The organism is Pseudomonas sp. EA_35y_Pfl2_R5 (assembly GCF_963970805.1).
GTDB lineage: Bacteria > Pseudomonadota > Gammaproteobacteria > Pseudomonadales > Pseudomonadaceae > Aquipseudomonas.
Genome location: NZ_CAXAOW010000008.1, coordinates 1 through 168,023 on the forward strand (window position 1 = coordinate 1; position 168,023 = coordinate 168,023).

152 protein-coding genes, 1 tRNA gene and 7 pseudogenes are annotated in these 168,023 nt (G+C 58.9%); 91 read left to right on the plus strand and 69 right to left on the minus strand.

Features of this window, described 5'->3' with window-relative positions:
• Positions 1-581: 581 nt before the first annotated feature.
• A complete protein-coding gene (gene tyrS, locus AACX99_RS14410; protein WP_339412825.1) occupies positions 582-1,784 on the minus strand; it encodes a tyrosine--tRNA ligase in 1,203 nt (400 codons plus the stop codon).
• Between the two features lie 213 nt (positions 1,785-1,997).
• Between tyrS and AACX99_RS14415 the strand changes: the two genes are divergently transcribed.
• Complete coding sequence (locus AACX99_RS14415; RefSeq protein ID WP_339412827.1) at positions 1,998-3,404, plus strand: peptidoglycan DD-metalloendopeptidase family protein; 1,407 nt, start codon at positions 1,998-2,000, stop codon at positions 3,402-3,404.
• A gap of 3 nt (positions 3,405-3,407) precedes the next feature.
• A complete protein-coding gene (locus tag AACX99_RS14420; RefSeq protein ID WP_339412829.1) occupies positions 3,408-4,499 on the plus strand; it encodes an anhydro-N-acetylmuramic acid kinase in 1,092 nt (363 codons plus the stop codon).
• Between the two features lie 75 nt (positions 4,500-4,574).
• On the opposite strand, the gene erpA is transcribed toward AACX99_RS14420, so the two are convergent.
• From erpA to argC, 4 genes are all read right to left on the minus strand, one after another.
• A complete protein-coding gene (gene erpA, locus AACX99_RS14425) occupies positions 4,575-4,925 on the minus strand; it encodes an iron-sulfur cluster insertion protein ErpA (protein WP_090256106.1) in 351 nt (116 codons plus the stop codon).
• Positions 4,926-5,001: 76 nt separating this feature from the next.
• Positions 5,002-5,412: a bactofilin family protein gene (locus AACX99_RS14430; protein WP_339412832.1), complete on the minus strand. Its 411-nt coding sequence runs from the start codon at positions 5,410-5,412 to the stop codon at positions 5,002-5,004.
• A 9-nt stretch (positions 5,413-5,421) separates the two neighbouring features.
• On the minus strand, positions 5,422-6,099 hold the full coding sequence (locus tag AACX99_RS14435) for a DUF6776 family protein (RefSeq protein WP_339412833.1): 678 nt from the start codon (positions 6,097-6,099) through the stop codon (positions 5,422-5,424).
• Positions 6,100-6,152: 53 nt separating this feature from the next.
• Positions 6,153-7,187 carry an N-acetyl-gamma-glutamyl-phosphate reductase gene (argC, locus tag AACX99_RS14440; protein WP_339412835.1) on the minus strand — a complete coding sequence of 345 codons (1,035 nt, stop codon included), beginning with the start codon at positions 7,185-7,187 and terminating at the stop codon, positions 6,153-6,155.
• A 146-nt stretch (positions 7,188-7,333) separates the two neighbouring features.
• Here argC and hemJ point away from each other — a divergent pair, with 146 nt between their 5' ends.
• The 5 genes from hemJ (at position 7,334) to AACX99_RS14465 (ending at position 11,907) form a co-directional block, all read left to right on the plus strand.
• Positions 7,334-7,762, plus strand: a complete 429-nt coding sequence (gene hemJ / locus AACX99_RS14445; RefSeq protein WP_339412837.1) for a protoporphyrinogen oxidase HemJ — start codon at positions 7,334-7,336, stop codon at positions 7,760-7,762.
• A gap of 21 nt (positions 7,763-7,783) precedes the next feature.
• Positions 7,784-8,746 (plus strand): NAD(P)H-dependent flavin oxidoreductase, encoded by a 963-nt coding sequence (locus tag AACX99_RS14450; protein WP_339412838.1) that lies wholly within the window; start codon positions 7,784-7,786, stop codon positions 8,744-8,746.
• Positions 8,747-8,895: 149 nt separating this feature from the next.
• Positions 8,896-10,005: an alanine racemase gene (locus AACX99_RS14455; RefSeq protein ID WP_445261874.1), complete on the plus strand. Its 1,110-nt coding sequence runs from the start codon at positions 8,896-8,898 to the stop codon at positions 10,003-10,005.
• Positions 10,006-10,112: 107 nt separating this feature from the next.
• Entirely contained in the window at positions 10,113-11,045 is a 933-nt protein-coding gene (locus AACX99_RS14460) for a DUF805 domain-containing protein (protein WP_339412842.1), read from the plus strand.
• Between the two features lie 67 nt (positions 11,046-11,112).
• Complete coding sequence (locus tag AACX99_RS14465) at positions 11,113-11,907, plus strand: SDR family NAD(P)-dependent oxidoreductase (protein ID WP_339412844.1); 795 nt, start codon at positions 11,113-11,115, stop codon at positions 11,905-11,907.
• On the opposite strand, the gene AACX99_RS14470 is transcribed toward AACX99_RS14465, so the two are convergent.
• The gene (locus AACX99_RS14470) at positions 11,908-13,389 is read right to left on the minus strand and encodes an AAA family ATPase (RefSeq protein ID WP_339412846.1); all 1,482 of its coding nucleotides are present in this window, start codon (positions 13,387-13,389) and stop codon (positions 11,908-11,910) included.
• A 57-nt stretch (positions 13,390-13,446) separates the two neighbouring features.
• Between AACX99_RS14470 and AACX99_RS14475 the strand changes: the two genes are divergently transcribed.
• The 3 genes from AACX99_RS14475 (at position 13,447) to coq7 (ending at position 15,317) form a co-directional block, all read left to right on the plus strand.
• Positions 13,447-13,785, plus strand: a complete 339-nt coding sequence (locus AACX99_RS14475) for a histidine triad nucleotide-binding protein (protein WP_339412847.1) — start codon at positions 13,447-13,449, stop codon at positions 13,783-13,785.
• The gene (locus tag AACX99_RS14480) at positions 13,770-14,603 is read left to right on the plus strand and encodes a formylglycine-generating enzyme family protein (RefSeq protein ID WP_339412848.1); all 834 of its coding nucleotides are present in this window, start codon (positions 13,770-13,772) and stop codon (positions 14,601-14,603) included. The genes AACX99_RS14475 and AACX99_RS14480 overlap by 16 nt, the downstream gene beginning before the upstream one ends.
• Before the next feature lie 66 nt (positions 14,604-14,669).
• The gene (coq7, locus tag AACX99_RS14485; RefSeq protein ID WP_339412850.1) at positions 14,670-15,317 is read left to right on the plus strand and encodes a 2-polyprenyl-3-methyl-6-methoxy-1,4-benzoquinone monooxygenase; all 648 of its coding nucleotides are present in this window, start codon (positions 14,670-14,672) and stop codon (positions 15,315-15,317) included.
• A gap of 71 nt (positions 15,318-15,388) precedes the next feature.
• Here coq7 and AACX99_RS14490 read toward each other — a convergent pair whose 3' ends face one another.
• Positions 15,389-15,814 (minus strand): OsmC family protein, encoded by a 426-nt coding sequence (locus AACX99_RS14490; RefSeq protein ID WP_339412852.1) that lies wholly within the window; start codon positions 15,812-15,814, stop codon positions 15,389-15,391.
• 233 nt (positions 15,815-16,047) lie between these two features.
• On the opposite strand from AACX99_RS14490, the gene crp reads away from it, so the two are divergent.
• Positions 16,048-16,692 (plus strand): cAMP-activated global transcriptional regulator CRP, encoded by a 645-nt coding sequence (gene crp / locus AACX99_RS14495; protein WP_136664372.1) that lies wholly within the window; start codon positions 16,048-16,050, stop codon positions 16,690-16,692.
• A gap of 132 nt (positions 16,693-16,824) precedes the next feature.
• Here crp and trpC read toward each other — a convergent pair whose 3' ends face one another.
• From trpC to rpe, 6 genes and pseudogenes are all read right to left on the minus strand, one after another.
• On the minus strand, positions 16,825-17,661 hold the full coding sequence (gene trpC / locus AACX99_RS14500) for an indole-3-glycerol phosphate synthase TrpC (protein WP_339412857.1): 837 nt from the start codon (positions 17,659-17,661) through the stop codon (positions 16,825-16,827).
• Entirely contained in the window at positions 17,658-18,707 is a 1,050-nt protein-coding gene (trpD, locus tag AACX99_RS14505; protein WP_339412860.1) for an anthranilate phosphoribosyltransferase, read from the minus strand. Before trpD ends, trpC begins: the two co-directional genes overlap by 4 nt.
• Positions 18,707-19,300 (minus strand): aminodeoxychorismate/anthranilate synthase component II, encoded by a 594-nt coding sequence (locus AACX99_RS14510; RefSeq protein ID WP_339412861.1) that lies wholly within the window; start codon positions 19,298-19,300, stop codon positions 18,707-18,709. The genes trpD and AACX99_RS14510 overlap by 1 nt, the downstream gene beginning before the upstream one ends.
• An 11-nt stretch (positions 19,301-19,311) precedes the next feature.
• A complete protein-coding gene (trpE, locus tag AACX99_RS14515) occupies positions 19,312-20,820 on the minus strand; it encodes an anthranilate synthase component I (protein WP_339412862.1) in 1,509 nt (502 codons plus the stop codon).
• Positions 20,821-20,887: 67 nt separating this feature from the next.
• A pseudogene (locus AACX99_RS14520) lies at positions 20,888-21,753 on the minus strand (phosphoglycolate phosphatase).
• The gene (rpe, locus tag AACX99_RS14525; protein WP_339412866.1) at positions 21,750-22,424 is read right to left on the minus strand and encodes a ribulose-phosphate 3-epimerase; all 675 of its coding nucleotides are present in this window, start codon (positions 22,422-22,424) and stop codon (positions 21,750-21,752) included. Before rpe ends, AACX99_RS14520 begins: the two are co-directional and overlap by 4 nt.
• A gap of 136 nt (positions 22,425-22,560) precedes the next feature.
• On the opposite strand from rpe, the gene AACX99_RS14530 reads away from it, so the two are divergent.
• The gene (locus AACX99_RS14530; RefSeq protein WP_339412868.1) at positions 22,561-23,595 is read left to right on the plus strand and encodes an alpha/beta hydrolase family protein; all 1,035 of its coding nucleotides are present in this window, start codon (positions 22,561-22,563) and stop codon (positions 23,593-23,595) included.
• A 267-nt stretch (positions 23,596-23,862) separates the two neighbouring features.
• On the opposite strand, the gene AACX99_RS14535 is transcribed toward AACX99_RS14530, so the two are convergent.
• Genes AACX99_RS14535 through AACX99_RS14545 form a run of 3 tightly spaced genes read right to left on the minus strand, consistent with a single transcriptional unit; the run spans position 23,863 to position 26,310 of the window.
• The gene (locus AACX99_RS14535; protein WP_339412870.1) at positions 23,863-24,624 is read right to left on the minus strand and encodes a DnaJ domain-containing protein; all 762 of its coding nucleotides are present in this window, start codon (positions 24,622-24,624) and stop codon (positions 23,863-23,865) included.
• A 1-nt stretch (position 24,625) separates the two neighbouring features.
• On the minus strand, positions 24,626-25,297 hold the full coding sequence (gene murU / locus AACX99_RS14540; RefSeq protein ID WP_339412872.1) for an N-acetylmuramate alpha-1-phosphate uridylyltransferase MurU: 672 nt from the start codon (positions 25,295-25,297) through the stop codon (positions 24,626-24,628).
• Positions 25,294-26,310 (minus strand): aminoglycoside phosphotransferase family protein, encoded by a 1,017-nt coding sequence (locus AACX99_RS14545; protein ID WP_339412874.1) that lies wholly within the window; start codon positions 26,308-26,310, stop codon positions 25,294-25,296. The genes murU and AACX99_RS14545 overlap by 4 nt, the downstream gene beginning before the upstream one ends.
• Positions 26,311-26,434: 124 nt before the next feature.
• Between AACX99_RS14545 and AACX99_RS14550 the strand changes: the two genes are divergently transcribed.
• The 12 genes from AACX99_RS14550 to AACX99_RS14605 all read left to right on the plus strand — a co-directional run bounded on the left by AACX99_RS14550 (position 26,435) and on the right by AACX99_RS14605 (position 41,230).
• Entirely contained in the window at positions 26,435-29,203 is a 2,769-nt protein-coding gene (locus AACX99_RS14550) for an LPS-assembly protein LptD (RefSeq protein WP_339412875.1), read from the plus strand.
• Positions 29,184-30,476, plus strand: coding sequence for a peptidylprolyl isomerase (locus tag AACX99_RS14555; protein WP_339412876.1), 1,293 nt, complete (start codon positions 29,184-29,186; stop codon positions 30,474-30,476). The genes AACX99_RS14550 and AACX99_RS14555 overlap by 20 nt, the downstream gene beginning before the upstream one ends.
• Positions 30,477-30,642: 166 nt before the next feature.
• Positions 30,643-31,644: a 4-hydroxythreonine-4-phosphate dehydrogenase PdxA gene (gene pdxA, locus AACX99_RS14560; protein WP_339412878.1), complete on the plus strand. Its 1,002-nt coding sequence runs from the start codon at positions 30,643-30,645 to the stop codon at positions 31,642-31,644.
• A gap of 117 nt (positions 31,645-31,761) precedes the next feature.
• Positions 31,762-32,565, plus strand: coding sequence for a 16S rRNA (adenine(1518)-N(6)/adenine(1519)-N(6))-dimethyltransferase RsmA (gene rsmA / locus AACX99_RS14565; protein WP_339412880.1), 804 nt, complete (start codon positions 31,762-31,764; stop codon positions 32,563-32,565).
• Positions 32,566-32,606: 41 nt separating this feature from the next.
• Entirely contained in the window at positions 32,607-32,987 is a 381-nt protein-coding gene (apaG, locus tag AACX99_RS14570) for a Co2+/Mg2+ efflux protein ApaG (RefSeq protein WP_339412882.1), read from the plus strand.
• Positions 32,987-33,808 (plus strand): symmetrical bis(5'-nucleosyl)-tetraphosphatase, encoded by an 822-nt coding sequence (locus AACX99_RS14575; RefSeq protein WP_339412884.1) that lies wholly within the window; start codon positions 32,987-32,989, stop codon positions 33,806-33,808. Before apaG ends, AACX99_RS14575 begins: the two co-directional genes overlap by 1 nt.
• On the plus strand, positions 33,805-34,134 hold the full coding sequence (gene glpE / locus AACX99_RS14580) for a thiosulfate sulfurtransferase GlpE (protein ID WP_339412886.1): 330 nt from the start codon (positions 33,805-33,807) through the stop codon (positions 34,132-34,134). Before AACX99_RS14575 ends, glpE begins: the two co-directional genes overlap by 4 nt.
• A 323-nt stretch (positions 34,135-34,457) precedes the next feature.
• On the plus strand, positions 34,458-36,380 hold the full coding sequence (locus AACX99_RS14585; protein WP_339412887.1) for a PrkA family serine protein kinase: 1,923 nt from the start codon (positions 34,458-34,460) through the stop codon (positions 36,378-36,380).
• A 95-nt stretch (positions 36,381-36,475) separates the two neighbouring features.
• Positions 36,476-37,747, plus strand: coding sequence for a YeaH/YhbH family protein (locus AACX99_RS14590; protein WP_339412888.1), 1,272 nt, complete (start codon positions 36,476-36,478; stop codon positions 37,745-37,747).
• On the plus strand, positions 37,744-39,312 hold the full coding sequence (locus AACX99_RS14595; RefSeq protein WP_339412889.1) for a SpoVR family protein: 1,569 nt from the start codon (positions 37,744-37,746) through the stop codon (positions 39,310-39,312). The genes AACX99_RS14590 and AACX99_RS14595 overlap by 4 nt, the downstream gene beginning before the upstream one ends.
• A gap of 62 nt (positions 39,313-39,374) precedes the next feature.
• Complete coding sequence (locus AACX99_RS14600) at positions 39,375-39,887, plus strand: DUF4136 domain-containing protein (protein WP_339412891.1); 513 nt, start codon at positions 39,375-39,377, stop codon at positions 39,885-39,887.
• 104 nt (positions 39,888-39,991) lie between these two features.
• Positions 39,992-41,230 carry a multifunctional CCA addition/repair protein gene (locus AACX99_RS14605; protein ID WP_339413078.1) on the plus strand — a complete coding sequence of 413 codons (1,239 nt, stop codon included), beginning with the start codon at positions 39,992-39,994 and terminating at the stop codon, positions 41,228-41,230.
• Here AACX99_RS14605 and folK read toward each other — a convergent pair.
• Together folK and folB are read right to left on the minus strand one after the other, a co-directional pair.
• On the minus strand, positions 41,227-41,763 hold the full coding sequence (gene folK / locus AACX99_RS14610) for a 2-amino-4-hydroxy-6-hydroxymethyldihydropteridine diphosphokinase (RefSeq protein ID WP_339412893.1): 537 nt from the start codon (positions 41,761-41,763) through the stop codon (positions 41,227-41,229). The two genes, AACX99_RS14605 and folK, sit on opposite strands and share 4 nt — an antisense overlap.
• Positions 41,754-42,110, minus strand: coding sequence for a dihydroneopterin aldolase (gene folB, locus AACX99_RS14615; protein ID WP_339412895.1), 357 nt, complete (start codon positions 42,108-42,110; stop codon positions 41,754-41,756). The genes folK and folB overlap by 10 nt, the downstream gene beginning before the upstream one ends.
• 74 nt (positions 42,111-42,184) lie before the next feature.
• Between folB and plsY the strand changes: the two genes are divergently transcribed.
• Positions 42,185-42,754 (plus strand): glycerol-3-phosphate 1-O-acyltransferase PlsY, encoded by a 570-nt coding sequence (gene plsY, locus AACX99_RS14620; protein WP_339412897.1) that lies wholly within the window; start codon positions 42,185-42,187, stop codon positions 42,752-42,754.
• Positions 42,755-42,788: 34 nt separating this feature from the next.
• Here the strand turns inward: plsY and tsaD are convergent, their stop codons facing one another.
• On the minus strand, positions 42,789-43,814 hold the full coding sequence (gene tsaD, locus AACX99_RS14625; protein WP_339412899.1) for a tRNA (adenosine(37)-N6)-threonylcarbamoyltransferase complex transferase subunit TsaD: 1,026 nt from the start codon (positions 43,812-43,814) through the stop codon (positions 42,789-42,791).
• Between the two features lie 205 nt (positions 43,815-44,019).
• On the opposite strand from tsaD, the gene rpsU reads away from it, so the two are divergent.
• The 8 genes and pseudogenes from rpsU (at position 44,020) to AACX99_RS14665 (ending at position 54,330) form a co-directional block, all read left to right on the plus strand.
• A complete protein-coding gene (gene rpsU, locus AACX99_RS14630) occupies positions 44,020-44,235 on the plus strand; it encodes a 30S ribosomal protein S21 (protein ID WP_003296736.1) in 216 nt (71 codons plus the stop codon).
• Positions 44,236-44,400: 165 nt separating this feature from the next.
• Complete coding sequence (gene dnaG / locus AACX99_RS14635; RefSeq protein ID WP_339412901.1) at positions 44,401-46,377, plus strand: DNA primase; 1,977 nt, start codon at positions 44,401-44,403, stop codon at positions 46,375-46,377.
• Positions 46,378-46,444: 67 nt separating this feature from the next.
• The gene (rpoD, locus tag AACX99_RS14640; RefSeq protein ID WP_339412903.1) at positions 46,445-48,289 is read left to right on the plus strand and encodes an RNA polymerase sigma factor RpoD; all 1,845 of its coding nucleotides are present in this window, start codon (positions 46,445-46,447) and stop codon (positions 48,287-48,289) included.
• 107 nt (positions 48,290-48,396) lie between these two features.
• The gene (locus AACX99_RS14645) at positions 48,397-52,131 is read left to right on the plus strand and encodes a bifunctional diguanylate cyclase/phosphodiesterase (protein WP_339412905.1); all 3,735 of its coding nucleotides are present in this window, start codon (positions 48,397-48,399) and stop codon (positions 52,129-52,131) included.
• Between the two features lie 15 nt (positions 52,132-52,146).
• Positions 52,147-52,223, plus strand: a tRNA-Ile gene (locus AACX99_RS14650).
• Between the two features lie 127 nt (positions 52,224-52,350).
• Positions 52,351-53,346: pseudogene (locus tag AACX99_RS14655) on the plus strand (site-specific integrase); the annotation flags it as partial.
• Positions 53,300-53,518, plus strand: coding sequence for a DNA-binding protein (locus tag AACX99_RS14660; RefSeq protein ID WP_339413079.1), 219 nt, complete (start codon positions 53,300-53,302; stop codon positions 53,516-53,518). The pseudogene AACX99_RS14655 and the gene AACX99_RS14660, both read left to right, overlap by 47 nt.
• Before the next feature lie 5 nt (positions 53,519-53,523).
• Positions 53,524-54,330 (plus strand): helix-turn-helix domain-containing protein, encoded by an 807-nt coding sequence (locus tag AACX99_RS14665; protein WP_339412907.1) that lies wholly within the window; start codon positions 53,524-53,526, stop codon positions 54,328-54,330.
• A 53-nt stretch (positions 54,331-54,383) separates the two neighbouring features.
• Here the strand turns inward: AACX99_RS14665 and AACX99_RS14670 are convergent, their stop codons facing one another.
• Positions 54,384-55,262: a helix-turn-helix transcriptional regulator gene (locus AACX99_RS14670; protein WP_339413081.1), complete on the minus strand. Its 879-nt coding sequence runs from the start codon at positions 55,260-55,262 to the stop codon at positions 54,384-54,386.
• 364 nt (positions 55,263-55,626) lie between these two features.
• Between AACX99_RS14670 and AACX99_RS14675 the strand changes: the two genes are divergently transcribed.
• The 7 genes from AACX99_RS14675 (at position 55,627) to AACX99_RS14705 (ending at position 60,135) form a co-directional block, all read left to right on the plus strand.
• On the plus strand, positions 55,627-55,773 hold the full coding sequence (locus tag AACX99_RS14675) for a hypothetical protein (protein ID WP_339412909.1): 147 nt from the start codon (positions 55,627-55,629) through the stop codon (positions 55,771-55,773).
• A gap of 272 nt (positions 55,774-56,045) precedes the next feature.
• Positions 56,046-56,531, plus strand: a complete 486-nt coding sequence (locus AACX99_RS14680) for a toll/interleukin-1 receptor domain-containing protein (protein WP_339412911.1) — start codon at positions 56,046-56,048, stop codon at positions 56,529-56,531.
• A 274-nt stretch (positions 56,532-56,805) separates the two neighbouring features.
• Positions 56,806-57,762 carry a hypothetical protein gene (locus tag AACX99_RS14685; RefSeq protein WP_339412913.1) on the plus strand — a complete coding sequence of 319 codons (957 nt, stop codon included), beginning with the start codon at positions 56,806-56,808 and terminating at the stop codon, positions 57,760-57,762.
• A 97-nt stretch (positions 57,763-57,859) separates the two neighbouring features.
• On the plus strand, positions 57,860-58,498 hold the full coding sequence (locus AACX99_RS14690; RefSeq protein WP_339412915.1) for a hypothetical protein: 639 nt from the start codon (positions 57,860-57,862) through the stop codon (positions 58,496-58,498).
• Between the two features lie 87 nt (positions 58,499-58,585).
• Positions 58,586-59,023 carry a GNAT family acetyltransferase gene (locus AACX99_RS14695; RefSeq protein ID WP_339412917.1) on the plus strand — a complete coding sequence of 146 codons (438 nt, stop codon included), beginning with the start codon at positions 58,586-58,588 and terminating at the stop codon, positions 59,021-59,023.
• A 549-nt stretch (positions 59,024-59,572) separates the two neighbouring features.
• A complete protein-coding gene (locus AACX99_RS14700; RefSeq protein ID WP_339412918.1) occupies positions 59,573-59,842 on the plus strand; it encodes a hypothetical protein in 270 nt (89 codons plus the stop codon).
• Positions 59,839-60,135, plus strand: a complete 297-nt coding sequence (locus AACX99_RS14705; protein WP_339412920.1) for a LasR-specific antiactivator QslA — start codon at positions 59,839-59,841, stop codon at positions 60,133-60,135. The genes AACX99_RS14700 and AACX99_RS14705 overlap by 4 nt, the downstream gene beginning before the upstream one ends.
• Positions 60,136-60,391: 256 nt before the next feature.
• Here AACX99_RS14705 and AACX99_RS14710 read toward each other — a convergent pair whose 3' ends face one another.
• Positions 60,392-61,267, minus strand: coding sequence for a LysR family transcriptional regulator (locus AACX99_RS14710; RefSeq protein ID WP_339412922.1), 876 nt, complete (start codon positions 61,265-61,267; stop codon positions 60,392-60,394).
• Between the two features lie 103 nt (positions 61,268-61,370).
• On the opposite strand from AACX99_RS14710, the gene AACX99_RS14715 reads away from it, so the two are divergent.
• The 14 genes from AACX99_RS14715 to wrbA all read left to right on the plus strand — a co-directional run bounded on the left by AACX99_RS14715 (position 61,371) and on the right by wrbA (position 77,649).
• Positions 61,371-61,793 carry a VOC family protein gene (locus AACX99_RS14715; RefSeq protein WP_339412924.1) on the plus strand — a complete coding sequence of 141 codons (423 nt, stop codon included), beginning with the start codon at positions 61,371-61,373 and terminating at the stop codon, positions 61,791-61,793.
• Between the two features lie 19 nt (positions 61,794-61,812).
• Positions 61,813-62,841, plus strand: coding sequence for a homoserine dehydrogenase (locus tag AACX99_RS14720; protein WP_339412926.1), 1,029 nt, complete (start codon positions 61,813-61,815; stop codon positions 62,839-62,841).
• Positions 62,838-63,542 (plus strand): glutamine amidotransferase, encoded by a 705-nt coding sequence (locus AACX99_RS14725; protein ID WP_339412927.1) that lies wholly within the window; start codon positions 62,838-62,840, stop codon positions 63,540-63,542. Before AACX99_RS14720 ends, AACX99_RS14725 begins: the two co-directional genes overlap by 4 nt.
• Before the next feature lie 409 nt (positions 63,543-63,951).
• Positions 63,952-64,845 carry a pirin family protein gene (locus AACX99_RS14730; RefSeq protein ID WP_339412929.1) on the plus strand — a complete coding sequence of 298 codons (894 nt, stop codon included), beginning with the start codon at positions 63,952-63,954 and terminating at the stop codon, positions 64,843-64,845.
• Between the two features lie 372 nt (positions 64,846-65,217).
• A complete protein-coding gene (locus AACX99_RS14735; protein WP_092453099.1) occupies positions 65,218-65,904 on the plus strand; it encodes a hydrolase in 687 nt (228 codons plus the stop codon).
• Between the two features lie 106 nt (positions 65,905-66,010).
• Positions 66,011-67,141 carry a low temperature requirement protein A gene (locus tag AACX99_RS14740; protein ID WP_339412931.1) on the plus strand — a complete coding sequence of 377 codons (1,131 nt, stop codon included), beginning with the start codon at positions 66,011-66,013 and terminating at the stop codon, positions 67,139-67,141.
• Between the two features lie 321 nt (positions 67,142-67,462).
• The gene (locus tag AACX99_RS14745; protein ID WP_339412933.1) at positions 67,463-68,038 is read left to right on the plus strand and encodes an antibiotic biosynthesis monooxygenase; all 576 of its coding nucleotides are present in this window, start codon (positions 67,463-67,465) and stop codon (positions 68,036-68,038) included.
• Between the two features lie 143 nt (positions 68,039-68,181).
• Positions 68,182-70,020, plus strand: coding sequence for an amidohydrolase (locus tag AACX99_RS14750; protein ID WP_339413082.1), 1,839 nt, complete (start codon positions 68,182-68,184; stop codon positions 70,018-70,020).
• A 2-nt stretch (positions 70,021-70,022) separates the two neighbouring features.
• Complete coding sequence (locus tag AACX99_RS14755) at positions 70,023-71,618, plus strand: MFS transporter (protein ID WP_339412935.1); 1,596 nt, start codon at positions 70,023-70,025, stop codon at positions 71,616-71,618.
• Positions 71,615-72,397, plus strand: coding sequence for an alpha/beta hydrolase (locus tag AACX99_RS14760; protein WP_339412937.1), 783 nt, complete (start codon positions 71,615-71,617; stop codon positions 72,395-72,397). The genes AACX99_RS14755 and AACX99_RS14760 overlap by 4 nt, the downstream gene beginning before the upstream one ends.
• A 19-nt stretch (positions 72,398-72,416) precedes the next feature.
• A complete protein-coding gene (locus AACX99_RS14765) occupies positions 72,417-75,536 on the plus strand; it encodes a sensor histidine kinase (RefSeq protein ID WP_339412938.1) in 3,120 nt (1,039 codons plus the stop codon).
• A gap of 29 nt (positions 75,537-75,565) precedes the next feature.
• Positions 75,566-76,171, plus strand: coding sequence for a response regulator transcription factor (locus tag AACX99_RS14770; protein ID WP_339412940.1), 606 nt, complete (start codon positions 75,566-75,568; stop codon positions 76,169-76,171).
• 108 nt (positions 76,172-76,279) lie between these two features.
• Positions 76,280-76,894 carry a helix-turn-helix transcriptional regulator gene (locus AACX99_RS14775; RefSeq protein ID WP_339412942.1) on the plus strand — a complete coding sequence of 205 codons (615 nt, stop codon included), beginning with the start codon at positions 76,280-76,282 and terminating at the stop codon, positions 76,892-76,894.
• Between the two features lie 155 nt (positions 76,895-77,049).
• Positions 77,050-77,649, plus strand: coding sequence for an NAD(P)H:quinone oxidoreductase (wrbA, locus tag AACX99_RS14780; RefSeq protein ID WP_339412944.1), 600 nt, complete (start codon positions 77,050-77,052; stop codon positions 77,647-77,649).
• Positions 77,650-77,731: 82 nt separating this feature from the next.
• On the opposite strand, the gene AACX99_RS14785 is transcribed toward wrbA, so the two are convergent.
• From AACX99_RS14785 to AACX99_RS14835, 11 genes and pseudogenes are all read right to left on the minus strand, one after another.
• Entirely contained in the window at positions 77,732-78,541 is an 810-nt protein-coding gene (locus AACX99_RS14785; RefSeq protein WP_339412946.1) for an alpha/beta fold hydrolase, read from the minus strand.
• Between the two features lie 142 nt (positions 78,542-78,683).
• Complete coding sequence (locus AACX99_RS14790; protein ID WP_339412948.1) at positions 78,684-79,112, minus strand: organic hydroperoxide resistance protein; 429 nt, start codon at positions 79,110-79,112, stop codon at positions 78,684-78,686.
• A gap of 513 nt (positions 79,113-79,625) precedes the next feature.
• A complete protein-coding gene (locus AACX99_RS14795) occupies positions 79,626-80,075 on the minus strand; it encodes a MarR family winged helix-turn-helix transcriptional regulator (protein WP_339412950.1) in 450 nt (149 codons plus the stop codon).
• 205 nt (positions 80,076-80,280) lie between these two features.
• On the minus strand, positions 80,281-81,723 hold the full coding sequence (gene gabD / locus AACX99_RS14800; protein ID WP_339412952.1) for an NADP-dependent succinate-semialdehyde dehydrogenase: 1,443 nt from the start codon (positions 81,721-81,723) through the stop codon (positions 80,281-80,283).
• 75 nt (positions 81,724-81,798) lie between these two features.
• Positions 81,799-82,737 (minus strand): annotated as a pseudogene (locus AACX99_RS14805) (thiamine pyrophosphate-dependent enzyme); the annotation flags it as partial.
• Positions 82,725-83,153 (minus strand): annotated as a pseudogene (locus AACX99_RS14810) (alcohol dehydrogenase catalytic domain-containing protein); the annotation flags it as partial. The pseudogenes AACX99_RS14810 and AACX99_RS14805, both read right to left, overlap by 13 nt.
• Positions 83,154-83,962: 809 nt before the next feature.
• The gene (locus AACX99_RS14815; RefSeq protein WP_339412954.1) at positions 83,963-85,249 is read right to left on the minus strand and encodes an OprD family porin; all 1,287 of its coding nucleotides are present in this window, start codon (positions 85,247-85,249) and stop codon (positions 83,963-83,965) included.
• Between the two features lie 82 nt (positions 85,250-85,331).
• Positions 85,332-85,643, minus strand: coding sequence for an antibiotic biosynthesis monooxygenase family protein (locus tag AACX99_RS14820; protein WP_339412956.1), 312 nt, complete (start codon positions 85,641-85,643; stop codon positions 85,332-85,334).
• Positions 85,644-85,685: 42 nt separating this feature from the next.
• Positions 85,686-86,660, minus strand: coding sequence for a zinc-dependent alcohol dehydrogenase family protein (locus AACX99_RS14825; RefSeq protein WP_339412958.1), 975 nt, complete (start codon positions 86,658-86,660; stop codon positions 85,686-85,688).
• 62 nt (positions 86,661-86,722) lie between these two features.
• Positions 86,723-87,025: an ArsR/SmtB family transcription factor gene (locus AACX99_RS14830; protein ID WP_339412960.1), complete on the minus strand. Its 303-nt coding sequence runs from the start codon at positions 87,023-87,025 to the stop codon at positions 86,723-86,725.
• A gap of 111 nt (positions 87,026-87,136) precedes the next feature.
• Positions 87,137-87,451 (minus strand): hypothetical protein, encoded by a 315-nt coding sequence (locus tag AACX99_RS14835; RefSeq protein WP_339412961.1) that lies wholly within the window; start codon positions 87,449-87,451, stop codon positions 87,137-87,139.
• Between the two features lie 384 nt (positions 87,452-87,835).
• Between AACX99_RS14835 and AACX99_RS14845 the strand changes: the two are divergent.
• From AACX99_RS14845 to AACX99_RS14895, 11 genes and pseudogenes are all read left to right on the plus strand, one after another.
• Positions 87,836-88,252: pseudogene (locus AACX99_RS14845) on the plus strand (LysR substrate-binding domain-containing protein); the annotation flags it as partial.
• Positions 88,253-88,400: 148 nt separating this feature from the next.
• Positions 88,401-88,595, plus strand: a pseudogene (locus tag AACX99_RS22235) (PAAR domain-containing protein); the annotation flags it as partial.
• A gap of 1,133 nt (positions 88,596-89,728) precedes the next feature.
• The gene (locus tag AACX99_RS14855; protein WP_339412963.1) at positions 89,729-90,031 is read left to right on the plus strand and encodes a putative Ig domain-containing protein; all 303 of its coding nucleotides are present in this window, start codon (positions 89,729-89,731) and stop codon (positions 90,029-90,031) included.
• A 298-nt stretch (positions 90,032-90,329) separates the two neighbouring features.
• A complete protein-coding gene (locus tag AACX99_RS14860) occupies positions 90,330-90,590 on the plus strand; it encodes a helix-turn-helix transcriptional regulator (RefSeq protein ID WP_339412964.1) in 261 nt (86 codons plus the stop codon).
• Between the two features lie 2 nt (positions 90,591-90,592).
• Positions 90,593-91,927 (plus strand): type II toxin-antitoxin system HipA family toxin, encoded by a 1,335-nt coding sequence (locus AACX99_RS14865; RefSeq protein ID WP_339412965.1) that lies wholly within the window; start codon positions 90,593-90,595, stop codon positions 91,925-91,927.
• Between the two features lie 188 nt (positions 91,928-92,115).
• Positions 92,116-92,886 carry a nuclease-related domain-containing protein gene (locus AACX99_RS14870; protein WP_339412967.1) on the plus strand — a complete coding sequence of 257 codons (771 nt, stop codon included), beginning with the start codon at positions 92,116-92,118 and terminating at the stop codon, positions 92,884-92,886.
• Between the two features lie 123 nt (positions 92,887-93,009).
• Entirely contained in the window at positions 93,010-94,170 is a 1,161-nt protein-coding gene (locus AACX99_RS14875; protein WP_339412969.1) for a carbohydrate kinase family protein, read from the plus strand.
• Positions 94,171-94,233: 63 nt separating this feature from the next.
• On the plus strand, positions 94,234-95,619 hold the full coding sequence (locus AACX99_RS14880) for a TIR domain-containing protein (RefSeq protein ID WP_339412971.1): 1,386 nt from the start codon (positions 94,234-94,236) through the stop codon (positions 95,617-95,619).
• Positions 95,616-96,314, plus strand: coding sequence for an 8-oxoguanine DNA glycosylase (locus AACX99_RS14885; RefSeq protein ID WP_339412972.1), 699 nt, complete (start codon positions 95,616-95,618; stop codon positions 96,312-96,314). Before AACX99_RS14880 ends, AACX99_RS14885 begins: the two co-directional genes overlap by 4 nt.
• Positions 96,311-96,904 (plus strand): 7-cyano-7-deazaguanine synthase, encoded by a 594-nt coding sequence (locus AACX99_RS14890; protein ID WP_339412974.1) that lies wholly within the window; start codon positions 96,311-96,313, stop codon positions 96,902-96,904. Before AACX99_RS14885 ends, AACX99_RS14890 begins: the two co-directional genes overlap by 4 nt.
• Positions 96,904-97,371, plus strand: coding sequence for a TIR domain-containing protein (locus tag AACX99_RS14895; protein ID WP_339412976.1), 468 nt, complete (start codon positions 96,904-96,906; stop codon positions 97,369-97,371). Before AACX99_RS14890 ends, AACX99_RS14895 begins: the two co-directional genes overlap by 1 nt.
• A 72-nt stretch (positions 97,372-97,443) precedes the next feature.
• Here AACX99_RS14895 and AACX99_RS14900 read toward each other — a convergent pair whose 3' ends face one another.
• The 3 genes from AACX99_RS14900 to AACX99_RS14910 all read right to left on the minus strand — a co-directional run bounded on the left by AACX99_RS14900 (position 97,444) and on the right by AACX99_RS14910 (position 100,082).
• On the minus strand, positions 97,444-98,307 hold the full coding sequence (locus AACX99_RS14900; protein ID WP_339412978.1) for a DUF4231 domain-containing protein: 864 nt from the start codon (positions 98,305-98,307) through the stop codon (positions 97,444-97,446).
• A gap of 224 nt (positions 98,308-98,531) precedes the next feature.
• Complete coding sequence (locus AACX99_RS14905) at positions 98,532-98,786, minus strand: TIR domain-containing protein (protein WP_339412980.1); 255 nt, start codon at positions 98,784-98,786, stop codon at positions 98,532-98,534.
• Between the two features lie 36 nt (positions 98,787-98,822).
• Entirely contained in the window at positions 98,823-100,082 is a 1,260-nt protein-coding gene (locus AACX99_RS14910) for a TRAFs-binding domain-containing protein (protein ID WP_339412982.1), read from the minus strand.
• 808 nt (positions 100,083-100,890) lie between these two features.
• Between AACX99_RS14910 and AACX99_RS14915 the strand changes: the two genes are divergently transcribed.
• The 3 genes from AACX99_RS14915 (at position 100,891) to AACX99_RS14925 (ending at position 105,037) form a co-directional block, all read left to right on the plus strand.
• Positions 100,891-101,406 (plus strand): RNA polymerase sigma factor, encoded by a 516-nt coding sequence (locus tag AACX99_RS14915; protein ID WP_339412984.1) that lies wholly within the window; start codon positions 100,891-100,893, stop codon positions 101,404-101,406.
• A 668-nt stretch (positions 101,407-102,074) separates the two neighbouring features.
• Positions 102,075-104,393, plus strand: coding sequence for a hypothetical protein (locus tag AACX99_RS14920; RefSeq protein ID WP_339412985.1), 2,319 nt, complete (start codon positions 102,075-102,077; stop codon positions 104,391-104,393).
• Positions 104,378-105,037, plus strand: coding sequence for a phage tail protein (locus AACX99_RS14925; protein WP_339412987.1), 660 nt, complete (start codon positions 104,378-104,380; stop codon positions 105,035-105,037). Before AACX99_RS14920 ends, AACX99_RS14925 begins: the two co-directional genes overlap by 16 nt.
• Positions 105,038-105,253: 216 nt before the next feature.
• Here AACX99_RS14925 and AACX99_RS14930 read toward each other — a convergent pair whose 3' ends face one another.
• Positions 105,254-105,913: an EndoU domain-containing protein gene (locus AACX99_RS14930; protein ID WP_339412989.1), complete on the minus strand. Its 660-nt coding sequence runs from the start codon at positions 105,911-105,913 to the stop codon at positions 105,254-105,256.
• 232 nt (positions 105,914-106,145) lie between these two features.
• Positions 106,146-106,757, minus strand: coding sequence for an EndoU domain-containing protein (locus AACX99_RS14935; RefSeq protein ID WP_339412990.1), 612 nt, complete (start codon positions 106,755-106,757; stop codon positions 106,146-106,148).
• A gap of 168 nt (positions 106,758-106,925) precedes the next feature.
• Here AACX99_RS14935 and AACX99_RS14940 point away from each other — a divergent pair, with 168 nt between their 5' ends.
• The 7 genes and pseudogenes from AACX99_RS14940 (at position 106,926) to AACX99_RS14970 (ending at position 116,073) form a co-directional block, all read left to right on the plus strand.
• A complete protein-coding gene (locus tag AACX99_RS14940) occupies positions 106,926-107,549 on the plus strand; it encodes a hypothetical protein (protein WP_339412991.1) in 624 nt (207 codons plus the stop codon).
• 343 nt (positions 107,550-107,892) lie between these two features.
• A pseudogene (locus tag AACX99_RS14945) lies at positions 107,893-108,192 on the plus strand (PAAR domain-containing protein); the annotation flags it as partial.
• A gap of 1,037 nt (positions 108,193-109,229) precedes the next feature.
• Positions 109,230-109,625 carry a putative Ig domain-containing protein gene (locus tag AACX99_RS14950; protein ID WP_339412993.1) on the plus strand — a complete coding sequence of 132 codons (396 nt, stop codon included), beginning with the start codon at positions 109,230-109,232 and terminating at the stop codon, positions 109,623-109,625.
• Positions 109,626-109,857: 232 nt separating this feature from the next.
• Positions 109,858-111,141, plus strand: coding sequence for an ergothioneine biosynthesis protein EgtB (egtB, locus tag AACX99_RS14955; protein WP_339412995.1), 1,284 nt, complete (start codon positions 109,858-109,860; stop codon positions 111,139-111,141).
• Between the two features lie 2 nt (positions 111,142-111,143).
• The gene (gene egtD, locus AACX99_RS14960; protein WP_339412997.1) at positions 111,144-112,106 is read left to right on the plus strand and encodes an L-histidine N(alpha)-methyltransferase; all 963 of its coding nucleotides are present in this window, start codon (positions 111,144-111,146) and stop codon (positions 112,104-112,106) included.
• 400 nt (positions 112,107-112,506) lie between these two features.
• Entirely contained in the window at positions 112,507-113,277 is a 771-nt protein-coding gene (locus tag AACX99_RS14965) for a nuclease-related domain-containing protein (RefSeq protein ID WP_339412999.1), read from the plus strand.
• Between the two features lie 102 nt (positions 113,278-113,379).
• Positions 113,380-116,073 carry an NACHT domain-containing protein gene (locus AACX99_RS14970; protein ID WP_339413000.1) on the plus strand — a complete coding sequence of 898 codons (2,694 nt, stop codon included), beginning with the start codon at positions 113,380-113,382 and terminating at the stop codon, positions 116,071-116,073.
• 177 nt (positions 116,074-116,250) lie between these two features.
• On the opposite strand, the gene AACX99_RS14975 is transcribed toward AACX99_RS14970, so the two are convergent.
• The 7 genes from AACX99_RS14975 to AACX99_RS15005 form a co-directional block, all read right to left on the minus strand.
• On the minus strand, positions 116,251-117,546 hold the full coding sequence (locus AACX99_RS14975) for a PQQ-dependent sugar dehydrogenase (protein ID WP_339413002.1): 1,296 nt from the start codon (positions 117,544-117,546) through the stop codon (positions 116,251-116,253).
• Entirely contained in the window at positions 117,543-117,971 is a 429-nt protein-coding gene (locus tag AACX99_RS14980; RefSeq protein WP_339413004.1) for a DUF2231 domain-containing protein, read from the minus strand. The genes AACX99_RS14975 and AACX99_RS14980 overlap by 4 nt, the downstream gene beginning before the upstream one ends.
• A gap of 266 nt (positions 117,972-118,237) precedes the next feature.
• Positions 118,238-118,789 carry an ATP-dependent Clp protease proteolytic subunit gene (locus tag AACX99_RS14985; RefSeq protein WP_339413005.1) on the minus strand — a complete coding sequence of 184 codons (552 nt, stop codon included), beginning with the start codon at positions 118,787-118,789 and terminating at the stop codon, positions 118,238-118,240.
• Positions 118,790-119,054: 265 nt separating this feature from the next.
• Entirely contained in the window at positions 119,055-119,270 is a 216-nt protein-coding gene (locus tag AACX99_RS14990; protein ID WP_339413006.1) for a hypothetical protein, read from the minus strand.
• A gap of 54 nt (positions 119,271-119,324) precedes the next feature.
• Positions 119,325-119,501 carry a general stress protein gene (locus AACX99_RS14995; protein WP_339413007.1) on the minus strand — a complete coding sequence of 59 codons (177 nt, stop codon included), beginning with the start codon at positions 119,499-119,501 and terminating at the stop codon, positions 119,325-119,327.
• Between the two features lie 418 nt (positions 119,502-119,919).
• The gene (locus tag AACX99_RS15000; RefSeq protein WP_339413008.1) at positions 119,920-121,281 is read right to left on the minus strand and encodes a putative bifunctional diguanylate cyclase/phosphodiesterase; all 1,362 of its coding nucleotides are present in this window, start codon (positions 121,279-121,281) and stop codon (positions 119,920-119,922) included.
• A gap of 131 nt (positions 121,282-121,412) precedes the next feature.
• Positions 121,413-122,498, minus strand: a complete 1,086-nt coding sequence (locus AACX99_RS15005; RefSeq protein ID WP_339413010.1) for a GGDEF domain-containing protein — start codon at positions 122,496-122,498, stop codon at positions 121,413-121,415.
• Positions 122,499-122,845: 347 nt separating this feature from the next.
• Here AACX99_RS15005 and AACX99_RS15010 point away from each other — a divergent pair, with 347 nt between their 5' ends.
• Positions 122,846-124,210, plus strand: coding sequence for a CSLREA domain-containing protein (locus tag AACX99_RS15010; protein ID WP_339413012.1), 1,365 nt, complete (start codon positions 122,846-122,848; stop codon positions 124,208-124,210).
• A 119-nt stretch (positions 124,211-124,329) separates the two neighbouring features.
• Here the strand turns inward: AACX99_RS15010 and AACX99_RS15015 are convergent, their stop codons facing one another.
• Positions 124,330-124,488, minus strand: a complete 159-nt coding sequence (locus AACX99_RS15015; protein ID WP_074679695.1) for a YqaE/Pmp3 family membrane protein — start codon at positions 124,486-124,488, stop codon at positions 124,330-124,332.
• A gap of 121 nt (positions 124,489-124,609) precedes the next feature.
• Here AACX99_RS15015 and AACX99_RS15020 point away from each other — a divergent pair, with 121 nt between their 5' ends.
• From AACX99_RS15020 to AACX99_RS15030, 3 genes are all read left to right on the plus strand, one after another.
• Positions 124,610-126,070: a sigma-54 interaction domain-containing protein gene (locus tag AACX99_RS15020; RefSeq protein ID WP_339413014.1), complete on the plus strand. Its 1,461-nt coding sequence runs from the start codon at positions 124,610-124,612 to the stop codon at positions 126,068-126,070.
• A gap of 416 nt (positions 126,071-126,486) precedes the next feature.
• Positions 126,487-127,872, plus strand: coding sequence for a GntP family permease (locus tag AACX99_RS15025; protein WP_339413016.1), 1,386 nt, complete (start codon positions 126,487-126,489; stop codon positions 127,870-127,872).
• A gap of 121 nt (positions 127,873-127,993) precedes the next feature.
• On the plus strand, positions 127,994-129,559 hold the full coding sequence (locus AACX99_RS15030) for an acyl CoA:acetate/3-ketoacid CoA transferase (protein ID WP_339413018.1): 1,566 nt from the start codon (positions 127,994-127,996) through the stop codon (positions 129,557-129,559).
• 212 nt (positions 129,560-129,771) lie between these two features.
• Here AACX99_RS15030 and speB read toward each other — a convergent pair whose 3' ends face one another.
• Complete coding sequence (speB, locus tag AACX99_RS15035) at positions 129,772-130,743, minus strand: agmatinase (protein ID WP_339413020.1); 972 nt, start codon at positions 130,741-130,743, stop codon at positions 129,772-129,774.
• Between the two features lie 10 nt (positions 130,744-130,753).
• Complete coding sequence (locus tag AACX99_RS15040; protein WP_339413021.1) at positions 130,754-131,833, minus strand: polyamine ABC transporter substrate-binding protein; 1,080 nt, start codon at positions 131,831-131,833, stop codon at positions 130,754-130,756.
• 176 nt (positions 131,834-132,009) lie between these two features.
• Between AACX99_RS15040 and AACX99_RS15045 the strand changes: the two genes are divergently transcribed.
• Positions 132,010-132,939: an ion channel gene (locus AACX99_RS15045; protein WP_339413023.1), complete on the plus strand. Its 930-nt coding sequence runs from the start codon at positions 132,010-132,012 to the stop codon at positions 132,937-132,939.
• On the opposite strand, the gene AACX99_RS15050 is transcribed toward AACX99_RS15045, so the two are convergent.
• Positions 132,936-133,769 carry an AraC family transcriptional regulator gene (locus AACX99_RS15050; RefSeq protein WP_339413025.1) on the minus strand — a complete coding sequence of 278 codons (834 nt, stop codon included), beginning with the start codon at positions 133,767-133,769 and terminating at the stop codon, positions 132,936-132,938. The genes AACX99_RS15045 and AACX99_RS15050 overlap by 4 nt on opposite strands.
• Positions 133,770-133,957: 188 nt before the next feature.
• Here AACX99_RS15050 and AACX99_RS15055 point away from each other — a divergent pair, with 188 nt between their 5' ends.
• Complete coding sequence (locus tag AACX99_RS15055; protein ID WP_339413026.1) at positions 133,958-134,854, plus strand: LysR family transcriptional regulator; 897 nt, start codon at positions 133,958-133,960, stop codon at positions 134,852-134,854.
• Positions 134,855-134,925: 71 nt separating this feature from the next.
• A complete protein-coding gene (locus tag AACX99_RS15060) occupies positions 134,926-135,480 on the plus strand; it encodes an NADPH-dependent FMN reductase (RefSeq protein WP_339413027.1) in 555 nt (184 codons plus the stop codon).
• Between the two features lie 11 nt (positions 135,481-135,491).
• Here the strand turns inward: AACX99_RS15060 and AACX99_RS15065 are convergent, their stop codons facing one another.
• From AACX99_RS15065 to AACX99_RS15080, 4 genes are all read right to left on the minus strand, one after another.
• Positions 135,492-135,683, minus strand: a complete 192-nt coding sequence (locus AACX99_RS15065) for a hypothetical protein (RefSeq protein ID WP_339413029.1) — start codon at positions 135,681-135,683, stop codon at positions 135,492-135,494.
• 197 nt (positions 135,684-135,880) lie between these two features.
• Entirely contained in the window at positions 135,881-137,803 is a 1,923-nt protein-coding gene (locus tag AACX99_RS15070) for a M48 family metallopeptidase (protein ID WP_339413031.1), read from the minus strand.
• Between the two features lie 17 nt (positions 137,804-137,820).
• The gene (locus AACX99_RS15075) at positions 137,821-138,417 is read right to left on the minus strand and encodes a LemA family protein (protein ID WP_339413033.1); all 597 of its coding nucleotides are present in this window, start codon (positions 138,415-138,417) and stop codon (positions 137,821-137,823) included.
• 73 nt (positions 138,418-138,490) lie between these two features.
• Positions 138,491-139,978 carry a flagellin N-terminal helical domain-containing protein gene (locus AACX99_RS15080; protein ID WP_339413035.1) on the minus strand — a complete coding sequence of 496 codons (1,488 nt, stop codon included), beginning with the start codon at positions 139,976-139,978 and terminating at the stop codon, positions 138,491-138,493.
• 201 nt (positions 139,979-140,179) lie between these two features.
• Here AACX99_RS15080 and AACX99_RS15085 point away from each other — a divergent pair, with 201 nt between their 5' ends.
• From AACX99_RS15085 to AACX99_RS15095, 3 genes are read left to right on the plus strand one after another with little or no spacing between them, the layout of a single operon-like run.
• Positions 140,180-140,770 carry a TetR/AcrR family transcriptional regulator gene (locus tag AACX99_RS15085; RefSeq protein WP_339413037.1) on the plus strand — a complete coding sequence of 197 codons (591 nt, stop codon included), beginning with the start codon at positions 140,180-140,182 and terminating at the stop codon, positions 140,768-140,770.
• Entirely contained in the window at positions 140,767-141,645 is an 879-nt protein-coding gene (locus AACX99_RS15090) for an alpha/beta hydrolase family protein (RefSeq protein ID WP_339413039.1), read from the plus strand. Before AACX99_RS15085 ends, AACX99_RS15090 begins: the two co-directional genes overlap by 4 nt.
• Positions 141,646-141,673: 28 nt before the next feature.
• Entirely contained in the window at positions 141,674-142,081 is a 408-nt protein-coding gene (locus tag AACX99_RS15095; protein WP_339413041.1) for a PaaI family thioesterase, read from the plus strand.
• 117 nt (positions 142,082-142,198) lie between these two features.
• On the opposite strand, the gene AACX99_RS15100 is transcribed toward AACX99_RS15095, so the two are convergent.
• On the minus strand, positions 142,199-142,477 hold the full coding sequence (locus tag AACX99_RS15100) for a hypothetical protein (protein ID WP_339413043.1): 279 nt from the start codon (positions 142,475-142,477) through the stop codon (positions 142,199-142,201).
• Positions 142,478-142,657: 180 nt separating this feature from the next.
• Between AACX99_RS15100 and AACX99_RS15105 the strand changes: the two genes are divergently transcribed.
• Complete coding sequence (locus AACX99_RS15105) at positions 142,658-143,314, plus strand: endonuclease I family protein (protein WP_339413044.1); 657 nt, start codon at positions 142,658-142,660, stop codon at positions 143,312-143,314.
• A 20-nt stretch (positions 143,315-143,334) separates the two neighbouring features.
• Here the strand turns inward: AACX99_RS15105 and hutC are convergent, their stop codons facing one another.
• The 5 genes from hutC to hutI all read right to left on the minus strand — a co-directional run bounded on the left by hutC (position 143,335) and on the right by hutI (position 149,616).
• A complete protein-coding gene (gene hutC, locus AACX99_RS15110) occupies positions 143,335-144,051 on the minus strand; it encodes a histidine utilization repressor (protein ID WP_090377627.1) in 717 nt (238 codons plus the stop codon).
• Positions 144,052-144,198: 147 nt separating this feature from the next.
• Positions 144,199-145,734: a histidine ammonia-lyase gene (gene hutH / locus AACX99_RS15115; protein WP_339413046.1), complete on the minus strand. Its 1,536-nt coding sequence runs from the start codon at positions 145,732-145,734 to the stop codon at positions 144,199-144,201.
• Entirely contained in the window at positions 145,731-147,413 is a 1,683-nt protein-coding gene (gene hutU / locus AACX99_RS15120) for a urocanate hydratase (RefSeq protein WP_339413048.1), read from the minus strand. Before hutU ends, hutH begins: the two co-directional genes overlap by 4 nt.
• A gap of 36 nt (positions 147,414-147,449) precedes the next feature.
• Entirely contained in the window at positions 147,450-148,391 is a 942-nt protein-coding gene (hutG, locus tag AACX99_RS15125; protein ID WP_339413049.1) for a formimidoylglutamase, read from the minus strand.
• A complete protein-coding gene (gene hutI, locus AACX99_RS15130; RefSeq protein ID WP_339413050.1) occupies positions 148,381-149,616 on the minus strand; it encodes an imidazolonepropionase in 1,236 nt (411 codons plus the stop codon). Before hutI ends, hutG begins: the two co-directional genes overlap by 11 nt.
• A 276-nt stretch (positions 149,617-149,892) precedes the next feature.
• On the opposite strand from hutI, the gene AACX99_RS15135 reads away from it, so the two are divergent.
• Positions 149,893-150,525 (plus strand): HutD/Ves family protein, encoded by a 633-nt coding sequence (locus AACX99_RS15135; protein WP_339413052.1) that lies wholly within the window; start codon positions 149,893-149,895, stop codon positions 150,523-150,525.
• Positions 150,526-150,740: 215 nt separating this feature from the next.
• Here the strand turns inward: AACX99_RS15135 and AACX99_RS15140 are convergent, their stop codons facing one another.
• From AACX99_RS15140 to bioB, 11 genes are all read right to left on the minus strand, one after another.
• Positions 150,741-152,519, minus strand: a complete 1,779-nt coding sequence (locus AACX99_RS15140) for an acyl-CoA dehydrogenase C-terminal domain-containing protein (RefSeq protein ID WP_339413053.1) — start codon at positions 152,517-152,519, stop codon at positions 150,741-150,743.
• Between the two features lie 183 nt (positions 152,520-152,702).
• Positions 152,703-154,499 (minus strand): acyl-CoA dehydrogenase C-terminal domain-containing protein, encoded by a 1,797-nt coding sequence (locus tag AACX99_RS15145; RefSeq protein ID WP_339413055.1) that lies wholly within the window; start codon positions 154,497-154,499, stop codon positions 152,703-152,705.
• A 110-nt stretch (positions 154,500-154,609) separates the two neighbouring features.
• Positions 154,610-155,899, minus strand: a complete 1,290-nt coding sequence (locus tag AACX99_RS15150) for a GGDEF domain-containing protein (RefSeq protein ID WP_339413057.1) — start codon at positions 155,897-155,899, stop codon at positions 154,610-154,612.
• 180 nt (positions 155,900-156,079) lie between these two features.
• Entirely contained in the window at positions 156,080-157,885 is a 1,806-nt protein-coding gene (locus tag AACX99_RS15155) for a phenylacyl-CoA dehydrogenase (RefSeq protein WP_339413059.1), read from the minus strand.
• Positions 157,886-158,051: 166 nt separating this feature from the next.
• Entirely contained in the window at positions 158,052-158,831 is a 780-nt protein-coding gene (locus tag AACX99_RS15160; RefSeq protein WP_339413060.1) for a putative metalloprotease CJM1_0395 family protein, read from the minus strand.
• A 68-nt stretch (positions 158,832-158,899) separates the two neighbouring features.
• A complete protein-coding gene (locus tag AACX99_RS15165) occupies positions 158,900-159,199 on the minus strand; it encodes a hypothetical protein (protein ID WP_339413062.1) in 300 nt (99 codons plus the stop codon).
• 95 nt (positions 159,200-159,294) lie between these two features.
• Positions 159,295-159,984 (minus strand): dethiobiotin synthase, encoded by a 690-nt coding sequence (bioD, locus tag AACX99_RS15170; RefSeq protein WP_339413064.1) that lies wholly within the window; start codon positions 159,982-159,984, stop codon positions 159,295-159,297.
• Positions 159,981-160,796, minus strand: coding sequence for a malonyl-ACP O-methyltransferase BioC (bioC, locus tag AACX99_RS15175; protein WP_339413066.1), 816 nt, complete (start codon positions 160,794-160,796; stop codon positions 159,981-159,983). Before bioC ends, bioD begins: the two co-directional genes overlap by 4 nt.
• Entirely contained in the window at positions 160,789-161,520 is a 732-nt protein-coding gene (locus tag AACX99_RS15180) for an alpha/beta fold hydrolase (RefSeq protein ID WP_339413067.1), read from the minus strand. Before AACX99_RS15180 ends, bioC begins: the two co-directional genes overlap by 8 nt.
• A complete protein-coding gene (gene bioF / locus AACX99_RS15185; RefSeq protein WP_339413068.1) occupies positions 161,513-162,694 on the minus strand; it encodes an 8-amino-7-oxononanoate synthase in 1,182 nt (393 codons plus the stop codon). Before bioF ends, AACX99_RS15180 begins: the two co-directional genes overlap by 8 nt.
• Before the next feature lie 98 nt (positions 162,695-162,792).
• Complete coding sequence (gene bioB, locus AACX99_RS15190; protein WP_339413070.1) at positions 162,793-163,848, minus strand: biotin synthase BioB; 1,056 nt, start codon at positions 163,846-163,848, stop codon at positions 162,793-162,795.
• An 80-nt stretch (positions 163,849-163,928) separates the two neighbouring features.
• Here bioB and AACX99_RS15195 point away from each other — a divergent pair, with 80 nt between their 5' ends.
• The 4 genes from AACX99_RS15195 to rarD all read left to right on the plus strand — a co-directional run bounded on the left by AACX99_RS15195 (position 163,929) and on the right by rarD (position 167,536).
• Complete coding sequence (locus AACX99_RS15195) at positions 163,929-164,663, plus strand: ComF family protein (RefSeq protein ID WP_339413072.1); 735 nt, start codon at positions 163,929-163,931, stop codon at positions 164,661-164,663.
• A 264-nt stretch (positions 164,664-164,927) separates the two neighbouring features.
• On the plus strand, positions 164,928-165,902 hold the full coding sequence (locus AACX99_RS15200) for a serine/threonine protein kinase (protein WP_339413074.1): 975 nt from the start codon (positions 164,928-164,930) through the stop codon (positions 165,900-165,902).
• 29 nt (positions 165,903-165,931) lie between these two features.
• Positions 165,932-166,489, plus strand: coding sequence for a DUF4166 domain-containing protein (locus AACX99_RS15205; protein WP_339413076.1), 558 nt, complete (start codon positions 165,932-165,934; stop codon positions 166,487-166,489).
• A gap of 153 nt (positions 166,490-166,642) precedes the next feature.
• The gene (gene rarD, locus AACX99_RS15210; protein WP_339413077.1) at positions 166,643-167,536 is read left to right on the plus strand and encodes an EamA family transporter RarD; all 894 of its coding nucleotides are present in this window, start codon (positions 166,643-166,645) and stop codon (positions 167,534-167,536) included.
• The last annotated feature ends 487 nt before the right edge of the window (positions 167,537-168,023 follow it).

Below are 168,023 nucleotides of genomic sequence, written 5' to 3' on the forward strand. Positions count from 1 at the left end.
GCTGATAATCTTGCGACTAACAGTCTTACCTCACAAGCACCCACACGAATTGCTTGATTCAGTTGTTAAAGAGCGGGTTGGTTAAGCCTTTCGTCTCAACCGAGGCGCGCATTCTACAGCAGCCTCACCTTCCGTCAAGCGATTTCGAAAATTTCTTTTCAATCTCAACCACTTGCGCTTTCGATCAACACCTAGCTTCTCGTCAGCGGGAGGCGAATTCTACAGCGTTTCAAATCGCTGTCAACCGCCTCTTTTACCGCCTTCGATCATCTCGACCGAACCCCTTCAGACTCAAACACCACCTCCTGAAGAGGAGGCGCATTTTACGCAGCTTTCGCTGCTTTGCAAGCCCTCTTTTAAATCTAAACTCTTGTTTTATAAGAAGTTTAATGGACTGCACACGCCTGAAGAGCTGCGCATTATAGGGACAATGAAACACAGGTCAATCGATTGTTGTGCTTTTGTTTCAATAGCCGCCTATACCCAAGTCGCCAACCCCGAAACCGCGCCGCCTGCAGAAACGACAAAGCCGTTGAAGCTGACGCTTCAACGGCTTTGTCGAACCAACCACACCTAACGCATCACGACCCGAGCTTAAGCGTGATACGCGCAAACGCTTTCTTGCCGGCCTGACAGACATGCACGGCCCCTACCTTATATATATAGGAGCGATCCACCACCTCACCATCCACGCGCACACTGCCGGAGCCCAACAGATCACGCGCCATCGCAGCGTTCTTCACCAGACCTGCTTTATTAAGGAGCGCGGCAATCGGCATATCCTCAGCCGACAGAACCTCGATCTCTGGCAGATCTTCAGGCAGCTCGCCTTCCTTCATACGATTGCCCGCCGAGCGATGGGCACTGAGCGCCGCTTCTTCGCCATGGAAGCGAGCAACAATCTCTTCAGCCAGCTTGATCTTGATGTCACGCGGGTTAGCACCCTGCTCGACATCACGCTTGAACTGCTCGATCTCTTCCATGGAGCGAAAGCTGAGCAGCTCGAAGTACCGCCACATCAAAGCATCCGGCATTGAGACCAGCTTGTTGTACATGACGCCAGGCGCTTCCTGGATGCCTATATAGTTGCCCAATGACTTTGACATCTTCTTCACGCCATCCAGCCCTTCAAGCAAGGGCATGGTGACGATGCACTGCGACGCCTGACCATAGGAGCGTTGCAACTCGCGCCCCATCAGCAGATTGAATTTCTGATCGGTGCCACCCAGCTCTACGTCTGCTTGCAGCGCAACAGAGTCATAGCCCTGCACCAACGGGTAGAGGAACTCGTGGATGGCAATAGGTTGATTGGTCGAGTAACGCTTGCTGAAGTCATCACGCTCAAGCATGCGCGCCACAGTGTACTGCGAGGTCAGGCGAATAAAGTCTGCCGGCCCCATCCTGTCCATCCATGTGGAGTTGAAGGCGACCTCGGTTTTCGCCGGGTCGAGAATTTTGAACACCTGGACCTTGTAGGTCTCCGCGTTCTCCAGCACTTGCTCGCGAGTCAGCGGAGGGCGCGTGGCGCTCTTGCCACTGGGATCACCGATCATGCCGGTGAAGTCGCCAATCAGGAAAATCACCTGATGCCCCAGCTCCTGGAACTGGCGCAGCTTATTAATAAGCACCGTGTGTCCGAGGTGCAGATCCGGCGCAGTCGGATCAAAACCTGCCTTGATACGCAGTGGCTGACCACGCTTGAGCTTCTCAACCAGCTCGGCCTCAACCAGAACCTCTTCTGCGCCACGTTTGATCAGCGCCAACTGCTCTTCAACCGACTTCATGACAGGACTCACGACCACTCAAAAACGAAAGGGAACCAACCATACAAGATCGCAGACAAATCACAAGTTCCGCCCACCACCTACCTACGCTAAGACCACCTTGCGACAACCGGGGTTGCCTAGCTAGCGATTTGGTTATATTTTATACAGTTACTGCATATTCATCATTTCGTTTATCTATTTCTTTTCATTTTTAAAGTCAAAAAGCAGCCTATGACCTCTACAACTAAAGCGCCGCCCCTGTACCCGAAAAGCCATATTCTGGCGGCCAGTGGCGTCGCCGCCCTACTGAGCCTTGCCCTACTGGTATTCCCCTCCCGCGAAGTCGAAGCAAAGAAAACCTACTTAAACCTTGAGCTGGACAACGGAGCAGAATACGCCGAGCAGCAGGATGGGCTGGAATCAGCCGCTTCACTGACGCGCCAGTCGCCGTTCGCCAGCACCGCCGTAACTGATACATCGACAAATGATGAGTCGCAGGCCGCACAAGCTACCCCGCCACCAGAAACCGATCCATTGCACCGCATTGTTCGCGTGGCGAACGGTGACACGCTGTCCACAGTATTTGCCAAGGTCGGTTTGAGCGCGACCACTCTGCATGAGGCGCTCAATAGCAGCAAGGAAGCCAAGCAGCTGACACGCCTGAAAGTAGGTCAAGCACTCGAATTCAAGCTAAACAAAGACGGCCAACTTGAAAGCCTGCACAGCAAGCTCAGCGACTTGGAAAGTATTGCCCTGACGAAAAGCGAGAAGGGTTTCAGCTTCAAGCGCGAACTGGTCAAGCCTGAGGTTCAAACCACCTACAGCCACGGCGTGATCAATAGCTCGCTGTTCCTCTCAGCCAAGCGTGCTGGCTTGTCGCATAGCCTGACCATGGATCTGGCTAACGTATTCGGCTACGACATCGACTTCGCCATGGATATTCGCGAAGGCGACGAGTTCGAACTGATCTACGAAAAGAAAGTGGTTAACGGCAAGCAAGTCGGCACCGGCAACATTCTCTCGGCGCGGTTCACCAACCGCGGCAAGACTTACACCGCAGTGCGCTACACCAACAAGCAAGGCAACAGCAGCTACTACAGCGCCAATGGCGAAAGCATGCGAAAAGCCTTTATTCGTACCCCGGTGGATTTCGCCCGTATCAGCTCGCGCTTTTCCACAGGTCGTCGCCACCCGGTTCTGAACAAGATTCGTGCACACAAGGGTGTGGATTACGCAGCCCCACGCGGGACGCCAATCAAGGCCGCAGGCGATGGTCGCATCACTCTGGCCGGCCGTCACGGCGGCTACGGCAACGCGGTAATCATCCAGCACGGCCAACGCTACCGCACCCTGTATGCCCACATGAATGGTTTTGCAAAAGGCATTCGCAGTGGCAGCAACGTTAAGCAGGGTCAGATTATTGGCTACATCGGCACCACCGGCCTCTCCACTGGCCCGCATCTGCACTACGAATTCCAAGTCAATGGCGTACACGTTGACCCACTGAGCCAGAAGCTACCAATGGCCGATCCGATCGCCAGCAGCGAAAAAGCCCGTTTTATGCAGTTGAGCAAACCGCTGATGGCACAAATGGACAAAGAGAAGTCCACGATGCTTGCCCTCAACAATCAGCGCTAGGCCATGCCTCTCTACCTGGGCGTGATGTCCGGCACCAGCCTGGATGGCTTGGACATTACGCTGATCGAGCAGGAACACAGCACCCTCCTGCTCGGCACTCGCTACCTACCCATGCCAGACGAGCTGCGTAGCCGCTTACTCAGCCTGTGCGCATCCGGCCCAGATGAGTTAGCCCGCGCGGCTATCGCCGAACAACAGTGGGTCGCGCTCGCCGCACAAGGCATCAATGACCTGCTAATACAGCACGACATACCCGCGCACAGCGTTCGCGCCATCGGCAGCCATGGTCAGACCGTACGTCATGAGCCCGCACGTGGATTCAGCATCCAGATCGGCAACTCCGCCCTGCTCGCAGAACTGACCGGCATCAGCGTCGTCAGCGACTTCCGCCGCCGCGATGTTGCCGCAGGTGGCCAAGGTGCACCACTGGTTCCGGCATTCCACCAGGCATTGTTCGCCAGCGAGGGCAGCACCCGCGCAATCCTCAACATTGGCGGCTTCAGCAATCTCAGCCTGCTGGAGCCCGAACGCCCGGTTTATGGCTTCGATTGCGGCCCCGGCAATGTGCTGCTGGACGCCTGGATTCAGCGCAACCAAGGCTTAGCATACGACCAGGACGGTCAGTGGGCCGCCAGTGGCCAGATACAACCGCAGCTTCTGCAAGCCTTGCTGAGTGATCCCTACTTCCAGACCCGGGGACCGAAAAGCACTGGACGCGAACTGTTCAACCTTGCCTGGCTGGATCAGCACCTGCAGAACCTACCAGCATTAGAGACGGCTGACGTGCAGGCTACCCTACTGGAAATGACCGCCATCAGCATTACCGAGGCCCTCAAGGCCGCTCAGCAGAACACCGAGATGCTGCTGGTGTGTGGCGGTGGCGCGCATAACTACACGCTAATGCGCCGCCTTGCGCAGTTGCTACCCAATAGTCAGGTGAGCAGTACCGATGAGCACGGCGTGCCGGCCGACTGGGTTGAAGCCATGGCCTTTGCCTGGCTGGCGCACTGCTGCCTGGAAGGCATACCCGCCAACCGGCCAAGCGTCACCGGCGCACGCGGCCTGCGGGTACTTGGCGCGATCTATCCCGCCTGATCACCCTGCCTATTTGCAACACCCAGAAACGACAACGCCGTGCGCAAGGCACGGCGTTAGCTTGAAGCCTACAAATCAGATCGAGAACGACGAGCCGCAACCGCAGGTGGTGGTGGCGTTCGGGTTGTTGATGACAAATCGCGAACCTTCCAGACCTTCCTGATAGTCCACCTCGGCACCTGCCAGGTACTGGAAGCTCATCGGGTCGACCACCAGGCTCACGCCTTCGCGCTCAATGATGGTGTCATCCTCGGCCACTTCTTCATCGAAGGTGAAGCCGTATTGGAAGCCGGAACAACCGCCTCCCGTTACAAACACGCGCAATTTCAGGCGCGGATTGCCTTCCTCATCGACCAGGCTCTTCACCTTGTTCGCTGCGCCCTGCGTAAATTGCATAGCGCTGGGGGTGAAGGTTTCGACGCTCATGCTGATTAACTCCCGGCGCTACGCGCCATACTGCATTCTGATCGGCATTATCCGCTTACCCGAGAAAAGCGGTCAACTATTGTGCGGCATCTAGCGTTTCTGGCAACTCCAGTGGTCGCGCCTCGTCCTGCAGGCGGCAGAGACGGCCTTCGATCTGCGCGCCCATGGCCATTTCCATCAGGGCGTAATACAGATTGCCACGCACTCGCGCTCGCGGGCCCAGCTCAAGATGGCCACTGGCGTGCACATCGCCGACCACTTCACCATCAATCACTATATGGGGTGCGCGGATCTCACCTTCAACCCTTCCCTGCACGCTCACGCGCACCATACCTTCGCTGGCCACCAGATTACCGATGACCTTACCATCGACCTGCACCGCGCCTTGAAAGCGCAAGTCGCCATGTAGCTCGGCACCCACCGCAATCAGGCTGGTCTTACCCGCGAAACGCTGCACGTCAGTGCGCGCCTTGTCTTTATTCCACATAAGGAACAGCTACTCCTCTTTGTTCCATTTGAATGTGCGCAACAAAGGCTTCTCGCCTTTTACATCGGCACGCACCTTGATCTCGCGAGGGATAAACCCTTCAGGCAACCTTAGCTCGGCAAATCGTCCAGCTTCGGGAATGGCCTGAAAGTGCTTGAAGGCGAAGGCTATCGGCTGCTCAGACAGGGCATCGGGCAAATCTGCGCTCAGTGACGCCAGCTCGTGCGTGACATCCTGCTCGCCTTGCTTGCCAGTGATCGACACCTGTAACTGGCCTTCTAGCGGCGTCTCGCCTTTACCCACGCGACTAAGGAGTATCTTGTAGCGGAAATGTTCAGGTCTGTCCGTGGCCTGTAGCTCAAAGGTCTTGATACGTAGACCTTCACGACGGCTGGCGGGCGCTAATACACCTTTGTAGAAAGCCAGATCCTGTTGTTGTTTATAGATCTGCTCTTCTAGGAGCTTGATGGTCAGGCGACTCTGTTCGTTGGCTTGCTGGCTGACCTTTTCAGCACTGCTAAGCACCGCCACGCGCTGGCGCAACTCATCGACCTCGCGTATCAGCTGCTCATCGCGTACCGGCTCGGCCGGCTGCCCCGCGGCCACTGCAGGCTGGCTGAACTGCTGCCACCAGCCGCCGACATAAAAGGCCAGCGGAATGCACAGCACCAGCAGCAACCCGAGCATACGCCGTCGCCGGTCACGCCCCGGATCGCTTGGACGAACCTCCCAGCCCGCCATCAAGGCAGCATGGCCGCGTGAGACAGGCCCAGGCGCTCGTCGAGGCCGAAGAGGATGTTCATATTCTGCACCGCCTGGCCCGACGCCCCCTTGACCAGGTTGTCGATGACCGACAACACCACCACCAGATCACCATCCTGCGGCCGATGCACGGCAATTCGACAGACGTTGGCACCGCGCACGCTGCGGGTTTCCGGATGGCTGCCGGCAGGCATTACATCGACGAAGGGCTCGTTGGCATAACGCTGTTCGAACAGCGCCTGCAGGTCGACAGAGCGGTCGACCACTGTGGCGTAGAGCGTGGCATGGATACCACGGATCATCGGCGTCAGATGCGGCACAAAGGTCAAGCCAACATCCTTACCGGCAGCCCGGCGCAAACCCTGGCTAATTTCCGGCAGATGTCGATGACCTTTGACCCCGTAGGCTTTCATGCTTTCGCCAGCTTCACTGAATAGCGAACCAACGCTGGCACCACGGCCGGCACCGCTGACCCCGGACTTGCAGTCGGCGATCACTTGCGTGGTATCGGCCAGACCGGCTTCCAGCAGCGGAATCAGCGCTAGCTGTGCAGCGGTTGGATAACAGCCCGGTACGGCGATTAGGCGCGCCTGCCTGATCGCCTCGCGGTTGACCTCAGGCAAGCCGTAGACCGCCTCTGGCAGCAGATCCGGTGCGCCGTGCGGCTGGCCGTACCACTTGGCCCACTCGTCGGCATCCTGCAAACGGAAGTCGGCCGACAGGTCGATCACCTTGGTGCCAGCAGCCAACAGCTCACCGGCCAGGGCATGGGCGACACCATGAGGAGTGGCGAAGAACACCACATCGCAAGCACCCAGGGTGGCCACGTCCGGCACGCTGAACGCCAGAGTGTCGTAATGACCACGCAGGTTCGGGTACATCTCGTCGACACGCATGCCAGCCTCGGAACGCGAGGTAATCACCTCGACCTGCGCTTGTGGGTGTTGCGCCAACAAACGCAACAACTCGACACCGGTATACCCCGTGCCGCCGACGATTCCGACCTTGATCATCACTTGCCCCTTTGTAATACCAGCAGTGGAAAGCTGCCGATGATACGGCCGCTTCGGCCAGGGGCCAACACTTGAGCGCCGCCAGTGATGACGGAGGCGATCATGCCCACTACTATCGAGGCACTTTCCTGCAACGAGTTCGACCAATGCTCTACCTGTGGCTCAAGGCCCTACACATTATCGCCATGGTCTGTTGGTTCGCCGGCCTGTTCTATCTGCCGCGTCTGTTTGTCTACCACGCCATGAGCACCGACGAGGTCAGCCGCGAGCGCTTCTGCGTTATGGAGCGCAAGTTGTATCGCGGCATCATGTGGCCGTCGCTGATTCTTACCGTCGGCCTAGGCCTGTGGCTGATCAGTCTCAACCCCAGCTACTACTTCAGCCAGGGTTGGATGCATGCCAAGCTGAGTCTCGTAGCGCTGCTGGTGGCCTACCAGTTTATGTGCGGCGCCCAGCTCAAAGCGTTTGCTCGCGGCGAGAATCAGCGCGGCCATGTGTTCTACCGCTGGTTCAATGAAGCCCCCGTACTGGCCTTGCTTGGCATCGTCATTCTGGTCGTGGTTCGCCCTTTCTAAATACCTCAAGAGGATTACTGCATGTCGCTGCCAGCCCTGCTCGAACAACGCCTGCGCCTGCCCGTTGTCGCCGCGCCGATGTTTCTAGTGTCTAACCCGCAACTGGTGCTGGCCTGCTGCAACAGCGGCATCGTCGGCAGTTTCCCCGCCCTCAATCAGCGCGACAGCAGCGGCTTCAAGGATTGGCTGCAAGAAATCGAAGCAGGCCTGGACAGTGCCGCCGCGCCCTATGCGGTCAACCTGATCGTGCATGGCAGCAACCCGCGCCTGCAGGCGGACCTGGCGATCTGCGTCGAGCAGCGCGTGCCTATCGTGATCACCAGCCTCGGCGCAGTGAAAGAGGTGGTAGACGCAGTGCACAGCTACGGCGGCCTGGTATTCCACGACGTGACCACCCGCCGCCATGCCGAGAAAGCCGCAGAAGCGGGCGTAGACGGCCTGATCGCGGTAGCCGCCGGCGCAGGCGGACATGCCGGCACCTGGAGCCCGTTCGCGCTGATCGCCGAAATTCGCCAGTTCTTCGACAAGACCCTGCTGCTGGCCGGCTGCCTTAACCAGGGTCACGAAGTACTGGCCGCGCAACTGCTCGGCGCCGACCTCGCCTACCTCGGCACACGCCTGATCGCCACCCAGGAAAACGCCGCCTCGCCAGCCTATAAGCAGATGATTCTCGACGCTAAAGCCGCCGACATCATTCACACCCCGGCGGTCTCCGGCGTGCCAGCGAGCTTTATGCGCCAGAGCCTGGAGCTAGCCGGTTATGACCTCAAACAGCTGCAGAATAAAGGCGAAGTCAACTACGGCGAGAAACTCAAGCCGATGGATGAGGAAGCCAAGGCCTGGAAAACCGTATGGTCCGCCGGCCAGGGCGTCGGCAATATCCGCGACCTGCCCAGCGTCGAGCAATTGATCGCCCGCCTCGACAACGAATACCGCGCCGCCCTCACGCATAGCTTGCAGTTGCAACAACGCTGGGCGCGATGAAGCGACGCAGCCTGCTCAGCCTCGGGGCACTGGGGTTGTTAGGCGGCTGGGCGCTGCGCCCGAATGATCTCGGCCAGCCCCACGCGCCCTACTTTGCCGCGCTCAACCAGTTGCTGCGGCGCACAGGGGCCGGCCTGCCACTGTTGGTGGTGGATCTTGAACGCCTCGATCAGAACGCCGAGCTGCTGGCTAGCCAGCTTGGTAACAACCTGCCACTGCGTCTGGTGGCCAAATCTCTGGCCTCCATCGGGTTGCTCGACTACCTGGCGAAGAAGCTCGGCACGCAGCGCTTTATGGTATTCCACCAGCCACAGATCAATCAGTTGGCGGTGAGCTTCCCGCAGTCCGACTTGCTGCTCGGCAAACCCTTGCCCAGCGCCGCGGCCCTGAGTTTCTACCAACAATTGCCGCAAGGCAGCGGCTTTGTCCCGGCCGAACAGCTGACCTGGCTGATCGACAGCCAGAGCCGTTTGCAGGAATACGCAGCCCTGGCCAAAGCCCTCAACCAGCCGCTGCAGATTGCCTTTGAAATCGATATCGGTCTCGCCCGTGGCGGCTTTGCCACGCCCGCCGAACTCGGCGCCGCGCTCACCTGGCTGCGCAGCACCCCGAACCGGCTGCGTATTCGCGGCTTGATGGGTTATGACGCCCACCTCGCGCATACGCCGCCTTGGACCAATCAAGCCAGCGGCTTTGCCCAGAGCACCGCACGCTACCGGGCGTTTATCGCCAGCGCCGCTGCATTCAACGAGCGGTGGCCGCAACAGCCGCTGTTCAATGGCGCTGGCAGCCTGACCTACGCCCTGCATGCCAGGCTCGATACGCCCTTGAATGAAGTCGCGGTTGGCTCCGCCCTGCTCAAACCCAGCGATTTCGACAGCGATCTGCTGGCTGCCCAACAAGCCGCCCTGTGGATTGCCAGCCCGGTACTCAAGGCGTTGCCTGGGCAACTGCCGTTTCTCGACGGATCACACCAACTTCTGCAACGCTGGAACCCCAATCGCCAACAGGCTTACTACCTGTATGGCGGGCAATGGCCAGCAGCGCCGGTGTCCCCGGCGGGGCTCAGTTATGACGCCCTGTATGGGCGCAGCGCCAACCAGGAGCGCCTAATCGGCTCAGCAGGCACAGGCTTACAGGTCGACGACTGGGTATTTCTCCGCCCGCAACGCTCGGAAGGTCTATTCGAGCTGTTCAACCAACTCTACTTGCTCCGCAACGGCCGCTTGGTCGGCAGCTGGTCCGCCAGCAGAGCGTGAACCGCCTCTAGGCCCCTGCACATTTGCGTGCAGGCAGCTTGTTTACTGGCCTGTAGGCCGGCTAGTCTGTAGCGCAATTCCATCCTGGCACCGACAAGGACGCCGACATGACCCAAGCCCGCTTCAAGATTGTGTTCAACGGCGAGTTGATGCCTGACGTCAGCCTGGAAACCGCCAAAGAAAACCTCGCCCGCCTGTTCAAGAGCGACCAGACCCGAATCAACTCGCTGTTTAGCGGCGGCAATGTCGATATCAAGCGCGACCTCAGCGAAAACGAAGCCGACCAGTACCTCAAGGCCTTGCAAAGCGCCGGCGCCAAAGTGCGCAAGGAACAAGACCTGGCCGCCAGCCTGAGCTTGGTGGAAACCGATGATCACCGTACGGAAAGCAGCGAAGCTGAAAGCAACGTACCGATGACATGCCCCAAGTGCGGCCACCAGCAAGCCAAAGCCATCGAGTGCTCGGCCTGCGGCATCGTTATCGAGAAATTTATCGCCCGCCAGGCCATGCTCGCGGAAAACCCACCAGAAGTGGTCAGCGCAGCTGCCACGCCCTACGCCACACCGAAAGCAGCGGTGGCAGAAACACTGCCGGAATTCGGCGAGCTGAAAGCCTTTACTACCGACGGCCGCATCGGTCGCCTGCGCTACCTGGCCTGGTCAATGGTACTGATGCTGGCTTGCTTACCGTTGTTCGGCATCGCCGGCGGCTTCTTCGCCGCGTCAGAGATTCTCGGCGGCCTGCTGATGGTGGTGGTGGGTATCGCCGTGGCGGTGGTCGGCATCATGATCGGCGTACAGCGCCTGCATGACATCGGCTGGTCTGGCTGGCTGTTGCTAATCACCCTGGTGCCGATTGTCGGCGGAGTGTTCTCCCTGCTGATGTTTATCATCCCCGGCAGCACCGAGGCCAACCGCTTTGGTCCGCCGCCGCCACCCAACAGCACGGCGGTGAAAATTCTGGCACTGTCGTGGATCGCCATCATCGTGATTGGCATCATCGCCGCGATCGCAGTACCCGCGATGATGACAAGCCTGTAACCGCTGATACCAGCACTACAACCTTGCGCGGCACATGGGGTCGAAAGGCCCCATCACGGAGAACCCTATGACCCGTTACGCGCTTGTCACCGGAGCCTCCAGCGGTATTGGCCTGGCTCTGGCGGAAGCCCTGGCTCGGCGTGGCCGCAATCTGATTCTGGTGGCACGCAAGCGCGATGCGCTGGAAAGCATTGCCTGCGAGCTGACTCAACGCTTTTCCGTGGAGGTATTGCTCCGCGTCTGCGACCTCAGCCAGCCGCTGCAGGTCAGCGGCCTGCTGCATGAGCTGGAGCAAGGTGAGCGCAGTATCGACCTGCTGGTAAACAACGCCGGCATCGGCACATCAGGTGTCTATGTGGCTCAGGACTGGGCGCGCGAACAGCAATTGATCGAACTGAACATCCTCGCACTCGCCCGCCTCTGCCACGCCATCGGCACCATCATGGCCGGTCAGGGCAGTGGACAGATTCTCAACGTCGCCTCGGTTGCCGGCTTTCAGCCGGGGCCGGGCATGAGCAACTATTACGCAAGCAAGGCCTACGTACTGCACTTCTCCGAAGGCCTGCGCGAAGAGCTTAAAGAGTACGGCGTTAAAGTCTCCGTACTCTGTCCAGGGCCAACCCGCAGCGCGTTTTTCCGCACGGCACGCATGAACAGTGATGCGCTACAGAGCAGCAAGCTGATGATGAGCGCCGAAGAAGTGGCCCTGATCACCGTCAAGGCACTGGAGAAAAACCGCGCGATCATTATCCCCGGCTGGCGCAACCGCCTTATTGCCCTTAGCCCTCGGTTGGGACCGCGCTGGTTGGTACGGCGAATCAGCGCACGGCTGAATCGCCAGTTCGGTAAACCGACTGCGTAGCTAACCTGCGTTGACCGTGCGCCCATCCGCCCAGGCGCGCAGTGCGGCAAGGTCTTCAGCCATCACCACCGATAGCGGTGCGGTGCCCTGAATGCTCTGCAGCAGCAATGCCTGACTGACCGTTTGTTGCTGGGCTTGCGCCGCATACAGGGCACTGACCACCGCCTGCTCGATCTCCGCACCGGAAAACCCATCACAAGCCGCCGCCAGTTGCGTCAGGTCAAACCCCGTCACGTCCAACTCGCGCCGCGCCAGGTGAATCCGGAAGATCTCGGCGCGCACCGCCGCATCCGGCAGGTCGACAAAGAACAGCTCATCAAAGCGTCCCTTACGCACCAGCTCAGGCGGTAGCCGGGAAATGACGTTGGCAGTGGCCACCATAAACACTGGCGCCTTGCGCTCGGCCATCCAAGTCAATAGGGTGCCGAGCACCCGCTGGCTGACGCCACCATCATGATCGCCGCTGGCCAGGCCTTTCTCGATCTCATCCATCCACAGCACACAAGGCGCCATCTGCTCAGCCAGCTTGAGGGCCTCGCGCAGATTGCGCTCGGTCTCGCCGAAAAACTTGTTGTACAGGCAGGCAAAGTCCAGGCGCAGCAAGGGCAAGCCCCACAACCCTGCGATGGCCTTGGCGGCCAGGCTCTTGCCGCCCCCTTGGACACCAACCAGCAGCACACCCTTGGGCAGATCAACGCCTTTGCCTTCAAGAAAAATGCTCTGCCGCTCACCCAGCCAGCGCTTGAGATTACCTAGCCCGCCGACCTCGGCGAAACGTGCGGTGTCGTACTCGAAACTCAGCACACCATCGAGATCGAGCAGCTGGAATTTAGTCTTGTTCAGCTCCGGCAGGTCTTCCTGGGTGATCGCGCCGTCATCGCAGATTACATTGCGCGCCAGCGCACGTGCCTCGGCATGGCTGAGACCGCGCAAATTCTTCACCACCTGCTGCAAAGTGCGGTTATCGGTGCGCACGCGAGCATTGCGGTTGCGCGCGCTCCAGGCCGTAGCCTCATCACGCACGATGGCCAGCAGCTCTTCCTCGGAGGGCAGTGACAGGCTAAAGCGCGAGGCGTAACGCTGCACTTCAGGCGGCAGTTTGCAGGCGTGGGACACCAGCACCAACGTCGGCTTGCTGGGCTGCTCGTTCATGGCGATTTCCTTGAGCAGGCGCACCAGCTTGGGGTTGTCCTCAAGAAACGGATGCAGATCGCACATCACATACAGCGTCGGCTGCGTATCCGCCTTGATCAGGCGCAGGGCGGTTTCCGGCTCAAGCGTCGTGCTGTCGACCGGCTCTTGAATGGAAAACCCCACCCGCTGCAAACCTTCGGTCACCGACCACAACTGCAAGCCAAGACTGCGGCGCACGGCCAAGCTGGTCAGGGTTTCCAGCACCCGCAGCTCATCCCAGGACTCAATCAATACAAGCTTGGTCTTGGAATCCAGTACCAAGCCCAGATCATGAATATCGTTTTTCACCCACGCTCCTTGTCCACTAAACTCGGGCCTCATTAAATATCGGCCGGGAGACTGTCCATGGACTGTCTATTTTGCAAGATCGTCGCTGGTGAGATACCGGCGCGCAAGCTTTATGAAGATGACCAGGTGATTGCCTTTCACGATATCGGCCCGCAGGCACCTGTGCACTTTCTGGTTATCCCGAAAAAACACATCAGCACCCTCAATGATCTGAGCGCTGCCGACACGCCGCTGGCTGGGCATATCCTCTTCACCGCACAGCGTCTGGCTAAGGAGCAAGGCTGCGAGGAGGGCTTTCGCGTGGTGATGAACTGTAATGACCTGGGCGGCCAGACGGTGCACCACATCCATATGCACGTACTGGGTCAGCGGCAGATGGCATGGCCACCCGGTTGAATCGTGCATTACTCGGCGCACTGACTTTGCTCGCCCTGCTGATTACCAGTCCCGCGCAAGCCCATACGCCTGGCAGCGTATTCAGCGACTCCTTGCCCAAAGGCCAGCAAGGGCCGCAGTTGGTTGTGCTGCCGGCCGGACGCTATTTGCTGGGTGATCACAGCGGCCGTGGCAACCATAACGAGCGCCCGCTGACGCCGGTTGAAATCGCCCAGCCCTTCGCCATCGGCCGTTACGAAGTGAGCTTTGCCGACTGGCAGCATTACGCCGAGGCCACCGCTACAGCAATGCCAGACAACGAGGGCTGGGGACTGTCAGCGCAGCGGCCGGTAATCCATGTGTCCTGGCACCAGGCTGTGGCCTACAGCCAATGGCTGTCGAAGGTCACCGGCCAGCGCTATCGCCTGCCCACCGAAGCCGAATGGGAGTACGCCGCTCGCGCGGACAGCACCAGCTACTACTGGTGGGGCGAGCAGCTCGACAGCCCGGAAACCCGACCGCGTGCGCATTGCCGTGGCTGCGCCACCTCGCGCCTGGTCCAGAGCAAGACCGAGCGCGTCGGCCAGTTCGCCGCCAATGCCTTCGGCCTGCATGACACCGCCGGCAATGTATGGGAATGGACCGCCTCACGCTTTGCCAGCCCCTTCGACGGCAGCGAGCAACAGGCGGCCAGCCTGCTCGACAAAAGCCCGCGAGTGGTGCGCGGTGGCGCCTGGAACAGCGGCCCGAGCTACCTGCGCAGCAGCCAGCGCGATATGAAGCAGCCACAGCACAAGGATTACGCCCTGGGTTTTCGCGTGCTACGCGAGTTGCCCTGATCTCGATCAAGCCGGCGGCCAGTGTTTGCAGTAAACTGGCCGCCGTAGTCATCGCCGGAGGTCCCTATGGCCAGCGAACGTCACTTTTCCCCTGTTGATCGCCTATTACTGCAAGCCGATGCCGCGCTGCGCACCCTGTTGCCCTTCAGCGGCCAACCGAGCCGGCCATCGCCGGCCATCGTGCAGCCGGAAGCCGAGCTGGACGTGGAGCAGGCTCAGCATGTCGCCGGCCTGATGCGCATCAACCACACCGGCGAGGTTTGCGCCCAGGCGCTGTATCAGGGCCAGGCCCTGACTGCCAAGCTGCCCCAGGTGCGCAAAGCCATGGAGCATGCCGCCGATGAGGAAATCGACCACCTGGCCTGGTGTGAGCAGCGTATCCGCCAGTTGGGCAGTCAGCCGAGCATTCTCAACCCGCTGTTCTATGGATTGTCCTTTGGCGTCGGAGCGGCCGCCGGGCTGATCAGCGACAAGATCAGCCTGGGTTTTGTCGCCGCAACCGAAGATCAGGTGGTCAAACACCTCGATGAGCACCTGCAGCAGATTCCGCTGGAAGACCAGAAATCCCGCGCGATTCTCGAACAGATGCGCGTCGACGAAGAACAACATGCCAGCAATGCGCTGGATGCCGGCGGCGTACGCTTCCCGACACCGGTTAAATTCGGCATGAGCCTGCTGGCCAAGGTAATGACCAGCACCACCTACCGGGTGTAGGGCTAAATCAGCAGCATAAAAAGAGGCACCGAAGTGCCCTTTTCATTTCACCCGAGATGCTTGGCTGCAGCTTATGCGCCCAGTTCGATAATCTCGTAGTCGTGGGTAATCTCAACGCCACCACGGCCCAGCATGATCGAGGCCGAGCAGTACTTCTCGGCCGACAGCTCAACCGCACGCTTGACCTGAGCCTCCTTCAAATCGCGGCCCTTGACCACGAAATGCAGGTGAATCTTGGTAAATACCTTGGGCTCTTCAGTGGCGCGCTCGGCCTCCAGAAAGGCTTCACAGCTTTCTACGGCCTGACGGGATTTTTTCAGAATGCTGACCACATCAAAGTTACTGCAACCGCCCAAACCGATCAGCACCATCTCCATCGGGCGCACACCCAGGTTACGACCACCGCTCTCCGGCGGGCCGTCCATTACCACCGCATGGCCACTGCCCGACTCCCCAATAAACAGGGCTTCGCCGGCCCACTGAATACGCGCTTTCATTACTTGGGCTCCGCTGTTAAAAAGGGAGGCAGCTTAACACAGCACTTTTACTTGCCGGCCCGTTGCTCAGTGAGTAAAAAGTTCCATGCTGAGTGTTAGCCAGGTCGCAAAACCGGACCTCACCACGGAGGCCTGGTTAAGCTGATGCCGAATTACTGGCACACTTGTACGGATAACTATTATTAGAACTTCAGCCGCACAACGGCTTACCTTTATAAATTCGGGATTCAGGCATGGTAGCTATTACCCTCACACCTAAAATAAAAAATCTCGACAAGCTTCTCGCGCATTGCCACCGCCGCCGCTACACCGCCAAGAGCACCATCATCTACGCGGGCGATCGCTGCGAAACGCTGTTCTTCATCGTCAAAGGCTCGGTCACTATCCTGATCGAAGACGATGATGGTCGTGAAATGATCATTGCTTACCTCAACTCCGGCGACTTCTTCGGGGAAATGGGTCTGTTCGAAAAGGACGGCACCGAGAAAGAACGCAGCGCCTGGGTGCGCGCCAAGACCGAGTGCGAAGTGGCGGAGCTGAGCTACGCCAAGTTCCGCGAACTGACCCAGCAGGACCCAGACATTCTTTACGCTCTGGGCAGCCAGATGGCCGAACGCCTGCGCAACACCACACGCAAAGTCGGCGACCTGGCCTTCCTTGATGTTACTGGCCGTGTTGCCCGCACTCTGCTCGACCTGTGTAAGCAGCCCGACGCCATGACTCACCCGGACGGCATGCAGATCAAGATCACTCGCCAGGAAATCGGCCGCATCGTCGGTTGCTCGCGCGAGATGGTGGGTCGCGTGCTCAAAGCACTGGAAGAACAAGGCCTGGTCAACGTCAAAGGCAAGACCATGGTGGTGTTCGGCACGCGCTAAAAACATCAGGCATAAAAAATGGCCGAGAGCCATTTTTAACGTCGCGTAGCGACGGCCCGAAGGGTGGCCGCCAGGGATGGCAGGCAATAAAAAAGCCGACGCATGCGTCGGCTTCTTTATTGCCTGGCGGTTTCAGTCCACATCAGGCGCAGCAAACACCCGCTTGCGCTCGGGGAAGAACAGGCGCTCTAGCTCAGCCCCCGGGTTGTCGGCACGCATAAAGGCTTCGCCGACCAGAAAGGCATATACCTCGCTGATTTCCATCAACTCGACATCGGCACGGTTGAGGATGCCGCTCTCGGTCACTACCAGGCGATCACGCGGGATTCGCGGCAGCAGGTCGAGAGTGGTTTCCAGGCTGAGCTCAAAGGTGTGCAGGTTGCGGTTGTTGATACCCACCAGCGGCGTATCCAGGGTTTTCAGCGCACGTTCCAGCTCGTCGCCATCGTGCACTTCCACCAGCACATCGAGATCGAAGGCCTTGGCGGTCGCCGCCAGCTCGGCCATCTGCCCGTCCTCCAGTGCCGAAACGATCAACAGCACGCAATCGGCACCCAAGGCGCGGGCTTCAACGATCTGATAGGGATCGATCATAAAATCCTTGCGGATCACCGGCAGCGAGCAGGCCGCACGAGCCTCCTGCAGGTAGCGATCAGCGCCCTGGAAGAAGTCGATATCGGTCAGCACCGATAGGCAAGTTGCACCGCCTGCCTGATAGCTCAGGGCGATCTCGGCCGGCACAAAGTGATCGCGCAGCACGCCCTTGCTCGGCGAAGCCTTCTTGATCTCAGCGATCACCGCCGGCTGTTTGCGTTTGGCCTGGGCCAGCAGTGCCTGAGCGAAGCCGCGCGCCGGGTCGGCGCTGCGGGCTTGTTGCTCGACCTCAGACAGACTGACAATGGCGCGGCGGGCTGCCACTTCCTCAGCCTTACGTCCGAGGATTTTCTCCAGAACGGTTGGAATACTCACCCGGCATTCTCCTCTTTGAATACGGCGGTAAAGGACACCAACTCCTGCAACTTTTCCCAAGCCAGGCCAGTGTGCAAAGCATCATGGGCCAGCTGCACGCCCTCTTTAAGGCTAGCAGCCAAATCCGCCGCATACAGCGCAGCGCCGGCATTCAGCACGATCATGTCTGCGGCCTTCTGCCCGGCTTCGGTCTTACGTTTGCTCAGGGCATCACGAATCAACGCCAGCGATGCCTCCGGGCTTTCCACCGCCAGCCCAATCAGGCTCTGACTCTTCAGCCCGAGGTCTTCTGGCAGTACCTCGTACTCAGTGATCTGCCCATCCTTCAGTTCCGCCACATGGGTCGCGGCGGCGAGGCTGAACTCATCCAGACCATCGCGCGAATGCACCACCAGGATATGTTGGCTGCCCAGGCGCTTGAGCACCTCGGCCAGCGGCCGGCACAGCGCCTGGCTGAATACACCGACCACCTGATGTTTGACCCCAGCCGGATTGGTCAGCGGGCCCAGCATATTGAAGATGGTACGCAAGCCCAGCTCACGGCGCGGCACGGCGGCGTACTTCATCGCCGAGTGATGCACTTGAGCGAACATAAAGCCGACGCCGACGTTCTCGATGCAGCGCGCGACCTGTTCTGGCGTCAGGCTCAGGTAAATACCGGCAGCTTCAAGCAGATCGGCACTGCCGCTCTTGCCCGACACTGCGCGGTTACCGTGCTTGGCTACCTTGCCGCCCGCCGCCGCGACGACAAAACTCGCCGCGGTCGACACGTTGAAGATATTCGCGCCATCGCCACCGGTGCCGACCACGTCGACTACGTGGTCGAGGGTCTGCAGCTGCACATGGCTGGCCAGCTCACGCATCACCGAGACCGCACCGACGATTTCGTCGATGGTCTCGCTCTTCATCCGCATGCCCATCAGAAAGGCGCCGATCTGCGCATCCGTGCATTGGCCGGTCATGATTTCGCGCATCACGTCCTGCATTTCTTCGGTCGACAGATCGAGCTGGCTGACCACCCGATTGAGGGCTTCCTTGATATTCATCAGCGCAGGCCTCCTTGTTGTTTGAGGAAGTTGGCAAACAGCTCATGGCCCTGCTCGGTGAGGATCGACTCAGGGTGGAACTGTACGCCCTCGATATGCAGGGTCTTGTGGCGCAGACCCATGATTTCATCCACCGCGCCGTCCTCATGCTGAGTCCAGGCGGTGATTTCCAGGCAATCGGGCAGGGTTTCGCGCTTGACCACCAAAGAATGGTAGCGGGTTACGGTCAGCGGGTTGTTCAGGCCGGCGAATACACCCAGGTCCTTGTGGAATACCGGACTGGTCTTGCCATGCATCACCTGGCGCGCACGCACCACATCACCACCGAAGGCCTGACCGATGCTCTGGTGGCCGAGGCAGACGCCGAGAATCGGCAGCTTGCCGGCAAAATGCAGAATAGTCTCGATGGATACCCCGGCCTCGGTTGGCGTGCAGGGGCCGGGCGACACCACGATACGTTCGGGCTGCAGCGCCTCAATCTCGGCAATCGACAGTTCGTCATTGCGGATCACGTGAACATCGGCACCCAGCTCGCCCAGGTACTGCACCACGTTGTAGGTAAAGGAGTCGTAGTTATCAATCATCAAAAGCATGGCGGGACTCCTCAGCGCTTGGACTGGTCAGGAACGGTTTGCTCGGAGGCAGTTTGTTCGGCGAGCGCCACAGCACGGAACATGGCGCGACGCTTGTTCAGCGTTTCTTCCCATTCCAGAGCCGGCACCGAATCGGCAACAATGCCGGCACCCGCTTGCACATGCAGCTCACCGCCCTTGATCACCGCGGTACGGATGGCGATGGCGGTGTCCATGTTGCCGTTCCAGGCCAGATAACCCACGGCGCCACCGTAGACGCCACGTTTGATCGGCTCCAGCTCGTCGATAATTTCCATCGCGCGAATCTTCGGCGCCCCGGACAAGGTGCCAGCCGGCAAAATGGCGCGCAGAGCGTCCATCGCCGTCAGACCTTCCTTCAACTGACCCGTGACGTTGGAGACGATATGCATCACGTTGGAATAGCGCTCGATCACCATCTTCTCGGTGAGCTTTACGCTGCCAGTGCTGGCGACGCGACCAACATCGTTGCGCCCTAGATCGATCAGCATCAGGTGCTCGGCGACTTCCTTGGCATCCGACAGCAGATCTTCTTCCAGCGCCAGGTCGGCTTCCTCGGTCGCACCGCGCGGGCGGGTGCCGGCAATCGGCCGCACCGTGACCAGGCCATCCTCCAGACGCACCAGCACTTCCGGCGAGCTACCCACTACGTGGAAGTCTCCGAAGTTGAAGAAGTACATATAGGGCGTCGGATTGATGCAGCGCAGCGCACGATACAGATCAATCGGTGCGGCCTTGAACGGGATCGACATGCGCTGGGAGATCACCACCTGCATGCAGTCGCCGGCAAGGATGTACTCCTTGATCGCCCTGACCGCATTTTCGTAGTCATCGCGTTTAAAGCTGGAGATGAAATCCGGCTCGGCACCCGCCGGCGCAGCCAGATCTACACCCAGGCGCGGAGTAATTGGCTGACGCAGCTTTTGCAGGATTTCCTGCAGACGTGCCTGACCCTGTTCCAGCGCGTCGGTCTGGGCCGGGTCGGCGAGAACGATGGCGTGCATCTTGCCCGCCAGGTTGTCGAACACCACTACCGCATCGGAAACCATCAGCAAGATATCGGGGGTGCCCAGGGCATCCGGGTTAACACCCTTAGCCAGTTTGGGCTCGACATAACGCACGCTGTCGTAACCGAAATAACCAACCAGGCCGCCATTGAAGCGCGGCAGACCGGGCAGGGTCGGCACCTTGTAGCGCGCCTGGAACTGCTCGACAAAGGCGAGCGGGTCTTCGCATTGGTGGCGTTCGACCTCGACGCCGTCGACGCTAATCAACACCTCATGGCCATAGGCCCGCAGCACAGTGCGCGCTGGTAGGCCGATGATGGAGTAACGCCCCCATTTCTCGCCGCCTTGGACGGATTCGAGCAGGTAGGTATTGGCCTCATCGGCCAGCTTCAGGTAGATGGACAGTGGCGTATCGAAATCCACCAGGGTTTCGCAGGCAACAGGAATGCGGTTATAGCCGGCAGCGGCTAAACGCAGGAATTCTTCGCGGGTCATGATCAGCCTCGTGGTTTGAGGTAATTCGGTCGAGTGCAAACGCGCCGCCTAGGCGGCCAAGATCAAGTCAGGGGCGCCAGCGCCAACGGGCCAGGGCCTTGATGATTTTCATGTCGGTGCTTGCCGACCAGCGCGTGCAGGTAACCACCACGAAGCTCTCTTATTTCAGGCGGGATTGAAGTTCGGCCACACTAGCGCAGGGCCGGACCCGAATCAACCCGCAAGCCCAGGCAAAGTCGGGGGTTCAGCGGAACGCAGCAAGCCGCTCAGGCAATCCAGCACATGCGCAGGATTCTCCTCGGCAATCGGCCGCCCATGGTTGTAGCCGTAACTCAGCGCCACACAAGGCACGCCAGCCGCCTTGGCCGCCAGCACGTCATTGCGCGAGTCGCCAACAAACAGCGCCTGCGCAGCGTCCACCCGGGCCAGCTTCAGCACATGCAGCAGCGCCGCCGGGTCGGGTTTCTGCTGCGGCAAGGTGTCGCCACCGACAATCCAGCGGAAATAGCCGCCCAAGCCCTTTTCATCAAGCAGCGGCGCAACAAATCGCTCGGGCTTGTTGGTGACAATCGCCAGCTCGACCTGTTGCTCACGCAGCCAATCCAGAGTGGCTTGCACGCCAGGGTAGACCTGAGTCAGGGCATGGCTTTCGGCATAGTGCTGCATAAACAGTTCTAACGCCTGCTCGGCACGACCCTCATCTATATGCTCATGCGCCAAGCCGCCTGCCAGGGCACGGCGCACCAGCACCCGCGCGCCATTCCCCACCCAGTCGCGCACCTGCTCAATCCCGGCCGCTGGCTGGCCGAGCAGCAGCAAGGTTTTATCGATGGCAGCGGCCAGATCAGGTACCGAATCCACCAGAGTGCCGTCCAGGTCGAACATCACCAGGTGCGGTAACTCTCCCTGGAACAGCTCGCGCAGCAAACTCACCCGCGTGCCTGAGCCAGTTCGGCGCGCATGGCGTCGATCACGGCTTTGTAGTCAGGCTGATTGAAGATCGCCGAGCCGGCGACAAAGGTGTCAGCGCCCGCCGCAGCGATTTCGCGAATGTTCTGCACATTCACCCCGCCATCGATTTCCAAACGGATTTCACGGCCGGATGCGTCGATCAGTGCGCGCGCCTGCTTGAGCTTCTCCAGGGTATGGGGAATAAATTTCTGCCCGCCGAAGCCTGGGTTGACGCTCATCAGCAGGATCATGTCGACCTTGTCCATGACATGTTTGAGCACCTCCAGCGGCGTCGCCGGGTTGAACACCAGGCCAGCCTTGCAACCGCCATCGCGGATCAGCTGCAGGGAGCGGTCGATATGCTCGCTGGCTTCCGGGTGGAAGGTGATATAGCTGGCGCCCGCCTCGATAAAGTCACCGATGATGCGGTCCACCGGTTTGACCATCAGGTGCGCGTCAATCGGCGCAGTGATGCCGTACTTACGCAGTGCAGCACAGACCATTGGGCCAATCGTCAGATTCGGCACATAGTGGTTGTCCATTACATCGAAGTGCACGATGTCAGCGCCGGCGGCGAGCACCTTGTCCACTTCCTCACCCAGACGAGCAAAATCAGCGGAAAGAATCGACGGAGCAATGGCGAAGGGTTGCATAGCGCACCTCGGTGGCATTCACGGAAGGCGCGCATTGTACCAGCCCGATCCAAGGCCTGGCGCGCATGAGCGACACCTGACAAAGCAGAGCGGAAAAGGCTAGGCTGCTAAGACACGATGTTCGCTGGAGAGCCCAATGTTTTCGCGCCCCGCCGCCCTTGCCCTGAGCCTGCTGCTAGCAATCAGCCCACTGCAGGCGGAAGAAGAAACGCCCACAGAAGAAGCCCCTACCGCGACGGACACCGCAACTGAACCAGCGGAAGAAGTCCGCGCGCCCTTAGCCGAGCGCAGCGAAGTGGAAGCCACGGCCCTGGAGCAACGCCTGGAGCAGAAAGAACAGCAGCAACTGCAGGCGGGCGATGAGCGTTTTCTTGCTCTCTGGCTGCCTGCCAATGTCGCCGACCCTAGCGGCGCGGTGATTATCCTACCGGGCGACGATGAAACTGCCGACTGGCCACAGAGCGTCGGCCCCTTGCGCAGCAAGCTGCCCAATGGCGGCTGGCACAGCCTCAGCTTGACCCTTCCCGATCCCAACAGTGATGCGCCGCCACTGCGCAGCGCTGAACCACCAGATCCAGAGCTGGAAGAAGAAGCGGCAGCCGACACCACGACGGCATCGGCAGAGGAAAGCGCCGAAGGCAGCCCGACCGCAGATGAAGCCGTTGCGGAACCCAGCAATACCCAGCTTGATAGTGCCGAAACTGCGGCGAGCAAAGTGAAAAACACTGAAGAACAACAGAAAGCCCATGCCGAACGCGTATTGGCGCGCATCGGCTCAGCCATCGATTTTGCCGAGCAACAGCAAGCCAAGACCATTGTGCTCCTCGGCCACGGCAGCGGCGCCTACTGGGCCGCGCGCTACCTCGCCGAACGCAAGCCGGCCAACATTCAGAATCTGCTACTGGTCGCTGCACAGTTGCCTGCTGGCTATACCCCGCCACTGGATGAGCTGATTCCGCAACTGCAACTGGCCACTGGCGATTTCTATTACAAGGACCTGTCCGCTGACCGGCAGGCCGCGCTTAAACGCTCACAAGCCAGTAAACGGCAGAAGCACCCCAGCTATATACAGATCGCAATGAAGGCCCTGCCAGGTAACCGCGAAGCCGAACAGGAACAACTCTACCGCCGCATTCGTGGCTGGCTGACGCTGAAATTGCAGGTGAAGTAGGCGCTAGCAGGCCGTTGAAAACCGCTGCCGAGGCAGCCAGCGCAATACCGATGTCGGCCCCGCAAAAGCAGACAAGAAACGTAGCGCAGCGTAGTAACAGCCACCGACTGACCCGTAGGGTGGGCGCAGCGAATCAAGCGGGATTTACGAGCTGTAAATGAGCATTTGAGCCTGTTTTTAACGCCGCGATGGCAACGCACGGCTGTATGGATGCAGGAGATAGAGCGTCGCAGGAAGCCAAAGCCAAGGTAGTTTTTCAACAGCCTGCTAGCGAAAACCGTGACGCTGGCGAATCAGATCATAAGCCTGGTGCAGCTCACGGGTACGTTCAGTTGCCTCACGCACTCGTTCTGGAGTGGCGCCACTGCCCGCCAACTTGTCCGGATGATGACGACTGAGCAAGCGCCGGTAGGCCTGCTTGATCTGCACAGGTTCGGCATCGGCATTTACCTTCAATAGACTCAAGGCACGCTGATAGGCATTGCTGGCCGTCGAAACCAACGGCCCTTGCTGTGGCGCATAGGCATCACTCAGCTGCTCCTGAGTCGCAGACGAAACCTGCAGCCACTTGCCCCAGAGCATGATCAGTTCACGCTCGGCCTGGCCGACCTGACCATCAACCCAGGCCATCCGCCAGCACGCACGCAGCAGTGCTTCGCTGCGCTGACGCTGTCGGCGCAGTGGGGCGCGCAAGCTGTCGCGCCCGACCTTTCCCTGAGCAAACGCTGCTATCGCCTGACGCTGCCCCTCGATGTCCAGCCCCAATCGCTGCATTTCCGCCTGAGCCTGCTGGATATGCGCAGGCAGCACGCGACCACCACTCTTGGCCAAACGCCCCAAAAGGACGAATAACAGCCACTCATCACGCATCTCAACGCGACCGCCTAGACGCTCACGCAAAGCCGCCCATGACTGAATACGTAAGCGCCGGTCCAGCACCTGACCGAGCAGGCCGCCGAGTATGGCACCCGGAATACTGGCCACGGCGAATCCAATCACAGCCCCCAGCGCAGTTGCAGGCCAGATCATCCTAGCCGCGCGCCTCAAGCAAACGCTCGACCTGAGCAAGCCGCTCATGGGTGCCAACATCCACCCAGCAACCGTCAAACCGCTCACCGGTCACCTGCCCAGTCGCCATCGCCGCGCGCAACAACGGCGCAAGCGAGAAGACACCAGCCTCACAGTCGGCGAACAGCGCAGGCGATAACACCGACATGCCGCTGTAGGTCAGGCTGTCCTGCCCCGCTTGTGCATCTGCGACCTGCCCACCGCGCAAACAGAAGTCGCCCTTGACGTGATGGCCAGGATTCTCGATCAGCACAAGATGGGCCAGGCCGGATAGCGGACGACGCAGCTCGGCAAAGGGGTAGTCGGTGAAGATATCGCCATTGATCAGCACAAACGGCTGATCACCCAGCAAAGGCAGCGCCTGAAAAATCCCGCCCCCGGTTTCCAGCGGCTCACCCTCAGCCGAATAGGCAATGCTGACGCCGAAACGCGAGCCATCACCCAGGTAATCCTCAATCTGCTGCCCCAGCCAGGCATGATTGATCACCAATTCGGTAAACCCGGCCGCCGCCAATGCGCGCACGTGGTATTCGATCAAGGGCATGCCGGCCGCACGCACCAATGGTTTGGGTGTATGCAGGGTGAGCGGGCGCAGCCGCTCACCCTTACCGGCGGCCAGAATCATCGCCTTCATACAGACTCCTGCCGCAGGCTACCGAGTAGCTCAGCCAGCTCGGCCAACTCCGGCCGACGCGCCAGTACCGCGTCTATATAAGAGAAGAACCGCGGTACATCACCCAGGTACTTGGGCTTGCCATCGCGATGGCAAATACGTGCGAAGATGCCAATTACCTTGAGGTGGCGTTGCACACCCATCAAGTCGCTGGCTCGCAGAAAATCATCCAGCTGCGGCTGGACCGGCACACCAGCGTCACGTGCCAGCTGCCAATACCGCTCCAGCCAGCCGCCTACGCGCGCTTCAGGCCAGCTGAGGAAGGCATCCTTGAACAGACAGGTGACGTCATAGGTCACCGGGCCGTAAACCGCATCCTGAAAATCCAGCACACCCGGATTCGGCTCACTGAGCATCAGGTTGCGCGGCATATAGTCACGATGCACCAGCACTTTGGGCTGAGCCAGGGCACTGTCGATCAACACCTGACTGGCGCGCTGCCACATGGCCTGCTGCTGCTCGCTGAACTCAATACCCTGGTGACGCTGCACATACCACTCGGGAAATAGCTGCAGCTCACGGCGCAGAAGTGCGTCGTCATAAGTGGGCAATGGCGTAGTCATCGGCAGTTGCTGATACGCGAGCAGCGCCTGCATGGCATCTGCAAACAGTACGTCCGCATTGTCTTCGTTGATCACATCCAGATAGGTCTGTCGGCCCAAATCATTGAGCAATAAAAAGCCCCGCTCAAGGTCAGCGGCAAAAATCTGCGGCACATTGAGGCGCGCCTTAGCGAGTAAATGTGCGACTTTAACGAAGGGCGCGCAGTCTTCCTGCGGCGGTGGAGCATCCATCACGATCAGGCTGCGCCCAGCACCTTGCCAGCGGAAATAACGGCGAAAACTGGCATCACTGCTGGCAGAGGTAAGCGTGGCAGCCGGTACGGCGCCCCAACCCTGTTCGGCAAAAAGCCCAGGCAGCTGCTGATCCAGCCAATTTTCGAGGAGTTTTAAGCGTACATCTTCATCGGGCATTACAAGGTCTCCGACGGCGCTAGCCGTTGCGCGGGTCATGCTTTATTATCCAGCATCTTTTCAAGCCCATCGAGAGGCGTGTGGCCTCAGGGCCAATGACGCGCAGGAAGCCCGGAAAAATAAGATGGCAGTAAAATACCCCGCGTTCCGTAGAAAATTTCCTCTATTGGTCACTGGCAGCCTTCTGGCACTACAGCCTTTAGCCGTTCCTTTTGCTATCGCTGCCGAGCAGTACGATTGCCAGGTTTCCGCCACCGGCGGCTGGGCTTGCGCCCCGAAAACCAGCAATGCTGCGCTGCCAGCACGGCCAGTGCAACGTGATTCGGTCGCCAGCAGCAATGCTGGTGAAGGCAGCACCGAAGCACCTCAGGGGAAAGCCGCGCAAGCGACCCTGGTGACTGAAAGCCGTGGCAGAGGCCTCGCGTCACGCAGCGCCGATTTCAGCCACCTAGACTGGGTGCCGCGAGAAAATCTCAGCGCTGCTCAGCTGGCTGAAGCCGGCCCTTACTGCGCAGGCGCGTACATAGAGCCGACGCGTCCAGGCATGGGCGACCAAACGCCAATGTCTGAAGCGCCAATGTATGTATCGGCCAAAGCTTCGCGCTATGAGCAGGAAGAGCAGGTTGCCACCCTCGCTGGTGATGTAGTCCTGCGTCAGGCCGGCATGCAGGTCGAAGCAGATGAAGCCAATCTGCGTCAGGCGGAAAATCGCGGCGAATTGATCGGCAATGTACGCCTGCGTGATCAGGGCATTCTGGTGGTGGGTGACCGTGCAGAGCTGCAACTGGACAACGGTGAGGCCAAGGTCGATAACGCCGAGTATGTGCTGCACAAGAGCCATATTCGCGGCAATGCGCTCTACGCCAAGCGCGAAGAAAGCGCGATTATTCGCCTGAAAGACGGCACCTATACCAGCTGCGAACCAGGCAGCAACGCCTGGCACCTGAAGGGCAACAACATCACCCTGAACCCGGCCACCGGTTTCGGCACCGCAACTAACGTCACTCTGCGAGTGAAGAATATTCCGGTGTTCTACACACCCTATATCTACTTCCCGATTGATGACCGTCGCCAGTCCGGCTTCCTGCCGCCAAGCCTCGGCAGCTCGGGTGATAACGGCTTGACCCTACAGACGCCATATTACTTCAACCTGGCGCCGAATTACGACGCCACGTTGTATCCAACCTACATGAGCGATCGCGGTCTGCTGATGGAAGGTGAATTCCGCTATCTCACCAAGAACAGCGAAGGCCAGTTTGGCGCGGCGTACCTGGATGACAGCAATGACGACCGCAAACTGCAGTCGGAATATGAAGATCAGCGCTGGATGTACAGCTGGAAACACACAACGGGCCTGACCTCGCGTCTGATGGCTGAGGTCGACTACACCGATATCAGTGACCCGTACTACTTCCAAGATCTAACTACAGACCAGGGCCTCGGCTCAGACAGCTACGTGGATCAGCGCGGCACCCTGACCTATCGTGGCGAAGGCTACACAGCACGCCTGAATGCGCACGCATACGAACTGGCCAATGTCACCGATGTGACGCCATATAACCGCCTACCGCAACTGACTTTGGACGGTGTACTGCCATTTAAACCCGCAGGGTTGAACTTCAGCTATGGCACAGAATATGTGCGCTTTGATCGGGACCTACGCAACGGCCAATTCTCGGACGAAAACGGCTTACTGGAAGACTGGTATGACGAGCGCCTGAAAGGCCTAGCGAGGGCCAACGGCGAGCGCATACATGTCGAGCCTGCAGTGAGCCTGCCTCTGGATTGGAGCTGGGGCTATATCAAGCCGCAGGTCAAATATCTGCAGACTAGCTACGATTTAAGTTTGGACCAGCAAGGCAAAGACTCGTTGCTGGACGAACAGGAATACAAGAGCAGCCAAAACCGCGGCGTAGGCATGTTCAGCCTGGACAGCGGTCTGTATTTCGACCGCGACACTCAGTGGTTTGGTAAAAATTACCGCCAGACCCTTGAGCCACGGTTGTTCTATCTCTATACAGCAGAAGAAGACCAGACCGACATTCCAGTCTTTGACACCAGCGAAAGCTACTTCAGCTACTCCTCGTTGTGGCGTGAGAATCGCTTCTCAGGCAAGGATCGCATCGGCGATGAGAACAAGCTATCGCTCGGTTTAACCAACCGCTGGGTAGAGCCGAATGGCTTCGAACGTCAACGATTTAGCATTGGTCAAGCCTTCTACTTTGAAGACCGCAAGGTGCAGATGCCTGGCATCGACTATCGCACGCGCAGTGACTCGACGTCATCGACCTCACCTTATGCACTTGAATACCTGTATCGCTTTAATCGCGACTGGCGCTTCTCCTCGGACTTCAACTGGGATCCAGACTCCGGCAGCACCCGCTCCGGCAGTGCGATGTTCCATTACCAGCCTGAAGATAACCCGAACAAGGTAATCAATGCCGGCTACCGCTATCGCAATGACTCTGTGCGTTATGACGAAGCAAGCGGTGACTGGGTCGTAGGTGGTGGGGACTATGGCACTCCCGACTCCCCTGAATACATCAAGGACTACTACAAGATCAGTCAACACGACTTCTCGGTTATCTGGCCAATTGTGCCGCAGTGGAGCGTGATTTCCCGCTGGCAGTACGATTACGGTCGTGACCGCACGCTGGAGGCCTTCGGTGGCTTCGAGTACGACAGCTGCTGCTGGAAGCTACGTCTGATCAATCGCTATTGGATTGACTATAACGAAGTCAGCCTGAACCCTTCGCGCAACGATCAAGCGGACCGCGGCATCTTCCTGCAGGTCGTGTTCAAGGGGCTGGGTGGTGTAATCGGCAATACAGTTGAGTCTTTCCTCGACCAAGGCATTCAAGGTTATCGTGAACGTGAAGATCAAGCTTTCTGATTGCGTGCGCCCCCTGCTGTTGGGCGCGCTGTTTCTGGGTACTGCAGCAAACGCTGAGGTACAACCACTCAACCGCGTCGTAGCGATTGTCGATAACGATGTCGTCATGCAAAGCCAGCTCGATTCACGCCTGCGTGAAGTACAGCAAACCATTGCCCAGCGCGGCGCGGCCTTACCGCCTGAGCATGTGCTCAGCCAGCAGGTATTGGAACGCCTGATCATCGAGAACATCCAGCTGCAGATTGGTGAGCGCTCGGGTATTCGGATTACCGACGAAGAGCTGAACCAGGCCATTGGCACCATTGCCCAGCGCAATGGCATGAGCATCGAGCAATTCCGCGCTGCCTTGGCAGCGGACGGCCTGTCATACACCGATGCGCGCGACCAAGTACGCCGCGAGATGATCATCAGCCGCGTACGTCAGCGCCGCGTGGCTGAGCGCATTCAGGTGACTGATCAGGAAGTGCAGAATTTCCTCGCTTCAGACATGGGCAAGATGCAGCTTTCGGAAGAGTTCCGTCTGGCCAACATCCTGATTCCAGTACCTGAAGGTGCTTCTCCGGAAGACATCCAGGCCGCTGATCGCCAGGCTCGCGACCTGTATCAGCAGTTGCAGCAAGGCGCTGACTTCGCTCAGCTGGCGATTGCCCGCTCGGCCAGTGAAACCGCGCTGGAAGGCGGCGAAATGGGCTGGCGTAAGGCCGCGCAGCTGCCACCACCTTTCGACACCATGCTTAGCGCCTTGTCAGTTGGCCAGGTAACTGAGCCGATGCGTACTCCTGGCGGCTTCATCATGCTCAAGCTGCTGGAAAAGCGCGGCGGCGACAGCCAGGTACGTGACGAAGTGAATGTTCGCCACATTCTGATCAAGCCCAGCGAAATCCGCAGCGAAGCTGAAACCAAACGCCTGGTTGAACGTCTGCACCAGCGCATCCTGGCCGGGGAAGACTTCGCCGAACTGGCGAAGAACTTCTCCGAAGACCCAGGCTCGGCGCTGAACGGCGGCACCCTGAGCTGGATCGACCCGAACGTGCTAGTGCCTGAGTTCCGTGAAGTAATGAACAGCACGCCGGCTGGCGAGCTGTCCAAACCGTTCAAGAGTCCTTACGGCTGGCATGTGCTGGAAGTCATGGGCCGTCGTGCCACTGACAGCAGTGCCCAGTTCCGCGAGCAGCAGGCCATGACTGTACTGCGCAACCGTAAGTATGACGAAGAGCTGCAAGCCTGGCTGCGCCAGATCCGCGACGAAGCCTACGTCGAGACCAAGCTCTGATAGGCCCTCGCACTAGGCGAGATAACAAACAAGCCCGGTTTATGCACACGCAAAACCGGGCTTTTTTGTAGCCGGTCATGCCTCGCGACTACTGGTCAACCCGACGCATAATGGCCCCACACTCTGATCAACTGAAGCCCCGTTGACGCATAGCGAGAGCCTACCGATGAGCAATGCCCGCCTTTTCGCACTGACCCCTGGTGAGCCCGCCGGCATAGGCCCCGACCTGTGCCTGCTGCTGGCGCGCGAGGCGCAGCCCCATGCCCTGATTGCCATCGCCAGCCAGCAATTACTGGCTGCACGGGCAGAATTGCTGGGCTTGCAGACTCAACTTATCAGCGTCAGCCCCGCGCAATGGCCCAGCCACCCCGCGCCTGCCGGTAGCCTGTATGTCTGGGATACACCACTGGCAGTCCCCGTAGAGCCTGGCCAACTCGACACGAACAACGCCGACTATGTATTGCAAACCCTGACCCGCGCGGGCCAGGGCTGCCTCGATGGTTATTTTGCCGGGATGATTACCGCGCCCGTGCACAAGGGCGTAATCAATGAAGCCGGGATCAGCTTCTCCGGGCACACCGAGTTTCTTGCCGAACTGACGCGCACCGAACAGGTCGTGATGATGCTTGCCACTCACGGCTTGCGTGTGGCGCTGGCGACCACGCACCTGCCGCTCAAGGATGTCGCCGATGCCATCACCCCCGAACGCCTGAGCCGCGTCACACGGATTCTCGACTTTGATTTGCGCACGAAATTCGGCATCGACCAGCCGCGCATTCTGGTCTGCGGTCTCAACCCACACGCAGGCGAAGGCGGTCACCTGGGTCGGGAGGAAATCGAAGTAATCGAACCCACCCTGCAGCAGCTGCGCAGCGAGGGCATCGACCTGATCGGCCCACTGCCGGCCGACACCCTGTTCACCCCCAAGCATCTCGAACATTGTGATGCAGTGTTGGCCATGTACCACGATCAGGGCCTGCCAGTGCTCAAGTACAAGGGATTCGGCGCGGCGGTCAACATTACCCTGGGCTTACCAATCATCCGCACATCGGTCGACCACGGCACTGCCCTGGACCTGGCCGGTAGCGGCAAGATCGACAGCGGCAGCCTGCAGGTCGCACTGCAGGCGGCTTACGCAATGGCCGCCAGTCAGCGATCAGCCGATTGAGCCGGGTTATGAGCGCAGCCAGTACGGGGCGTTCGTAGCCAATGCTGTTAAACTGCCCGGCTTTCTACACACGTTACATTCGCTTCAAGCCGATGTCTTGAAGCCTGGAGCTGCTGCATGTCCGAATACCAACACCGCGCGCGCAAGCGTTTCGGCCAGAATTTCCTGCATGACGCCGGGGTGATTCACCGCATTCTGCGCGCCATCCACGCCCGCGAAGGCGAGCACATGCTGGAAATCGGGCCAGGCCAAGGCGCGCTCACCGAAGGCCTGCTGGACAGCGGCGCGCAGCTCGACGTGATTGAACTCGACCGCGACCTGGTGCCGATCCTGCAACACCAGTTCGGCAGCAACCCGCGCTTTCGCCTGAATCAGGGCGACGCCCTCAAGTTCGATTTCAACCAGTTGCAGGCCGCGCCACATAGCCTGCGTGTGGTCGGCAACCTCCCGTACAACATCTCCACGCCGCTGATCTTCCACCTGCTGAGCAATGCCGCGCTGATCCGCGACATGCACTTTATGCTGCAGAAGGAAGTGGTCGAGCGGCTGGCCGCCGAGCCGGGTGGTGGTGACTGGGGCCGCCTGTCGATCATGGTGCAGTACCACTGCCGCGTGGAGCATCTGTTCAATGTCGGCCCTGGCGCGTTCAATCCGCCGCCCAAGGTCGATTCGGCGATCGTCCGCCTGGTGCCGCACGAGGTGCTACCGCATCCGGCCAAGGACCATCACCTGCTCGAACGCGTGGTGCGCGAAGCCTTCAACCAGCGCCGCAAGACACTGCGCAACACCCTCAAGGCCCTGCTGCCGGCTGCTGCCATCGAAGAGGCCGGCGTGGATGGCAGCCTGCGCCCCGAACAACTGGACCTGGCTGCATTTGTACGCCTGGCGGACAAACTGGCCGAACAACCCAACGCCGACTGACAGCGGCTAGACTGGGTACCTGCCCACTGAGTTAATTACGCATGAGCGATTCGCGTTACAAGATCGACGTCAGCGTCGTCACCCGCTATCTGCCGGAGCAGTCGCAGCCGGAGCAGAACCGCTTTGCCTTCGCCTACACCGTCACGGTAAGCAACAACGGTGAACTGCCGGCCAAACTGCTCTCGCGCCACTGGGTGATTACCGACGGTGATGGCCGCGTGCAGGAAGTGCGCGGCGCCGGCGTGGTCGGCCAGCAACCACTAATTGAGGCCGGAGCCAGCCACACTTACAGCAGCGGTACAGTGATGACCACCCGCGTCGGTATCATGCAGGGTAGCTATCAGATGCTCGCTGAAGACGGCAAACGCTTTGACGCTCTGATCGCCCCCTTCCGTCTTGCGGTACCGGGCTCGCTGCACTGATGGCCACCTATGCCGTCGGCGATCTACAGGGTTGCCTGAAACCCCTACAATGCCTGCTTGAGCGTGTGGCCTTTAACCCAGCACGGGACCAGCTGTGGTTGGTTGGTGACCTGGTCAATCGCGGCCCCGAGTCCCTGGCGACACTGCGCTTTCTCTACAGCATCCGTCATGCGCTGACCTGCGTGCTGGGTAACCACGACCTGCACCTGCTAGCCGTGGCACACAATATCGAGCGGCTGAAAAAGGGCGACACCCTGCGCGAGATTATCGAAGCGCCAGATGCCGCCGACCTGCTCGACTGGCTACGTCGGCAGAAACTCCTGCATTACGATGAAACCCGCGATACTGCCCTGGTGCACGCCGGCATCCCGCCGCAGTGGAGCATGGACAAAGCGCTAAAACGCGCCGCCGAAGTAGAAGCAGCCATGCGTGACGACGCACTTATGCCGCTGTTTCTCGACGGCATGTATGGCAACGAGCCGGCCAAGTGGGACCGCGATCTGCACGGCGTAACCCGCCTGCGGGTGATCACCAACTACTTCACCCGCATGCGTTTTTGCAAAGCCGACGGCACCCTTGACCTGAAAAGCAAGGAAGGCGTCGGCAGCGCACCGGCGGGCTACGCGCCCTGGTTCAGCTACAAGCAACGTAAAACCCGCGGCCAACGAATTATTTTTGGCCACTGGGCAGCACTCGAAGGGCTATCCCCAGAGCCAGACGTGGTAGCCCTGGATACCGGCTGCGTATGGGGCGCAAGCATGACTTTGATGAATATCGATAGCGGCGAGAAATACAGCTGCGACTGTAAGGAGCAAGCATGAGCGAATTCAAACGCATCCCCCCAGAGCAGGCCCAGACCTTACGCCAGCAAGGTGCTGTGGTGGTCGACATCCGCGATCCGCAGAGTTTCGCCGCCGGCCATATCAACGGTTCGCAACACCTCGACAACCACTCACTACACGCCTTTATCACCCAGGCCGATCTCGATGCGCCGTTGATCGTCACCTGCTATCACGGCAACTCCAGTCAGAGCGCGGCGGCCTACCTAGTCGGTCAGGGCTTCAGCGATGTCTACAGCCTTGATGGCGGTTTTGAGCTGTGGCGCGCCACCTACCCTGACGAAACTGCACACGCACCAGAAGAATAATTTTTTTCAGTACCCAGGCCGCACCAGCAGCGGCCTGCCGGCCCATCCCGACCAACGGTAATATCCAGTTATCGTTCCGCGCCCCTTGACCCCGCTGATTCCGAACTATCCTTTAGCTCAGGCCATCCAAAACAAGGTAGAGCCGGCCAAACGGCATCGGGCCATCGGTAAGAACCAGTTCAAGGTCTCGCGACGCGCAGCAGACGTTGGACAAGTTCTAAGATTATTAGGTGTTCTGGGGGGTTATCCCGGCTGCATCCGCACCGGAGCTACCAAGCACCTGACCGATCCCGCACCGGCTCTGCGCAGAGCGAGGAGAAGTCATGAGCATTTTCAGCCACTTCCAACAACGTTTCGAAGCGACTCGCCAGGAGGAGTTTTCCCTGCAGGAGTACCTCGAATTGTGCAAACAGGATCGCAGCGCCTACGCCTCGGCAGCCGAGCGCCTGTTACTAGCGATTGGCGAGCCTGAACTGCTCGACACCTCAACCGACCCACGGCTGTCGCGGATCTTCTCCAATAAGGTGATCCGCCGTTATCCGGCCTTTGCCGACTTCCACGGCATGGAAGAGTGCATCGACCAGATCGTCTCCTACTTCCGTCATGCCGCTCAGGGCCTGGAAGAGAAGAAGCAGATCCTTTACCTGCTCGGCCCGGTAGGCGGCGGTAAATCGTCCCTGGCGGAAAAACTCAAGCACCTGATCGAGAAAGTGCCGTTCTACGCCATTAAGGGCTCGCCCGTATTCGAGTCACCACTGGGGCTGTTCAGCGATGCCGAGGACGGCGCCATCCTTGAGGAGGATTACGGTATTCCACGGCGTTACCTCAACAGCATCATGTCGCCCTGGGCGACCAAGCGCTTGCAGGAGTTCGGTGGCGACATCAGCCAGTTCCGCGTGGTAAAGCTCTATCCTTCGATCCTCAACCAGATCGCCGTGGCCAAGACCGAGCCGGGCGACGAGAACAACCAGGACATCTCCGCACTGGTCGGCAAGGTGGATATCCGCAAGCTTGAGGAATACCCACAGAACGACGCCGATGCCTACAGCTACTCCGGTGCTTTGTGCCGGGCCAACCAAGGCCTGATGGAGTTCGTCGAAATGTTCAAGGCACCGATCAAGGTGCTACACCCACTGCTCACGGCCACCCAAGAGGGCAATTACAACAGCACCGAAGGACTCGGCGCGATTCCCTACAGCGGCATTCTGCTGGCGCACTCCAACGAGTCGGAATGGCACAGTTTCCGCAACAACAAGAACAACGAGGCCTTCATCGATCGCATCTATATCGTCAAGGTGCCGTACTGCCTGCGCGTGACTGACGAGATCAAGATCTACGACAAACTGCTGTTCAACAGCTCCCTGGCCAAGGCCCACTGCGCGCCGGACACCCTGAAGATGCTTGCGCAGTTCTCCACCCTCAGCCGCCTGAAAGAACCGGAAAATTCCAACGTCTACTCGAAGATGCGCGTCTACGACGGCGAAAACCTCAAGGACACCGACCCTAAGGCCAAGTCAATTCAGGAATATCGCGACACTGCCGGCGTGGATGAAGGCATGAACGGTCTGTCGACTCGCTTCGCCTTCAAGATTCTCTCCAAGGTATTCAACTTCGACCCACACGAAGTCGCCGCCAACCCGGTCCACCTTCTCTATGTGCTGGAACAGCAGATCGAACAGGAGCAATTCCCCGCCGAGGTACGCGAGCGCTACCTGCGCTTTATCAAGGAATACTTGGCGCCGCGCTATATCGAGTTTATTGGCAAGGAAATCCAGACCGCCTACCTGGAGTCTTACAGCGAGTACGGGCAGAACATCTTCGACCGCTACGTGCTCTACGCCGACTTCTGGATTCAGGATCAGGAATACCGCGACCCGGAAACCGGCGAAATACTCAACCGCGTGGCCCTCAACGAGGAGCTGGAGAAGATCGAAAAACCGGCAGGCATCAGCAATCCGAAGGATTTCCGCAACGAGATCGTCAATTTCGTGCTGCGCGCCCGTGCCAATAACAATGGCAAAAACCCGACCTGGCTCAGCTACGAGAAATTGCGTGTGGTGATCGAGAAAAAGATGTTCTCCAACACCGAAGACCTGCTGCCGGTCATCAGCTTCAACGCCAAAGCGAGCAAGGAGGATCAACAGAAACACAACGATTTCGTCACTCGCATGGTCGAACGCGGTTACACCGACAAGCAGGTGCGCCTGCTGTCCGAATGGTATCTACGGGTTCGTAAGTCGCAATAAAGCGGCCTGACGCAACAGGCCGCAAGGCAGCGCAGAGCGCGGGACAGCGCTTTGCCAGCTTTTGCGCCTGATGTCTGAGTGCACGGAGGGCAGTTATGAGCCATGTGATCGACCGACGCCTGAACGGCAAGAACAAGAGCACGGTAAACCGCCAGCGCTTCCTGCGGCGTTACCGCGACCACATCAAAAAGGCCGTGGAAGAGGCGGTCAGCCGCCGCTCCATCACCGACATGGAGCACGGTGAGCAGATCAGCATCCCTGGCCGCGATATCGACGAGCCGGTACTGCACCACGGCCGTGGTGGTCGCCAGACCACCGTACACCCCGGCAACCGTGAGTTCACCGCGGGTGAGAAGATTGCCCGCCCGCAAGGCGGTGGAAGCGGGCAAGGCGCAGGCAAGGCGAGTAACTCTGGGGAAGGCATGGATGAGTTCGTCTTCCAGATCACCCAGGAAGAATTCCTCGATTTCATGTTCGAGGATCTTGAGCTACCCAACCTGATCAAACGCCACCTGACCGGTAGCGACACCTTCAAGAGCGTGCGCGCCGGTATCAGCAATGAAGGCAATCCGTCACGCATCAATATCGTCCGCACCCTGCGCTCTGCCCACGCCCGGCGCATCGCCCTCTCGGGCAGCAGCCGCAACAAACTCAAAACCGTTCAGGCTGAGCTGGAGCGCCTAAAGCTGGAACAGCCGGACAACCTCGGCGATATCCAGACGCTGGAAGAGGAAGTCAGCAAGCTACGCGCGCGGATCAGGCGCGTGCCCTTTCTCGACACCTTTGATCTCAAGTACAACCTGCTGGTCAAACAGCCCAACCCCAGCTCCAAGGCAGTGATGTTCTGCCTGATGGACGTGTCCGGGTCGATGACTCAGTCGACCAAGGACATCGCCAAGCGTTTCTTTATTCTCTTGTACCTGTTCCTCAAGCGGAACTACGACAAGATCGACGTGGTGTTTATCCGCCACCACACCAGCGCCAAAGAAGTCGACGAAGAGGAGTTTTTCTATTCGCGGGAAACGGGCGGCACCATCGTCTCCAGTGCACTCAAGTTGATGCACGAGGTCATGACTGAGCGCTACCCGATCAACGAATGGAATATCTACGCCGCCCAGGCGTCAGATGGCGACAACTGGAATGACGACTCCCCCGTATGCCGGGATCTGTTGATCAATCAGATCATGCCGTTCGTTCAGTACTTCACCTACGTCGAGATCACCCCACGCGAGCACCAGGCGCTGTGGTTCGAATACGAGCAAGTGAGTGAGGCATTCGCCGATACCTTTGCCCAACAGCAGCTGGTCTCGGCCGGCGACATCTACCCGGTATTCCGCGACCTGTTCCAGCGGAGGCTAGCCACATGAGCACGAGCAAAGACAAGCGCCGCCAACCAATCTCCACCGGTTCGGAATGGACCTTTGAGCTGATCCGCCAGTACGACCGCGAGATCAGCCGCATCGCCGAACGCTATGCGCTGGACACCTATCCCAATCAGATCGAGGTCATCACCGCCGAGCAGATGATGGACGCCTACGCCTCGGTCGGCATGCCGCTGGGCTACCACCACTGGTCATACGGCAAACACTTTCTCAGCACAGAGAAGGGCTATAAGCGCGGGCAGATGGGTCTAGCCTACGAGATCGTGATCAATTCCGATCCGTGCATCGCTTACCTGATGGAAGAAAACACCATCTGCATGCAGGCCCTGGTTATTGCCCACGCCTGCTACGGCCACAACAGTTTCTTCAAGGGTAACTACCTGTTCCGCACCTGGACCGATGCCAGCTCGATCATCGATTACCTGGTGTTCGCCAAGCAATACATCATGCAGTGCGAGGAGCGCCACGGCATCGATGCCGTGGAAGACCTGCTAGATTCCTGCCACGCCCTGATGAACTACGGCGTCGATCGCTACAAACGCCCCTACCCGATTTCCGCCGAGGAAGAACGGCGGCGCATGAAGGACCGCGAAGAGCACCTGCAAAAGCAGATCAACGACCTCTGGCGCACCATCCCGAAAAACGCCAGCAAAGGCGGCGACAAGGACAACAAGCGCTTCCCCGCCGAGCCGCAGGAAAACATTCTGTATTTCCTTGAGAAGCACGCCCCGCTGCTGGAACCCTGGCAGCGCGAGATCATTCGCATCGTGCGCAAGATCGCCCAGTACTTCTACCCGCAGCGCCAGACCCAGGTGATGAACGAAGGCTGGGCCACCTTCTGGCACTACACCCTGATGAATGACCTGTATGACGAAGGCCTGGTGACCGAAGGTTTTATGATGGAGTTCCTGCAGTCGCACACCAGTGTGGTTTACCAGCCGCCGTTCGACAGCCCCTACTACAGCGGCATTAACCCCTATACCTTGGGCTTTGCCATGTACCGCGACATCCGCCGTATCTGCGAAGAGCCGACCGAGGAAGATCGCCGCTGGTTCCCGGAGATCGCCGGCAGTGACTGGCTGAGCACCCTGAAATTCGCCATGAACAGCTTCAAGGACGAGAGCTTTATCCTGCAGTACCTGTCGCCCAAGGTGATCCGCGACCTCAAACTATTCAGCATTCTCGATGACGACCAGAAAGACGAACTGTACGTTCCGGCGATCCACGACGAGCCCGGCTACCAGCAGATTCGTGAAACCCTGGCCGCACAATACAACCTGGGCAATCGCGAGCCCAACGTGCAAATCTGGAGTATCGACCGCCGCGGCGACCGCTCGCTGACCCTGCGCCACCAGCAGCATGATCGTAAACCGCTGGGCAACTCCACCGAAGAAGTGCTGAAACACCTGCACCGCCTGTGGGGTTTCAATATCCACTTAGAGATGTACCAGGGCGAACAGCTGATCGGCACTCAACATGTGCCACCCAAGCATGAAACCGAACATGACAGCGACTACCCGCGCCTCGACCTGATGACCCCGCCCATTTGATCGGTTGCGCCCCATGATGCCATGGCACCAGCATGCGCAGCAGACCAACCGGAAATCTGCCGATGCGCCTGTTTATCGTATTACTGCTGTGCCTGGCACTGGCTACCTGCAGCAGCCAGCTGCCCCGCGCCCAGATACTGACCCCCGCCAGTGCCGAACTGACCGGCAAACACAGCTTCAGCCTGATCGCCGCTGAACAGGCCGTAGAAGGTGACGTGCCATTTGCCGAGCGCTATGCACAGCTCGAACAATTACTACGCGAAGGCTTGAGCACCCGTGGTTACCAGGCGAGCCCACAGGCACAGATTCAGGTGTATTACTGGCTGGCGGTGCAGGACAGCCCCCTGGACTTCAACGTCGACACCGCTCCGCCAACGCCACTGGGGCCTTATCAGGCGATTCACCGTTTGCGCGATGAAACCGGCACCCTGCGTATCCGCTTGACCACCCCGGAACAGCAAATCCTCTGGGAAGGTTTGATTCGCACTGGACTGAGCCCGGCCAAGGACAGCGCCGAACTGCTCGAACGGGCGACTCAGGCGCTTTTACAGCAAATTCCCATGGCCACTCCATAGTCTGGATGCACTCCGGTTCATGTTGAAAACTCTTTAGAACTGCATCCGAGCTACCCCTCGCCAACGACCAGCCGCTATCCTCCGCACTTAGTGGAGGAACCATGATGCAGATTTACAAAGTCGGCGGCGCAGTACGCGATCACCTATTGGGCCGCGAGGTCAGCGAGATCGATTGGGTGGTAGTTGGCGCCAGCGCCGAGCAGATGCTCGAACAGGGCTACCGCCCGGTGGGCGCCGACTTTCCGGTGTTTCTGCACCCGCAGACCGGAGAGGAATACGCCTTAGCCCGCACCGAACGCAAAAGCGGACGCGGCTACGGCGGCTTTACCTTCTTCGCCAGCCCGGACGTGACCCTGGAAGATGACCTGATCCGCCGTGACCTGACCGTCAACGCCATTGCCGAGGACGATCATGGCACGCTAATCGATCCCTACGGTGGCCAGCGCGACCTCCAAGCCAAGCTGCTGCGCCATGTATCTCCAGCCTTCGCCGAAGACCCGCTGCGCGTGCTGCGCGTCGCCCGCTTTGCCGCCCGTTACGCGCCGCTGGGCTTCAGCGTCGCACCAGAAACCATGGCGCTGATGCGTGAGCTGAGTGAGTCTGGCGAACTAAGCGCGCTAATGCCGGAACGCAGCTGGAAGGAAATATCCCGCGCGCTGATGGAGCCGCGCCCTGATGTGTTTATCCAGGTACTGCGCGACTGTGGCGCCCTGCGCGAGCTGCTGCCGGAGGTCGACGCGCTGTTCGGCGTACCGCAACCCGCCGCTCATCACCCGGAAATCGACACCGGTGAGCATGTACTCAGCGTGCTGCGTCAATGCGCCGAGCACCAGCAACCGCTAACCGTGCGCTGGGCTTGTCTGCTGCATGATATTGGTAAGGGCCTGACGCCGGAGGCCGAATGGCCTCGGCATATTGCCCACGAGCACACCGGGCTGAAGCTGATCCGCGCAATCAACCAGCGCTGCAAGGTGCCCAAAGATTGCCAGGAGCTAGCCCTGCAGGTCGGCGAATTCCACACCCACGGCCATCGTGCCTTGGAGCTGAAAGCCTCAACCCTGCTCAAACTGCTGCAAGGCTTCGATGTATTCCGCCGTCCGCAGCGCTTCGAAGAATTTATCGCCGCCTGTGAAATGGACGCCCGTGGCCGCCTCGGCCTGGAGCAACGCGCCTACCCGCAGGCCGACTACCTACGCGCCGCCATGCACGCCGCCCGTGCTGTGCCTGTGCAGCCCCTGCTTACGCAGGGTTTCAAGGGTGCAGAACTAGGTGAGGCGTTGAACCGTGAACGGCTACAAGCCCTCACGGCATACAAAGCAAGCGCGGCAGCGCAGTCGGACTAAGAAGCGGGATGCGTCTGAATCAACTCTGCTGGCGTCAGCTGCTGCTCGCGCCAACTAAACGCTACCGGCCATAGCTGCTGATCAATCTGCGCAGCCTGCCAGAGCTCAGCAAAGCGGCGCTGCTCACCCGGATGTAATGCGTCCGGCACCAGCAAAGACAACGGCCAAAGCACAAAAGCGTTCTTGAGGATTTCTGCACGCGGCAGAATCAGTCCGTCGAAGTTGCCGACCAGATCGCCGTACAGCAACACGTCGATATCCAGCGGCAGGCCCTTGCGCTCTGGCGCATAGCGACCGTTGTCGGCCTCGATAAACTTCAGTCGGCGGTCCAGCTCACCCAGTGGCAGCGCGCTATAGCCAGCCACCACCAGATTGAAAAATGGCCCACTCTTAATGCCCACGGCCTGGCTTTCGAATACCGGCGAGCAGCGCATCTCACCGAGCAGGCCGGCGAGCGCATCGAGGCCAGCGCACAAGTGCGTCTCGCGGTCGATGTTGCTGCCCAGACCGAGTAAAACGGGAGTTAGCGGCATCCGCGCTCGATCTCCACGCCAACCCCACCACTGGCCGCCGGCACCGCACCAGGCTTGGTCAGCTTGAGGCGCACCCAGGGGATCTGAAACTCAGCCATCAGCAATTCGACCAACCGCTCGGCAAAGGTCTCCACCAGGATAAATTGCGAGTCGCTGGCAAACGCCTGAATGCGCTGCGAGACCTTGGCGTAATCCAGCGCCTTGTCCAGCTCATCGCCGGCGGCGGACGGACGGTTATCCCAACCCAGGTACAGGTCCAGACGCAAACACTGGCGAATGGTGCGCTCCCAGTCGTAGGCACCGATCACCGTATCAACTTCCAGCCCCTCGATAAAAACTGTGTCCAAGCACGCTCTCCGTGGCACGACAAGGCTGCCGCACCTAGTTAGAATCAGGGCTCCCTTGCCCCGGAATGGATACCATGTTTTGGCTGTTGGCGACCCTCGCCTACCTGCTCGGCTCGTTGTCCTTCGCCATTCTGCTCAGCCGCCTAAACGGCGGACCGGATCCGCGCGCCAGCGGCTCGGGCAATCCCGGAGCCACCAACATGTTCCGGGTCGCCGGCAAACGCCTGGCCATCCTCACATTGATCGGCGACCTACTCAAAGGCCTGCTGCCGGTACTGATCGCCAGCCTGCTCGACTTCAGGCTACAGCAGCAAGCCTGGATCGGCCTGGCAGCCGTTATTGGCCACCTGTACCCGCTGTACTTCAACTTCCGTGGCGGCAAAGGTGTCGCCACTGCCGCCGGCATGCTCCTGGGCCTGTACCCGCCAGCCGCATTACTGGCTGTCGCCGCCTGGTTACTGACGTTTATCCTGACTCGCACCAGCTCAACGGCCGCGTTGATTGCCACACCGCTAACCTTGCCACTGCTGGCCTGGCAACAGCCCGACGCCCTGCTTCCCGTCTGCGTACTGACCGGGCTGATCGTCTGGCGCCATCGCGGCAATTTACGCGATCTATTCGCCGGCAGTGAGCGGCATTTCTAAATTGGCCAGATGAATCCGGCTCATCTAGTAGTTGCTACAGCGCCGGCAGCTGCTCCATCGGCCAGCGCGCCTGCACCTTGATGCTCAAATTTTCATGCTGCCCCGCCAGTAAGCGCTGGCAGCCAGCATAAGCGATCATTGCGCCGTTATCGGTGCAGAACGCCGGGCGGGCGTAGAACACCTCGCCCTTCAGTTCCCCGAGCATTTTTTCCAGCGACTGGCGCAGCGCCTGGTTGGCGCTAACGCCACCGGCGATGACCAGGTTATTCAACCCAGTTTGCTTGAGCGCGCGCTTGCATTTGATGGTGAGCGTATCGACCACCGCCTGCTGGAATGCCAGAGCGATGTCGCATCGCGTCTGTTCGGATTTATCACCGGCAGCCTGACATTGTTGCCAAGTGTTCAGGGTGAAGGTCTTCAGGCCGCTGAAGCTGAACTCCAGCCCAGGACGATCAGTCATCGGCCGCGGGAACTTGAAGCGCCCCGGCGTACCACTCAACGCCAAGCGGGCAATCTCCGGTCCACCCGGGTATTGCAACCCCATCAACTTGGCGGTTTTGTCGAACGCCTCGCCTGCGGCATCATCCAGAGACTCACCGAGCAGCTGGTACTGACCGATACCATCGACGCGAACCAGCTGGGTATGCCCGCCCGACACCAACAAAGCGACGAACGGAAAGGCCGGTGGCTGTTCTTCCAGCATGGGCGCCAGCAAGTGGCCTTCCATATGGTGCACACCGAGCGCCGGAATGTCCCAGGCAAAGGCCAATGCCTGCGCACAGGACGCCCCCACCAACAGCGCGCCGACCAGGCCAGGACCCGCGGTATAGGCGATGGCATCGATAGCGGATTTGTCCTTACCCGCCTCGCTCAACACCTGACGGATCAACGGCAGCATGCGCTTGACGTGATCACGCGAGGCCAGCTCTGGCACCACGCCGCCATATACGCGGTGCAGATCAATCTGACTAAACAGCGCATCGGCCAGCAGGCCATGCTCGCTGTCGTAGAGCGCGACACCGGTTTCGTCGCAGGAGGTTTCCAATCCCAGAACCAGCATGGGCAGTGCCTTGTAGTAGAGTGTGCAACTTCGAAGGCGCGCATGATAATGGCCGCTGGCGCGAGCCGGCCAGCGCTTTTCGATCAGAGGCTTTGCATTCCTCGCGATGAGGCGGTAACATCCGCAACCCTTAAAAACCTACGTTCTCCAGCGCCATTTGCCAGGAGCAACGTTACCCCCCGGTAATAAAGAAGGTACGCCCTGGATGCCAGCCGTCAAAGTTAAAGAGAACGAACCCTTCGACGTAGCTCTGCGTCGTTTCAAGCGCTCCTGCGAAAAAGCCGGTGTTCTGGCTGAAGTTCGCAGCCGTGAATTCTACGAAAAGCCGACTTCCGAGCGTAAGCGTAAAGCAGCAGCCGCTGTTAAGCGTCACGCCAAGAAAGTGCAGCGCGAACAGCGCCGCAGCGTTCGCCTGTACTAAGCGTCGCGGCTTCTGCCCGCACGATTAGCTACAAGCAGCGCCTGATACCCGGCTTCGGCCGGGTTTCGCTTTTAGACTCCGCGCCACCTTCGGGTGACGATCGGAGTCTTTTAGTTTTTGCCCCGACCTGTTCTGCCCCAACGCATGACAGTATCCTGAGTGCCTATGGCCGGCCTGATCCCACAGTCTTTTATCGATGATCTGCTCAACCGCACCGACATCGTCGACGTGGTCGCCTCACGCATCCAGCTGAAAAAGGCCGGCAAAAACTACACCGCCTGCTGCCCCTTCCATCAAGAAAAAACCCCCTCGTTCAGCGTCAGCCCGGACAAACAGTTCTATTACTGCTTTGGCTGCGGCGCCGGCGGCAACGCCTTGGGTTTTGTCATGGACCACGACCAACTGGATTTCCCCCAGGCAATCGAGGACCTGGCCAAGCGCGCCGGCATGGAAGTGCCGCGCGAGGAAGGCGGACGCAACAACAAGCCACGCCAGCCCACTGACTCACCGCTTTACCCACTACTGACTGCCGCCGCCGAGTTTTACAAGCAGGCACTGAAAAGCCACCCGCAACGCAAAGCCGCCGTCGACTACCTTAAGGGCCGCGGCCTGTCCGGGGAGATCGCCCGCGACTTTGGCATGGGCTTCGCCCCGCCCGGCTGGGACAACCTGCACAAGCACCTGGCCAGCGACAGCCTGCAGCAAAAAGCCATGATTGACGCAGGCCTACTGATCGAAAACGCCGAGAGCGGCAAACGCTACGACCGCTTCCGCGACCGCATCATGTTCCCCATCCGCGACAGCCGTGGCCGGGTGATCGCCTTCGGCGGCCGCGTGCTGGGCGACGAGAAGCCCAAGTACCTGAACTCCCCAGAAACCCCGGTGTTCCACAAAGGCCAGGAGCTCTACGGCCTGTTCGAGGCCCGCAAGCACAACCGCGATCTCGACGAGATCATGGTGGTCGAAGGCTACATGGACGTCATCGCCCTGGCCCAGCAAGGCCTGCGTAACGCCGTCGCCACCCTCGGCACCGCCACCAGCGAAGAACACCTAAAACGCCTGTTTCGCGTCGTGCCCAGCGTACTGTTCTGCTTCGATGGCGACGCCGCCGGGCGTAACGCCGCCTGGCGCGCCCTGGAAGCCACGCTATCGAGCCTGCAGGATGGCCGCCGCGCGCGCTTTCTGTTCCTGCCCGACGGTGAAGACCCGGACACCCTGGTGCGCAGCGAAGGCACCGACGCCTTCCGCGCACGGATCAACCAGCACGCCCAGCCACTGGCCGACTACTTCTTCCAGCAACTCAGCGAAGAAGCCGACCCGCGCTCCCTGGAAGGCAAGGCGCACCTGATGACTCTGGCCGCGCCGCTGATCGACAAGATACCCGGCAACAACCTACGCGCCCTGATGCGCCAGCGCCTCAGCGAAATCACCGGCCTATCCGGCGAAGCCCTGCAACAGATGGCACCAACCACGCGCAGCAGCCAGCCAAGCCATAGCAGCCCACCGCCCAGCGATTATCCGGATTACCCCGAAATTCCCGACAGCGCTTATTACGATGTCGAACCGAACCGAAACAAATATGAAAACCCCAGCCCGGCGCCGGAATTTGAACGCAATAAAGGCAAAGGCAACTGGAAGAAAGACGGCGGCAAGTGGAACAAAAAGGGCCAGGGCGAGTTCGCCCCGCGTGCACCACGCACCGCAGTCAGCGTCGAATCGCCGCACCTGAGCGCGCTGCGCACCCTGCTGCACCACCCGCAACTGGCGCAGAAGGTCGAAGATGTCAGCCATTTCGCCGCCGAAGACGACACCTACGCCCAGCTGCTGGTCGCCTTGCTTGGCGCCCTGCAAAAGAGCCCCAACCTGCGCTCACTGCAACTGATCGCCCGCTGGCATGGCACCGAGCAGGGCCGTCTATTGCGCGCCTTGGCCGAAAAGGAATGGCTGATTTCAGCCGACAACCTTGAACAACAGTTTTTCGACACTATAACTAGTCTAGTAGCCCGCCAACGCGAGCGCAGCCTGGAACATTTGCTGCGCAAAGCCCGTCAAAGTGAGTTGAACGCAGAAGAGAAAGATCAGCTGCGCAGCTTGCTGAGTCGTAATGCATCACCGGTAATCCCGAGTCCAACTGGCGCTTAGGGGTGTTACTCGGGTATAATCCGCGGCTTGTTTTTTGCCCGCCAAGACCTTCAGTGGATAGGGTGTTATGTCCGGAAAAGCGCAACAGCAGTCTCGTATCAAAGAGTTGATCACCCTGGGTCGTGAGCAGAAGTATCTGACTTACGCAGAGGTCAACGACCACCTACCGGAAGATATTTCTGATCCGGAGCAGGTGGAAGACATCATCCGCATGATTAACGACATGGGGATCCCCGTACACGAGAGTGCTCCCGATGCGGACGCCCTTATGTTGGCCGACGCCGATACCGACGAGGCAGCCGCTGAAGAAGCAGCTGCAGCGCTGGCAGCGGTGGAGACCGATATCGGCCGCACGACGGACCCTGTGCGCATGTATATGCGTGAAATGGGCACCGTGGAATTGCTGACCCGCGAAGGCGAGATCGAAATCGCCAAACGCATCGAGGAAGGCATCCGTGAAGTCATGGGCGCTATCGCCCATTTCCCCGGCACTGTCGACAGCATTCTGGCCGAGTACGCCCGTGTCACCACCGATGGTGGTCGCCTGGTTGAAGTCCTCAGCGGCTATATCGATCCGGATGACGGTATCGTTCCCGCCGAAGCAGCTGCGCCTGTTCCAGTTAAAGACGGCGATGCCGCCGAAGAAACTGACGACGACGACGCCGACTCCAGCGATGACGAGGAAGAAGAAGGCGACGGCGGTCCGGATCCTGAAGAGGCCCTGCGCCGCTTCACCGCGATTGGCGACGCTCTTGACCTCGCCAAGAAAGCCCTGAAAAAGCATGGCCGCGGCAGTAAGCAAGGCATTGCCGCGCTGAAAGAAATGGCCGAGCTGTTCATGCCGATCAAGCTCGTGCCTAAGCAGTACGATGCCCTGGTTGTGCGTGTACGCAGCTCCTTGGAGCGCCTGCGCGCCCAGGAACGCGCCATCATGCAGCTCTGTGTACGTGATGCCCGCATGCCACGCGCCGATTTCCTCAAGCTGTTCCCCGGCAATGAAATCGATGTCGAGTGGTCCGCCGGTCTGGCCAAAGGCAAGGCTAAATACGCCGAAGCCATCGGCAACCTGCAAGGCGATATCCAGCGCTGCCAGCAAAAGCTGTCTGCCCTGGAAGCCGAGTGCGAGCTGACTCTGGCTGAGATCAAGGACATCAACCGTCGCATGTCGATCGGCGAAGCCAAGGCTCGTCGCGCGAAGAAAGAGATGGTTGAAGCGAACTTGCGTCTGGTGATCTCGATTGCCAAGAAGTACACCAACCGCGGTCTGCAGTTCCTCGATCTGATTCAGGAAGGCAACATCGGCCTGATGAAGGCGGTGGACAAGTTCGAATACCGTCGCGGCTACAAGTTCTCGACCTACGCCACTTGGTGGATTCGTCAGGCAATCACCCGTTCGATTGCCGACCAGGCGCGCACCATCCGTATTCCGGTGCACATGATCGAGACCATCAACAAGCTCAACCGTATTTCCCGGCAGATGTTGCAGGAAATGGGTCGCGAACCGACCCCGGAAGAGCTGGGTGAACGCATGGAAATGCCTGAGGACAAGATCCGCAAGGTATTGAAGATCGCCAAAGAGCCGATCTCCATGGAAACCCCGATCGGTGATGACGAAGACTCCCATCTGGGTGACTTCATCGAAGACTCGACCATGCAGTCGCCAATCGATGTCGCCACCGTTGAGAGCCTCAAAGAAGCGACACGCGAAGTACTCTCCGGCCTCACTGCCCGTGAAGCCAAAGTCCTGCGCATGCGTTTCGGCATCGACATGAATACCGACCACACCCTTGAGGAAGTTGGTAAACAGTTTGATGTAACCCGCGAGCGGATTCGTCAGATCGAAGCCAAGGCGCTGCGTAAGCTGCGCCACCCGACGAGAAGCGAGCATCTACGCTCCTTCCTCGACGAGTAACACCAGAACCCCCGGCCCTGCCGGGGGTTTTGCATTCTGGGCAACTACCAAGCCCTGCCAGGCGGGTCTACACTTTTCCTAATTGCCTAGCGAACGAGCCACAGCCCATGCCGCGTTTTGCAGCCACCCTCCTGCTGTGTTTGGCGTGCTGGAGCGTGCCCGCGCTCAGTCTCGAGCTGACGCCCGCCGAGCAAACCTGGTTGGCCGAGCACCCGCAACTTAGCCTGGGCGTTGACCGCGACTGGCACCCTTACGAATTTATTGATGACGACGGCCTCTACCAGGGCCTTGCCGCCGACTATGTGCGGCTGATTGAGGAGCGCCTGTCGATCACCCTGAGCCCGGCCCCCGCACAAAACTGGAGCCGAGTGCTGGCCGACGCAAGAGCCGGCAAGCTGCACCTGCTGCCTAGCTTGATGGCCACTCCTGAGCGCGAGCAATACCTGACGTTCACCCGCCCTTACCTCGATTTCCCGATTGTCATCCTGAGCCAGGAACAAGGCCCGCAACCGAACAGATTGCGTGAGCTGCAAGGACTGCGGGTGGCCGTGGTCGACAGCTACGCCACTCACGAATTGCTGCGAGACAAACACCCTGAACTCCGCCTCTGGCCACGCCCTAGCGTGGCAGCAGCCTTGCAAGCACTGGCCTCTGGACAAGCCGACGCAATGGTCGGAGATCTGGCGTCCAGCGTTTGGCACCTACGCCAGCTCAAGCTCGACGGCATCATCATCAGCGGCCAGACTCCATACCGCTACCAGCTGGCCATGGCCGTCCCCAAGGATCAAGCGATCCTGGCCGGCATTCTCGACAAACTGCTGGGCGAACTCACCCCGATCGAAATTGCCGACATCCAGCAGCGCTGGGTGGGCGAGCCGATTGACCAACGCCCGTTCTGGCGCAGCCTGCTGCTTTTTGGCTTGCCCGGCCTGCTGGCGGCTCTGCTGATCATCTTCAGTATCCTGCGCATCAACCACCGCCTACGCAGTGAAATGCACAACCGCGCCCTGCTGGAAAGAGAGCTGCGCAACAGCGAGCAGCACTACCGCGGCCTGGTGGAAAGCCTCAATGCCATCGCCTGGCAGATGGACCCCAGCGACTTCCGCTATACCTATGTCGCCCCCCAGGCAGAGCGGCTGCTCGGTTACCCCGCCCAAGACTGGCTGCAACCTGGCTTTGTCGAGCGCATCCTGCACCCCGATGACGCGCACCGCACCCTCGACTATTGCCGCACTGAAACACAGGCCGGACGCGACCACAGCCTGGACTACCGCATGCTTGCCGCCGACGGCCGTGAAGTCTGGGTACGCGACATCGTCACGCTATCACCGCAAAATGGCAGCCAGATGCTGCGCGGCCTACTGATCGATATCACCGAAACCAAGCGCACCGAACAGGCGCTGGCGCTGTCGGAACAGAAATTCGCCTCAGTGTTCCACAGCTGCCCGGACATCATCGCCCTGCTCAACCTGCAAGATGGCCGCCTGCTGGCAGTCAACAACACCTTCGAGCAACAGTTCGGCATCAGCGCCGCCGAAGCCATCGGTCACACCAGCTCGGAGCTGGACCTGTGGATCGAACAAGGCATCGGCCCACGCATCCTAGAAATGCTGCGCAAGGGCAAAGCACACAACATTGAAGGCATGTTCCGCCGGCGCGACGGCAGCCAGTTCACCGCGCTGATCTCCGCACAGCGTGTCACTCTGGATGACGACTGCACCCTGGTCGTGGCGGTGCGTGACATCAGCGAGCTGAAAGACACCCAACAGCGCCTCAAACTCTCCGAAGACAAATTCGCCAAGGCCTTCCATGCCTCCCCCGATGGTTTGCTGATCACTCGACTGAGCGATGGTCAACTGCTGGATGTCAACGAAGGCTTCAGCCACATCACCGGCTACAGCATCGAGGAGGCGACCGACAGCTCGACTCTGCAACTGGGCATCTGGGCCGACCCGGACGACCGCACTCGCATGTTCGAGCACGTGCAACAGCACGGCTCGGTGCGCGATTTCCGCGCCCTTATTCGCACCCGCAATGGCTCGTTGCGCACCTGCGAGATGTCGGTACAGCCGATCCCCACCGAAGGCGACACCTGCATGCTGACCATCGCGCGCGACATCACCGAGCGCGAGCAGATGCAAGAAAACCTCAAGCAGGCCGCCACCGTTTTCGAAAGCACCGCCGAAGGCGTGATGATCACCGACCTGCAGCAGCGCATCACCGCGGTCAACCGAGCCTTCACCAGCATCACCGGTTACAGCGAAGCCGAAGCCCTCGGCCAGTCGCCGCGACTGCTCGCCTCCGGCAACCACGATAGCGCGTTCTACGCCGCCATGTGGCACAACCTAAGCGCCTCCGGGCACTGGCAAGGTGAAATCTGGAACAAGCGCAAAAACGGCGAGCTCTACCCGGAATGGCTGACCATCAGCGCCGTGCGCGATAGCGATCAGCGGATCACCCACTTTGTCGGCGTATTTGCCGATATCAGCTCGCTCAAACACGCCCAGGCCAGCCTCGACCACCAGGCCCATCACGACCCGCTCACCGGCCTACCCAACCGCATGCTGTTCGAAGCCCGCCTACGCGCCGCCCTCGAAGATGCGCACATCGACAAACGCATGGGCGCCGTACTGTTTATCGACCTGGACCGCTTCAAACACATCAACGACAGCCTCGGTCACCCGGTCGGCGACCAACTGTTGAAGAGCATCGCCGAACGCCTGAAAGCTCATCTGCGTGACATCGACACCGTCGCCCGACTCGGCGGTGATGAATTCATCATCCTGCTACCCGGCCTGCAGCACGATGGCGATGCCGAACTGATCGCGCACAAATTGCTCGACTGCTTCAGCCTGCCCTTCCAATTCGACGAGCAGGAGCTGTTTATCAGCGCCAGCATCGGTATCAGCCGCTACCCAGATGATGGCGACGATGTCGCCACCCTGGTGAAAAATGCCGACGCCGCCATGTACCGCTCCAAGGCGCGAGGGCGCAACCGCGTCGAGTTGTACACCCGCGATCTGACCTTCCAGGCCACCGAACGCATGGCCCTGGAGCGCGAACTGCGCCGGGCCATCGAACTGGAACAACTGCAGCTCTACTACCAACCCAAGCGCAGCCTAAGCAGCAACCGCCTGATCGGCGCCGAAGCTTTGGTGCGCTGGCATCACCCGGTTTTCGGCGAAATCCCGCCGGATCGTTTTATTCCCCTGGCAGAAGAAACCGGCCTGATCATCGCCCTTGGTGACTGGGTGCTGCGTCAGTCCTGTTGGCAAATGCAGCAATGGCAGCAGCAACACGCGCCGTTCGGCCCCCTATCGGTCAATCTGACCGGCGTGCAACTGCGCCAACCGCACCTGCTGGTACGCATCTCCAGCCTGCTGGAAGACCACAACCTGGCCCCAGAACTGCTGCAACTGGAGATCACCGAAAGCTTCATCATGAACCAGGCAGAAGAAGCGCTGAGCCTGCTGCATCAGCTGAAAGGCCTGGGTATCCAACTGGCCATCGACGACTTTGGCACCGGCTACTCCTCGCTCAGCTACCTCAAGCGCCTGCCGGTCGACACCCTGAAAATCGACCAATCCTTCGTCCGCGGCCTGCCCAACGACAGCAACGACGTCGCCATCGTGCGCGCCATCATCGCCTTGGGCCGTAGCATGCAACTGACCGTGATTGCCGAAGGTGTGGAAACCAAAGCCCAAGAACTGTTTCTCGCCGCCGAAGGTTGCGAACAGATTCAGGGCTTCGTCATCAGCCGCGCCATTCATGCGGACGCCTTCGCACAAAACTTCCTCACCCCACGCCATTCGGTTGGCGCTGCCGAGAAGGCACCGGTATAATCCGCCCGCCTCTGAGGGCCCATAGCTCAGTTGGTTAGAGCAGAGGACTCATAATCCTTTGGTCCACGGTTCGAGTCCGTGTGGGCCCACCACCTTTAAAGCCGCGCACTGCGCGGCTTTAAGCTTTCTGAGGTTGTGGCATCTGGATCAGCATTTTGGTCCAAAGGTACAAAATCGGTACAGTGCTGGTATGCCAGCCTGCCTTTGGAGTCCTTTCAGATGGCCACAATCGTCAAAACACCTGCCGGCACATGGAAAGCTTTAGTCCGCAAAACGGGCTGGCCGACCAACACTAAAACCTTCCGTACCAAACGCGACGCTGAAGATTGGGCACGCCGCACCGAAGACGAGATGGTGCGCGGCGTATACATCCAGCGCAGCGGCTCCGAACGCATGACGCTAGAAAAGGCCCTCGAACGTTATCTAGCCGAGGTGACGCCGAGCAAGAAGCCCACCACGCGCAAAGCCGAAGCGACCAAGGCCAAACAACTGATCCAGCACCTGGGCAAGTACTCCCTGGCTGCCCTCTCCGCTGAAGTCATCGCCAACTATCGAGACACCCGACTTGGCACTCAGAGCAAGCGTGGCGCCCCTACCAGCAACAACACCGTAAGACTTGAACTGGCCCTACTCAGCCACCTTTACACAGTGGCGATCCAGGAATGGGGCCTGGGCCTGACCTTCAACCCAGTGCTTAATATTCGCAAGCCCAGCCCAGGAGATGGTCGCGACCGCCGACTGTCCGCCGAAGAAGAAAAGCGCTTGCTCACCGCCGTAAACAACCACAGCAACCCAATGCTAGGCTGGATCGTCCGTATTGCCCTGGAGACAGGAATGCGCTCGTCCGAGATCACAGGCCTGCGCTGCCATCAGGTCGATCTCAAAAAGCGCGTTGTGCGGCTCGCAGACACCAAGAACGACAGCGCCCGAACTGTTCCGCTCACCAAACTGGCTACCGAGACTTTCAAGACCGCTCTTGCGAATCCTCTTCGTCCCGAGAACTGCAACCTAGTGTTCTTTGGCGAACCGGGGAAGGACGAAAAACGTCGCCCCTACGCCTTCACCAAGACCTGGGGGCTGTTGAAGAACAAGCTCGGAATGCCGGACCTGCGCTTTCACGATCTGCGTCATGAGGCTGTCAGCCGGCTGGTCGAGGGCGGCCTATCTGATCAGGAGGTCTCAGCCATTAGCGGCCACAAGTCGATGCAGATGCTTACTCTCCCTCCAACAGTTAGCAGAGGTTCTACATCGCAGCAAAGATGGCCTAAGGGTATCCCTAAGCGGAAACAGCGAGTTGTCTGCCGAGCTACGTCGGTGCAAGGTCAAAATCGGCCGCAGGGTCTACTTCAAAACATCTGCAGTAGCTCGTGTCATTGAAGAAGCCTGACCGATATGAGCATCAAGGCCATGAACTGGGCATGGGAGCAGCCGCTCCCGCCCGTTCCGAAGCTAATTCTCATGGCGCTCGCTGATAACGCAGACGATCACGGCTACTGCTGGCCGAAGATGAAGACGATTGCAGCCAAATGCAGCACTTCGGAACGCACCATTCAGCGCACTATCAAGACCCTGCTAACCGCAGGCATGCTGAAGAAGGACGCTCGATTCGATGCCAACGGCCGGCAGGTTTCTAATGGCTACACCCTCGTACTAAGCTACCCCGACAAATTGTCACCCCCGGTTGATGCCAGAGCTGGGGAGGGTGACACCTGTGTCACCCCGGGGGTGACACAGCTATGTCAGGGGGAGGGTGACAAAGCTATGTCACCCCTAGAACCACCATATGAACCTTCATATGAATCATCAGTACGGCGCACACCAGAACTGCCGCTACTGAATGCAGAGGAGAAGCAAAAGGTCTCTCAACTCATCCGTTCGATTCCCGCAAATCAACAGGAAGCGATTACCGCTCAACTGTTGAATGCACTGACCAAGGGAACGATCCATTCCTCCCCGTCACGCTGGTTGAAGGCAGTCATTCACAGGACAGGTCGCCACGAGCATCCAAAGAATGAGCCACAGCTTTCGCAAGCGGACTACGTGGAACGCCTGGTTCAAGGCGGAATATCGGCTGAGGACGCCAAGCAGATCGCTCACCAGACCTTTAGACGCCGTATATTCAACAGCCCTACGACATTGCAAGCATCTCGATCATCGACAGGTCGCCAAAATCAGCGCAGTCAGAGGGATGTCACGTAATCAATAGTCAACAAACAGTCTCATTTATGGCTATCCGCGCCTCGAAGCTGTCATTAGCTTTTCGGGCTTTTGTATCCGGGAGCAAACATAGAGCTCTCCACGCCATACAGAACAAAGGGATCACTCAACCAGAGACGATAAGCCTTGTCCTCAATGCTGTGGTCTGGAGAACAGTCAACGTGGTATTGCTGCAGTACGTATCCTGCCATTGCAGCCCGAACACGCAACCTAAGCACACCATCAGGCATATCATAGTCGCGCATCACGATCTGCTCACAGTCCCTATCAGGGTGCGATACGAGGGGCAAATCCAGCATGCGATTCCACTGATCATCATGCATTTGGTTTTCAACATCTGTAGGTTTTTGTCCCAATTGAACCTGAGCGCGGCCAATTCGGGTGAGCACAAAGTCTACAAACTTCTCACGCTTCCTATCGTAAGCTCGGACATGCCAGCGCAAGCCATCACAGCTAACAGCGAAGGGCACAATTTCACGCTCAGACTCCCCCGAACCAGACGTGTAACTAATCTTCACCACCTGATTCAGGCTAATGGCACGAGTTATTGGCGCAAGGATTTCGACCTTAGGCTTGCTCAGTAGCGAAACAGACTCGTTGAGGATGAGTGGCTTTTCGCCTTCCAAGTCGTACCCGTACCCCTGAGAAAGAGCTGCGAGCACCCGCTCAGGCGAATGTGCAATTAAAGGTGAAAAGGCCTCACATATCACGTAGTGCTTGGCCACCGTATCAAGCTCTGTATTACCAGGAGCAATCTCCCGATATTGCGCGAAATCACGAGTGGCGGCGGCGGCGCCTATACCGAAGCGATCCATCAGATCGGCTCGGGAAACGCCCCCAGTGAAATAGAGACGAAAATCTATATACACCAGACGCTCCCGCTGGGCCTGGCTGTAATCCCTCAAATCAATCATCTGCACCCCGTCGTACCTGTCTTACTGCATGACCAGTTCACTGCTGATCACATCTGAAACCACTATAGCATACGAGCACTTGATCTAATCAAAATGATCATGATAGGATTTAATTATGGATGCCTCCTATCTCAATCTATAGCACCTTTTGCGATCCATAAAGCGGCTTGAGCGGGATAGTAGAACGCCAGAAACGAAAAAGCCGGTCAAGGTGCGAACTTGACCGGCCTCGGTAAAAGACGTCTGAACTGGCTCCAGATGTCTCTCGCGCTTTTGTGTTGAAAGCTTTGCGATAGTAGTCGTTGTTGACTCCTTACGCAAGGGAGCGAGTTCTGTGTTCGAGCCACCTCAATGGAGACATTTTATGCCTCAGCTTGAGATGTTCGAAAAGCCCGAAGGGGAAGGCGAGGTCATCTACCGTATGACCATCACCACCAAATCGGGAAAGGTGATTCGACGTGCTAACGGCCAACCGTTCCGCATCGTCATTCGCCCAAAAGCGACTAATTGATTTAATCGCTCAACAGAACCCTGGGCACATTCTTTGCCCAGGGGCCTCTCTCCCTATAAATTTAGGATCTCGACATGTCTAGATGCACAGCACCTGTACGTGGACACAGCTCAAGTGCAGCGGCCGCTGCCTGCCCCGCATGCCGCTACCGCAGCAACATCCGGTCCTACTCCACACCGAGCAGTCGCGCGAGTAGCTATGCCACCAGTAGTGCCAGTGGTGTTAGGCCCAGCGGAAACTCAAAGCCACGCTGGTCAAAAGCTGGCTCGTCCTTGTCGTACACCCTCGCCCAAGTTCAGTCACTCACGCCAATCCGCCAAACGGTTGAGGCACGAGCAGCCAATCAGCCTGACCTACGTGACGTATTCCTCTGCCACGCATGGGACGACCGACAAGGGCCAGCTAAAGAACTGCACGAGTTGCTCGTGGCAGCCGGTGTCAAAGTCTGGTTCAGCGAGAAAGACCTTGGCCTCGGAGTTCCAATGATGCGCGCTATTGACAAGGGCCTAGCGAATTCGCGAATTGGGCTGGTGCTTGTTACCCCAGCGCTACTGAGTCGGCTCCCAAAAGAGAGCGTAGCCGACAAAGAACTCTCGACACTCCTGGCGGGGAACCAGCTTATTCCTATCGTTCACAACACGACATATGAAGCCCTCCGCAATATCAGCCCCATGCTCGCCTCCCGAACCGGCCTAGACACTATGGAGGACTCAATGGCGATGGTCGCGGCAAAAATCGCCGAGTTGGTTGCGCTCTAACTACTGGCGAATACAGGTTCGCCACTCGGATGCGCCGGCTGGCGAAACTTGCGTCATCGCCATCAAGCAAACCTAGGTCCAGAGGACCGGCTTGCGCCAAAGCTAATATATGGATTTGGCCTCATAACTGCCCTCTGCAAATGGCAGTTATGGGTCAACAACTGCATTTGGCCTACTGCTACTGGCCGACTTTTACCATTTTTGTACACCCATTATTAAATAGAAACTCATTGCACCAGAGTACTAATCTCCAACTTAGTGACAGAGAAGCCACATGGAAGCGATAGCCGACAAAATCCGCCATTACCGCAAAACTTTTCGCCCGCCAGTTTTCTACGCTCTCGGCTCATTTGCTCTATGGCTGTCTATTGGGCTGGCAACACTTATTCTGGGGCTGTTGTTCTCCGACCTGTACCTACGCATTGCCAAAAGTACATACCTGCTGAGCAAAAGTGATCAGGCATGGCTGCTGATTTACGAGTTGCCCATGATGCTCGGCCTTATGCAGGTATATTTCCAAGGGACTGAGCGGCGCTATCGCTTGCTTTATCCTGCCGCCAAGCGGGTTCACTTCAGGACGCCTCATGACACCTTGGCGAAAGAAAAGCACGCTTATATCCGTGCGACATTCGCTGAAGGGGACAATTTGCGCTCCTTGGCCAAGCACCTCATTGAGGACTGGGAGTGGCGGCGAGAACTTAAGGCTAGAGCTCAGGAGCCTTTGTTACGTGGCGCAGGAACCTTCTTCAAACTACCATCACCCAGTAGTTTTGCCGCATACCTGACCGGCTTTGTGGCGGTACTGGCCGGCATCGTTATTGCGACTCTTTCCAGAGATGCACTCTTTGCCGACCTAGAACAGTTCCTGCTAAATACATGGAATCTGATCCTTCAGTTGTGGCTAGCTATCGTGCTACCAGTCGCCATTTGTGTATTACCTAGTGCAATCATCCTCGTGGGGGTCAAGCAGATTGGTGAGGCACTTCTCGAGAGGGTAAACGACCAGTTTCTCAGCCATAGTGCGTTCTACCGCTTCATCTCGGAACTGCTGGAGTTACATGATAGGGGGGAGCGACTTCTGATGCGCAAGACGAGAGCATGGGCTTATTGGACGGTCCGACTCAGCATGGCGCCAGTCGAGGACATTCCTCGTGTTTGGCGGCGTATTCGAAGGGCCAAAGCTCTAGCGCGGCGCAGCCCCTTATCACGGCAACCTACGCTACTGCGATAATTCGATATGGGGACTCAGTTCATTCGCCTAACCAGGCACTCGCTTCACTCACAGCAACGGGCTAAAGCCCGCCCTTAACCAAACGTCAGGAATAGTAATGACCCAAGTCCCACATACACGTCCACTGAGCCAACTTATAAATCATCCATGCTGGTATCACGGGACATCCTCTAGGTTTCAAAGCTGGCAAATTCCTCCACCAAGGAAAGACCCTTTTCTTGTTCCTCACAGTGCTATTTTTCTTACGACGGAAAAGGACTTCGCTTCGGGTGCCGGTACTGAAATTTCGGTATCAAGCATAGTATTGAATGCCAATATCTTAGACTGCACGCTGAAATCGGATGATTTGGAGAAGCTACGACTGAAAGCATCTCAGCACCCGACTAACAATCTATTCGAAAACTTCAGAAAGGAGCACTGGTACGATGGCTGGATTACTGGAGACGTCCTGCGTCTAACAGCTAATGCCGCAGGAATTAATTATCTAAAATCGTTAATTCCTCAGCAAGCAGATCGCGCCGGAGTAAGCATTGAAGATGCCTGGACGATGATTCAGTACAATGCCACACGCGGACTTATTGAGCATATTTGCCAATGTGCAGCAAGTCTTGGCTTCGATGGTATTTTTGGAAACGAGGTTGACCGCCACAGCACCTCAACCCAAAAGCTAGCGAGACCTTGGCTAGCCATTTTTAATAGCTCTGCGATTTCAACTCCACGCTGGCTTGATGCTTAACAACTGACTCAAATGTTTTTTGCTCATTGGGGATGAGTTATATCTTGCCCCACGATGAAATCTTAGGAATTTTTAACTAAAATATCTATGCACTCAATCACTACATATTCAAATGGCACTCACAGGTCTGAAGTAATCCATCTTTGGGAAAAGGTGTTCGGATACGAGACGGCACACAATACGCCGAGCGTTGCTATCGATAAAAAGCTAGAAACCAAAGACGATCTATTCTTCGTGGCCACATTTGAAGAGAAAGTCATTGGCACTATGCTCGCGGGGTACGACGGGCATCGGGGCTGGCTGTACTCTGTAGAAGTGGATCATTCAAATCGCATGAAAGGCGTCGGGACGGCCCTAGTGCGCCACGCGGAACAGGCGTTGGCCGGAAGAGGCTGCATGAAGATCAACCTTCAGATCATGAGCGACAATGAAAGCGTATGCGGGTTTTACAAGTCCCTCGGCTATACCCCAGAGAAGCGTGTAAGCATGGGAAAGCGGATACCAGAGAACATACCCTGCGACTAAGGTTTCTCTGCACCTCAAGCGCTAACAGACCAGTGCGAGCGCCAGGTACTCAATCGATCACGCTGACAGCGATTTCATTAATTTCAGTGTATTGGCTTACTGCGATTTAACACACTCTGCCGCCTGTGCGCCGACAGCTAACCGGTTGTACATTTATGCGCGGCCTATCCCCCCCATCTACGCCTCAACCGGTTGCCATCCTGAAACCCGCGAGCTAGAGTGCGCCCGTCGTGGTGAATGCTACGGCCGGGTGTAGCAACCTGAATCGTTCGGGACGCGGCAGCGTCATAACTTAAGTAGTCAGCACTCCGTGTGCTTGGTTGCTTAACTTTATGGCGGGCCGTGTGGGGCAGGCTTTTGCCTGGCCGGTTCCCTCGGACGCCGGTTTGCTACCCCCGCACGGTCCGCCTCCATTACCGTGTAGCAACGGCGGTAGGCGGCTCCTTAATCGTCTGAGGAGCATAAGGAAAATGCGCTACCCCTTTTTTACCCAAGAGCTCCGCCTTGGTCATTTACTCGTGCTGTTCGCCTCCAACTCGGAGGTGCGCCATGGCTGAGTTCGAAACCTGCGTTGTACCCTTCCCACTGCGGCCAAGCCCGCTGCATGAATCTGAGCGTTCTACCCTCCCCGCTGAGGCCGCCGCTGAACAGCGCGCCATTATGCTGGGCAATCTCCTTGATCAAATGGCTGAGCCCGATGGCCTCCAGCCAGAAAACTTGCGTTTCCGCGTAGCGGCATACTCAGCTCTGGATCTACTCGATGAAATGGTGGTGCTCTACCGCCGTGCACTTTCTGAAGTGCGGGGAGGTGCCAAATGAGCAAAGGCGTAATGACCTGTTTGCCAGAGCATGACGGCCATCCAGGCATGGAAATCATCTGGGCTGCAGACTGCAGACAGGCGTTTAACCAGGGCGTGAAGCTGGCCCAGAGTTGGCTTGATAATGCCCGCGGCGGTTGGCTCTGGGCAGTCATGATCGCCGAGCGCGACTTACTGCCATGCGCAATAGAACGGAGAGCCTTTGAAGTGGGGTTCCTCAGCCGCCTCCACCAGCGCATATGCTCACTGCAGTGCAGAGAGGATCAAACCAGAGACCTACCCATGTCGCTGTAGACGACAGACTCGAGCCGGCAACTCCGGCTCGGGCTTGCAGCTGTAGGGTTGCGGACATAGCCACCAACAACAGTTTTCTAGGAAAGGCTGCAGAGGACGACAGACAGAAATCGGCCACCACAGGCCGGAGCCGGCCAAAAGCGGCAGTTTAGTATCTACAAAACTAGGGGTTATTCAGAGGTCGTACAGGGTCTCAGCAGTCATACCGAGCATTTGTTTGTGGTAGTTCGGCCACCCTCGCAAATCAACTACAGACTTACAACGACCTAACCACACCTGCGCCCTGCAAGCATTCGATAAAGCCCGCCACGGCAGTCGAGTGTTTGACCTTGTTGTACAGGGCACCGATCTCGCGATGGATAGGATCGGGGCCGAGGGGGATGGCACGAACACTTGTCGGCAGCGGCAGGGTCGTTTCCGTCAACGGCACCACGGCAACCCCGAGGCCGCTTTCAACCATCGACAGCATTGCCTGGATATCGTCGACCTCTATCCACTCCTGAAGCGCTAGTGAGCTATCGCGCAGAAAGCGTTCTACCTGCCGCCCGCCGAACGAAGAGCGGTTGTAGCGGATGAAGGGTTGTTCGAGGAGCACGGCTCGCCAATCGTTACCCACAACCCCCTGGGCCGTCAGCAGGACATAGTTCTCGCATGCCAGCGGCACCCACTCCAGCTCCCGAGGTGGCTCAAAGGCTGGGCGGATGAGAATGGCCAGATCGAGCTCACCCGCTTCGACCCGATCCATCAGGTGCAGTGAAACGCCCGGTGACAGGTTCACTCGGCAGTTCGCAAAGCGCTGACGGAATGGCACCAGTGCACGCGTGAGGATGGTCGCCTGAACCGAGGAGATTGCTCCGATCTCCAGCGGTTTGGCCCACTCTTCGTCCTTTGTCGGCTCCCCAAGCGCATCGAACCCGGCAACCAACGCCTCGGCACGGGCGAGCGTGCGCAGGCCGGCGGCGTTCAGCGTCGCCGAGCGCCCCGTGCGGTCGAACAGAGTGAAGCCGAGTGCTTCCTCCAGCCTATGCATATGGCCGCTGACAGCAGCCTGAGTCAGCCCGACCCGATCACCTGCGGCTCTGAATGTGCCATGGCGTGCTATAGCGATCAGGGTACGAAGTTCAGTGATCATGACGATTGATAACTTTTTGTTTTTCTCATGATCAGAACATATCGTTTTTTATGAATCTTGTCGCCGGATACGCTGATCCCACTCACCAACGAGGGATACCTAAATGACTGCGCTATGCCCCTTCCACCTGGCGTTTCCGGTTAATGACCTGGCAGCCGCCCGCGACTTTTACGGCACTCTGCTGGGCTGCACCGAGGGTCGCAGTTCGTCGGAATGGATCGACTTCAATTTTTATGGTCACCAGATCGTGGCCCACCTCGCGCCCGATGAAGCCAGCGCCGTACCGGCGAACGCGGTAGACGGGCATGGCGTGCCGGTCCGCCACTTCGGCGTGATCCTGCCGATGCAGGATTGGCAAGCGGCAGCCGAGCGGCTTACCACGGCAGGTGTCGACTTCATCATCAAACCCTATATTCGTTTCAAGGGCGAGCCGGGTGAGCAGGCCACGATGTTCTTCAAGGACCCAAGCGGTAACGCGGTCGAAATGAAGGCATTTGCCGACATCAACAATCTGTTTGCCAAGTAGAGGCGAAAGGAGCGAACTCATGCAAACGCTCAAGGTTGCAATCGCCGGATTCGGCGGCGTCGGACGTGCCACAGCCGACCTGCTCCTGTCCCGGCGTGAGCGCTATCGCCAGGTTTACGGCGTGGACGTTCGCCTGGTCGCGGTGTGCGGATCACGTGCGGGCATGGCTGATACGAACGGCCTGCAAGCGAACCAGTTGGATGCACTGCAGGCGGGTCTTTCAGGGCCGGATTTCGTGATGACGAGCGGCGCAGACCTTCTTATCGAGGCAGGGCCGAGCGATTTTCGCAGCGGCGAGCCGGGTCTTGCCTACCTTCGTACGGCGCTGTCGGCCGGCCAGGACTGCATCGTTATATCGAAGGGCGCCCTGGTCCACAGCGGGCGACAATTGCGCGATCTCGCGCAGGCCTCAGGGGTGATGCTCAAACTCAGTGGCGCGGCGGCCGCCGCCCTGCCGACACTCGACCTGCTCGACCATAGCTTGGCCGGCTGCAAGGTGCTCGCCATCGAGGGCATCCTCAACGCCACCACCAACTACCTGCTCGACGCCATGAGCACACAGGGCCTCGGCTTCGATGCGGCGTTGCGTGAAGCGCAGGCGGGAGGCTTCGCCGAAGCTGACCCGCGCAACGACACGCAAGGCTGGGATACCGCCTGCAAGCTCCTGCTGCTCGCCAACTTCGGTCTTGGTGCCGACCTGACGATGGACGACCTGGTGGTCGACGGTATTCAGTCGGTCACGGCAGAGCGCATAGAGGCGTGGCGCGCGAAGGGGCTCGTGCCCAAGCTGGTCGGCAGCATCACCTGCGCAGACGGTGCGATCCGCGCCAGTGTCGGCATCAAGACCTATCCGCTGTCCGACCCGTTCGCCCACGTAAGCGGAAAGAACAAGGCGATTCGTATCAGCAGCGACGCAATGGGCGAGACGCTGGCCATCGGCTGCGGTGTGGAGCCGATCGCTACCGCAGCGGCCGCCCTGAAGGACCTCGAACACATTCTCATGGCCAGGGCCGCGCGGTCCTCCTCTGTTTTGGAACACTCATCATGACCCTGCGTACCGTGCAAGCCATCCGCCATGTCGGTTTCGAAGATCTTGGCAACTTCGAGGCACCGCTGCGCAAAGCCGGCTACGCCATCGAGTACGTCGAAGCAGCAGAGCGCGATCTCGGCCTGCTCGACCCGCTTGATGCAGACCTTCTGGTGGTTCTTGGCGGCCCGATTGGCGTCTACGATCACGCCAGCTATCCGCTCCTCACCGACGAGCTAGAGCTATTGCGAGCACGCCTGGCGGCTGACCGACCGACGTTCGGTATCTGCCTCGGCGCGCAGTTAATGGCTGCAGCTTTGGGTGCGCGCGTCTATCCTGGGCCGGCCAAGGAGATCGGCTGGTCGGCCCTCGACCTGACGCCCGCCCTTGAATATCAGCCCCTCGCCGCGCTGCGCGACGTGCCCGTTCTGCACTGGCATGGCGACACTTTTGATCTACCGGAAGACTGCAGCCTGCTTGCCTCCACCTCACTGTGCCGCAATCAGGCCTTCTCCCGCGGGCCAAACGTACTCGGTCTGCAGTTTCATCCCGAAGTCCGTGGCGCACGATTTGAGCACTGGTTACTAGGGCATGCGAGCGAGCTGGCCACGTCAGGCATCGACCCCGCCACCCTACGTCGCGATGCAAAGCACTATGCGAACGGCCTCGAGAAGGCCGGGGGCATTCTTCTGGAGCAATGGCTGGCGGGGATAGAACAATAGTTTTCGAACGCACATAAATGCTCACCACCCCTAAGGGCTGGCCAGACCGATCCATGACGGCGTATTGCTGTTAAAGGCGGCCCTTGGTGGCATCTTAATGTTCGATCCCATGGAAGAAACGCATCGCGCTCAGCCAGAAAAGCACAGCCGGTGGAGGGGCTTGCAGAAACCCATTGCGCTAGCGCAATCGATTAACCGCATAAATGTTCCAGAAGAGTAAGCCTGTCCAATTCTCAGGCGGCCACTCTGGAGATAGTAGCGATGCTGCACAACCTCCTGGTTTTCAAGACTTCAACCTCAGGTGCCATCTTTCCATCGTGGTAACCGAGGCCAACTTTTTCAACAGAGTCGGCCGATACCTGCAGTCGGCGTCTGCCGGGATGTACCCACATCCATCAGGAGATACAACATGATTGAAATGATCATCGAACAGCGACGTCACAACCTCGGCGGCGGCTTCGAGGTCGGCCGCGTATTGCCGTCCGCCACGCAGCGCATGATCGGTCCATTCATCTTCTTCGATCATATGGGGCCATTCGATATGGCACCGGGTAGCGATCGCAGCATCGATATTCGCCCGCATCCGCACATCGGCCTCTCGACCGTGAGCTACCTGTTCGCTGGCGAGGTGATGCATCGTGATAGCCTCGGCTACGAGCAGGCGATTCGGCCACAGGAAGTCAACTGGATGACCGCAGGTAGCGGCATCACACATAGCGAGCGCTTGGAGCGCGGGCGGTCACAAGGCGATCATCTACATGGGATTCAAGCCTGGGTCGCCCTGCCGACCGAACAGGAGGAGATCGCTCCGTCTTTCTCGCATCATTCGGGGCTTGATCTGCCGCAATGGAGCGACGCCGGCATCACAGGTCGGCTGATTGCAGGTAGCGCCTATGGCCTGACGGCTGCTACCGAGACACATTCGCCGCTGTTCTACGCCCATCTTGACATGGTGCCGGGCGCAACCGCCGAGATTCCCAGCGGCCACAAGGAGCGTGCGCTCTACGTCGCGATGGGCGAGGTGGAGCTGGACGGACAACGCTACGAGACCGGCAAGATGCTGGTACTCGGTCCTGCCGCATCGCGCGTCCGGGCATTAAAGCAGTCTACGGTGATGGTCCTTGGCGGCGAGCCGATTGGCGAACGATTCATCTACTGGAACTTCGTGTCATCCTCGAAGGATCGACTCGCTCAGGCGGCATCAGATTGGAAGGCGGGACGGATGAAACTTCCAGACGCAGACAACGCGGAATTTATCCCGTTGCCGGACGATCCAACCCCGCCTGCGCCAGCCATGTCATAAGCGGCCGCATGACCCAAGACAGTCGCCTGGCAATAGATACCAACGGCCAGACGGCTGCAGATGAGCGCAACATGCTCGATCCCACGGAAGGAACACATCGCGCTCAACCAGAAGAGGCATAGGCGGTAGCTGGGCTTGCAGAAACCAATTTCGCGACCCCAACCCATTAACCGCATAAATGTCCCAGAACCGTAAGCCTGTCCAATTCTCAGACAGCCGATCTGGCGATAGTACCAATGCCTTTCAGCAAGATTGAGGGACTGAAGGCCTCCTAAAAATTGGCCTATCTACGGCATCGCCATGGCTGCAGCACTGTGTTTACGCCATGGCGATCATCAGCATTCACGTGCGAACACACATCAGGTGATTGAAATGACCAATCCAAAACTCGAAGTGCTGACACCCAGCAATTGCCAAGTGATCTTTATCGATCAACAGCCACAGATGGCATTTGGGGTACAAAGCATTGATAGGCAGACGTTGAAGAACAACACGGTCGGCCTGGCCAAGGCTGCGAAAATTTTCTCGATTCCAACCATCATCACCACGGTCGAAACAGAAAGCTTTTCGGGCCATACCTATCCGGAATTACTGGCCGTTTTCCCTGAAGCACCGATTCTTGAGCGCACCTCGATGAACTCCTGGGACGACCAGAAAGTACGCGATGCGCTGAAAAAAAATGGTCGTAACAAGGTGATCGTCTCGGGCTTGTGGACCGAGGTCTGCAATACGACCTTCGCCCTGTCAGCGATGCATGATGCCGGCTATGAAATTTATATGGTGGCCGACGCCTCTGGCGGTACCAGCCAAGCTGCGCATGATTACTCCATGCAACGCATGATTCAGGCTGGAGTTGTCCCAGTTACCTGGCAGCAAGTACTGCTGGAGTGGCAGCGTGACTGGAAGAACCGCGACACCTACGACGCCGTTATGACATTGGTCAAAGAGCACTCTGGTGCATATGGCATGGGCGTCGACTATGCCTACACCATGGTGCACAAGGCGCCAGAGCGGGTAACACACGGACCGACGCTGGAGCCTGTTGCGGCGAAGATCTAACCTCTGCCGGGTCGATCCAACAGGTCGACCCGACTGCAAATCAATGGGCTCCGGTAGCGGGTACACCATGGGTATACGCCGTTTTTTGCTCTCCGGAGTACTGCCAATGCATCCCCGCGACCCGGAAGAGTTTCACCGGGTATCTACACCGCTGGAGTTGCTCTTCGATCTGGTGTTCGTCATCGCCATCGCCTCGGCAGCTGCTGGCTTGCACCATGCGCTAACTGCCGGACACATTACCCAAGGCATAGCCACCTTCATCGCGGCTTTTTTTGCCATCTGGTGGGGTTGGATGAACTTCACCTGGTTCGCATCGGCCTACGACAATGACGATGCACTTTACCGAGCACTGACGCTCGTCATCATGGCAGGCGCCTTGACCGTTGCGGCAGGCGTTGAGCGCCTTTTCGATTCTCGGGATCTAGACCTGATTGTCGTCGGATTCGTGATCATGCGAGTGCCGCTGGCTGCGCTCTGGCTAAGGGCGCGCCGACACGACAGCGCGAGAAAAACCACCACCCAACTCTACGCCACGGGCTTGCTGCTGGTTCAAGGTTACTGGCTGGCATTCATGCTGATGCCGCAGGGCGGGCCTGGGTTGTTCTTCGTAGGCTTTGCAGTAGGCGCGCTGCTCGAACTCTGCGTCCCCGTCATCGCTGAAAGCAGGGGCGAAACACCCTGGAACAAACACCACATCGTAGAACGCTATGGGCTGTTCAATATCATCGTCATGGGTGAAACCATACTGGCCGGCTCCCTGGCATTGTCAGCAGCCGACTCCGGACACATCACCTCACCACTGCTGCGCATTGCTCTGTTATCGCTGCTGATTATTTTTGCGCTGTGGTGGCTGTATTTTTCCAAGCAGGAACAGATCAAGGACAGGGCTTTACCCCACGCCTTGTATTGGGGGTATGGGCACGCGTTGATTTATATGGCTGGGGCCGCAATAGGCTGCGGTTTTGCAGTGCTCGTTGAACGCGAGACGGGCGATAGCTCGATAAGCAACACGCTGGAGCTCTACGCTATATGTGTGCCGATCAGCATGTATGTATTTGGCATCTGGCTCATCCGTGACCTGTTCCTGCTCAGCGGAATATCCAGACTCATATTGCCCGGCTTTGCCCTCCTTATCCTTCTGGCACCGCTATTTCTCTCTTTGGAGATAGTCGCCGTGCTTACCATCCTCAGCGTGCTGTTGCGCAACCGTTATGCATCTGAAGCCTACTGCCATTAGCCCCGGCTATGCGCTTATTGCATCCGCTTCGCCCATACAGCAGCAGTGCCGTCCCAAAACCGCACATTCGTACAATCCCCCTCCAAAGCCCTACGCGAACATAAACCCCATAAATATGAAGTTTCATGCCGTGAGACCAACCCTGTACCACGGCGGATAAACGAGTTCGGGTCTACCCGCCGTAACACCCTGGTCCCTGCCGTACGCGCATCCATGTTCCAGATAGGTACTGCGCACAAAGACCACCTGTAATAAACCTAGGGGATGTGAGCCCCTTAACACCAGGTACCACAAAGCGCTCATCCATTTACAGGAGTCCATATGGACGTAGATACCGTCAATGAGGCGGCCACCCTGGTTGTCAGGCACAGGGTTAAGGCCGGACATGAGCCGCAATACGAAGCGTGGCTGCGGCGCATCATTGATACGGCAAGCCGTTATGCCGGACATATGGGTATTGATGTATTCCGCAGCCACAGCGATGGACTGCCGCTGTTCACCTGCGTATTGCACTTTTCCTGCAAGGTGCACTTGCAGGGCTGGCTGGATTCGAGTGATCGCCAGGAGTTAATCGCCGAGGTAAAGCCTTTGCTCACCGACGGCGACCAGATCGAAGTATCGAGCGCCCGCGAGTTCTGGTTTGTACCTGCCTCAGAACATCAGCCTCCGCCACGCTGGAAGCAGGCCTGTGTGACCTTCCTGGTCATTATGCCGCTCAGTTTGATAGTGCCCCAACTGTGGCAGCTCATCTTCAAACACATTACCTGGCTAGGCAGTTATCCCGTCGGCGATGTGGTTATCACACTGAGTATCGTGCTGCTGGTGGTTTATTGGTTCATGCCAATGATGACCCGCTGGTTAGCTGGCTGGCTCAACCCACCACGTCATGAGGAATGATCATGAGTGAAGATCTTTCAGACAAAAGCCGTCGCAAGTTTCTCGCTACCAGCTCAGTTCTCGGCGCCGCCGGAGCACTCTGGTATGCCATGCCTTTTGCCGGCGCCGCCGGCAGCTCTTTCGCCAACCCTCCGGGAGGTTCCATGAAAGCCGATCTGATCCTGTACAACGGCCGTCTGCATACCGTGGATCGTGAAAAGCCGCAAGCCACAGCGGTGGCCATTAAGGACGGAAAATTCATTGCCGTGGGCAGCGACGCAGAGGCCATGGCGGTCCGCGGTGATGCGACCCAGGTTATCGACTTGCAAAAGCGCACGGTGATCCCAGGTCTCAATGACTCGCACCTGCACCTGATTCGTGGTGGCCTGAATTACAACCTGGAACTGCGCTGGGAGGGTGTTCCATCTCTCGCTGATGCGTTGCGGATGCTCAAGGATCAGGCTGATCGCACGCCTGCTCCGCAATGGGTGCGGGTGGTAGGCGGCTGGAATGAATTCCAGTTCGCCGAGCGTCGCCTGCCTACCCTGGACGAATTGAACAAGGCCGCACCCGATACGCCGGTATTCGTTCTGCACCTTTATGACCGCGCCCTCCTAAACCGTGCGGCACTGCGTGTTGTCGGCTATACCCGCGACACGCCGAACCCGCCGGGCGGCGAGATTGTCCGCGACAGCAATGGCGAACCCACCGGCATGCTGGTAGCCAAACCCAATGCGATGATTCTCTATTCGACCCTGGCCAAGGGGCCAAAGCTACCGCTGGAGTATCAGGTCAACTCGACACGCCAGTTTATGCGCGAACTCAACCGCCTTGGCGTGACCAGTGCCATCGATGCTGGCGGTGGTTTCCAGAACTATCCGGACGACTATGAAGTGGTCCGCGAGCTGGCCAAGCACAACCAGTTGAGCGTGCGTATCGCCTACAACCTGTTCACCCAGAAACCCAAGGAAGAGCTGACCGACTTCAAGAACTGGAGCGGCATGGTCAAGCCTGGCGATGGCGATGACTTCTTCCGGCACAACGGTGCCGGCGAAATGCTGGTGTTCTCTGCCGCAGACTTCGAAGACTTCCTCGAACCTCGGCCAGACCTTGCGCCGACTATGGAGCAGGACCTGGAACCCGTAGTGCGTCACCTGGTGGAGCAGCGCTGGCCGTTCCGCCTGCACGCGACCTACGACGAATCCATTTCACGGATGCTCGATGTGTTCGAGCGGGTCAATCGCGACATTCCGTTCAACGGCCTGCCATGGTTCTTCGATCACGCTGAAACCATCAGCCCGAAGAACATCGAGCGGGTACGCGCGCTTGGCGGTGGCATTGCCATTCAGGACCGTATGGCCTTCCAAGGCGAGTATTTCGTCGACCGCTACGGCAGCAAAGCCGCCGAACAGACCCCACCCATTCAACGCATGCTGGCCGAGGGCATACCCGTTGGCGCGGGGACTGATGCAACCCGCGTCTCCAGCTACAACCCCTGGACCTCACTTTACTGGCTGGTCAGCGGCCGAACCGTTGGTGGGCTGGAGCTTTACCCCAACGGGCTGTCCCGTGACACCGCCCTACAGCTGTTTACCCATGGCAGTGCCTGGTTCTCGTCAGAGCAAGGCAAAAAGGGCCAGATCAAGGTCGGGCAACTGGCGGACCTTACGGCCCTGTCGGCGGACTTCTTCAGTGTCGAGGAAGAGGCGATCAAGTGGATCGAATCGGTGCTGACCGTCGTCGACGGCAAAGTGGTCTACGGCGCTGCGGAGTTCGACCAGCTGTCGCCACCGAGCCTGCCGGTGATGCCGGACTGGTCACCGGTTGCCAAGGTCCCCGGCCACTGGCGTCCCGCTTCACCGCTGCTGGCTCAGGTGCACCAATGCTCAGGCCCTTGCGCGGTGCATGCGCACAGCCATGACAAGGTGCGCCGGTCATCCGTACCGGTCAGTGACTACCAAGGCTTCTGGGGTGCCTTCGGCTGCTCCTGCTTCGCGTTCTGAGCATGGACACGACTATCGAAAAGCGCTCCCCCTGGAGCGCGCTGCGCCATAGCACTTTCCGCTGGCTATGGCTGGCCAGCATCGCCTCCAACATCGGCACCTGGATGCACGAAGTAGGGGCCGGCTGGTTGATAACGACGCTGTCAGCCAGCCCCATGCACGTTGCCTTGGTGCAGGTTGCAGGCTCCGCACCGATGTTCTTTCTGGCTCTTCCAGCGGGTGCCATGGCCGACATCGTCGACAAGCGTCGCTACCTGCTTATGGTGCAAGTGTGGATGGCCGCGGTGGCGATGCTCCTGGCTCTGCTCACACTCAACGGCGTGATGACCGTCTCGCTGCTGCTCCTCCTGACTCTGGGCATGGGCGTGGGGACCGCATTGATGATGCCCGCATGGTCAGCGTTGACGCCCGAATTGGTCGACAAGCGCGACCTCGGCTCAGCGATCGCCCTGTCCAGCCTCGGCATCAACGTCGCCCGGGCTATCGGGCCGGCGATTGCTGGGGTGCTGGTCAGCCTCAGCGGCCCCTGGGCCACCTTCGCGCTGAACGCCGTGTCGTTCTTCGCGGTGATGGCGGTGCTGTACACCTGGAAACGCGAACAAATACCTGCGCTATTCCCGGCGGAACGGCTGCTCGGGGCCATGCGCGCAGGCTGGCGCTACAGCCGCAGCTCCCAGCCGTTACAAGCAGTACTGGTGCGGTCGGCGGCATTCTTCGTCGGCGCCAGTGCCGGCATGTCGCTGCTACCGCTGATCGTGCGCGGCGAGCTGAACGGCAGTGCCAGCGATTTCGGCCTGCTGCTTGGCAGCGTCGGCATCGGTGCCGTGCTCGGCGCTACTTTATTGCCGCGCATCCGTGATGCGGTGAAACCCGATCATCTGGTGGCCGGCTCCAGCCTGCTTTACGCCTTGGTACTTGCCGCGCTGGCTGGAGTGCGCAACCTGTACTGGCTGATACCGGTGATGATGATCAGTGGCGCGGCCTGGATCTCCGTGCTGTCGAGCCTGCAAATGGCGGCGCAGACCTCCGTACCCAACTGGGTGCGGGCGCGTGCACTGTCGGTATACATCCTGGTGTTCTTCGGCAGCATGGCGGCCGGCGGCGCGCTGTGGGGCTTCGTTGCCAGTCACCTGTCGATCAGCCTCACCCTGCTGATCGCTGGCGGAGCCCTGCTGGTGGGCATCGTGCTGACCCTGCGCTTCCACCTGCCGGTTACCGAAGCCGAAGACCTGGCACCGTCCCTGCACTGGCCTACACCGATCCTTGCAGATGACCAGGATCAGGAACGCGGTCCAGTAATGGTTACCCTTGAGTACCAGATCGATCCGGCGCAGGCAGAACAGTTTCGCCTTGCCATGCAGGATGTACGCAGCATGCGCATGCGTAATGGTGCCTTTTCCTGGGGGCTGGTTCAGGACAGTGAGCATCCACAGCGTTGGCTGGAGTTTTTCTTTGATGAGTCCTGGCTTGAACATCTGCGCCACCACGGCCGGGTAACCCGTGCCGAACAACGCATCGAGGCCGCGGCTCGCCAGTTCCAGGCTGGCGGGGTCGCCATACGTATTCACCACTACCTAGCACCCACTAATCAGGGATGACTACAACCGTGCTGTTCATACATGGTGAATGGCTGTCTGCCTCCGTTTGGGGACATTTCTCCAGTCGCTATCGGGCATGTGGCTACACCTGCATTGCCCCACCCTGGCCCTTATCGGAGGGGCCGCCAGAGAGGCTGCGCAACGCGCCCCATATCGACTTCCCAAGGCTTGGGATCAGACAAATTATTGAACACTATGCAGCGTTGATTCGGCGCATGCCTCAGCCTCCCTTGCTGATTGGCCACTCGCTGGGCGGTCTGCTCGTACAGATACTGTTGGATCGTGGTCTTGGCTGTGCCGGGATATCGATTGCAGCGATGCCCCCTCGCGGGGTAATACCTCGCTTGAGCGTTCTCTACAGGGCGATACCCGTGCGCATGGCTTGGGGCAGTTGGGCGCGAGTCATGTATTTTCCACTACGAGAATTTGCCCAACAATATACCCAGGCTATGACGATTCAGGACCTTTCGCTGCTACATGCAAACCATATCGTGCCCGCACCGGGGCGGATTTTCTTTGAAGCGGCTTTCGGTATTGGCACACATGTCGATTTTGCCAATGACCGCAGAGCACCGCTGCTGTTGATCGCCGCCGAGAACGATCACAGCATACGGCCATGCGTGGTGACGTCGAACTATCGGCAATACAATCGCTCGGCGGCCAGTACCTCGTTCAAGTGCTTTGCCGGGCACAGCCACTGGCTCATCGCCGAACCGGGCTGGGAGCAAATAGCTGACTACACAATTGAATGGGCGCAAAATCAGTTGGGTCGTTTTTGATTTGTTTCAGGTTCGCGCAGTGATTAGCGTATTGGGTTCCCCCCCAACCAAACAGCAGATGCTCGCCCCAGGAAATCGCTGGCGCACAGGCACGGCGTTGGCAATCTATATGCTGTTGATTGGTCTCCAATGGTTTAGTCCGGCGGTAACGGCCGCCGACTACTTACTGGACACGCTGGAGCACCACCGCTGGACCGTCGCCGATGAGGGCCCTAGCCAGGTCGGGGCTTTGGCTCAGACCCGAGACGGCTATCTCTGGCTCGGAACCAACGATTCGCTCTATCGCTTTGACGGCCTAGACTTCGCGCGCTATGCCCCGCCTGACGGCAGTCCGCTTGGCATTATTTCCGCCCTCAAGGCGGCGGACGAAGGCTTGTGGGCCGGTCTTCGTGCGGGTGGCATAAGCCTGATCACCGACACGGGCATAACCACTTACCCAGTCAGCGCTGGGTTGCCTGGCGGAGTGGTCTATAGCATCGCCAAGGATCACAGTGGCGCAGTCTGGATCGCCGCCAATGATGGTTTGGCGCGTTTTGACGGTAACGCCTGGCAGCGTATCGGTAGCGACTGGAACTTTCCGGGACGACATGCCCGCGCGGTACTTCTCGACCGCGATGGAACGCTATGGGCAGCCAATGAAGATCGCCTGTTCTACCTGCCGTCGGGTGCCCGAGCGTTTGTCGATGCAGGCATTGCGGTTGGTTGGGTGAGTCAAATGGCTCAGGCCCCAGATGGGTCCATCTGGATGGCCGAACGCTATGGCGGTTCGCTGCGCCGAATTGTGCCAAACGAAGGCGATGCGGCGACCCAGGTGACAGTAATCGATGGTGCTAATGGTTTGTTATTCGATAGCACCGGGGCGCTATGGGTGGGCACCAGCGGTAAGGGCGTTCGCTATGTACACGCCTCTGCCAGCCTCAATGCGCTATCGATAACTGACGTACTCAGGCATCAAGAAGAGTTTATGGCCAAGGATGGCTTGAGTGCAGATATCGTTCTCCCATTAGTCGAAGATGTCGAAGGCAATATCTGGGTGGGTACTAGTGCCGGGCTAGACCGTTTTCGGCCCAGTGCTATGGTCTCGGCCGCATTTCCACACAACGCCCAGAACTTTGCATTGGTTGCCGGTGCTGCAGGCAGTGTCTGGGCAGGTACCAGCAACCTACCGGCAATGCGCCTGAGCAGTATTGGGTTGGCCTCTCTGGATATCCCTGCACCGATTAGTAATGCCTTCAGTGATGTTAACGGTGATATCTGGATGGCTGGCCGCAAGGGTATCTGGCGTGCGCAAGGAGACAAAACCGAGCGCGTCGCGTCATTGCCAACCGAGGATGGGCTTGACTCAGCCGTCCGCGCGATGACGCTCGATCAGGCGGGCAACCTGTGGGTTTCGATCAACCGCAAGGGACTATTCGTTCTTCAAGGCGGGCGTTGGTCAATGGTTGCGCCGCCTAATGCTGATCCAAGCCAGTTAATGCCTGTCACCGCTACCACCGATCCCCTTGGCAGACTCTGGTTTGGCTACCGCAATAACCTGATCGTGACTCAGGACGACAAGGGACAGCGGCACTGGGGAGCAGACGAAGGCTTAAAGGTTGGTCATGTCACCGCGATGCTGCATCAGGGTCGTCTCACCTGGGTGGGTGGCCAGCGTGGAGTGGCCTTCTTCGATGGTGAGCGCTTCCATAGCCTTCACCTACCGGACAATGGACTGTTCGACAATATCTACGCGATTCTAGCCGTGCCTCCCAGAGAACCTGAAGGCGACGGTAGCTATGATCTCTGGCTGCATGGCAAAACCGGGGTTTATCAGTTGACCGCTCGTGAGTTAAAGCGCGCCATCGCTGACCCGCAATACCACGTACGTTACCGCAGCTATGAGGTGATTGGTGGCCTGGCCAATGACCCGCACCAAGTACTCCCATTACCCACTGCAGTGCGTAGTACGGATGGACGTCTATGGTTTAGCACCAGTAAGGGCGTGACCTGGATCGATCCGACTCGCTACGTGCAGAGTAAAGCGGCCCCCAAGGTAGTTATCCAATCATTCAATGTCGATGGTAAGGAACCCCGACCCAGTGAGTTGTCACAACTGGGCGCAGAACCAAGAAGCATCGAAATTTCTTATGCAGCGCTCAGTCTCTCAGGCATGCAAGGCTTGCACTTTCGCTATCTGTTGGAGGGGTTCGACACGTACTGGCAGCAGGCGGGTTCAAAACGTAGCGCCATCTATACGGGGCTCGGCCCCGGGGATTATCGGTTCCGCGTATTGGCCTCCAATCAGGATGGAATACTGAGCACCGAGGAGGCCGTGCTGAGCTTCAGTATTCGACCAGTTTTTTACCGCACCCCACTATTTATAATGTTGAGCGGATTAGCAGTGGCGAGTATTTTGTGGATGCTGCATCGGTTCAATATTCGCCGTTCAGCCCAGCATCTGCGGGACCGCCTTGAGGAGCGACACGCCGAGCGCGAGCGAATCGCCCGTGAACTGCATGACACCCTGCTCCAGGGTGTGCAGGGTCTTATGTTGAGTTTCCAGGCGGCCACTGAGCAAATCCCCAGTACTCATCCAGCGCGGGGCAAAATGGAGAGTGCGCTAGACCGCGCAGATCAGGTTTTGGTGGAGGCACGAGAGCGGGTGAACAATCTCCGTGATTTGAACGAGCCTGCTCTGAACCTGATCGATGCATTTGCCGCTGTCACGAGTGAGCTGCAGCTAGAAGGCAGTACGCGCTTTACCCTGAACAGCCACGGCACGCCACTGCCGCTGCACCCGATAGTCGGTGAAGAAAGCTACCGGATAGGCTGTGAAGCGATCATGAACGCCTTTCGACATGCCAATGCGCAGAACGTGGAAATCCGCATCGTCTACACCCGGCACGCATTTCAGCTAAGCGTTGACGATAACGGTAGCGGCATCGACCCACAGTATCTGCCGCCCAATATCCGCCCCAATCACTGGGGCTTACACGGCATGCTGGAGCGGGCCGAAAAAATCGGCGGACGGCTGTCTATTCAAAGAGGCGCCCACAGTGGCACTGAAATTCAGCTGACTGTTCCCGCGTTAACGGCCTATCGACGTATTCCGCGACGTCTTAGCCAGTGGCTACGTGCATTGACCCAATTGAGGCCCTGAGTGTGCATCCGGAGAATGAACAGATACGCGTGCTGGTCGTCGATGACCACCCTCTGCTGCGCGAGGGTATAGCCGCCGTCCTTGAAGCCCAATCAGACATAGTGCTGGTCGGCGAGGCGACCAATGGCTGCGAAGCGCTTCAGCTATTTCGCTCGCTGCGCCCGGACGTCACCCTGATGGATCTACAAATGCCCGAGATGGATGGCATCGAGGCGATTCAGGCCATCCGCGCCGAGTTTCCTGGCGCACGTATTGCCATCCTGACCACCTATCGGGGTGATGTACGGGCATTGCATGCAATCAAGGCGGGAGCTCTCGGCTACTTATTGAAAAGTAGCCTGCGTAAGGAGTTGCTGGATGCCATCCGCTTTATTGCTGCAGGCAACAGCTATTTCCCGGCAGAGATAGCTGTTGAGCTGGCTGACCACTTAAGCCACGACTCCCTGACCGCTCGTGAAATCCAGGTTCTGCAATGTGTGGCTATGGGTAAACCCAACAAGCAAATTGCCGCGGAGCTCATGATCGCGGAGGACACCATCAAGGGGCATTTAAGAAGCATCATGGACAAGTTGGGTGCCAGCAATCGCACCCATGCGGTCACTCTCGGCATTCAGCGCGGCATCATCACGGTGTAATACCCCACTTTTGAGGGGGGCACGCGCCCCCCATTGTTGTCTTATGCCTGATCAGAGCACGGCATAGCATGGAGCCATGGACACAAAGATCCACAGTGGAGCACCGCCATGCGTGCCACCCTGCATGCTGTTACCCCGGCAACCGCAGTAGACAGCCAGACTCAGCGCTGTATTTCCGACGAAACTTATGACGGCGTCATGCTATTGCTTAGAGATGCTCAAGCGCACCTGAGCATTGATCGTGACTCAGCCTGCCTATGCCTGACCCGCGCTCTGGTCATGTTGCAGAAGAGCGATAGCCAGTTAAAGAACCGCCATGGCTGCCTACCCGGCTGGCAAATCAAACGAGTGGTCGACTACATCGACGCTAACCTCGACTCATCAATACGCACAAATCAGTTGGCTGCTGCGCTCAGCCTGAGTGTCAGTTACTTCTCGCATGCTTTCAAAAATACCTTTGGTGTCACCCCGCTGGTTTACGTCGCACGTCGCCGCATCGAATCTGCGCGACAGATCATGCTCACCACCGACTCCTCGCTGACCGACATCGCCCACAGTCACGGATTCTGTGACCAATCCCATTTCATCCGTACCTTTCGCCGCCAGATCGGGGTTACACCTCAGGCCTGGCGACGTTTGTGCGATGCCGGGCTATACGAGGAACAGGCCAGCTCCACACCCAGAACACTGGCCATTGTTAGAGCCTCAGTGTGCAGCGCATAGCGCATGGCTATCGAAGCTCAAGGGCTTGCTGCCAGCGCTAATCCAAACTGTGCTGTGTGGTATGGCGGAGCCTAGAGAGGGGCGAACCAAATAGATTTACACCCGAACCACGGGTGTTTCAGGCAGCGCAAACTTACAGAAATGAGGAACTAGCAATGGCTAAAGTTTTAGTGCTCTATCACTCCATGTATGGCCACATTGAGACCATGGCGAACAAGATCGCCGAAGGGGCGCGCAGCGTTCCAGGGGCAGAGGTTGTGGTAAAGCGGGTCCCTGAAACAATGAGCCCAGAAGCCTTCGCTGCAGCGGGCGGAAAGACCAATCAGAGCGCACCAGAGGCACAGCCGTCGGAACTGGAAAATTTCGATGCAATCATCTTTGGCACTCCGACTCGCTTCGGCAATATGTCCGGACAAATGCGCAACTTCCTCGACCGAACAGGTGGCCTTTGGGCCAAGGGCGCGCTGGCTGGAAAAGTCGCCAGCGTGTTTACCTCAACAGGAACGGGCGGTGGCCAGGAAATGACCATTGCCTCCACCTGGACCACGCTTGCTCATCACGGAATGATCATCGTGCCAATCGGCTATACCACCCCGGCACTGTTCGATATCTCGAAAGTAGGAGGCGGCACGCCTTATGGTGCCTCTACCATCGCCGGGGGCGATGGGTCTCGGCAGCCGGATGAGCGTGAGCTGGAAATCGCACGCCATCAGGGCGAACACGTTGCTCGTATCGCATCAAAGCTGCACGGCTAAAACCAAAGCTGCTCCCTCTGGAGCTTAAATAGGGCTTGGACTTGGGGCGCACCGGCCCAAAGTCCAGGCTCTAAGCCAATACTCAGTTGGCGGTTTGTTCGGCAGCTTCAATGATCAAGGCCGCGACTTTTTCAGGGTTGGAGGTCATCACCACGTGGGAGGCGTCCTCGATCGTTACTGTTTTTTTCGAACCGGCACGGTCTGCCATAAACGCAAGGGCGGCTTCAGGAATATTCTTGTCCGCCGAGCCGTAAATGAACCAAGACGGCAATTGCTTCCAGGCAGGATCGCCAGATGCCTCATGTAAGGCGTGCTCTGTGATTGGACGCTGGGTAGCCGCCATCAGTGCCGCCTCAGGTGCGGCGACATCAGCTGCAAACTGCTGAGCGAACTTGTCCTGCTGGATATACAAGTCCTTATTACCGTCCTTCAACGTTACGGGTGTGGCCAGAGTTGGCCCAAGCGTGCTGCCCGGATAACGACCGGATAGCTCTACTGCGGTCTCGCCTTTGTCGGGAGCAAATGCTGCGACATACACCAATGCCTTCACGTTCGAGTTGTCCTGCACGGCGTTGGATATGACCGAGCCGCCATAGGAATGGCCGACAAGAATTACCGGGCCGCTGGTCTGCTCGACGATGCTGGCGACGTAGTCGGCATCGTACTTCACTCCGCGCAGAGGATTGGCTGCGGCTATTACAGGGTAGCCTTGTGCCAGCAGTTGCGTGGCTACCCCGTTCCAGCTGGCGGACTCGGCAAATGCACCATGCACGAGTACCACGGTAGGCTTATCGTTTGTGCTTTGCGATGCAATTGCAGGGCTCATAGCGCCAAGAACGACGGCTGTGGTCGCGATGGCGATGACGGTTTTAATCATCGTGAAAGTACGCATGATGAGTTCCTTCCTCTTAATCAAATTGATGACGCGACAGACTGAAAATACGGTCCGTATTTCTGCATGCAGGGCGCGGGCATCGGTTTGTCAGGCTCAGCACCGGGCTTGCGGTACTGAGCCTGAGCAGTAAGGCCAAGGCTTAGTCGATCAGCGTCAGGGTGACGTCGATATTGCCGCGAGTGGCGTTGGAGTAAGGGCAGACGAGGTGCGCACGGTCGATCAGGGTTTGTGCTTGCTCGCGGTCCATACCTGGCAGGCTAATGCGCAATTCGACTTCGATGCCGAAACCGTTGGGGATCGCGCCGATACCCACTACACCTTCAATCGAGGCGTCTGCTGGCATCGCCAGCTTGTCGCGGCCTGCGACGAACTTCATCGCGCCGATAAAGCAGGCTGAGTAGCCGGCAGCGAACAGCTGCTCGGGGTTAGTGCCCGCACCGCCAGCACCGCCGAGTTCTTTCGGGGTGGTCAGGGCGACGTCGAGTACGCCGTCGGAGGAGATGGCACGGCCATCACGGCCGCCGGTGGCTTCTGCATAGGCACGGTAAGCAATAGTTTGAATCAACATGGTGGTAATCCTCTGGAGCTGTTTAGGTTGGTTTGTTTAAAGCGTTGCAGTGTCAGGTGGCGATCAGCCTTCGTGGCTGATCAGCCAGCTTGGGTAAAGGCCTTTGCCATCTGCCTGGCTGTCGTCAGCCAGAACCGGGCCGGAAAGAGCGAGCAGGGCGGTGAAAGCGATCAGGGTTTTCATAACGGTGCTCCATGAATGTCAGGGTTGTTGGGTTGGATGAAGACAACTGCATGTCTTTGTGGTCTTTTCGCGCTAATGTTTTGCGCACCAATCAGCTCCATGGGGTGAACTGTAGTGCGCATTAATTTAGCGCGCAATATATATTTTTAAGCATTTGGCGATAAGCACTGCTTTGTTCGGGCATAAGCGAGGATTGGCGGGCTGTTGCGTGATGTTTACGAGAGTGGTGGCGGGTGAAATTGTTGTACGGAACTGGGAGGTGACGAGGAGCGTGACGCGGTTTGTGCGACGACCCCGCCGGGGCGGGCGACAGGTCTGTCGCCTAGGTCCCTAAACGGCCTGTTGCAGGCTGCTGCGCAGGGCGACCAGCTCAGCTTTCAGGGCGCCGAGCTCCGCAGCGGATTGCTGGGTGGCGGTAAGGATGCAGCTGGGAATGCGCTTGGCCTGTTCGCGCAGGTCGCGGCCTTTGTCGGTGAGGAACAGTTCAACCACGCGTTCGTCGACACTGCTACGGGTGCGCTTGAGCAAGCCTTCGGCTTCCAGGCGTTTGAGCAGCGGAGTGACGGAGCCAGGGTCGGTGAGCAGACGGCTGCTGATGTCGCCCACGGTGATGCCGTCGCCTTCCCAGAGCACCATCATCGCCAGGTACTGTGGGTAGGTCAGACCCAGCTCCTGTAACAGCGGCTTGTAGACCTTGGTCAGCAGCAGTGAGGTCGAATACAGGGCAAAGCACAGCTGGTTATCGAGCAGCAGTTCGGCGCAAGGGTCTTGCGTAGTCATGGCGTTCTCCAGCGGCACAGGACAGTCGGCGACAATTTATCGCGCCAACTACTGTTATGCCAATTGAATGCGCATGACTTTAACTCCATGCAGGCACGAATCACCCAGGGCGACACCCGAAGCTTTGTGGCCAGAGCGGCCCGCTAGCAAGCACTCAATGGGCTCTCCCACAAGTAGTGAGCAAAGCGTTACTAGATTGAGAGCCTCATACGCTCAGACACACGTATTTGATCTCCAGGTAATCTTCGATACCGTACTTGGATCCTTCACGGCCCAAACCCGAGGCCTTGATACCGCCGAACGGCGCGACTTCGTTGGAAACAAGACCCGTGTTGACGCCGACCATGCCGTATTCCAGGGCTTCCACGACACGGAACACACGGCTCAGGTCGCGGGCGTAGAAGTACGAGGCCAGGCCGAATTCGGTGTCGTTGGACATCGCGATCACGTCGGCTTCGTCTTTGAAGCGGAACAGCGGTGCCAGTGGGCCGAAAGTCTCTTCCTTCGCCACGGCAGCGTTGTTTGGCACGTTGGTCAGGATGGTCGGCTCAAAGAAGTTGCCTTCGATGGACTTGCCGCCGGAAAGCACGGTGGCGCCTTTGGAAACAGCGTCGGCGATATGTTCTTTAACCTTGGCCACGGCTTTTTCGTCGATCAGCGGGCCAGTGGTGGTGCCTTCTTCCAGACCGTTGCCGATCTTGAGTTTGGCCACCGCCACTTTCAGCTTCTCGGCAAACGCGTCGTAGACCGAATCCTGAATGTACAGGCGGTTGGCGCAGACGCAGGTCTGACCGTTGTTGCGGTATTTCGAAATGATCGCGCCTTCAACGGCCTTATCCAGGTCCGCGTCGTCGAACACGATGAACGGTGCATTGCCGCCCAGTTCCAGGGACACTTTCTTGATGTCCTTGGCGCACTCAGCCATCAACTGGCTACCGACTTCGGTCGAGCCGGTGAAAGTCAATTTACGCACGATCGGGTTGCTGGTCAGCTCGCTACCAATGTCACCTGCGCTGCCGGTGACCACGCTGAATACGCCAGCAGGAATGCCCGCACGCTGGGCCAGTTCAGCCAGAGCAAAAGCCGAGAATGGCGTTTGCGAAGCCGGCTTCAGCACCATGGTGCAACCGGCAGCCAGCGCCGGGCCGGCTTTACGGGTGATCATCGCGGCCGGGAAGTTCCATGGAGTGATTGCCGCGGTCACACCGATCGGCTGCTTGATCACGATCAGGCGCTTATCTGGCTGATGGCCTGGAATCACGTCACCGTAGATCCGCTTGGCTTCTTCGGCGAACCATTCGATAAAGGAAGCGGCGTGGACGATTTCGCCCTTGGCTTCGGCCAATGGTTTGCCTTGCTCCAGGGTCATCAGGCGAGCGAGGTCGTCCTGGTTCTCGATGATCAGCTCGAACCAGCGACGCAGCTTGTTCGCACGTTCTTTGGCGGTCAGTGCGCGCCAAGCCGGCAGCGCTTTGTCAGCGGCTTCGATGGCACGGCGGGTTTCGGCAGCGCCCATTTTCGGCACGGTGCCCAGAATTTCTCCCGTTGCCGGGTTGTTGACCTTGATCGTCTGACCATTGTCCGCATCAACCCACGTGCCATTAATGAAGGCTTGCTGGCGGAACAGCTGGGTATCTTTGAGTTGCATGATGAACTCCGATTTCAGGACAGAAAGGCTGGCGGCAGCGCAATGCCGCCATTAAGACAAACGAGTCTCGAGAGATCAGACCAAAGCGCTTCTTCTCTTGAGCTCAGTGTTGAGAATGAAGTCATTTTCCGAGTAGTCGACCGGGCAATCGATCACGTGCACGCCCGGCTCGCTGATGCAACGCTGCAACAGTGGCAGGAAGCCGTCAGCGCTTTCCACTCGATGGCCCTTGGCACCGTAGCTTTGCGCATACATGACGAAATCCGGGTTGCCATAGTCCAGGCCAAAATCGGTGAAGCCCATGTTCGCCTGCTTCCAGCGGATCATGCCGTAGCCGTTGTCGCGCAGGATGATGACCGTCAGATTCATCTTCAGGCGTACCGCTGTCTCCAACTCCTGGCTGTTCATCATGAAGCCCCCGTCGCCACACACTGCGACCACCGGCCGATCCGGGCAGACCAGGTGCGCAGCCATGGCCGACGGCAGGCCCGCGCCCATGGTCGCCAGAGCGTTGTCCAATAACACCGTGTTGGGTTTGTGGGCTTTGTAATTGCGCGCGAACCAGATTTTGTAGATGCCATTGTCCAGCGCGACGACGCCTTCGGACGGCAAGGCACGACGTACGTCAGCGACGAAGCGCTGCGGGTAGATCGGGAAGCGGTTGTCGTCAGCTCCCTCGATGACGTGTTCTTCATTGGCTTCACGGATCGCCATCAACCGGCTGAAGTCCCAATGTTCCGGAATACTCAGCGCTTCGCCGATCTGCCATACGGCGTTGGCGATGTCACCGACCACTTCGATTTGCGGAAAGTACACCGGGTCAACTTCGGCCGAGCGGAAGTTGATGTGGATCACTTCGGTACCGCCAATGACCATAAAAAACGGTGGCTTTTCGATGACATCGTGGCCGATGTTGACGATCAGATCGGCGGCCTCGACGGCGCGATGAACGAAGTCACCAGCGGACAGCGCGGCATTGCCGAGAAAGCGCGGATGACGCTCACTCGGAGCGCCGCACGCCCGAGCAGCGCTTCCCACACTGTTCCGCCGACCAGGGTCAGACTTGCTGCCTCAAGATGGCTCAGTGATGGCGGCTTGTGCCCGATGATGCTTTCGGCCGCAACGTGGTACTCGGCATAACTGCCTGGGCCGTCGAATATTTGCGGGGTGTACCAGACCTCGTCTCCCGGAGCGAAGCTCGTCACACCCGGCCCGACCTCTTCGACAACACCCGATACGTCGTGCCCGGTAATGGCTGGCAGTGGCACATAGTCGGGATAATCGCCACGCCGAACCTGATAATCCAACGGGTTGATGGAGGTTGCGTGTACACGCACCAGGACTTGTCCCGCACCCGGCACTGGCTTGGGCACGTCGCTAAGCTCGAACGACTCAGGGCCGCCAAATGATTTCAGCATCATCGCTTTCATTGTAAATCCTCGTATCTATAGAGGCTTCCGCATGTTCGATGTCGAGCATGTTTTAGCGTACGAGCCACAAAGAGGTCGTAGGCTGCGCCCTTGCTTGGTCCCCGGTGCCGGGTAGATAAAGAGAATATTTCCGAGCGGCAGGAACTTGGATTGGACCAAACTGCGGTTTTGGAATCAGTTTGCGACGATAAATATCGGGCCAGTGAGCTCAACCGTCAGTTGACCCGATGAGTCCTCGCAATGTGGAAGTCTTAGAAAGCAGCATTCCCCATGGAAAAGCCGCTCCCTCAATCGTTATTTAAAGCCAGCCCAGCTACCTATAACGCTTGTTCTTGTGCTGCTGGCCTAGTCGTTTAGCTGGTACGCATTAACTTTTTGGCGCTCGCTGAGACGGTCAGCGCACCCTCGGCTACACGCAAACGCTCCGTCTGAATCCCAAGATCAGGGCTTGTACAGCTCACATTGGATCATCATGACGATGCTCATAAGTGATTGAGCAGGTTTTTTGGCAGCCGCCGCAGGAGGGGAGACGAATGGCGGGAAGAGATCAGATTGGTCTGTAGGGCGTCGCCATTAGACTTAATCGTAACTGCAGAAAGCCCTCAAAATGCAGAACGAAAATATTCACACCACGCACAAGAAGGCCTGTTTGCAAGATGTGTTTGCTCGCACGGACACCATCAATCAGACCAGCGTTCTTATTTCTGTGCTTCGCGTGACTCCGTCAAAATCCAAAAATAAGCCCCAACACCAGTTGGGGCTTATTGTTTTCTCAGCCTCTAATCAGGCCGCGAGACCAACCCCCATCATCAAAAAACATTTATCGGGTAATCCACAAACACACGCACTTCATTACCGCTAACGTTGTATTCGCTCGACTTCTTCGACACGCGCAAAACCGAGCTACGCAGTTTCACGGAGAGGTCTTTGGCCGTGCCACTTTGTACGACGTATTTGAACTGATTAAATATCTCGCGCTCGGTCCCCCCTTCGCTGGTTGACGTGGTGATGTTATCGCCGCGCACATAAGCCACGCTGTAACTCAGACCCGGGATGCCGAACGTGCTGAAGTCCAGACCGTAGCCCAGTTGCCAACTGCGTTCGTCTTCGGCGTTGAAGTCAGACCAGAAGGAGTTTGCCAGGTAGATAGTGTTGCCGCCGTCGCCGACGCGACCTTGGTCTTTCTGGTAGCCGCTAAAGGCGTAGCCCAGGTTACTATCGCCGCTGCTGCGCTGGTGAGCGATGATGAACGAGTGCGGACCTTTGACGTAGGTGGCGGCCAGACTCCAGATCTTGTTGTCGTCGCCAGTGGCGCCGCTTTGGCGAACGTAGCTATCTTCCAGCTTGGTGCGATAGCCGTTGAAGTCCAGGGTCAGGGACTGATCCTGGTCGGTCGGGAATACGTAGTTGGCGTTCACGTACTGCTTCTTCAACACGTTTTCAACGTCGGACGCATAAGCCGCTGCCGTGAACTGTTCGGTGAACTGGTAGCTACCACCTAAGACGTTGATCGACTTCAGGCCGCCACTGTCTCGGCCTTGGGCGCTTTTACGCGATTGGGCGGTGAAGCGACCGGCATTAAGCTCCAGCCCTTTGATCTCCTTGGAGGTAATCAGAGTGCCCGTGTAGCTTTCCGGCAGCAGGCGGCCATTGTGATAGCTCAACACCGGCAGGGCCGGCATCTGGTCGCCGTAGGTCAGTGTGGTGCTGGAGAGGCGGAATTTGACTGCCGCACCGCTCTTCGACAGGTCATCAGCCGCGCTGCCGCTGTTACCTTTTTTGAAAAAGTCGATACCTTGTGCACCGGTACGACCTTTGCCGCCATCTAGTCGCAGTGCGTACAGGCCGAAAGCGTCCACGCCCACACCGACGGTGCCTTGGGTGAAACCGGACGAGAACGTACCGATGGCAGCTTGGCCCCACTCGGCTTTGTCCTCTCGACCATCTTTGTAGTCACGACTTATGTAAGCATTACGCAGCAGCACATTGAGGCTGCTGCCTTCAATAAAACCCATGGATTCGGTTTGGTCGTTACCCATGACCTGCGTTGCGCTCAACATCCCCAGAGCGATCAAGCTGATTCGCTTTTTAAACATTTTATTTTCCTAACAGCGGGCTGAGTCGGGCCTGTGACCTCAAAAGTCAGCTGGCCCGATGAGTCCTCGCAATGTGAAAGTCTTAGAAAGCAGCATTGCCCATGGAAAATGCCGCTCCCTCAATGTGGTAGACCGTCGGTTCTTCCGAGAAGTACTCCTCTAAGCCTTCCATGAACACCTGATGGTCTTCACTCGCCTCGAAGCTCTTGTGGTCCTCGAGCGAGCGCCAGCGCACGATGAGGTTGAGTACCTGGGGCGTTTCGATGCCTTGGGCGAGCATGTGGCCGCCGTAACCCGCTGCGCGTTTGAGCAACGGTTCGACCTCGGCAAATGCACGTTTGAAATTCTCAATGCGTTCTTTGTGAACGGGGAGCAGGGCGATCTCATAAATCATGACGTTTCCTCGAAAATGACTTGGACGGTTTATAAGACGCACTTACGGGATGAGCGATGGCTCGACTGCAATCACGATTTTCCCTTGCAGACCGTTGTTGCGGCTCTCCAGCCGTGCATGGGCGAGCCCAAGGTCGGCCAGCGAATAGACCGCGCCAACATGCGGGCGCAGCTGACCGCGCTCTACCAACGTACTCAGCTCGTCCAACTTGCCGCGGTTTTGTCGGGTGAACACGAAGTGATAGCTCGCGTTCTTGCCCCAGGCTTCAATGAGATTTTGTGGCTGGGCAATGTCCACAATCGAGACCACGCGGCCCAGTTGGGCGAGCGCGTCGGGGCTGCGCGTCAGTGTGTTGCCGCCAATGGTGTCGAACACCACATCAACGCCCTGGCCGCCGGTTTCCCGAAGGATGGCGTCGACGTAATCCTCTTTTTCGTAGTCGATCAGTACATCAGCACCCATGTTGCGCGCGAACTCAAAGTTGGCTTCGCGCACGGTCGTGAAGACCCGCGCTCCAATGGCTTTTGCCACCTGGATCGCGACATGACCGACGCCGCCTGCGCCGCCGTGGATCAGAATGCTTTCCCCTACTCTGAGCGCCACACGCCCGATCAGTGCTTCCCACACTGTTCCGCCGACCAGGGTCAGACTTGCTGCCTCAAGATGGCTCAGTGATTGCGGCTTAAGCCCAATGATGCTTTCGGCCGCAACGTGGTACTCGGCATAGCTGCCTGGGCCGTCGAATATTTGCGGGGTGTACCAGACCTCGTCTCCCGGAGCGAAGCTCGTCACACCCGGCCCGACTTCTTCGACAACGCCCGATACGTCGTGCCCGGTAATGGCTGGCAGTGGCACATAGTCGGGATAATCGCCACGCCGAACCTGATAATCCAACGGGTTGATGGAGGTTGCGTGTACACGCACCAGGACTTGCCCTGCACCCGGCACTGGCTTTGGTACGTCGCTAAGTTCGAACGACTCAGGGCCGCCAAATGCTTTCAGAATCATCGCTTTCATTTGTAAATCCTCGTATCGACAAAAATGGATACCGGTATATCTCGATATCATAGGATAAAATGTTACAGCTCCCTGCCTATTGTCTCGGCAAGAGCACAGATGTTTGCTTCATTCCGCTTGTAGTAGGTCCACTGGCCTATACGCCGGACTTCGACCAAGCCCACTCGTTGCAGAGTTGCAAGATAGCCAGACACCGTTGACTGCGACAGCCCGATGCCTTCTTGGATACTACTGACGCAGACTCCCACGACGAGAACGTCACCTTCATCCTGCGGAGGGAAGTTCTTTGCGGGGTCCTTCAAACCTTTCAAAATCTTAAGGCGTGTAGGATTTGAGAGCGCTTTGAATATTTCGATTAATTCCATAACTTTATAATACCGAGATTTACCGATATATCAATACAAGAATCAACCGCCGTTATTTAAAGTCAGCCCAGCTACCTATAACGCTTGATCTTGTCCCATCCGATAGGTGGTTTAGCTGGTACGCGTTAGCTTTTTTTGGCGCTCGGTAAGACGGTCGCTACCACCTTCGGCTACACGCAGACGATCCATCTGGCGGTCATGTACACGGTCGCCACCACCTTCAGCTACACGCAAACGCTCCTTCTGGCGCTCAAGTAAGCGATCAGCACCACCTTCGGCTTGCAGGTCGAGGCCTAAACCTATGAGGTTTTTTACACTGCTGTCCTGCTTTTCACTTAACAGCGGCGGCGGATTGCTGGCTGGCAGGGCAAAGGCACTGATTGACAGACTGCCCAGGATCACAGCGGTAAGGATTTGCTTTTTCATGTTCAGACTCCTCGTATCGATAAAAATAGATACCGAGATATTTCGATATTTTAAGTTAAAAATTTACGCTTCCAGCTCCTTGCCTATTAGCTCGACAAGAACACTGACGTTTGCTTCATTCCGCTTGCAGTAGACCCACTGACCTATGCACCGGGCTTCGATAACCCCAACAGGGCTTGAGAGCGCGTTGAAGAAATCGATCAACCCATGGCTCAATAATATCGAGATTTACCGATATGTCAATACAAAGTTGACCGTCCATCGTTTTCTAGAATCCGCCCTGCACCTAGAACGCTTTCTCTTGCCTCATAGATCAGGTTGGCCTAGCTGGTAGCTCATTAGCTTTTTTGGCGTGCGCTAAGACGGTCAGCGCCACCTTCGGCTATCGGCCCGCGTCGACAGCGCTTCGTGGCCGCCGCATCACCTGGTTACCTGACGCAGAACGGCACACCGCAGCATCCCCGCGACCTGCTTAACCATCGTCTGATCGGTCACCGTTTCGAGAGCGGCAAGCTAGGGGTGTGGGAATTTGAAAAAGACGGCACCACCATACGCGTACCGCCGCAGGGGCCGCTGCTCAGCTCATCCCAGGACCTTGAAGTGGGCGCAGCGATAGGCGGTGTTGGGATTATCTACACCTTCGAGGAGTACCTCGGACCGTTGATCAAGCAGGGCTCGCTATTGCCGGTACTCAAGGACTGGTGGCAGGTATTCGACGGCCCCTACCTTTACTACAACGACCGCAGGCACGTGCCTTCGCCCCTTCGGGCATTTATAGATTTTCTAAAAACCGAGACCTAGACAGGCTGAATCACCCCTATTTTTGTAGAAACATCGGAGCGGCCGCTTTTGGCCGACTCCGGCCAGTTTACCGGCTGACAAAATCGTAGAGTGTCACCACCACTCTGACACGTGAGCTTGTGCCAGACAGTGCGACAGCATGCGAGGGCTGACCGATACGTCGGCCTGTGGCAGCCCCATCGTGGGTGTAGTTGTTAGCACGGTGCTGATCAATGGTCTGCCAGCGGCGACATTGGGCAGTACGGGTGGCCACGGCAGTGTGGTCGTTGGCGGCTCAGGCAGCGTGATCATCGGTAACTCCGCAGTCGCGGCACCCTTTACCGCGCCAACGCCATTATCCATAGCTGCAGTCGCAGCGCCGGCGGCAGCTGCAAAAGCGTCCGAGAACCAACCGCCGGCCACGGCTCCCGTTGCGCAGCCTGCCCAGCAAGCGGCAGCCACAACCGCAACCGCGTCGGCTATAGCGCAACCGGTTCAGTCAACGGATCGAGTTGCAGCGGCCAAGGAGATCGTGGACACCTTTGAGTGCTCGGCGTCTCAGAGTCGTGTTTTCAACGACCGCGATCATCCAATGGGCACGGCAAGTGATCCATTTGAGAAAAGCAAAGTCATAGAACAGCTGCGAGTACGCATCGCAAGATCCCAAGGCCAGCACGTTTCGACCAAGGAAAGAATCACTCCATTTCCCAACCAGCAAGAGACAAGCCTGTGCGGGCCAGCTGTTTTCTTTTATGCACTGCTGGTGGATCGCCCCGATCTTTACACCCAGGCGATCATCGAGCTGTGGGAAACAGGTGAAACGACCATAGGGCAGCTGCATATCAAGCCAAGTTACGATTGCCGCAACCCAAAGAAATTCAGCCATACGGCGGCAGGGGATCGTATATCCGCGATTGACTGGATTTCGTTGGCCAGCCTGCGCGACAGCGAAAACGACCTCTTCGATTACGACTCGCCCGGTGATCAGATCCCTGGGATTACCCTACCGGGGAAAGTGAAAGCCTGGTTCACCAAAGCCGGCGCCACCGTGGTGTTCGACAACATCCAATTCCTCGGGCATATCAATCAAGAGGAACTCGTGGAGCTGTTGAGCTATGCGGGCGGCCAACATCATGTCGCCTCGCTGATCTCTGCCTCGATGGTGGAAGGCGGCGCAGGGGTCGGGAAAAACCATTGGATCGCCTGGGAAAAGCCCCCGCACACTCAAGGCGGCCGAGTCGATCAAACCACCTTGCCGGTAGAAGTTATCGTCGACTCCAAGCTGTTCTCCTGGGGCCAATCCATGCACCAAGTAACGCGGGGCTATACGCTCAAACAGCTCCTCAAGGACGTATTCGGCGGGATCGTATTCAGCCGAATCCCATGACCAGGAAGGAACCCCATATGCTGCGGAAACTGCTTTTTGCCCTCTGCCTAACACTACCGCTTGCTGGCTGCGAAGCAGGTATCGTTGGAAATACGCTGGCGGGCTGTGCCATGCAGCCCGAGCCCACGCTACTACCCGAGAGCCTACCCGTAGCCGCAGTGGGCGAGCCCTATAGCGTACAACTCGAAGTGATCAACACCTCGACGCCCGTGCATGGCATCTATGTGAATGATGCCTACGCCCTGCCTGAAGGGCTTTGGGTCGAACACCAAGATCGCGACTCGCATGGCCTTATCATCGGCACACCGCTCAAGGCCGGCACCTATGAAGTGCACATGTCCGCTGGTACGTACGGCACCCAATGCACTGGGCGTAGAGCAAGCCGAGTCTACAACCTTGTGGTCACCGAATAACGAACCTCGCTTAACACCAGAGCCCCAAGCACGGGGCGATTCAGAGCCGCCCGGTAAGCAGACTGTCCTCAGTCCATGGACTGAGGACAGAGATCACCTCACCCCGCTCAAACCCTAGGGCGCAGCCATGGGCCTCGTCATGCCGGCTGGTTTGTGGCCTTTAAGCCACAAATGATAGCTAACACGTGTATTTTGTAGCCCGCGAGCCACAGTTCCAGCCTGGCAGCACTTGTCTAAATGTAGCCCAAGAGCTACATTTTCAGCCATTAGATCTATTTTTGATGCCCGAGGGCTACAAATGACCTCTCTCTACGATGTTTCCGAAATGCTGAAACAGGCACGCGGTGATGCCAAGCTGAGCCAAGAGGCATTGGCCAGCAGCGCAGGGGTATCACGCTCCACTGTTGCGCGCATGGAAACACTGGCTAAAGGCGATATGAGTGTCTCGGTGCTGGTTCGGCTGCTGGAAGCGGCAGGCTATGACTTGAAGCTGGTTAAGGCCGGTCACGAACGCACGGTTGAAGACATCCTCAACGAGCAGCGGTCAGGGAGCGCTTGAGCATGATCCTCGACGTCCACGTCAGCTCAAGGCCGGTGGCCAAGCTCTATCGGGAGCGCGATGAATACGTACTGAAATACTTGCCAGGAACAGCACCGGAGGACTTCATCAGCCTCACTATGCCGGCGCGCGAAGAAGCATGGCGCTGGCCCCGCGATCTGTTCCCATTTTTTCGGCAGAACCTACCCGAAGGGTATTTGCTGGGCGTCATCCGCGAAGAATTTGGCCCGCTGCTCGATGGCACCGACCTGTCGCTGCTGGGCGTGGTGGGGGGCACCGGCATCGGCAGAGTCTCAGTCACGCCTGAAGGCATCCAGCCTGGCGTCGAAATGGCACCGTTAGAGATAAGCCATCTGCTCAAGGCGGAAAACACCAGCGAACGGTTCGCCGCACTGGTACGGCAATATGCTCGGGTAGCCGTGTCGGGGGTCGTACCAAAGTTCATTGCCACCGACGCCGCCGAGTCTCGGGAGCCGCTAGGCAAACCGACCCTGCGCACCGGCTTTCACATCATCAAAGGCTCCGATGCCACTACCCCTTTTCTAGGCTTCAACGAGTTCTACACCATGCGCGTACTGGAGCGGCTAAATGTCGTGCCGGTCGCAGCCTGTCGCATGTCAGAGGACGGCAAAATCCTGGTAGTGGATCGTTTCGACGTGGACGAGCAAGGCATCCCCCGCTGCGGAGTCGAAGACGCCTGCGGGCTGCTGGGTTTGCCGCCACATGAAAAGTACGCCCCCACCACCGAGCGGGTATGGAAGGCCACACGGGCCTATATCCCCGCTGACCGCCTGCAAGCGCAACGCGAGCACCTGGGCTGGCAGCTGCTGACCAACTACGTGGTGCGTAATGCCGACTGCCACGCGAAGAACATCGCGCTGTTTTACACCTCGCGTGCCGACGTGGCCTTTACCCCGATCTATGACCTGGTGACCACTCAGGCCTACCCGCGCTTCGCCAGCAACCCACCTGGCCTGTCCGTAGGCGGAAGACAAACCTGGACACCGGGCCGTTCGCTGGAAACCTTTTTCAAAGCCGTCCTAGGTATTCCACCGCGCCAGTATGCCGCCATGGTCGAGCAACTCTGCGAGTCCGCCGTAGCGGTCGGCAGAGAAGTGATCGAGGCCGCGAAAAACGAGCCCGCCTGGCGCGATGTGGCCAAACACATGGTGCATGCCTGGAACGAGGGTATGGAGACATTGCGCAGCCCCAAAGCCGCCCCGCATTTTCGTGGCTTGGACACCGCCATCGAAGAAGCCGGCTTCTCAGGGCCGCGCAAACCAGAACGCAGCCGAGAGGTGATTGGCCGCTCTGAATTGCTGGCAAAGAAGCGCTGAACTGATAACGCAGGGCCAACGGCTGCAGATCACGCCCCCAAAAACAGTGCGCTACGACGCCATCGTGAGCCGATTAGCCGGACTATTCGGCTCACGAAATGAGCCGAATACAACCAATAAATATCATCGTGCCATTACGCCTAATTTCGGTACTATCCGGTTAACTCAGGATTACTGAAGGTTGGGAAATGGACTTCACCCCCGTCATCGCACAGGTCTGGGACATGTTGAGCTGGTTTATTCCGCTCATGCTGCTGATCACGCTGCTCAAGTCACCTTGGGCCAAGGGCCATATTGGCGAACTCCTGGTGCGGCTGTTTGCCCATTGGCAGTTGGACAAGCAGACCTACCGCCGCCTGCACAACGTCACGCTGAACACCCCTGACGGCACCACGCAGATCGACCACGTATTCCTCTCGCCCTACGGCATCTTCGTGCTGGAAACGAAGAACATGAGCGGTTGGATCTTCGGCAGCGAAAAGCAGGCGCAGTGGACGCAGAAGCTCTACAAACGCACCTTCAAATTCCAGAACCCGCTGCGGCAGAACTACAAACACCTTAAAGCGCTGGAAACCACCCTTGGCGTTAACCCCGAGCACCTGCACTCGGTGATCATCTTTGTCGGTGGTAGCACCTTCAAAACCGAAGTGCCGGCCAACGTCACCCAGGGCATCGGCTTTATCCGCTATATCAAATCATTCCAGCAGCCGGTATTCAGCGCGGCTGAAACCGACGCCATGCTGCACGCCCTGCAAACCGGCCGCCGCGCGTCAACCCTCGCCACCCAGCACGAGCATGTGCAAAACCTTAAACGCAGGAGTGATCCGACAGCCGAGCGGCGATGTCCGAAGTGTGGCAGTGCGCTGTTGATTCGTACCGTGAAATCAGGGGCGAAAGCGGGGTCGCAGTTTTGGGGCTGCTCGGGGTTTCCAAAGTGCAGGACCATGCAGAGTATTTGAAATGGGGAAGATGCATGGAAATGGTGATCTATCCGCTATATCCGTCATTGAAGGTAAATTTTGAGGTAAGGCGAAAAACGCAGAGCCTTATCTGACTGAACGATTGATAACCAAGGAAGCACAATGCACATCATGGGTGGTTTATACCGAGAATTATGCGATATACCTTCGTGGGATTGCACGATGGGCTCGGGAGTCCGCGCAGCGATGGCTACGGCCGACCTATCACCCGGCTCTGAACTTCATACCTACGCATCTTCCGCAGACGATGCTGCAATTCGGGCACTTCTAAGTAGAGGAGTGACCGTTAAAACTACTGCCCGCCCATCGTCCATCGTATTTGCCTACTTTCACCCCTTATCTTCTCCCCATGTCGAACCACCGCGAGAAGCAATCGGCCACCTTCCTACGTTGCGCGTAACAGCGGAGGCAGTATTGCGATTTGGATTTCTGGAGGGCGATGCTACCGTCACAGCCGATCGTGCTGTTTATGATCCACAGACCTGGCGTAACCCAAAGCCATTTTCGGCAAATGGCTCGACTGCAAGCGAATTAGCGCTGGTGCTCAACGAACTTGAGCTCCGTGAAGCTACTGGTATCGACAACCTCGATCAAGCCGCACGCCACCTGATAAACGAGACGGGCGCTCAAGTTGTTGTTGTCAAAAAGGGCGCTTGCGGTGCATCGGTTTATGAGGCTGCGGGCAACGTCTCCCATGTGCCGGCTTACCGTTCAAGCAAGATTTTTAAAATCGGCACAGGAGACATTTTCAGCGCGGTATTTGCAGTGTATTGGGCGGAAAGAAAAATGCCTGCCACCCAAGCAGCTGATTTGGCGTCGCGGTCAGTTTCGCTTTATTGTGAAACGCGCACATTTAAATTTGACCCACTTTCACTTTCTCAGCGTCTTCCCGTTGCAGCGGTAGCGGGTGCACGGATTTGCATTGAGGGGGGTACCGAATCCATCGGCCAACGTTACACCCTGGAAGAAGCCCGCTTTGCCTTGCGCGAACTGGGAATGGAAGTGATGTGCCCAGAGACGGAACAAGAGGCCGACGGTTGGAACGCGGATGCCACGCTCGTCATCGACGATGGCCTATCCCAACATGCGCTGATTCGGATTCGGAAAGCTCAGGCGCAAGGAAGGCCAATCGTCGTGCTGCACGAGCGATTAAGCACGACAGTCTCGCTGACCAAGGATATTGAGGTAACAGATGACTTCGCATCAGCCATCTACCTCGCTGCTTGGGCAGCAGGTGAAAGCGTAGCCGCGAACCGATCATAACAATAAATGGCATCGCCCTAGGGTTGTGCAATGGAATGTAACCAGTTGAGGCCCGACCAACCAATGGCGGACGTTTACATCATTTATGCCAAGGAAGACCGTCACACCGCAGTTAAGGTTCGAGACCTCCTCTCGCCCTCATGGAGTGTCTGGCTGGACGACCTTATCGTTGGCGATTTCAACTCAGTTATAAAAGAGAACATTCAGAGTACGAAATGCGTAATCGCGCTGTATTCATCTTTCGCGAGTAAACCAGCCGTGACGGGGGAGCTCAGCCTAGCGAGTAAATACGGCAAAACGGTTATCCCATTGATTTTGGATGATAGCGATCCGCCTTATCCGTATGGGCACTTCAGTAGCGTTGATTTCCGCGCATGGCAAGGAGACGTGGACGCAGAAGCAGTGAAAATGCTGCAGGTGAAGATAGGTGAAGTCGTCAAACCTCGATGCCCGCCAAGTCGACTTGAAGCGGTTTATAACGGACTGTTGCCGATTCCGAACGTGTTCATGTCCGTTTCATCTCATGAGACCCAGTTCAAACCCACCGCGGCGCTGAGCGTGTTGAAGGCGCACAACACTAAATCAATCCTGGTCTCTGCATACGATCTGGTGAAATCCAAAGAACGCAAAAAGATGGTCAAGGAAATTCAGGCCTACCGCAGGCAAGGTGGGTTCGTCCTGATTGACTCAGGGAACTATGAAGCCGACCGCATGGGCGACAAGGACTGGACTCCAGCGCACTTCAAGGAGGCTTTGCTGGGTACACCTCATGACTGGGCGTTTTGCTTTGATAAAATGACCCCGAATAAGAATCCGGACAAAGCAATTGAAGAGGTTGTCCGGGCAGTAAGACGAGACTCCAAGCACACCCTGGCTCCTGTACTGCCCATCGTCCATGTGTCGCAAGATGAGGCCGGCTTGGCACGCCTGCCTCAAATAGTACGAGGGGTGTCCGAACAGCTCCGCCCTCTGGTCATCGCGGTTGCTGAAAGAGAATTGGGGGCAGGCCTGGCGCTTCGGGCAAAAACGATGAAGCGAGTAAGGACAGAGCTTGACAAACTGCCCTACTACCAGCCCATCCATCTGCTGGGCACCGGAAACCCATGGAGCATCGCTGTATTGGTAGCCGCAGGAGCTGACACATTTGACGGCTTGGAATGGTGCCGATTTTCCATCGACCCCAGACGGGGCCGCCTTCATCACTTCCAGCATTTTGACTTTTTCAAAAATGCGGGGGATCGCACACCATTTCTCGACATGGTGGATGCCAACCCTGACATTGAATATGCGGGCCAGGTCGCCCTGTATAATCTGGAATACTATCAAGAGTTTGGGCACATAATGCGCTCCATGATTGCAACCAAGGACGCCGAGCTTTTCGCGACAGGCATCGTGCGAATGTTCAATGCCCAAGAGCTAAGAAAGCTCTTCCCGGAGATATTTCCATGACCACCTATAGCGCCGAGGCACTGTCTAGAGCGGTAGCCGCGGTCTGCCCTGACATCCGCCTGCGCATTGAGGAGGGGGTAGTGTCAGACGAGCGCCACCTCTGGTGGGAGTTGTCATGCTGCATCCTGAGCAGCCAGGTACCCTATCCACTTGCCATGGCGGCAGCAGATGCAATAGATGCACGGGGACTTCTTCATCAAGTATGGGGAGATCAGGAAGACCTCGCCGAGCGTTTGTTTGAGGTACTGAGCACTCCTCTGGATGTAGAAGGCAAAAAACGTAGCTACAGGTTCCCCAAAGCCAAAGCCGGTCACCTGGCATCGACTTGGGCGGCGGTAGAAGGCACTGGTGGCTCCCTAAAAGCCTTAATCAGCATGGACGTCAAAGACGCACGGGCATGGCTGGTTGCTCACGCCTGTGGCATTGGGCCTAAGCAAGCCAGCATGTTCTTACGCAACTGTGGAGTCACCTATGACTTGGCAATCCTGGATCGGCATGTTCTCAATTACATGTCTGCACAAGGCATTTACTCAGGCGCCCAAGCGTCCATTTCTGGGCTGAGCCAGTACGGTCGTCATGAAGAGCGACTGCGCGACCATGCGCGAGAGATGGACTGTCCGGTCGGGCTGCTCGACTGGGCAATATGGATCGTCATGCGCGTCGCGAACCGCAAGCAGGAGGCTATTTTAGTATGAGCATCGTGACACTCGTTTCCGGGGGGCTGGACTCCACACTGGTCGCAAAACTGGCGATAGAAGAAGGCTTGCGAACTTATCCGCTTTTCGTTGATTACGGTCAGCGGGCACGTGATAAGGAACTAGCTGCCTGTAGGCTGGCCATGAAGAGGTTGGGCCTTCCCGAGCCCGAGATCGCTGATTTGTCGGGCTTCGGGAAGTTGATACGTTCAGGGCTTACGGATCCAAATCTCCACATCATCGACGACGCCTTCACCCCAGGGCGAAATATGCTTTTCCTGTTAATTGCGGCTGCATATGCCCATCAGAAAAATGCAGATGCCATTTCAATAGGCCTGCTTCATGAAAGCACCAGCCTGTTCCCCGATCAGACCTCTGGATTCCTGACCGAGGCCGAACACATGATATGCCTCTGCATGGGCAAGCAGATCAAGGTGCTCGCCCCCCTGGCGTCGTTTACAAAACCTGATGTCGTTGTATTGGCAGCCGAAAAGGGTATTACGCAGACGTATTCCTGCCATCTGGGCGAGGAACATGCGTGTGGTAACTGCATTGCTTGCAACGAATTCAAATTTGAGGGAAACCAGTAATGGGCGGGAGCAGCTCAGGTGGATGGAGCCGACTCGGCGATGTTAAATCGCTGGAGCAAAAAGCCAAGGCGGCGCTCAACGAGGGCAAGCGCAACGTATTTATCAGTTTCGCGACTGAGGACATGGATGAGGTCAATCTGCTACGAGCTCAGGCAAAAAATGACAATAACGATATCGAGTTCAACGATCACTCCGTGCGCGAGCCCTACGACAGCGATCAAGCAGAGTACATCAAGCGCAAAATTTCAGAACGCATCAACCGCGCCTCGGTGACTGTTGTATATATCTCCAACGACACTGCTCAGAGCAAGTGGGTTAAGTGGGAGGTTGAGAAGAGCCTGGAGCTTGGGAAGAAAGTGGTGGCTGTGCACTCGGGTAGTCGGTTCAACGGAACCGAACCCAAATGGATCTCAGAAAATGGGATCAAGACTGTTGCCTGGTCGAAACTCGCTGACGAGCTGAAGTAGGCGAACAACGCGCAGGGGCGTTACGCTAACTACCGCCTATCTGGACAACCTGAAAGGCCAACATCTATCTGTTCAGTTGTCCTTGCGCGCTTCCCACTGGGTATGTTCGCGCGAAAACGCATTCTCAGCGTCACCCACAAATTTCGACAAATCGTCATCTGAGGCTAGCTCTTGCGCTTGCTCTCGGATGAGGGTGATTTCGTGCGCGGTAAGGGTATAAGAGGCAGAAAGCTCGGTGAACCGCTTCGCCTGCATCCACGCCAGTAGGCTGGCTGCGACAACTATCAACACATCGGTAGGAAAATACTGGTACTGCACGTTGGCGATCTTGATCAACGAGCAAATGAAAGCGACGGCGTTCACGATGATCAGAGCCGTGAAAAAATACTTTGCCGCGCTAGTGTTGAATCTTGCCTTTCGCGAATACCAGTCCAACTGATCGTTGATACGGAACTCTACGTACGTATCACGTCGCAAAACGAAGTCACCAGCCCTTAGCTGCTTCATAACCGCAGTAAGTTGGTGCGCAGAAAGATGACTAATCAGCTTGTCTGATACCCCCGGATTCTGCCGCACCACCTGCGTAAGTTTTTGTAAGAGGTGTTGCTTTGCGGTCTCATCGCTTTCGTGAAAAGGCTCTGCCCTGGAAACGTAACGCCACGTTATCGTCTTGATGGACTCAGCGACTGCACGTCCAGAGTACCAAAGCCGCTCCGGCCTCTTGGCCGCCAAGTAAACTGAACTGGCTAATGCCCCGGCGAACAGCGCGGCCTGGATGGCAGCCGATATCCAATGCGGATAATTGATAACGGACACTACAGCAGCTGCCACCAATAGAATCAGATTAACAATAAGGGCGCTTAGGAAATGCGTTTGAGCATCCCCTGAGAGCTTGTCGGCCGCTTGGTAGAGACCTGGAAAATCAGAGCTTTGCATTAAACGGCCTCATAACCGAGATTGTTGAAACCACTGTCTGGGAAATGATAATTTCCGCGCAGGCTGTTGGTAGGGTGCCCCAACGCATGAGCGATGATAGCGACCGAGTAAGGGACGAAGACTGCTCCAACATCTTGCATTACAGGCGGACAAAGGTCCGCGTTGAGGTGACGGCCACCATCCAGGTTGACGCCGATCAGACTGCCTCCCGTCTCTATCGCGACCTAAATTTCCCAGCGCACATATTTGTGTTTTGATCGGGTGTCTCTGCCGATCAAAAGCATGAAGGTGCCTGCCATTTCGATGCGCTCTCGGCATCTACGTTTGATGTAGTCCTCATTCTCCGAGTCCAGGGCCATGCTCAGCTGACAATCGGCGAAATTGAAATCTAAACGGGTGTTCTCTTTCCATGCTCCCATCAGCTCGTACATGTGCCGAACGGTGCTGCTAAAACCAACAAATGTTCTAGGCAATCCCATTATTGCTCCTTGATTAGGCTGAAGCAGCACGCGCACTCATTTTTGGGCAGTAGAAAGCGCTGCCAGCCGCTCTGGCCTGATGGCGAACAGCTCATCCTTGCCAGCCATATAGGTGTCTATTTCCCACTGTGCGTCGGCTGCGCCCAAAAACTTGTGCTCGAAAGCCTTGGCTTCGGTCGGACTTTCGATGGCGAAATAGCAATTGGCTAACGTGGCATATATCCAGCGCTTGTCGGGGCGATCGAAAAAGTCCGCGGATTCAAATAGGGGCAGTAGCGACTTCACAATCATCTGGCGAATTTTATGGGCGCACATGAAATCGAACACTTTTTCGGAATGCTCTGCCTGAACCTGGGCACGAAACTCGAAGCAAAGCGCTAGGTTTTCGCCATTGTAATAGTCGCGTTTCACCTCAAATCCGCGTCGATAAAACTGGATCGCCGAATCGAGCGACTCGCGGTCGCCTTCACGCAACCACAGGCGCTTAGTGATCGCTCCGGCCACGCCCACAGTCTCGGGGTCGTTCGAGGCCTCAGGGTCCAATGTGCGGATGATTTCAAGGCCGGCGCGCAATGCCGAAATCTCATCGGGGAGCTTTGCCTTGTAAGTGGTCAATGCCAGTTTCTGCAGAATGTCAGGTTCGCCAGGCTTCATATCCCTGGCTGCCGCGAACTCCCTACTCGCTAGATCGTGCCGGCTTTGTCGCATGAACTTTTCACCTTCACGCATGTGACGAGAAAAGCGCTGCTGTGCTTCCTCGGCCTCCTCCAGCAGCTCTTCGTATTCTTCGTCGGACATTCTTGGCGAGAGGAGCTTGGGGAGAAATGTGTAAACAGGGCTGTCTACGGCTTGAGCATCCATTACAGCGCCAATAAGCTCCCCAAGAGCTTTAACAGCTCTTTTGGCTTCTCGCGCCAGAATGTCATCTCCGAAGTGTTGGTACCGAAATGTGCTGACATGGTTCAGGTCAAAGTACAGCTTGCCCTGATCCTCATTCATGATGATGGTTGAGTTGGGCCTGAGCGCGTGCCGCACGCCCAACTCATAAACGGCATTCACGTTTCCAGTAGAAATGTCAGCAATGACCAGATCGGCTCTAAGGAGCATCTCGTACATTTTTACATCGATAAACCCTGACTGCGTAATTTCATCAGCCCTGATACACCTCAAGCCTTGAGAAGTGACGGCAGGCTCGATAATGGTCTCGTAGGTGGCATTCAGATCAAGCGTGCGACCGGTTTCATATTCAGTTTTTTTCCCGAACCCCATTACTACAAAGCATACTTTCACTTCCATCTTCCCATGTCAGCGATATGTTTCGGTTAGGCTCGCACGTTGCGTTGCCAGTATATTTTGAGAACGAAACATTATACGGCATCAGTCGGACGGCTTTGAGCTGGGGGGCAGTACGGGCGATCCAAGGCTCAGAGATATCAAAAGCCCCTTCTGATCAACGACTACGCCGGCGCTAAAAGCAGGTCTCGCGTAAATACCTGGGCTCGTTGTGAACAACTATAAGCAAAACAGAGGCCGGAGCCGGCACTTAGTAGAGTACGGAACGACCGTTAACGACAGTACAATAGCGGTACAGTGCTCAGCTTCAGGCACTTTCGGAATAATTCGCTCGAAACCAGTAACCACGCTGCTTTCAGCTTACTGTACCTACGTTAAGCTACTTGCGATTTTACTGGGCTTGCAGCGTTTCTAGGCAACTCATAATCCTTTGGTCCACGGTTCGAGTCCGTGTGGGCCCACCAACTCCAAAGCCGCGCACTGCGCGGCTTTTTCATGCCTGCAGAAAAGCACAGCTGCTCAATCTTCGTGCGGCCCGGCCTTCCTTCTCTGCCGTTCAATGCCCGCGCATGGCTCGTTTACGCCCTTCATAAACTGTCGGTGGCCTCGCACTACGTGTGCGCCGATTAAGTTCTTCACAAGTTCAGTCGCAGCTACGTCATTCATGTTCGGTCGGCACGTAGAACCGCTCCGCGAAGAGCATTCCGGTTCCGACGTCACGAGCAATCAAGGAATGATTATGACGAGGCTCATGGAGATCGACGCACGCGTGGCTCAGCGCGTAACCCAGGCTGCCATTTGGAGATTCTTGATGGCCAACGAAACGATCATGAAGCGGCGCTGCCAGCAGGTTATTCGCAGCCCGCATGACGCTGAAGATGCGCTTAGCGAGCTAAGGCTGCGTTTGTTTCACCTACTAGAGAAAGAGCCTGAGCGTCTCAGCAACATCCATAACGTACCGGCGTGGCTACGCCGAGTAACGCACAATCACTGCATCGATCGATTACGCCAAACCTTACCCACCTGCAACATCGACTGGATCGACAACGCCCTGTTTGACGAAACCCAACTGCACCCTGCGCAGGACGGCCCAGAACATACTGCTTGTCTGCACGAAGCTCTGGAAGCGCTAAGCGCGGCCATGCAGCGGCTGCCCGTGCCACTGAGCGAAGCACTGGAGCAGCGCTGCATCGGCGGAGTTGAGTATGGCGACATGGCGGTGGTTCTCGCGATCAGCGAACCCAACGCACGTAAGCGTGTACAGCTCGCACGACAGCAGTTGCGTGGCTGGCTGTGCCCGTTCGATATGCAGGGAGGTGACCTATGACATCCCAGACGACCACCATGCTGAAGCACTGCGAGGTCGGCCTACTCGAGGTTTCTTGGCGCTGGCTGCGTAGCGATGACGGGCCCCGTCTAGAAGGCTACGTCAACGCCGAGGACGATGGTTTAGGCTTCAGTCTTAGCCAAAGCAATGCACAAGCAGGCTTTCTATTAAAGGTACCGAGCGGCACTCAGTCGCTGGCCTTAAGTCTGCTGCAACAAGGTTCTAAGGAGTGGCTGTTCAGTGCGAGCTATGTCGCGGCTGATGCTTTTATACAAAGCGGCTGGGGGCCACTACTAACCTTGTCGGGCAACCAAATGGTGCCTCCGCGTAGCGGCGAGTTGCAAGTACCCACACCGTGGCAAGGTAAGTGGTCTCTCTGGCGACACGGTAGCGCCTCGCCTGTCATTGACATCACACTGACAGCGCCGGGCATGCGGTTGGATACGGCCAGTTTAGGCGGAAGCAGCACCGAATGGGCGACGAATCTACCGGCCCCTTTCAGCCGTTCTGAGTGTGCATACCGGCTCGATATCGGCCGCGACGGCGCTTACCATTGCTCGGCCAACCTGCCGCTCTTACCCGGCAGTTTTATCACACAGCAGCTGGACAGCTGGCCACCGACCACACCCCCAACGCCCACGCCCACGCCCACGCCGCCTGCAGAGGCAATGCAGCAGCATGCCGACAATCAGGTGAGTGGCTTAGCACCATTTCGGCAGCTGGGCTTTCTCACGCTATTGGTACCGCCTGCGGCTGACACTCGAGCCCCCGCACTACTGCGATTATTAGCGCTGGCCAACACCTCGACCTTTTATCAACAGCTGCTCAGTACCGCAGATGAACAGTCACTGGAACCCTTACAACAATTAGCCAATGCCTTTTTCACCAACCAGGTGCCTTGGGAAGGCCAGTTCGTCGCAGACCTAGACACCTTGCCAACGCCTTTCACACGACTGGCCAGCCCTGAAGCCGATGCAGTACTGGCGCAACCACTGAGCAATAGCGATGCGCTGATCGCCGCCTTGACCCAGCTGTTCGGCATGCCGCCAGACGATGTGCTCAGCCTGCCCGACTTCGCCATACAGTGGCAGCGCTTGGCCAACAGTTATCTGAGCCTGCTGGTACTGGACTACAGCCAGTCCCCCGCACTCAATGACCTGCTACGCGGTTTGCGTGTATTGGCACTGGTGCAAGGCTTAACCACAGCACCGCAGGCCTTGCTTACTGGTACGCAGATTAGCGCGGCCCAACACGCGCAAGCCGAGCTGCCCACGCCTGTGTTTCCACTCCCCCAAGGCCAAACAATGCAAGCCCCACCAGGATTGCTGCTGGGGGCAGGGCAACTGTACCAATTCGCCGAACGCGTCTGCGGCTATGCCTTGGGCTCCATTGCCGAAGCGATCAACCTGTTGCCGGGGGAGCAGCTCGGTAAACGCGTCAGCCGCCAAACCAGCCTGAGCGAGCGGCAGCACGACGCCACGCAAGTGCACACCGAACAACAGCAGCACAGCACTACGCAGCAGCAGCTCTTGGATCAGCCGCAACTGGTCACCCGCACTCAATTTAATGACCTGGCTGAGCAATACGGTGCTGATGGGCTCAGCGTAACCGTCAACGGTAACTATCTGGTCGCTCCCGGCACACTCGATGGCGCTGATTTTCAACCGGTACAGCAGGCGCGTACTGAGGTTCAGCAGCTGTTCGAGCGCGCGCTCAGCCAAACCCAACACACGCTGCGCACGCGGCGCGAACTGCTGTTGCGCAGCGCGTGGAAAAGTAGCAGCTGGCAGCGACTAAATAATCTAGGCGAGCAGGCCCGACGGGGCTTTTATCATTGGCTTGTAGAACAGCGTGACGCGCGCTTGCGCGATCTTGGGCCACGCCTGCTGTTCCACTGGACACTAGATAACCCAGGCCAAGTATTGCTCACGGCCCTCAACGCCCAGTACGGGCAGCGCCAAACCATCCCTGTACCGCCCTGGGTGACAACAGATACTGTGCCGGGCGTGAGCAGCCCCGCCGAGCTCAACCAGCAGAACTACCTGGCGCTGGCGCAGCGCTACAATTTGCAGCGCCTACTCACCGCCCCGCAGAAAACCCTGCGCATCAGCCAAGACTTGAGCAGCACACCACCGAAGACCTGCGGCACCTTAACTATTCCACCGGGCTATCAGTCCAACAGCCTGCAGTTTGCCGCCGCCAGCGGTAGCAGTGGCAGCCTATTGATTGCCGGCAAGGCGCTGACGCTGGACACACCTCAGCCGGTCGAGCTAATCGGTTTGAGTGGCGAGGTTCCCTTCACCCTGGTCACAGCCAGCGACGCGCTAGCCATCAGCCTGCAACTCACCTGCAGCGCGCAGCATTACGCGGTACAACGGGCGGACTGGCAAACGCAGGCCTATAACCAACTACTCGAAGCCTACCAAGAGGCGCTGGTCGAACTGGCCACCACCTTGCAACGCTTCTGCGCCGAGCAACCCGGCGGCGTTGCTGGCTGCCTGGTTAACCGGCTACAAGGCACGATTCTGCAGGCAGTACAGAGCCATTACCCGAACAGCCACGACCTGAACCTGCGCCGCGCGCAACAACTGCAGCCTTGGCTGTGCCGCGCCCTGCCGTGGCAGCAGGCCATATTGGCTTACGCCAGCGCTACACAACCGGCGGACTGGCTGCCATTGCACAGCGAGCTGAATCGTCCGCAGGCCAGTATTGCGCTGCTGCAGGCGGCGCAATTGCGCATGACCTTAGCGCTCGACAACGCCAGCGCCGCACGGTTGTTCTACCTACTGCGCAGCGGCGGCCGGCTATGGCTGGGCGACGACACGCAGGTGCCGGTGTTTGCCGAGGACGCTGCCCTCTACAACCTCTGGCAAGACCTGCACACGCAGCTACCGGCGCAAGATCAATGCTGGCGCTTCAACGTGGAAACCTGTCATCGCTATCTCGCCGAACAGTTGGAGCTGCAATCATCATGCTCAGCACCTTAACGCCCGGCCCCGCCTCGTGGGTGCCACCCAGCACGCTGCCGGTCGGCAGCGTGATCAGTTATGCCGCGCCAACGGGCTTAGACCAGCCCACCAATGCCACTTATCCGCCACCCGCACTGGCGGCGTACGCACTGCACCTGGCCCGACTCGGCTGGCTGCTCTGCGACGGCAGGCGTGTTGCGGTGGCGCGTTACCCACGACTATTTCGCGCAATTGGTTACCTCTACGGCCAGGCGCTGGACCAACAAGGGCAGGTGCAAGCCGGCTTCTTTTTGCTACCGGACTACCGTGGCCGAGTGCTACGTGGTGTTAACGGCGCAGCCACCGACCCCATTGGCCCGAACGGTGACGCACAACAGCGTGACCCCGATGCTGACAAGCGCTCCGCGCAAGAAGCCGGTGGCTGGGCAGGCAACGCGGTAGGTTCAGTGCAATACGACGCCCTGCAAACGCACGTACACAGCTACCAAAAGGCCGGTTCAGCGTTGCAAGTTGCCCAGCAAGGCGGTCAAGGCTCAAGCCAAAACCAGACGCAGGACAGTTCAGCGCCACAGAGCCCCACCGGCGAGCCCGCACTTGTGCGTCTAAGCGAGGAAAGTCGCGGCAAAAATCAATACGTGCACTTTCTCATCCGCGCAATTTAAGCGTCGTCACTGCCCGCACTCAGCCTGCCACTCGCCGTCTATAACGCCTCCCGCACTTAAGCCGTACATTCCTGGTGCTCACCGCCCTCTACCGAAGGCCCCTCATTACGCCCTCGCCAAACACGACACCCACTAATAAGGGCGCACTACACCGCCGAATAGCATCTTGCGGCAGAAGTGCGCCCTACAAAGCCTTCTACAACTCAATAAAGGCCGCTAAAACATCGCAATCGGGTAAGCCGAGTTAACCACCCACTGACCGCCAATGAGATTCAAGTAACCACCCACCGTAAAAATCTGCCCGCCTGCACCCGTGCAATAGCCTGGCGCGTCTACGCGGGGTGCTGAAGGACCGCTAAACGGATTATTCGGCCCTGCAGGGGCAGCGCTATACGGGTGCATATAGGCATAGCGAATCGACGCCACTACCTCCCGCTGGCTACAGCTGTCCGGGTAGAAGGTCGAAGGACTTGCTTTAAGCACCCAAGCATTAGTGGCCACATTGAATACCCGCACGCCATTGCCAACATAACGATACGGCGCGGGATGATTGTTGCCCGGCGGCACGATAAAACGCTGCCCCGCGGTAATTTGCGCAGCGACTGGCGAGCCTGGTCGTGTGCCCAACAGTGCATCGTGGCCATTTGGCCGGGAGTGGTAGCCAACGGCATTGCCGACAGGATTGATCTCGCCACAAAAGATGTGTCGTTGATTCAGTTGTGGGTTGATCCGGCTGTTGGCTATCGGCGCATTGCCGACTTGGATCGGCACAGGGTTAACCCCAGGCGCACCGGCGGAGCAATTAATTTGCGCCACAGCTGACACGCTGAACATTACTGCGGCCACGCCGAGGGGGAAGGTAGGAAACATGTGCATGGTTAGACTCCTTTCTGATGTAAGGGACGGCTGTCCCTTTCTCCAGACGGAGTAGCGCAAGCTTTGTGAATGCCCCGGCAAAGCGCCAAACGCCAAACGTATGGTTCACCAGCAACATGCGATATGCGTGCATTGCCTAGGGGCTCCGGCCCCTTAAGCGTAAAAACGCTACACAAGAATCAAACGGTCAAAACCGTGCAGGGCGGCTTAGCGCCTACCCTGCACACTATCTCTACATTTGCGGATAAGCGGTGTTCACAATCCAGTTGCCGTCAATCAAATTGAGATAACCCTGCACCTGCAATAGAGAACCGTCGCTACCGGTGCAGTAAAGCGGCGAGCCCGCATTGGGCGCAGAGGGCCCATGAAACGGCGCGCTAGCGACTTGCGAGTCTTGGCTGTAGGCATAACCGATCGAGGCCACCACCTGCGCCTGGGTGCAATGATCAGGAAAAAACGTCGAGACATCCGGCTGTTTGTCAACCCAAGGGCCGTCCACCTGACGCACCTGAATGCCTACGCCTTGATACACATCAGGATAGTCAGTGGATTGCGTAACGGCTCCGGTCACTCGCGCAGCGAGCACCGCCGGAGCCAATATTGGGTCATGACCATCAGGCCGTGAGTGATACCCCATTGCGGTGTCGTCGTCCCTCAGCCCTCCACAAAATACGTGACGCTGGTTGATGTAGGGGTTGAGATTAGTGTTAGCGGCACCGGGGTTGAGCAGCACATTGGCCACAGCGGCAGAACCACCGACACAGTCGATCTGCGCAAACGCAGACACACTGAACAGCAGCGCCAGCAGACCGGCAGGGAATAGCTTGAGCTTGCGATTGTTCATGATGAGCATCCTTTCTGGTAAGCGGGGATTAGCCCCCGCAGGCCAGACGGCACTCATCACCTTCCTGTGAAGTGCATGGCGTTTTTCACAAGCGCCGCTCTACCTCGTCAATGCAGCAAGCCACGGCAGTTCAGCTGCGGCTGCAATCGGAACAAAAGGAGATTGACCATGACCGTATTCAACGTGAACTTCGCTGTCGACGATATGGAAGGTAAGACTGTATTGGTCTTCCTCAAGCCTCAGCGGCCACAGCGGGATTACCAAATTCATGCATGGCAGGTATTAACGGGTTCGGCCGGTGCAACCGAGTCGTTCGACTATCAAGCAGTGATTGAAACCGATGTCACCACGCTCGGGGACAAACCCGGCAATACCATTGTCTCGGGGCGCCGCGGTATTTCTCCGGGGGAGTTAATCCAGGCAGTTAGCCCAAGCGGCTTGTCGCCGTTTCTCGAAGCTGCGCCAACCTCACTGGCGCAGGACAAACTAACCCCGCAGCAATGCGGGGTGATCAACAAGACCAATCCGTTCATCCAGCTCGACAGCAATTGGTATGTTAATGGCCGGCCCGTAGTCACCATGCCCAAGGTGGATGCACGCATGACGGTCAGCTTCGAGTACCTGCCTCACTTCTACTTCATGGTCGCAACACCGCCCATGGTCGGAGAGACCTACATCGTGCAGAACTTCTCTGACATGACGCAGTACATCGCGCCCATCACCGCCACCGAAGTGGATGTCACCCTGACCCGCAACAACGGCCTGTGGAACTTCGACTTCCTCGCCAGCTAAACCCAAGCACGCGACGGCACTGACACTGCCGTCGCGTGTGCTGATTATTCCTCGCATTAATAGCCGCTCGCGCGAGCGCCGCAGACCAGCCCCTTCATGTTTACCCCCGCCGCTGAACTCAAGTAATGCACCGCAACAGTGGCGCTTAACGCCCCTAGAGAACGCGCAAGGCGTCACCTTTAAGGTTGCAGGGCTTATATGCAGAAGACACCGCGCACCCTGGCGGCGTGTTTAATCAACCGCCCATACTGGAGCCGTGACACCACGCTCAGTTCAAGGCACGCAGCAAGAGCACTGCAGGAGAAACGCGTAGGATCTACACCTCCGAAAACAAGGAAGTTTCACCATGAGCGGAAAACCGGCGGCTCGCCAAACTGACCCCACCTCTTGCCCATTACCTGGCCATGGCACCAACCCCATCGCCAAGGGCTCACCCAACGTCCTCTTTGACAACTTACCAGCCGCGCGGCTGACCGATACGTCGGTGTGTGGCAGCCCCATCGTGGGTGCAGTTGTTAACACAGTGCTGATCAATGGCCTGCCAGCGGCGACATTGGGCAGTACCGGGGGGCATGGCAGTGTGATCGTTGGCGGCTCAGGTAGCGTGATCATCGGTAACTCCGCAGTCGCGGCACCCTTTACCGCGCCAACCTCATTAGCGCTGCCAGCCGCCGCAGCTCCAGCGGCCACTGTTACTACGCCAAACCGGCAACCGCCGGCTACGGCCCTCGCGGCGCAACCCGCACAGCCAGTCGCAGCTCTGGCTCAGTCAGCGCCAGCGATTGATCGAGTAGCTGTGGCCGAGAAGATCCTGGACGACTTCGAATGCTCGGTGACCAAAGGCCGCGTGTTCAATGATCGCGGCTACCCGATGGGAAGTCCGGGAGACCCATTCGAAAAGCAGCAGATCATTGATCAGCTTCGACTACGAGTCGCACGCGCGCACGGAAGGCCGACCAACAGCCAGATGCGCCTCCCGGTCTACCCGGATCAAGATCGAACATCTTTATGTGGCCCTGCTGTCTTCTTCTATGCATTGCTGATGGACAGGCCAGACTTATATGCCCAGTCCATCATCGATCTCTGGGAAACGGGAAAAACGACCATTGGCCGCCTACACATCAAGCCCAGTCATGCCTGCTGCAACCCTAAGAACTTTAGCAATAAGGCACCGGGCGACCGCATCCCCCCGATAGATTGGATCTCCCTGGCAAGTCTGCGAGATAGCGAGAACGGGTTATTGAACTACGACTCGCCGGACGATCAGGCCGCTGGGATCACCTTTCCTGGTGCGATTGAATCGTGGTTCGTGAAAGCTGGAGCATCAGTTGTATTCCACAACATCCAGCTTGGCAGCGTCAGCCTGGATCGCTTGCTTGAACTGCTTGGTTTTGTAGCCGCCACACACCACGTTGTGTCGCTCGTAAATGCGGTCATGGTTGATGGTGGGGTGGGGGTCGGCAAAAACCACTGGATTGTGTGGGAGGGTACTCCCGAAACATCAAATGGCGTCATCACACCCGCCACATCGCTGGAAGAGAACATTACCCGCTCCAACTTTTTCTCTTGGGGAATGGTTGGGAATTTGGTAACCCGTGGCTATCGGCTAGACCAGTTGCTCAACAAGATCTTTGGTGGGCAGGTATTCACCCGAATTCCATAACGCAGAAGGAAATGCACATGAGATTTAGATCAGTCGCCATTAGCGGATTGGTGATGATGTTGTCCGGCTGTGAAGCTGTAATGTTTGGCAGTGTCCTTGCCGGCTGCGCTACCAGACCAGAACTCAAATTAATGCCTACGGAGCTTCCAATCGCCAAAGTGGGGACGCCATATAGCGTTAGGGTTGATGTGGTCGACGCAAGCACTCCTGTCAGCAAACTGCTAGTGGCTCCTGCCCACCCCCTGCCTGAAGGCTTAGTGTTGAGCCATGAAACAAGAGAACAGAATGGCGTCATCCATGGGACGCCGACTAAGACCGGCACCTATGACGTGCTGGTATACGGAAACACCTTCGGCACCCAATGCACGGGCCAAGATGTGGAGCGGCTTTATAAACTCGAAGTCAGGCAATAGCGGTAGGCCTCAAAAGTGAGGCTGCAGGTTGAGCTGATAGCCAGTAGGTTGAACAAGCTCGTTAATCGGCGCCAAGCCGGATCCCAGCTCACCGGCTAGCGCCCACCGAACCGCACGCCCAATAGCCATCCGCCCGTTTGAACAGCAAATTCTCTGAACCTTTTCTACCCTCGGCCGGTCGGCTTAATGACAGGTCGCGCCTTCCCTGCGACGCCAGTAGAGAATGCGTGACATGCCGAACCGTGCTCCCAGCAACGACACGTCTCTGGTAAACCTCGAACACCTTCGCCAACGCTATCACCGCGTACGCCACGTCACCGAACGCCTGTGCGAGCCGCTGGAGCGTGAGGACTATGTGATCCAGAGCATGCCGGACGTCAGCCCGCCGAAGTGGCACCTGGCGCACGTGACCTGGTTCTTCGAGGCCTTCATCCTGCAGCCTTTCCTGCGCGGCTACCGCCCGCTGGATGCGCGTTACGACCACCTGTTCAACTCCTATTACCAAACCCACGGCACGCCCTTCGAGCGTTCGCGCCGGGGTTTGCTGTCGCGGCCGACCGTGGCCGAGGTGTACGCCTATCGCAGCTATGTCGACCTGGCCATGGAGCAATTGCTCAGCCACCTAGACAGCGATATCGCCAGCGAAGTGCTGCCGCGTGTTGAGCTGGGCTTGGAGCATGAGCAGCAGCACCAGGAACTGCTGCTGATGGACATCAAACACATCCTCGCGCAAAACCCGCTGCGCCCGGCCTATCGCCAGGACCTCAAGCCCGGCGACAGCAAGGCGGCCCCTTTGCATTGGCAAACCTATCCCGCCGGTTTGCGCCATGTCGGTCATGCCGGCGAGGACTTTGCCTTCGACTGCGAGCGGCCGCGGCATCGGGTTTTCATCGACGAATTCCAGCTGGCCAGCCGGCCAGTGACCAATGCCGAATACCTCGACTTTATCGATGACGGCGGCTATCGCAGCAGCGCCTTGTGGCTGGCTGATGGCTGGGACCATATACGCCGCGCCAACTGGCAAGCGCCGCTGTACTGGGAACGGGATGGCGACGACTGGCTGGAGCTGACCCTGGGCGGCCCGCGCGAGCTGGACCACGAGGCGCCGGTGTGCCACCTCAGTTATTTCGAGGCCGATGCCTTTGCCACCTGGGCGCAAGCACGGCTGCCCCGCGAAGAAGAATGGGAAGTCGCCGCCCAGGACCAATCGCCCTGGGGCAACTTCGTCGAGAACGACCACCTGCACCCGGTGGCCTCCAGCGGCGGCGAAGGCCTGCAGCAGCTCTACGGCGATGTATGGGAGTGGACCGCCAGCGCCTTTCGCCCCTACCCGCGCTTCCAACCACTGACCGGCAGCCTTGGTGAATACAACGGCAAATTTATGTCCGGACAGATGGTGCTGCGCGGCGGCAGCTGCGTAACCCCCGAAGACCACATACGCCCGACCTATCGCAACTTCTTCTACCCCACCATGCGCTGGCAGTTCTCCGGCCTGCGCCTGGCCAAGGAGCTCTGACCATGGCATTGGCAAACCGCGTTCAGCAACAGGCCCTAGACCCCGAACAAGCAGCACTGCGTGAAGAGGCCCTGGCGGGCTTCGCCGCCAATCCCAAAAGCATATCGCCCAAGTTCTTTTACGATCACCCAGGCTCGCAGCTGTTCGAGCTGATCTGCCGGCAACCCGAGTACTACCCCACCCGCACCGAAGAAACCATCCTGCGCCTGGCCGCGCATGACATTGCCGCGCTGGCCGGGCGTAACGCCAGCCTGGTGGAACTGGGCAGCGGCGCCAGCCGCAAGGTTCGCCTGCTGCTCGAAGCCCTGCGCCCAGCGCGCTACCTGGGCGTGGACATCTCCCGCGAGTTCCTCCACGCCAGCACCCGCCGCCTGGCAACCGACTACCGCTGGCTGGACGTACACGCCCTGTGCGCCGACTTCAGCCAACCGATGAAGCTCCCCGCCGAGGCGCTGGGCGAGCGCCCGCTGGCCTTCTTCCCCGGCTCCAGCATCGGCAACTTCGATCCCCAGCAGGCCCGCGCCTTTCTGCGTAACCTGCATCAAGCCTTACCGAGCGGCAGCGGCCTGCTGATCGGCGTAGATCTGGTCAAGCCGCGTGAGGTACTCGAACGGGCCTACAACGACGAGGCCGGGGTAACCGCCCTGTTCAACCTCAACCTGCTGGAGCGCATCCGCCGCGAACTGGACAGCGACATCGATTCGCGCCGCTTCCAGCACCGGGCCTTCTATAACGAGGCCGAATCGCGCATCGAGATGCACCTGGTCAGCCCGCAAGCGCAGCAGGTGCGCATCGAGGACCACGTGTTCGACTTCGCTGCCGGCGAAACCCTGCACACGGAAAACTCCTACAAATACACCCCGGCCAGCTTTCGTCAGCTGGCCGCCGACTGCGGCTTTGCCTCGGTGGCGATGTGGCGCGACCCGGCGGAGCTGTTTAGCGTGCACTTCCTGCGCAGCGAGTAACCGCCCGGCCGCCACCGGGCAGACGCTCGGTGGCGGCCTAAGCCCAATCGCCCACCGTATCGGCGCATGCCGTGAGCCGTGAGCCGTGAGCCGAATAAGCTCGCTAATCGGCTCACGGATCAACCAGCCCATCCATGCGCGTTGCTCTGCCCTTCCGCCGTGCACAAACAGCCTAAGCCCCCGCCCCGCCGCACAGCCGCTGCGAGCCGCCATTCTCAGCGCACATCGCGCTAAGCCAGGCATGCCAAGCGATCAATTGTTGGACATTAGTCGCTAGCCCCTTGAGCCTTTGAAAGCAATTGGCCATTATCCGGAGCAGTGTCATGCATCTGGAGTTCCGACACGCCTGCTCGCCCAGCTTACGGGCGCCACTCAAGCGGCATTGCTCAAGGAAGAAGGCATGGACCCCAGCGTTATCCTGCGGCCACTTATCGATGCGCTGGCCTGGCTGATTCCCGCCCTGCTGCTGATAACCCTGCTCAAATCGCCCTGGGCCAAGGGCCATATTGGCGAACTGCTGGTGCGCTTATTCGCCCATTGGCAGTTGGACCAACACAGCTACCGCCGCCTGCACAACGTCACCCTCAACACGCCCGACGGCACCACGCAGATCGACCATATCTTCCTCTCGCCCTACGGCATCTTTGTGCTGGAAACGAAGAATATGAGCGGCTGGATTTTCGGCAGCGAAAACCAAGCGCAGTGGACGCAGAAATTCCCCAAGCACAGCTTCAAATTCCAGAACCCGCTGCGGCAGAACTACAAACACCTTAAAGCCCTGGAAGCCACCCTGGGCGTAAACCCCGAGCACCTGCACTCGGTCATAACCTTTGTCGGCGGCAGCAGCTTTAAAACCGCAGTGCCGGCCAACGTCACCCAGGGCATCGGCTTTGTCCGCTATATCCAGTCATTCCAGCAGCCGGTGTTTAGCACAGCTGAAGTCGACGCCATGCTGCACGCCCTGCAAACCGGCCGCCGCGCGCCAACCCTCGCCACTCAGAGCGAGCATGTGCAAAACCTTAAACGTAGAAGTGATCCGACAGCTGAGCGGCAGTGCCCGAAATGTGGCAGTGCGCTGGTTATTCGTACTGCGAGATCAGGGGCGAAAGCGGGGCACCAATTTTGGGGATGCTCGGGGTTTCCTAAGTGCCGGAAGATGCAGCACCTTTAACATGCGGCCAGGGGATAATGTAAAAACCTGCCTCATCTTACTCATCGTCAGCCCAGAACCCGGCATATAAAATTAAAACTTCCAACAGGTCTAGAACAGCCCATGCAACAAAAACAAATAATCCTAGACGCCATCCAAAAACTCACAGAAGACGACTTTAGTAAAAATATACTAATACCTCTACTAGAAAAAATTGGATATACGAACTTAGAATTCAATGGGGGTTCTTACGAGCAAGGGAAAGATATTATTGCTCACCTGCCAGCTGCTTTAGGAAAAGATGAAATCCACGTATTTCAGTCAAAGAAATTTAAGTCGAAGAGGAGCACAGCAAGCCGAATCAGCTTTTCTGAGTACACATACCAACTTAGCCAATGCATTATGAAACCCATTGCCTTGTCAGACGGCAGTAAACGGCGGCCAAATAAAGTTTATTTTGTCACTCCTTACAAGATAGATAGCAGGCATCTTGAAGAACAATTCGAAATTCTTTCCCTCCCAAACATAGAGGTTCTCGACGGAGAATTTCTTACGGACAACATACTAAAACATTGGCCATCTTTTACTAACGACATCATCCCTGACGCAGAGATAGCTATAGCACCGGCCCCTGAAGAAATATTTAACATAGAATTAAACAATGCATTACACATTGCAGAACAAAGAAAATACACAGAATATTATAACGACTTGAATTTCTTCGTTGGAGAGGTAGATAGCAGCCTAGTATTTGGCGGAACAGTTGATTATCGAATGGAAAAAGCCTTGCCATACTCGAAAGCCGAGTGGGACGAACTTAAAAAACTTGATTCATCTCTAAAAGATCACGGAGACCTTGGTGTAATTGCCAGTTCAATAGCAGATATTGAAGAAAAATATCAATCCGATCTAAACGCACACATAAGTGTAGCCAACACCAAACTAATTAAGCGATCAGAAGATTTACGAACCAACATAGCAAGCGGAAAACAAAAAGTTACCTCCACACTTTCTGAAGCGCTTGCTCATTACTCCAAAATAAAAGAAACGTCAGAAAACGGCAGCCAATTTTCAGAAGTAACTCAAACGCTATCTTCGCTAGAAGAATTTCAGGACCAGATAAGTAACGATACAGAGATAGCATGTCCACCTCGAAATGGAATGCCAAAGACTCCATACACAACATTACGATTTCTTTACGACACTAGAAATGAAGTTTACAGATCAAAAAAAGAGCTACTACTCATTCTTAATGAGATAATTCCACAGCCTGTTATTGATGCTGCCATTGATCAAGCCTATTTTGCGGAGAAAATAAACTCTAAAATACGATACGCAGAAGAGCACATTCAAAAACTGAACGAACGATCCCTAACAAGCGGCGAAACAAAATCAATTCTCGACGAAATAAATTCCCTCCTTCGTACAATTGATGTAGCAACCAAACAAAACAATAGCGTTGCCAAGTTCAGCATCGTCAAGGGATCAGCAAATAAGAATATTCTAGATATCTCCGCACACTCGCTTTTTGACTCAGGTTGCAACATAGCAATATATGGCGAAGCGGGCGCCGGAAAAACAACCACTCTCCACATGTATGCAGAAAAGCTATATCAAAACCAACAAACCGGGCAAATAGCACTATTCTTACCCCTGAACAGAATAACTAAAAAAATTGGCGAATTAGACCAGAACACAAAGGTACTTCTCATTACTGAAGAAAAACCTTTCGAGTCACTATTAAATGCATTCCTTATTTACAAAAACGTCTCAGCCTCTACAGAAAATCGCCGAGCATTAATGCTTGCACTACAAAATTCGAAAAAATGCATCGTAATAGTCGATGCTCTAGACGAAGCAAGCACACATGCACCATGGGTGATACAAGCCTTATCTGAACTGCCAAAAAATGTAACTCACGCCCAAGTTATTACCTCATCAAGAAACTGCGTTAAGTACATCAGGGAAATTGAATTCTTAGGCATAACCCTATTACCATTCACAAAAAAACAACTAGAAAAGTTCATTACTGGATGGATTGGAGACAGTGAGCAGGCAGGTACTCTCTTAGAAATAATAGAGCGTAAAAAGTTATATGACGTTGCAAAGAACCCACTTCTAGCGACTATTATTTGTAGCCTTCACACCAGCAACGTGCCTATACCTGAAAACGAACCAGAATTATACTGGAGAAAAATTGAGCTTCTTTGCGGACTGTACGACCACCACAAAGGCATTTGCCGCACAAAAAACGAAAAAAGTTTTCTAGAGTCGTGCTGTATAAAACTGGGTTACCGCTTCCATAGAAACGAGATAAGAGAAACTTCCATATCGGAGATAAGTAAGTTCCTTATCTCCGATTTCGAAAACAGGTATCCTCCTGCCAAGATCACAAGCGCGATTGAAGACCTCATATTTTCTTGCAATATCCTAATAAAGCAACCAGGCGGTGAAAATTACGGATTTGAACATCTTCGATATCAAGAACTTTTAGCAGCAAAAGAAATTGAGAGAAACAGAAGCATTGACATAACCGGAGTAATCGGAAAAGAGTGGTGGAAAGGCCCACTTTATCTGTACGCATTCAATCATGACATTCAGTTTTTGATTGACGAAATATACGATAAGAAAGGCAATATTTCACAATACAAAGAAACACTAATGTTAATGATTGAGGCACGCCCAATTAAACAACGCGATAATTTAATTAAACTAGTTGGCAAACTAGCAAAACAAGATTCTTTTGACGGGCTTGGCCGCACATCAAACTATGATTACGGCTATGACGAGGACCGCGCAGAGGAGGACTTTTACTAGGCGGAATAGGGGACAGACCACAGTTCACCGAGAATCAATCGTAGCTGCTCATACCTGCTCTACTAATTGAAGTCTGATAGGTCCCAAAAAGGGACCTATCGTTCCCTTTTTGGGACTGATTACGCGACAACCTTACCCTCCCACAACCGCCGTAAACCCCAGCGGCCGCACAGCCACTCACTGCGCCCGACTTATCCGCCATACCGTATTAGCCAAATCATCCGCAACAATCAGCGCGCCGCGCGGGTCGACGGTTACGCCTACAGGGCGGCCACGGGTTTTGCCGGCTTCGGTGCGAAAGCCGGTGGCGAAATCAACCGGTGGCCCTGAGGGTTTGCCGTCGCGAAACGGCACAAAGATCACTTTGTAGCCGACCGGCGTTTTGCGGTTCCAGCTGCCGTGTTCACCGATAAATACGCCTTCGCTAAAGTTGTCGCCCATGGCGGGGATGGAGAAATCCAGGCCGAGGGCGGCGACGTGGGAGCCCAGGGCGTAGTCCGGGGTGATGGCGCTGGCGACCTTTTCCGGCTTTTGCGGGCGCACGCGCGAATCAACGTTTTGCCCCCAGTAGCTGTAGGGCCAGCCGTAGAAGCCACCTTCGCGTACCGAGGTGAGGTAGTCCGGCACCAGGTCTGCGCCCAGCTCGTCGCGCTCGTTGACCACTGTCCACAACTGCCCGGTGTCTGGCTGAATCGCTAACGCCGTGGGGTTGCGCAGGCCGGTTGCATAGGGTTTGTAGGCGCCTGTTTCGGCATTGATCTGCCAGATCATGGCGCGGTCGACTTCGGCTTCCATGCCGCGCTCGGTGATATTGCTGTTGGAGCCGATGCCGACATACAGAAAGCGCCCGTCGGGGCTGATGGTCAGCGCCTTGGTCCAGTGGTGGTTGATCTCGGACGGCAGGTCGGTGACTTTGGTTGGCGGGCCGCTGGCCTTGGTCTGGCCGTCCTGATAATCGAAACGCACCAATGCATCCTGATTGGCGACGTACAGATTGCCCTCGTAAAAGGCCAGGCCGTACGGCGCGTTGAGGTTGTCGGCGAACACCTGCTGCAGCTCATAACGGCCGTCGCCATCGGCGTCGCGCAACAGGGTCAGGCGATCGCCGCCTTTGACCGGGGTGTTGCCCTTGGCTTTGATATAGCCGGCGATCACATCTTTGGGCTTGAGCTTCGCGGCATTGCCGCCTCGGCCTTCCGCCACCAGGATGTCGCCGTTAGGCAGAACGAGGGTTTGCCGGGGGATTTTCAGGTCGGTGGCGATGGCCGTGACGCTGAAGTTTGCCGGCACGCTTGGCACCTGATCACCCCACTTCTGCGGTTCGGCGATCTTCATGCTAGGTAGCAGGCCACGCTGCGGTTCGGGCAGTTTCGGCTCGGCTCCGTAGTGTTGCGCGGTGTTCTGCTGCTCGCTATCACATGCGCTGAGGAACAACGCCAGCGTCAGCGTTAAGGCTGTGCGGGTGCGGTTCATGCGGCATCTCCTGTACGCAGGTTGCTGAGGCCGATCCAGGTCGCCACGCAGGCCAGCAACGTGACGATCACCGATAGCACCAGGCCGGCCGGCATGGTGGCCCAGGCGTCTTTGGCATGCTCAAGGGCATTGATAAACCCCAGTATCCAAGTCGCCAGCAGCAGCAAAAAGTACACCAGCGGCCGCCCGGAACGAGGCCGCGCGCGCAGCAGATTGACGAAGGCGAACAGCAGCGCGAAACCGCAAAACACCAGCGCACCGGCTATTAGCCAGGAGGAGAAGTTGCTCCACTGGATCTGATAGCTGCGGAAGTAGGCGATATCACTCAGCAGGGCGCCGAGAAACAGCGGAACGGTCCCGGCCAGCAGGGTGGCGTGCAGCGGGCCTGGCCTGCTTCGGTAGGTAGGGTGCGTGGTTGCATTCACGGTCGGTCCTCATCGCTGGGCGTACCTGGCCGGTGATTGCTGCGGGCGGCAGACCCGCCAGGCTCGCGTTGGCTGTGTATAAAAGGTGAGCGCAGCACGGCCGGATAGTTCAGGTTTACGGGCAAACGGTACGCGCGCTGACAGGTCAATTGCGCGGGTATGTAACGCGCAGCGCCAGCGCCGCCGCACTGCGCAACCCTCGTGCTTATCGCGTTGGCGCTTGCCCAACCCGCGCGGTTGAGCAGCACTGGCACCTGCATTTCAGCCTAGGTGTGGATAAAGCTGCTGACGGCATCCGCGCTGATGTGCGGCGATTCGATGGCGTGAATAAGGCCGGACAAGATGGCCTGCTCCGGGTCGACAATACGGGGCGCGGCGGTCAGGTACTTTTCCGTTTCCAGTAGTTCGCTGGCATGCGCCGTTCGCTCGGCGACGATGCGCGCGTAGAGCTGCAAGTCGTAATCCAGGCTCATGGCGTATTCCGACATGCGCGAATGATCGACTGCGCCCTGCAAGTGCCAGTGGAAGGGATGGAAGAGAAATTTGCTGTGCGGGCAGGCCGTTCGTTGCTCGCCGGCCAGGAACACGATATTGCCCATGGATTCGACCGTACCTAAATTGTGCGTGTGCACCGGGATCGGTAAGGCCATCAGGTAGTTGTACATGGTGAAGCCATAACTGCACTCGCCGCCCATAGTCGCGATATTCAGGACCAAGCCTGTCGCCTCGCGCTGAACAGCCACCGAGGCTTTTTCTATCAGCTGGCTGCAGGTGGACGCATTGATCGGGCCAGTGAAGGTGATGACGTGTAAGGACATAAGGCACCTCGGCAAACACTCAAGGTGGGCGCGACCCGCCATGACGTTAACAGCGTTACCACCGTCCTTGGGCATAGCTTTTAGTGGCCGGGCTTAGCCTAAGTAGCTTTGAATTACTTAATAGCCAATTATTTAATAAGTAATGATGGCGAGGCTGCCGACGGTAAATGAAGTAGTAACCCATTAAAGCACCACTTTTACCGTCACAGCCTCTCACAACATCACTCTACGTCCAGACGTTGGAAGCATGGCCAGCTCGCTACAACTAACCGGCTTTCTCACAGATTGCCGGCATGTGCGGCGCGCTGGCTTTACCTTCAGCATATTCGGCGCCCTCTTTATGTTCGCAACAGCCCTGAACATAAACACGGGGATCGCTAGCAGCTGTTTTCCGGTTCGTCATCAACATCGCTTCAGGTTGTATCTCTACAACACTGACGTGTTGTATTTCGCCTCGGTTGAACTCAGGTGCCGCACGCATTGGGGCTTCCTCATTCTGGATTTAAGCGCGTCGGTAATGCTGCAGAAATGGGGCTTAAGTCTGGCGTCCGCCACCCTGATTCTGCTGCCCGCCTTTGCGCCCTGACTCCGGGGCTTTTTGCCGGTCATTGGCAACGTTACCACCTGATGATTGGCCGCCTTTTTTGCCCGCTTCAGAGGCTTTCTGGCGATCGTTGGCGAAGTTACCTGGGTTGTTATTACCTTTAGTCATGACAGTTCTCCTGTATGTGTATAACTACCGTTTCGCTAGTTTTCCCATGCTTATTGCACTGGGTATTTATTCCGATAACGGCAACCAGGGAAACGTTTGAAGAATTTTTTCAACGGCCGATGAACGGTTACATAGCAATATGAGATTGTACAAACCAAGACTATTTAACGCCGCTTCGTATAACTGCCTAATTGCCAGTTAAATGCCAGTAAGTTGATGGCACATAAACCGCTTCGCTTAATGTCGCTTTATACCCAGGCCGCTTGTATAGGGTGGATGAGTGGCGCGGGGCGGGTTATGGGCAGCAGCGCGCAATTCGGGCGCCGGTGATCGCGGGCATGGCCCGCTCCTACAAAGCAGCGCGAGCGACAGGCAAGCGGTTTATGCATCGATCAGCGACTAGAGCGCGTGCAACCGCCTAGCCATTCTGCCGTTCGACAAACGCCGTAAAGCCGGCCAGCGGCAGTGGTTTGCTGAACAAGTAGCCCTGAAACTGCTTACAGCCGTTGCTCAGTAAAAACGCTTGCTGCGCCTGGGTTTCCACCCCTTCGGCAATTACCGTCATGCCCATGCTTTGCGCCATGGCGATAACGGTGCGCACGATGGCCTGGCTGCTGGCATCGGTGAGCACATCGCTGACAAACGAGCGGTCAATTTTCAGGGTGTTGAGGGGCAAGCGTTTGAGGTGGCTGAGGGAGGAGAAGCCGGTGCCGAAATCATCCAGGGAGAAGCGCACGCCACGCTCGATCAGCACAGCCATCTTGGCCATCAGGTCGTCGATGTCGTGAACGATCAGGGTCTCGGTCAGCTCCAGTTCAAGCCGCCGCGCGTCGATGGCGTAGGTCTCGATCAGCCCGAGCATGTCCGCAACAAAGCTGGCCTGGCGAAACTGCTTCTGGCTGATGTTTACCGCCAGGCTGATGTCGCGGTAGAGCGGGTCGTCCTTCCAGGCGTGGAGCTGGGTAAAGGCTTGCTCCAGCACCCACTGGCCCATGGGGATAATCAGCCCGGTTTTTTCGGCATGGTCGATAAACTCGGCGGGCGGCAGCAGCCCGCGTTGTGGGTGTTGCCAGCGGATCAGCACTTCGGCGCCGGTCACCTTGCCGATGCTGTTCAACTGCGGCTGGTAGTGCAGCACAAACTGTTGCTCATGCAGCGCCGCGTGCAGGTCGCGGTCAAGCACCGAGCGCTCGGCGGCATCGCTCTGCAGGATATGCAGCAGGGCGAACAGCATCAGCATGGCCGCCACGCCCTGCACCCAGGAGCCCGTGACCCGCACATCATCCGGCAGGTGGTAGGTGCTGACGGGGCTCCAGGATGAGGACGCCAGCACGGTAAACAAACCGAGGCACAGTGCGGCAACGCCGTAGCGCAGCCATAGGCGCTCATCGCGAAACGCCATTAGCGCGGCAACCGCAATTGGCAGCAGGTACAGGTGAGTGGCCCGTGGGGCCGCTGCAGTGTGAGGGTCCATCAGCAAGGTGGTGCCGAGGATGATCAGGATGATCACGCCGAACAGCAGCAGATTGGCCAAACGGACGTGGTTGCGCAGGGTCAGAATAAAAATCCCAAGACCGCAGAGAATCATCAGCAGATCCATGACGACGATGCCCCACGCGCCGCGCAGGCTAAAGAAGATGCCCCATAGGCTGCCGACCAGCAGCAGTACCAGGCTGGCGAGCATGCGCATGCGCCGCTCGCGGCGCTGGCTGATCAGGGCCAGGTCGGGGGAATGCCAAAGCTTGAGAACCTGCTTGAGAAAGGCGGTAAGTACGGTCATGGAAAGTCCCTGTGTGACCAATAACTTCGCCAAGGTGGTCGCCCGAGGGCACGCCAACGCAGCGCTTTATCGATAAGCCGAGTTGAGTGTAGACGGCGCGACAGGGGCGTTACGGGCGGCGCAGGCAGTGCTTAGCCGCCGTTGGGTTTATCGATTGAACGGTCACGACCCACCAGGCGGTTGCGGCCCAGTTCCTTGCCGCGATACAGGCGCTGATCGGCGCAGCGGTAAAGCTGATCGGCAGTGCGGCCATCGACGGGCCATTCGGCCAGGCCGAAGGTGGCGGAGAGCGCAATGTCCTGCTCGCCGTAGCGCATCGGCTGGCTGCAGAGCTGCTCGCGCAGGGTTTCCACCAGCGGCTCGGCGCCCTGGCCATCGGTATTGCGCAGCAGCAGGCCGAACTCCTCGCCACCCAGCCGGCCGAGGGTGTCGGTGGCGCGCAGGCGTTGGTTGAGGCTGTTGCAGATATGCCGCAGGGCCTGGTCGCCGGCATCGTGGCCGTACTGGTCATTCACCGCTTTAAAGTGATCGATATCCAGCACCACCAGCACCAGTTTGGCCTGGCTGCGCTGCGCCTCGAGGATGCTCTGCTCCAGGCTCTGCTGAAAACTGCCCCGACTGGCCGCGCCGGTCAGCGCATCGGTGCGCGCCATATGCTGCAACTGCTGGTAGGCAGCGGCGCGGCGGGCTTCGTAGAGGTAGACGAAGACCAGAATCATCACCCCGCAGAACACCGCATTGCCGAGATCGATCAGGCTTTCGGCATCCATCTGCACCGGGTAGTTGTACAGGTACAGCAGGCAGGCACCGATGACGAAGGGCAGCGCCAGCACGCTGCCGCGTGTACGCCCGAGCAGCAAATAGGACAGCACCGGAATGCTATAGACCCAGACGAAGGCGGTTTTCGAGGCGTTGGGGATGACGATGATGTACAGCAGAAAGCTGAAGGTCGGCAGCAGGTAGAGGTAGATCCAGGGCAGCAGGTTGCGCACCCTGACGATGCGCCAGGCGCCCCACAGCAAAACCCCGGTGGCCACCAGCTCGAAGCTGGCAAACAGGTAATTGCCGGCCATAAATTGCAGCGCGCAGAACACCCCAAGGGTCAGCCCGGTGGTGGCAAAGATCATGCGGATCAACGAGCGCTGGCCGACGTACTGTAGGTCGTCGACAGCGGCGCTGCTGTCACTGCCCGTTTTGGTTCGCGGTCGAAAAAACATGGCCGGCGCTGCATAGGTGGCGGTTTGATGGCTCACTGTGCCTCAACTCTCACACCTTGGCCAGACGGGCAATACAACTAAAGTCTGACCACCTGGCGCAATCATCCCGGTTCTATCGAGGCAGGGCAGCATCTGCTTACCTGCGCCATGCCAATGGCCTTTGCCGGGCGAGCCGAGACGACTGAGTGCGATGGAACGATCCAGATAGGCGGCGCAGCGGCGAATCGGAACCGGCCACAACAACCGCGGTCCACTTATCGGTGGTGCACCGTGCCTACCACCCTGTCTGCGGAAGCAGCGCTGTGTCCGCGCCATAACGATTCGGCCCACGCCGAAAAGGAACCGATATGCGCCCAGCCTGCCCCGCCCCGAGCCGCCTGTATGGCCCACTGTTCGCCGCGTCCCTGTGCATCGTGCCCGTTGCGGCAAACGCCAGCGACTTTCGCGTTACCACCACCAGCGATCAGTACGACGGCACGTGTGACGCCCTCTGCTCATTGCGCGACGCGGTGGCGGCCGCCAACCGCCAAGGCGGCTCGAACCGCATCCTGCTGCCCGCCGGGACCTATTTCCTGACCTTACCGCCACAGACCGGCGAGGACGGCGAAATCCTCGATGAGGACGAAAACCGTAATGGCGATCTGGATATACAGGGCAACCTGACAGTACTTGGCGCAGCAACGGAGCAGACCATCATTAACGCCTCGGGGCTGGATCGGCACTTTGAAACCCTGCCTGGCGCGCAGCTGCAGCTCGACCGCCTGACCTTGCGCAACGGCAGAGCCAGCTTTTTCGGCGGCGCCATCGAGAATCACGGCACCACCACCGTGCGCCGTGCGCGTATCGAGAACAATCGCTCCGCCGGCATGTTCCAACCGGGTACGGGCGGCGCCATCGCCAACTTCGGGGTTTTCAACCTGCATTACTCGGTCGTGCACGCCAATCTCTCGAATGCCGGCGAGGCCTTTCTGGGTATGGGCGGCGGCATCTTCAACGCGGGCACCCTGTTGATTCGGGACAGCACGATCAGCGGCAATAGAGCCAGCGACGACGATGATTCCGGTATGGGCGGCGGTCTGTACAACCAGGGCAGCGCCGACGTTGCCCGCAGCACCTTCACCGGCAACCTGGCCAGCGGCAGCGGTTCGGCCATCAGCAACCTCGGCTCGATCAAACTGAGCAACAGCACCCTAAGCGGCAACGACGACTTCTACTCACGGATGGGCGGAGTCTTCAGTAACGGGCAAGCCTACCCGCCATTCAGCGGTACGCCGCAGGCGACGCTGATCCATGTGACCATCGCCGATAACCTCGGGCCGGGCCTGTACAACTTCGGCAAACTGCGGCTGCGCAACAGCCTGATCGCCGGCAATATCGCCGTGATGGACGATAGCCAGTGGAGCAATTGCAACAACCAGGGCGACAAAGCCAGTTACCAGGCCAGCGGCATGCTGCTGGGCACTGGCCCAGGTAACTGCACCGCCGAGCGCTATATCGAGAACCAGCAAACCCTCACCAGCCTGCTCGAACCGCTGGCCGACAACGGCGGCGCCCCCCGCACTCACGCTCTGCGCCCGGCCAGCCCGGCACTGGATGGGGGGATCAGCTCCTGCAGCAGCCATGACCAACGCAGCCAACCGCGCCCGCAAGATGGCGATGGTGACGGCGTCGCTGTGTGTGACCTGGGCGCTTATGAGCGCAGCGCCCCTTGATCCGCAAGACGCTCACACGTCGGGGCAAAAGCGCAGCTAGCGCTTGAACAGGAGCAACGATTTAACCTTGGCCGCGCGACTGTAGACGCACGCCGCTTAGGCCTGGAAAGCGCGGCAGCTCAACGCTTGGCGATGATATACACCGCATGCACGATGCCGGGGATGTAGCCCAGCAGAGTCAGCAGAATGTTGAGCCAGAAGGCCCCGCCGAAGCCGACTTGCAGAAACACGCCGAGCGGCGGCAGGAGGATGGCGATCAGAATACGAACGAGGTCCATGGGGCGTTCTCCTTTTAGATATGTGTAGAGATCGACCATGCATCCGCACCAGCGGTTCCTTGCCGCTTTCGCGCGGCGCCACCCATAATCGGCCGCACCTGATTCTGGATGTACTGCGCACATGGCCATTGCCCGCGACGACCTCGACCAACACGGCCTGATCATCGGTGTTTCGCCCGAGCGTTTTCGCGCCGTGGCCATGCCGTTGCTGTTCGACCATCTGAATGCCCAATGCGAGGGCACCATCGCGGTCAATCGGCAGGCGCGGATTGTCTGGATCAACGACAAGTACGCCGAGAAGGTCGGCATCAGCAACCCGCGTAGCGTGCTTGGCAAGGAAATCGAAGAAGTACTGCCGGCCAGCCGTCTGCGCGAAGTGGTGGAAAGCGGCCAGCCGAGCATGCTCGACCTGATGGCTTTCGGCAGCGAGCACTTTGTGGTCACGCGTATTCCGTTGCGCGATGAAGACGGCACCCTGGTCGGCGCGCTGGGTTTCGTACTCTTCGACCGCGCCCGCCACCTCAAGCCGCTGATGGCCAAGTTCAACGTGCTGCAGAACCAGCTGGTCGCCACTCAGCACGAGCTGGCCAAGGCGCGCCGCGCACGTTACACCATCGCCGGTTTTATCGGCGCCAGCACGGCGGCCAGCGAGGTCAAACGCCAGGCCCGCCGCGCTGCACAGCTGGACGCCACGGTGTTACTACGCGGTGAAACCGGCACCGGCAAAGAGCTGCTGGCCCAGGGCATCCACAACCTGTCACCACGGGCCAACGGGCCGTTTGTCGCGGTCAACGTCGCCGCCATTCCGGAAACCCTGGTCGAGGCCGAACTGTTCGGCACCGCACCCGGCGCCTTTACCGGCGCGGATCGTAAGGCACGCATCGGCAAGTTCGAGGTGGCCGACGGCGGCACGCTGTTTCTCGATGAAATCGGCGACCTGCCGCTGCCACTGCAGGCCAAGCTGCTGCGCGTGTTGCAGGAGCAGGAGGTAGAGCCGCTCGGTTCCAATCAGGTCAAACCGCTAAATGTGCGGGTGGTCGCCGCCACGCATATCGACCTGGAAGCCAAGGTCGCCGCCGGCCAGTTTCGTGACGACCTCTACTACCGCCTTAACGTCCTGGCCCTGCGCGTACCGCCACTGCGCGAGCGCCGCGAAGATATTCCGGCGCTGTTGGAGCATCTGCTCGACGATATCGCCAACCGCTCCGCCCAGGCGCCACTGGAAGTCAGCGACGACGCCCTCGCCCTGCTCAGCGCACAGCCCTGGCGCGGTAATGTGCGCGAGCTGCGCAACCTGCTGGAGCGCGCGCAACTGGATGTCGACGGTCGCCTGGATGCGCAGACGGTGCGGGCGTTGCTGGTCGACCCGGTGACGCCCGCCGTGCAAAGCCCTGCACCGCAGCCAGCGAACAGCGTGACGCAGACATTGGCGGAGCAACTGGCACAGGCCGAGCGCCAGGCGCTGACCGAAGCCCTGCACGCCACAGCCGGCAACCGCCAACAGGCTGCACAACGCTTAGGCATCTCCCGCGCAGGGCTGTATGCCAAGTTGGCCCTGCATGGGTTGGGTAAGCATGACTAAGCCAGGCGCAACTCGCAGCCCGAATGTACGCACGCAGTTTCCTGTAGGGGCGGCGGGGTGCCTAACCCATGCCCGCGGTGTTAGTAAGTCCACCAGATCGCGGGCATGGCCCGCTCCTACGAGAACCACCAATCCAAATTTCTGGAATTACGCGACCTTGCACATCCAGATTTCTGGATTAATTCCAAAAATAAAGACACCTCACCTTCCGCCAACAACCCTGCAAAATCGCCCGAAAACCCACGCAACCCTTCAATCACAAGCCTTTCACCCACCTAGACCAAAGTCGTAGCCCCGCCTGGCACAGCTTTCGCTCTAGTCTGCTTAACGCTTGCTCTCGGCTGCCTAGTTAAACGAGCACGCTTATCAGCGCCGCCAGAGAGCGGCGCTTAAAACAACAACAAAAGGAACCAGCCATGGGTACCCTCGGTATTCTGATTTCCCTCGCATTGTTGATGTACCTCGCCTACCGCGGCATCAACGTGTTGATCCTCGCCCCACTGCTCGCGCTGCTGGCATTGCTGTTTGCCGGCGATATCGGCCTGTTGCTGCCCACCTACACCCAGGTGTTTATGAAGGCCATGGGTGGCTATGTGATGCAGTTTTTCCCGCTGTTTCTGCTCGGCGCGCTATTCGGCAAGTTGATGGATGACTCGGGCTCAGCCCGCGCTATCGCCCATGGCATCGTCGCGAAAGTGGGCAGCGAGCGGGCGATTCTGGCCATCGTGTTGGCGTGCGGCATCCTCACCTACGGCGGCGTGTCGCTGTTTGTCGTGGCCTTTGCCGTGTACCCGATTGGCGCAGCGCTGTTCCGCGAGGCGGGCATTCCAAAACGGCTGATTCCCGGCGCCATCGCCCTCGGCTCGTTCACCTTCACCATGACTGCCCTGCCCGGCACCCCGGCGATTCAGAACGCCATCCCCAACCCGTTTTTCGGCACCGACGCCTTTGCCGCGCCGGGCCTTGGGGTGATCGCCGGGCTGATCATGTTCGGCCTCGGTACCTGGTGGCTTACCGCGCAGTCGCGCAAATTGATGGCTGCCGGTGAAGGCTACGGCGAGCATCGCGATGACCCGGTAGCCGAGGACAACCGCACTACTCCCGGCTTCTGGCTGGCGTTGCTGCCGATCTTTGTGGTGATCGGTTTGAACTTCCTGATGGCCAAGCAGATTCTGCCGAACCTCGACACCAGCTACCTGGCCAAGCCGGAGTTCGGCGGCCTGCAGGACGCCAAGTCGCTGATCGGTATCTGGGCGATTATCGTCGCCCTTAGTGCGGCCATCCTGCTGCTGATTGCCATGCACTGGAAGCGCTGGATGGACCTGAAGAAGAGCGTCAACGACGGCGCGTTCGGCTCCATGCTGCCGATCCTCAACACCGCTGCCGAAGTGGGTTACGGCACGGTGATCGCCTCCCTGGCCGGCTTTGTGATCATTCGCGACCTGGTGCTCGGCGTCTCCGATAACCCGCTGATCTCCGAAGCCGTGGCGGTGAATATCCTCGCCGGCATCACCGGTTCGGCCTCCGGCGGTATGTCGATTGCGCTGAAAACCCTCGGCGAGCAGTACCTGACCCTGGCCAACGCCGCCGGCATCAGCCCTGAGCTGCTGCACCGCGTCGCCGCGATGGCTTCCGGCTGCATGGACACCCTGCCGCACAACGGCGCGGTGATCTCGCTGCTGGCGATCTGCAAACTGACCCACCGCGAGTCGTACAAATTTATCTTCGTCAACACCGTGGCCTTCCCGATGGTGGCGCTGGTAGTGGTGATTACCCTCGGCACTATGTTTGGCAGCTTCTGATCCGGTGCATCCGTAGGAGCGGCGGGGACGCCTAGTTCCATGCCCGCGAACCGCTATCGCGGGCATGGCCCGCTCCTACAGGGTGACGCCGTTTCCCCATCCCGTTTCTCGAGTAAGCACCATGAGCAAGATCATAACCGCCGCCGCTGCCGTGGCGCGCATCCCGGATAACGCCAACCTGGCCACCGGCGGCTTTGTCGGTATCGGTTTCGCCGAGGAAATCGCCATAGCCCTGGAGCAGCGTTTTCTTGCTGAACAGGCTCCACGCGACCTGACCCTGGTGTATGCCGCTGGCCAAGGCGATGGCAAAGGCCGCGGCCTCAACCACCTGGCTCATGAAGGCCTGGTGCGACGGGTGATCGGCGGTCATTGGGGCTTGGTGCCAGGGCTGCAGAAGCTGGCGGTAGACAACCGCATCGAGGCCTACAACCTGCCGCAGGGGGTGATCTCCCAGCTGTTTCGCGACATTGCCGCCGGCAAGCCGGGACAGCTGTCGCGGGTCGGCCTAGGCACCTATGTCGATCCGCGCCACGGCGGCGGCAAGCTCAATGCGCGTACCACCACCGACTTGGTGCGGCTAATGCCGCTTGATGGTGAGGACTACCTGTTCTACCCGACCTTTCCGATCCACGTGGCGGTGGTGCGTGCCACCAGCAGCGATGCCGACGGCAACCTGAGTTTCGAGCGCGAGGCGCTGACCATCGAGAGCCTGGCCATCGCCATGGCTGCGCACAACTCGGGCGGGCTGGTGATCGCCCAGGTCGAGCGTATCGTCGAACGCGGCTCGATAAATGCGCGCGAGGTGAAGATCCCCGGGATTTTGGTCGATTGTGTGGTGGTGGCTGACCCGGCCAATCACCAGCAGACCTTCGCCACTGCTTACAACCCGGCTTTCGCCGGCGAAACCCGGGTGCCAGTAGACAGCCTAAAGGCCATGCCGTTGGATATACGCAAACTGATTGCGCGCCGCGCGGCGCTGGAGTTGAAAGCTGGTGCGGTGGTCAACCTCGGCATCGGCATGCCGGAAGGCGTGGCAGCGGTGGCCGCCGAAGAAGGCGTGATCGAGCGCCTGACCCTGACCGCCGAACCCGGGGTGATCGGCGGCATACCCGCCTCGGGGTTGGATTTTGGCGCGGCGAGCAACCACAGCGCGCTGCTCGACCAGCCTTATCAGTTCGATTTCTACGACGGCGGCGGTCTGGATATCGCCTTTCTCGGCCTGGCCCAGGCCGATGCAGCGGGCAATCTCAACGTGTCCAAGTTCGGTTCACGTCTGGCCGGTGCCGGCGGCTTTATCAATATCAGTCAGAACGCCAAGCAGGTGGTATTCCTCGGCACCTTCAGCGCCGGGCCACAGGACATCCGCATCGAGGACGGCCAGCTGCGCATCATCAAGGACGGCGAACTGCGCAAGTTTGTCGCCGAAGTCGAGCACCGCACCTTCGCCGGCCACCAAGCCGCCGAACGCGGCCAGCCGGTGCTCTACGTCACCGAACGCTGCGTACTGCGCCTGACGCTGGACGGTCTGGAGCTGATCGAAGTGGCGCCGGGGGTGGATATCCAGCGCGACATTCTTGAGCGCATGGACTTCGCCCCCATCGTGCGGCAGCCAACGCTGATGGATGCACGGCTGTTTCTGCCGCCGCCGATTGGCCTGGGCGAGCAGCTGAATGCTAATGCGCTGTAACCCACCATGGCGGCCTAGCGATATACCGCAATGGTGGGTTACGCGGCGTCCCGTTTGCGTGGCGATAACCATACCGCCCCAGCGCCGCTAACCCACCCTACAAAAGCGGACGCACCCGTATCGGTAAAGCCGTAGGGTGGACCACGCTTCACCGGTCCACCATGGGCAATCGAGACAAACGCCCATGGTGGAAATAAACAACGATTTCCACCCTACGTCTTTTCGCCCAACTTATGCCGCGCCGCATACAAACACACCAGCTCCATCGCCACGGCGGCGCCAGCCAGGGCGGTGACTTCGGCGTGATCGTAGGGTGGCGACACTTCCACCACATCCATGCCGACCAGGTTGATGCCGCGCAGGGCGCGCAGGATTTCCAGCGCCTGATGGCTGCTCAGGCCGCCGCATACCGGCGTGCCGGTGCCGGGGGCGAAGGCTGGGTCGAGGCAGTCGATATCGAAGGTCAGGTAAACCGGGTTATCACCGACCCGTGCGCGGATCTGCGCGGCGATCTGCTCCGGTGTGCTGCGGTGCACCTGGCGCGCATCCAGCACCTGAAAGCCCATCACGTCGTCATTGGTAGTGCGCAGGCCGATCTGCACCGAACGCGACGGATCGACCAGGCCGTGCTTGGCCGCGTAATAGAACATGGTGCCGTGGTTGATGCCCTGCTCCACCTCATCGGTATCCGGCCAGGTATCGCTGTGGGCATCGAAATGCACCAGCGACAGCGCGCCATATTTCTGCGCATGGGCTTTGAGCAGTGGGTAGCTGATGAAGTGATCGCCACCCAGGGTAAGCATGCCGCAGCCAGCCTGAACGATATGCGCGGCATGCGCCTCGATCACCGCAGGGGTGTTCTGCGGCTGGCTGTGGTCGAAGTTGCAGTCGCCATAGTCGATCACCGCCAGGTGGTCGAAGGGGTCGAACTCCCAGGGGTAATGCCGCTCCCACGCACTGGTGATCGACGCCGCGCGAATCGCCCGTGGGCCGAAACGGGTGCCGGGGCGGTTGGTGGTGGCGGTGTCAAAGGGCACGCCGCTGACCACCAAGTCCACGCCCTGCAAATCGCGGCTGTAGCGCCGGCGCATAAAGCTGGTAACGCCCGCATAGGTCGGTTCGGAGAAGGTGCCGTAGAGGCTGTCGCGGGTGAAGGCCAGGTCGTTGCCGTTAAATGCTTCCATTGCCTTGTCCTCAATACTGACTGCGGAAAGTGGTCCAGACGCGCGTGCGCTCACGCTGTTGGCGCAGTGGCATCAGTTGCTCGGCAAACAGCCGTGCGCGCACCACTTCACCGGGGTAGATATCGGCATCGCCGCTGATCGCCGGGTCGACCAGCACCGTGGCAGCCTGGTTGGCGTTGGCGAAAAACACGTTGTTGGTCAGCTCGGCGATGGCCTCGGGCCGCAGCATGTAATCGATAAAGGCGTGGGCGGCCTTGGGGTGCGGCGCATCGGCGGGAATCGCCATGGTGTCGAACCACAGCAGCGTGCCTTCACGCGGGATGCGGTACTGCACCTCGAACGGCTGCTTGGCCTCAAGGGCGTTGGCCGCCGCCATATAGGCATCGCCGTTGTAGGTCAGCGCCAGGCAGATTTCGCCCTTGGCCAGATCATTGATATGCCGCCCGGCGCCGACGTAACGCAGGTTAGGTTGCAGCTGGGTAAGCAGCTGCGCCACCGCATCGAGGTCGGCGCGCTCGCTGCTGTAAGGGTCTTTACCCAGGTAGTTGAGAACGATGCTGATCACTTCCTGCGGCGAGTCGATCACCGCGATGCCGCAGTCCTTGAGCTTGCTGGCGTACTCGGGCTTGAACAGCAGATCCAGGCTATTCAGTGGCACGCCGGGCAGACGCTGCTCCAGCGCCTGGCGGTTGAACCCAACGCCAACCGTGCCCCAGGTGTACGGCAGGCCGTACTGGTTGCCGGGGTCGGCACTGGCGAGTTTGCTCAGCAGCGCCGGGTCGAGGTTCTCTAGATGCGGCAGTTGATTGCGGTCCAACGGCTGCACAGCCTTGGCCTGAATCGCCCGGGCCAGGCCGCTGGAGGCTGGGAAGACGACGTCATAGCCGCTGGCGCCGGTGAGCAATTTGCTGTCCAGGGCTTCGGCGCTGTCGAAGATGTCGTATTTGACCGTGATCCCGGTTTCGTCCTTGAAGCGCTGTAAAGCCTGTTCCGGTAGGTAGGCGGACCAGCTGTAGAGGTTGAGGGCTTTCTCTTCGGCCTGAGTGGCAAAGGCGCAACACAGCAGTAACAGGGGCATGAGCGAACGCATGGCGAACAACCTCATCGGCGGTTAGTGGGCTGAGGTCATCCTGCCGCGCGGTTTGCTTTGGATAAATATGAAGTGGCCTACGCTGACATTGCCATCCATCAATGTTTAAGCGGATGAACGCGTCCGCTGCGCCAGCAGCCGACTAGTCTTGCTAGACCACCTAGGAGAGCGGCGCGATGAGCGAGCTGCAGGTCGATGAACGCTTCTGGCTTGATGCCGAGCAGGACAAACGTGACGCCGAAGGACTCTGCGCCGCCCTGCACCGGCGCGCGCAAAATGGCGCCCCGATGCGCGGCTTTCAGCTCAAATACGCCAAGCTGGCCGGCATCGATTTGGTCAACCACCACCAGCACAGCGGCTACGACCTGCGCGATAGCGACCTGTACCGCGCCGACCTGCAGAAAGCCCACCTGTTTGGCCTCGACCTGCGCGGCAGCTCGCTGATGAAAGCTGATCTGCGCGGCGCCAATCTGCATTGCTGTGACCTGCGCGACTGCAACCTATTGGGCGTGCAACTCGACGGCGCGCGCCTGGACAACGTGATCTGGGATCGGCGCCTGCGCCAGGAACGCCAGGGCAGCGCGTACCAGCGCCTCGGCGACACTGAAACCGCGCGGCGCTGTTTTGAAGAAGCCGAGGAAACCTACCGCAACCTGCGCCTGCACCTGGAGAAAGCCGGGCTGTTCGAGCAGGCCGGGCTGTTCTTCCACCGCGAAATGGTTATGCGCCGCAGGCAACTGCCGCGCTACGGTGGTAGACGCCTGCTGTCCTGGCTGGTCGACCTGTTCAGCGGCTACGGCGAAAAACCGCTGAACGTTGTGCTGTTCTCCATGGCACTGATTGTTTTCTGCGGCCTGCTGTACTTTCTGGTCGGCTTACAACACACCGGACAAACCCTGGGCCTGGCTCTGGAACGCGGCTGGCTGGCCAACCTGGATGACCTCGGCGACTGCCTCTACTTCAGCGTGGTGACCTTCACCACCCTCGGCTACGGCGACATCACACCCCACGGCCTGGCCCGCCCAATTGCCGCATTCGAGGCCTTTGCCGGCAGCTTTACCATGGCGCTGTTTGTCGTGGTGTTTGTGAAGAAGATGACCCGCTAACCCCGTAGCGGCACCCAGATTTCCACCTGGCCCGTACCCGTCATCGGGTTGAAGTCGCCGCTGTAACGCTCGAACTCAGGCGCATCGGCGCCCTGCAGCCCGGCATTGGGCAGCCAGCGCTGGAAGATGGCGTTGAAGGTCTCGTGAATGCTCGAGATATGCCCGCTGTGCAGAAATACGGCGTAACGATGGGCGGCTAAACGCTGCTGGGTGAAACCCGCAGGTAAGTCATCGGTGCGATTGACCAGTACCCCGGCGATGTATTCAAAACTGCCGTCGTTCTGTGGATTGCAGCACACGCCAAAGGTTTCCCAGCCCTGCTGCCCCGGCACGCGACCGATATAGGGCACGAAACGCTGCCACAGCGCGGCAATGCCCTGGGTCGTATCGGCGGTGAAACGCTCGCCGAGCCCGGCGATCAGCAGTTCCTCGCCGTCGACAAAACGGGGTTCTAACAGGGGAAAAGTAGTAGTTGCTTGCATGCGTAGGGCCTCCCGCAATTCGATTCCATTCAAGGTACCGTTCGCGCGCAACGCCTCGGGGGTTAGTCCGAAGTGCTCGCGGAACGCTCGGGTAAATGCCTCATGGGAGCCATAACCGACCTCCAGCGCGACCTCGAGAATATCCGGCGCACCCAGTGCCAGACGATGCGCTGCGCGGCTCAAGCGACGCGCCTTGACGTAGCGCATCACCGACCACCCAGTAGCACCGGCAAACACCCGTGACAGACTGAACCGCGACAGGCCGCAGACACTGGCGAGCCGCTCCAGGTCGAGCGCTTTATCGAGCTCCGTTTCGATCAGCCAAAGGGCTTTGCTGACGGGATCCATTTCCGCTCCTCACAAGACATGGCGGCAGTATCGGCAGCCGATACGCAGCGCGCTTGATCGTTCTTGCACACAGACTGCAATGCTGCCACGGCGCAGCGTCAGGCGGACGCGGGTGCACCCCAGGTTGCTTTGAAGAAAAATCAAGTGATCTACTGACGCATCGACCACCAGCAATGTTTGGAGCCTGCATGCTCAGCCAGTTACGCGACCTCGATCTGCAGTTGCTGCGCCTGTTTGTCACCGTGGTGGAGTGCGGTGGCTTTAGCGCCGCGCAAGGCGAGTTGGGGATTGGGCAGTCGACCATCAGCACGCAGATGGCCAAGCTGGAAACCCGCCTGGGCTTTCGCCTGTGCGAGCGCGGCAAAGGCGGTTTTCGTCTGACGCCCAAGGGTGAGCAGGTGCTGAGCGCCACGCACAAACTGTTCAGCGCCATCGACACTTTCAAGGGCGAAGCCCAGGGCATGGCCGACAAGCTGCTGGGTGAGCTGCGCATTGGTTTGTCAGAAGGTCTGGCAGCCAGCGTGCTGGAACAGGTTGCCGAGGCCATTGGCCGCTTTCGCGGGCGTAACCAGGCGGTGCAAATCGAGCTGCTGACCGCCATGCCGGCCGAGCTGGAGCGGCGCCTGCTGCAAGGCCAACTGCACCTGGCCATCGGCTATTTCTCTGGCAACCAGACCGCGCTGAATTATCAGCCGCTGTTTCGTGAGCGTCAGGTGCTGTTTTGCGCAAAGGGGCATGCGCTGTTCAAGCGCCGGCAGATCAGCCGGGAAGACCTGCAGCAGGCCGATCGGGTGCAGCACCCTTACCGTTTTGTGCAGGTGCACGAGCCGTTTCAAAGCTCACCCAGCTCGGCGCAGACCGAACAACTCGACGGCGCGCTGGCGTTTATCCTCTCCGGCCGGCATATCGGCTACTTGCCCGAACATATTGCCGCGCCCTGGCTGGCCAACGGTCGCTTTCGCGTACTGCTGGCCGAAGAGCTGGGTTTTGCGGTGCAGTTTCACCTGGCCAGCCACCGCGGCCAGCACCCCAGTGATGCCCAGCGCGCGTTTGCCGAGGATTTGCTGGCAGCCTTCGTCATTTGACGCAGAACGGCACTGGGCTGGTGGCGGTCTATAGTTTCCAGTCTCGTCGCCCACCCCCACAAGGAGTCGTCATGAGTAAGACCTACAGCGTCGCCGTGCTAGTCGGTAGCCTGCGCAAGGCTTCGATCAACCGCAAACTGGCACTGGCCCTGAGCGAACTCGCGCCACCCTCGCTGCAGCTGAAGATCATCGAAATCGGCGAGCTGCCGCTGTACAACGAAGACATCGACCAGGACAACCCGCCCGCCGCCTATAACGATTTCCGCAGCCAGGTGCAGGCGGCCGATGCCCTGTTGTTTGTCACCCCGGAGTACAACCGTTCGGTGCCCGCACCGATGAAGAATGCCATCGATGTCGGCTCGCGGCCCTACGGCAAAAGTGCCTTCAGCGGTAAACCCGGCGCTGTGCTGAGCGCCTCGCCTGGGGCCATCGGCGGCTTCGCCGCCAACCACCACCTGCGCCAGTCCATGGTGTTTCTCGACGTCCATATGATGCAGCAGCCGGAGGCCTATCTCGGCGGTGCCGGCAACTTCTTCGATGAAGCCGGCAGGCTCGACGATGGCATCAAACCGTTTCTACAGAAATTTATCGACGCCTATGCCACCTGGGTAGCGCGACATCTGTAGCAGGCCATGAGCTACTGTGCCGGCGGCTGGCGCAACTGCCCAGCCAGCCGGTCAATAGCGGCAATGGTCTGGACAATCTCAGCGTGGATATCCGGCGTTCCCAGGCAGGTGCTGCCAGGGTACGCCCGGTATTCACGGGTTTCCGCTTCCAGCTGCAGGCATGGATCGAACAGCCCTTGGGTAAGGGGTTGGAAAATAGTCACAGGATGCTCCTTGCCGGGTACGCGCCGGCGTGACGATTGAGGTCAGGAGGCAGTAGCAAGGGGCACAAAGCCGTACAGCATTTCTTATGGCTAGACGCGTCTCAGATTGCACAGGCCGGATGGGCAAACGCGGCCCGCCGACGCGCTTAACAGTCCGCCGATTGCAGCGACGGGTCAAGCCATCGGCCGCCGAACGGTTAGCCCTGACTCAACAATGGCGGCATCGGACAGTCGAGAATATCCGCCACCGCACGCATCAGCTCAGCTTCGGCGGCGTTGATTTGGCCGTCATGCTCGATGCAACGCGCCATAGCTTTAAGCAGCTGCGGTTTCTGCAACGGCCAGAGCAGACTCAGGCGCCGCAGTGCAGGTTCAAGCGCCGCTAAATTACTGGCGCTGGCCGGCAGCAATTGCTCAAGCGGAAACGCCAGCTCGCTACCGGCATGCTCGAAGGCTGACTGCGCGGCAGGCTCATCCACCCCGCCGGCGCGGGCCAGCAGCGATAGCACCACGCGGGTTTCAGCGGCCAGTTCCTGCAGCTGATAGCGACTGGTTTGCGCCCGCACGCCTTCGACATTGCGCTCGACGATGCGTAGCAGCGTCCATTCCAGCAGCGCGACCCGGCCATCGGCGCGAATCAGCAGAGCCAAATTGGCCTTGAGCGCGGCGAACTGATCGGTCGCCAATTGCTTGAGGGCCGGCATGGCCAGATCCAAAAGAGACAAGCGCATCCCAGGCGCCAACTGGCGCAGCGGCTCGCGCAACTGCTCAAGCTGCGCGGCTACCTCGGCAGCGATACGTGGTTGCAGCAGCTGTAATTGCTGCGTGGCCTGCGTCTCGACGGGGTCAAGCAACAAGCCGTAGAGCAGCGCCTGAGCGCCACTGCAGCAGTGCGCCGCCTCGCTCAGGGCAATATCCAGATGCGCCAGAGTGCTGCGTGCGGCCAGCAAATGTGGCGCCTGCGGATCGCCAATGGCGTCAATTGCCTCACTCGCTGAGGCGGGGCTCAAGCCTGGGACAAACGCGCTCAGGTCATACAGATTAACGGCCGAATCGCTGGCTGCTGCAGCAGGCGTTGCCAAGCTAAGCTCCGCCACATTCGGGTAACTGCCATCCCAGCTTGGGGTGATGCGGCGAATGCGTTGGTCCAATGGCGGGTGGGTAGCCAGCATGCCGTCCAGCGCCTGACGGACGCCGGCAGCAAAGTACATATGGCTGAACTCGGCGGCATGCCCGGCCTGCAGTTGTGAGCCATACAGGTTGCCGCCGATCTTCTTCAAGGCGCCAGCAATGCTCTCCGGATTACGCGTGTACTGCACCGCCGAAGCGTCGGCGAGAAACTCGCGCTGTCGGCTTACGGCAGCCTTGATCAGGTTGCCGAAAAAGGTCCCAGCATAGCCCAGCACCCACAGCGTGACGCCGATGGCGAGCACAATCGCCACCGAGTTGTCGCGACTGGAACGGCTACCGCGCCCGCTGCTGCGCAGCAAAAAGCCGCCAATCAACCCCAGCAGCAGAATGCCGTGCAGCACCGAGACCAGACGCGTGTTGAGGCGCATATCGCCATGGAAGATATGGCTGAACTCATGGGCGATCACCCCCTGCAGCTCATCGCGGCTGAGCTGGCAGATCGCTCCACGGGTAATTCCGATCACCGCATCCTGCGGCGTCAGGCCGGCGGCAAAGGCGTTGATCCCGGCATCATCAAGCACATACACCGGCGGCACCGAGGTGCCCGAGGCCAGGGACATTTCCTCGACCACATTGAGCAGCCGGCGCTCTTCAAGGTTCTGTGGCGACAGGTTGATCAAACGCCCGCCCAAACGCTCGGCAATCGCCTGGCCGCCGCGGCTCAGCTGCAGCTGCTTGTACAGACTGCCCAGCAGCACCACGCCAATCACCGCCAGGGCGACACAGCCCACCAGTGGCCAACTGGGCAATACGCTGTTCGGCGCGTCGCTGGCCAACCACAACGAGGTGTGGTTCTGACCAAAGAGCTGCCAGACCAACCCCAGCACCAGACTGGTCAGGGTGATCAGACTAAGCACCGCCAGCACCATCAGAATCAGCAGACGCCCGCTGTTACGCCGGGCGCGATCCTGTTGCTCGAAGAAATTCATCGTGCCGAGCCCTTAACTTAGAACGACACCTTCGGCGCTTCCTGAATCGCCGCACTGTCGGCGAACTCCAGCAGGCTGGCATCCTGGGCGTGGCCGAAGCTGGCGGCCAGCAATACTGGCGGGAACGCCTGTTTGTAAGTGTTGTAGGCCATCACCGCGTCGTTGAAGGCCTGACGAGCGAAGGCCACCTTGTTCTCGGTGCTGCTCAGCTCTTCACTGAGCTGCTGCATATTCGCCGAGGCCTTGAGATCCGGGTATGCCTCAAGGGTAACGTTCAGGCGACCCAAGGCGCTGTTCAGCAGCCCTTCCGCCCCGCCCAGTTGCGCCATGCTCTGCGCATTGCCAGGCTGCGCCGCAGCGGCCTTGAGCCCGGTGACGGCGTTGTTACGCGCGGCAATCACCGCCTCCAGGGTCTCGCGCTCATGGGCCATATAGCCCTTGGCGGTTTCCACCAGATTGGGGATCAGGTCATAACGGCGCTTGAGCTGCACCTCGATCTGCGCAAAGGCGTTCTGAAAGCGGTTACGCAACGTCACCAGCTGGTTGTAGATGCTAATCACGTAAAAGATCAACGCGACGACAACCGCCAGGAAAATCAGCGTGGAGATGGACATGGGGAAATCCTTATCGCATGCGGGAGAGAAGCAGATGGTAGCGGAAAAGCGTGCGGCAAGAATTACCCCGCCGTCACAAGCCTTGTAACAGCGTCAGAATGGCCTGCGGACGCTGGTTGGCCTGCGCCAGCATGGCCGTTGCGGCCTGCTGCAGAATTTGTCTGCGCACCAACTCCGAAACCTCAGCGGCGTAGTCGGTATCTCTGATACGGCTTCGTGCTGCACTGAGGTTCTCAGCGCTATTCTCCAGGCTGGCGATGGTGTATTCGAGACGATTCTGTATTGCCCCCAGCTCAGCGCGAGCACCATCGATCAGGCTCAGCGCTCCGTCGATCACACCTATTGCCAGCTGTGCGTCGATATCGCTGAGCAAGTCGATATCATTCACGCTCTCCAGAAGGCTGAAGTTTCGCGCCGTACTACCATCGACAGTGATGCCGTCCACCTCGGTACTGAACGCGTTATTGCTGCTCATGCGCACCACGCCAATGGCCCTGGCGGATGAATCATCATCAAGCGTCGCCACAGCACTCGTCAGCTCATCCTCACCGCTGTAATCGAACGCCTGGATCACTGCGGTGCCATTTTCCTCCGACAGAAAATCCTCAAGAACAATGTCGTCGCCCGCCTCACTGACCAACCACAACTTGCCATCTTCAATGCGCGCACTGATGCCTGTTGTGCCTTTTTCAGCATTGATGGCTTCGGCCAGTAGACCCAGATCGCCGTTTTCCAGCTTGCCGCGAATACTTACAGCCTCGGTGTTAGAACCGTAGAGTTCAAAGCTGTAGGTGTCGTCCTCACTGAAACTCAACTGCACAAGCGTGCGGGCGTCCGCTGTAACGCCGGTGGTTTCGGAGCGTTTGTTGATGCTGCTGGCGACCGACTTGGCCGAACCCTCGACCGCAAAGCGGGTTGTGGCACGACCATAAACAGTCAATTCGCCACTCACGTCGTTATCAGGAATCGCGCCGTTTTGCGCCAGCAGCCCACCCAACTGATCAGCCGCCAGCACGCCGGTGGTGCCATTGACCAGATCGCGCGAGTTAACCCCAATACGCTTGACTCCAAAATTGCCGAGGCTGACAGCAATCGTTTCAAACGCATTGGCCCCGACCTGTAATGCGCTTGAGCCATAGCTGCCATCCAGCAACTTGCGCCCGGCAAAGCTCGTAGTTTCGGCAATCCGACCCAGCTCCTGCTGCAACTGCAAAACTTCCTGCTGCAGCGCACTGCGCTCATTAATCGAGTTGGAGCCGTTGGCGGCCTGCAGTGCCAAATCGCGCATGCGCTGCAGAATAAGAGTGGATTGTTGCAAAGCCCCCTCGGCGGTCTGGGCCAGGGAGATGCCATCATTAGCGTTGCGAACAGCGATCCGCATGCCGCTGATCTCGCTACTCATGCGATTGGCTATCTGCATACCAGCAGCATCATCCTTGGCACTGTTGATGCGATACCCAGTGGAGAGGCGCTGCATCGACGTTTCCAACGCACGCGCAGTCTCATTCAGGCTGCGCTGAATGCTGAGCGATGAAACGTTGGTGTTAAGCGTCAGCGCCATTTATGGACCCTTTGGCGAATGCAACTCCCTTACCGCCCCCTACTGGGATTGACGGCCATCTCAACTTAGCGGCGGCGCTGGCGCTTTCTTGAGAGGAGCAACCAAAGTTTTTGTCCGCTTATCGATAATCCTTCATCAACAACTCGAATAGCGGCACAAACTATTTGGCAAAATAGACCGACCGGTCTATATATTTAGCCCATGAAAAAGATCTCGACCCGCGACAAACTGATTCACGCCATGGCCGATGCCTTGCAACGCAAAGGGCTGCATGGCGTTGGCCTGAGTGAGCTGCTGGAAATTGCCGGCGCGCCCAAGGGCAGCCTCTATCACCACTTCCCTGGCGGTAAGAGCGAGCTAGCGGTGGCAGCTATCGACCATATCAGCCGGCATATCGACAGCCTGTTTACCCAGCTTTTTGCCCAGCAGTCGGACCCGCTCAAGGCGCTGCACAACTGGTTACAAGGCGCTCTGCAACAGCTGGAGAACAGCAAGTTCGAACGTGGCTGCCCGCTAGCCACCGTCGCCTTGGAAAGTGGCCCGGAAGATCTGGAAATTCGCGCCGCCCTGCAGCGCAGTTTTACTGCCGTGCGCCAGGCGCTAAGCGCACAACTGCATGCCTACGGTTACCCCAGCGAGCAGGCGGATAACCTCGCCGCACTGTTTGTCGCGCTGTATGAAGGCGGGCTGCTGCAAGCCCGCGTGGCCGGCAGCAGCGAGCCGCTCAAGCGCGCAGCCACTGCCCTGTTCAACCTGACCCGCGAACAGTTTCCGGGAGGAGTCCGCCCATGAACACCCCAGCCATCCTTAGCGAAAACGTGCAGCTGCCGGCACTCGACGGTTATCCGCTCACCGCCACGCTGTACCACGCGCCGGAGCCGATCGCGCAGCTAGTGATTGCCGGCGCCACCGGCGTGCCGCAGGGCTTCTATCGACGTTTTGCCGAATACGCCGCGCAACGCGGCTACAGCACCCTGACCCTGGACTACCGCGGTATCGGCCAATCGAAACCCGCCAGCCTGCGCGGCTTTGCCATGGACTATCTGGACTGGGCACACCTCGACCTGGCGGCTGCCGTCGACCAGCACCGTCACCCGCAGCGGCCGCTGTATATGGTCGGCCATTCCTTTGGCGGGCATGCCTTCGGTCTGCTGCCAAACCATGATCAGGTCCAGGGTTTTTACACATTCGGCACTGGTGCCGGCTGGCACGGCTGGATGCCCAAGGCCGAGCAACTGCGCGTGCTGACCATGTGGCGGTTGATCGGCCCACTGCTGACCCGCTACAAGGGCTACCTGGCATGGAGCAAGCTGGGCATGGGCGAGGACCTGCCACTGGGCGTGTACAAACAGTGGAAGCGCTGGTGCAGCTACCCGCGCTACTTCTTCGAAGACCCGCAAATGCCGGAATTGGCGGAGCGCTTTGCTCAGGTCAGCACGCCGATTATCGCCGCCAACGCCCTTGACGATCTGTGGGCCCCGCCTGCCTCGCGCGATGCCTTTATGGCCGCCTACAGCGCCGCGCCTTATCAAGCGCGCACCATTGACTCAACCGCCAGCATCGGCGCCATCGGTCATATGGGCTACTTCCGCCCGGCTGCGCAGTCGCTTTGGGATGAAACGCTGAACTGGTTTGCTGAATTACAGGCGCAGCGCCAGGCCGCCTGAACATCCGATAACAAAGGAGGCTTTGCTGATGAGCATGATTCCCGCAGGCTTTACCCCGCTGTTTAGAAGCAGCCCCTTTCTTGATCTGCTGGGGCCGATCTACAACCAGCGCACAGAGACGGGCCTGGTGATTGGCCTACGTGCCGAGGAAAAACACTGCAATGCCCGCGGCCTGGTGCATGGCGGCGTACTGAGCAGCCTGGCCGACGTCGCCCTGGGTTATAACAGTGCCTTCGCCCACGAGCCGCCCACGCCAATAGTCACCAGCAGCCTGACCATCGACTACGCGGGCACCGCCAAACTCGGCGACTGGATCAGCATTGAAAGCGATGTACAAAAGGTCGGCAAAAGCCTGGCGTTTGCCAATTGCTACTTCATGGTCGAATCCGTACGCATCGCCCGTGCCAGCGCGGTATTTAGCGTAATCACGCGATAGCGTTCGCACGTCGAGATGGTTGAGCGGTTTGGCGAACGCAAGCCAGAAAAGGTCAGAAGCGCTTTTGCCTGAAAGCCCCAGAGGGGTAAAGCGCATGGAGGCGCTGAGCATAAAAAATCATCTGGAATGATTTTCAACATCGCGCAGCGATGGCCCGAAGGGTGGCGGCCATGGATGGCAGCCCACAAAAACGTCGGGAACGTTTTTGCGCGCAAGCCCCAAGGGGTAAAGCGCATGGAGGCGCTGAGCATAAAAAAGAAAACCCCGCGATTGCGGGGCTTTTGCAGACTGTTTGCTGACATCCTTGATCTGCTTGCCATCCTGGCAGCTGTCCCACGTATCCTTGTTGCTAAAGTGCGCTTCCTGCGCGACGTCCACGGGCAGCAGATTAGCCATCGCCCGCTAACCGGCATAGTGGCAATCTGCATCACACCGTGTAAGCCATCGCCTACACAACGCTTTTTCGGGTAAAACCGAGCAACCGCTCGGCTTTATTTTGTGACGTAGGTCTTGTTAGACTCGATCCTGTCTTACAAAAACAACAAGCGCCGACAACGGCGGTCATTGGGGCTACGCATGCGCTCACTGCTTTTCGCCATCGGCTGTCTGACAGCTAGCATCAGCCTACCCACATTGGCCAACGGACAGAACCAACTTTCCGATCCCAAAGCCGCCGTGCAATTGTTCTGGAGCCAGCTTTACGGCCAGGGCGGCAGCACGCTGTATTGCGGTAAAGACTTCACCGAAGAGAGCGGCCAGCTCAAAGCCAGCGCGATCTACAGCACTAGACAGCTGAAAAGCGCCCTGCGCTGCGTCACCGACCGTCAGTGCGGAATCATGAACCCGCGTTATGTCTACATGACCTCCGATCTGCACAACCTCTACCCGGCAATGACCCGCGTCGAGCTGGTGCGGCGTAATGCGCAGTTCGGCGAGCTGGACGACAGCGTGCCAAGCAAGTTCGACGATATCGGCTGCCATATGAAGACCAGCTTCCAGCTAGTCGAGCCACGCGACGAAGCCAAGGGCAACGTGGCCCGGGCGATTTTCTATATGCATGTCGAGTACGACCTGCCCATCGTTGGCCAGGTGCAGGTGTATAAGAAGTGGCACCAGATGGACCCGCCGGACGCTGAGGAAAAGGCGCGTAACGACAAGATCGCCAGCCTGCAAGGCACCCGCAACCGCTTTATCGACAATCCGGAACTGGTCGAGCAGCAGATCAATAATTGATCGGCGTCACTCAGCGTTTGCTATGAGCGGCGCGGCTTGTGTGATGAACGCAGCTTGTAACGATCGCCCGGATGGATCAACCGGGCGTAGCTGATCAGATGCTCATCCGACCAGGTCCGGCGAATCACACTCAGGCACGGCGCGGCCACTTCGATAGCCAGCCAGTCGGCCACCTGCTGATCCACCAACACCGCCTCGACCACATGCTCGACATCGGAGATCGGGCAGCTGCTGACCAGCACCTCGTTGGGCGTCTGCCGGGAAAAATCACTGTCCAGGTAATGCGGCACCCAGCGCGGGTTGACGAAGCGGTCTTCCAGCTGGATCGGCACGCCATCCTCGCGGTGCACCAGAATGCTGTGAAACACCTCCGCGCCCAGACGCAGGCCAAGGCGCAGCGCCACCTCATCATCGGCCGCCAGCGCTTCACAGCGAATGATGTCGTTACTGTAGGCGTGCCCACGACCGCGCACTTCATTGGCAATATTCAGCACTTCATGCAGCGATGATTCGGCCTTGCGGTCGGTGACAAAGGTACCCAGGCCAGCCTGGCGCAGCAGATAGCCCTTCTGCACCAGATCGCGAATGGCCTTGTTGGCGGTCATCCGGCTGACTCCGAAATCCCGCGCCAGCTGCTCTTCCGGCGGAATCTGATGATTGACCGGGTAAGCGCCGCTATGGATGCGCTCCAGCAGAAACGCTTCAATCGCTTTGTAGCGCGGGGTTGTACTGCTCACAGCGGCTCCTTGGGGTGTCCCGATGCGCGGATAATAACGCGTCAACAAGCCGCAACGTAGGGTGGGCAACGCTTTGCTTGCCCACCGTTGCAACACGCTAAGCCCAGTGGGCAAGCCTCGTGTTGCCCACCCTACCCACGGGCCCGACTACGTTAGTGACGGCAGCATCCCAGTCGGCAACAGTGGGGTCAGCACGCGCTCGGCGAGCAGGGCATTGGCTGCCTCGATATCCGGGGCGAAGAAGCGGTCTTCAACGTAGTACGGCACCTGCGCGCGCAGCGCCTGACGCGCCTGTTCCAGCAGCGGCGAGCTTTTCAGCCCTTCGCGAAAATCCAGGCCCTGGCACGCGCCCAGCCATTCGATGGCCAGTACGCCACGGGTATTGGCGGCCATTTCCCACAGGCGTTTGCCAGCAGCAGGGGCCATGGACACGTGGTCTTCCTGGTTGGCCGAGGTCGGCAGGCTGTCGACGCTGTGCGGATGAGCCAGCGCCTTGTTCTCGCTGGCCAATGCGGCAGCGGTAACCTGGGCGATCATAAAGCCGGAGTTGACCCCGCCATTGGCCACCAGAAACGGCGGCAGTTGTGACATATGCTTGTCCATCATCAGCGAGGTACGGCGTTCGCTCAGGGCGCCGATCTCGGCGATGGCCAGGGCCAGGTTGTCGGCGGCCATGGCCACGGGTTCGGCGTGGAAGTTGCCACCGGAAATCACATCGCCCTCGGCGGCGAACACCAGTGGGTTATCCGATACCGCATTGGCTTCCACCGCCAACACCTCGGCGGCCTGGCGCAGCTGGGTCAGGCAGGCGCCCATAACCTGGGGCTGGCAGCGCAGCGAATAGGGGTCCTGCACCTTGTCGCAAGCCTCATGAGAGCGGCCGACTTCACTGCTGTCGCCGAGCAGATGGCGATAGACAGTTGCGGCATCAATCTGCCCACGCTGGCCGCGGGCGGCGTGGATGCGCGCATCGAAAGGTGCCCGCGAGCCCAGCGCCGCCTCGACGGTCAGGCCGCCGCAGACGGTCGCCGCGGCGAACAGATCCTCGGCCTCGAACAGACCGCGCAGCGCATAGGCGGTGGACACCTGGGTGCCGTTGAGCAAAGCCAGACCTTCCTTGGCCGCCAGGGTCATGGGTTCGAGGCCGGCAATCGCCAGGGCTTCGCTCGCCGGCAGCCACTGGCCTTTATGGCGCGCCTGACTTTCGCCGAGCAGCACCAGCGACATATGCGCCAGGGGCGCCAGGTCGCCGGATGCACCCACTGAGCCTTTCAATGGAATGTGCGGATAGACCTCGGCGTTGATCAAGGCGATCAGCGCCTCGATAACTTTCAGGCGGATGCCCGAGAAACCACGCGCCAAGCTGTTGACCTTGAGCAGCATGATCAGCCGCACCATGGCGTCTTCCAGCGGCTCGCCGATGCCGGCAGCATGCGACAGCACCAGCGAGCGCTGGAGTTTTTCCAGGTCCTCGTTGGCGATGCGGGTCGAGGCCAACAGACCGAAACCGGTGTTGATGCCGTAAGCGGTACGGCCTTCGGCAATGATGCCGTTGACGCAGGCAACACTGGCTTCGATGGCCGGATAGGCCGACGCTGCCAGGCTCACACGCAGGGGTGCCTGGTAGGCGGCGCGCAGTTGGGCCAGGGTCAACTGGCCAGGGTGCAGGGTAAACAGGCTCATGCATGGGCTCCTTGGGTCGCGCCAATCATCGGCAGGTCGAGGCCCTGCTCGCTAGCGCAATCTACGGCAATCTCATAACCGGCATCGGCGTGGCGCATCACTCCGGTGCCCGGATCGTTGCGCAGCACGCGGCCGAGTCGGGCGCGGGCTTCCGGCGTGCCGTCGGCCACTATGACCACCCCGGAATGCTGCGAATAGCCCATACCGACGCCGCCACCGTGGTGCAGCGACACCCAGGTCGCGCCGCCGGCGGTATTGAGCAGGGCGTTGAGCAGCGGCCAGTCGGAGACGGCATCGGAGCCGTCCTGCATGGCCTCGGTCTCACGGTTGGGGCTGGCTACCGAACCCGAGTCGAGGTGGTCGCGACCGATAACGATCGGCGCTTTCAGCTCGCCACTGGCGACCATGTCGTTGAAGGCCTGAGCCAGGCGCGCGCGGTCTTTCAGGCCGACCCAGCAGATACGTGCCGGCAGGCCCTGGAAGCTGATGCGTTCACGGGCCATGTCCAGCCAGTTGTGCAGGTGGGCGTCATCCGGGATCAGTTCCTTGACCTTGGCGTCGGTCTTGTAGATGTCCTCCGGGTCGCCGGACAGCGCCACCCAGCGGAACGGGCCGATGCCCTGGCAGAACAGCGGACGGATATAGGCCGGAACGAAACCAGGGAAATCGAAGGCGTTGTCGACACCCTCCTGCAAGGCCATCTGGCGGATATTGTTGCCGTAGTCGAAGGTCGGCACGCCCATCTGCTGGAAGGCCAGCATGGCGCGCACATGCACGGCCATGGACTGCTTGGCGGCCTTGACCACCACGGCCTCCTCGGTCTTGCCGCGGGCGACGTATTCGTCCCAGCTCCAGCCTGCTGGCAGGTAGCCGTGGCGCGGGTCGTGGGCGCTGGTCTGGTCGGTGACCATATCCGGCCGAACGCCGCGTTTGACCAGTTCCGGGAGGATCTCGGCGGCATTACCACAGAGGGCGATGGACACCGCCTTGCCTTCGCCGGTGTATTTGTCGATACGCGCCAGGGCGTCGTCGAGATCGGCGGCCTGTTCGTCGACGTAACGAGTCTTCAAGCGGAAATCGATACGGCTCTGCTGGCATTCGATATTTAGCGAGCAAGCACCGGCCAGGGTCGCCGCCAGTGGCTGCGCACCGCCCATGCCGCCAAGGCCGGCAGTCAGTACCCAACGGCCCTTGAGGTTGCCGCCGTAATGCTGGCGACCGGCCTCGACGAAGGTTTCATAGGTGCCCTGGACGATGCCCTGGCTGCCGATATAGATCCAGCTGCCGGCGGTCATCTGGCCGTACATGGCCAGGCCCTTGGCATCCAGCTCGTTGAAGTGCTCCCAGGTGGCCCAGTGCGGCACCAGGTTGGAGTTGGCCAGCAGCACGCGCGGCGCGTCCTTGTGCGTCTCGAACACGCCAACCGGCTTGCCGGATTGAATCAGCAGGGTTTGGTTGTCCTCCAGGCGGGTCAGCACTTCGACGATCTTGTCGTAGCACTCCCAGTTACGCGCAGCGCGGCCGATGCCACCGTACACCACCAGCTCCTTGGGATTCTCGGCCACTTCCGGGTCGAGGTTGTTCATCAGCATGCGCAGCGGCGCTTCGGTCAGCCAGCTCTTGGCGGTCAACGTGGTGCCACGGGCGGCGCGGATTTCGGTATCGCGGAAGAGGCTCATTGGGGCTCCTGTTCTTGTTAGCTGTAAGGTTCGGTTTCAGAGAGTCAGGGTCAGTAGATGAATCAGCCGCGCCGCGACCTTGGCGGTGCGGCTGTCGATATCCTGTTCGGGGTTGAGTTCGGCCAGGTCCATCAGGCGCAACTTGCCGCTGTCGCGCACGGTTTCCAGCAGCGGTTCGAGCAGCGCCAGCGGCACGCCACGCGCGGCCGGGGCGCTGACGCCGGGGGCTTCGCAGGCCGGCAGCACGTCGATATCGATGGTCAGGTAGATGGCATCGCAACCAGCGATAAAGGCCGACAGTTCGGCGCTAAGTGCCGGCAGGCTGCCTTCCCTGATCTCACGGTCTTCACGCACCAGCACGTTCAGCTCGGCGGCGCGCTGGAACAAGGCGCGGGTATTGCTGGCGCGGCTGACACCGAGGCAGGCATAAGCGAACGGCCAGCCACGGGCGGCGCACTGCTCGGCAATCTGCGCGAACGGCGTGCCGGAGGAACGCACGTGAGCCGGGTCGCGCAGATCAAAATGCGCATCGAAATTGATAATGCCGATACGTGGGGCAGCAGCGCCGGCCATATGCTCGGCAATGCCCTGCCAGCTGCCGAAGGCCACCTCATGGCCGCCGCCGAGCACGATGGGCAGATGCCCGGCATCCAGCAGCGCGCAGACGTTATGACCGAGGCGCGCCTGGGCGCTTTCCAGATCGCCATCGGTGCACAGCACATCACCGGCGTCATAGGCCGCGCCCTGGCGATGCCAGGCCAGGTTGGCCAACGCCTTACGCATCGCCAGCGGACCATTTACTGCGCCAACGCGGCCATGGTTGCGCCGCACGCCTTCGTCGCTGGCGAAACCGAGCAGGGCCACGCCAGGCTGGCTGTCGGCGCTGAGCGCCTGAATGCGCTGATGCCAGCGCGGGCTGTCGGCTTCCGGGTCGATGCGGCCCTGCCAGAGGTCCATGGAATGACGATCAGCGTGCATGGCTGTTGGCCTCTTTTCTGTAACTAATGGCGCCGTTGAAGATGCGCTGACGCAGCCGGCCCGGCTGGACTGCATAGGCCAGTTCGGCGGGTTGCTGCACATCCCACAGGCACAGATCGGCTGGGGCCCCAACCTCAACCCGCCCGAGATCTGGGCGACCGAGGGCGCGGGCGGCATGGGCGGTCATACCGGCCAGGGCTTCGCGCGGGGTCAAACGGAACAGAGTGCAGGCCTGGTTAAGGGTCAGGGTCGGAAAGCAGATCGGCGAAGTGCCAGGGTTGGCATCGCTGGCCAGGGCCATCGGCACCTTGTGCTGACGCAGCAACGCAATGGGCGGCAACTGGGTTTCCCGCAGGGTATAAAAGGCCCCCGGCAACAGGGTGGCCACGGTGCCGGCGGCAGCCATGGCCTGCACCCCGGCCTCGTCGAGAAACTCGATATGGTCGGCCGAGAGGCCCCGATAACGTGCGGTTAGGGCACTGCCGCCCTGATTGGACAATTGCTCAGCGTGCATCTTGATCGGTAGGCCATGGCGCTGCGCCGCCTGGAACACTAATTCGCACTGCGCCGGCGTGAAGCCGATGTTTTCGCAGAACACGTCCACCGCATCGGCCAGGCCTTCGGCAACGGCCGCCGGGATCATCTCGTTGCACACCAGGGCGATATAGCCATCGCTGTCGTCGGCGAACTCCGGCGGCAAGGCGTGGGCACCGAGCAAAGTAGTGGTGATGCGCACGGGCAGCAACTCGCCGAAACGGCGGGCGACGCGCAGCATCTTCAACTCATCGGCGGTGCTCAGGCCGTAGCCGGATTTGATTTCCAGGGTGGTGACGCCGTCGTCCAGCAGCGCCTGTAAACGCTGCAGGCTCTGCGCCAGCAGTTCGTCCTCGCTGGCCGCGCGGGTGGCGCGCACGGTGCTGAGAATGCCGCCGCCGGCCTTGGCAATCTCGGCGTAGCTGGCACCCTCAAGGCGCTGCTCGAACTCAGCCGCGCGGTTGCCGGCGTACACCAGATGAGTGTGGCAATCCACCAGACCCGGGGTCATCACCCCGCCCCGCCCGGCTTCGACCGCGCCCTCAGCCATAGCCTCAGGAAATGCGCTGGTAGGCCACAGCCCCGCGACCTTGCCATCCGCCACCAGCAGATTGACCGGCTCAGCCAGCGTCGTCAGGCCATCAAAGAGGCAGAGCTCGCGCCAAAGCAGGCGCGGGGCGGACGGGGACATGGGACTCTCCTTGAGCGAACTTGTATATACAATAGAATTCGACCATGCAGTCGTCAACCCCGTTCGTCAGCCAAAAATCACTGCCGTGCTACAACCGTCATATGCCCGCGCGAAGGCATAACCAAAGAAACCGCCGAGATAGACGGCGCATGCTACTCAACAGCAAAGTCCAGTAGCAGACGGACGGCAGCGCTCGGCTCGCACAGCCTCTGTGCAGTCGTAATACGTTAATGTATATACATATACATATACAAACAGCCTGTATGAGCAACCGCCGTGAGCATCCGGATTATCGACAGCAGTACCGCCCGCCAACTGTCATGGAAGAACGGCAAGGGCGTAACCCTGGAACTGGCCATCGCACCGCCTGACGCGGATCTAAGCAACTTTGAGTGGCGTATCAGCAGCGCGCGGGTGGAAAGCGCCGGCCCCTTCTCTCATTACCCAGGCATCGACCGTAGCCTAGGGCTGCTCGGCGGCGCTGGCCTGCGCCTGAATCTACCCGAGCAGATCAGCCTCGAGCTCGATAGCCACACCCCGGTGGTGGCCTTTCCCGGCGAGCTGGATGTACAGGCCGAGCTGCTTGATGGCCCGGTGCAGGACTTCAATCTGATGAGCCGTCGTAATCGCTGGCAACACCGCCTGGAATACCGCGAACTGCAGGGCCAGCAGTGGCTCGACAGCAGCGCCGTGCTGTTTATCTACTGCTGCAGCGGCGCTGGCCTGACGTGCGCCAGGGCCGACACCGCGCCCGTCAGCCTGAACGCCGGGCAAGGCTTGCTGGTGCAAGACGAAGCCGGCCCCTGGCGGCTGACCAGCCAGGGCCGCAGCGCCCTCTACCTGGCGCGACTGGAGCCGGCCAGCGCCGGACAGGGCGCCATTGATCTGCTAAGCGACAACTGGGTTTAGCGCCAGACAAATCCAGGCCCTTAAACGCAAAAGCCCCGGCACTGGGCCGGGGCTTTGCATTACAAGTAAGGCGTAGCCACTGTTTTGGGTCTCGCGAGCTAGAGCGAGACAAGGCGAAAACAGCCAAGGAAGCGGAGTTTACTGGTTGTAAATGAGCATTCCGCGGCTGTTTTCAACGCAGTATCGCCGACGCGCAGCAGGTCCGAGACAGTGTCTTAGAACTGCGCGGCGTCGAGCAGGTACAGGCTCTCGCTACCAGCTTTTACCGAAGCCGTCAGCGAGTGGATACGCGGCAGCAGGCGGGCGAAGAAGAAACGCGCGGTGCCCAGCTTGCTGACGTAGAACTCATCCTGATCCTGCTTGGCCAGTGCGGTGCGTGCCATCAGGGCCCACATGTAGGCGTAGGCGGTATAACCGAACACCTGCAGGTACTCGACCGAGGCGGCGCCGACTTCGTTCGGGTTGGCCTTGGCGCGTTCCAGCAGATCGGCGGTCATCAGTTCCAGGTTGGCGATGGCGTCTTTCAGCGGCTCGATAAACTCGGCCAGGCTGCTGTCGGCGGAATCGGTGAAGGCTTTGATCTCTTCGGCGAAGTGCTTGTAGAACGCACCGCCGCTGCCAACCACTTTACGGCCGACCAGATCGAGCGCCTGAATGCCGTTGGTGCCTTCGTAGATCTGGGTGATGCGGCAGTCGCGGATCAGCTGCTCCTGGCCCCACTCACGGATATAACCGTGGCCGCCGAAGATCTGCTGGCCGTGGGTGGTGGTTTCCAGCGCCATATCGGTGAGGAAGGCCTTGGCTACCGGGGTCAGCAAAGCCACCAGCTCTTCCGCGCGTTTGCGGGTGGCGGCGTCTTCGCTGAACTTGGCGGTGTCCAGCTGCATGGCCACGTAGCTGGAGAAGGCACGGCCGCCTTCGTTCAGCGCTTTCATGGTCAGCAGCATGCGACGTACGTCCGGGTGCACGATGATCGGGTCGGCGGCTTTGTCCTTGGCTACCGGGCCAGTCGGCGCACGGCTCTGAATACGGTCGCGGGCGTATTCCACGGCGTTCTGGTAGCTGCGCTCGCCCAGAGACAGACCCTGGATGCCAACGCCCAGGCGCTCGTAGTTCATCATGGTGAACATCGCGGCGAGGCCCTTGTTCGGCGCATCGACGATCCAGCCGGTGGCTCCGTCGAAGTTCATCACGCAGGTGGCCGAGGCCTTGATGCCCATCTTGTGCTCGATGGAACCGCAGGACAGCGAGTTCTTCTCACCCAGGGAACCGTCGGCGTTGACCATGACCTTCGGTACCAGGAACAGCGAGATGCCTTTCGGGCCCGCCGGGGCGTCCGGCAGTTTGGCCAGCACCAGATGGATGATGTTCTCGGTCAGGTCGTGCTCACCGCCGGTGATAAAGATCTTGGTGCCGGACACCTTGAAGCTGCCATCAGCCTGCGGCTCGGCCTTGGTGCGGATGATGCCCAGGTCGGTACCCGCATGCGGCTCGGTCAGGCACATGGAGCCCGCCCATTGGCCGGAATACATGTTCGGCAGGTATTTCTCTTTCAGCTCTTCGCTGGCGTGGGCATTGATCGACAGGCAGGCACCGGCCGTGAGCATCGGGTACAGGCCGAACGACAGGTTGGCCGAGTTGACCATTTCCTCGACCTGGGCCGAGATCGCCTTGGGCATGCCCATGCCGCCGAATACCGGATCACCGCCTACACCGACCCAGCCGCCTTCGGCGTAGGTTTTGTAGGCATCCGGGAAGCCGGCTGGGGTTTTCACCGAGCCGTTGGCCCAAGAACAGCCTTCTTCGTCGCCACTGCGGTTTAGCGGGGCAATCACGCCGCCGGTGACCTTGCCGGCTTCTTCGAGAATGGCCGCTGCAGTGTCTTCATCGACCACTTCAGCCAGGGCCGGCAACTGGGCCCACAGCTTGGAAACTTCAAACACTTCATTGAGCACGAAGCGCATATCGCGCAGGGGAGCTTTGTAGTCAGCCATGGGGCAATTCCTCGGACGAACCAGCAGGTGTAAAGATGTGCATGAAGTCTAACCGAACAACTTTTTAGACACATAGCGTCGCGTCGTGACCAGAAAGTCACCATTCGTTTGTTAGGCCAACCGCCGCCTTATTAACGGCAAAGCCCGCCGAATGGCGGGCTTTGGAGCGTTTGCAACCGTCGGTCAGAGGGCGAAATGCTCGGCCGGCAAACGCATCAGGCATTCGCTGCCCGCCTCGGCACCCGCCAGGTGGGCGGCAGTACGCGGCAACAGGCGTTTGAAGTAGAACTCGCAAGTCGCCAGTTTGGCTTGGTAGAACGCAGCCTCGCCCTCACCCGCCTCCAGCTTCTGCTGGGCGACCAGGGCCATGCGCAGCCAGAAATACGCCAGGGTGACGTAGCCGGAATACATCAGGTAATCCACCGAGGCAGCACCGACTTCGTCTGGGTTCTTCATCGCCGCCATGCCGATCTTCTGGGTCAGCGCGCCCCACTGCTGATTGAGCGTCGCCAGTTGGGCGACATAGCCCTTGAGCTGCGGATGCTCGGCCTGGGCCTCGCAGAATTTGTGGACGGTCTTGGTAAAGCCGCGCAGCAACTTGCCCTGGCTACCGAGCACCTTGCGCCCGAGCAAGTCGAGGGCCTGGATACCGTTGGTGCCTTCATAGATAGGTGCGATGCGGCAGTCGCGCACCAGCTGCTCCATGCCCCATTCGCGGATAAAACCATGGCCGCCGAACACCTGCATGCCGTGGTTAGTCACCTCCAGACCTGTCTCGGTCATAAAGGCTTTGCAGATCGGCGTAAGGAAAGCCAACAGGTTCTCCGCCTCCTCACGCTGCTCGGCGCTGTAGCCACGGTGCGCCTGATCGATCAGCTGCGCGGTGAAATAGGCCAGCGCGCGGTTGCCTTCGTTGAACGCTTTCATGGTCAGCAGCATGCGTCGTACATCGGGGTGGACGATGATCGGGTCGGCGGCTTTATCCGGCGCTTTCGGCCCGGTCAGCGCGCGCATCTGCAGGCGCTCAGTGGCGTACTTGATCGCGCCCTGGAAGCTGGTTTCACCGAGACACAGACCCTGCATGCCGGTGCCCAGGCGCGCGTGGTTCATCATGGTGAACATGCAGTTGAGGCCCTTGTTGGCCTCGCCGATCAGGTAGCCGGTGGCGCTGTCGAAGTTGATCACGCAGGTGGCCGAGGCCTTGATGCCCATCTTGTGCTCAATCGAGCCGCAGCTGACGCCATTGCGCGCGCCTGCCTGACCGTCAGCGTTGGGCAGGAACTTGGGCACGATAAACAGCGAGATGCCCTTGGTACCGGCGGGCGCGTCGGGCAGCTTGGCCAGCACCAGATGAACGATGTTCTCGCTCATGTCGTGCTCGCCGGCGGAGATAAATATCTTGCTGCCACTAACTGCATAGCTGCCGTCAGCCTGGGGCACGGCGCGGGTCTTGATCAGGCCCAGGTCGGTGCCGCAGTGGGCTTCGGTCAGGCACATGGTGCCGGTCCAGCTGCCTTCGGTGAGTTTGCTCAGGTAGGTCTGCTTCTGCGCTTCGGTACCGTGGGCGTGGATCGCCGACATCGCGCCATGGGTCAGGCCGGGGTACATGCCCCAGGAGGTGTTGCTCGCGCCGACCATTTCCCCGATCAGCAAGCCGAGGGAATGCGGTAAACCCTGACCGCCATAGGCCGGGTCAGCCGCCAGACCGTTCCAGCCGCCTTCAACGTACTGGGCAAAGGCTTCCTTGAAGCCCTTGGGCGTGGTCACCACGCCGTCGTTAATCTGACATTCCTCTTCATCGCCGGAGCGGTTCAGCGGGGCCAGCACCTGCTCGCAGAACTTCGCACCCTCGGCGAGGATCGCGCTGACCATATCCGGAGTGGCGTCGCTGGCACCCATCGCGGCGTAGCCGGCATGAAAGTCGAAGACCTCGTCGATCAGAAAGTGCATATCGCGCAGGGGGGCTTTGTACTCGGGCATGCTGGCATCTCCGTCAGCTAGAGCGTGGATTAGTGCTCTACGCTACGGCCCATGCCGCGCCGCAACAATCACAGTGCAGATGCTGAATACACTGCCATTAGCCGACGGCCTTAGTTACGCGAAGCTTCCAGCTTGACCGCGCCGCGCCGCTGGCCATAACTGCGCACACAGTTACGCCCGGCGCCCTTGGCGTTATACAGCGCCTGATCGGCGGCTTTGAGTACTTCCTCTGGGCTGCGCTGCTCCAGCCCGCGCTCGGCCACCCCCATGCTGACCGTCACCGACACCTGATTCGCCGCGCTGCCAGCCCGCCGCGCTCTGCCCTGCTTGTCGTCCTGCGGGCGCTGCTGCTTGTCGCGCAGCTGGATGCGGTAGGTCTCGATGGCCTGGCGTATCACTTCAAGGTGCGGTAGGCATTCCTCAAGCGTCTTGCCGGGGAACACCAGAGTGAACTCCTCGCCACCATAACGGTAGGCCTTGCCCCCGCCGCCGATCTTGCGCAGCTGAGCGGCTACCAGGCGCAGCACCTGATCGCCGACATCGTGGCCATGGGTGTCGTTGAATTTCTTGAAATGATCGACGTCGGCCATAGCAATCACATAACTACGGCCCAGACGCTGCAGGCGTTCATTCAAGGCGCGGCGTCCCGGCAGGCCGGTAAGTTCGTCACGGAAGGCCATCTGATAAGCCTCGTGCGCCACCGCCGCGACTAGGATCAGCATGATCTGGCTGCTCATTACATTCAGCGCGTTGGGCAAAATGAAGGTGTTCGGCAGCATCCACAGCAGGCCGCACAACCCCAGCAACTGCGCCGCATGCAACGGCCGTGGCGCGCGCAGGTACTGCACCACCAGCAGAATCAGACCGAGGAAAAATACCGGATAAGCCAGCTGCACCAGCGCCAGCCACTCGACCTGTAGCGCCGGCCAGCGCACCAGCGATAGCCAGTGCAGCAACGCCTCGGGAAAACGCTGCGCCAGGCCCACCGCTACCGCACTGACTGCCATCAGAACTGCGGCCCGAGCGATCAGGTCCTGCAGCAGGTGAGTGCGCTCCTGCCAGGCGGCGTAAAGGCTGTAGAGCAGCGGCAGCAATAGGCTGCACAGATGAAAGATCAGCGCCGCATCACTGCGCACCTGCCCCGTGGCGCGAAAGTGATCGACCTGGGTATCGAGCAGGAAGTAACCGAGGTACAGCGTCAGCAGCAGAAACACCTCGCGCTGACGGCCATACACCAGGCAGAACGCGCCGCCGAGCAACAGCAGCAGCGTCGGCAGCACATTGAACAACGAGGTGAAAAACTCACTCAGCACCGCCAATCGCGCCAACAGCAAGCCGCCGAACAGAAGCAGCAGCGAAGGCAGAAAATGGCTGAAGCGCACAGCAGCAAGACGCGACAAGACAGGCTCCACACCGCGATAAAAGCGGATAACGTCGCGCAGTTTGCCTGTAACGAGAGTGTTTCGCACGGAACCTGACAGGCAAATCGACAAGCTGCCTCGGACTTTTTATCCGCCCCAAATAAAAAAACCGCCACCCCAAGGGGCAGCGGTTTTCGACCTGCGGTGGAGCGTTGAGGCTTAGTAGCCCAGAGCGAAGTGCTCTTCGTCCATGTCCATCAGGTTGTTGGCGCCGGACAGCATGGCCTCTACGTGGCTACGGGTACGTGGCAGGATGCGCGCGAAGTAGAAACGAGCGGTCTGCAGCTTGGCCTTGTAGAAGGCTTCGTCTTCAGTGCCGGCAGCGATCTTCTCGGCAGCCAGGCGCGCCATGTCAGCCCAGAAGTAGGCCAGGCAGACGTAGCCGGAGTACATCAGGTAGTCCACCGAAGCGGCACCGACTTCTTCGCGGTCTTTCATCGCGGCCATGCCCACTTTCATGGTCAGGTCGCCCCACTCCTTGTTCAGCTTGGCCAGAGGCTCGACGAACGCTTTAACGGCGTCGTTGGCTTCGTTAGCCTGGCAGAACTTGTGCACGATCTTGGTGAAGCCTTTCAGCGCTTCGCCTTGAGTCTGCAGCACTTTACGGCCCAGCAGGTCGAGCGCCTGGATACCGGTGGTGCCTTCGTACAGCATGGAGATACGGCTGTCGCGAACGTTCTGCTCCATGCCCCACTCGGCGATAAAGCCGTGGCCGCCGTAGATCTGTACGCCGTGGTTGGCCGCTTCGAAGCCGACTTCGGTCATGAATGCTTTGGCGATTGGAGTGAGGAAAGCCAGCAGTGCGTCGGCTTGCTTCTTCTCGGCTTCGTCCTGGCTGTACTTGACGATGTCGACCTGCTTGGCAGTGAAGTACACCATCGCACGGTTACCTTCAGCGAAGGCTTTCATGGTCAGCAGCATGCGACGCACGTCCGGGTGGACGATGATCGGGTCAGCGGCTTTTTCCGGCGCTTTCGGGCCAGTCAGGGAACGCATCTGCAGACGCTCACGAGCGTACTTCAGGCCACCCTGGAAACCGATCTCAGCGTGAGCCAGACCTTGCAGAGCAGTACCCAGGCGAGCCGTGTTCATAAAGGTGAACATGCAGTTCAGGCCTTTGTTGGCTGGGCCGATCAGGTAGCCGGTAGCGCCGTCGAAGTTCATTACGCAGGTGGCGTTACCGTGGATGCCCATCTTGTGCTCGAGCGAGCCACAGGAAACGGCGTTACGTGCGCCAACGGTGCCGTCAGCGTTAACCGAGAACTTCGGCACGATGAACAGCGAGATGCCTTTGGTGCCTTGCGGCGCGTCGGGCAGGCGGGCCAGGACGATGTGGACGATGTTATCGGCCATGTCGTGTTCGCCAGCGGAGATGAAGATCTTGGTACCGGAAACCTTGTACGAACCGTCAGCCTGAGGCTCGGCCTTGGTGCGCAGCATGCCCAGATCGGTGCCGCAATGCGGTTCGGTCAGGCACATGGTGCCGGTCCACTCACCGGATACCAACTTGGTCAGGTAGGTGTGCTTCTGGTCGTCAGTACCGTGCTCGGCGATGGTGTTCATCGCGCCGTGCGACAGGCCTGGGTACATGCCCCACGACCAGTTCGAGGTGCCGACCATTTCGCTGACAACCAGACCCAGGGATTCCGGCAGGCCTTGGCCGCCGTGATCAACGTCGTGAGCCAGGCTCGGCCAGCCGCCTTCTACGTACTGCTTGTAGGCAGCTTTGAAGCCGGTAGGGGTTTTCACGCCTTCAGCGGACCAGGTGCAACCTTCGGTGTCACCTACACGATTCAGCGGCGACAGCACTTGCTCACAGAACTTAGCGCCTTCTTCAAGGATGGCGTCGACCATGTCCGGAGTAGCGTCCTGGCAGCCAGGCAGGCTCTGATAATGCGCTTCGTAGCCGAGCAGTTCGTCGCGTACGAAACGGATATCACGCAAGGGGGCCTTGTAATCAGGCATAGCGGTTAACCTCTGCGGTGGATTCTTAGGTGTGTAGGTGACCGGATATTCGGTCGTTTTCGGGAGCAATCCCGACGCTCGACTGCCCCTTGGCACTCGGGCTAATCAAACAAGCGTTTGAAACATACGTTTATGCCTATTTAATGTCAAGCACCCGAAGCAGCACTCAGGCCACCAGATCGACAACCGGCGCTGGCGCCTGCAAACCGTTTAGTTGCCGATACAGATCAAGATTAGGTGGTGGCGGTAGATCCTGCTGGGCAGGGGCGGAGGACTGTTCTTCCTCAACCGGCGGTTCTTCGTCCGCTTTTTCCCGCTGTTCTGCACGCGCCTCACTGGCGGCGTCTGCTTCACTGCGTTGCTGTTGCGCTAGCTGGGCGCGCGCCTCGGCCATTTGCGCCTGGGCTTGCGCGGCCACCTGTCGGTCCTGTGCCGACGGCTCGGCAGGTGCCAGGGCCGCGCGAATCACCACCTCCATCTTACGCAGGGTGGCTTCAGGGTCGTTCGGGATCGGGCTGGTGTCGATGCCCACCTCACCGCCCACCGCATAGCGCTTGCCATCCGGGCCGCGCTCGTAGGTGTAACTCGGCGCCCCGGCATAGCGCCCACCTACAGCAGCGTGCGCCTGCTCGTGGGTGCGCACCTCCTGGTCACGGCTGACCAGCTTGGTGATTTCCAGTTGCTCAAGGCGTTGTTGCTGCGGGCTGGGCTCGCCTTCGCGGCTTTTGGCTTTATTGGGACTGGCCGAGGTGTCGGTAGATTTATCAGCCTCTTCACGAGCCGAAGCCGATCGCTCATCGGCCAGCGGCTGGGCAGCGGTTATCGGCGCCTGAGCGGCGCGGGTGATATCGGGAGATACATCAGGGGAAATATTGGACGCAAGAGGCCGAGCCGGCAGTAGCGTTGCTGCAGGCGCAGGATAAGACGTTGCGCCGCCAATCTGCATGCGATAACTCCTCGCCCCTGACTGCTAACACTCCATAACAGAGCCGGACTACATCTGAGGCGGGCGACTCAGGCCGTAGTGTCGATCAGGGTGCCAAGGACTTCATCGGCGGTTTTCACCACCTTGGCGCCGGCCTCAGCTTCATTCTGGCCTTGGCGCAGGGCGACCAGGCTCTCCGCCAGATCGGGACGAGTCTGCTCAGCCGAGCTCGGTGCAGGATTGACCTGATTAGCCGGCGGTGTGGAGGTCGACTGTTGGGGCTGGGTAACCGCGTTGCTGGCGATATCCGCCGCAGCCTGATCAATCCGGCGCTGGCCCGATTGAATGGTGCTGATACCCGAGTTGAAGGCGCTTCCAGAAATTTCCATGCCCAAGCTCCCGCTATGGCAAACCACTAACGTTTCAATTGAAGCAGAAATTGCTCGAAAAACGTACAAGCAAAAGGCTATGGGACTTGGCCTGCTTATAGCGCGCGGCGCAATAATTCCAAATCAAGATAGACGGAAACCGCAGCCGACGTGGCTTCGGCCAGGCGCGGCACATAACCCAGGCAGGGCGCTGGTAAGCGCTCGGCAAGAGTGGCCAGATTATCCTCAAGGCGCGAAACCTGCGGATCGACCAGATTGGCTACCCAGCCCGCCAGCGGCAGGCCATCGAGCAGGATCGCCTCGGCCGTCAGCAGCGCTTGATTAATGCAGCCCAGGCGCACACCGACCACCAGAATCACCGGCAGCTGCAGGGCAATTGCCAGGTCCGACAAAGCCGCCCGTCCGGCCAGCGGCACGCGCCAGCCGCCAGCGCCTTCGACCAGGGTCAAATCCGCACGCTTATCCAGAATCGCCTGCACCGGACCGTGCAACGCGGCAACATCCAGCAACACACCCGCCTCGCGGGCAGCCAGATGCGGGGCAATCGCCGGCTCGAATGCCAGCGGATTGACCTCTTCGTAGCGCAGCGCCAGCGTGCACTCATCCAACAGCGCCAGGGCGTCGTCATTGCGCAGACCTTCCGCCGTGCGTGAGCAACCGGAAGCTACCGGTTTGGCTGCAGCCGTGGATAGCCCAGCCAGCCGCGCCGCATGCAACAGGCCGGCGGCAATAGTGGTTTTACCGATTTCCGTATCGGTGCCGGTGACGAAGAAAGCCGCGCTCATCTAGAAATGTCCTTACGCAATACGCCATATACCACCTGATAGGTCGCCGGCAGGCCTTGCGGCTGGCGGAACTGCTCATAAGCATTGAGCAACGCCAACATACGCGCCCGTCCAGTCAGGCCGCCGGGGCGACCAGGGTTGAGATTGTGCGCACCGAGAGCTTTCAGTTCATGGGTCAGGCTGCGTACATTCGGGTAATAAAGCGTCTCAGGGGTGGTTTGCAGGCTGAGCTGCGTCAGCCCGCTGTCGTCACACAGGCGCTGATAATCCTCAAAGCGACGAAAGCGGTTGACGTGCACAAAGCCATCCACCGCCTGCCAGCTGTCACGCAGCTCCTGCAGAGTGCCAACACACAGGCTGCTAAAGGCCATCACACCGCCCGGGCGCAGGACTCGCGCGGCTTCGCTAAGCACGGCGGAAAAATCCGCGCACCACTGCAAGGCCAGGCTGGAAAACAGTAGGTCGCAGGACGCGCTTTGCAGCGGCAAACGCTCGGCATCGCCAGCAATAAACTGCTGCGCGCCGCCCAGTGGTCGGGCGTGTTGCAGCATGCCTTCGGCGATATCCAGGGCAACGCCCTGGCTGGCCGGAAAACGCTCGCCCAGGGCGCGGCTGAAATAGCCAGTGCCACAGCCCAAATCGAGCCAACGTGCTGGGCTGATCGCGGCCGGTAACTGCGCCAGCAACTGTTGTCCGACAGTGCGCTGCAGAGCCGCCACGCTGTCGTAGCTCTCGGCTGCCCGGGAAAACGAAGCGGCGACCCGACGTTTATCCGGCAGGCCGCCGAGAGGGTTATGCGCCAGATCAGTCATCACCGGCCTCATGCAGAAACGCCTGAATCGCCGCGGCAATTTCGTGCGGACGCTCCAGGACAAAGGCATGACTGGCGTTATCGACCAGGCCGATCTCGACATCCGGCAGCAGCGCCAGCAAGGCCTGCGCAGCACTCGCCGGAACCAGCGCATCCTGACCAGCGAACAAGTGCAGCTGCGGACCAACAAAGGCCTGCAGCGCAGCGCGCGTATCCAGGTTCGCAAGCAAATGCAGCCCGGTCAGCAGCATCTCGGGCTGCACCTGCGGAGCCGCCGCAAACAACTGCCGTGACAGACCACGGGCATCCACAGCACCTTGAGCACAAAGCAGGGCAAAACGTTTCAGGGTGGCGGGCGCATCGGCAGCGCAGCCCTGACGAAAGGCGTTAAACGTCTCGGCCGACATGGCTGCCGACCAGCTTGGCTCGGCAACAAAGCGCAGGTTGCTGGCCAGGGTTAGCAGGCCGCTGCAACGCTCACCACGGCGCGCCGCCAGTTCGGCCGCCAGCATACCACCGAGGGACCAACCACCGAGCCAGGCGTCCTGTGGCAGATTGGCGTCGAGCTCGCCCAGCCAGTCGGCCGGGTCACTGGAATCCAGCAGTGGCAGCGGCTCGATCTGCACATGCAAACGAGGATCAAGGCCGCGCAAGGCATCAGCCAGCGGCTGTAACGTCGCGACACCGAGGCCCCAGCCGGGTAGCAGAATCAGCCGATCACGCATGGGCTACGCCCTCGACCGTCAACAATGACCAACACTCGGCCAGGGCTTCCAGCAGCAGTTCCAGCTGCGCCAGGCTATGCGCGGCGGAAAGTGTCACACGCAGGCGGGCACTGCCAGCAGGCACGGTGGGTGGACGAATCGCGGTGACCAGCAGGCCTCGCTCGCGCAGCATCTGCGAGAGCTGCATGGCGCGGCCGCTGTCGCCGATCAGGATCGGTTGAATCGGCGTGGCGCTGTCCATCAGCTCCAGGCCAATGACCTGCGCGCCTTCACGAAAGCGCTTGATCAGGGCCTGCAGATGCTCACGCCGCCAGTGCTCACTGCACAGCAATTCCAGGCTTTTCAGCGTCGCGCAGGCCAGCGCCGGTGGCTGACTGGTGGTGTAGATATAGGGGCGGGCGAACTGCACCAGGGTCTCGATCAACTCCTCGCTACCGGCAACAAAGGCGCCGGCGGTGCCGAAGGCCTTGCCGAGGGTGCCGACCAACACCTGCACGTCGTCCGCGCCCAGGCCGAAATGCTCGACTATGCCGCCGCCAGTGGCGCCCAACGGGCCGAAACCATGGGCATCGTCGACCATCACCCAGGCATTGGCGCGGCGTGCCTCGGCGCACAGCGCCGGCAAGTCGGCCAGGTCGCCGTCCATGCTGAACACGCCGTCAGTCACGATCAGAGTATCGCCCGTAACTTTGCGCAAGCGGTTGGCCAGGCTTACCGCATCGTTGTGCAGGTAACGGGAAAAACGCGCGCCGCTGAGCAGGCCGGCATCCAGCAGGGAGGCATGATTGAGTCGGTCCTCCAGCACGCTGTTGCCCTGCCCGACCAGCGCGGTGACTGCGCCGAGGTTGGCCATATAACCGGTGGAAAACAGCAGCGCCCGTGGCCTACCGGTGAACTCGGCAAGCGCTTCTTCCAGTTGGTGATGCGGCGTGCTGTGGCCAATTACCAGATGTGATGCGCCGCCACCCACGCCCCATTTCTCTGCGCCGGCGCGCCAGGCTTCGATCACCTGCGGGTGATTGGCCAAGCCGAGGTAATCGTTGGAGCAGAAGGCCAGCAGCTGCTGACCATCGACCTGCACCAACGGCCCTTGCGGTGACTCCAGCAGAGGGCGCTGACGGTAGAGGTTGGCGGAGCGACGCTCGGCCAGGCGAGCGGACAGATCGAAGGGCATGCAAGCCTCGGCAAGGAGCTTGGAAGTAGGAGCGGGCCATGCCCGCGAAATGCTCGCAACCTTCGCGGGCATGGCCCGCTCCTACCGGTTCGAAGGGATTAGACCGCGGCGTTATAAAACAGCTTGGAGTCGCGCTGCTCGACCAACGCCTGCTCGATGGCCGCTTGGTGCACTTCGTCGGCGTGTTCTTCGCGCTCTTCCGGCTTGATGCCAAGGCGAGCGAACAACTCCATGTCCTTGTTGGCCTGCGGGTTGGCGGTGGTCAGCAATTTTTCGCCGTAGAAAATCGAGTTGGCACCGGCAAAGAAGGCCAGGGCCTGCATCTGCTCGTTCATTGCCTCGCGGCCGGCGGATAGGCGCACATGGGATTGCGGCATCATGATCCGGGCCACCGCGAGCATGCGGATAAAGTCGAACGGATCGACGTCCTGTTCATCAGCCAGCGGCGTACCTTTGACCTTCACCAGCATATTGATCGGCACCGACTCCGGGTGCTCCGGCAGATTGGCCAACTGGATCAGCAGGCCGGCACGGTCGTCCAGCGACTCGCCCATGCCGAGGATGCCACCGGAGCAAATCTTCATCCCCGAATCACGTACATAGGCCAGGGTCTCCAGACGCTCGCCATAGGTGCGGGTGGTGATGATGTTGCCGTAGAACTCCGGCGAGGTATCCAGGTTGTGGTTGTAGTAATCGAGACCGGCTTCAGCCAGGGCCTGAGTCTGCTCTTTATCCAGCTTGCCTAGGGTCATGCAGGTTTCCAGGCCCAGGGCTTTGACGCCCTCGACCATCTTCAGCACGTAGGGCATGTCTTTGGCCGACGGATGCTTCCACGCCGCGCCCATGCAGAAACGGGTGGAGCCGATAGCCTTGGCCTCGGCAGCAGCCTCCAGCACCTTCTGCACTTCCAGGAGTTTTTCCTTTTCCAGACCGGTGTTGTAGTGGCCGGACTGCGGGCAGTATTTACAGTCTTCCGGACAGGCGCCGGTCTTGATCGACAACAGGGTCGAGACCTGCACACGGTTCGCGTCGAAATGCGCGCGGTGCACGGTCTGCGCCTGGAACAGCAGGTCGTTGAACGGTTGTTCGAAGAGCGCCTTGACCTCATTAAGAGTCCAGTCGTGACGCAGGTTGGCGGCGGTGGTGGCGCTCATCGGTAATTCCTTATTGTTGGCTGCGCCCTGCTAGATTCAGCAGACGCGACACGGATGTTCGGCATAGTTATGGAAGGCGTATGCGCTGTCAACCAAACTCGCAGCACCAGGTTTACAACTGGTTAAAAAACAAGCAAGCCTGTTTACTCTGCGATGAAACCGCAGACGCCGCACTGGCCATCTGCACCAGTTGCGAAGCCGAGCTGCCCTGGCTCGGCGGGCACTGCCAGATCTGCGCCCTGCCGCTACCTAGCCACGGCCTGGTATGCGGGGCTTGCCTGAAAAAACCGCCCAGCTTCGCCAAGGTCGAAGCGCCCTGGCGCTACGCCTTCCCCATCGACAGCCTGATCACCCGATTCAAGCATCAGGCCAAGTGGCCATTGGGACGTTTGCTGGGTGAGCTTTTGTCACACCATCTACAACATGCATTCGATGAAGGGCTTCCGCGCCCAGATTTGCTGTTACCCGTGCCACTGGCCGACAAACGCCAGCGGCAGCGCGGTTTTAACCAGGCCGGCCTGCTCGCCGAATGGCTGAGCGCCAGCCTACAACTGCCGCTGCAGTCGCACTGGTTGCAGCGGGTAATCGACACCCCGGCGCAGCAGCAACTGGACGCGGCTACGCGCAAGCGCAACTTGCGCAAAGCCTTTGCCCTGGCGCCGGGTAGCGCACTCAGTGGCCTGCATATGGCACTGGTCGATGATGTACTGACCACCGGCGCCACGGCCGAAAGCCTGGCGCGGCTATTAAACAAGGCCGGTGCAGCGCGGGTTGATGTGTATTGCCTGGCGCGCACGCCAAAGCCGGGTGACTGAGCAGATAGATGTGAGAAAGAGCCTGTTCAAAGGCTCGCTAGCTAGAGGCATGCAAGGCGCTACGTTAGTAACAGCCTTCGGCTGGTCAAAGCGGCGAGGACGCGGAGCTTACTGCTGTAAATGAGCATTACTCGGTTCACTCGCCCTTCGGGCCACGCTAAAGCGCGTTAGCCGCCAGCGACTTACCGAGCCTGCTTTTAACGCAGCAGGCTTTGAATAGGCTCTAAGCGGTACACTCTGCGGCCAATTACCCTGGAGTCGCCCATGTCCCATCCATTTGCCGCACTCACACCCGACCTGGTGCTGGATGCCGTGGAGAGCATCGACTACCTCAGCGACGCCCGCGTTCTGGCGCTGAACAGCTATGAAAACCGTGTGTATCAGGTGGGCATCGAGGACGAGACGCCGCTGATCGCCAAGTTCTATCGCCCGGATCGCTGGACCGATGAAGCGATTCGTGAAGAGCACAGCTTCACCTTCGAGCTGGCCGAGTGCGATGTGCCAGTGGTCGCGCCATTGGCGCGCGATGGCGAAACCCTATTTGAATACTCCGGCTTTCGCTTTGCGCTATTTCCACGCCGTGGCGGCCGCGCGCCGGAGCCTGGCAACCTCGACCAACTGTATCGCCTCGGCCAACTACTGGGCCGCCTGCACGCAGTGGGTTCACTCAAGCCGTTTGCCCACCGTGAAGCCTTGCAGGTGAGCAACTTCGGTCATGCCTCCCTGGCCACCCTGTTGGATGGCAACTTTATTCCGCACAGCCTGCTGCCGGCCTATGAATCGGTGGCGCGGGATCTGCTCAAGCGTCTGGATGTGTTGTTCGCCGCCAACCCGGTACAGGCGATCCGCCTGCATGGCGACTGTCACCCCGGCAACTTGCTGTGTCGTGACGAGACCTTCCATATGGTCGACCTCGACGACTGTCGCATGGGACCAGCCGTGCAGGATCTGTGGATGATGCTGGCTGGCGAACGCCACGAGCGCCTCGGCCAGCTCTCGGAGCTGATGGACGGTTATCAGGAGTTTCACGACTTCAACCCACGCGAACTGCCGCTGATCGAAGGCCTGCGCGCCCTGCGCCTGATGCATTACAGCGCCTGGCTGGCGCGCCGCTGGGATGACCCGGCTTTCCCCATGAGCTTCCCCTGGTTCGGCAGCGAGCGTTACTGGGGCGATCAGATTCTAATCCTGCGTGAGCAACTGGCAGCGCTGGATGAAGAACCGCTGAAGTTGTTCTAAACCCGCCTCAACCGAGAAAGGAACTCTACATGTCTGTCGTCGAACGCTGGTTTGGGGCGGATTTCACCCAGCTACACCCATTACTACAAAGCTTGCATCGCAAAGGCGGCAAGCTGCACGGCCTAGTCGACCTGCAATTAGGCCGTGGCCTTGCCGGCATCATCGGTGCACGCCTGGCGACTCGGCTGGGCATTCCCGCCGAGCTGGCTCGCGTAGCGTTTCAAGTGGATATTCATGACACCGACAATGCCCTGCACTGGAACCGCTGCTTTGCCGATAACGCCACGCTCTACTCAAGCTTTCAGCCCAGCGGCAACTGGCCAAATGGTTACTGGCTGGAATCCACCGGATCCCTGAAACTAGCTTTGGCAGTGGATGTTCATCAGGGCGGCTGGTACTGGCGACCGTTGAAAGCCTGGCTGCATGGTGTGCGTATTCCACTCTGGTTGCTGCCACGCACCGAGGCTTACAAGCGAATAGAAGAAGGCCTGTATCACTTCTATGTGGGATTCAGCCTGCCATTACTCGGCAAGCGGCTGAGTTACAGCGGAACACTACAGCTGGACAACCCAGCGCCGGCTCGCTAGATGCGCACCATACAGTTAGCAACTCCTCGTAACGCCAGCTTTACACTATTCGCCCGCCAATCTGCGGAAAGCAAAGCTGAACAACCGGACAAGTCCATGCCACGCCGACTAGAATCGCAAGCCTCTCGTTAGCCGCCTAAGCAAGGACCCTGCATGGCCACCGCCAACCCGCGTCGCGGGTATATTCTCGGCCTGACCGCCTACATTATCTGGGGTCTGTTCCCGCTATATTTCAAAGCCATCCAGAGCGTGCCGGCGCTGGAAATCATCGTCCATCGCGCACTCTGGTCCGCGCTGTTTGGCGCACTGCTGCTCCTGGTGTGGAAGCATCCCGGCTGGCTGCGCGAGCTGCTGAATAACCCCAAACGCTTTGCCGTGCTAGCACTGAGTGGCGTGCTTATCGCCAGCAACTGGCTGGTGTATGTGTGGGCGGTGAATAACGAGCGCATGCTCGAAGCCAGCCTGGGCTATTACATCAACCCGCTGGTCAATGTGCTGCTGGGCATGCTGATTCTCGGCGAGCGCCTGCGCCGCCTGCAGTGGCTGGCAGTAGCCCTGGCCGCGCTGGGCGTGCTGCAACAGCTGTGGCAGGTTGGCAGTATCCCTTGGGTATCGCTGGTGCTGGCACTGACCTTTGGTTTCTACGGACTAATCCGCAAGCAGGCACCGGTGGCCGCATTGCCCGGCCTGGTGGTGGAAACCTGGTTGCTGCTGCCGCTAGCGCTCGGCTGGTTAATCCTGCACCCGGTCGCAATGAGCACCCAGGCTGATTTCTGGAGCACCCCGGAAGCGCTGTGGCTGATCGCCGCCGGGCCGATCACCCTGGTGCCGCTGGTCTGTTTCAACGCCGCCGCTCGCCATCTGCCCTACACCACCCTGGGCTTTCTGCAGTACCTGGCGCCAACTCTGGTGTTGTTGCAGGCGATCTTTCTGTTTGATGAGCATTTCGACCCAAGCAAACTGCTGGCTTTTATCTGCATCTGGGCCGGCCTGGCGATCTATAGCGTGGATGCCTGGCTGACGCTACGTAAACGCCAACCTGGTTAAAAAACAGACAACCGACTGCAGCTTACAGCCCGCCTGGGCTGCAGCCAGTTGCCCCCGGCTTATCCACAGAAGCATCCCCGACCTTTGTGCACAACCAGCTGCTAAGTGCTTAAAAAATAAGCACTTAGCAAAAAAACCCGGGGCACTAGGCAGTGCTCCGGGGCTCCTCATGCTACGCACAGAGTTATCCACATCGATCGTGGATAAACAGTGGATCTAGCTGGCTGTTGAAACGCAGGCGAGGCAGGCAAGACAAGGCGCTACGCCAGTAACAGCCTCCGGCTGGTCAAAGCGGCGAGGAAGCGGACTGGGCTCGCACGCGAGTTTGCTGGTGCAAATGAGCATTCCGAGCCTATTTTTAGGCTATGTCCCAAGACCGTGTTGCAAGGACTAAGCTTTAAGGCAGACATCCGCTTGTGAGGTCAGCCCACCATGGATACTCAAGCCTTTCAGCGCTGGTTGGCCCAGGTGAGCCAGCTCAGTGCCA

Excerpts from the sequence above, each read along its gene's own strand:
- tyrS (WP_339412825.1), bottom strand. The coding sequence starts at position 1,784 with ATGAAGTCGGTTGAAGAGCAGTTGGCGCTGATCAAACGTGGCGCAGAA.
- AACX99_RS14415 (WP_339412827.1), top strand. The coding sequence starts at position 1,998 with ATGACCTCTACAACTAAAGCGCCGCCCCTGTACCCGAAAAGCCATATT.
- AACX99_RS14420 (WP_339412829.1), top strand. The coding sequence starts at position 3,408 with ATGCCTCTCTACCTGGGCGTGATGTCCGGCACCAGCCTGGATGGCTTG.
- erpA (WP_090256106.1), bottom strand. The coding sequence starts at position 4,925 with ATGAGCGTCGAAACCTTCACCCCCAGCGCTATGCAATTTACGCAGGGC.
- AACX99_RS14430 (WP_339412832.1), bottom strand. The coding sequence starts at position 5,412 with ATGTGGAATAAAGACAAGGCGCGCACTGACGTGCAGCGTTTCGCGGGT.
- AACX99_RS14435 (WP_339412833.1), bottom strand. The coding sequence starts at position 6,099 with ATGCTCGGGTTGCTGCTGGTGCTGTGCATTCCGCTGGCCTTTTATGTC.
- argC (WP_339412835.1), bottom strand. The coding sequence starts at position 7,187 with ATGATCAAGGTCGGAATCGTCGGCGGCACGGGGTATACCGGTGTCGAG.
- hemJ (WP_339412837.1), top strand. The coding sequence starts at position 7,334 with ATGCTCTACCTGTGGCTCAAGGCCCTACACATTATCGCCATGGTCTGT.
- AACX99_RS14450 (WP_339412838.1), top strand. The coding sequence starts at position 7,784 with ATGTCGCTGCCAGCCCTGCTCGAACAACGCCTGCGCCTGCCCGTTGTC.
- AACX99_RS14460 (WP_339412842.1), top strand. The coding sequence starts at position 10,113 with ATGACCCAAGCCCGCTTCAAGATTGTGTTCAACGGCGAGTTGATGCCT.
- AACX99_RS14465 (WP_339412844.1), top strand. The coding sequence starts at position 11,113 with ATGACCCGTTACGCGCTTGTCACCGGAGCCTCCAGCGGTATTGGCCTG.
- AACX99_RS14475 (WP_339412847.1), top strand. The coding sequence starts at position 13,447 with ATGGACTGTCTATTTTGCAAGATCGTCGCTGGTGAGATACCGGCGCGC.
- AACX99_RS14480 (WP_339412848.1), top strand. The coding sequence starts at position 13,770 with ATGGCCACCCGGTTGAATCGTGCATTACTCGGCGCACTGACTTTGCTC.
- coq7 (WP_339412850.1), top strand. The coding sequence starts at position 14,670 with ATGGCCAGCGAACGTCACTTTTCCCCTGTTGATCGCCTATTACTGCAA.
- AACX99_RS14490 (WP_339412852.1), bottom strand. The coding sequence starts at position 15,814 with ATGAAAGCGCGTATTCAGTGGGCCGGCGAAGCCCTGTTTATTGGGGAG.
- crp (WP_136664372.1), top strand. The coding sequence starts at position 16,048 with ATGGTAGCTATTACCCTCACACCTAAAATAAAAAATCTCGACAAGCTT.
- trpD (WP_339412860.1), bottom strand. The coding sequence starts at position 18,707 with ATGAATATCAAGGAAGCCCTCAATCGGGTGGTCAGCCAGCTCGATCTG.
- AACX99_RS14510 (WP_339412861.1), bottom strand. The coding sequence starts at position 19,300 with ATGCTTTTGATGATTGATAACTACGACTCCTTTACCTACAACGTGGTG.
- trpE (WP_339412862.1), bottom strand. The coding sequence starts at position 20,820 with ATGACCCGCGAAGAATTCCTGCGTTTAGCCGCTGCCGGCTATAACCGC.
- rpe (WP_339412866.1), bottom strand. The coding sequence starts at position 22,424 with ATGCAACCCTTCGCCATTGCTCCGTCGATTCTTTCCGCTGATTTTGCT.
- AACX99_RS14530 (WP_339412868.1), top strand. The coding sequence starts at position 22,561 with ATGTTTTCGCGCCCCGCCGCCCTTGCCCTGAGCCTGCTGCTAGCAATC.
- AACX99_RS14535 (WP_339412870.1), bottom strand. The coding sequence starts at position 24,624 with ATGATCTGGCCTGCAACTGCGCTGGGGGCTGTGATTGGATTCGCCGTG.
- murU (WP_339412872.1), bottom strand. The coding sequence starts at position 25,297 with ATGAAGGCGATGATTCTGGCCGCCGGTAAGGGTGAGCGGCTGCGCCCG.
- AACX99_RS14545 (WP_339412874.1), bottom strand. The coding sequence starts at position 26,310 with ATGCCCGATGAAGATGTACGCTTAAAACTCCTCGAAAATTGGCTGGAT.
- AACX99_RS14550 (WP_339412875.1), top strand. The coding sequence starts at position 26,435 with ATGGCAGTAAAATACCCCGCGTTCCGTAGAAAATTTCCTCTATTGGTC.
- pdxA (WP_339412878.1), top strand. The coding sequence starts at position 30,643 with ATGAGCAATGCCCGCCTTTTCGCACTGACCCCTGGTGAGCCCGCCGGC.
- rsmA (WP_339412880.1), top strand. The coding sequence starts at position 31,762 with ATGTCCGAATACCAACACCGCGCGCGCAAGCGTTTCGGCCAGAATTTC.
- apaG (WP_339412882.1), top strand. The coding sequence starts at position 32,607 with ATGAGCGATTCGCGTTACAAGATCGACGTCAGCGTCGTCACCCGCTAT.
- AACX99_RS14575 (WP_339412884.1), top strand. The coding sequence starts at position 32,987 with ATGGCCACCTATGCCGTCGGCGATCTACAGGGTTGCCTGAAACCCCTA.
- glpE (WP_339412886.1), top strand. The coding sequence starts at position 33,805 with ATGAGCGAATTCAAACGCATCCCCCCAGAGCAGGCCCAGACCTTACGC.
- AACX99_RS14585 (WP_339412887.1), top strand. The coding sequence starts at position 34,458 with ATGAGCATTTTCAGCCACTTCCAACAACGTTTCGAAGCGACTCGCCAG.
- AACX99_RS14590 (WP_339412888.1), top strand. The coding sequence starts at position 36,476 with ATGAGCCATGTGATCGACCGACGCCTGAACGGCAAGAACAAGAGCACG.
- AACX99_RS14595 (WP_339412889.1), top strand. The coding sequence starts at position 37,744 with ATGAGCACGAGCAAAGACAAGCGCCGCCAACCAATCTCCACCGGTTCG.
- AACX99_RS14600 (WP_339412891.1), top strand. The coding sequence starts at position 39,375 with ATGCGCCTGTTTATCGTATTACTGCTGTGCCTGGCACTGGCTACCTGC.
- AACX99_RS14605 (WP_339413078.1), top strand. The coding sequence starts at position 39,992 with ATGCAGATTTACAAAGTCGGCGGCGCAGTACGCGATCACCTATTGGGC.
- folK (WP_339412893.1), bottom strand. The coding sequence starts at position 41,763 with ATGCCGCTAACTCCCGTTTTACTCGGTCTGGGCAGCAACATCGACCGC.
- plsY (WP_339412897.1), top strand. The coding sequence starts at position 42,185 with ATGTTTTGGCTGTTGGCGACCCTCGCCTACCTGCTCGGCTCGTTGTCC.
- tsaD (WP_339412899.1), bottom strand. The coding sequence starts at position 43,814 with ATGCTGGTTCTGGGATTGGAAACCTCCTGCGACGAAACCGGTGTCGCG.
- rpsU (WP_003296736.1), top strand. The coding sequence starts at position 44,020 with ATGCCAGCCGTCAAAGTTAAAGAGAACGAACCCTTCGACGTAGCTCTG.
- dnaG (WP_339412901.1), top strand. The coding sequence starts at position 44,401 with ATGGCCGGCCTGATCCCACAGTCTTTTATCGATGATCTGCTCAACCGC.
- rpoD (WP_339412903.1), top strand. The coding sequence starts at position 46,445 with ATGTCCGGAAAAGCGCAACAGCAGTCTCGTATCAAAGAGTTGATCACC.
- AACX99_RS14645 (WP_339412905.1), top strand. The coding sequence starts at position 48,397 with ATGCCGCGTTTTGCAGCCACCCTCCTGCTGTGTTTGGCGTGCTGGAGC.
- AACX99_RS14665 (WP_339412907.1), top strand. The coding sequence starts at position 53,524 with ATGAGCATCAAGGCCATGAACTGGGCATGGGAGCAGCCGCTCCCGCCC.
- AACX99_RS14670 (WP_339413081.1), bottom strand. The coding sequence starts at position 55,262 with ATGATTGATTTGAGGGATTACAGCCAGGCCCAGCGGGAGCGTCTGGTG.
- AACX99_RS14675 (WP_339412909.1), top strand. The coding sequence starts at position 55,627 with ATGCCTCAGCTTGAGATGTTCGAAAAGCCCGAAGGGGAAGGCGAGGTC.
- AACX99_RS14685 (WP_339412913.1), top strand. The coding sequence starts at position 56,806 with ATGGAAGCGATAGCCGACAAAATCCGCCATTACCGCAAAACTTTTCGC.
- AACX99_RS14690 (WP_339412915.1), top strand. The coding sequence starts at position 57,860 with ATGACCCAAGTCCCACATACACGTCCACTGAGCCAACTTATAAATCAT.
- AACX99_RS14695 (WP_339412917.1), top strand. The coding sequence starts at position 58,586 with ATGCACTCAATCACTACATATTCAAATGGCACTCACAGGTCTGAAGTA.
- AACX99_RS14700 (WP_339412918.1), top strand. The coding sequence starts at position 59,573 with ATGGCTGAGTTCGAAACCTGCGTTGTACCCTTCCCACTGCGGCCAAGC.
- AACX99_RS14705 (WP_339412920.1), top strand. The coding sequence starts at position 59,839 with ATGAGCAAAGGCGTAATGACCTGTTTGCCAGAGCATGACGGCCATCCA.
- AACX99_RS14710 (WP_339412922.1), bottom strand. The coding sequence starts at position 61,267 with ATGATCACTGAACTTCGTACCCTGATCGCTATAGCACGCCATGGCACA.
- AACX99_RS14715 (WP_339412924.1), top strand. The coding sequence starts at position 61,371 with ATGACTGCGCTATGCCCCTTCCACCTGGCGTTTCCGGTTAATGACCTG.
- AACX99_RS14720 (WP_339412926.1), top strand. The coding sequence starts at position 61,813 with ATGCAAACGCTCAAGGTTGCAATCGCCGGATTCGGCGGCGTCGGACGT.
- AACX99_RS14725 (WP_339412927.1), top strand. The coding sequence starts at position 62,838 with ATGACCCTGCGTACCGTGCAAGCCATCCGCCATGTCGGTTTCGAAGAT.
- AACX99_RS14730 (WP_339412929.1), top strand. The coding sequence starts at position 63,952 with ATGATTGAAATGATCATCGAACAGCGACGTCACAACCTCGGCGGCGGC.
- AACX99_RS14735 (WP_092453099.1), top strand. The coding sequence starts at position 65,218 with ATGACCAATCCAAAACTCGAAGTGCTGACACCCAGCAATTGCCAAGTG.
- AACX99_RS14740 (WP_339412931.1), top strand. The coding sequence starts at position 66,011 with ATGCATCCCCGCGACCCGGAAGAGTTTCACCGGGTATCTACACCGCTG.
- AACX99_RS14745 (WP_339412933.1), top strand. The coding sequence starts at position 67,463 with ATGGACGTAGATACCGTCAATGAGGCGGCCACCCTGGTTGTCAGGCAC.
- AACX99_RS14750 (WP_339413082.1), top strand. The coding sequence starts at position 68,182 with ATGAAAGCCGATCTGATCCTGTACAACGGCCGTCTGCATACCGTGGAT.
- AACX99_RS14755 (WP_339412935.1), top strand. The coding sequence starts at position 70,023 with ATGGACACGACTATCGAAAAGCGCTCCCCCTGGAGCGCGCTGCGCCAT.
- AACX99_RS14760 (WP_339412937.1), top strand. The coding sequence starts at position 71,615 with ATGACTACAACCGTGCTGTTCATACATGGTGAATGGCTGTCTGCCTCC.
- AACX99_RS14775 (WP_339412942.1), top strand. The coding sequence starts at position 76,280 with ATGCGTGCCACCCTGCATGCTGTTACCCCGGCAACCGCAGTAGACAGC.
- wrbA (WP_339412944.1), top strand. The coding sequence starts at position 77,050 with ATGGCTAAAGTTTTAGTGCTCTATCACTCCATGTATGGCCACATTGAG.
- AACX99_RS14785 (WP_339412946.1), bottom strand. The coding sequence starts at position 78,541 with ATGCGTACTTTCACGATGATTAAAACCGTCATCGCCATCGCGACCACA.
- AACX99_RS14790 (WP_339412948.1), bottom strand. The coding sequence starts at position 79,112 with ATGTTGATTCAAACTATTGCTTACCGTGCCTATGCAGAAGCCACCGGC.
- AACX99_RS14795 (WP_339412950.1), bottom strand. The coding sequence starts at position 80,075 with ATGACTACGCAAGACCCTTGCGCCGAACTGCTGCTCGATAACCAGCTG.
- gabD (WP_339412952.1), bottom strand. The coding sequence starts at position 81,723 with ATGCAACTCAAAGATACCCAGCTGTTCCGCCAGCAAGCCTTCATTAAT.
- AACX99_RS14815 (WP_339412954.1), bottom strand. The coding sequence starts at position 85,249 with ATGTTTAAAAAGCGAATCAGCTTGATCGCTCTGGGGATGTTGAGCGCA.
- AACX99_RS14820 (WP_339412956.1), bottom strand. The coding sequence starts at position 85,643 with ATGATTTATGAGATCGCCCTGCTCCCCGTTCACAAAGAACGCATTGAG.
- AACX99_RS14825 (WP_339412958.1), bottom strand. The coding sequence starts at position 86,660 with ATGAAAGCGATGATTCTGAAAGCATTTGGCGGCCCTGAGTCGTTCGAA.
- AACX99_RS14830 (WP_339412960.1), bottom strand. The coding sequence starts at position 87,025 with ATGGAATTAATCGAAATATTCAAAGCGCTCTCAAATCCTACACGCCTT.
- AACX99_RS14835 (WP_339412961.1), bottom strand. The coding sequence starts at position 87,451 with ATGAAAAAGCAAATCCTTACCGCTGTGATCCTGGGCAGTCTGTCAATC.
- AACX99_RS14855 (WP_339412963.1), top strand. The coding sequence starts at position 89,729 with ATGCAGCCCGAGCCCACGCTACTACCCGAGAGCCTACCCGTAGCCGCA.
- AACX99_RS14860 (WP_339412964.1), top strand. The coding sequence starts at position 90,330 with ATGACCTCTCTCTACGATGTTTCCGAAATGCTGAAACAGGCACGCGGT.
- AACX99_RS14865 (WP_339412965.1), top strand. The coding sequence starts at position 90,593 with ATGATCCTCGACGTCCACGTCAGCTCAAGGCCGGTGGCCAAGCTCTAT.
- AACX99_RS14870 (WP_339412967.1), top strand. The coding sequence starts at position 92,116 with ATGGACTTCACCCCCGTCATCGCACAGGTCTGGGACATGTTGAGCTGG.
- AACX99_RS14875 (WP_339412969.1), top strand. The coding sequence starts at position 93,010 with ATGCACATCATGGGTGGTTTATACCGAGAATTATGCGATATACCTTCG.
- AACX99_RS14880 (WP_339412971.1), top strand. The coding sequence starts at position 94,234 with ATGGCGGACGTTTACATCATTTATGCCAAGGAAGACCGTCACACCGCA.
- AACX99_RS14885 (WP_339412972.1), top strand. The coding sequence starts at position 95,616 with ATGACCACCTATAGCGCCGAGGCACTGTCTAGAGCGGTAGCCGCGGTC.
- AACX99_RS14890 (WP_339412974.1), top strand. The coding sequence starts at position 96,311 with ATGAGCATCGTGACACTCGTTTCCGGGGGGCTGGACTCCACACTGGTC.
- AACX99_RS14895 (WP_339412976.1), top strand. The coding sequence starts at position 96,904 with ATGGGCGGGAGCAGCTCAGGTGGATGGAGCCGACTCGGCGATGTTAAA.
- AACX99_RS14900 (WP_339412978.1), bottom strand. The coding sequence starts at position 98,307 with ATGCAAAGCTCTGATTTTCCAGGTCTCTACCAAGCGGCCGACAAGCTC.
- AACX99_RS14905 (WP_339412980.1), bottom strand. The coding sequence starts at position 98,786 with ATGGGATTGCCTAGAACATTTGTTGGTTTTAGCAGCACCGTTCGGCAC.
- AACX99_RS14910 (WP_339412982.1), bottom strand. The coding sequence starts at position 100,082 with ATGGAAGTGAAAGTATGCTTTGTAGTAATGGGGTTCGGGAAAAAAACT.
- AACX99_RS14915 (WP_339412984.1), top strand. The coding sequence starts at position 100,891 with ATGGCCAACGAAACGATCATGAAGCGGCGCTGCCAGCAGGTTATTCGC.
- AACX99_RS14920 (WP_339412985.1), top strand. The coding sequence starts at position 102,075 with ATGCAGCAGCATGCCGACAATCAGGTGAGTGGCTTAGCACCATTTCGG.
- AACX99_RS14925 (WP_339412987.1), top strand. The coding sequence starts at position 104,378 with ATGCTCAGCACCTTAACGCCCGGCCCCGCCTCGTGGGTGCCACCCAGC.
- AACX99_RS14930 (WP_339412989.1), bottom strand. The coding sequence starts at position 105,913 with ATGCACATGTTTCCTACCTTCCCCCTCGGCGTGGCCGCAGTAATGTTC.
- AACX99_RS14935 (WP_339412990.1), bottom strand. The coding sequence starts at position 106,757 with ATGAACAATCGCAAGCTCAAGCTATTCCCTGCCGGTCTGCTGGCGCTG.
- AACX99_RS14940 (WP_339412991.1), top strand. The coding sequence starts at position 106,926 with ATGACCGTATTCAACGTGAACTTCGCTGTCGACGATATGGAAGGTAAG.
- AACX99_RS14950 (WP_339412993.1), top strand. The coding sequence starts at position 109,230 with ATGAGATTTAGATCAGTCGCCATTAGCGGATTGGTGATGATGTTGTCC.
- egtB (WP_339412995.1), top strand. The coding sequence starts at position 109,858 with ATGCCGAACCGTGCTCCCAGCAACGACACGTCTCTGGTAAACCTCGAA.
- egtD (WP_339412997.1), top strand. The coding sequence starts at position 111,144 with ATGGCATTGGCAAACCGCGTTCAGCAACAGGCCCTAGACCCCGAACAA.
- AACX99_RS14965 (WP_339412999.1), top strand. The coding sequence starts at position 112,507 with ATGGACCCCAGCGTTATCCTGCGGCCACTTATCGATGCGCTGGCCTGG.
- AACX99_RS14970 (WP_339413000.1), top strand. The coding sequence starts at position 113,380 with ATGCAACAAAAACAAATAATCCTAGACGCCATCCAAAAACTCACAGAA.
- AACX99_RS14975 (WP_339413002.1), bottom strand. The coding sequence starts at position 117,546 with ATGAACCGCACCCGCACAGCCTTAACGCTGACGCTGGCGTTGTTCCTC.
- AACX99_RS14985 (WP_339413005.1), bottom strand. The coding sequence starts at position 118,789 with ATGTCCTTACACGTCATCACCTTCACTGGCCCGATCAATGCGTCCACC.
- AACX99_RS14990 (WP_339413006.1), bottom strand. The coding sequence starts at position 119,270 with ATGCGTGCGGCACCTGAGTTCAACCGAGGCGAAATACAACACGTCAGT.
- AACX99_RS14995 (WP_339413007.1), bottom strand. The coding sequence starts at position 119,501 with ATGACTAAAGGTAATAACAACCCAGGTAACTTCGCCAACGATCGCCAG.
- AACX99_RS15000 (WP_339413008.1), bottom strand. The coding sequence starts at position 121,281 with ATGACCGTACTTACCGCCTTTCTCAAGCAGGTTCTCAAGCTTTGGCAT.
- AACX99_RS15005 (WP_339413010.1), bottom strand. The coding sequence starts at position 122,498 with ATGTTTTTTCGACCGCGAACCAAAACGGGCAGTGACAGCAGCGCCGCT.
- AACX99_RS15010 (WP_339413012.1), top strand. The coding sequence starts at position 122,846 with ATGCGCCCAGCCTGCCCCGCCCCGAGCCGCCTGTATGGCCCACTGTTC.
- AACX99_RS15015 (WP_074679695.1), bottom strand. The coding sequence starts at position 124,488 with ATGGACCTCGTTCGTATTCTGATCGCCATCCTCCTGCCGCCGCTCGGC.
- AACX99_RS15020 (WP_339413014.1), top strand. The coding sequence starts at position 124,610 with ATGGCCATTGCCCGCGACGACCTCGACCAACACGGCCTGATCATCGGT.
- AACX99_RS15025 (WP_339413016.1), top strand. The coding sequence starts at position 126,487 with ATGGGTACCCTCGGTATTCTGATTTCCCTCGCATTGTTGATGTACCTC.
- AACX99_RS15030 (WP_339413018.1), top strand. The coding sequence starts at position 127,994 with ATGAGCAAGATCATAACCGCCGCCGCTGCCGTGGCGCGCATCCCGGAT.
- speB (WP_339413020.1), bottom strand. The coding sequence starts at position 130,743 with ATGGAAGCATTTAACGGCAACGACCTGGCCTTCACCCGCGACAGCCTC.
- AACX99_RS15040 (WP_339413021.1), bottom strand. The coding sequence starts at position 131,833 with ATGCGTTCGCTCATGCCCCTGTTACTGCTGTGTTGCGCCTTTGCCACT.
- AACX99_RS15045 (WP_339413023.1), top strand. The coding sequence starts at position 132,010 with ATGAGCGAGCTGCAGGTCGATGAACGCTTCTGGCTTGATGCCGAGCAG.
- AACX99_RS15050 (WP_339413025.1), bottom strand. The coding sequence starts at position 133,769 with ATGGATCCCGTCAGCAAAGCCCTTTGGCTGATCGAAACGGAGCTCGAT.
- AACX99_RS15055 (WP_339413026.1), top strand. The coding sequence starts at position 133,958 with ATGCTCAGCCAGTTACGCGACCTCGATCTGCAGTTGCTGCGCCTGTTT.
- AACX99_RS15060 (WP_339413027.1), top strand. The coding sequence starts at position 134,926 with ATGAGTAAGACCTACAGCGTCGCCGTGCTAGTCGGTAGCCTGCGCAAG.
- AACX99_RS15070 (WP_339413031.1), bottom strand. The coding sequence starts at position 137,803 with ATGAATTTCTTCGAGCAACAGGATCGCGCCCGGCGTAACAGCGGGCGT.
- AACX99_RS15075 (WP_339413033.1), bottom strand. The coding sequence starts at position 138,417 with ATGTCCATCTCCACGCTGATTTTCCTGGCGGTTGTCGTCGCGTTGATC.
- AACX99_RS15080 (WP_339413035.1), bottom strand. The coding sequence starts at position 139,978 with ATGGCGCTGACGCTTAACACCAACGTTTCATCGCTCAGCATTCAGCGC.
- AACX99_RS15085 (WP_339413037.1), top strand. The coding sequence starts at position 140,180 with ATGAAAAAGATCTCGACCCGCGACAAACTGATTCACGCCATGGCCGAT.
- AACX99_RS15090 (WP_339413039.1), top strand. The coding sequence starts at position 140,767 with ATGAACACCCCAGCCATCCTTAGCGAAAACGTGCAGCTGCCGGCACTC.
- AACX99_RS15095 (WP_339413041.1), top strand. The coding sequence starts at position 141,674 with ATGAGCATGATTCCCGCAGGCTTTACCCCGCTGTTTAGAAGCAGCCCC.
- AACX99_RS15100 (WP_339413043.1), bottom strand. The coding sequence starts at position 142,477 with ATGGCTAATCTGCTGCCCGTGGACGTCGCGCAGGAAGCGCACTTTAGC.
- AACX99_RS15105 (WP_339413044.1), top strand. The coding sequence starts at position 142,658 with ATGCGCTCACTGCTTTTCGCCATCGGCTGTCTGACAGCTAGCATCAGC.
- hutH (WP_339413046.1), bottom strand. The coding sequence starts at position 145,734 with ATGAGCCTGTTTACCCTGCACCCTGGCCAGTTGACCCTGGCCCAACTG.
- hutU (WP_339413048.1), bottom strand. The coding sequence starts at position 147,413 with ATGAGCCTCTTCCGCGATACCGAAATCCGCGCCGCCCGTGGCACCACG.
- hutG (WP_339413049.1), bottom strand. The coding sequence starts at position 148,391 with ATGCACGCTGATCGTCATTCCATGGACCTCTGGCAGGGCCGCATCGAC.
- hutI (WP_339413050.1), bottom strand. The coding sequence starts at position 149,616 with ATGTCCCCGTCCGCCCCGCGCCTGCTTTGGCGCGAGCTCTGCCTCTTT.
- AACX99_RS15140 (WP_339413053.1), bottom strand. The coding sequence starts at position 152,519 with ATGGCTGACTACAAAGCTCCCCTGCGCGATATGCGCTTCGTGCTCAAT.
- AACX99_RS15145 (WP_339413055.1), bottom strand. The coding sequence starts at position 154,499 with ATGCCCGAGTACAAAGCCCCCCTGCGCGATATGCACTTTCTGATCGAC.
- AACX99_RS15155 (WP_339413059.1), bottom strand. The coding sequence starts at position 157,885 with ATGCCTGATTACAAGGCCCCCTTGCGTGATATCCGTTTCGTACGCGAC.
- AACX99_RS15160 (WP_339413060.1), bottom strand. The coding sequence starts at position 158,831 with ATGCAGATTGGCGGCGCAACGTCTTATCCTGCGCCTGCAGCAACGCTA.
- AACX99_RS15165 (WP_339413062.1), bottom strand. The coding sequence starts at position 159,199 with ATGGAAATTTCTGGAAGCGCCTTCAACTCGGGTATCAGCACCATTCAA.
- bioD (WP_339413064.1), bottom strand. The coding sequence starts at position 159,984 with ATGAGCGCGGCTTTCTTCGTCACCGGCACCGATACGGAAATCGGTAAA.
- bioC (WP_339413066.1), bottom strand. The coding sequence starts at position 160,796 with ATGACTGATCTGGCGCATAACCCTCTCGGCGGCCTGCCGGATAAACGT.
- AACX99_RS15180 (WP_339413067.1), bottom strand. The coding sequence starts at position 161,520 with ATGCGTGATCGGCTGATTCTGCTACCCGGCTGGGGCCTCGGTGTCGCG.
- bioF (WP_339413068.1), bottom strand. The coding sequence starts at position 162,694 with ATGCCCTTCGATCTGTCCGCTCGCCTGGCCGAGCGTCGCTCCGCCAAC.
- bioB (WP_339413070.1), bottom strand. The coding sequence starts at position 163,848 with ATGAGCGCCACCACCGCCGCCAACCTGCGTCACGACTGGACTCTTAAT.
- AACX99_RS15195 (WP_339413072.1), top strand. The coding sequence starts at position 163,929 with ATGCGCTGTCAACCAAACTCGCAGCACCAGGTTTACAACTGGTTAAAA.
- AACX99_RS15200 (WP_339413074.1), top strand. The coding sequence starts at position 164,928 with ATGTCCCATCCATTTGCCGCACTCACACCCGACCTGGTGCTGGATGCC.
- AACX99_RS15205 (WP_339413076.1), top strand. The coding sequence starts at position 165,932 with ATGTCTGTCGTCGAACGCTGGTTTGGGGCGGATTTCACCCAGCTACAC.
- rarD (WP_339413077.1), top strand. The coding sequence starts at position 166,643 with ATGGCCACCGCCAACCCGCGTCGCGGGTATATTCTCGGCCTGACCGCC.